Source organism: Fuerstiella sp. (assembly GCA_022447225.1).
Lineage (GTDB): Bacteria > Planctomycetota > Planctomycetia > Planctomycetales > Planctomycetaceae > S139-18.
Genome location: JAKVAZ010000006.1, coordinates 461,371 through 692,056, shown reverse-complemented (window position 1 = coordinate 692,056; position 230,686 = coordinate 461,371). Strand labels below are relative to the sequence as shown.

Genomic DNA, 230,686 nt, shown 5'->3' with positions numbered 1-230,686 from the left:
AGCACCACCACCACCACCGTACGGATATCCCGCTCCGTAACCGCCGCCACAGCAACCATGACCTAACAGGCAGCATCCTGTCATTGAGCACATCATCAACAGGCCGGTACAGAACATAAGGAAACGGTTCATCAGAGTGCCTCCATGCTGCCGCCGTGGATGTCGTGAGACCAGGCAGGCAACGAGAACTGAGAGATTGAATGATCTGAGATGAATTACTGCGACCAGAGACCGTGATTCGATGAGGTTAGAATCGCAGTTTCTTTGACGGACTCAGTACATTCGTGAGGAGAGAGAGTTTTGAAGGGAGGCGATGACGTGATGCATCGCACGTCCGGAACTTACGAAAACCGGCAAAATGCGTCAACATGTCTTTTCTGAACAGAAAATCCGCAGAAACGCTCACGATTCAACGAATCATCAGCGCGGAATCACAGAAGATTGGAATGTTTTTCTAAAGCACGAAGTGTTACAGATTTCCGGGGCTGTCTGCTGCAGTTGCTCAGAGCATTCCAGCGGACCACGCAGAGAATTCAGCTAAATCTGCTATTGTTTCAGCGGTAAACCTGTACCGGCAGCCTTCGTTGGATGCTTTGGATAAACCGGACACGCTATGACGTATTGGCTTGCCGCCACTTTGCTGACTGCACTCAATGCGATCAGCGTTACGCTGAATCTTCTGATGCTGCCTGGTAACTGGATCATGGTTGCCGCTCTTTGTCTGTTTCTTCTGGTTGTCGGCGATGCTCAAGCCGGACCCAACTGGGTGACAGTACTGATTGTTGCCGGACTGGCTATTGTCGGTGAGATCATCGAACTGGTTGCCGGTTCCGCCAGGGCGGCCAGGGCCGGGGCCACGCGCCGCTCGATGCTGTTGTCTCTGGTTGCGTCATTTGTGCTGAGTGTCGTCGGAACATTTGCAGTTCCTGTTCCTGTGGTTGGTACAGCTCTTGGAGCAATCGGAGGCGCAATACTCGGCGCGTTTGCCGGTGCCTGGCTGGGTGAGACCTGGGCCGGCACAGATTCCCGCCAGCGTGTGGAAATCAGTCAGGCGGCGATGAGCGGTCGATTGCTGGGAATGCTCATCAAATTGACAATTGGGGCCGCGATTTTCGTGATTCAGCTGATAAGTCTTTGGTTGTAGTCAGATACCGTGTCGGTCTACAAAATTGCCATGGCCACTTCGTAGAACAGCACCACTCCCAGAACATCGACGATTGCTGCGATCAGAGGATTCGACATGATCGCCGGGTCCATCCCGAACCGACGGAACAGGATCGGCAGCAGCGTACCTGCTCCCGTGCCGATCAACACGATCAGCAGGACTGTCAAGCCGACCACAATTGACCTCCACAAATCCTGGCTGGCGCCGGCTGAGGGCCACCAGCCCAGTCCGTATCCTGCTGCGACCACCAGAGCGTCCAGCAGCCCCAGTACGGCGCCGAGGGCCAGTCCAATCAAGAGTTCCCGCAGCACCAGTCGACGGTCCACACGAAACTCAGTGCCCGGCACAGCAGTGTCCGCCGGCTGCAGCGCAAACATACGAATAAACAGTGTCGCTGACTGGGAGCCCGCGTTCCCTCCGCTTGCCATGACCAGGGGCAGAAACAGAATAATGAGCATGGATGAAAGGTCTTCAGGGGCATTTCGGATTCCGTGTGTGGTTGCCCTTTCGTACAGTCCCAGCATACCGGCTGTCATGATGGCAACCAAAGACAGGGCCAAAAGCCAGAAACCTCGATTCCACAGAATCGTCAGGAATGGTGCATCTTCGTAGTCATCCCGCAGGGGCTCCACAGCACTTTGGCGGTACGCGTCTTCTGTTGCTTCTTCCTGGACGACATCGATTGCGTCGTCGTGTGTGACGATGCCCACCAGCCGTTCCTCATCATCCACGATGGGCATAGCGATGAAGTTATACCGTGCGAGCTCCTGAGCCACATGTTCACGGTCTTCGCTGGCCTGCATACGAATAACGTCTGTTTCCATGATGTCGGCCAGCTGCTGATCTTCGCGAGCGAGGATCAGTTCGCGGAGCGAGATGAGTCCCTGCAGACGGCGACTGTCACTGAGAATATAGATGTAATAAATGGTTTCACTGTCCGGGGCCTGCTGACGCAGACGCCCCAATGCATCTGCTACCGAGATATTGGCCGGAAGTGAGGCATATTCAGTCGTCATAATCGCCCCGGCCGTGTTTTCGTCGTACGACAATAATCGTCGTATATCGTTGCGTTCGGCCTGAGCGATCAAACGCAGGAGTTCCTCGACACGTTCCAACGGCATTCGTGACAGCAGGTCAACGCGGTCATCCGGCGACATTTCTTCCAGTAATTCTGAGAGGCGTCGCTGGTCCAGTTGTTTGACGAGTTCTTCCTGTCGACGCAGCGCAACGTACTCAAAAATTTCGACGCGATTGGGGAGTGTTGCATTGTCAAGCACTGCCCAGACTTCAGCATCGTACAGGTCTTCCAGAATTGAGGCCGCAACCGCCGGATGCATCACCTCAATCAGGGCAGCCATTCCAGCTTTGTCGCGGTCCCGGACCATCTGCCTGATGTCCGGCTGAATGAGAGATTTAAAGTAGTCGACCATTGCGGATCTCTTCTCGACGACTGCAAAGCAGGCTTATTTACTGCAACGACATCGCCTGACGAATCAGCACAGTGTGCAACAGGGGGAGGCCATCACCGTCAGATTCGGGTGAGGAAGTCACCCGAATCTGATGCAATCTCCTGATAATGCAAAATCCCTGCTGAAATCAGATTCAGCAGGGATTGGTTACCGATCCATTGTTTTGGCTGCGGCAGTCGGAAAATGAAACCATTTTCCTGTTGTGAAGCACAGGACGCTCGCGATCAACGTTTGGAGAACTGGTAGCTTCTGCGAGCTTTCCGTAAACCGTACTTTTTGCGTTCCACCATGCGGCCGTCGCGGGTGAGAAATCCGGCTTCCGACAACTTGTGGTGCAGGGCCGGTTCCACTACCTCCAGGGCACGAGAAATCCCCAGCAGCACCGCACCCGTCTGACCGGTTGTTCCGCCCCCCCTGACTCGAACAGAAACGTCAACCTTTCCCAGCTTGTCCGTCAGTTTCAATGGTGCCAGAACCATCTCACGATCGCGTAGTACTCCAAAATACGTATCAAGCGATCGGCCATTGACCAGAAATTCGCCCTGGCCCTGCTTGATGCGAACACGCGCCACCGATGTTTTTCGGCGCCCGGTACCCATTGCCACGCCGAATCGATCGATCTTGCCGCGGAGAACCGGTACGTAATCCGGATCCACCGAGGAATCAGCAGGGTCTCCGCTTCCCAGTGTGATTTCGGGAATGGTTGACTCTTCTTCCGAAGCAGCGACTACCTCCGGTTCTTGCAGTCCGGGCTCTTCGATGACAGCCGGTTCCTCGACCTCAGTCGCTACGTCTTCCGCCGGGCTACCACTGTCTGACTCGCCAACCTGAGCGACAGTATCGGCCTCGGGAGTCGCGACGGTTTCCACCGGTGTTTCAGCGGCCGATTCGTCAACCTGAGTGGCAACTTCCTCAGCCGGTTTGTCTGCTTCTTCTTCGGTTGGTGTGGAATCTGAACTCATAGGGGAAGATCACCTGTGGTGAAATTGGAAATGGACGTGAGCTGAAAACTGCTGATTTGCCAGAGGCTGTGCAATTATCGGCTTTACTTCTTTGTTTTCTGCTTTGGCATCAAATATTCGGGAAGCGGACGGGCCTGCTGAGCCTGATGAGGGTGTTCCGGACCAGCGTAGAGCTTCAGTTTCTTCAGCATCTGACGACCGAGACGATTCTTGGGCAACATACGCCGAACCGCTTCACGGAGAATACGTTCAGGATGCCGCTCCCAGATCTGAGCAGCTGTCCGTATCCGCTGACCACTCGGATATCCACTATAAGTTTGGTACTCTTTGCTGGCCATTTTTGTGGAGTAATACGGGATTTTTGGGTGTTCTGCCGCACTCCCTGAGAAACGCACTCGTTCCACATTGGTGACGATAATTCCGTCTCCACAGTCAACGTGCGGCGTATACGTAGCCTTGTGCTTTCCCATCAGCACAGTTGCCAGTTGTGTAGCGAGTCGTCCCACAATCAAACCGTCGGCGTCTACCGTGAACCACTCTCGGGCTTCAGGCGCCTGTTCTTTGGTGGACATCCATGTTTTAGCGAGCATTGGCATCGCTGATATACTTTCTTTCTGACAATCGATTCCAACTGCGTTGGCCGGAAACGACATCCGGAACATTTGCCACCCACAGCAGGTGAGTACAAAATGCCACGGCAGTTAAAAGGTTCAGATGGCAAAAACGTTGACTGGACTGACTTCAACAGCGTCTGGAGGAGGGGCAGAATTCATTGAATGTACCCACCTGCTCCCCGCTTCGGTAAAGACCGCCCATCCCTGGACCGAAGACTGAAAATTCCAAGTCCTCGGAGGGATTACAGAGGAAGTCAGGCAATTTAGCGACAAAAAGCTTCACAATCAATGCTGCCCTGAGGATTTCAGCCTGAGGTGAGGATGCCGGAATGTCGGTTCGGAATTGTGATTCCTTGCGTGTGTTCAGGAATCCCTCCTGCGACACTATTCCGGTCGTTCATTCGTATCACGGTACAAACTAACCGAATTGACCCCGGGAATGCGAATTCTCCTGCTTGCCGATATTCACTCAAACTGGCCCGCACTTGCAGCCATAGACGAAGAATTTGACGCCTGTTTTTTTCTGGGTGATCTTGTGGATTACGCTACGGATCCATTGCCCTGCCTGCAATGGGTTCAGCAGCATGCGACTCACTGGATTCGGGGCAATCACGACCATTGTCTGGCCCAACGTGTTCTGGTAAGGCCTGCCGGCACATTTCGTAGGATTTCGGCAGCGATGCGACAACATCATTTGCGCGTGATGTCGGATGAACATCTGACGTGGTTGGCCCGTATGCCCGTCACAGAATATGTGACAGTGGGCGGACTCCGCTACCTTTTGGTGCACGCCAGTCCGCGAGATCCTCTGGATGAGTACGTGGATGAATCTGCGGAGCAGTGGAAAGTGCGACTGACCCACATCGATGTGGATTTTGTGTGCGTGGGACACACACACGTGCCCATGCACCTGGACGTTGACGGTATGCAGATCATTAATCCGGGAAGTGTTGGGCAACCCCGCGATGGAGATCCGAGGGCGGCTTACGCTGTCATCGAGGATGGCAAGGTCGAATTTCATCGAGTGACTTACAATATTGACCGAACGGTGGAACACATGCGAATGTCCGGAATCGATCCAGGGATCATCGGACAAACAGAACTGGTTCTGCGTAATGGTGGTACCGCACTCCATGCCTGATTCATTCTTAAATGTTAAAAATTGGCTTTCGTAATGCTGGAACGGCGGGTCGGACGAGAGCCCGGACCGAACCGCGTTGTTGCGGTCGTCATTCCGTGTGATCGGATTCGGGACGAGATTGAATCCGTGTTGAAACGCATCGGTCCTGAATCTCTGAGCTTTTGATGATGCTGAAAGCTCAGGTCTCGCACAGGCGCTGCCAAAGTTACTTAGAAAAAACGGATCGTCCGATCTGTACCTGACTTACTTCCACACGTTTTTCCTGTTCCAATTTAGTCCGACAAGCAGGAGAGTCACATTCCTTGTCAAAACGTTCGTTTGAGAAAATGAGGGGCTGGAATCGCTGAATACGTCGCTTGGATCCGGTTGACTGGGGTCGTATGCAGTGGTACACGTTGTGTACTGGTTGAAGCTGCAGGAGAGACTGGTGTTCCCGTCAATCCGAATGTTATCAAACAACTGAGGTGCAGGAATTCATGTGAGTGAAGAGTCGATAACACGACGAGTGCTGTTCGCCGGACGGGTTCAGGGAGTCGGGTTTCGTTGGACGGTGAAGAAGCTGACCGGTCCTCTTCCGGTGACCGGATTTGTACGAAATCTCAGTGACGGTCGTGTCGAACTCACAGTCTGCGGAACAGAGACAGTTCTGGGAAATCTGCTGGCGGAAATTTCTGATCATTTTGGCTCCGGTATCGCTGCAGTGGAATCAGAACGCTTGCAGACATCGGAAGACTTTGTGGACTTTCGGATTCGCAGGTAAGTGACGTGAACTGCATTTGTGTGACAGAAGTTTTTTGCAGTCGATATTTACCGGAGCGAACAGGATGCCTGTCAAAACATTCGAAAGGGGAACGGTTCCATGTCCCTTGACGTTGTCCGACTCACCACGGAACTGGTCGGTTTCAACTCAGTCAGCCGGCTGACAAACGTGCCGGTGACCCGCTATATCGCCAAGGTTCTCAGATCGCTCGGATTCAAAGTCGAGGAGCTGCGATACACCGACGTGAATGGTGTGGAGAAACTTTCCATCGTGGGCAAACTGGGAAGAGGAACCGGAGGCCTCACGCTGATGAGTCATGACGACGTCGTTCCCGCGGACAACGTGGAGGACTGGACGGACCGCCCGTTCCGGGGACGTGTCAGCAGGGGAAGACTCTACGGACGTGGTTCTGCTGACATGAAGGGGCCTCTGGCAGCGTCGATATGCGCCGCGGGACAGTTCAGCGCGAAGGATCTGACCGCACCTGTTTACATCGTTGTCACCGCCGATGAGGAGATAAACGGACGTGGTGCAGAAGACGTTACCAGACGATCGAAACTTTTTGACGAGGCCAGGAAAGGCTGTGGAGTTATCTGTGAACCAACGGGTTTACGTGTGGTGTATGCACATAAAGGCGGTCTGGCGATCCGCGTGGTCTCCAAAGGCCGTGCTGCGCACACGAGCACACTGAAGGGCACCAACGCCAATCTCAAAATGATCCCGTTTCTGGTGGAGATGAAGAAAATCAACGATCTTGCACTGACTTCCCGACGTTACCGCAATGAGGAATTCAAACCGGCCCACTCAGAATGGTCAATCGGCATCAATGATCACAATACCGCTACGAATATATCCCCGGTGCAAAGTGTCTGCCGCATTAGTTACCGACTAATGCCCGGCGTGGATGTTACGCCACTGATCGAACGCACCAAAAGGATTGCTCGCAAATACGGACTCAGGTACCAGCTGTTGAAACGTACTGAAGGCCTGTACACACCACCGGATTCACCGTTGGTACGTACCGCGCTGAAGATCACCGGGAGCAGAAGACCCACCACGGTGCCGTACGGGACCGACGGTGTGGCCTTCCGCAAAAAGATGAAACAGCTGATCGTTTGTGGCCCCGGAAACATCGCTCAGGCACATACCGTCGATGAATGGATCGCGCTGGATCAGCTCAAACGTGGTGTTGATACGTACTGTCGGTTGATTGATCATGTTTGCGTCAGCAGCCGGCGCGAGTCATGACTCCCAATGACATTGTTGTAGTGATCGGTATGCGGAGCACAGGGCATATCCTGTGATAGTGGCCGGATCTCATCTGGCCCTCCCCGGTGAACGACACCGCAATTTCTTTGAGCCAATCAACCAGGAGATTCTCAGAGTCCACAGCATTCTGAATGCAGCGTGTATTGAATCAGCCGGTTGTGATTGCGCTGTAATATTTGCCACAACTGAAATTCCGCGGCAGCTGTCTGCCAACTTTAATGCAGCAGATGGCAACGGCACCATGCTGTCTGGATCAATTATGCACCAGTGAGCCCGTCAATGGATGAATCGGAAAATAAGGTCATATGAAATCGTCTTTGGTTCTCCTGACTGTGATGGAAAGCCGGGTGGAACTCTCTTTGGCATTCGTGGAGAGGGATCTGTGGTTTTGTGAACTCTGTCACGGCCTGCAGAAATTTCTGAATGTTTGACTCACGTCTCAGTCTCGGTTTGAGTAATCTGCAAAACTCGCGGCGACCCGCTCATACTTAGGTAACTGCCGGACCGATTCAAACAGGTGTGTTGCGTGTTGAAGACTGAAGGAGATCAATGTGACCGGTGATGCCGCCTGGAAAACGCTGGTATTCGATCCATCGATTCCGGAAGAACAAAAACAGCTTGCCGATCTCAGAAACAGCGACCAGGTCTGGGCTGTTCATGACACTCTGCTGAATCAACTCCTCGGTCTCGTCGAATCCCGTAACCCACAGGTCCGTCGTCTTCCTGCAGGGCAGCGTCAGCAGACGCTCGAATCTCTTGTCAAAACGTACCTTGACGGCAGGTCAGCAGAACATTGCGGACGCTGGGTTTTTTATCCATGGTCAGGTCAGTTAGTACACCTGCTTGATCCGCATGAATACAGAGAGGTTCGTCTCGATCGAAACAGAAATAAAATCACCTCGAAAGAACAGCGGCAACTGGCAGACAAAACAATTGGTGTTGTGGGACTGTCTGTGGGGAACGCCATTGCCGTCACTCTGGCAATGGAGGGTGTTGGCGGACACTTCAAACTCGCTGATTTTGATCATCTGGAACTCACCAATATGAACCGACTTCGTGCCGGGATTCATGAGCTGGGGCTTCCGAAGGCAGTCCTGGCTGCCCGGCAGATCCTTGAAATCGATCCGTGGATTCAGATCAGTCTGTACACAGACGGCATTCATGCGGGAAACGTCGATTCGTTTCTTTCGGGGGATGCGCAACTTGATTTTCTGATCGAAGAGTGTGACAGCGTAGACATCAAGGTACTGCTGAGGGAGCGTGCCAGGTTTTTGGGGATTCCGGTGCTGATGGAAACCAGTGACCGGGGCATGCTTGATATTGAACGTTTTGATCAGGAACCAGATCGTCCGCTGCTACATGGTCTGTTGCCCCCGATCGACAGTGTTGCTTTGAAATCCCTTTCTGATGAGGAGAAGATTCGACACATCGTGAATTTTGTGGACACTCAGACCGTGTCACCGCGACTGGGTGCATCCATGCTGGAAATCGGGCAGCAAATTGTGACTTGGCCACAACTGGCGTCTGACGTTGTGCTGGGCGGGGCCAGTGTGACCGTGGCTGTGCGACAACTTGCCTTAGGGCACAACCTTTTGTCAGGACGTCGCACCATTGCTTTGCAGGAAAAATTCCGAAAAGCGGAATGGACTGTGCCAAAGACTGCCGGAATACCGGCAAATCGGACGCCGCCGGCCGAACCGCTGCTCAGCCCGTTACTGAAGGACATCATTCGTGAGGGCTGTATGGCACCTTCGGGAGGAAACACTCAGCCGTGGCAGTTTTATGTCGATGGAGACAACATCTGGCTGACCATGCATTCCGAGCGAGCCAAAAGTGTTCTCGATTCGGATCGGACCGCTGCACTGGCCGCATTGGGTGCGTGTCTTGAAAATATGAGAGTGGGCTGCGTTCATCGTGATCATCGTCTGCAGGTGTCGCTGTTGCCTGTTGCTCCCCCAACGTCCGTTGCAGCACAACTTGCTGTAGTGGCTGCTGCAGACGAAGATGACATCCCGCTGAGACGTTTACATGCTTCACTTTATCAGCGTCATACAAATCGCCGTGTTACGAACAGTACTCCGTTAACAGAAATTGAAACAGGTATCCTGACAGAAAGCCTGACGGGAGGCACGGAACAACTGGATTTAATCACCGAACCGCGTGCCCTGGGTCAGCTCGGAGAAATTCTTGGACGCAGTGACCTGATACGAATTCTTAATCCGGAACTGGGACAGGAAATGATGGAAGAACTTCATTTTCAGCCTAGTTCTAGTGTCGACACCGGGATTGCAGTGGAAACATGCGAAGTCTCGGCCACCACGGACGTGGTGCTGCGAATGATGTCTCGGGCGGAGGTGCGACGTGAAGTTGCGGCAACCGGAGGAGGATCACGACTCACGGAACTGACTCGCGATGCTGTTGCAACGTCGTCGGCATTGGGACTTTTGACGCTTTGTGACAGTGACGCAGCAACTGTGATTCAGGGTGGCAGTGCCATGCAGCGCATCTGGCTGGAATCCACTGCACTTAATCTTGGTTTTCAGCCGGTAGGATCGCTGTTATTTATGGCACGGCTGCTCACAACACGGCCGGCAGTCTACGAGGACAGTGAATCTCAGACGGTTGATTTACTGTTCCGGCAGCTACTTGAGTTTTTTCCCAAAGTCGGCGGACGTGTGCCTCTGCTGCTGTTTCGACTTCACCGAAGTCCGGCTGCTTCCTGTCGCAGCGGGCGACTGCCATTCGGTTATTGTGTCAGTTCAGGGCCACCCGGAGACATTTGATGAGTATTCGGATTGGCAAGGCGACGACACCGGCTGAGCTGGATGCTGTCTTTCGACTGCGCCACGATGTTTTTACAGAAGAAGGCATCTTCGATGCTACCGGCTCCGGACGTTTCGTCGATCGTTTCGACGCATTTCCCGGGGTGGTCAACATTGTGGCCCGGGTTGCTGACGAGATTATCGGCACCGTTCGGTTTATGGAATATTCTGAGGCCGGTGCGTCTGCAGATGACTGGTTTGATTTTACACCTTACCTGCCTGCGGACGGTCGGATTGGTTCCGCCGGTCAGCTGGTGGTTCACAAAGATCACCGATCCGTGCCCGGGCTGACGGTCGCTATGATTTCCATGGGATACGCTTGGTGTCTTCAGCGCGAACTGACCCATTTAACGGGCGCAGCCAATCCTGAAATTGCAGGCTTTTTAAAAAAAAGCGGCTGGCAGTTTATTGGTCAGGAGTTTCTGCATCGGCAACGAGGGGTGACGGTTCAGCCGTTGGTTATCAATCTGGATCACCTGAACCCGCGGTTTCAGAATTTTATCCGCAAACAGCATATTGAACATGTGTTTTATGAGTTCGAACGCAGTCTGTTTCGGCGTGGTGAGATGCTGTGTCAGATTGGTGACCGTGCGGACTCTGTGTACGTGGTCGTCGACGGAAAACTGCGTGTTACCAATAGGGAAGGTCGGGAACTGTCGCAGCCCGGCCCCGGTGAGATCGTAGGAGAAATCGCCATACTGACAGATCAGTGTCGCACGGCCAACGTGGAATCGATCCGCGATACGTGGGTGATGATGCTCAGTCGCGAAGCCTTTAATAAGCAGCTTACCGAAAACCCGGGGGCTGCACGGTCTGTGCTGGAGTTACTGGCTCGACGCCTTGCTTCTGCCGATTCTACGTTGAAATCTTCGGAGAATCCGTGAGTCATGTTTGACCAGGGCCATTTCTAACGGAGGCATTGATGCGGCAGACCCAGCGAAGACAAAAGCAGGGGCGTTACTTGTGAAGATTCTCTTTCTTACCGGCTGGCATGGCAAACCGGATGGCGTAAAACCGACCTTCCTCCGACAGCATGGCCACCAGGTGATCGAACCACCACTGGATGACGATGATTTTGCAACCGCCGTACGTATCGCTCAGCAGGCATTCGACGAACATCAGCCTGACGTTGTCGTTGGCTTGTCCCGTGGGGGAGCTGTGGCCATCAACATCGATGTTGACCAGTCACCGCGGGTGTTGATGTGTCCCGGGTGGAACCGTTTTGGGAATGTACAAATCACCGGCAACAGAACCATCATTCTGCATTCAAGATCCGACGATGTGGTGCCGTTTTCCTTTTCAGAACAACTTGTGAAAAACAGCGGGCTGTCTCCGGAGGTGCTGATCGACGTGGGGAAAGACCATTTTTTGTCTGATCCTCAACCACTGCAGGCGATGCTGGAAGCGTGCGAACAACTGGTCCGCGAAACACAACTGACAGACGTTACCGTTTACTACCTCGAAATGTTTGCCCGACCACGGCTGGACATGCGACCACCACGGGAAGGTCTTACTGTACGGCACGTGCCGGCACCGACTGTGACGTACTACCGGTCACTTTATGATGCGGTGGGAAAGGAATACAAATGGCTGAGCCGCCGGAAACTGACTGACCACGATCTGGCAGCTATCCTGGATGACCCGCAGAACGAACTGTATGTACTGCACGTTGATGGAGCACCGGCCGGCTTTGCCGAACTGGATTGTCGCCGGCCACCCGAAGTGGAATTGACGCAGTTCGGTCTGATGTCCGGATTCATCGGCCAGGGACTGGGAACCTGGTTTCTGCAGTGGACGATCGACAGAGTGTGGAACCGTCCGCCTGCACGGTTCTGGCTGCACACCTGCTCGCTGGATCATCCCGCTGCTCTTCCCACTTACCAAAAGGCCGGATTCATTAGGTACAAAGTAGAACAGAATTGCCGGGAACTGTGAGCCGGCCACCGCTGCAACCGGACTTAACTCATCATCAGGATTGACTGAAACCTCGAACCTGTTTCGGGTCGTTTAGAATCCTACAGAACCTAACGTACTTATCCCGACAATCACGATTCGCGACAATTCGTGATTGAAGGGATGATTCCAGACCGAGACCTGCCGCTCGTCTGTGCATGGCCGGTGTTGCTGTCCGACGCACGTTCTTTCAATCCAGCGAAGGAAAAGAGCGTTAAAACTCTCCAATGATTTCTCCTCCTGATCGAGTTGCCAGGGCATTATAAAGCGTTCCGTCAATGTTTTCGCTGATCCCCCGGACCGAGCCGTCACACAGAGCAAACTGAGCCGTTCCATTGTGAGGCGCAGAGAGTCCTTTGTCGTCACCACCCGGCTGATTCGGTCGGAATTGGGTTTCAAACAGCACCATATGTCCATGGTCATCGGCAGGATCATTTACGTCTCGCACTGCCGCCGACCAGGCTGTTTCGAAGACCGCGTGACCACCAGTGGTGGTACCGCCGGGAATGGGACCATTGGTTCGCTCACCAATTGCCAGCGTGTTAGACAGTCCGTCGGCAATGTCACGAACGCGAGTGCTGCTGTTTCGATAGAACACTCCCTGGCTGTTCAATGGCGTGTCATCCAGATTGACGGTTGCATCAGACGGTCCCCAGTTTGCTGCGTAACTGGCTGAGGCATATTGTTCCACAGGACTGCTGGTTTCATCACGCACGACGAAGGTGTTTGCGGAGTACACATCGGAAGGGCACAGGAATACGGGAAGATGCGTCTGTCGTGGACTGAGATTGCCGACGTCCCAGACGGGAATTTTCGCGTTAAACTGATCATAGAGTGCTGTTTGTTCAAGTTGTGGCAGCAGCATTGTTCCCCATGCCAGACCCGCATGATTGGCCTGTTCTTGAGGGGAACCGGAAGGGCCGAATTTATGAATGTAGCCAGGTGGCAGGATGCCGGAAGCCGACTCGTAGTTGTGCATCGCCAGAGCAATCTGCTTCAGATTGTTTTTGCACGTTAAACGGCGTGCCGCTTCACGGGACTGCTGCACCGCGGGAAGCAGTAAAGCAACCAGGATCGCGATGATGGATATCACGACCAACAATTCGATTATAGTAAAACCGCGTAAAGGGCGCTGAATCGAATGTGACATGTTTTTCTCCAGGGGGCAGGGGCCTGTCGGCCGGGTCAGTTTGGTTTTACTGCGACTTGATTAAACTCATCACAGCATTCGCGAAACAGTCGTTCTATATAGGTTTTCATCATCTTCGCATCGTCAAAACGACGACTGGCCATATGGTCTTCCAGTGTCTCGAGTCCGTACAGAAGCTCAGACAGGTTTTCCCGCATCCGGTCTGTCACGCTTTGTCCGCGTATCAGGTTGCTCGTGGGAAGCTTTTCAGCCTGGCGTCGCCACTGGGCGATTCGTCGCTGAAATTCGTTTGTGTCTTCCGCGCGCACTGCGTCATACGCTTCCACCCGGATCATCCGCATCTCATCCATGAGTGTCTCGGGGTCCGGGTAGAACACGTACAGGCCGATGCCTGCCAGAATGACCACTCCTCCCGCACTGATCAGTACCAGTTGTTTGGGTGTCAGGGTTGGGTCCCATGACGGGGCGGTCTTTTCATTGGTATCGCCACTCGGCTGCAGCAGGTGTTCAACGCTGAAGCGATCACCGGTCAGTCTCAATATCAGTCCGGCAGTGAAGATCAGTCCCAGCAGGCACAAACCAACAACTTCGGCCATACCTGCGGTTTCGTGCTTTTGAATCGATTCACGAACTTTCTTCACGACCCATGTGAGTCCCGCTTCATCAGATGAAATTTTGGAAACTCGGGTAAAAGAATCAAAGGCATGAGTGTGATCTTCCATGGTCGCGTTGCCGTGAACGATGGTTCGGTCGGCCGTGAATCCGATAACCAGTGTTGAGCCGATCAGCAGCCCGACAAACAGCATCAGAGGTCGAAAGCCATAGTCACGACGCAGCCAGTTTGCGACTCCCACATTGGCTCCGGCTCCCAATACAATCAGGGCAAAAGCCGCGCCGAGCGAATAACCGTCGCGAACGATATGCCCGAAGTGCATCATGACATCGGTCGGCGTGACGTAGACAGGAATTGCTACCAGTCCCATGATGACAGGTGCAAAAATGTTGTCTCTGGTCATGCCCGTCTGCAGTATGCCGTGTGGCAGGAACGCGCCCAGAAATCCAACGGCCAGCAACGCCAGTCCGTAATCAAACATGGTGGGGCCAAACAACGATCGGGCAGCAGTGTCGCCAACAACGGCGACGCGGTGCAGACTGTGTCGCGGGGGCTGTTCCGGATTGTCCGGAGTCACATCCTTTTGACCTGCGACGCACCAGTTCCAGACCATCCCAATGCCCGTCGAAACCACAAACGTACCGATTGCAAAATAGATCAGGGTGACCGGTTCAATATGACTCAACCCGTAGACAATCGACACGGGATTCAGAACGGGGGCGACCAGTACGAAGCTCAGCACAGTGCCACTGGGAATACCGGCTCGACGCAATTCTCTGGCAACAGGTAAAGCGCCCAGCGAACAAATTGGCAGCAGGACACCGACGCCCCATGCACGCAACGGACCACTCCAGTGTCCCACGCCCAGAATTTTCCGCACTCGTGCGGTGCCCACCATGCCTCGCAGAATCCCCGCCGCCAGCACACCTGCCATAAGAAACGGCGCTGCGGCGACCATGGCGTAGGCGATTCGAAGAACGCCACTCCAGAAGGTTGTGTTGAAGTCGGAAAAAAAACCGATATATCCGACTCCGTCTGCCAGCAGTGGAATCTCATTCACTATGTGTCTCCTTCGAGACGGATTCATCAGTGGATTCAGCTTCAGCAACCGATTCGCGGGTGATCTTGAAGCCGAAGTTCTGTCGTTGTCCACCGAGTTCGATTTTGGGGATGACCACAGAAAATTCAGAATCGTTGGCGAGTTTTTCCGGGAGTTCCATGACGAATTCGGCACTCTCGCCTTCATTCACTGCGATAAAATTAAGGTTATGACTGGTCCATTCCATGCCCTTAATACTTAGCAGGGCTTCGATTTCCGGTTCCTTGATGCAGTAGTCGACGGTTTCTCCGTCTTTGGTTTCTGTCTGCAGAAAACAGTGAATTGTATTATCGGTCAGAGGCAGGACCTCAGCATGAAAGTGAGTTGATCCGTCTTTGTGATGAGTATGTCCGATGGAGACGATACGTCCGCCGTGAAGCGGCTGGCCGTGTCGGTGACCGTGGGAGTGGCCGTGAGAATGGGAACCCTGAATGTCGTCTTCGTGTTCGTGCTCATGATTATCATTGTCCTCGTGTCGGTGCTTATGATCATGAGTGAAGTCTTCATGCATATCTGTGGTTACGGGAACATCCGGACCGGAGCAACCGGACGGGAGCAACACAGACAAAACGCTAGCTGCTACGAATAATTTGTGCATGGTTGTTATTTCTCGGAATAGGTGGGAACAGTCACTGCGTCGAGAACTTCCTGGGTTACACGATGTGCTTCGCGGATTTCCAGTCCCAGACGAACACTCAGAACAGGGGTGATGACATCCAGTACATCATCCGGGGTGACAAAATCACGTCCGGACAAAAATGCGCGGGCCTGAGCTGCTCGCTGCAGAGTCAGAAGGCCTCGAGGACTCAAGCCAAGAGCGATGCTCATGTGTCGACGCGTTTCGGTCGCAATCCGAACAAGGTAATCCTGCACGGTCGTTGTCACCGCAATACTGGTGACACACCTTTGAAGCTGCCGAAGCTGTCCCGGGGCCAGGCAGGGAGTCTTGTCTACTCCACGGTCTTGGTCGGACGAGACGGCTTCCTGCAGCATACGAACCTCATCGTCTGTTGCCGGATAGCCCACACTGAGTTTCATTGCGAAACGGTCGAGCTGCGCCTCAGGCAGCGGATACGTCCCATGTTGATCAATCGGGTTCTGTGTGGCGATTACGAAGAACTCATCGCTCAAATCAAAACGCTGAGTATCGACTGTGACCTGACGTTCGGCCATCGCTTCCAGTAATGCACTCTGGGTGCGCGGAGTGGCCCGGTTGATTTCATCCGCCAGCAGGATTTCGGCAAACACAGGCCCTTTACGAAACTCAAACTCATGGGACTTCTGGTTAAAGATGTTGAACCCGGTGATATCGCTGGGAAGCAGGTCAGGTGTACATTGAGCCCTGGCAAAATGTCCTCCGATCGATTCTGCCAGTGCTTTGGCCAAAGTCGTTTTACCCAGGCCGGGTTTGTCTTCAAGTAACAGATGTCCGCGTGAAAGGAGACACACCAGCACCATTTCGATCACATCGGCCTTGCCTTTCAGTGAGCTGTTCAGTCGCTGGCGTATACCTTCGACTGTCTGCAGGTTTGGGGCGGTTTGTGGTTTTTCTGTGAGATTCGCCGTCATCTTCGTGTCGTCTGCCTGGTTCTAGACCGCGTGGCTCTTATCAGAGTTTGCAGCGGAGCGGTTAAGGATTTTTCTTAGTTCGGTGTAACTCAATTGCCTGGCCAGATCTTCAAGCTCTTTTGTATCAATGCTGTAGCGAGTGCTTCGACGATATTTTGCCTCGTCGGCCAGGTCAACAAGACGCGTCAGGTTCTGCCGCACGGGTGCCAGAACCGGTTGACCTGACCAGCGTCTTAGTGTTGTTCCGGCTTTGCGGGTCATGCCGACAAGGCGAAGTCGGTGATCCACAAGCTGTGCTAACTCGAGAGCTCGACGACGTGGCTGCTTTCGAGACGCAGTTTGCCACCGCCATGTCAGAAGCCGGTCCTGAATTCTATGACGGTTGAACAGGCCGCCTGCTGTTAACGCCGCCAGCAGTACAATCAGTATGACATTATCCGCAGCGAGTTGGCCAACGGTCACTAACAGATTCCACAATCTGGCGGCCAGTCCCAGGGGTGGCTGCAGGATTCCGTATCCAGGCGACGGTTCGATCGTCAGCCACAAGTCCGCTCCCAGAGAGACTTCACACCAGAAGTGAGCGTCTTCTGCGTACACCGGTGTGTGGCGTTTTTTGCTGTCGTAGCGATCCGGACGGGCATAGAAACCACTGACCAGGCGGGCTTGGTAACCGAGCGTTCTGAGCATCACGACAGCAGAACTGGCGAACAGGTATTCGGGACCACGGCGAGTTTGAAACAGAAACTCATTGATCGGGGCGGTTTGATCGGTTGCTTTTGTGTCCCGGTGAATCTTGTAGTTCTGTCGCAGGTATCTCTCGACCTCTGCGATTTGTGTCCAGCCGCGCGGTAACTTATCTGTAAGTTGGACCGCCAGTCTGCGGATCGATTCGATTTTATCAACGTAAGGAAGCGAAACAGACAATTCATTTACGGTTCTAACGCTGTTGTGGCGTGTTATGGAAATCCAATCACTGGCTTCGATTTCTTTACGGTCCACACAACGTGATACAAAATTAATGGACGTCATTGCCGGAACAGAATTACGGTTCAGGGACACAATGCCGTTTTCCCTGACAACGTACATGTCAGAACGATTGACTTCATCAATACTGACACCGACCGGATGGGGAGGGGTTGGGACTGTGTTCCCGTCAAGGTTCGCGTTCTTGATGCTGTGCGTGGCAGTTCCGGAAAACAACTCAAAACCTTTTCCACTCTGAGGGATCCCCAGCCAGAATCGGTCGTCCATTTCTGTCATCTGCAGGCCGTCGACCTGATCGGTGTCGTAGGGGGCCCATTCCACTCCATCAAACAAATCGTAAACTTCCATTCTCAGATGCACAGGTGTTCGACCGGCGACGTAGAACAATGCGTGAGTTTTTAGATCACCGATGGGATCATCGTTCGCCTGCTTTTCGCTCCGCAGCAGAGAAAATTCCCGACCGGCCTGACGAGCCTCTGCCATTTTCCGGTGAATATGTTTCATCATCTCCGGAGGTAGAGCGATGGCCCGCTGTTGGTTTTTGATCTTTTTAGCGGGACCATCAAACTGGTCGTCTAATACGTCGTACAGTGAAGGCTTGACACTGTCCACAAACGGTGCATCTTCAATCGGGGCAAAACTTTTGATGTTCTTGTTGCCGGCGATCAGAGCATCACCGTCGTTGACCCCGCCGCGGGAAAACGGATCGTAGTTTCCCGTGCCTCCCGAGCTGGGCATAAATCCTTCCAGTGCTGTTGTAACGGAATTTGCCCCGAACCCACCGGCGGCAAGCATCGTCAGCAGAGGTAACATTGCGCCGGTTACCAGCCACGTTTTCGGGAGACGTCCCTGATCCGGGGAGACGATGCGACGGTCGACTGTTTCCCACCATGCAGCGACCAGCCAGGTGACTGCTACAACGGCAAACAGAACTGTCAGCGGAAGAAGCCCTGCTGCGTCAGAAATCGTGTAACAGAAAATGGTCATAAACACGGCAATCAGGACCGCCAGTCGCTGAAACTGCAGACGAAATCCACAAACAGCAAGGGCCAGCATCAGGTTGCACTGACTGTGCATCACCAGGATTTCGAAGGCGTGTCCGGTGTCAAAAAACAGCCGCTGAATCGGCTCGCAGATCAGACTGAGACTCGCCACCATGACCAGAATTGGCACGACGACAGAATTTTTTTTCAGCAGTGTGATTCTGCGCCGGAAATAGATCGTGGTTGTGATGACCAGCAGCGTCTGGATGGTGATTTCAAAAATACACCATAATGTGTGACGGTGATCGTCGTGTTCGGTCAGCGTGAAAATAAATGCGGCCAGCAGAGACAGCACAACGCAGATCACGTGAAGTCGAAGACTTGCCGTGATCTCGCTTGCTTGCGGACCGCTGCCGGTTCTTTGCAAAACGCGTTCAGATCGTGACAGTCTTCGGGATACAACCTCAGGAGACATGGCAAACTCTCCGCCATCGTTCAGGAAGATGACTGCCGAGTTCTTCCTCGTCATTAATCGCGATCCACGCGGCAGGATGGTTCGTTCCAACCACGATTTGATGGGGATGGTCGGCTAACGTGCCCTGTTCCGTCGTGACCCGAATCTCGAATCCCGTTCGACGTGAAGGATGCTGAGGTGAATCATTACATGTCGCTGCTGTGGCGAGTTTGTCCATCACCCGACTGAAACTCGACGACGAATTGCCGGCAGCCGACAATTCGGAACCAATGGACAGTTCCACTCGCGCATGCTGCAGATGCAGAGACTCACAAACACTTGCGGCTGCTGTCACACAGGATTCAACGAAACGGTTGTTGGCGTGCAGATGACTGTGGTCCGTGAGGTCGAGCACAACTCGAACGGATGTCACGGCCGGTGCCTGGCGTTCGGTGACAATTAAGGATTGTTGACGCGCTGTTTGAGCCCAGTGGACTCGACGCAATGAGTCACCGTCACGGAACGGACGAGTTCCCATTATATCTCCGAAGTCTCCCACTCGGCGATCGGAAAACTCGTCCTCTGTCGGCTGAGCATCGTTGGCATCGGGCACGCCCTTCAGTCGAACGGTGGCCGGCCAGACTATGATGTTTCCGTCGACGACTGCTTCCTTTTGAGCACGATACAGGCCAAACGGGAAGCCCGTTTCCACCATGGCTGTTTCATTGGGATATAAACCTCGTTTGCGCGGTTCGAATGACCATGAGTATTCAACCGTGGACCAGCCGGGCACTCTTGCCAGCGCGACACCTTCGTCTCCCTCTACGGAAGCATTGCTGGAGAATCCGCGGATCAGTGACAGCCCCCAAACGGGCATCGGCCAGCGATTCTGAATCGCCAGACGTACGATCACAGGTTGGCCGACGCGCGTTCTTGGTACGTCAAACATGACGTTGCAGCGGATCCCTTTAACCGCGATCCACGGCAAGGCAACACCCATTGCAGTGATGAGTAACAGCAGGCCTGTGAGAAAGAAGACGAATGGGTTAAGAAAGATGCCGCACAGCATCGATCCGACAATCGCCAACCCCAGCACAGAGACTGGATTTTTCAGCCAGTAGACGTACCTGTTCGCCCAGGGGCAGAAATCACGCGATAACGCGGAATCCGCCTTTTCAAGCAGGGCGACACTTTTGCGTCCAACTGACACAGACGGGTCAGTTGACATGAAATCCTCAAAGCTCTGACGCGCCACCCATTTTCAATCGCGGAAAGCAGGAGCGCGGCAGTAAAACGACCAAGATCACAACTCAGCATGGGAAGTGCGGAGTCGTGCGTCAATTTTTTAGCGTGACGCTAAGTCGTCGGGGGACCGCGCGACAGTTGCTGTTTAACAAGAACTTCAGCCACTCGGTCTGAGACAATGGAGTCTGTCACTGTTAGGTCAGCTGTTGCTTCGACCTCAACAATCTCAACCACGTCAGGAGTTTGAGCGAGCAGCGAACAGACCGCACAGTGACCGCTGTCGTGTGGACCGTGGTCATGATCCCTGTCTGACGGCGTATAGTGTTTACATCCGGAACGACAGTGAGAAGACGGATTTTCCGCTTCGGTTGAGCAGGCGGAGGATTCGCAGTCGCTTTCCAGATGAAGATGAACCGGTGTTCCGAACAAAACCACAGCCAGACTCAGGATCGCCGACAGGTGACTGAGTCGTTTGGAAAACAAGCTGTTGGTAATGCACACGAACATGGACCACTCTATTACAGCAAGCCTACCATAGTTGGCTTCTGTTTCAACAATTAGCTGAAACTTACCCTGTGCTTTGGACACTACGAACAAACATTTTTACCTGTTGGATGAAATATGACGGGATGGATCAGTCCTCTGATGATTTGCTGAATGACTTTGTTTTTTTTTCGCACTCAGGGAGTGGGGGGGCCAGGAAGGAGTTCGTTCTTAATTCTCAAAGAATGAATGCACAAAATAGCCTTTATGTGCCTAAGTCATTTGAGCAAAGGATTTACGGAAAATGTGTCGTGCTGACGTTTGCACCTGAGATGTTTTGGAAAAGCGATTCCGCAGACTAAACCAGTAAACCGAATGACAACGCTTCGGGACAATTGGTCACGGGTCTGACTCAACCGTGTCCACACACTTTTCGTTTCCGGGCCCGGTTGGCCTTCAAGTTGGAAGTTGATGTCGTGTGACGATCGGGAGCAGGTTAACGTCAGAAAGGCACCGCCAAGAAAACAGCCTGCTGTGGAATATGGTTAGATCGTTTACTCCACCGGCTCAGTCTCGTGGGCCTGGCTGCTGCGGGTCGATACTTGCCGTCTGTGCAATCACCGCTAACGCGGTCCGCTGCTTCAGTGAGTCGTCAGCTGTGGCGGGCCGAAGCGTGAGGTCATTTGGCTTGGTTTGCACTCATCGTGGACCTCGCTTGAAAAGAACCAAATTTCACTAGAGCTCCCGGTTGTCCACCTGCTCAAGCAGTTCGGTCTCTCGCAGCTGACCCTGCTCAAGCTGTTCGGGTGTTAAGGTTTCTTTTGTCTGATCCCGGTGACTGACCGCATCCTCAAGTTGAGCGGCAGCGAGGCACAACCATGCGTAGGCTTCCACAGCATCCTCTGGAGTTCCTTGGCCTTTGGAGTACATCAGACCCAGATTTAACTGCGCCTGGGCATGTTCCTGTTCGGCCGCGCTGCGGTACCATTTGAGTGCCTCAACCTCATCTTTGGTGGCGCCCTCGCCCGAGGAGTACATCGTACCAAGCGTGAATTGCGCCTGGGCATGTCCCTGGTCGGCTGCGCTGCGGTACCATTTGAGTGCCTCAACCTCATCTTTGGTGGCGCCCTCGCCCGAGGAGTACATCTGGCCAACTGTGAACTGGGCTTTGGCAAGTCCCTGATCGGCCGCACGGCGGTACCACTTCAGTGCCTCGACATCATCTATTTGTACACCTCCCTGGCCAATTGTGTACCAAAAACCGATCAGGAACTGAGCGTTAGGATGTCCCTTCTGAGCGGATTCGTATGTCCCAAGATGGTAGGGATCAAACACACCAGACTGTTGGGGTACCGGCTGGGCATTTGCAGGTGCGGCAGCTGGTGGGAAATTTACAGTTGGGGCCGGTTCATCACATCCGGCAACCAGTGGTAAGATGAGCACCGCTCCGAAGATTACAGATGGCTGTGTTCTCATCCGGTCAAGTCCTGCAGATAGGAAGTTTCTAACGAGTCATACTATCGCGAGAAATTTTCCTGCTTACCAGCGACAGGACCAACTGATTGAATGAAGACAATTTTGATATCTGGGGCTGCCGGCCGGACTGATCATTCGAGTAAGCTGCAGTTTGACTCCGGCCCAATGGTCATTGACGGACATTTTGACAGAGTTGATGACCGTCAGTCTGTACGTCAGAAAAATGATTCAACCAGCAGTCCCACGGACGGCACAATGGTCTAACACTCATGATCAATGAACAAGTCATCAAGTGAGCAAAACGAGAAACCCCGGAAAACACTGGGCTTTCCGGGGAACTCGAGTAGCGGTGGAGGGACTCGAACCCCCGACACGCGGATTATGATTCCGCTGCTCTAACCAACTGAGCTACACCGCCGGATTGTTTGACTGACTAACCAGTTTCCGAAATATGAGGCGGCGGAGTTTAGCAGGTTTTTCAGGGCCCTCAACGGCGAGTCCGACAAATGAATCGCTGATTTTCCGGAGAATCCTGGCAACTGTTATTCCGGTAGCACTTCGCTGCCCCCCCCGAAGACAATTGGCTGTCTGACTCACCACCTGTCGAAGTTGTTCGGCAGCAGTGCCTTTACAATGAATGGTAACAAGTGACTGCAGAACATATTGAGCCGGCATTGACCGTTGAGATTCATTGAGTTGCTCTTCAATTCTGTACTGCAGACACATGCCAGTGTCTGCATAGCCACAAGTTTTAAAGAGGCGGATCTCAGCGAAATTCACTCAGATGCACGTTGCTGGGCAGACGTCCAGTCTCATTCAATAGAAGAACCGACAGGACCAGGCAACCGAAGCCTGAGACCCTGAAAGTGAGTCGCTGCATCGGTTGATTCTGCTGAGCTGACACCAGGAACCTGATTGCCAGTGTCTGTCAGAGTAAGCAAGGACGGTACGTCGAGGCGGTCCAAACGATCGATGTCAACGAACTAGTAGTCGAGCGACATAGGTCGCAGAAAGCTGATCTGTTTTGGCTCCGTGTACGGTTGTTCGAAATTATTTGGTGGTGCGGTGTTGTTGATGTCTCAACGCAAAATGAGATACTCCTGCTGAATGGTCGGTCTGATGGCGTCGATCCCTCCGTTGTCGCAGGATTCCTGTGAAAGGTTTGAGAGTGCGGTCGATTTTTGTTTCCAGATTCCGAAGTTTTTCCCGATGTGATCCGTTGCTGTTGATTTGGAGCATTGGTCGCGGTCCGGTTGGATCCTGTTTTCCAGTGATTCCCACGGTGATTCCCACGGTGATTCCCACGGTGATTCCCACGGTGCCGCGGAGACCATTGTGAGTGATGCAGAAGGGACCTCGGCGTCGGCGTTTGCCTATACCAATTTCCGCCACTATGCGACAGCTCGCTTCCTGACCACGTTAGCTGTGCAGATGCAGAGTGTGGCGATCGGCTGGCAGATCTATGAAGCCACCGGTAACCCGCTGGATCTGGGTTTCATCGGACTTGCTCAGTTCCTGCCTTTTGTGGTGCTTGTGTTACCGGCCGGTCAGATTGCGGACCGGGTCAACAGAAAACTGATCCTGTCGCGTTGCTTCGGTGTTGAGACGCTGTGCGCTTTGCTGCTGCTTGCCCGGTCGCTTTTGGAGTTGACTGCCGTATGGCCCGTATTTGCCGTACTTGTGTTGTTTGGTTCCGCACGAGCCTTCGCCATGCCGGCTTCCCAGGCCATCACGCCCAATCTGGTTCCGAGGATTGCTTTTCCAGGTGCTGTGGCCCTGAACTCATCTTTGAGTCACGTGGCTACGATTGCCGGTCCGGCACTGGGCGGACTGCTTTATGTGTTTGGTCCGGAGGTTGTTTACTCGCTGGTGAGCATCATACTTTGTACCTCTGTACTGCTGATGCAGCGGGTTCGTGTGCCTGCGGTCGTACCGTCGACTGAACCGGCAAAACGACAGGCATTGCTGGCGGGGTTGCGGTTTGTACGTGCACGGCCCGTGATTCTGGGAGCCATTTCACTGGACCTGTTTGCAGTGCTGTTTGGCGGGGCCGTGGCCCTGCTTCCGGCATTTGCGCGTGACACTCTGGCAACCGGCCCCGAAGGACTGGGACTGCTGCGGACGGCTCCGGCGATTGGTGCGGGCGTGACGGCCGTTCTGCTGGTTTTTTGTCCCATCGTACGGAATGTCGGTCGGTGGCTGTTTGCGGGTGTTGCGGTATTCGGTGTCTCCATTGTGGTGTTTGGTCTGTCGAAGTCGTTTCCGTTGTCTATGCTGGCTCTGATTACGATGGGCGCCGGTGACATGGTAAGCGTTTATATTCGACATATGCTGATCCAGCTGGAGACGCCGGACGCCATCCGCGGGCGTGTCAGCGCTGTGAGCTCCGTATTCATTGGCGCTTCCAACGAACTTGGAGAATTCGAGTCCGGGGTCACTGCGGCATGGTGGGGGATCGTTCCCGCCGCGGTTGTGGGGGGGACGACGACTCTGGTCATCACGATACTGTGGAGCAGGTTGTTCCCTTCTTTATGGACCATGACCGAACTCCCCGGTTCTGTGCAGGATGATCACAACGATCCTCAGTCTGAGTAGTGCCGTCATCAGCACGATTTGTGAACGGTCGATCGAAACCGGCTGTGGCAGAAATTCATTTCAACAGTGATGACAATCCTGCGTGTGGCATTGGAAAACGGTGACCGGAGTCGATTCGTTTTGCGTGAATGGGTTGATGTTACTGTCGGCGTTATCTGTATTGTTTACCGAACGGGAACACGGGACTGTGGACGGATGACGGGATTGCTGCGACGTTCCTGCACTGTGGGAATGGCAGACGGATCAAAAGGAGGGCAGCGAGGCCGCTCTGATCATACGATGAACGGAATTTTTTGATTAAACTTACGGTGCCGGTACCGCTTGTTTTCTGGGCCGGCCACACGAAGATCTGACTCCGGCGGCCGTATCAGTGCGGGCAGCGGCGACTGAATCGAATACAGGAATGACATGATGCGGTTCTCACGACGTGAATGGATGAAGACGACCGGTGCCATCGGAATGGCGGCTGCGGGGGGTGGTTTGGTGTTTGCTGCTGATCGTGAACAGTCGACGAACATAGCCTCGCGACGCGAATTATTTGTTGAAGATTCTCTCATAGCACGAATCACCGGTGGGGGGCAGCTCGCACTGCATCAGCCGGAACCGCGAGAAGTTTCACTGGTCACCGACCGTTCCTGGGAAGGGGCAACCTGCGCCTATATGAAAGTCTTTCGAGACGGTGACATCTACCGGATGTATTACCGTGGCAGTGACGTCATTTACACCGAGGACGGCTATGTGAATCCTCATCCTGAAACCGCCTGCTACGCGGAAAGTACGGACGGTATTCACTGGACACGGCCGAATCTGGGACTGTTTGAATTCGAGGGCTCGAAGAACAACAACATTATCTGGAAGGGCGTCGGGAGTCATAATTTCGCTCCGTTTCTGGATGAACGTCCTGAATGTCCCGCAGAGGAAAAATTCAAAGCGCTTGCCGGAGATTACAAAAAAGGGCTGCAGGCCTTCGTTTCTGCGGACGGTGTGGCATTTAAGCCGGTTCAGCAGAAACCCGTCATTGCGAAAGGTGCATTCGATTCCCTGAACCTTGCGTTCTGGGACTCAGAAGCTGGCGTTTATCGCGAATTCCACCGCGACTTCCGGGACGGTCGTGACATTCGCACCGGCACGTCCGACGACTTCGTGCACTGGACAGATCCGGAGTTTCTCAGCTACCGCGTGCACCGTCATCGCAGTGAGTCCGCCGATGCTTCACCCGTGAAGGACGGGGACCCGGATAACAGGCTTCCCGGCCGCGTCAGTCAGCTCTACACCAATCAGGTCATCCCGTACTATCGAGCACCGCACGTTTACCTCGGATTCCCAACGCGTTACATCGATCGAGGCTGGACGTGGGCGGCCACACAACTGCCGCAATATGACTATCGAAAACTCCGGGGTGCGAAGCATCAGCGCGAGGGAACTGCGGTGACCGATGGTATGTTCATGGCCAGCCGCGACGCTAAAGAGTTTTATGTGTGGCCGGAGTCGTTCATCCGTCCGGGCCTGCGGAAAACCCAAAGCTGGTTCTACGGGGATACCTACCAGAACCATGGTCTGGTTGAAACAAAGTCTCACATCGAAGACGCTCCCCCGGAACTGTCGGTCTATGTCAGCGAGAACTCACATCAGCACCATCCAGGACAGTTCCGACGGTACGTGCTGCGAATCGACGGCTTTGTGTCGATGCATGCACCACTTGCCGGCGGGGAGCTGGTCACCACACCCGTTCGATATGAAGGAAATCGGCTGTCGCTGAATGTTTCTACGTCCGCAGCGGGCAGTGTAAAGGTGGAGATTCAGAATCCGGACGGGAGTCCTGTACCGGGGTATAGTCTTGCCGAGTCCCATGAACTGTATGGGGATTCCTTGAATATGGTGGCAGCTTGGAAAGACATGAACGCTGACGTTGGTGCACTGGCCGGTCAGTCGGTGCGGTTGAGGTTTGTTGTGCGCGACGGGGATGTGTTCTCATATCGATTTGAGCAGGTATAGCTGTGTGAATGACCACGCGGAGGCTTCTGATGCAGGAAGGGTTTAACGGCGTAGCCACAGATATCTGTCAGGCCGTGGACCTGCAACGTGAGGCCGGAAACAAGAACGTCTCATGCTGGTCCCGCAGGGATGTGACCGGCACCAACCTTGGCAGGCCGTCATTTTCTTTTCCAGGGGGGAAGCGTCGGGTTGTTGGCATGCGGATGCAGATATCCGGACGCGGTCAGATCCCCTTGCCGATGTCACAGGAGATCATTCCGTTGAAGTCGGTCGGAAAACAGCAAACCGACATTCGGAAACATTGGTCGGTGTATGGCATCTGCTTTGTTGTCGCTGCCAGCCGACTCAAATGTGCTTGATGAATCCAGGCCCGTCATTCACACCTTCTTACTTTCTGTCAATATTCGGGTTTCGATGATACTCTTTGGCTTGTTGTACCAACGACTCCTGTGGATCGAACATCTGCTCTGCGGGACAACGAAAACCTGATGAATAGCGAGAATTCATTTATTATGTCGGAAAACAACGGCCTTAATTTCGGATCATCTGAACTGTCACTGCCCGATGAACTGCGTGGTCCGCTGATCCGGCATCTTGATGATCTCCGGCAGCGATATTTGCAGCAGGACTGGGGGCACCGTGTTGGATTTGGTTCACGGCCGGCGTTGATTGTGATTGACCTGGCCGTGTACTGGACCCGCTCACAGCATCAGATGGGGACACAGGCCGACTCAGTTGTTGAGGCCACCTGCAGAGTTCTGGCGGAAGCCAGAGACGCCGGCATCCCGATTTTTTTTACTTCACTCGCTTTAGATCCGGCCGATCCACCCAGTCCTCAGAATAAAAAGCTTTTCATGGACCTGAAACCGGAGGACACGGCTCTGCTTGAACTGGATGAACGACTGCAGCGACGACCATCCGAGAAACTGATTCTGAAACGATATGCTTCGTGTTTTAAAGGAACGAATCTGCACGAGATGCTGACTTCACTGGGAGTCGACACACTGATTGTGACCGGATTGAGCACCAGTCACTGCGTGTATGCCACGTGTCGGGATGCTGTCGACAGCTTTCGTGTGATCGTTCCTCGTGAAGCGGTTGGCGAACGATGTGAGATCATGCACCGGGTCAATTTACTGGATATCGACATTGATCTGGGCGACGTGATGCCGGTTGATGAAGTGGCGGCTCACCTGCAGGGCTCGGCGGCCGCGGAGAAATGACGGAAAATCGAATTTCGTGAGGAGTTCATTGAGTGGCCGTCAGTGTTTCGTGGGCAGGGCCGGTTACGACGGCTCTGACTGAGGAAACAAGGCACTCAATCGATCTCGTGTCCTTTTTTAGCAGGTTGGCGGGAGTCTCAGTCGACTGCATGGAAGCTGGTGATGTTGATTTGTGACTGCAGTTGTTCTGTCAAAACACGCTGCCTGGTATATCGGTCGGGATCACGGATATAGTTAGGACCCATTCCACTGAACGTTGTCCTACGGGTGACCGTCAATCCGGAGCGTTTTGTGAACCGTTGGGTTCCCGTCATCAGGCACCTGCAGCCTTTGGTATGAGTATGAAGATTCAGTCTGTCAGAGTTCGTCACGCCGACCGATCGATATGGGGCCATTTGGCAGAGCGGGAAAAGACACTGCCGCTGGTCACACCGCTTGATATCTATCCCGAATTCCAGGAAGCCCGCGGCTCATGGTTTTGGGATTCCGGAATGGCGGTTGTTGAGATCGAAACCAGCGATGGAATTTGCGGTGTCGGCTGGTGTGAAGACGGATGCCGTGCAGTCGGTCTGGTGGTCGAAAATCATCTGCAGCGACTGCTGATCGGACAGGATCCCTGCGAAGTCGAAGGGATCTGGGACCGACTTTACCGAGGCACATTGCCGTACGGTCGCAAGGGGGCTGCTCTGCAGGCCATCAGCGCTATTGATATTGCTCTGTGGGATCTTCTGGGTAAGGCTTCAGGCAGGCCGGTCTATGAATTGCTGGGCGGACCTGTGCATCCGTCGGTTCCGGTCTACGCGTCTGCTCTCCATCCGGTTGGTCATGAGAAAGTTCGGGAGGAAGCCCAGGCGTATGTGAAAGAGGGCTATCGTGCCATGAAGATGCGTTTTCCATTTGGACCGGGCAATGGTGTCGAAGGAATGAAAGCGAATGAAGAACACGTTGCCAATGTGCGTGCTGCTGTGGGTGATGATATTGAAATCATGGCGGATGCTTACATGGGCTGGGACTTTCTGTATGCCAAGAAGATGTGCCGTCGGTTGGAGAAGTACAATCTGGCCTGGATTGAAGAGCCTTTTGTGCCTGATGATCTGAACAGTTACGCCAAACTTCGCCAGGAAACGAGTACGCCGATTTCAGGTGGTGAGCACGAGTACACTCGCTACGGTTTTCAGGACATTATCGATCGCCAGGCCATGGACATCATACAGCCGGACCTGCGTCGCTGTGGCGGTTTTACGGAAGGGCGTCGGATCGCGGCTCAGGCGGTTGCCGCCGGAATCACACTGATCCCGCATGCTTACGGCATTACGCATCTGCATTTGGCGATGGCGTTTCCGGCGATCCCGATGATTGAGTACTTTCCGCTGCCGTGCTGGGATGAGTTGCCGGAAGTCGACGTGCAGCCCATTTTTCACGGGGAACCGGTCCCGTCAGGCGGTGAAGTTTCTTTAGAGCGGCGTCCTGGTCTGGGTGTGGAGATCAATGACGACATCTTTGGCTGAGTATTGAGTATGTAGTGTGCCCGGAATCATTTTGAATTCCGGCGATGAGACCTGACCGAACAGCGGCTGTGGTGGTCGGAGCGACCTGTAAACTTGACGGCTGCCGGTCCGGCAGCCGTCCTGAATCTGAATTTTGCGAACATGCCCAACGAAGTGAAGAACAGCAAACACCGGATGCTGATCGTCGGTACCGGTTCCATCGGTGAACGTCATCTGCGTTGTTATCTGGAGACCGGGCGAGCGGAACCTGGTATCTGTGAAATTGATGCTGATCTGAGAAACGCCGTTGCAGATCGTTACCAGGTACAGTCTCAGTTTAGTGATGTGCAGGAAGCCTTGACAGAGTCCTGGGACGTCGTGCTCGTTGCATCTCCCGCACATACTCATATTCCAATCGCTTTACAGGCGTGTCAGTCTGGCTGCAATGTGATCATCGAAAAACCACTGTCGACTTCACTGGACGGAATCGAGCAACTCCGGCAACTGATTACACAGAAGAATCTGATCGCCGCCGTCAGCTATAATTTGCGGTCCAGTCCACTGGTGAGGGAGATGAAGGCAGCGCTCGATTCCGGCCGGTTCGGCAAACCGCTTCAGCTCTACATGACTTCAGGGCAGAATTTCGCTTATTACCGTCCGGCATATCGCGATACTTATTTTTCGGACCATCGGACAGGCGGAGGGGGTATCCAGGATTCGATCACGCACATGCTGAATCTGGCGGAATGGCTGGTGGGCCCCATGACTCGAATTTCAGTCGATGCCGGCCACCAGAAACTGGAGGGTGTGACGGTGGAAGACACGGTGCACATTTTGGCACGGCACGATACGGTGATGGCCAGTTATGCTCTGAATATGTATCAGCATCCAAACCATGGGCAGCTCACCGTCGTTTGTGAAAACGGAACCGTGCAGTTCCAGGCATCCGAAGATCGCTGGCGATTCATGAACGAACCCGACGGGCAGTGGCATGAATCAGTCCACAGACGTGAAGGCCGTGACGCCATGTACATCAGGAACGCCGAAGTTATGCTGGACGTGCTGGAACGGAAGTACGCACCACTGTGCAGCCTGGAGGACGCGTTACAGACGCTGCGTGTCAATCTGGCTGCACTGCGGTCAGCAGATACGCACAGTTGGCAGGATGTCTCGTGATGAGATTCCCTTCCGCAGACAGGTCTGCCCGGCTCGCAGTACTGCGACTGCCGTGACGTCAGAATGTCCGCAATGAAACAGGAAGCGGATTTCAGTGACCAGTCGTCCGGATCACCGCGATGATTATAGCTTCTGTGAAGTCTTCTGTTGATGGTTTCAGAATTCGGTAGACGGATCGTTGTGTTTTCAGATGGTAACGTGATCTGTACACCGCAAGCCGGTTCAGTGACGCCGTGGCTGCCGGTGACATGAGTACAGCGCGGTCGGATTACCGTGTTGGGCATCCGTTGGAGGCAACGAGGCGACAGGTCAGTTTGCAGACATACAGCTGGAACGGTTGTCAAATGAAGGCAATGATAAAATCATAAAAGCGGGTGCGACCTCACTCACGACTCACAACTTTGCGAAGATCCCGGCTGTGCGGAGGGCGTTGGCGACACGTTCGGCCATCAGACGATAGCCGTCGTCGTTGGGGTGGATCTTGTCAGAGAGCAGCTTGGGATTGTTCGTGATACCGTCAAGGATGTTGGACACGTAGAGCACACCGTGGGCCTCGCAGAGTTGCCCGCAGCGTTTGCTGCGGGAGGGGGTGAGCGGAACATCGATTCCGGTGAAAACGACAAAATGACCGGTGCCGGTTAATTCACTAAAGATCCTGGTGAGGTTCTGCTTTGTGTCCTGCCAGTTGACACGGCGGAGAATGTCATTGCCACCCAGAGTAACGATCACAATGCCGAACTGCTGGTTGTTGAAGTGGCTGAGTTTATCGACACCGTCTTTGCTGGTGTCGCCGGATAGGCCCTGGTTGGTGACTTCGGTGTTGAGTATTTCGCCAAGTTGGGCCGGATAGCTGGTGACATTGTGGTCGGAGGCGCCGACGCCCCTGACAAGGCTGTCACCGAAGCAGCAGATTGTCAGGTTGCGGGGCGGGTTGTTGGCGAGCGGCGGGGACCCGCAACTACAGGCCAGCACCAGAAACAGCGGACCAAGTTTCATTGCTGCATCCAAATGTAAACAAATAAACAAAACACAGATGGCCGCATGGGTGCCCGGTCCGGCTAAAACCACACTATTGATCGCAGATTGTCACTTATTTAAGGGTCGTTGGTTGCTGATCTCCTCAGATATGCACCAGGAAACGCGGAAATCGCTACAGGGCTTGAGTTGACACTGTATTCTTTAGACAATCAGAGCCGACTGTATTTCTAAAGTGGTCCAGGATGAATGTTACCGACTGGTCTGAGTTTGCAGTGCTTTGTCCGGACGCAAATGGCTGATTGACTATCAACGGTACAATTGTTGGTTAAGGAACCGTCATGTTGACGATCCAGGGGTCTGACCTGAAGTTATGCGACGGCGTCGCCAGACGGTCGGTTCTGCAGATTGGTGCGTTGGGAATGGGGGGGATCAGTCTGCCTCAGTTGCTCGAGGCTGAATCAGCAGCCGGTGCGGGCTCGTCACACAAATCTGTCATCATGGTTTTTCTGACAGGGGGACCACCGCATCAGGACATGGTTGACCTGAAGCCGGAGGCTCCCGTTGAATATCGCGGAGAATTTTCTCCGATTCGTACTAATGTGGCCGGAGTTGACTTTTGCGAATATATGCCGTTACTGGCTCAACGCATGGATCAGCTGGCAGTAATTCGGTCACTGGTTGGCTCAGAAGGTCGCCATTCTGCCTATCAGTGCCTGCACGGTCATCCAACACTGAACCAGCCACCAGGAGGATGGCCGTGTTTCGGTTCCGCCGTTTCAAAGCTGCAGGGCCTGGTCAATCATGAAGTGCCGGCCGCTGTGAGTTTGCAGCCTAAGATGGGGAATTCCGGATGGTCACAGCCGGGACAACCTGGTTTCGCAGGCATGCGTCATGCGCCATTTGCTGCCAATGCTCCGGGCAGCAGTCACATGGTTTTGCAGGGAATCACTCACAAGACCCTGCGTGATCGTCGGTCGCTTCTGCGAAACATGGAGTCGTTGCGCAGACAGCTGCACACGAATGACCTGATTGACGGCATGGGGTCTTTTTACAAACAAGCTTTCGAAATCCTCACATCCGGCAGACTGGTGGAAGCCCTGGATGTTGAAAAAGAAGACCCTGTTGTGCGTGAGCGTTATGGTTACGGATCAAAAGAACCGGCCGGTTACGGCGATGCAGGCTGGCTGCGAAATGAGGACTTCCTGGTGGCACGCCGTCTGGTGGAAGCGGGGGCTCGGGTTGTGACACTGTCGTTCGGTCGCTGGGACTGGCATGGTCAGCCGCATGGCACGAACTTTGACAATGCGCGGGATCACATTCCGGCCTTGGATCGGGCTCTCTCCGCGCTTCTGGACGACCTTAAGGAACGTAGTCTTGACCGTGACACTTCGGTTGTTGTCTGGGGCGAATTTGGCCGCACACCAAAGATCAACCCTGGGGGAGGCCGCGATCACTGGCCGCAGGTTGGCTGCGCGTTGCTGGCAGGTGGCGGAATCCGAACCGGTCAGGTGATTGGTGCGACCAACGCGCGAGCAGAACATGCGACAGATCGACCTGTACACTTTCAGGAAATCTTCGCGACCCTGTATCACAACCTCGGAATTAACACCGATCACGATACGATCCAGGACCTGACGGGACGGCCACAGTATCTGGTCGATCATTCGCTGTATCGGGCATTGCCGGAACTGGTTTGACGTCTCTCTGATGGCTTGAACGTGATTCAGGTGGCCCGGTGGATTCCGCGAGTGGTTCATCGACGTGCCGTGTCTATGCAGGATCTCAATTTATATTGCGGTAAAGGGACAGTGACAGTTCGTGGCTATTGAACCGGCTCTTACTCTGCGGCACGACAACGCCGTTTATTGCGTCGCTTTCTCTTCAGACGGCAGTTTGCTGGCGACTGGCAGCCTTGGTGAATCAATCAGGATCTGGGAACTTCCTTCCGGTCGGGAGAAACTGCATTTGAGTGGACACCGCGATGCAGTGTGCGCACTCGTGTTCCGGCAGGGGGATTCGACACTGCTGTCAGCGAGTCTGGATAAGACGATGCGGATCTGGGACCCTGTCTCGGGAAAACTTCGGTCCACAATGACGGGGCATTCTCAGTATTTGACGTGTATGGCCCCATCACCGGTGAATGCCACAGCTGTTTCCGGTTCGCACGACAAAAATCTGATTCTGTGGGACATCTCAGCCGGTCGCCAGCTGGCCACTCTGTCGGGACACACAGATTTTGTCAGCTGTGCAGCGTTTTCTCCCGACGGTCGGTTTGTGGCATCCGGCGGTCGTGATTTTCTGATTCGTATCTGGGACGTTCAGTCAAAACAGCAGGTCCGTCAAATTGGTCCCCATCCAAATCGAATCAAAAGCCTGGATTTTTCACCGGACGGCACCACCATTGTCGCCAGTGATGACACTTCTGTGATTCGACTGTGGAACTTCGTATCCGGTAAAGTCGAACGTACGTTTGAGGAACACCGGCGTCCTGTGAAAACGGTAGCCTTTTCTCCGGACGGCCGGCAACTGGCGTCCGGCGGTACCGACGCAACGGTGCTGGTTCGCGAGACAGGTTCCGGGAAAATGCTGCATGCATTTCAGGGCCACCGAAACACAATCTACAGTCTTGCCTGGTCGGCAGACGCCGGTCGTCTGGCGTCGGGGGCATTCGACCGAACGGCCTGTGTGTGGGAGCTCTGACCACGGACGTTTACATTGGTCTCAGACAGGTCATTTCGAATTTATCACGGATATGGAGTGTCGGGAATTCCTTCCGCGTTTGTGACGGGACCAAATCAAAAGAAAGAAGCCCACGTGTTGTGGGCTTCTTTAAAATTCAGTTGCCGGTTTTTCGGCTGACGGCTCTGACTTTACTTACAGCCTTCACAGGTTGGCACACATGGATCGCTGCAGACGGGAACCTTGCGGCAGACCAGTCGAGGGACACAGCGTGTCATCGTGATCGGGACCTGTCGAGGAACACATTTGGTGCGAGTTGTCATGCGGGTTTCACAAACCTGACGACAGGTGGTGTAGGGGACCTTGCGAGTGCAGGTCTGTTTGACCATTCGGCAGCAGGTGTAAGGAATCTTTTTGGTGACACAATGTGTCTCCATCCGGCATCTGGTGTAGGGAACCTGTTTTTTAATACAGTGGTTTGTCCAGGTGCAGGTTGTATAGGGAACCCGTTTGGTGCGTGTTTCAGTCACCATACTGCAGACCGTATACGGAACCTGCTTTGAACATGTTTCTGTGGTGAACGAACAGGTGGTATATGGAACACGTCGTGTGCAGGTTTGAGGAATGCGACGGCAGACGGTATACGGAACTTTTTTATGGCAGACTTCCGGAACCATCCGAGTGCATTGAATCTGCTTTTTGACTATTTTTGGGCACCAGACGCGACAACAAATCGTGCGGCCTGGACACTGAACCTGAGTTTCGGTCGGACAGCACGAATCAGGATCGGGGACGCACTTGGTAACGACGGGACCAGGAATGTGTCGCGTGATTGTTTTCCATTCACCACTGCAGACATCGACACAACGCGTTTCTGTCACAGGCTTACATACCGTATAGCACACATCACGGTAACAGGTTTGAGTTTCTGTGCGCCATGTTGTGTAGCACTCATCACGATAGCAGGTCTTATAGCAGGGACGGCGGACTTTGTAGCACACTGTGCGGTAGCACGTCTTGTAGCAGGGTTTGCAGACCTTGTAGCAAACGTCCCGGTAACACGTCTTGTAGCAGGGCTTACGGACGTTGCAGGTTACGGTGCGATAACACGTTTCCATTACCGGCTTGCAGATTTTCTGCTGAACACAGCGGTACTTCGTCTCGTACACAGGTTTGCAGACGGTGTAGCACTCATCCCGGTAACAGGTTTCATACACATTTCGGACACATTGAACCGGTATCGTCTCGGTGCACTGGTCGTAGACTGTCTTCATGCACGTGTACTGCTGTTGTTCCATGACAACTTCAGTGACTGTGCGATACTGAGGACAGCAGTTAGATTTCGCGGCGGTAAAATCTCCGCTTTCATTGCAGGCCTGGGCGGGGCAGTTCGCAAAACTACCTGCTCCGCACAGCCCGGCCATTAGTAGACCACTGTTTAGCAGTACGGTAACTGCAGCAGCGGCTCCAACCATGAGCCTTCTCATCACCTGATACCTCATCATTTGGTATTCGGATAGAATCGGGGAAAGTCTTGTAAACAAGTCTTCGTCTACCTGAACCACCCATCATTACCTGTCTGCCTAAAGCACAAGGTTTGCTCGAGGAGAACGCGCTAAGTGAGCCAGACAACCGTTAAGGTCGGAATAACCACCACTCCGACATGAATTTCACGGAAATCTTTAATGGAAAAAGGGCAAAATAGGAGGCATGGGTCTCCCCTGGTGTTTCCACGTGCGTTGGGATCTGTTGTTTCTGCCGGTACTTGTTTTGAGCGGCAGGAACCACTGAAATACAGGTGGTAGTGGTGAATCTGTGTTGTCAACTCACCTTGTGTGGAACCACCCAAACATTGAGTCGACCGGCGGTGGCATCAGCGTGACTTGGACATCGTTTATGGCGCAGGTCTGATTGGGAGGGGTGAACAGGAAACGCCGTTCACGCAGTCAAGGCGGGCTTGTCTTCGTTGTTCTCTGATCCTGAGGAGGTCCGCCGTGATCGCGCGAATATTTGCAGCCCTCCTAATGGTTGTTGTTTTCAGCAGCACCGCATCAGCTGGTCACAAACATTACTATTATTCTCACCCGGCGTAAGCTTATGCGTACGTGTATCCGGCTCCGGTCTATGTGGCCCCGGTGATCGTAGATCATCCGGCATATGTAATTCCAGCTCCGGTGTATTACCGTCCGGCTCCCGCATACTATCATCCGATTCGTCACAGCTTGTTTTCGCGTGGATATTGGCCGTATCGTGGTGAAGTGGAAATCGATGAGGATTTCGGGCGTCATGGTTACGAAATCCAAATCGATTACGACGACTGAGCAGTCTGACATTCGTTTCCGCCCGAAGGGATACCGGTGTCAGTTCCGTGTGAACTCCTGTCGAGCCGGCAGGTGGTCGCAGGCAAAGTGAAGGAACCTAAATTCCTTCGTGGAGCATTCTCGCAACCGGTCGGTTTCTACCAGGTTGTCTGAGTTCCCGTTAAGAGGAACGGGATGACAGTCGTAAGCCGTTTTGAATTTCTTAAGCGTAAGGGAAAGGTGCCTGCCGAATCAGTTCAGCGCACTCACTTCATCCCGACTGTGGACGGAGCTCAGATAAAGCGATTGTCCAACGTTTGCTGAGTCTTGGATTTTTGGAAAGAATCGTTCCACGGCCCGCAGTAAATCACTGCGGCTGATCTGCCCCGCCAGTCTCATATTGTCCACCACCGGAAGTTGTCGTGCTGACGAATGGATAAACATCTGAGCGACGGTGAGCACATCGGCATTGGAACTGATCGTCGGGATTTCACGTTCCATCCACGCACCGACTTTCATGACCTGATTTGCATTGGAAAGTTCAGACTGAGCACCGGAAAGACCGGCGTCGATCCGTGCGTTAGCGGCGCTGAGGGCATCCCGGCGGTTCACCTGTCCCAGCAACTGTCCGTTGCGAACCACCATCAGCCTTCGAAACTCAGAATGGCGGAACCGATCGATGATCTCATCGAGTCTCGTGTCTTCAGTGATTTGACGACGTTCGTCTCGATCCAGCCAGGCAGTGACGCGAGCCGATGGCAACTGTTCCCAGCACAGTCCCACAAATACACGAGTCGCGGACTTTTCAGAGAAGACACCCAGCAGATTACCCTGGTCGTCGATCACCGGAGCCCCGGACACACGATTTTCGAGCAGCAGGGTTGCAGCTGAAAAAGTGTCGATGGTCGATCGGAGTACCAGATTCTGATGGAGCAGGTCCGAAGCTTTTACTGTACGCAGGGGTGAACAGTTTGCAGTGGCTTCCAACTCTGCCAGTTCCAGTGCTTCGATGGCTGTTCCTTCCGAAAATCGTCCGGCAAACTGGCCGGATGTGTCGACAACGGGAAGGCCGGAGACACTGTGAGTAATCAGCAGCTCAATTGCGTCCGGAACACGAGCGCCGGTTGTCGTGGTGTACAGACGAGTCGTCATAATGTCTGCGGCTGTCACCGTCGAAGTATCCATTGGAATCCTTTACTCTGGGACTGACATACAACAACTCGGCGGGTGCTCCTTAAGGTCCGCAGTTACATGCCCACAAACCATATTTGCTGAAAGCGTTCCGTTATTGTCGCCTCACCAGTGCGACATGGCAATCCTCTGTTTCCCATTATTTGCCGAAAACCCCCTGAATTCGGGAATGTTGTGTGCTCAGTGTTGACTTGGTGCTGTAAACGGACGTTTCAATCGAATCCGAAGAACCGGAATCACCCGCAGGAACTGGTGCGAGTTCACTGACCTTTCCGTAGAATGTCTAAGTCAAGCCGATCTGTCATCGGACCCGTGTTGTGATCGGAATTCTTCGACGTGACGTGTTCGCGTCCACCGCAGAACGCTGCTCAGGTTTTTTGACTGCTGACTCTCCTTTACGTCTGTTTCCTTCCGCCGGTGTGCAATGTCTCTGCCGTCCTTCAGTGTTCGCAATTCTGTACTTGTGAATATGCTGATGCTGGTGCTGCTTGCATCCGGTTTCATCATGGCGTTTACGCTGCAGCGCGAGATGTTTCCGGAGTCGCGTCCTGACAAGCTGCTGATTTCCGCGGTCTATCCTGGCGTTCAGCCCGAAGATGTTGAGAAGGCCGTCACAATCAAAATTGAGGAATCCGTTCGCAGTCTGGAAGGCATCGAGAAGATTGAGGCTCAGGTCGGCGAAGGTGTCAGTTTCGTTACGCTGACGGTTTCTCAGTCCGTGCGGAATGTGGATGTGTTAATGCAGGAGGTACGTAACGAGCTGGATGCGATTCAGGATCTGCCTGATGATGTGGAGGAAATCCGGCTGAGCAAGGTGGAACCTCAACTTCCCGTAATCGCGATTTCGGTCTTTGGCGACGGAGACGAACGATCGATGAAGCGGGCAGCGAATCAGTTACGGGACGACCTGCTTGGGCTGCCGGGTGTCAGCAAAGTCCAGCTGAACGGCATTCGTGAAGACGAGATCTATGTGGATGTCCTTCCGGATCAGTTGTTGAAATACGACGTAACGTTCGAAGAAATCGCGTTGGCAATTCGGCGGGCGAATCTTGACATCAGCGGGGGACGTTTGAAGGGAAATCGCAGTACGGTTGCGGTGCGGACGATGGGAGAACAGCAGAGTGCCGCAGGGCTTGAAGACATCGTGATTCGTGCGGAAACCGGCGGACGTCGTATTCAGCTGAAAGATGTCGCTGAACTTTCAGACGCGTTTGTAGACACCGATCTCAGACTGGAATTTAAAGGCCAGCAGGCAGTTGATGTGGTGGTGTTCAGTGGTCAGACGGAAGATGTGGTTGAGATTGCTGCTGTGATTAAGACCTGGTTTGCTGCTCGAAACGGTGATTCGTACACCGGTCCCTCGCTTCGACTCTGTCAGGCACTGTCCATGCTCGGACGAGCCAATCTTTACGAAATCGATCAACAGTCACGCAGCAACCCTTTTACCGATGAATTTAAGTATCAGCTTCACACAGACATTGCCCGCTTCGTTGAGGGACGTCTGGATCTGATGCTGCGCAACGGAAGAGTGGGACTCATTTTAGTTCTGATTTCGCTGAATATCTTTTTGAACTGGCGTGTGGCCTGGTGGGCCGCCGTGGGACTTGTTGTTTCATTTACCGGAACATTTGCCGCGATGTTCGTATTCGGAGCCTCAATCAATCTGCTGTCCATGTTCGCGATGATCATTGTTTTGGGGATCATCGTGGATGACGCCATCGTGATTGGTGAAAACATCTACCGGCATGTTGAAGAGGGAGTCCCGCCGGAACGGGCGGCGGTACTCGGGGCGGAAGAGGTTATGTGGCCGGTGATTGTTGCTGTGGCTACCACGATCGGAGCCTTTGCCCCGCTGTTCTTTATCAGGGGGCAGGTTGGCGACTTCATGGCCCAGCTTCCTCTGGTGGTGATTGCGGCGCTGGTCGTTTCGCTGATTGAAGCCCTGGTGATCCTGCCGGCGCATCTGAAACATCTTCCTGCCTCGGCTTCCTCTCAGGGGGCAACAGCAGCCGACACTGCTGTTGCCGGTTTAAAAAACCGGATCATGCGGTCATGGGTGCATGGTCCCTACGAATCTGTCCTGCGAACTTGTCTGAAATGGAGATACGTGACTGTTGCGACGTCGATGGGGGCTTGTATTCTGGCCGGCGGGCTGCTGGCCGGAGGTATCGTCAAGTGGGCATTTATCCAGGAGATGGACAGCGAATCACTCATCTGTGCACTGGAAATGCCGATCGGCACAACATCTGATCGGGTTCAGCGGGAATTGGGACGTCTTTCGGATTTTATTGGGGCCGATAAAGGACTGAAGGAAGAGGTCTTAAACGTGCGGACGACTGCGGGCCGCCAGTATGACATGACGGGCGCCGGCTCCGTTGGTTTTGATGACCAAAGCCATTTGGGACAACTGGTGATTGAGCTGAAGCCTGCTGACAAACGTGCGCGATCCAGTACAGAGATCCTGGCTTCTTTAAGAAAATTCTGTGAAGAGCAGTTGCGCGGAATCAATTCTGTGCGCTGGGAAGCGATGAACGGCGGACCGGGAGGTCGTGATATTCAGATCAGTCTGTCCGGTTTGAGTGATGACCGACTTCCCGGAGCCACTCATGATCTCAAACGCATGATCGCAGAAATCGAAGGGGTCTATGATCTTGATGATGATTTTGACCTCGGACGCCGGGAACTTCGGCTCAAACTTCTGGATTCGGCGACGCCGACAGGGGTTACTGTTGGTAGCCTGGGCCTGCACGTTCGCGGCGCTTTATACGGGCAGGAAGCCCGACGAATTACGCGCAATCGCGAAGATGTGCGAATCATGGTGCGGTATCCGCAAGAATATCGCACGAATACCTGGAATGTTGAGAAGATGTGGCTTCCTGGACCCGGATTGCCTGGACAGCGGAACTGGATGCCGATGGACGAAATTGCTGCGGCCGAAATGGGAGTGGGTTACTCAACGATCACTCGGTATCAACAGACGCGATCTGCCACGATTACCGCATCCGTGGACGACGCGGTTGTTCCCGGTACCAGTACAGTACAAAAAGCAATACAGGATCTGGTCAGCAGCCGACTGCTGCCGGTCTATCCGGGTTTGAAGGTAGAATTTCTCGGCGAAGCAGAGGAAATGCGAAAGTCATTTGGTTCGCTGCGGATGGCGTTTCCTGTCGCCCTTCTTATCATTTACGGAATGCTGGCCGGGTTGTTTAAATCGTACACACAGCCGCTGGTCGTGATGTCGGCAATCCCGTTTGGTTTTCTTGGTGCAGTGGTCGGTCACTGGGTGACGGGCGAGACGTTTACCATCATGAGCTCTATTGGACTGGTTGCACTGGCAGGAATTTTGGTCAATGACTCACTTGTGCTGGTTGATTTTGTCAACAGGCGAATGGCTGCCGGACTTTCGGCTCTGGAAGCCAGTGTGGACGGTGCCCGTAAACGGTTGAGAGCAATACTTCTTACAACGTTGACCACCGCATCCGGTCTGGTTCCCTTGATGTTTGAAAAAAGCTTTCAGGCAAAATTTCTGATTCCCATGGCAGTAACGCTTACATTCGGTCTGATTTTTGCCACAGCGCTTACGTTGATTCTTGTCCCGTGCCTGAATCTGATTCGTGATGATCTGATAACACAGTCTGTTCAACTGCGCATCGTTCGAGGTCGGGTTCTGCGATTTTTCGGCTTGGGGCGTCCCGATCACAATGCCGTTGATGACGACCACGCTTCGCTGCCGTCTGAAAGCGAACGCACTATCACACCAATGTGATTCCTCTGTCTTATTGCACCCTTTGCTGCTCACCGCGAGTTTCCTTATTCGATCTTATGCCTGACCTTACGGGACTTAATCCGGCTCAATGTGAAGCTGTCACAACATTGTCGGGGCCGTTGCTTGTGCTGGCCGGAGCCGGCACCGGAAAAACGCGAGTGATCACGTATCGTATGGTCAATCTGATTGCCAGCGGAATCAAAGCTGATCGGATCCTGTCGGTGACATTTACCAACAAGGCAGCCCGGGAAATGCGTCAAAGGACGATGCAGCTGCTCAGTCGACGAACGCAGTTCACACCAGTGGTGACGACGTTTCACGCCTGGTGTGTTCGAGTCCTGCGGGAAGACATTGAAGTTCTTGGTTATCCAAAAATGTTTTCAATTTATGACCGCAGCGATCAGGAGTCTGCCGCGCGCAGGACTCTGAGAGATATTCGTGTGGGCGAGAAATCGATGAGACCGGGAGATCTGATTAACCGAATCAGTCGCTGGAAAATGTCAGGCATTAGTGAAGATCGGGCCGGCGACCATGTCGAGTCTGATTTCGACTACCTGGCTTCGATGGCGTATCGGCGTTACCAGCAGTTGCTTCGAGCCAGTGGGGCCGTGGATTTCGACGATCTACTGCTCCTGACAGTTCGGTTGTTTGAATCCAGCGAAGCGGTCCTCCAAAAGCACCAGGCTCGTTTTGACCACGTTCAGATCGACGAGTACCAGGATACTAACGGTGTTCAGTTTGATCTGATGGCTCATTTGGTGTCGGAGCATCGAAATATCTGTGTGGTTGGAGACGATGACCAGTCTATCTACGGCTGGCGAGGTGCCGAAGTCGAGCACATCCTCAATTTCAGCGGACACTTCCCGGGCACAAAAACGGTTCGTCTGGAAAATAACTACCGCTGCACAGATCAGATCATTCATCTGGCGAATCGTCTGGTGCGGCACAATCGCAATCGTCACGACAAAAAACTCATTGCTCACAAAAGCCAGGGGGCTCCGGTGCGGATGCTGGCGTTCAATGATGAAACAGCCGAATCGGAGCACGTCGTTGGTGAAATTGAGTATCTGGTCAGTGAACTTGGTGTACGACCACGGGATGTGGCAATTCTGTTTCGTACAAACCAGCAGCCGCGACTGTTTGAAACGGAGATGAGGCGGCAGAATGTTCCCTATCGCCTGTTCGGAGGGCAGTCCTTTTTCGACCGAAAAGAAATCCGTGATATTGTGAGCTACCTGAAAGTTGTCGCCAATCCGGCTGATGAATCTTCTCTGTTGCGAATCATCAATACACCGGCCCGGGGAATTGGCACATCGACAACCGAGAAACTTGTCGCACTGGCCGTGCAGCGGGGGCTGTCGCTTTGGAAGGTCATTCCGGAAGTTGCCCGATCCGGCATTATTCCTGCGCGAGCACTGGCTGCAGTAACGGCTTTTCGTCAGTTGTTGAACCGATATCGGGAGGAAATGATGCAGCGACCGCGTCAGCTGGCTGAAACGGCCCGCCGGCTGCTCACGGAAATCGATTATGATTCTGAAATTAAGCGACAGTATAAAGATGAGTCCCGTCAGGATCAGCGCCGGGCAGTGATCGAAGATCTGGTGAATTCAATGGCTCAGTATGTTGAACGTGAATCCCGCCCGTCGCTGGTTGGATTTCTGGAAACAACCGCTCTTCTGGATCGTGATGAGGATCCGAATGAAGATGACGATTCCAATCAGGTTTCACTGATGACACTGCATTCCGCAAAGGGGCTGGAATTTCCTCGTGTGTATCTTGTGGGTATGGAAGAGAATCTGCTGCCTCACAAACGCAGTGTCGAAAGTGGTCTTGAGAAGGACATTTCCGAAGAACGGCGATTGGCCTATGTTGGTGTCACACGCGCAATGGATCATCTGACATTGACAAGGGCTAAGACCAGGATGAAGTGGGGAAAACGACGTGAATCGGCGGCGTCCCGGTTTCTGTTTGAAATGCAGGAAATACCAGGAGCACAACTTCAGGAACAGCAAATCGGAGACGATGACCTGGAGGAATCCCCCGACATCAATGCACCTTTTTAGAGTGAATAGGACGGAGCCTGTGTCCAGTTTGAAAGCGATCGTGATCACGACGCTGATGATGCTGTTTGGTGCGGCATCCGCATCAGACGACAGCCTCGTGGAACCGCTGCGTCTGGAAGTTCTGCAATTGACTGCAAGACCGTCCAGCGGGCTGCTGCTACAGTTCAATCGACCGGTCAGCATCCATTTGCGCATCACAAATCAAACCGACGATCGGCTGCTCCTCGAACCGAGCCAGTTGCAGTTATTGTGTGAGCACACTGTCTGTCGCAGCATTCGTCCAGTTCAGGATGATATTCTGATCGACGGACAGCGGGATCTTGGCTCCGGAGAGACGATTGAAGGCTGGGTGCGTTTTCAGGTTGTGCGTCCGGTGTCGGAAGAGCCTTCGCTGGTACTGACCTGGAGAATTGGCGATTCCACACAAACGACCAGTGTCAATCGGGCGTTGAGAGATCTGGTCAATGCTCGTCATGTACGTGTTGGTTACCAACGAAGGATCGCGATCCTGTCAGTTGATCGTTCGGTTGATCTGATGACGCTGTGGGTTCTCAGTGAACAGTTTCGTATGTTGAAGGAACAGGGAATTGAACGATTGGTTCTGCAGGCTGATCCCGGTGAGTTACAGTCACTGCCGACAAATCTGTCCAACTGGCTCAGACTGGCAGACAGCAATGTTTCCGGGACCCGCAGGATTCCTGTGCGTGGACTGCGGGCACCGGTACAATTCCGCGAATTTCATATGACAGGATTCAGACGCCCGGGAGGTAGTGCGCGTCAGATCATGCATCAAACTCGCGAACAGGCCGTCTCCGCCGCTGCGCGAACTCTGTATGAACGACTGTCCGTCGAATCCGCTAGCGCAGAATTCACATCACCGGAATCCGGAATCCGTCGAGCTGTTCTCGAATGTACAATTGATCGTTTGGATCCCCCCGAGCTTACCCGTGTTCTGGACACGGTGCGCACCGGATTCAGTGGCCAGCGCCAGTTGGTGCTTGAGATGCTGGATCGAGTCAGTGACCCTCAGGGCCTGCAGGTGTTACGTATGACGCTGCTTTCGTATCTGCAGTCACCGCCCGATACAAGTAAATCCTTTTCCCCCGGCACGGCTGTTGTTGCTGCTCAAACACTTGTGCGCTGTATCGTTCCTGGAACGAATGCGGTCATGCATGAAGTCTGGGATGCCGCACATAAAGACAGGTCGCTGCGTGAGACAATCGTTCGGGAAATCCTGCGGACGCATGATTATCGCTGGACGAGACTGGCTGCTCAGTATGCCGCAGAAAGGCTGGATCACTTCTCTGTCGATCCTGCTGAACACAGTCACGGTACCGGTCAGTTTTCACCAACGGCGGGCACCACACAGGTCCTTCACAATTTGCTTCGGTTCCTGCATAACGACGATCGAGCGTTTCCTGAGGTGGCTGCTCGATACCTGCTCAGGGTCACGTCACCTCCGATTCAGGATGAATTACTGCGGATCGTGGTTGATTCCGGTAAGGTTGAACTGGCCCGTGAGTGCATTGTTGGACGTCTCGACGACGGCGCCATTAGTAAGTCACTTCTTGAAATGATTCACCGACTGCCGGATTCACGCTGGACCGAACGTCTTGCTGATCTCGGGACTGGTGAGGAACTTTCGAAGAGGTATCGGACGTCCACGTTCATGGCCGCCGTCCGTTGTGCTACCGGCGATCAGCTGAACACGATCATCGACACCCTTGCCGGTCTGGATAGAAATACACGCAGTCAGCTGTTTCAGCAGTTGAGTGCGATGAACCATCCTCGATGTACACAACTGCTGCAGACATCGCTGGAGGGAAACGACCAGGAACTGGTGACAGCTCTCACTTCGCTGAAGTTTGAACTGACTCCGGAAATGCTTCAGGGCATTGTCGATCGTTATGAGGTCTTTAGGATATCAGCTGTCGAACAGGGAGACCTGAATGGCTCAGAATACCGAATCGCCGCAAAGCTGTTGGCACAGTTGGGGACATTCGATCATCCCGAAGCACGTCGAATGATTAATCTGAGTCTGATCTCGCCCGCTGCCGGACTGCGTGAAGCGGCCCGTCAGCTGCGGCGCAGTGACAATCGTTCACGGACCCGGATTCAGAAGGCGGAACTTTGGGAACTCAGACGCAGCAAGCGGTTTGATGAGGCTATGGAACTGGTCAACGATCTGCTCGAAAGGGATCCGTTTGACTCCGATCTGCTGACGACGTGCGCTTCACTGAACATGCGGAAGGATCAGCTTCAGGAAGCACAGGCCTGTGTCATTGAGGCTAATCGCCTGAGTCCGGGGGATGTCATCACTGAAAGTACAGTTGCACTGCTGCAGGTTCGGCTCGGACAGCTTGAACCCGGACTCGCGAATGCGGAGACTGTTCTGAAACAGGTTCCGGACACCGCCGGGCGGTACTATGGCTGGACTCTGTACAATACGGCGTGTGTCTACGCACGAGCACTTGAGACAAAGGGGCTCTCCACCGCAGACAAACAACAACATCGGAAACGTGCCGTCGAACTGTTGCATCAGGCTGCGGATGCCGGAATCCATGATGAGTCACATGTGGTGAATGATCCCGATCTGGTCTCACTGCACGACCACCCCGACTGGTCGTCCATCATTGACCGGATTACGACAAACCAGGATGAGTCCTGATGTAAGGGAAACAGTGACGGCTTCGCCGCTGTCTGATCATCAGCAGTCTGCTGAATCGCCGGAGCTCATCAGGAGCATTGAGACGATAAATCCTCTGAAACGGTTCACTCGTCAGCTGCGGACGTCTTAGCTGACGATACGTTGACCGAACTTTCGTCATTGTTTTCCGGTCTGCCTTCCACATATGTCCAGTTATGAATCGGCTGCAGAATCGTCCGCACCTCCCGTAGTAACTGTTCGTCGACCGGTTCTTCAGCCCAGTCCAGCCATTGACTTACCCGACCGGGGTTTGCCGACCCGGTGATGCAGGTGGTGAAGTCAGGATTGGCAATTGAAAACTGCAGGGCGAGCTTTGCGATGTCGCTGCCGGCGGCAGCGCAGTGATCGGCAGCGGCCTTTGCGACCTGCCGTACATACGGAGTGGCTTTGTGCCAGATCGGCAATTCCGCATTCGTCAGCAGGCGAGCTGAAAACGGTGCCGCATTCATTATTCCCACACCTTGATCCTGGCAGAGTGGTATCAGTTCCGTGGCCATATCATTTTGCAATGTGTAGTGGTTGTACGTCAGCAGTACGTCGATCTCTGCGCGGGCCAGCACGTATCTGAACACATTCATGGGATAACCACTGATCCCAACATACCGCACTTTCCCTTTGTCAGCCTGACGCCGCAGTGCCGGCAGCGTTTCCTGAACGATCTGCGACAGGTCAACGAATTCGATATCGTGACACAAAACGATGTCCAGATAATCAACACCCAGGCGTTCCAGTGAGATGTCCAGACTTTCTTCAACCCGTCGTGCGCTGAAGTCGAAGTGTTGAGGGGCGTATCGTCCTAGTTTTGTACCCAGATAACAGGAATCCCGGCTGATTTCGGGCAATACCTGTCCCAGTAGAATTTCGCTCATTCCCCGTCCGTAGTACGGAGAAGTGTCGATGAAGTTCATACCCCGGTCGATTGCTACGTGAACGCTTCGTACGGCTTCGTCAAGATTGACTTTGCGAAATTCGGCTCCCAGAGACGACGCACCAAACGTCAGTGGTGTGAGTTGCATATCGGTTGTACCGAGTTGTCGGGGCTGCATCGGAATCCTTTGCTGCGGGTGATCAGATCAGGAGCCGCAGTGTATTCTTTCATTCGCTCCCACAGTGGAGATCGGTTGAAAATTCCTGAACGAAATCGGGTGACGGGTGTGTACCGAACAGCCGATCGAATGAGGATGCGAAACTGCAAATCCGTTCGCTATGTGTATCGAAAGTTCATAGACTCAGGAAGAATTAGCACGATTGGGGTTGTGCAGGCGTATCGTGTTTTGTGAAAACAGTACGAACCAGGTCGAACCCGTCAGTCTGGTAACGTTATGCAAGAGAATCGAGGCGTTTCATGCCGGCAACAGGGTGCAGCAGTTATCGGCGCCTGATTCTCGATCGGCGGACGCTTCTCGGAGCGGGAGGACTCTCGATCCCTGCTATTCTGCAGGCCAGAGCGATGGGGGAGTCGGCCGGTCAGATTCCGGCGGACACCGCCGTTATTCAGTACTGGCTGGGTGGGGCTGCGAGCCATCAGGAAACATATGATCCCAAACCGGATGCCCCCGCCGAATTTCGCGGACCGTTCGGAACGATCTCTACCAACGTACCTGGTTTGCAAATCTGTGACACACTGCCCATGCACGCCGGTGTGATGGATAAGGTTGCGTTAATTCGCAGCATGGGGCATGACAACAGTGATCACCAGCACGGTACGCACTGGTGTCAGACCGGACACGACGCAAAGGCCAGCGGAGTTAGTCCGTTTAAGGCGTCGAGTCACCCGTCGATTGGTTCCGTGACACATCGGGTTCGCGCAGCCAATCATCCCGCCATGCCGGCTTACGTTCATATCGGTTATCCACTTGATCGGAGTCCCTTCCGGTATTTTCCGCACAGCGCCGCCTACCTTGGTCGAAAATATGATCCGTACATCATCCTCAACAGACGCACAGGAGATGGAAAGGATCCTGGACTGGACCGTGATTTTCGTGTTGACAATCTGGACTTCACAGCCGGGCTGACACTGTCGTCGGTTTCAGACCGTCGCCGACTGCTGGGACAACTCGATCGCCTGCGCCGTGACACCGACCAGTCCGGCATGATGGGAGCCATGGATCATTTTCACCAGACGGCGTTTGAAATGATTACCGGTCCGCGGGCTCGAAACGCTTTTGATCTCGAACAGGAAGACATCCGCACACGCGAGCGTTACGGCCCCACGCGCCCTGGACAAACAGCCCTGCTGGCACGGCGGCTGGTTGAGGCGGGGGTAACCTTTGTTACTGTGGTTGACCCAGGTGTCGGGCTCAGCAGTTCCGGCTGGGATCTTCATACAGATCTGGAATGGGGGATGAACACCGCCTGCCCGCGGATGGATCGCGCTGTGACCGCGCTGATTGAGGATCTTTTTGAGCGAGGTCTTGACAAAAAGGTCTTACTGGTGGTCTGGGGAGAATTTGGCCGCACGCCTGGAATGAATAATCGGGGAGGGCGCGACCACTGGGGCAGTCTGCAAAGTGTACTTGTTGCCGGCGGGGGAACCCGTGGCGGTCAGGTGATCGGAGCATCAACTGCCAAAGGCGAAGTTCCCCACGATCGTCATCTCTGGCCCTATGACATGCTGGCAACGATGTATCATCATCTGGGTATCAATACCGAACAATCCTTTCACAATCTGGCCGGTCGACCGATTCCGATACTGGCCCAGGGCGAACGGATTCGCGAACTGCTGTGAAATTGTCGGTACGAGTGGACCTGTCTGAACGGGGCCGTGTGGTCTCCCTCAGATTCAGCAAACTTCTTTCGGCAGTTCACCACTGACGATTCCCCATTCCCGGGCTGCGGCGATTGTCATTTCGGCGAGTTCCAGAGGGCTTTCGCCTTGGCGGGGCATGATCACTTCAAACGTCCAGGCACCGGTGTAATCGACGTGTTGCAGGGCCGAAATGATTGACGGCCAGTCCAGGCCGCCGACCAGCGGGGCCCAGTGGTTGTCCTGCGGATTCTCCCGATCGACATCCTGAAGATGTGTTCCCCAAAGCCGGTTGCCTGCAATCTGAATCTCCTGTGCCGGATCCATACCGTCGGTCCAGGCATGTCCCACATCCACAATCAGTCCGACCTGTGCGGAAGGAAACTCGTCGCTGAACGCGCGGAGGTCAGCCATGCACATCAGTGGATAATCCCCCTGTTTGCCCGCGGCCAGAAGATCCTGGTTGTAGGGAAGGTTCTCAAGTAACATTCTGACACCCGCTGCCTCCGCTGTGGGGATCAGTTCCTCGACGGACCGTCTCATCGAGTCGATCATAGTTTGGTACATTGACTTCAACTCGCGACTGTCGTCAAGGAAGATAGGATTTGGAATACCGTGTATGACCAGGCCTTGTGCACCGATCTCTCCCGTCAGTCGCAGGGCGTCTTTGAAAACTGAGATGTTCTGCTGACGCCAGTCTTCCTCAGGCGGTCCCAGGACTGTCCGGCGAGCGGGTGCATGGACAGTTGCAGCTGTCATCCCTCGTTCGTGAAGCTGCCGGCGGACATCCTGCGCCACGGCGCTGGAGTGTTGACCAGGGATATGCTGATCACAGCTGATTTCCACACAGTGGAACCCGGCCGTGACGATCTGATCGAGAGCCGGACCCAGTTTGGTTCGTCCAAATCCTGCGGTGGAATAACTGACCTGTGTCATGATTGAAACGCTCCGGAAAATGTAAGCGAATACTGTGCCGAAGGGTAAAGCATAAGTGACCGTGTTCACTGATCAACCCATGACAGCAGTGTTGATGATGCGTCAGCCGGCGAGGATGTTGTTGCGAATTCGAGCCCGATCCCGAATCTGTACCGTCCGATCTTGTGTCGCCTGCCTTTCCGAACAGAATCCTCATTACATTTCTGCAGGGCATTTATTCAGTTTGTTCTGCAAGGTATTTGTTCAGTATGCCGGCATCGTTAACATCATCTGAACGTTCAGGATTGCCCGCAGAAAAGGAGACGCATCTTGTCCGAATCCGGATCAGCAATTAGCCTCGATTGGCTTGATGTACTCGTCGTTTGTGTCTACGTCAGTCTGGTGCTTGGCATTGGCTGGTATTACGGGCGCCAGCAGCGAAATACCGACGAATACTTTGTGGGGAATCGAGGGATGAACTCCACGCTGGTCGGTATCTCAATGTACGCCACGCTGTTCAGTACGATCACTTATCTTTCAAGTCCGGGCGAATATTTAAGTAAGGGCCCGGTCATTTTTTGTGCCCTGTTTTCAATCCCGATTGTGTACCTCCTTGTGGGTTACTGGATCATACCGGTTTACATGAAGCATCGGGTAACCAGCGCCTACGAACTCCTTGAAGACAGGCTCGGTGTGCAAGTGCGTCTGCTGGCGGCCGGTCTGTTTATCTTGATCAGGCTGGCATGGATGTCCCTGCTGATCTATTTGCCCGCGATTAGTATTCTTGAGATGCTTGGATTGGAGGAGAAATGGCTTCCGGCAGTCGTCTTCACGACTGGTGGAGTGGCGATTGTTTATGCATCGATTGGCGGATTGCGGGCGGTAGTGGTAACGGATCTGTTCCAGTTTCTGCTGCTGTTTGGTGGAGCGATCCTGGTGATCGCGACCGTCACGTTCAACGTCGGGGGATTTAACTGGTTCCCGACTTCCTGGCAGCCCGGCTGGGACAGGCAGCCACTGTTCAGCGCCGATCCCAACGTGCGGGTGACGGTGTTTGGAACCGTTCTGGGAGGGGTGTTGTGGTGGTTATGTACGGCGGGCAGTGATCAGACAGCGATCCAGCGGTTTATGTCCACCGGAAGCGCAGTGGCTGCTCGTCGGTCGTTTCTGATTAATTCGTGCGCCGGCGCTGTGGTGGCTCTGCTCCTGGCGCTCGTCGGGTTTTCTTTGCTGGGCTTTTACCAGGCTCATCCGGAATTTCTTCCGGATGGACAAAGCATCGAAGAATGTGCGGACAAACTTTTCCCTCGTTACCTTGCGGATCATCTCCCCGCTGGCGTGGCCGGGCTGGTGCTGGCGGCTTTGTTCGCTGCTGCCATGTCCAGTCTGGATTCGGGTGTCAATTCCATTAGTGCTGTGACCCTGACTGACTTTGTCGACCGCTGCCGCAGCAGACCTTTGACCGAGAGACAGCACATCCTGGCTGCCCGGCTGCTGGCCTTTGGAATTGGCCTCGTGGTCATCTGCGTCAGCTCATTTGTCATCAAGCACGTGCCTGGAAACTTCATGGAGATCACCCAACGCGTGAGCAACCTGCTGATCAGCCCGCTGTTTCTGCCGTTTTTCATGGCGATCTTCGTTCCCTTTTCGACGTCGAAGGGCGCAATCGCAGCGATGATCTCTTCCAGCGCCGCGGCCATTGTGGTGGCCTACTGGAAGCCTTTGATTGCCAGTCTGGGAGTAGAACCGGTGTTTTTCAAAGAGATCAGTTTCCAGTGGATTCAGCCGTGTGCTCTGGTGACAGGGATTGCGACGGGCTGTGCAGTGAGTCTGCTTGAACGCTCAGTGAAACGGCAGGTTGACTGATCCGGGCAGGATCCCGCAATGTCGGTCTGATCTCAGAAGTCAGCGAGAACTCCGGGATTTGCCGTTTAACAACCTAAGCGGAAATCGACGGTCAATCTGCCTTCCTGGCTGCGGCAACAAGTTCCGCAATGGTTTGTTGCAGGCGTTCAGTTCCGCCGAATCTCATCCCCAGTTCCTGGATTTTATCGCTTACGATCTGATGTTTTGGTGCCGGCATATCGCCCAGGATTTCAGACTTCGAACCGCAAATCTCCCGTGCCGTACGTGCAACCTCAAGTTCGGAGACATAGCGATCGTAACAGCTGTAGACTTCGCCGGCGATACTGTCGGCATGCAGCAGGATGTCGACCGCTTCTGCAACATCGGCAGCATGGACTTCCTTGCCTCCTCGCTCACAGCTGACCGGGACGCCACGTACAACCTGCTGAACCAGTTCAAACCACTTGCTGTGCTGCGGCTGATGATGCAGACCATAAATCCCTGTGGGACGCAGTGCGCAAACAGGATAACCGGCCCCAAATCCATAGCTGTGCACGAACTGTTCAACGGCCGCTTTGTGGGCACCATAGTGAGTTGTCATCCACAGCGGATGCATTTCATCCAGGGGACGATCGTCCAGAATTTTTTCGTGGACGGCACATGTGGAGATATAGACGAAACGGCTGATCCTGCGGCTTCGTGCCGTTTCGATCAGCTGAATGGATCCGAGTACATTCCGACGAACGAACTCCTGAACGTCACCTTCACCGCCGCGAAATCCGGAACCGCTGCGGTGAAGTCCGGAGTGAACGACAGCGTCGCAGCCGTCGAGCAGCTCATTACAGGATTCGATATCTCCGAGCTCACCGTGAATCCATTCAATGTTCGATCCGTAACCGGTCTGATAGCAGCGATCTTTTGAACGATACCAGCAGCGACAGTCATTGCCGGCGGCCTGCATCCTGCGAACAATGTAGTGTCCCAGAAATCCGGTGGCACCCGTGATGGCTACTTTCATCTATACATATTCCGCTGAAGGCCATGGTTGAATAGCGGTCCGGTCCGGTGTGGAAGTGTTTTGATATCGGGAAAGAGAAAGCCCGGGCAAGTCTGACGCCGATCTGAGCCAGCTCTTTCGGCAGCCGGTGATTCCGGATGCGAATTCTGTTGATCGGGTAGTGAAACTAGACACGGGTGATTGTCCGGGACAACCGACTGCTCAGTAAATCAGCAGGCACATGTTCCTGAAGTTCGACGTGTAAAATGTAAAGCACTGGATGAGCCGTTAATCCGAATGTCTTGTGGTCGGTTGTTCCGAAATGCAAATCGTCCGTGAACACTTTCTGTCTGGAATAAACGACGACAGTCCGTGACATAAAGTCATTCAGGAACTGCGAACGGTTTCATCGGGTGAACCGGCGGGAGCGGGACGCGTCCGCAGTTGGAAAGTCATCGGGCACTGCGACAGTGACGTTACCGGTAGCAGCCCATTCAGTGCCTCGCAGCAATACGGTGATGAATCCTACACATTCCTGCGAGTAGTCGGCGTGCCCCATGGGGGTATGAAAGACACGTCCTTTCCCAAAACGCACCGTGAACATAATCGGTTCGTGGCGACCACTGCCCTTGGTTTCCGGATTACTGTAGGAGGTTGCCAGCAACCGCATGTTGAGCGCCGGACCTCGAAGTCGGTCGTAGAGTTCGTCTTTGGTATGCAGCCATTCTGCCGGCAGACCCTGTGTGATCGGATGGCTGCTGTCGCGAATGACGACTGAGTACTCGTGCTGGACACCGTGATGACCACCACGTCCGGCAGAAGTATCACGAATGACATCCCCCTTTTCGTTGGTGTAGATGTACGGCCCATCCTTTTCTGATCGTCCACCCCACCCGCCAAGCCCAATCATTTCGTTCCATGCGGGCCAGTTGGGAAAGGAGTTGTCGGCCGCATGAATGACCACGAGTCCCCCGCCGGATTTCATCCACGACTCAAACGCTGCCTGTGTTGCATTTGGCCACGGAGCAGCCCCATGCCCCATGTTGGAAAGGACCACGTCATAGGCAGAGAAATTCGGTTTGAAATCAGGGTCGGTGACAGCCGTTTTCCTGGGCGTTGAATGGACACCGTCGATCGAATACGCCGCCAGCAACGTGGCATCAGCGTTAGCAGTGAAAGCGGTGCGGGCTACATCGACATCAAACCGACCACTGGTTTCCAGATAATCTTTCATCATCACGGTCGTCTTGGGCCACATACTGTGATTGTTCTGACCGTCGACGATCAATGCTTTGATCTTTGGGTTTGCCAGACACGACTGCATGGAGGTGACACACAGAACCAGCAGAAACACAGAAAGCTGAAACATGGGCATTCCTGGTGAAATAAAGAGCAGATGTTTTTATCGACACTACTGAATCTGAAAGAGTTGGCAAGCGAATGCTCCGTGACGTACCTGTTGACTCGCAAAAACGCTGATCAATGCTTCTGTGACCGACAAGTCGCCGATATCGATCACTCAGAGACGACGGTTAACATCGTGCCGTCAGCTACGGTTGTGTGAGACGCTGTGCGGGTGGGAGTGGGAAGATTCATCGAGTTGGCGCCCAACAGACCACCGATCGATGGTCCGGTTCTGTTCGCCTCAGTCTGGCCCCGGGCAAACAGGGGATTACTGTCGTAATCCGAATAATCGTTAAAGTTTGCCCGGCTTGACATCCGATGCCTGTTACGGAGTCCGTCCGGTCCTGGATGGCGTGCTGCACCAATTCCTTATTTGACTCGGATGTTTTGATGTTTCGGCAGATTCAGCTGATCACCGCTGCGGTTGGGTGCCTGCTTTCGACCGGTTGTTATTGTGGCCCCGGCCTTGTCTCCGGCAACATGTTTGAGGCATTTGGCGCCGGTCTGGCCAATCAGCTGAATTCCCCGTTTTTAGGTGGAAACCATTGCTACTATCCGCGTGGTCCGATGACTTCCGGCACAATCTCAGGACACTGTCTGCCTCCGCAGATGTGTGATGCCGGATGCTGCTATGCATACCCGCCGGAAATGTCTCATTCCTGCTGTACTGCGGACTGGTATTCAGACACTGGTATTCCGGACACTGTCGGGGCCGGAGTTTTGCAGCAATACCAACCCCGGCAGCAACTCCAGCACCATCAGCCTGGTCTGGAGGTTCCACCGGTGCCGGTACCCGACGTACCATCTGTGGAACGTTAGGAATCAGTAAAAAACGAGTCAGCGCATTCGTTACGGCACGAGATGAGTTAGACCGCCAACCGGTTGTGAAGCAGCAGGCTCTTTGACCTTCCTGCCCGGTAGATGAATTTTGCGGCGAACTGCTTTTCGGATCCTGGACAAACCGACAGGACGTCAACTTTCGTGTGCTCGTCTGTTCGCTGGCAACGCTGTTCCTGTTTATTAGCCGGTGATTATGTCGTTCTACGGAAACAGGAAAACCACTCCCAGCACTGCCAGAGCCTGATGGATGGCTGCTTCGTCATTCCACGGGGGATGATACGTCAGGTAGGGTGCTGATTCACCGGGACGATACCAGCCAAGTGGATATTCCCGCGAAGCCGTTGGTCGCAGTGTGGCGTTGTAAGGTAAGGTGGCAGCCTGCCGGACAAAACGACCGGTTGAGACCAGATTTTGCAGCAGCGGATCGTAGGCATGGCCGTATCGCTCGAGCGCCGGATCTTCAAAATACAGCGGGTGGTACCACAAATTGGATGGTTGCCACTTCAGCATTGTGGTTGTGTGTACGACGCGAGTGATTGGTTGATCATCAGTGTTGTCTGAGAAGTTGTCCGGCAAAGTCGACTCTTCAACATCGCCCCACGCATAGTCGAACGACGGTCGGATGTCATTCATGTTGCGCAGTTCAAGTTGTGGTGATTCGTCAGTCTTCAGCAGCGGGTCAGCTGTGAATTCACTGTCATAATCAGTGGTGTTGTCTGATGCGGACAGCAGAGGACCGAAGGCACAGATGGCAGCAGCCATACAGGACCGAATTAAAAATCGGGTTGATGATGCCGCGTCAGCGACGTCCACCGGGACTGTGTTCTGCGGAATAGTTGGGAGCTTCCTGAGTAATAGCAATATCATGAGGATGATTTTCCCGAACTGATGCACCTGAAACTTCGATAAAACGTGCCTGGGTTCGCAGACTGTCAATTGATGCAGCACCCACGTATCCCATACCCGATCGCAGACCACCTGTGAGTTGGTAGAGAAGAGGCTGCAGGGCTCCTTTGTAGGGAACTCGTCCCTCAACTCCTTCCGGAACCAGTTTGGATTCGTCATGACCAGCACCTGAACCCTGCCGATAGCGTTCACTGCTGCCGCTTACCATTGCTCCCAGCGAGCCCATACCACGGTATCGCTTGAAGCTGCGCCCCTGAAAGAGAATCATCTCCCCAGGACTCTCATCGACTCCGGCCAGCAGACCACCGACCATCACGGTCCACGCTCCGGCTGCCAGTGCCTTCGTAATATCTCCACTAAATCGAATGCCACCGTCGGCAATCACAGGAATCCCCGAACCATCGAGCGCCTTCGCCGCGTGGGCGATTGCAGACAACTGTGGAACTCCAATTCCGGAAATAATCCGGGTTGTACATATCGAACCTGGGCCAATTCCTACCTTAACTCCGTCTGCTCCGGCATCAGCCAGAGCCCTGGCTCCGGCTGATGTTGCCACATTTCCGGCGATGACATCGATTTCAAACCGATCCTTGATTGTCCGAACAGTGTCGATGACATTCCTGGAATGTCCGTGTGCACTGTCGACGACCAGCACGTCAACCCCCTGTTCGATCATCAGAGTGGCTCGATCGTAATCGTGAACACCGACAGCTGCCCCGGCTCGCAGCCGTCCGCGAGTATCCTTGGATGCCTGCGGAAACTGCTGGTTTTTGTCGATATCCTTGATCGAAATCAAACCTCTCAGTTGGTATTGATCGTCTATCAGCAACAGTTTCTCGATCCTGTTTTCCAGCAGAATCTTTTCTGCCTGATCGAGACTGGTACTGGCCGGTGCAGTCACCAGTTTATCCCGCGTCATCACATCGGCTACCGGTCCGTCTGTCCTGTCGAGAAAACGCAGATCCCGCCGGGTAAGAATGCCTACCAGTTTTCCGTCTGTGGTAATCGGGACCCCGCCGATATTGCGTTCGTCCATAATGCGACGAGCTTCCGAAACGACCGTTTCGGGCGGCAGCGTCACCGGGTCCATGATCACACCGTGTGCGCTTCGTTTCACCCGATAGACTTCCTGAGCCTGTTCTTCGAGGGTCATGTTCTTGTGAATAATGCCGATGCCGCCAAGCTGTGCCATGGCAATCGCCATGTCTGCGGTGGTAACGGTATCCATCGGGCTGCTGACGACCGGGATATTCAGAGAAATATTGCGGGTTAGTGAAGAGCTGAGGTCGCACGACGATGGCATGACTTCACTGTATCCCGGTTCCAGCAGCACATCGTCAAATGTGAGACCTCGATAGCCAATGCGATCTTCCATTGTTGGATTCCCTTCAATTGGTTGAGTCCGGCGGTTGAAAAGCCCCCAATGGTTCCGGACGCTGACACAGAAGACGGTTGTCAATCAATCGACAGCTGTCGCAGACTCCGACAGCCCATTGAGCACCTGGAAAAACCTGTTGGCCAGTCGCAGCAGCTCTTTCACTTCCAGCTGTTCCGCTCGTGATTCCGGATCGTGTCCCAGTTCAGACAGGATTGTGTCAACATCCCTTCTGGACATTTGTTTGCTGTACATTCCGCAAAGGACACTCCGAGCGATTTTTCTCCGGTGATGAAACAGACGGCGGATAAAGTCCAGGAAAAAAGGTCGGTTGTCGATTTGTCCGCCGCGACCGTCGTGTCGACGAATACTGACGATGGCGGACTGTACTTTGGGCCGAGGCCAAAAAACCTGCGGTCCCATTCGTCGAATGATTCGCACACTGCACTGTGACTGCAGCCATACTGAAAGCGCGCTGTAACTTCCGGTCCCCGGTTTAGCAATCATTTTCTCTCCGAGTTCCAGCTGGATCGTGGCAATGATTCGGGACCACTGTAAATCGGAAGCAACCAGGTTAGAAATGACCGGTGTGGCTACGCTGTACGGAAGATTGGCAACCAGTTTGAGCTGACCGTCTGGTTGCTTCGCTGCCTGCTGTTTCAGTACTTGCATAATTTCAGGTGACAACGTGTTTTTATTGCGAAGAATGTCGCGATTAATGAGTGTAACGTTGTCACAGTGACGAGTGACGTGAGTTGCCAGGGCGTACATCTTTGGGTCCACCTCAACACTAACGACGTGCCCTGCCTGTTCGGACAGATGTGTTGTCATCCCGCCTGTCCCTGTCCCTACCTCCAGGACCAGGTCATCTCGCGAGATTTCCGCGGCGCGGACCACAAATTCGAGCAGGTTAAGGTCGATCAGGAAATTTTGGCCAAGGTCGGATCGCGGATTAAATCCGTGTTCACGGAACAGTGTCATCAGCCGCTGTCTTGTCTGCCTTGATTCGTCTTTCATTTGCCGATCCTGTCGGCAAATGATGCACACAGTTGGTTTACGATGTCTGCATTCCTTTAATGTATTTTGCGACGTACCTGCCGAGAATATCCGATTCGATATTCACTACTTCACCGGGCTGTCGAATTCCCAGAGTTGTCACCTGCAAAGTATGAGGAATCAGAGCAATGGAGAATCGATGGGTTTCCACACTGACCAACGTGAGGCTGACTCCATCCACGGCGATCGAACCTTTTGGAATCATGAGTTCAGTGAGGCTTGCTGAGCATCGAAACCAAATGTCGACCCATTCGTCGTGCCGAATGATTTCATCCACCAGCGCTGTTCCATCAATGTGTCCCTGAACAAAATGGCCGCCGAGTCGGTCACCGACAGCCAGTGCTCGTTCCAGATTGACTCGTGTCCCCTGTTCAAACCCACTCAGATTTGTTTTGGCCAGAGTCTCTTCGCCCGCTTCAAAATCGACCGCGTCAGTGCGAATGTTCACCACAGTCAGACAGCATCCGCAAATACTGATGCTTTCCCCGATATTGAGTTCACTGACCGGAAAGCAGTCACGGTCCGGAGCGATCGTCAGGCGCAGGGCGGCAGATTCCTTTTTCAGGATTCTGACGGTACCTTGTCCTTCGACGAGACCGGTGAACATACACGCAACAATGAGAGGCAACGAGACAGAGGGGCCGATGACCCGTCCGGGACGGGAGAATCATCGCGTTCGACGTTGCGGCGAGATTCTACACGAAGATTCTGCGATTGCCAGCAGTGCTCAGAATTATCAGTCTTCGTGTATCTACCTGTTGAATGGAGTCGTTCTGCAGCTCAGGGTCACGAGTCGTGGCTGTACAGACATACCCGACCACAGGAGGCACACACTGAAGAAAACACAGTCGTTTCTGTTTCGTCGAACCGAAGAACTGAGGTCTTACTGAAGTCAGAGGAATTCCGCCGTTCTAAAAATCGCAGTCTCATGCCTCCGGCTGCGGACTTCCGGGAGCAGACATTGAAGGTGAATTACAGTTCGGTTTCAAACCGTTTTCGGGAATCGCGTGCCACAAAACTCTGGGCCTGTGCATCGTTGGTGATTTGCTCTTTGACCGGATTCCAGTGCAGCGTACGACCGAGTCGGGCAGCGATGCCTGCGAGATGGCAGGTGCTGAGCGCTCGATGGTGGCTGAAGACGTCGGAGACGGGCTCTGCACGGTCCCGGGCTGCTTCGAAAAAATTGCGGAAGTGACTGGTTAACGGACGGTTTTTGTAAACCTTTTCCAATGCTCCGTCCGGTAATGGATTACGAGCCAGCTCTTCCACCGGTCTGCCCGTCAAACGCCCGCGATTGACGAAGATCCGTCCTGCTGATCCCTCGAATATGATTCCGTTGTCGCCATCGTGTCGAATGACCAGATCGATTCCATCTGCAAACGTGGCCCGGATCAAAAATTCCGTGGCGGTATTGTACTGGTCGTCCCGGGTGGGGTAGCCCCCCCTGAAGTCCACAGGATGCCTGACCATTTCCGGGACCACAGTGATCGGGCCCGTGTCCGTCTTGCCGATTCCCCATGTGGCAATATCAACGTGATGTGCTCCCCAGTCTGTGAGTTTGCCTCCGGAGTATTCGTACCACCAGCGGAATTCATAGTGACTTCGTGACCAGCTTTTGGTTTCTCCATTCGGTCCCGCCAGATATCGGAACGGTCTGGCCACAGCAGGCCCCTGCCAAAGGTTCCAGTTGAGGTTTTCCGGAACGCTGACGGCGGGCAGCTGGGGACTCGTTGGCCCCCCTCCAACACTGCAGGTCACTTTCCGGATATCACCGATGCGTCCGTCGCGAATCATTGCCACGGCTTTGATAAACTGTTCAGAACTGCGCTGTTGTGTACCAATCTGCACAATTCGACCTGTACGACGGGTGACGTCGCAGATTTGCCGACCTTCTTCAATTGTTAACGTCATTGGTTTTTCGCAATACACGTCTTTACCTGCCAAAATTGCTTCGATGGCGATTTTGGCATGCCAGTGATCCGGTGTGGAGATATGAACGATGTCCACGTCATCTCGATCGATGATTGCTCGGTAGTCTTCGAATGATTCGGGAACGGTGCCTGTCCAGTCTTTTACGAGTTCCTTTGCCCTTGCCACACGCTCCGCATCGGTATCACAGACCGCGATGTAGTCTCCGTATTTTCGAAAATCAGGGGCGGACCCGTGCGGACCGTCGATTCCCGTGGCCCGCTGACACCAGCGACTGCCTGTGCCGATTGCCGCCACACGCGGTCGGGCATTCGCACCGGTGAATCCCAGGGAACGGGCGGAGTGGCCGGTCCAGACCGAGGTACCCGCACAGACCAGCGTCGATCGCAGAGCATCACGTCGAGTCAGACACGTTTTATTCACGATGGATCTCCGGATGATTTAGATTCGTTACCGGCAGCAGTGGTGTTCGCGGCAGCGTCCGGACTACGCATCACTCTGGCTGCATCTCGCGCAGAGTCCTGACTGTTTTTTCGGCAGCTGCACTCAGGAACAGCGTGTCAGTAGCAGTAATGATCAAATTATAGCCGAGCTCGACATAGGGTTGTACTGCTTCCGGTGTAATTCCAAAGTAGCCAAGGGGCATTTCTGCGGTCCTGCAGACCGTGGTCACACGATCGATTGCTTCAGTAACCACGGGATCGTTGACGTCGCCCATTTTTCCCAGACTGGCTGCCAAATCATACGGTCCCAGCAGGACAGCATCGATCCCTGGCACTGCCACGATGGACTCAATATTGGCGACACCCATCGCATGTTCAGCCTGCACGATGACCGTTGTCTGTTCATTTGCATTCTGCATGTACTCCCGAAAACCCGTGCCATAACCATGCGCACGTGCCAGACCGACTCCGCGGCCTCCTTCGGGAGCATATCTTGCAGCATTCACCACGGCTGTTGCTGTTTCCGTGGTGTTCACCTGCGGGGCGACAATTCCGGCGGCGCCAAGATCAAGCACACGTTTGATCCAGACCTCGTCAGCGACCGGCACGCGAACGATACATGGAATTCGATCGTCTGCAGCCTGCAGAATGCTCAGAATTTGAGCGATGTCCAGAGCTCCATGTTCACCATCGATGAATAACCAGTCAAAACCGACATCGGCCAGAATCTCCGCAACAGCAGGCGCAGGAGTCGTAACCATCGTTCCGTAGAGTCGCTCACCGTTCCGGAGACGGGTTCGAAAATTGTGGAACATATCAGGAGTCCTGCTCATGAGTGTTTTGATGGGTTGGCGCCTGAAGTCTGAACTTCTGAATTAAAATCGTCAACAAGACAGGTCGTCACCCCGGGGATCAAATTGACAGCTTCCGAATGGACACGCGGAACCTGCAGCAGTGATGGTCAGATCCCGGTCAGCACCGGTTCGCTTTGGGAAAAGCAGAAACACAGAAATGAAATATAATCCACGTCAGTTACAGTCTGAGTTTTTCCCTATGCCCGACATGTCAGCGACAGACTCCTTTCCCACCTTCTGGAGTTCTTAGACCACTTCGCAGCACAAATGTTCCGGACTTTGGCCCCTGTTGATGGGCTTGAAGTTGATCGTCTGACGGGTGTGCAGTCGAGCTGTGCCGATATTTTCCTGCGGTTCTGCACGGTTGTGGGGGGCTCAGCAATTCGGTTCTCAACGGACGTCAGGCAACTTTGCGCGACGATCGTGAACCCGATTATATTACCAATCCTGGAATCCATGTTTACGAACGGCGTTCTCCCAATGCCCGGAAAAACGTCATACGGTAACGCTCGACCGGCTGACACATTTCGGCACACCGGTTGACGAATCTCACACAGATTTCCATTGTGATTGCAACCTGTCATCGGGTCTGGACGGTAATGGTGAACGTGAATGTTGCAAAAAATGTTCCGTGTCTGTTTGTCTCTTTGGCAGGCCGGCGTTAAGGAGTATTTCGTTCACCGTGTTCGAAGGGCTGACCTGCTGACTTGTGACTGCGTCTAAATCAGGCCGGGCATGATTGCGATTTGCAGTTTGCTTAAGTTACCGGCTTTGCTGTGTCGCAGACGGGCCGCCGGAAGATAACAGTTCTTGCATTTTCAGACTGACCATTGACCTATGACAGTGATTGCGGTGATCACACCCGTGATAGAGACGAGGCGTGAGAAATGACGGAAGGCGCCGATTTTACGGGCGGCCGTCAACCATCCTCCACCGGATGCAATCGCGGCGCTCATCAACATCACGAAGACAATCGATGGCTGAAAATCCGACGGACAAACGGAAAGAAGTATTGCCGATGCCGAAACCATCGCGGTTGCTGCAGCGATCGGTGACGTCCACTGCAGCAGCCAGGTTTCTCGTCGAGCGGCTCTGGCCACTCTGGAAAGTCCGAGCTGATGCATGGCTTCCCGCCCATTTCGAACGATATTCAGCCGCTTACTGAGTCCTGCCAGGTTAAATGTTCCTCGAGCTTCACCTGACGGTGCAAGCACAACAGTGCGTCCGCCCAGGGCTTCGATTTTTTTCCAGATTCGCACAATTGCGGTGACAACGGCACTATTGGTTTTATTCAGCGAAGACAGATTGACCAGGATCTTCTTCGATTTTGATTGAACAAGTTGTCTGATCAAGTCGTGCAGCACCTGTTCCAGTGTGGACCATGATTCCGTGACAAATTCATTTTCAAAAGTCACGTGAACAAAATCTTGATTGTCGTGGCACGAACAAAGATGACCGAACACTGGCATGAGAAGTTCTCTCGAAGAAAATCACGCGGGGGTGCTTTCAGGACGCACATGAATCCGTATGGTCATTGTTCCTGAAGAATCCGCGGCTTTTGGCAGAAAGATGTCGACTGCCGTCGGCTGAAAGTTGACCGGTACCGGAGCGTGGTCGTGTCCGGTTGATCTTTTGATTCTATCCCAACGGGAAATTCGGATTTCCCGGAAAACTATCAGCAGGCATTACAACTTATCGGACTTGCCTGAGGCTGACTTGGCAGGGAACATGCGACTTCGGTCGTTAACTTTTTTGTCATGGAGATTTTGATGGCCGTGTGGAATCTGATGAGTCTTAGCATGGTGATTGGAAATAATGCTGAGTTCTTCGGAGATTTTTCGTGACGAACAGACTTTCATCAGAATTCACGAGGACATCATATTGGCATTACGTCACGTCAGCCGTTCAGTGACGCAGGTCACGTTGTTCCGGGCTGGTCCGATGGTTCTGAATACTCCTGAAGTTTTGACAGGTACAGATCAGGAATCTGAATTGATTCGAGAGATTCCCCGGATCGAAATCTGCAGCAGACGGTTTTGAGTGTGCCGCTGGCAACCAGTCGGCCATCGATCGAAAAAATCGATTCATACGTCACGGACTTGATACCAATACGCTGAACCTGCAGTTGAACCATGACTGTGTCTTCGAACCTCGCCGGCGAGACAAAGCGACACGACGCAGACACGCGAGGAAATCCGATTGTGGTTCCATCAGTCTGGTGGCTGGCGATCGTCAGACCCAGAGACCGGAAAAACGCGTGCTCTGCCTGTTCCATCCAGATGTAGAAACTGGAGAAATGTACGATCCCGGCCATATCTGTTTCACTGAACTCCACGATTCGGTTCATGGAAAAGGTTGATGCCATCTTTGCAAGCTGCTTTCCGGATACTGATAACACGGCAACCAGTCATCACCCCGCAGATCAATTGTGGCGAAGCAATGGTGTGGTCTGCGGTAAGACTGTAACGGGGGCTGAGGCGAAGGTTGAACCGTGAGCGAACTTTACCACCCGGTTAATGATTTTGGACCATTGATAAAGGGCTGGTCATTGGCGGACGGGGCATCGTGCATGTGTTTCTCTCGCAGTTTGCGATTGGTGGAGGAATCCTTGCGTGCTGGTTTGAGTGGCTACATGCCGGCGGATATTGACGCTCAGCTGTGAGTTTACTGACCGCCACTTCAAAGTGCTTGTGCTGGTCAGTTTTGTAACGGGAGCCACAGCCTTATTCGTTCAGTTGGTGGATCGTATTATGAATGACACGTTCTTCAGTTCGGCCGTGTGGTGTCTTTATTTGACAGCGAATCTCCATGCACCACGTGGGAGCAATTCCGGGAACCGTAAGGCGCACTGTTCTTCCGTCACCGGAAAGTGACACCGAGGTGACTTCCAGTGGGTGTTCGTCGTAGTGCTCTGAACCGTAGTTGGCTGTACGCCGGAGTGACCACGCTTTGAGTCTGTAATTTTCGGGATTTTCTGCAGCTGTGGGGTGTAGTGCGTCCGTGAATTCCATGGAGATTCCGTCGACATGTGTTGTCAGGCCACACGGAAGCCAGGATGGGTTTCCGGTTGCTCTGAGACGATACAGTCCACCGGAGTGAGTTTGACTGCTGCCCCAGGCGACCATCCCGCAGGTGTACAGATGTCCGTCTGTCGGGTTGAAGCGTCCTCGCATGGTTCCTGTCGGGAACTGAGGAATCGGAAGTTCACACATGCCCCCCTGAGGCTGACCGTTGAGTTTTTCAAAAGGTACAACATAGACCCTGCCGTAACCGTACGACAGATTCAACAGTGACCCATTGAGTGGTCCCCATGATTCACTCTCGACCCACAGAAGTTCGCCGGGTGAGCGATCGAATTCATTGGTAATCCAGCACAAAGGTTGTTCCATTGCGCTGTCAGAAGAATCTGTTACGTTGTGATAACCGAACATATTGCCATAGAAACCACCTTTCCGTACCCAGTTGATCCGATTTTTGGGGTTCCAGTGTCCTTCCTGGTCGGTTACGACAAATGATCCGTCCTGATTGAGACACACCCCATTTGCGGCGCGAAAGCCGTTTGCCACAATGTCGGTTCGTTCCCCGTCAGCGGAGACTCGCAGCAGTGTTCCATGGTGTGGGACCAGCGCCTTTTTTGCATGACGTGCCGATTTGGCATAGTACAGGTTTCCGTCATCATCGGTCTGAAGTCCCATGGCGAATTCGTGGAAATGCTCCGTGACCTGATGGTCATTATTGAAGGCCCGATAGTAGTTGGTTTCCCGGTCACCATTTCGGTCCTCAAGGACTACGATTTGATCCCGACAGGTGACGAAGATACGACCGTCGATCAACTTGAGTCCGAGGGGCTGAAACAGTCCGCAGGCAATGCGTTTCCACTTCAGAGTGGCGGTTTCCTGCAGGTTTTTCAGGCCTTGAGCCAGCCAGACATCACCATCCCACGTACACACTGCCATTCGATCTCCGTCATCCAGAAAATCCAGTCCGGTGAGACGCATTTGAGCCAGCCACGGATTGTTCCGGGGCAGAGTCAGCTGATCCGCAGCGAACGGTCCGTCTTCGTTACCCGGTGTGACAACGGTGGTGATTTCTTCTTTCCAGCGCGCCTGTCCGGATGTTGCAACAGACAACAGATCCGGACATGTTTCGATGGCCGGAAATTCGATATTGCCGACCTCCGGATGTATCCCTGCAAACCACAACACAAAGTTGAGTGGTTCGGTTCCCTGTGGAATTATGAGACACAACTGACCATCGCGATGAGACCACTTCATCCCGGTGACATGATTTGAAAGCCCCGCGATGATACCTGTGGCCAGCTTGGTCGGTGACGTGTCGGACCGGACGTCTGATTCTTTATTTCTTCGGTCTGTTCGATGAACGGGTGACAGTCGAGCCCAGTCTGTACCCGATTCAAAACCGGCAGAGAGATCGGAACACGTGCCCACAACAAGTGTAAGACTGCTCCTCCGTGGTCCCAGATTAAAAGACCGACTGAACACGGTTGGTGTGTTGGAGTCACCCGACGGGATCATTCCCGGCATTTCCATAACGGACGTCGTCCCGACGGTGTAGTGAATGATCATACGGTCATCGGCTGTGTAGAAACCTCGGTAACGCGCCCAGTCACGCGGGAGGGGGCCGTATCGTCGACTGTCTCGGCCAATCACACGTTCGGTATCTTTCAGACTGTCTGTGTCAGGACGAGCCCAGCCGGGACCGGTGGGGTTCGAGACCTGAAGTTCGCCAACGATGCGCGGGTGGATGCGGTGCCGGCCGTTGAAATGAATCCCGTTCCAGTCGATGAAACGATCGCTGGTTTGCTGAGGATCGGCTGTCCATGCAGCTGCCATACGCAAAGTATCGTGATCAAATATCATCCATGCGGAGCCACGTGCGATTCCACCGGGACCCTGATCCAGACGAACGGCGATCCCTTTATATGCGAAGTTAGAACCGTCTGTACCGATCTCATACGTATTGATCAGTCCAGGACCGTAGTCCATTGTCGCGTAGGGATCCAGATTTGCCGGTTCCGGCCCGCGCGTATCACCAACAGGAAGCTCAGCAAGATATTTATCGTTGATACTGACGTACTGCGACGGATTGTGTTCACGGAGGTACGCTTCGCGAATGTAGTGAATCACGTCGTATTTCTGTCGGGGCACCATCCAAGTCTGAGCAACCATAAATCCAAAACCATGTGTCAGTGTTCTGTACATCCCGTAGGGATCACTGACGCTTTTGAAGCGTCCTTCAGCAAATCTCAGAGCGGTGGGCAGAGAACCCGGGGCGTGAAGGTCACCATGACAATTGATACAGAGCCGATTATAGATCGCTTCGCCACGTTCGAACGACTCGTCACCGAGATCGCTGATCAGGCCCGCGTGATCAACGTGTGATTCGTATTCGGGAATCGATACAGCAAACATTGATGGAGGAGGTTGAAGTTCTTTGGCGCGTGCCCGACCTCCGTCACGAACTTCATACAGGTACTTCATCAGATCCAGAAACTGGTGACGGCTGGTGAGTTGACTGACCTGTCCGGCAGGCATCGTTGAGACCGCAGTCTGCCGCCGTATTTCGATGTCATCTGCCGTGATCGGAATCAGTCGTCCGGACAGGGCTTCGCGGAGTGTGAGCACCTGGTTGCGTTCCGAATGAAGCAGCCCGGAAAGGACTGTACCCTGAACGGTCACCACCTGAATTGTCTCGTAGCCTCTGCGGATGACCTTTGACGGCTGCAGGACAGATTCAATCATCTCCTGATCACCGGGTTTTTCAGTCCATACTGCCAGATCCGGACCCAGACCGGCCGGACCGGAACCGTACAGATCATGACACCGTGAGCAGGCCATTGAGGGTTGATGAAAGACAATGGCACCTCGTTCGGCGCTACCGATGCGCCGGACATCACGCACCAGTCTGTCGATGGATTCTTCCCTGAGTTTCTGCTCCAGCGTTTGGGCAACACTGCAGGGAGAGACCAGTATCAGCAGCAACCAACCCGAAAACAGCAAACGTGACATCAATGGTGGCCCGTAAATCGAAAAACGAGGGAACGGCTACATGATATTCACTGTTTCTGAGATCTTCCAGGAGAAACATTTGTTGGGGGAGGTGAATCACAGAGCATAAAGTCAGAGACGGCCCCCCAAAGTTGCGTCGGTCGGGAAGAAGCCGGACCAGATTCAGAAAATCTTTACTGTGGAGAATTCTGATGAATTTATCGCACAGAACATTGCGAGTGACTTGCAGAAATGAAGGTGTTCATCGGGAAAAATTTTCGGATACGGATGTCGGAGGACGCAGTTGCCACGCCGTAATCCAGTCCTCCGAAATGCGCTCAAATCCGAATTCACTGACCATTCGTTCTTCCATATCAGCGAAATGACCGGCTCCGTAGAACACTCCCAGCACTTTGTTGCTTTGCCTGTTTAATTCTCGTCGCAATACCTGCAGTGCCTTGATATTGCGTTCAGTGATAATCGTGGATTTGCCATCGGAGTCGGCGAAGACATCACCATGACCGGCCCGAACCATTTCCACCGCCGCAATTCTGCGGACTCTGTATTGACGATCCGAAGATAAAACTGACAGAACGATATCCAGGTTCATTGCGAGTGCATTGCGCTGCTGCAGTGTGGCTTTTGCCATTTCCCGTGCCAGCATCTCAGAAAATGACTCACCACGCCGGGCCATCGAACTTTCCATTTCCTCCTGCGTCATATCCGCGTGAACAAAATTATTCGGACGATAATCCACTGCGGCCAGCTGAAATTCCAGACCGAGTACATCTTTCATTCCTACCTGTAACGCGGAAATGGCGGCCAGACCGACTCTGGACTCATTCCAGGATTGGTCATCGGTCAGAGTCCGTCCCCTGCGTTGACTTCCTGGTCGCAGACCCTGACGAAGTGCTTTTTCGGGAATAACGGCTTCGTACAGCAGTGCATCGTAGTCTTCGAAACGGCGATTCAGTTCTTCATAATAGGCGGCTTCACCCAAATGAATGGCTCCAATAAGATCCACGACTTTGCCGGGAAACTGCCTGGAGTCCGCAAATCGAATGACAGACGTTTGCAGCAGTGACGCAAGATTCCGATCGTTACGTGAGATCCGAATGTAGCGGTATCTCCTGTCTTCGGCTTCGGGGTCTTCAGGCTGTCGACGATCGTCAGCCCGGGCTGACAACACGAACGCAAAAAGAATTCCGGACACAACCGAAATCAACCCTGGTGACAGCTTTAATGTTGGCAGTCTCATGTCCGTGTTCCTTAAATCGGCCTACCCGGTTCACCGATCAACAGCTCCGAAATGATTTTTCATGAACCGTGACAGTCCCGGAGCTGATTTGGTTGGTTAACAGAGGTGGCTGGCCAGGTCTCATTCTCAGAATGACCAGAGTGATTCGGATCGAAACAACGATCCAGGAAGAGACAGCTGCTGCTGAAGATTTCTTCCACAGTATGTCTTTGTATTGTTCTATTCGTTACGCTTTTTTTTTATCTGATCCAGAGCGTCACGATCCGCATGATCTTTGTAGAATGGATCCAGTGGAAAACAGCCACTGACAAGACCGTTTCTGGGTGCTGTGGTACAGTCACTGAATGTACGACAAAGTTTTTTCCTTGAACTGGTCCGTCCGGTAAGTACATCATACGGCAGTTCCGGATACGACAGTGCCATCCGCCCCAGCCCAACGCTGTCGACCATACCACCATTGACGGCGGCCTCCGCTACAGACGGCAGCCATTCCTGCAGGTAACTGTAGCCACTGCCAACAAAGATTAGTTCCGGAAACCGTCTTTTGAGTTCCGCGGTCAGCTGAATTTGACGGTCAACACCGACCAGCGGGTCCTCTGGCGGCTGATAGCCGTCGGACGGGGGGAATATCGCGGGACGCTGAATATGTGGATTGTAGTACGGGCTGCCGCAGGTCGTGGAGACCAGTTCAATCCCGAGTTGAATCAGCAGACTCAAAAATTCGGCGGGTTCGTTCAAGTCAATTCCGGTACCGGAGGAATCGCCTCCAAATGCGTGACGATAGACACCGTGTACTTCCGGTACCCCGGTGCCATCGGGCCCTGACCTGAACGGAACAAAGTCAAACATGCTGATACGTACGCCGATCTCGAGTCCTGCAGCTTCCGTGCGGATACCATCCACGATGGTGCGCAGGAATCGAGTCCGGTTTTCAAAACTGCCTCCAAACGGGCCGGAACGATCAAAACCGGAGAGCAGCTCGTGTCCCAGGTAACCGTGACAATGTTTGATATCGACCCAGGTGAATCCGATCCTCTGCGCCAAACAGGCGGCCATTACAAATTCATCCGCCAGTCTCTTCAGATCGTCATCGGTCATCAGACAATCGTCTGATGTTACGCCACAGCGCCGGTCGAGAATCGGATGCCGGTAGATTGGTCGCGGCTGAGGACCCATTCCACGGGTGGGCGCGGCGAAGCGGCCGGAATGAGTCAATTGCAGTCCGATACACAGATCGTCCGTTGAATCAAAATGTTCAGCGTGGGCATCAACAAGAGTCTGGCGAAGCTCTGCCAGCGGACCGGCATTTAACTCATTGATAACGAGCTGGTAAGGGTTGTCTCGTCCATCATGACGAACAGCGACGGCTTCTCCACCCCAGATCAGCTTTGCGCCGCTCAGTCCAAATCGTTTCCAGCGGCGTTTGGTGAGCTCCGATGGTCGTCCTTCGGTTGTTCCGTCCCAGCCTTCCATCGGCAGAATACAAAAACGATTTCCAATCTGACCGGCGCGCGTTATCAGCGGATCAGCCAGTGACGAATTCGGTCCGCCTTCAAAATCGCTCATAAACGGAAGCTGCAGCTGCAACTCGTCGAGTCTCGCCTGAAATCCGGCGGAAGTGCGGAAGGACGCGATTCGGGGAAACTGCATCAATGAACGGTCCGTGGAACGGTAAAATAAAAGCTGTATCCTAACGACTTCTGAGACGTACAATACAGCGTCTGCAACGATGCCACGAGGCATCTCGACGATTATTAGCTTGCCGGTGACAACCGTAGGGGTATTTAGGGATCATTCTGTCAGCGACTCTCACGACAGTCGCCAGGGAATCCTTTTACGCCGGATTGTGTCGGTTCTCTCCGGTCCGACATCTGATCACGGAAAGACAGATCGTGAGCTCCAGGGATTCATATGACGAAGCGCTGGCCGATACGGGCATCGAACCCGGTGGCACAGCGAACAGTGGCAACTCTGCGGAAAGGCGGGGCTGTTTGCTGCAGATCTACCCTGTTCCCGACATACCCCGGCTCACGCGTCTGGTTTTCGACCGGGCAGTTCTTGGTCGGGACTCCACCTGCCACATTACCGTTGATGATCCGAGTGTTTCCCGGATGCATGCAATTGTCGAATGGTCAAACGGGACCTACTGTCTCACTGATCTGAACAGCACAAACGGGAGCTGGATCAGCGGGAAAAAACCGGATCCTCAGACTCCGCTGGCAGGTGGCGAATTAATACGACTGGGAAACACAATCCTGAAGTTCATGATGCTGCCGGATGAAGAAGCTCAGTATCACAGCTTCGTTCACGAACTGATGGCGCGAGATGCACTCACCAACTCATTCAATCGCGCCTGGCTCATGCCGTTGCTTGGACGCGAGCTGGAGAACTGCAGACAGGAATCGTTCCAGCTGTCGGTTATTTTTATCGATATTGATCGCTTCAAGCTGACCAACGACAAACATGGCCACCTCATCGGCGACGAAGTTCTCCGGACTTTTTGCGATCGCATTCACCCGGTTCTGAACAGGACATGCAGTCTGTGTCGATTTGGCGGAGATGAGTTTGTTGTCGTATGTCCGCAGTCGTCGCTGACAGTGACCGTAAAAATTGCTGAAGGGATTCGTCACGAAATTTCAGAAAAACCTTTCCAGACTCAGGCCGGGCAGCTCAATGTTACCTGCAGTATGGGGGTCACCTGTACAGATGGCCATTTGCTCTCTGACGTGGATGAACTGTTGTCGGCCGCAGACAAATTGCTTTACCGAGCTAAATCTCAGGGCCGCAACTGTATCCATTGTGCTGACGGTGATGCGATGTCCGGGGAGTCTGCGGCGACAGTGGTTTAGCTTCGGACAGGAACCTGGCCCGGGGGGGAAACCGGATTGGGAACGTTCCGGAATGGAGGTTGTTACAGCCGCTAAGCTGAAGGACAGCCGGTACACGACCTGGATTTTTTCGTGTCGACGGAAACAGTCAGGCTGAATCGCCACATCTCTTAACGTCAGGACACCTGTCTAATTTAATTTTTTTCCAGCCTGGCCGTGAGTTGTCTGAGCAGTTTACCGGCTTTCCCGGGTTGGGTGGCAGCCAGATTTTTCGTTTCACCCTGTGGGGTGGTGTGGTCGTATAGTTCGAGTTCACCCCCGCTGTGGGCAATGAGCCGATGGGTGGCGGTACGAATGGTTTGGGCGTTCGCACGGTAGGCGATGGCGGAATGTCCCCGGGACTTTGGGTTGTTTAGGATTGGAATCAGGGAACGGCCCTGCAGGAAGTCGGGGCTGTCCAGTCCGGCCAAGGCACAGACAGTGGGAAAAATGTCCAGGGTCTCGACAACGGAGCGGGTTGCTGTTCCTGGTTTTGGAATCCCTTTGTAAGAGATGATCAGCGGGGAGCGGAGGGATTCCTCAAAGAGGGTGTGCTTTCCCCAGACGGCGTGTTCGCCCAGATGCCAGCCATGGTCACCCCACAGGACAACGATGGTGTTGTCCTCCAGTTTCAATTGTTTGAGCCTGGCGAGGATGCGTCCCACCAACGCGTCGGCATAGGTTACGCAGCCGGCGTAGTGCCGCCGTATCTCCAGAGCGAAGGCAGCGTCGGTGTTCGGGTTGCGTTTCCAGCGGTTGTATTTCATGAACTCCCCTGAGTTGTGCCAGGTGGTTTTGCCTGAAGGCTTCAGAGGGTGTGGCGTGGGTGGCAGCGTGGTGCTGAGATAGGGGGTGACGTACCGCAGCGGCGCTCCGAATGGAAGGTGAGGGCGAATGATGCCGACAGCGAGGAAGAAGGGCTTCCCGGCGGCCTGTCTGCCAAGGTGGTCGAGTTGACGGAGGGCCTCTTCGACAATGAGTCCGTCGGGATACGCGTTGTCGGGGCCATCGAATGTCTGGTAGACGTCCATCTTCCAGGCCTTGCTGCGAATTTCCCCGTTGGCGAGGCCATGCATGGCACCGCGCGGGTGCTTCCAGAGGCCGGTCGGCATCAGGTGGCGATCCCATGATTCGGGCATTTCATGTTTGGTGTCGTCATCCCAGTTGCTGCCTCCCCGTCCCCCGGGATGATGGGAGACTTTGCCAACGGAGACGGTGACGTAGCCGTGCTTCCTGAAAAAACCGGGAAAATCAGAATGCTTGCGGTTGCCGGCTCGCGAAAAGAGCGCGCCGTTAGTGGTCGGACCGCAGGTGCCGGTCAGTAAGGTGTAACGGGATGCTCCGCAGGTGGGCGCTTGTACGTAATGTCGATGAAAAGGGCGACCCCGGGCAGCCAGTCCATCGATGTTCGGTGACCTGACGTAGTCGACCCCGAAGCAGTTCAGTTCAGGGCGAAGGTCGTCCACGCAGATCATCAGGACATTGGGATGCTTCGGCTTTGCGGAAAGCGGAGAAAGGCTTAAGGCAAAAGCGACGGCCAGAATCAATACGTTCATGGGTTTAGTCTCCGGGAACGCTGCCCCACCAGTCGCTGTTGGGTCTGAAGTCAGGGTTAAGAAAATCCCCGTGCTGACGTTCGAGTTTTTCCTTTCCCAGAGTTGCCAGAGAATCGAAGCGGGCTTTGCGTTTGACCAGATCGGCTTTGCTGTCCCGGATCGGAAACTTCGCCCCGGTTGCTGTGAGCCAGGAGTCAAGTCTTGTCCGCATGATCCTGACCCGCCGGAGTTCGGTGGTGGCAAGGTTCGTTTGTTCAGTTTCGTCCCTGGCGAGGTGATATAGCTCGTCGCGACCATCCTCGTGGTAGTGAATCAATTTCCAGTTGTTCTCGGTAATGATGGACGAAGGTTCGCCACCCTGGTTGCCGTAGTGCGGGTAATGCCAGTAGAGAGGCCGTCCGGGGATAGATTTTCCTTGCAGTAAAGGCACCAGACTGACACCGTCTACCTGTTGGCTTTCCGGCACCTGAAGGCCGACCAGTTCAAGCAGGGTCGGATACCAGTCGATGCCGCTGACCGGTACTGCGTTCGTCGAGCCCGGTCTGGTGATACCGGGTGCCTTGAGATAGAAAGGTTCACGTATGCCGCCTTCCCACTGACGCCCTTTACCACCGCGCAGAGGCAAATTGCAGGTCGAATAGGCATCGCCCGAGGAGACCCCTCCATTGTCGGATGTAAAGCATACGATGGTGTGTTCGGTGAGTCCGAGTTCGTCGAGTTTCCGGAGCACCATGCCGACGGCATTGTCCATGGTTTCGATCATACCCGCATACACGGGGCAGTCCTGCACCTGACGCACGCTGAGGCGACGGTCGAAGACAAAGCGTTCCCTGGCCAGGCCGGCTGCGACTGCCTTACGCCGGTATTTCTTCCAGAGTCGGGGTGTGGTCTGGATAGGACTATGCACGCTGTAGAAGGAAAGGTAGGCGAAAAACGGTTCGTCCCTGCTGGATTCGATGAAATTCGCGGTTTCTCTGCCGAGACGCAGAGTGAGCGACTCGCCCGCCGTGCCGGAGTGGAGGTTAGGATTTTGCCACGGAGAAAAGTATCCGCCGCGGGGACTGCCGACGTCCCATCCGCCGCTGTTGATCTCGAAGCCGTGGTCGGTCGGCCAGGACCCCCTGCTGCCGAGGTGCCACTTACCCGCGAAGAATGTCCTGTAGCCGGACTTCTGTATAACCTCGGGCAGGGTGATTTCGGAGGCTCGCAGTTGTTGGTTGTACTCCGGCGGCAGGTGACTGTCGTTTCGGCCGGTATCACGCCAGGCCTCTCCTGACCGATCGCCGATCCATGTGGTGATCCCGTGGTTGGTGGGGTATTTGCCGGTGAGGATACTGGCCCGGGAAGGACTGCATACCTGACAGGTGGCGTAACCACGAGTGAATTTCATGCCTTCCCGGGCGATACGGTCGATGTGCGGGCTCTCGTAATAGGAGGAGCCCTCGTTGCTGAGGTCGCGCCAACCGAGGTCGTCCGCCAGAATGAACACGACGTTAGGTTTCCTGGCAAAGGCAGGCTCAAGGCAGCTGAGGACAAGAAGGAAAAGAATAGTATTTCTCATGGGGATGACGTTGAGGTTCAAGTGCGTATTTGTCCGTTATGCGGCTACCGTCCACGTAGAGCGTCCCGTTGGCGAATGAATCCGGACTGCCCGACGAGGATGTCATATTTGACGGGACTCAGTTCGTCCGGTAAACGGACCCCCGTCACGGGCACGCTACCGCTCTGTTACCTGGTAAATTGTGAGGTGTCGCCGGCCCCGAGTATGCCTCGCTGTCGGGGAAAACGATCGGCAACCCGGTGATACACACTCAGTCAAAACATGTTTGACTGAGCACTCCGTCCGGTCGGGGGTTGTCACGGCCAAATGAATGGCATCTGTTGCTCTTCACTCCCGAATAAATTCTGCCAAGTCTGCTGATACTCCGGTGGGCCGGCTGTCGAGGTCTTCCGGAACTGAAGTGGAGACCAAACAGCTTAGGCATATTCAGCTAACTGTCTGTGTCGAGCCGTCCTGTACTGTCACCGAAGGATCCGGTCGAAATGTCGACTCGATTGAGCAGGTCCACGAACAGATTGGTGATCGGCTGTCGGTCGACCTCAATGTGCCGGCCTCCGGTTCCGCACAACCCGCCGGCAACCAGCAGCGGCAGGTCCGTGCTGGAATGAGTGTTGCCGTCACTGAGTCCGCCACCGTAAAGAATGGCTGACCGGTCCAGCAGTGAACCTGCTCCGTCTTGTGTCGCTTTGAGTCGTTCGAGGAAGTACGCGAATAACTCCACATGCAGACAGTTGATCTTGGTAACTCGTTCGATGAAGTCGGGATGACCACGATGGTGTGTGAGTGGATGATGAGGATCGGCGACGCCAATTTCAGGATAGGTGCGCACGCTGCCCTCACGACCGAACATGATGCTGGATACGCGCGTCAGATCCGACTGAAAGGCGATGACCTGAAGATCCAGCATCATTCTGGCGTAGTCAGGAAACTCAAACGGGATTCCCGAAGGTTTGTTGATCCCCGGGATGAGTTCACGTTTTTCTGCATCGGAAATACGCTTCTCCACTTCACGAATTGAGGTGAGATATTCATCCATCCTGCGTTGGTCATCTGCCCCGAGCCGATTGAACAATTCCCGCGTACTTTCACGGGTGACGTCCAGAATACTCCTGCGGTACAGCAGTCGGCGGGCGCGATCTTCAGCTGACAGACCAGGATCAACAGTTCCAAACAGTCGCTCGAACACCGATCGAGGATTGACGTCAACGGGCATCGGTGTTTCCGCGTCCTTCCAGGAAATGCTGTTGGTATAGGCACAGCTTGAACCGGAATCACAGTTGCCGACCATTCGTGAATCTTCGAGGCCAAGTTGCAGCGACGGGACCCGTGTTTCTGAGGCCCATTTGCCGGCGGCCACCTGGTCGAACGTGATTCCCGCGCGAACATCGGCTCCCGCAGTAAACTTTGGAGGCATGCCGGAAAGAAAACTACCCGATGCTTTGGCATGGCCACCGCCTCTGACTTTAGTTGGCGCGGTATTCTCCAGTCCTGAAATCACTGTGATCTGATCGCGAAACGGCTGTAGTGATTTCAGGATCCGCGGAAACGGGAATTCCGTTCCGGTTTGATTCGGAGTCCAGTGCTTCATGACAATGCCGTTGGGAACATATACGACAGCGATTCGATGGATCGGCGGATTGATCGCTGCTGAAGCAATGGCCGGTTGCATGGCGTTGAGCATCGGCAAGGCAATCGCAGCCCCGGTCCCCTGAAGCAGTTTGCGGCGTGAGAGGTGCCTGTCTGTAATAATCAGTGTCATGGTGATGTCTCTCCGGTGGGCGGGCCGTCCGCCGTATTCTGTTCAGCCACGTTCCGCATTTGGAAGGGCAGACTGTTCACGATCCCCAGAACCAGCTCAGAAAACCGATAATCCGCAGCAGGAAGCGATTCTGAGATCTTTGCCAGAGCCGGACGGTCGTGACGCTGCAGACCACGACCCAGGGCGTAGATCAGCAGTTTTTCCGCAAGACCGTCTACAAAAGAGTCTCGATCATCCATCAGGATCTGTTTAAGCTGGGCATGGCCCTGAAACGTAAGTCCGGACGGCAGAGTTCCTGAAGCATCCACCGGTTCTTTTCCGTCGAGATCGCGCCACTCACCGATTGCATTAAAATGTTCCAGACTAAATCCCAGAGGATCCAGCCGTGCGTGGCACCCGGCGCAGGTAGGATTGTTCCGATGCTCCTCCAGTTCCTGACGTAGTGAAACCGACTTCCCGACTTTCGATTCGTCCAGGGCAGGGACGGACGGCGGAGGAGGTGGCGGAGGGTCGTTGAGTAGAGTTTCGAGGATCCACTTGCCACGAAGCACAGGGGAAGTACGAGTTGAATACGAAGTGAGCGTCAGAATGCTTCCATGCGAAAGGATCCCTCCTCCCCGCCGTGTGTTACTGACGTCAACCCGTTGATACCCGGGACCGTGAATGCCCTCGAAACCGTAGAACCTCGCGAGCCTTTCGTCGACAAACGTATAATCCGCATTAAGTATCTCCAGGACACTTCGATCCTCCCGAATGATTTCCTCGAGGAATCTGGCTGTCTCTCGTTTCATCGAATGTCGCAAACTTTCCTCGAACGTCGCAAACTGTTCAGGATCCGGTCGCACAATGTCTATGTTTCTGAACTGAAGCCACTGGCCGGCGAAATTTTCAACCAGTGCACGGGATTTCGGATCCCGCAGCATTCGGCGAACCTGAGCTTCCAGAATGTCAGGTCGCCGCAGCGATGAGTCCGCAGCCGACTGCAGGAGTTTCGTATCGGGCATACTGCTCCAGATGAAGTACGACAGCCTTGAAGCCAGTTCATAGTCACTTACCGGCATGAAGCTGCGTCCGTCCGACGGTTTTCGGTCGTGTTCAATTCGAAACAGAAAGTGTGGCGACACCAGAATCGCCTGAAGTGCCGTTGCAATTGCTTTTTCGAATGAATCACCCTGATGTTCAACCAGTTTGAACAGTCGTAAAAATCGGTCAACTTCCTCGGTTGCAGCAGGACGGCGAAATGCGCGACTGGCGAAGTCTGTCAAAATAACCCGTGCGCATTTGGCCGTATGGCCGTGTTCCACACTTCCGTAGACGTAAACACGCTTAAGTGCGGCGGGCGATGCTGCTGTCTGCTGGTTGAACGGGCCCCCGATGTCGATGGATTCAAACCGGTTGTCGATTCGTGTTTCGACTGACATGTCTGTCTTAATTGTCGTACCCAATTTTCGCAGAATTTCAATGTCCTGTTCGTTGAGTCTGTCACCTCCGGTTAATAATGGCCCCGGCGGGCGTTTTGACGGTTCCGGCCCGTGAAAGTTTGGAGGGAGTCCGTGATACATTTTTAAATAGGTCGCCGACAGCAGGTGTTCTCCCGCAGTGACCCGGAGCCGTGTTTCCACGACCTGTCCTTCGAGGTCTGTGGCATCAATTTCGAATTCCTTTGTGCAAACGCCGTCAATAAACAGCGCAGGGTGTGCGGGCTCCGACTGAGTCGGGCGGTGGCCGTTGAGCACGATCCGAAAATCATATTCGGCCTCAACCGGAAAGTGGTGTACTACGTGTGCCGCATGAACCGTACTCAGTCCCGTGAGATCATAATTTGGCAGATCCTGTGGCACGGACTGAGTACCGCGCCGCAGATTAATGCGGACCGGTAACGGATAATGCGTGACCGATGGTTTGTGTTCTTTGGGGCCGAAGAGTGCGGTCGTGATAACACGTTCAGCGGCATTCAGATATTTTTCCATCAGGACCGGAGACAGTCTGAGGGCATCACTAATATTGTCGAATCCAAATGCCGACTGATCCGGCGGAAAATCTTCGGCCGGTCGAATGTTGACGCCCAGCAGATCCCGAACTGTGTTGGTGTACTCGGCGCGATTGAGTCGCCTCACTGTGACCCGGCCGGCCTGAGGCTGAATGGCTCGATCCTGCCTGAGAAACTCTGCTTTCAGCCACTTCGTCGCATGGACAACTTCACTACCTGACGGTCCGGTGACTTCGGGTGGCGGCATTTCTCCGGTGGTCATCTTTGCGACAACACGTTCCCATGCTTCCCGGTTGACGTCAAAGCTGCGCAGGCCCTGAGTACTCAAAGTCTGCAGGTCCAGATCTCCGGAGGATTTCGTCGGGTTGTGACAATCAACACAGTGAGTTCGGATCAGGTCGAATACAACCCGTTCGTCGGCAGGACACTGTTTGGCGGTTAAAGGAAGTCCGGCAGGCACAAGCACCAACAGCAGCGTACGGAAATGCAGTTGTACGTTTCTCATAACAACATCGTACAAAAAAAAGTGATCAATACATCACTGCGATCCTGCTATTTGCTGACCAGTGAGAAGGCCTTTGTCAGTGCGTCTGACGTTGTTCGGCAGGCGTCGTCATTTCCCATGTCCCGGAGTTTTGCATTGAACGGCTCTGCACGCACGGGACCGTCGTAGCCGATTTCAATCAGGAACCCCAGAAACATCTTCAGGTCAATTACCCCGGTTGCTGCCGGTAATTCACGCTGGTTATCGATCTGTTCGTCGATCGCAAGACCTGCCGGTGCGTCGTTCAGATCACAGGCGATGATGTCCTGATTCTTTAGAGTTCGCAGATCCTCAACCGTTTCATGTGCTGTGTACCAGTGCCAGCTGTCGAGAACAAAGCCAACATTGTTCTCTCCAATTTCTGCGATGAGATCTTTGGTCTCTCGCATACTGTGTATAAAACTGTGACGTTTTGAGGCCCACAGCGTTTTCGGCCCGACGTATTCCATGCCGAAACTCTGACCATGATCCGCAAGGATTCTTACACAGGCCTTCAGACGCCGCGCATGCTGACGGAAATTGGCCATATAGGTCAGTTCATTGTGACAGGGACTCAGCCAAGTGCCCACGCGTGTCACACCGGCAAGCTGCATGGAACTGGAGATCGCTGGCAGTTTCTTCAGGTCCTGCTGAAACCGGGATTCGTCCTGGCGAAAATTTACCGGCAGACCGGCGGCTCCCCATCGTACACCTTTTTCCTTCATCAGCGCCGCCAGACTGGCGCGTTGGGACTCATCAAGCGACGAAAGAAACCGTGGATCCGCAGACACAGACTCAAAGCCAAATTTGGCTGCATACCCGATTGCCTGCAGTTGATCGGCTTCCACACCGATGGCCCCCCAGTTCAGATCGAGTGTGAATTTTCGGTGTTCGCGGTGAGTTAAGGCACTCCGTGCCCAGGCTGAACGAAATGAAAGTGCTGCCACAGTGGCAGCGGAAGATGAGATCATACTTCGACGTTTCATATCTCTGTCTCACAACGAGCTGAATACACGGAACAGACCTGCCACCGATGAGGAAATTCCTTCCGGGTTTTCCCGCGAGCTGCTACAAACTGAAATTCGTTTCCCTGATTCTATACCGGTCAAATCCGGACAGAACTGAGCCGGTGGATCGATTCACAGGGCACCGGGAGTTCATGCAGCCCGCAAATTCTACATTGTCAGCGTCAGCCAAGGTAGACAGGGAATCCACTCTTTCCACTTACGAGTTTTCTTCGAACTCTGATATGAAAGAGTCCCTGATCCGCCGGGAAATGTAACGTGTGTCCCCGATTTCCGGCAGACACACCAGCCGGAAATCGAAACTGTGCTTCGGTGCTGCAATAACAGTTGTTTGGCGATTCCGGAACCAGGTTTTGGAACATTTCGGCTCTTGTGAGTTCGTATGCGATTGTTTGTTGTTTGACCGGGCTTCAGATTTCACCGGAAATTGACAATTCGCTGGTTCCTCCAAAAGATGAATTCATTGGATTACGGCAGTTCAAACAGCGTGTAGGAGTTCCCTGAATCTGAGTCGAACTGATCCACGTGACGCGCGACGGGGAAATCCGCAAATACGCTTAAGTACTGTTCGCAGACGTTGTCGGATTATTATCATACTTCGTTCCACGCAGCGAAATTTAAGCTGAATGCCAGGCTCACCCCGTCATGACAGGGTCTTTCCGACGGATAGTATTCCGCGTTCCGTACACCTCCTGTGGACGTCACGATCTGTCGCGGAGGGCCGGCGGTAGTCATCGGGGCTCAAAAACACTAATACCGCTTATTCTTCTTCGTCACTCAGCCAGTCCATGATGAAATCGTCGCGATTTTCCGAGCGGCGTTTGGCTTTCATTCGCGCACGTCTTTCGTCTGACGACTGTGGTATGCGAAAATCGGCCGGTTTTTCCAGTCCGGCCTTCTGCATCAGGCTCAATGCAAACGTGTCTATGGATTCCGGTGCAGCAGCATCCGGATGAATGCAATACTCAATGCGGAACCGAGACTTGGCCACCTGCAATTCGTCACCTGGCATCAGAACAGATTCTAGTGTTCGCTCGCCGTTGACCTTGACACCGTTGGTGCTGCCCAGATCCCGAACGTGCCAGTAGTGCTTTTGTAACTCCAGTTCGCAATGGTGCGAAGACACATTCGAAAGCGCAAGGCAAATATCGCAGGATGAACGGCGACCAATAAGTATTTTCTCATGAAGGAGGGGAATTGTGTCGCCTCCCCCGCACGGATTCAGCTCACCGAGCATCTGCTCTGTCCCTGAACATTCGATGATTGACAAAAGACGTCCCTGTAGTACCGGAGTAGTCAGAGAACACGGTTTAACCAGCCGGAAGTCGGTGTCCGAAATCAAAGTCGGCACTGCCGCCTGTGTACAGTACGTTCCATCTGTGAATTTCCGCTAAATCCGTTTCGGACAAATTCGTGGGGATTTCCGGAGAATTGCCAAAACACAATATTCTAAACATAGTCCCGGTGGCACTGAATGCAATAGGCAGGCGGGTCGAACCAGGCTCTGACAAAGCGAGTTGGAGGATTCGGACCGACTTTGCGGTGTTTAAGTATGAGGTTTCCGTTGAATCATCGCTGAAAAATCGGAGTTTGATCGCCGGTGCAACGTTTTCACCTGGGCCAAACCTGCTTATTCGAAAAGCATATTCGCCGCCGGATTGAACATGCCTGTTCAATCCGGAAAACAGTCGAACTCCGAAAATACAGTCTGTTGATTGTAATCGAGCTTCGGCGGCGTATTGAAATACGTCCAGGATGACCGTCAGCGGTATCAGAATCTTTATTTTACTCTGCCAACTGTACAGTAGCCGGAGAGGGAGTGACGCCAGAAGTCAGTGAAGTCAGCTTTCGAGTACCGTCGATGATCACTTCCCGGGTTGCCGCGACACAGGGTTGCGAAGAGTCGTCCTGTGGGATGAGTTGAAACTGCCGGCGGGCCTGATTCCGAAGGGTGTCGGCCTGATCATGTTTTTTCTTCAGGTCCAGCCACTCTGCAAAACGCCACTCCAGCAGGGCCTGCCGAACATGATCGGGAAACCCGACTGCCATGCTTTGGTTCAGGTAACTCTGCATCGAAACGGCAACTTCAAAGTCCGATTTTGTATCGCCCTCTTCAGTGCTGCGAATCGCCAGTTCTGCCAGCAGGTGACGTACATCAACTTCTGTTTCGATGTAGTCAGTTCGACGGGGCTGACTTTGAGTCAGCGAGTGGACCAGTTCCAGCGCGCGTTCCAGTCGCAACCGAATCAAGTCAGACCCAGGTTGAGTTTCGGCTCCCTGCGGAAGCCTGACATTTGCCAGAACCAGTGAATAGATGTAACGGTAGTTAGGCTGTTTCGGAAAATCCTGTGTCAGTTCAAGCATGAGGTTCTGGGCACGCTGGTCGTCCTGCTGCACCAAAGAGCCCAGCACACGTTTCCACTGTACACGTTCTATCAGCGTTCTTGTGATTTGTGTTTTTATCCTCGGAATCTTCATTCGACCGGATACCTGTAACACCTGTAACGCGGCGTCAAGATGAGCAATTGCCGTGTCCGCTTCATCTGTAAAATCGTGCCCGGCAACTTCAAGCTGGTACCATGTTCCAAAGAGCCCCACACGTTCAGGCCTGAACGTCCCAAGCCCGAGATGCGCTTCAGCGAACTGCTCGGCATAGTCCGTCGTGTTCTGCTCCGACCGCGGTATTTTGCTCAGAAGCGCCAGCACTTCGTGGCGCAATATGACCGCTTCATCCAGTTTCATTTCTTTTTCCAGAACGCTGCTGAGATCATTGCGAAGTCTTGCAGCAGAAAGCACTGCGTTCACAGTATGTATGCCAAACGGTGAAGTCATATTGCACTGGAACATCCATCGATCAGTGGCCTGCAGTGCATACTGAAATGCCCGACGGGCATCCTCGAGTCTGCCCAGATTTTTCTTGGCTAAACCAACATCGCGTCGTGCAGAAATGGCGGAATGAATCAGGTCCGGTGGCAAATCCGTCAGCCGATCAATCTTGATGTCAGGAAGATACGGCAGCATCGTGATGTGGTCTTCCAGAGCGGGATCATGGACCTTCGTGGTTCGGGAATCCTGGAGCTCGCTGAGCTGACTGAGCTTATCCCGACCCGGATAGTTGGATTTGAACAATGCATCAATGGCAAACACTTTTCCGAAGAGTTGTGTATTTTGCTGTTCAGACTGCAGATAAGCGCTGTGTGAAAAAATCGCCATGGCCCAGGCAAGCCCGAATAGCAGCCCCAGGCTGACAGACAGAGCCGGGTTACGCCTTGCCAGTTTGATTCCTTTGCCAAACCAGCTGAGTTTTCTTGCTTTGACGGGCCAGAATTCCAGAAATCGCTGCAGATCTTCTGCCAGTTCACCTGCGGTCTGATATCGGTTTTCCGGGTCGTGATCGGTCGAACGATCAATGATCGCTGCCAGGTCGGCAGAAACAGGAACGGCCTCGGGTTCCGGCAACAGAGTTTGGACGGTCATTCCCAGACTAAAGACGTCAGCCTGTACATCACACAATCCCGTCGCTCGTTCGGGAGCCATATATTTTTTTGTGCCCCCCGCGTGGCCGTCGGAGACGGATAGTGAATCGGCAGCGAGACCAAAATCGGTGATCCAAACCCGTCCATCAGAGTCTTCAATCAGGTTTTCGGGCTTGATGTCACGATGCATGACTCCCTGTTTGTGTGCATAATCCAGAGCCTCCGCAACCTGTACACCGATTTCGGCAACTCGATGTGCGGTGAGTTGTTCCCGGAGTTGATTTAACGGAGTTCCCTCGATCAGTTGCATTGCGTAGAACTGGTAGCCGTCTTCAGAACCGCAGCCGTGGATCGGGACGATATTGGAATGGTGCAGGCTGGCGGCCAGTTGTGCCTCTCGTTCAAACCGCTCTCGTTCCTCTGTCTGAAGTATCATTCGTCGCGGCAGTACTTTGAGAGCAACTCGTCTTTTCAAGGAAACCTGCTCGGCCTCAAAGACGATTCCCATGCCACCACGACTGATTTCACGTACGACACGATATTCGCCCAGCTGATCGACTCGTCCGCCCGCCAGACTGACACGTCCTTCTGCATCGCGAGCATCGTCGGCTTTGATTCCTTCCAGGGTGACGATCGTCGTAAAGACTGATTCGATCTCTGCGGCGAGGTCAGGGAATTGTTCGGTGTATTCCGCGACCAGAGGACATTCACCGCGTCGGATTCGAAACTCGAATTCTTCTACCAAACGTCCGAGGAGCTCATCGCGTTCTTCGGAGGACAGGCCTTGCAGCTCTCGCGGGTCACTGAGCGGACGACTCATGACGGTCCTCCTTTCAGCTCTGACTAAAGTCGGGCAGCGATTCGACGATGTCTTTTAGTCGTTCGAGTGCCCGAACATAGCGAATACTGGCTGCAGTTACGGAAATCTCCAGCACTTCTGCGACTTCGGAATTGGTCAGCTCTTCGAACTGACGCAGCTGGATCACTTCCCAGTCTGTTTCATTCAGCTTTTGCAAAGCCTGATCGACGATGATCTTGGTTTCCTGCCGGATGGCAACTGCGCTTGGGGTTGTGACAGCAGCGACCAGTCGCAGCAGCGGACTTGATGCGGCATCATTGGCCGGCAGGTCAGAATAAGACTCTCGTTCGGTCGAGCGCTGCTGTGCCCCGGTGTAAGTGCGATGGGCGTTGTTCAGGACCTCCAGGGCAATCTGTCTGAGCCACAGATAAGGTGCAGATCCATTGCCGTCCAGATAGTCGTCGTAACGCCGCGACGCCTCTATAAACACATCCTGAAGAACGTCTTCGGTGTCGAGGTGGTGGCGGACTCCCGGATTCATCCGAAACCGAACCAGACGCCACAGTCGCTGTCGTTCTTCACGAAAAATATTTTCAAAAGATTCAGAAACTGTATCCTGAGAATCCGACATATTTGCACTCTCCGGGCTCAGCACAATTTCCTTAACCTTTTCGCGTTACCGTTCAACTATTGCCGGCAAGATCTCCGCACAATAAATACTGACTGGTTGACAAATGAATGACTGATCGATTGTCGGTGTTGTTGGCTAGCCGCTTATCAGCTGTGACGAGCACGATTTTGTCGTGCATTCACCATACGTCGGGTGGTCGGTTCTGTCCATCAATTCATGTTGTTCCCGTGGCACACTCCGAAATTTACTCTGTTTTTGGGGTCTGGTTTGAATCTTACTATATTGAGAACTGCAGCTAGTTTTGAGATCTCTGCTATTCTTCGGAACCGGTTGTTTTTTACGGATGGCTTCAGCTTTTAAAGAAGTGACGACCGGGCTTTACGTTTTTTTTCCGGTTTTCAGTGACGCAGATCGTTCCCGGACAGACACTAGGCTGCTTTCTGTGACTTCGTCACTGTCAGCCGTCGGCTACAATCTGTAGTGAATCATTGAAATGCTGCGTAGACGGACCGGAGTCGTGACCGGGGTTGGTGAATCATTTGACTCGACCTAGACTGCGAGTGTAGTGACGGATGCATGGCATGCCTGTATTTGAACCAACAGGACTCATCACTGACTCGTTTTGTACGTCTTTACCAGGACGTTGATCTGTTCGACGACCAAACTGAATCGGGGCGGCTTCTGGAACGACAAATGGGTGAAGAGTCGGTTCTCCATTCAACCGTTGGTTGGCTATGATTGTGGTTGGTTTCCGTAAACGCCGCCGCTTTAAGTTAGATTCTTTCACCAACACGTGTGTTCACTTCTTTCCTGTTTTCCTCTGGTGCTGTATGGCCGCTTTTCAAAAATCGTTCCGCTGGCTGCTGATCATCTCGGTTTTCGGACCGGCTTGGGGACTGACATGTTTTGCGCAGGAGGACAAATCGGCTGCATTGTCTGTTAAAAATGAGCGGGACCCGCAGAACAAGGAGAAGGATCCGTTTGAGGTGCCGGATGGAAGTCCGCAGGAGTTGTTTTCGTTTATTGGCAGCATCAAACAAATGAGACCGACGGAACGGACTCGGGAAGCTGTGATTGCCCACCTCCGAAAGCAGGTTGCTGCCGTCACGGGTGCGGTCGATCGTATTCTGGTACAGGAGATCAGCGAACAGGACGCTGTCCTCGCCGTTGAAGAAAAGTTCCTTGTACTTTCGGTCCTGAGCCGTGTGGATCCCGAGTCACAACGACAGTTGATGGCGTTTGCCGGATCACTCCGGAACGACCCACGTCCGGCTGTGGTACAGTCAGCGGATTTTCAGCTGCTTCAACTGGTGATCATGAAAGCTCTGCAGGAGGACGGGAACAGAGAAACTGTCGTCACGGACCTCTTCGCGTTCATCGATAAGTACGGTCTGGACAGGCGCGGAGTGAGCCTTGCATCGGCGCTGGGGCAGCAACTCAGCGGTAGTGAACCGGAAATTGCAAAGCAGATTTTGAATCGTCTGGTTCCCATGCTGGAGAACTCGGACAATCCTGATTTTCGTACTCAGGGCCTGAGCATTGCTGCCACAGTTCGACGTCTGAATCTTCCGGGGAATTTCATGGAACTTTCGGGAGTCACAGCAGAGGGATCTGAATTCGACTGGGAAAGCTATCGGGGAAAGTTTGTGCTTGTTGATTTTTGGGCGTCTTGGTGTGGTCCGTGTCGGGCAGAAATTCCCAATGTGAGAAAGAACCTCGAAGTCTACGGTGCAAAGGGTTTCACTGTTGTAGGCATCAATATCGATCAGAATCGCGCCGATTTCGAAGCTTACATGAAGGAAGCGCAGCTTCCATGGCAGAACATTATGCCGGATGGGAATGGTAACAGTGAGATGGCAGCCTATTATGCCGTCACCGGAATTCCCACTGTGATTCTTGTGGGACCGGACGGCAAAGTTATTTCGCTGAATGCTCGTGGTCCCGAGCTGGGTCGGTTACTGGAGACTCATTTGGGGGCGTCGGTTGACAGTGTTGAGCTGCCTGAGTAGCTCCCATTTGAAAATGTACGAATCCCTCGCTGTTATCCGGTGGCAAACGGTCTCAATAACAGTGACGGCATGATTAGGCACGAGGTCTGTTACTCCGTCCGGATTTCATTCACACGACAATCGACTCAGATTATATGGTCCGGGACTTTACTACTGAAAGCCTGTCGCACGATCCGATCCACGGCTACATTCCCTTCACGTCAGCCGTGGGACTGCCGAATGATGAAGCTGCGGAACAGGATTTGATCGATCATCCCTGGTTGCAGCGGTTGAGGCACATTCACCAGCTGCAGACAGCCTGGTGGGTTTTTCCGTCAGCAGAACATATGCGTTTCCAGCATGTCTTGGGGGTCATGCATCTTGGTTCGCTGACAATTCGCGCGTGGTACGATTCTCTGGCAGAGTCGTGCCGCAGTGTTCCTTCTCAGGCCTATGTGGAGAGCCTGGTCCGGATCGCCGGACTGCTGCACGACGTGGGCCACGGCCCGTTCGGTCACTTCTTCGACGATCATTATCTTGATCAGTTCAATCTGACGCATGAGGACGTCGGCGCTCATGTTATTGAATACGAACTTGGCGATCTGATTCGCCGGATTCGTCGGAACCCGTCCGGACGGCTAAAGCCGCTGGAAGAACTGGACCCGAGGCAGGTCGCCTGGCTGATTCGTCGCCCTGTCAGCGGAGACGATGTTGACGGTCATCCGGACTGGCTTAGAAAACTTCGGTCGATGTTCAGCGGAATCTACACGATCGACAACATGGACTTTGTACTCCGCGATGCCTACATGTCCGGTTACAATACACGCGCTTTCGACATTTCACGTCTGGTTCATTACAGCTTTTTCACGGCAAAGGGTCTCACCCTTCATGCCCGCGGCATGCCGACGCTGATCAACTTTATCGAAACGCGGGCCAATCTGTTTCACACGATTTATTTTCACCGTACTGTTCGGGCGATCGACATTGCCCTGGAAGAACACTTTGCAGAAACCATGCAGCGGTTGTTTCCAGGAAACCCGCTGCAGCATCTGCGTGAATACCGGCAGCTTACGGAGACATCGCTGATGGTCGATGTCGCGCGCTGGGCAGACGCTGAAGATCCGGAACTGCAGCGGCTGGGGAAACACTGGAGTCGTATCGTCAACCGTGAAGAGATGTGGCGCATGGCCTGTGAGCGAACCATGCATTTTCACCGGGGACAGACAGAGAGTATCACGATCTTTTCGGAACCGGACCTGGTAGAGCGTCGGGTACGTCACCATCTGCCGGCGTCTCTGTCGGACATTCCCCTGCGGATTGATGTGGCCAGGCATTACCACCGGCCGAGTGCCCGGCGTCCGGTTGGAAAGCAAAATTACTGGTTCGATTCAGCCAGCGGTGAATCTGTTGAACTGGATGACGATCAGCTGTTTCAGAACCTGCCGACCAGTTTTCTGATATTTCGCATCTACAGTCGTGACCATGATCACGACCGCGAACTGAGTACCGCTTTGCAAAAAGTTGCAGGTGGCAGTGAGAGTGACACTAAAACCAATATGTAGTCGCGTTCAGTTAATCACCGGCAGATCGCAGAATTGCGGCGATCTGTTGTCGGCGGCCGCCTGCATGGCTTCGGCAATCTGTTGCGGGACCAGCATGCTGGTATTCCAGATGCCGATATGATCCAGGGTATCTGCCGTCGAGTGATCCCGGGCATACGTGATGGCCCGTTTGCAGCCGTAAACCGCAAGTGGTGCCCTTTCGGAGATATCAGTTGCAATTTTCATGACGTGTTCAAGCATTGTCTGGTGGTCCTCAAACACATCGTTAACCAGACCGAATGTTTTTGCTTCTGCAGCCGGCATGCGTCGGCCGGTGTAGGCCAGTTCCCTGGCAACACCTTCCGGAACCAGATTCGTAATTCGGGGGAATGTTCCTACATCGGCTGTCATGCCGACATTGATTTCGTAGATGCTCAGGAAGGCGTCTGTTGTGGCATACCGCAGGTCACACGCAGTCACCAGATCGACACCTCCTCCAATGCAGCCTCCCTGAATGGCGGCAATGACCGGCAGTCGGGAATTCTCCAGAGCGTTGAATGACTGTTGCAGTTGTGTAACCCTGGCGATGAATGCAGCGCCATGCTGCGGGTTGTTTTTGTCAGCCTGTCCCGCCCCGTCACCCGTCAGGATTTCCAGGTCGATTCCTGAAGAGAAGTGAGGCCCTGTGGATGAAATGACAATCACTCGTGCCCTGGCATTCTGATCGATGTCCTGAACAATAGCCGGTAAATCGGTCCAGAACGACTCACACATACAGTTACGCTTTTCAGGACGATTCATGACGATATGGGCAATCCGATCTTCGATGCTGACGTCGAAACATTCCCAGGTCATCGTCTTGTCCATTGTCGCAGTAATAGTGAACCTAAACCCGAATTCTGGCGGATGGGCGGGGGATTGCCAGCCACCGTTTTATTAGAGTAACGTGTGATGGAACAGGCTTTTTGCCGGACAGCATAATAATTCGTTCGTAACTGTGGTTGTTCCTGTTACCGGCGACCGTTATTGCTTCGACTGGTATTGTGATGTAAAGCACAGCGAACTTTGGATACGGACCTGCAGCCGGATGAACTCACCGCTGTGCAGGGCACAGTCAAACGATCAAACAGCGAAAAACATTTTGATACAGCCCGTGTTCTGAAAACCTGGACATCTTTCGACTTCTGATTGAGTAACCGCAGTGTTGTACTTTTTGTTAATATGAGTCTGTTGGGCTACACAAGTTTGTCCGGCGGGGAATCCCGTCGGTCGGCGAGCATTAAGATGACCTGAAGAGTGTTATTCTTCAGGTCAGAACTGCTTGCGGGATACGGAAACGGGTCTTTATAATGAAGTTGTTGTTGGTCTTGTTTTGCAGGCCCGTCTTTTCGGATGGAATTATCGTGCCGCACTGTTGTTGTCCTAATGCCAATTCCGTTTTTCGAATCCTGCTGGTTGCTGCAGCTTTGAGTCAGGGCGCGATTGTCCGGGCGGAGCAATCGGCCGATTTCGATCGGACTGTTGCCCCGATTCTGGCCGTACGCTGCCTCGAGTGTCACAGTGGGGCAGATCCCGGGGGGGGGCTCGACCTGAGCCATGTTGATCTGGCGATGAAAGGTGGGGATAGTGGCGAGGTGATTGTCAGACGTGATCCTTCAGCCAGTCTGCTGTGGGAACGAATTGACAGTGACGAAATGCCACCCGAACATCCGCTCGATGCCTCTGAAAAGATCGTGATCAAAGACTGGATTGAAAACGGGGCGGAGTGGGGAACGAGTCTCATCGATCCCTTTGCTGTTACAACACCGAAACGAGCCGGCTATGACTGGTGGTCACTGCAGCCGCTGAAACAAACAGCACCTCCGGAAACCGATTCCGACGAGTGGATTCGTAATGACATTGATGCATTTGTCCTCCGGCGTCTGCGCGAAGCCGGACTGCGGCCGTCCGGTCCATCAAGTCCTCGGGCTTTGGTTCGTCGCCTTTACTTCGACTTGATCGGGTTGCCGCCTGATCCGGAGACCGTCGCTGTCTTTGCGTCCAATCCTTCGGAGAAGGCCTATCAGGAACTGGTCGATGATTTGCTGATGTCGGAGCACTACGGCGAAAGATGGGGGCGACACTGGCTGGACGTTGTGCGCTTCGGAGAGAGTGGTGGATTCGAACGCAACCGTCCACGAATGAATGCCTGGCCTTATCGTGACTGGGTGATCAACGCGTTTAACCGCGACATGCCGTACGATGAATTTGTCCGCTGCCAGCTGATTGGTGATCAGCTCAACCCCGGCTATGAAGGGGCGGCGGCCACGGGGTTCTGGGTTGCAGGAGTTCACAATACGGTGGTTGGACGCAGTGAACGCATGAGACTGCTTGCTCGGCAGGACGAACTGGAAGAGGTGATTGCAGCAGTTGGACAGACATTTCTGGGACTGACGGTCAATTGCGCCCGCTGTCACGACCACAAATTTGATCCGATCAAACAAAAGGAATTCTATCAGCTCACCTCCGCTATCTCAGGTCTTGGTTTTGGTGAGCGAACAGCGCAAACTTCGGAACAGGCAGCGGAACTGAATCAGGTCATTGAAAGGCTATCGACTGTCATGCAGCAGATGGCGGCAATTGAACAAAGAGCCAGAAGGGAAATCATTGCCAGCCGTTCAACGGATACCGATACGAAATCCACAGCACCTGCTGCCCTGGCTCGCTGGGAATTTGACACTGATTTCAGTGACAGCAGCGGGAATCTTCACGGATCTCCTCACGGAGATGTACGTATTGAAAATGGATCCGTTATTCTTAACGGGAGTTCGTTCGTTTCCACACCTCCTGTACCGAAAGACATTACTGCAAAAACTCTGACAGTCTGGGTGCAGCTTGACAATCTGATGCAGCGAGGCGGCGGAGCAATCTCAATCGAGACAAAGAAGGGCCGTGTATTTGACTCGATTGTGTTTGCCGAAAATGAACCCGGCCGCTGGATGCCCGGCAGCAATGGATTCGTTCGTACGAATTCGTTTCGCGGACCGGTGGAAACCGAGGCAGTGAGTCGGCCGGTGCATATGGCATATGTATACGCCGAAGACGGCACTATAACCGGATATCGCGACGGTGTTCGATACGGTGATTCTGTTCGCAAAGGTCCGATTCAGAAGTACACAGGGGAAAAATCCAGAGTGATCTTTGGATTACGTCACACAGAATCCGGCAAAGGATTTTTAAGCGGGCGGATTCATCGGGCCGCGCTGTACGACCGTGCGCTGTCGGCTGAAGAGATCGCAGCGGCTGCCAGTTCTCCGACAGAATACGTAACCGAAAAACAGATCACAGAATGGATTCCGCAAACGCAGCGTGACGTTCGCAGGGAGCTGCTGGAACAGGCACGGAAACTGACCAAACATCGTAATCGGCTGCAGCAGCTGGCGGATCGAAAACTCTATACCCTGGTGCCGCAGCAGGGAGCAAAGATGAACGTCCTGCTGCGAGGCGACCCGTACAACATTGGAGAGCCGGTGCAGCCGTCAGCTGTGGCTGCGGTCAGAGGAATCGATTCGGATTTTCATCTGGCGGCGGATGCTCCGGAAGAATCGCGTCGACGCCAGCTCGCTGCATGGATCACAGATCCTTCCAATCCGCTGTTTCCCCGCATCATTGTTAACCGCATCTGGCACTATCACTTTGGCACCGGACTTGTCGATACACCGAACGATTTTGGTTTTAACGGCGGTCGTCCCAGTCATCCGGAGCTGCTCGAATGGCTGGCTGTTCATTTTCGAGACAGCGGTTTTCGTATGAAGGATTTTCACCGACTTCTGGTTACATCAGGAACTTATCGTCAGGCGGCGTTTTCACCGGAGTCTGATTCGGGGAACGGTGCGGACGTTGATGCCGGAAATCGGCTGTTGTGGCGGATGACACCTCGCCGGCTGGAGGCTGAATGTGTACGCGATGCGATGCTGGCGGTATCCGGCACACTTAACACTCAGGCAGGCGGTCCCGGTTTTGTTGACGTGTCGATCGTGAGCAACAACGGGACGACCTACTATACTCCGGTTTTTACCGACAGTGAGGACACTTTTCGTCGTACAGTCTATCGTTTCAATCCTCGGGGAGGACGTAGCGCACTGCTGGATACTTTTGACTGCCCGGATTCAGCCAGTACAGCCCCTCGCAGGGCAGTCACGACAACTCCGCTGCAGGCGCTTAGTCTCCTGAATAATTCGTTTGTCTTACATATGTCTGCCTTGTTTGCCGAACGTGTCCGAAAGGACGTGGGTGACGCTGCGTCTGATCAGGTCAGTCGGGCATGGCAGCTGGCGGTGGCTCGTTTGCCGACTGACCAGGAGCGTCAGCTGTCGCTGACACTTGTGAGCGAACACGGGTTACCGGCGTTGTGCCGCGGATTGTTTAATACATCTGAATTTGTCCTGATTGAATGAGCGAATGATGTTTTCAACAGCCAGTTTTCCTGCCGCAGATCCGGCGCGCCGTGATTTCTTCAACTGGGGAATCAATGGTCTGGGAGCCACAGCGTTCACGAGTATGCTGAGCCGGGAGGCGTCGGCTGCGGAGTTCGGGCGCGGTCTGCCGCAGTTTCCGGCAAAAGCCAAAAGAGCCATTCACATCTGCCTGATCGGAGGTATGAGTCATATCGACTCTTTTGACTACAAACCGGCACTGGAAAAATTTCACGGAAAGTCACTGCAGACCGATGAACAGCCTGACATCTTTTTTGGGCAGGTTGGACTGCTGAAGAAGCAGGAATGGAAGTTCGAGCCGCGAGGCGACAGCGGCCTGATGATCTCTGACATGTTTCCAAACATTGCTGAACTGGCTGATGATCTGACGATTCTGAGATCCATGGAATCGGAGTCAGCGAATCACACACCGGCTTTGTTTGTGGCCAACAGCGGGTTCGAAGCCAACGGATTTCCCTCGATGGGCAGTTGGCTGTCTTATGGGCTGGGTTCTGAAACTGATTCACTGCCCGCCTATGTTGTTCTTAACGACGAACGAGGGGCGCCCAATACCGGGACATCCACCTGGAGTAGTGCGTTCCTGCCGTCAAGCAGTCAGGGGGTGGTCTTTGAAGCTGGTGACCAGCCGGTTCCTGATCTGTTTCCCGCTCAGCCTGTTCCGGTTGCTGCGGACCAGGCGACAAGAGAATTTGTTAATGCGGTCAATCGGCATCAGTTGTCGCAAACGAATGCAGATGCCGCCCTGTCGGCCCGGCTCAGGAGCTATGAACTGGCCGCGAAGATGCAGCTGTCGGTTCCCGAGGTCGCTGATATGAGCGGTGAAACCCAGGAAACCGCGGAAGCCTACGGTGTGAATGACAAACAGACATCCGATATGGGGCGACGCTGTCTGCTGGGGCGTCGTTTGCTGGAACGAGGTGTCCGGTTTGTACAGCTGTTTTCCGGAGGCCCGATTGCGGGAAGCCCGCGTGCCAGCTGGGATGCCCATGAAAGCGTCATGGAGAACCATACGATCGAGGCGGGCCGAATCGACCGGCCCGTGGCAGCTCTGCTGCGAGATCTCAAACAGAGAGGAATGCTGCAGGATACGCTGGTGCTGTTTACCACGGAATTTGGTCGTACTCCATTTTCCCAGTCCGCTGCCGACAAAGTTGGCCCTGGCCGGGATCACAATCGTTACGGATTCAGCTGCTGGATGGCCGGCGCCGGTCTGAAAAGCGGATTTGCATTCGGCGAGACCGATGAGGTCGGCTGGAAAAATGTAACACGTCCGATTCCCTGGCATGACTTCCACGCCACAGTTTTACATCTCATGGGAATCGATCACGAGCAGCTCACCTATTATCACAATGGTATTCAGCGACGGCTTACCAACGTCCACGGTGAAATTGTTAAAGAGGTTCTGACGTAGCAGGTCAGGTGACGTCTTTTGGTTCGCGGGCTGCTCACAGTAGTTTGCGAAACTCCGCCCAGGACCTGGTATTTGCCACGTCGACGTTGCTGAGTCCGGCTCGGCGCGCCTGATCAACTCCGTATTGCAGGACGTCGAATCCACTGACACTGTGAGCGTCGGTGCTGATGACAATTGGAATCCCCAGGTCTCTGGCAGCGGCAGCATGAATGTCGTTCAGGTCCAGACGTTTGGGATGGGCGTTGATTTCCATCATGACTGAGTTGTCGGCAGCTGCTTTGAGGACATCAGTCATGTCCATGTCTGCGCTTTCACGACGATTTACGAGACGTCCGGTGGGATGTCCGATAATATTCACGTGAGGATTCGATATGGCACACATCAGTCGTTTCATAATCTGTTCGCGGGGCTGTTGCAGTCCGTAGTGCAGTACCGCGATGACCCAGTCCGCTTCCGCCAGCACCTCGTCTTCCAGATCCATGGTGGCATCTTCCAGGATGTCACACTCGATCCCGCACAGAAGTTCAATGCCTTTGATTTGTTCGTTTACCTGGCGAATCTGCTCCCAGTGAGTCCGTAGACGATCGGCATCCAGACCGTTCGCCATCGAGACCCGTTTGCTGTGGTCGGTGATGGCGATGTATTTGAGCCCGCGTGCTTTCGCCGCTTCGGCCATTTCAACAATGGAAGCTGTTCCGTCTGACGCGGTCGTGTGCATATGCAGATCACCTTTGATCTGGTCAATCGTCAGCAGTTCGGGTAGTTGATTATTCTCTGCAGCCTCAATTTCACCTCGGTTTTCGCGCAGTTCGGGCGGTATCCAGGGAAGTTCGACCGCTTTATAGATGTCTTCTTCCGTTGCGCCGCCCACCTGATGATCACCGCGAAATACACCGTATTCGTTGATCTTCAATCCTCGGTCTTTGGCTCGCTGTCGGACAATTACGTTGTGTTCCTTTGAGCCGGTGAAGTACTGCAGTGCTGCACCAAACGACTCATTTGGAACAACACGCATATCCAGTTCAATGCCTGATGTTAAACGGACCCTCTGTTTCGTTTCACCTCGCTGCAGAACAGACTCGACAAGCGAATGATCTGCCAGAGCATCCATGGGGGCGCGATGACAGGAACAGGTTACCAATACGTCCAGATCACCACAGGTTTCCCTGCGGCGGCGACAGCTCCCGGCTATTGAGGCCTGAGTAACCTCTTCAAGCTGCAACAGATCTTCCAACACGGCCTCTGCAGACGAGCGGGCTACGTCAATCCGAACTCGACGGCCCGCTTCAGCAGCCAGATCAATGTTTTGCAGAATTGCCTGTTCGGTTTTTTTGCCAAATCCTTTGAGTTCAGCCAGTTTGCCGCATTCCGCGGCAGCTTTGAGTTCCTCGAGTGATGTGAGATTCAGTGTATTGAAGAAAACGGCTACCTTCTTTGGACCAACCCCGGGGATTTTCAGCATGTCCACCACACCCGGTGGGACCTGTTGACGCAGTTCAGTCAACTTTGGATGCTGACCGGTGTCAGCAATTTCTGAAATCTGCCTGGCGAGGTCTTTACCGATACCGGAGTACTGTGTGAGATCCGATTTCTGTTCCACCAGCGCAGCAAACGAACGGGCCGTGGACTTAATGGTACGGGCCGCATTCCGATAAGCACGCAGCCGGAAAGGATTGGCACCCTGAATTTCCAGCAGGTCTGCCAGTTGTTCGAATACGTCGGCAATCTGTTCGTTGGTCATCCTGCTGATTGACTTATTCGGAGTTATTCCCGGTTTCAACCTGTTGCTGAGGAACTGCCGGTGGTTCTGCAATTTCACCGGGTTTGTAGATCATGACCATCGCGGCACCGGCCGCAGCCAGAACGAGTCCCAGATAGAATGGTGCAGAGGGGACAGCTGTTTTTCCGTGACTGAAGACTGTGATCGATGCGATTGTATTGATGATTGGGGCACCCGCGAAAACAAGAGGTGCCACATACAATGCAGCTCCTGGTCCTGCAGCTTTCGCTGCGAAAATCACACACAGTGCCCCAGCTGCACCCGCGACACCGGCAGCCAGTCCCCACATCATATTAGAAACCTGGAAATTGACCTTGGTCGGGTCTTTGACGGTCGGATCGCTGTTCATCAAAAAGATGAACAGGCAGGGAATCAGTACCGCCGTCAGAAAATAGGCAACTCCGACCATGAGAAACGCGCGGAGACTACTGCCCAGTTTGCTGGCTGCGCCATGGACCAGAGGAACGTAAACACCCCACGCCAGAGCAGCCATGGTGACGAACAGCAGAACATTGGGTTTGACCGGCAACGATGGCATGGATGAAAAACCATTGCTAAGGAGACTCAGAATTGAAGATACGGCAAGTACCGTGAAACGTCGATTGTAGATGGTTTGAATCGATCGTGCATTTCAGCGGAAGCTCGTGCTGGAACTGAGACCGATGTGAAAAAGTCTGCTATGTGTCCCGGTTACGGGGATCCGGATGTCATTTCGGCTCCTTTCATAAGTCCCTCCAATGTATAAAAACCCCTGCGAATTCGTTCACAGACCACAGACAGCGAACGTACAATGGTTGTCGGATCGACGGTACGTGTTGCGGTTCGTCTGCACATCTCCGTTTACCTCAAACTCGTTTCGCTCAACGGTTTACAGTCATGACCCAGGATTTGTTGGACCAGCCTGGTCCGAGTCAGATAAGCGATACAAAATTATCGGAGGACTTTGGTTGGGGGGAGAGCAGTCAGTCTGCCAGTTTTAGCTATATCCCGGTATCACCATGGGGATCCGTGGCAATTCTGCTTGGAATCTGTGGACTCACGGCATTTCTCGGATTGTTTGGAATTTTTGTTGCCGGTATCGCTGTGATTGTCAGTATTGCTGCGATTCTGCGAATTCGTGGTGAACACGGGATGGTTCGGGGCATGCTGTTGGCGGCTCTGGGGCTGGTGCTGTCGCTGGCCGGCGTCTCTGGTGGAATTGCCAGCCAGATTTACCATTACAACCACGAGGTGCCGGAGGGGTATCTCAGGGTCAATTTCCCTGAAGAGATTTCTGCCCGGGAATTTCAGTACTTCCAGGGGGGCCAGCGACGTTTACATCCGGAGGTTGCGAAATTAGTCGGACAGAAGTTGTTTCTCAAGGGATTCATGTGGCTAACTCAGACTCAAAAGGATTTGGAAGAATTCGTGTTTCTTAAAGATAATGGTGAGTGCTGTTTTGGTGGGGAACCAAAACCTTACGATATGATGCTCGTCAGAATGCAGGACGGCAGGAAGATTGATGGTCACAATGGAATGGTTTCTGTGGCCGGTATACTTAGAGCAAACGTGGCTGCTGCTTCCGGTGAGGCGGTGTACACGGTGGAAGCTCAAATGGTTGAACCATCAAGGACGCGATTTTAGTTCTTTGATGCGTTATTCAGGGGTTGTCATGACGGATTCATTGCCAACGCTTGCTGTATGCCGGATATCGTCTGTGAGACCTCCTTCCGGAATCAGATGTTATTTATTCAGTCTGGTTCTGAGTGTACTAACCGCGGGATGCAGTGGTTCTGAGTCCGGAGACTTCGTCAGGTTCGAAAATCTGGACCCCGGAACGATAACTGTTGAACCGGAGCAAAAGGTTGAACCGGAGCAAAAGGTTGAACCCCAGGCGACGCTCAGTAACCATCCGGACATCGATGTGTCTGTCGCTGACGAGGTTGATACGACTGATGTCGTGTCGGGTCCTGCGCCCGCTGCAGAAGCAGAAAAAGTCGTTGAACGTTCCGCTACGAGCGACAGGGATGATACCGGCGAAAGTGATTCGGCTGCTCCGTCAGTTGCTGATTCCGGAAATGCGAATACCATCAGACTTTTGATCCCTTATCGACAGTTTCGCAAAGAAGGCACGGCACTTCGAGTTACTTTCGACGACATTGATCTGCTCAAAATTCTGAACATGGATCCTGTGACGGTGGATGCGCCGGACCATTTTCCGGAGTGGCTCAGTCAGCTCAACGGGGCCAGCGTACGAATTCGAGGATATATGCGGCCCGGATATGAGACAGAGGATATCACTGAGTTTCTGTTTGTGCGGGACAACGGAGAATGTTGTTACGGCCCGTTACCGAAGATATACGACATGATTGCTGTGGTGCTTGAGGATGGCGCGTCGACCGATCTGATCGAAGGCACGCCCTTTGACGTTGAAGGAACGTTGCGCATTGAACCCCATGCCGATGAGGTTGACCTGTATGCGCTGTTCTTTATTGATGACGGCGTAATCACTGAATAACGAATGCCGGCAGGCTGGAGGAAGAAATGTTGTCACTTCGCTTACAATCACGTGTCGTTGTGTCTGCTGCACTGTTGATGGGGGCGTCCCTGGTATTCAGTGACTCAGTGAACGCCTGTCCTTTCTGCACTGCTCCGCAGCTTACAATGGCAGAGATGATTGATCAGTCGGATCATTTGCTGCTTGGTGAATGGGTTAAGGCGTCACGCCCCGATAATCAAACAGCCGGGAGTGTCGAGTTCGTGATTTTGGCTGTCGCTCGGTCGCAGGATGATACGTTTCAGCCTGACCAAACTCTGACATTGCCGTTTTATGCTGCCGGAGAAACGGGTGAGCAATTTGCCTTAATGGGGCCGGGGACTGACTATCTCAACTGGCAACCGCCAACCAAAGTGACAGAGAATTCATGGGAATACATTCGAAATTGTCCTGCTCCTGAAAAGGATCCGGAGCAGCGTCAGAAGCGGTTAGCATGGTTTCTCGGGTATCTGGAACACCCCGAGTTGCTGGTTTCCAATGACGCTTACGGAGAATTCGCGGCTGCTCCCTACAAGATCATTCGACCGCTCAGGGATCAGATGCCGCGTGAAAAACTGATCCAATGGGTTGCCGATTCGGAGACTTCTGTCACCCGTATCGCCCTGTACGGCATGATGCTGGGACTCTGCGGCACCAAAGATGATGCCGTAGTTCTGGAAAAGAAAATTATGACAGTCGACAGTGATTTCCGTCTCGGACTGGAGGGAATCATGTCCGGTTATCTGATGCTCACCGGCGAAGAGGGGCTTGAGAAGCTTGAAGATGCCAAGATACGCAATGAGTTTTATACGACCGAATCCGGTGTCGAGAAAAAACTGCCGTTTTCAGAAACCTATGCCACGGTCAACACACTTCGGTTCATGAAGAAGCACGAACCCGGGCATATTCCGATCGAGCGGCTTGCCGGTGCGATGTATCTGTTACTGGATCGTCCCGAACTCAGTGATCTGATTATTGCCGACCTGGCACGCTGGAAAGACTGGTCTGTGCAGAGTCGTCTGATGGGTATGTTTGACCAGGAAGAGTATCAGATTCCGTCCATCAAACGTGCGATTGTGCGCTACATGCTGGCATGTGAAAAGGCCGGTAAAAAGGATCCTGAGCAGTATGCTCAGGTCGCTGCATCTGCTGTCGAAAATCTGAAGATTCTGGAAGAGAAGGACGCCCGAATATTTCGGGATGCGAAGCGGTTCTTTATTCGCTAGCCGAAGTCCGCAGTCATTGTTCTGCAGATTGTGTTTGTCCTGTGAATCAATTCAGATCTGTTTGGCCAGTTTTACCGGAGAGCCGTCTTTTGTATCTGCCGGTATTGTCTTTGGCGTCCGTTCAGGCCGGAGGTAACAGCTCAAAGTCCGCCGGCCCGTGGCGCTGCAGCCTCGCGATCTTTGTACCGGGATCGTGCGGTAGTATCACAACGTGATCCTGGTCGGCAATTTCTCCCAGGATTTCGGGTTTGGTTCTTCGTGTCGTCAGCGGGAACTGATCATAAGCCATTGTCCACATCGGACGCAGGTGTGCTGCTGTAGGACACAGGTCCGCCACATAGACGGCAGTTTGTCCATGTGAAAACAGCCGGACTAACTGCTGTCCTCGGGTATGACCGTCTGTTCGACGGGTGGTGACGCCAGGCACAATTTCATGTTCTTCTTTCACGAGTGTCAGCAGACCTGCATCCTGCAATGGTACGAAATCGTCAGGATCATAGGCGCCGGCGAATTCCGCACGGCCGGAAACGGCGTCGTCCCATTCGAATTGCTGAACGAAGTGGCGGGCATACCGGAAGACCGGCAGAAGATTACCACTGTTGTCAATTCTGGTGGTCCCTCCGGCGTGGTCGAAGTGAAGATGTGTCAGAATGACCCAGTCGATATCGTCCGCTGAGATTCCGACATCATTTAGATTCTTAAGCAGTGGTGCACCGGATTCCATGCAGCTGCGACGGCGTATTTTCTCGGGTGCTTTATCCCCGTAACCGGCATCGATCAGCCCCAGTGAATCAGGGGTTCGTACCAGCAGACAATTTGTATCCATTGAGATTCGATTCTGATCGTCCGGCGGGCAGATGCGCGACCAGAGAACACGCGGCACAACACCGAACATGTTCCCGCCGTCAGTACGCATTCTGCCTCCGCTGATCACTGAGAGCTCCAAATTGCCAATAGTGATTTGATTCATCTTTTAATTTCCGCAGATACAGAGGGACACAGCAGAAGACGGACTGGTAATCGGCGGCGACTAACCGTGTAGTCAGCCACCGGTTGCGTGTTGTTAAATCTGCTAAAGACGGCAGCATCTGTCCTCTGCAGAGAATCGGTTTGTCAGGGACGATCGTCTGAGTTGCTGCAGTCACGAAAAGACTCATCCGTCCCGGTTGTACGGACGGATTTACTGCACACGGTCGCAGGAATCCTTTGAAGGATCAATGGTCATACTGGTCGCTGCTGTTTGCGGTCATAGGTGAAGGCGATAGACTCGATCTTCGGTACGGACAGGAACTGCAGGGCATTCAGTACGCGGAGAAGTGTGATGCGTGTTCCCCGCACGGCTGTTGCGGTAACGGTCCGGTATCACACGCTGTAATTTGCATGGAGTCATCAATGCGTCCCTGGATTCTGGCTGAAACCAACTACTATCACGTCAAAGACTGCGAGTATCAGGTGGCGGTCCTGCCGATGGGGGCTACCGAACCCCATAATCTGCATCTGCCCTACGGGACCGATACACTGGAATCAGAAGCAATCGGCAGCCGTGTCTGCGAAGCTGCCTGGAATGGTGGAGCTCGTGTCATTTTGTTGCCGGCGATTCCTTACGGGACCCAGACCAACCAGTCGCGTTGCCGGCTTTCGATGAACGTCAATCCGGCTACGCTGGGGACGGTCCTCCGTGATTTGATCGATTCGCTTGCCGGCCACGGAATTTTGAAACTTGTGATTCTTAACAGTCACGGCGGGAACGAATTTAAGCCGTTGCTGCGCGAGTTCCACGGCAGCACACCGGTTCAGCTGTTCCTGTGTGACTGGTTTCGAGGCCTTACTCATGACGTTCAGCAGAAACTGTTTGAGTCACCTGGTGACCACGCCGGCGAAATGGAGACCGCACTGGGGCTGGCGTTTTTTGAGCATCTGGTTCGCCGGAACGAGGATGGAACCATTGCTGCTGACGACGGAACGGTACGTGAGACACAGTTCAATGCTGTTAATGAGGGCTGGGTGAGTATTACCCGGCCCTGGCACCTGCTGACAAGTAACACCGGGGTGGGTAATCCACATCCGGCGACCGCGGAAAAAGGTGAGGCGTTGATGAAGGTCATTGTGGAACGACTGTCCGCTTTTCTGATTCAGCTGGCAGAATCACCGCTGGACGGGCAGTTTCCGTTTTAGGCATTCCGCCACCGGTGTTTAGACGGGTGACTGAGATGCCAGCAGTTTGTCGACTTCATTACTGACGATCACGCCGTAGTTCACTGCTCCCAGCCAGCCCGACATTATAATGCCGACGGAACCCGCATGAAACAGACCACCAATCTGTCCGGGAAGATTCTGACTGACCCTGAGTCCTTCAAATTTTGTGCCGAAAGATGATCCGGCCACGTGGCGTGTGTAATGTTCAAACGTCCTTGGTGTGGCCGCTTCGATGTGATCAATTTTGGACCGAACATCCGGAACGTACTGTTCAAGGCAGTCCAGTGTTGTCTGTTCCAGCTCATGTTTGGCAACTCTGTAATCTTCATCGGAAAGATCGGCCCAGTCGCGGTAGTTGGCATTTGTCGAGGACACAACCAGCCAGCGATCACTGCCAGGACGTGTTTGTGGATAGTAGAAGCTGAACGTCCGACTGCTCACATTCATGCTCAGCATTGCGTCGATGTCGAAACCGGAATGTTCAGAGTGAAAAAGCAGATCACCAACGCCTGCATCAAATCCCTCACCGGGGTTAAGTCCCATGTAGACCTGGCAACTGCTGCTGTTGAGTCTGACAGCATGTGTGTCGGCTACAAAATCGGGATCAAAATGATCAGGGCCCGTCAGGTCCAGAATTGTTGAACGGATGTTGGCATTACTGACAACAGCACGGCAGCCAATGCGGCGGCCATTGACGACAACGGCCTGGACCTGCTGTGAGGCGCTGACTTCAATCTTTTCCACCAGGGTGCGAATTCTAAGGTCCACTCCATTGGCCAGAAGTTCGTCTTTCATCCGGCCAATCAGAGCATCGGTACCGCCTTCAAAAGTGAATACCCCCTTGTGCATGAAGTTGCTGAAGACGATTCCGTACGTAATTGCCGGGTCATCGAGTGTGGATCCGTTTGCATAGGTAATGGGTTCCATCAGCAGTCGGACAACATCATCGCGGCCCGGGAAAAATTCATCGAACATTTCACGCGTTGTTTTGTCCTGATCGTCGTAAAAGTTCATTCCGCGAACCGTGTCGAAGAACCCCTGAACTGCCTCCGGTGAGACTGCGAACTTTTCAGTAAGGATTTTTGTGAAATCCTGGCGGTCGAATGTTGTTCGTAACGAAAACTGGGGATTCTCGAAGCGGATTCCATGGAGCTGCACAATCGAGTCCGCGATTTCCTTCGTCCAGTACTTACGACAGCTCTTGATCATTCCGGCCGGAAAACCATGCAGAGAAATATCAAAGATATGGCCACCGCGTCGTTTGAACCACGTGGCCATTCCACCCAGTTGGTAGTGATGTTCCAGCAGCAGAACCGAATATCCCTGTCTCGCAAGAATATTGGCGCTTGTTAACCCGGCCAGGCCGCTGCCAATCACGACAACATCGTATTCGCGTTTTACGTCTTTTAAAAAATCTCTGGGCATGCGCCGGTCAACTGATTCTGATGAAGTCGGGTAAAAAAAAACTGCCGCAATCCAGGACAGCTGCAGCCAGCCGATTGAACCTTGGGGTTGAGATACAACAGCGTAACATTGTTTGCCGTTCCGAACTCAGGTGGTCAGGATATCTTCCGGTAGCGTTGATTCCGCCTGAAGAAGGGACTACGAACAGCAACACGATGCTGCAGAATTAAGAAACCTGTACCTCGGCCGGCGATACAACTTCTGTGTCGCTGGAACTGCCGGACCATTCAGGGACCCTGCACCTCAGCGACTTCCAGCCGGCGTGCAACAGCCTTCCGGAAACAGTTCGGGACGATTGCCCCATGTTACCAATGAGATGCCATCGGGCTGATGCAGGGTCAGGTGCGAGGATGTCCCCGTCCTCTTCCCGATCAATGATTGGCCTAAGATCGAACATACGTTTGAGGACATCACGAAAACCGCAGTGCCCGTCGCGAACTGCAGCTCCGACCTGTGCGTCGTTGTATCCGTCAATTGATTCCTGAACAAAATCTACACACCGAGTATCACGCCGGAACGCGGCCAGTAAGGTTACAGCCTCACTCCGGGTCGGTTCGGGAGTAGCCTGTTGGGTGACGGGAGGCGACTGGCGGGACCGCGCGGCGTCGAACTTTCTCGCTGGATGACCATTGAACAGGATTTTGAGTGCAAGACCAAAACGTCCCATCGTCGAAACTTCTGCTTTCGCAATGAACCAATTGACGCAGTCAGTGTCACCAGACAATCTGTTGGATGTTACTGCCAACCGGATCTAATCAGAGTCCGGGATGGTGACAGGTTGATTTGCTTCCTTCCATCCTCGAAATCCACCGTCCATGGAGATCACGTTAGTGTATCCCATTAACTGCAGATTCAGTGCTGCAAGTGCCGAGCGATATCCGCCTCCACAGTAGAGAAAAAGTTCTGTGTCGGTATCGGGAAATTTCTCTTCGACATCTCGCTCAATTACGCCTTTTCCAAGGTGAACAGCACCCGGGATGTGCCCTTTGTTAAATTCACTTTCTTCCCGCACATCGAGTAGCCTTAAATCGCTGCTTGTCTTTTGCCGTTCAGCGATGTCCTCAACGGTGCACTCGCGAATTTTACCTCGAGCGAGGTCCACGATTTTTAGAAAACGGCCGGAATGTGCTTTACCCACGAAATGACTCCCAAATGTTGCGCGAGGTTCGACATTCTATCGTTATGCGACATTGAAGGAAGAAAGACGTCGGGCCAGGTTCGCAGTAATGTTGCCTGGAGCGGGACGTGAGAGGTCCTTTTGTTTCCACTGTCAAATTACTTTATCAGATTTCTGATATCGATGTGATGAGATTTGTTTGTGGATTTGATCACGTTCGCAATGTCTGAACAGAATTCACGAAACACGCAAGGTTTGTTTGTAACTTTGATTCATACACAGAGTTAGGGGGGATATGGGGAATGCGACTCGGAGCATTCGTAACGGCAGACTGGTTGCAGCGTACCACATTTGGCTTCTCAGGACGGAGGACTTACCCATGCAACGTTTTTTTATGCAGGGAGCCGTCCTCGTAATTTTAGCCGTAATTGGAACTTCTGCTGAAGCGGGCTGGCGCAGTTGCTGTGGGAATGTCCGCAACGCATGACGCGTTCAATATGTGGGATGACGAAGCAGCTGTTGTTGAAATCACTGCTGACTGCGATTTCATGATATATGGAATGATGAGTTGGAGTCGTTCAGGGTGGGGCAAGAAGGAACTCCGGGCGCGGGGCACCGTTGTGTTTGTGGACGTGCGTCTGAGTGGCATTGTCCGTAATTTGCGATCGGTGGATGTCATGTACAATCGCTTCCCGGAGAGTCTCAGAGTCATATCACTGGCCAACGCGTACGAGGTCAACGTCGCAGCGCAAAAATACATGAGGCACGTCCCGTTAACTGTGTCTCGGAAGAGCAGCGTGGTCTTGCGTGCGAAGGCGTCAGATGTCCTGCCTGCCATCGGCAACAGCACGAACTGCAGCACCATCAGTGCGACAACAGCGTGCTCAACATCTGCCAGCAGAGGCTTCCGGCCGGGCTGATGTCCTGATCAACCCGACCGGGAAATTTCTCTTCGCGGACATCGTCGGGACTTCGATCGTGTTTTTCGCTAACGCGTGCTGGAAGACGGTAAGGCCGACAAGATCCCCCGGGGATTGACACCCTCACCCGGTGGGAAAATTCTCTTCGTTTCTGCCGCCACCGGGGCCAGTCTGACCGCCTGCCGGATCTCCCTCAGAGGGGAACCTCAAGAAAGTGGGCTCCCCTGCCTGGGGCCTGAGGATGTCCGGTTTAGTGCCTCGGTGAAAGCTTTCCAGTAAGCTGATAACGCTTGTCTGCGACCGCACATTCTGCAAAATAAAGAATCCGACCCAGGCCAGGAACCCCGCTAATGGACGTAGCGGCGTGCAAATCACCCTCCGCTTTAAGGAACTGCTCAGGAGTTGTCGTCCCGGATTCTGTGCGCAGCTGAAGGCCGACAGTTGAAAATTATTCTCTACGCCAATCGAGGAACGCATCTGTTCCATCAAGTAACAAAAGCACGGCCCAACGATGGTCCTGCCCATTTACCGAACCCAACTCACCGATGACCATGAAAACAATCATCCTGTCTCTTGCTGTTGCTCTTCCTGCCATGGCACACTCACTCCAGGCCGCTTCCGTCGTCGAACACGGGACTAAGGTCAGGAAACTGGCCGGGGGCATGAAGTTCACCGAGGGCCCCGTCTGGCTGCCGCAACAAAACAAGGTTGTTTTTTCCGACATCCCGAACAGCAAGCTCATGCAGTGGAGCGAGCAGGGTGGCTTGTCTGTGTTTCGCAAAAGCGAGGAGGCCAACGGTAATATCCTCGACCTGAAAAACCGTATCATTTCGTGTCAGCATGCAGCCCGGAACATCATCCGCATCGAGAAGGACGGCAAGGCAACGGTCCTGGCCGACAAGTTCGACGGAAAACGCTTCAACTCCCCTAACGACGTGGCCGTCTGGAAGGACGGCAGCCTGTGGTTCACGGATCCCCCGTGGGGTTTGAGCGGACCGCATGAAATCCCCGGCCACTGGGTCTACAAGCTGGATCCGGAAACGGGCAGAGTAGAAGCCCTGATCAAGGATCTGGCCATGCCCAACGGTATCGTTTTTTCTCCAGACGGCTTGCGGCTGTACGTTGCCGACACAGGCGGGCACAAGCGGCATCCGGAGCCCAAGTATCACGACTATCCCGACACTGTGACCTGCTATGCCGTGAGCCAGCAGGGAGCTCTTGGAAAAAAACTGTTCACCATCGACGAGGGAAGCGACGGTATGGCGGTGGACGTGAAGGGCAATCTCTACCTCACCCATGGGCAGGTCCTGGTCTATGATGCCGACGGCAACAAACTGGAGACCATAAAGGTTCCCGAAAATCCTGCCAACGTTTGCTTTGGCGGCCAGGACTACAGGACTCTCTTCATTACCGCCCGCACCTCCCTGTACCAGGTGCGTGTCGTCCACGCCGGGGCGATGTCCCTAAGGAACAAATGATGGGGCATGGCTACCGTCATTTCACGTGGACTTGGTTTCTCGCCGGGTCACTGTGTTCAGCGTGTGCGCCAAGGACCGTGTGCCAAAGGCTTTTGTGGAACGGAACTGCATGGAGTGTCACGATGCCGACCTGGCCGAGGGCAAGTCACGCATCATCGAGGTGAAGGCGGATCTTACTCTTATCGCCGGCGAACCGTTTTCTCTTTCGCCACGAGAACTTAAGTCGTTTCGGGCCTGACTCAAAGACCGGCCGAAGACCGAGGATCCCAAGTTCGAGGGCCCTGAACTGGCGATCGAGTGAGTAGAACCGGAAGGCTCCTCAGTTGGGGAAAGCGTGCGACGGTTTCTGCGAACAGGTCAAGCGGGTGTCAAGAAGGTGCCCGACTGGAAACGCACTCCTCCCGGTGAATTCCTAAAGCCCCGAAAAACGGATCTACTCGCCACATAGCGCATAACCCGACCAGCAGGTTGCAGGTCAACGTGAGTGGTGTAAAATTACAGGGTGAAATTTATTCTTTTTTCATGCAACCTGTTACTGCCGGACAGATACTTACGAAGTAACACTTTTCTTCGGCTGTTTGACAGATCTATCGTCTTCTGATTTCTCAATCCCTATGATAATTCCACTGACCATGCGACAACGTCACTTCGTGTTCATCGGTGTTTTCGCCGGGCTGACGTCCCTGACTGCGGCAGCGGACGACAGCGTGAGCTATTACAGACAGATTCGTCCAATTTTTCAGAATCATTGTCAGGGATGTCACCAACCGGCCAGACAAAGCGGTGAATACGTCATGACCGATTTTGTCAGGCTGCTCGCCGGTGGCGAATCGGATGTCGCCGCAATTGTCCCCGGAAAACCGGAAGAGAGTATCCTGGTGGACCTCATTACGCCCGCTGACGGAGAAGCGGCGATGCCCAAAGGAAAGACGCCACTCTCACAGCCGGATCTGGACTTGATTAACAAGTGGATCGCTGCCGGCGCAGTTGATGATACCCCTGACAACGCAAAAGAAAAGTATGACGTTGATCACCCTCCGGTTTATTCCCGACAGCCAATTGTGACGTCGTTCGATTATTCTCCGGACGGGTCGCTGCTGGCGGTCTCAGGATTTCATGAAGTTCTGATTCACAGGGCTGATGGCAGCGGGCTGGTTGGCCGGCTCATTGGTCTTTCTGCCCGTATTGAATCTGTCAGTTTTTCGCCCGACGGGAATCGTCTGGCAGTGACCGGTGGTTTGCCCGAGCGTACCGGTGAAGTTCAGGTTTGGGATGTCACGACTCAGCAATTGACTCTTTCGTTACCGTTGACTTATGACACTGTCTACGGTGTCAGTTGGTCACCGGACGGGGCGTTGATTGCCGTTGGCTGTACCGACTCAATTGTGCGTGCATTCAATTCGCGTACCGGTGAACAGGTTTTCTTCAATGGAGCCCATGGCGACTGGGTACTGGACACCGTGTTTTCCGCTGACGGTCAGCATCTCGTTTCTGTCGGTCGTGACATGACCACGAAACTTTACAATCTGTCGACGCAACGTTTTATTGACAATGTCACTTCAATTACTCCTGGTGCACTGAAGGGGGGCATCGGAGCGGTGGCTCGTCATCCACAGCGGGATGAGGTGCTGGTTGGTGGGTCTGACGGGACGCCCCGAATTTATCGGATGCATCGACAGACAAAACGCGTCATTGGCGATGATGCCAATCTCGTGCGTCGGTTTCCTCCAATGCGAGGCCGAATTCACTCCGTTGACTTTGCTGCAGACGGCGGAATGATTGTGTGCGCCAGCAGTCTGGACGGTACGGGGCAGGTGTTCGTCTATACGAGTGAATACGACAGCTCGATCAGTGACGAGTTCAAAGTGATTCTCGGTAAGCAGCCGCGGCGGTGGAACGACGAGGAACGGGAGAAGTACGAAGAGTACGTGACTGTCGGGATCGAGACGGTCATGCAGGTCGAACTTCCGACAGCGGTTTATGCGGTTAGGTTTGCCCCGGACGGGAAAACGATTGCGGCGGCCGGTGCGGATGGTGTCATTCGCTTCATCAATCCGGCGGACGGGGCAATCATGCGGGAACTTCTGCCCGTCGAAGTTGACCCTGTTGCTTCCGAATCCATGGGGATCGTCGCCGACGAGTCTGTGAAGGAACTGGATGCTCTGTCGTCGAATGAAAAACTGCCGGACGGACTTCCGCTGACCGCAATCGAAGTTTCACCCCCTGTTGCCAGATTGAATGGTCCGTGGAGTTACCAGCAACTGCTGGTAACCGGAATTCTGGAAACAGGGGATCGAGTCGATGTGACGCGCCTGTCAAAGTTCTCTTTGCCGGCAGACATTGGACAAATCACGGCGGCCGGACAGTTGTGGGCACGGAGTGACGGAGCAGCGGCCGTGCTCGTACAGACAGGCAACCACATCAAGGCCGTGCCGCTGATTGCAGAGGGGACGACGGCAAAAGAGCCGATCAGCTATGTCCACGACGTCATGCCGGTGATCTCTCGTCTCGGTTGCAACGCAGGCACCTGTCATGGAGCTAAAGACGGTAAGGAAGGCTTCAAACTGTCGCTTCGAGGCTACGATCCGATTTATGATGTTCGTGCCTGGACCGACGATCTCAAGGCACGACGTATCAATCTGGCTTCACCCGATAACAGTCTGATGCTCTTAAAGGCTATCGGAGCGGTACCACACGTTGGTGGCCAACTCACCACCCCGGGGTCCAGGTACTATCGGATCATCCGTCAATGGATTGCTGAAGGTGCCAGACTGGATCCGGATGCTGTCAGAGTGGTGGGAATTCAACTGGAGCCGCAGAACCCGGTTGTGCAAACCATTGGAGCTCGCCAGCAAATGCGGGTGATTGCCACCTATTCAGACGGAACAACCGGTGATGTGACAGCAGAGTCGTTTCTTAGCAGTGGAAACACAGACATTGCGGCCGTCAATGTTGATGGTGTCGTGACGACCTTGCGGCGGGGAGAGGCACCTGTATTGGCTCGATTTGAGGGGTCTTATGCGGCGACCACAATCACGGCCATGGGTGATCGTACCGGGTTCGAATGGAAACAGCCGGATAGCTGGGGGCCGATTGACAAACTGATCGCTGGAAAATGGCAGCGCATGAAAATCAGTCCGTCTGAGCTGTGTACCGACGCGGAGTATTTACGTCGGATATATCTGGATCTTACCGGTCTGCCGCCGACGGCGCAGCAGGTGAAAGAATTTCTCGCCGATGAACGGGAAACCCAGGTCAAACGAGGTGAACTGGTGGATCAGCTGATCGGGTCAGAGGCCTACGTGACGTACTGGACTAACAAGTGGGCGGATCTGCTGCAGGTTAACAGCAAATTCCTGGCGAAAGAGGGAGCCACGGCCTTTCGTGACTGGATACGTGAACACGTTGAACAGAACACGCCATATGATCAGTTCTGTCGCGAGATTCTGACAGCGACAGGCTCCAGCAAAGACAATCCGGCCGCATCGTATTACAAGATCCTTCGCGAGCCCGATGCACTGATGGAGAATACGACACATCTGTTTCTTGCCGTTCGGTTCAACTGCAACAAATGCCACGATCATCCGTTCGAACGCTGGACTCAGGATCAGTACTACGAAACGGCTGCCTTTTTCGCCCGCGTTGGGCTGAAGAAAGATGAACAGAGTGGCGACAAGACAATTGGTGGAACGGCGGTTGAAAATGCGAAACCTCTGTACGAGGTTGTCTTCGACAAAGAAGAAGGCGAAATCACGCATGACCGTACCGGTGATGTGACGGCTCCTGCATTTCCTTATCCCGTTGATTTTACGTCTCAGGAAGCGGCATCAAGACGGCAACAACTGGCCGGCTGGATCACGGCGCCGGATAACAGTTATTTCGTTAAGGGATATGTGAATCGTATCTGGGGCTACATGCTGGGCACCGGTTTGATCGAACCACTGGACGACGTTCGCGCCGGCAATCCACCGTCCAATCCGGAACTTCTCGATTATCTGGCAAACCGATTCGTTGAATCCGGATTCAATGTTCAGGATCTGACTCGTGAAATTGTCACCAGCCGAACTTATCAGCTGTCCATGGATACCAACGAATGGAACGAAGACGACCAACTGAACTTCTCTCACGCGAAAGCCCGACGACTGCCTGCTGAAGTTCTGTATGATTCCATTTACGCCGTGACCGGGGCGAAAATGAATATCCCCGGAGTTCCGGAGGGCACGCGGGCTGCAGCGTTGGCCGATGCGGCGACAAAACTCCCGGATGGATTTCTGGCCAACCTCGGACGACCTGTTCGGGAAAGTGCATGTGAATGCGAGCGTTCCTCTGAACTTCAGCTGGGTCCGGTCATGGCACTCATGAACGGACCGACTGTCAGCAGTGCTATCAGCGATTCGAATAATGCTATTACGAAACTGCTGGAAGAAAATGACAATGACAAACAAGTGATCAATGAAATCTTCCTTAGAATTCTGAATCGTCCGGCACGTGAGGAAGAGATTCAGGCAACGCTGGAGATCGGTGCAGATGCCGGTCAGCAGCATGAAGCACTTTTGCAGACCCTCTCGGAGTACCGAGCGAAGATAGCCGACGAACAGAAGCGTCAGGAAAAAGCCAGAGAAGAATCCATCGCTGCGGCCACGGCAGATCTGGAGAGTTTTCGAATCGCCAAAGAAGCGGAAATTCAACAGCAGCAGCAGCAGCAGATTGCGCAACTGTCAGCAGAACTGGAAGAATATGATAAAGAGTCGCTGCCGGCTGAACTCGCTGAGTTTGATTCAGGCTATATGAGATCCACTACCTGGATCCCGCTGGAAGCTGCAGAACTTGCCACAGATACGGATACCCGGTTAACAAAGCTTGCTGACGCCAGTGTCCTTGCAGACGGACACAGCACCAGTCCGGTCAAATATACGATGAAGGCCGGTGTGAATCTGAGTCGCATCACTGCGGTACGACTGGAAGTCCTGCCCCATGAATCGATTGATTCCTTCGGTCCGGGTTTCGGAGACAGCGGGAAGTTCGTGCTGACTGAAATTGCAGGACGGTGGGTACCTGCATCTGATGTGGCAAAGGCACCCACCGATCTGGTGTTTGGCAAAACAGAAGCTTCAGGCAGCCAGGATGGTTTTCCGGTCACCGATGCAGTCGACAATGTACGAAATGACAACGACAACGGATGGGCCGTGTCCGGTGTTGGGGGACAGCCTCAATCGGCAGTGTTTCACCTGAATGATCCACTTAAGTTCACGGAACCGGTGGTGTTGACGTTCGTACTGGAACAGCTGTTTAAACAACGGTCGCATGCAATAGGGCGGTTTCGTATTTCGGTCACCGATGACGCAAATCCGGATTTACGCGGCGTACCACAGGACATCGACCGGATTTTGGCCATTGTCAGTGCAGGAAGAAGCGAAGAGCAGGATCGTCGATTACGTGACTGGTTCGGGGGCAGGTCACCCGAGCGTCGCAAACGAGTACTGTCGATCGCAAAAAGTAAACGGCCGTGGCCGAAAGACCCCGGAATCATAGAGAGAGAAGAAGAACTTCAGCTGGTCAGCCAGCCTCTGGCACAGGATCAGCTGTTGTCGCGTCTTGAACGGGCAGCCCGACTGAGTCAAGAACAACTGGCTGATGGACGGAAAACAATGGTGCAGGACCTTGCCTGGGCCCTGGTAAACAGTCCGTCATTTTTATTCAATCGATGATTAATTCCCGTAGAATGGGTATCCTGTCAGCAGCAGTTGCCTGCTGACACGTGATCAATTCACATTTATTCCCATGCGCGGCCGAAATCTGATATTATTAAGAAGACCTTCGATCTTCTGCCTGTCCTGTTTGTCGTCGACGTTTTGTACAGGAACTAACTATGCTGATTCGTATTCCAGGCCAGCCGGGTAAAGACCTGTGTGACTCCAGTTTGGGTGTAACTCGCCGTGACGTTCTGCGAGTCGGTGGCAGCAGCATGCTGGGATTGTCTTTGGGTGGTCTGCTTCAGGCGCAGTCTGTCCAGGCCAATGAGTCTGCCGGTGGAGGCTGGGGAAAAGCAAAAAGCGTGATTCTCTGCTATCTGCAGGGAGGGCCCAGCCATCTTGATTTGTGGGATCCCAAAGAAGGGACTCCTGACAACGTGAAATCGATATTTAAACCTATCGATACAAAACTGCCTGGTGTTCAGTTTACGGAGTTGCTTCCCCGACTTGCTCAGGTGGTGGACAAAGCAACCCTGATTCGGGCTATGGCGTACACGCCGAATGGTCTGTTCAACCACACCGCTGCCATTTATCAGATGATGACCGGTTATACGACCGACAAAGTCAGTCCCTCAGGCCAGTTGGAGCCACCGAGTCCCAAAGACTTTCCAAACTTTGGTTCGAATATCATTCGACTGAAGCCTCCAGTGGACCCCATGCTGCCGTTTGTGATGCTGCCGCGACCGCTGCAGGAAAGCAATGTGGTTGGCAAGGCCGGTACTGCCGGGTTCCTCGGAAAAGCTTACGATCCATACTATCTGTATCCGGTCGGTGACGACATGGACATGAAGAAGATGGATCGCATCAATGTGTCTGATCTGGAAATGCGTGCCGATGTTTACGGCGGTCGCATGAAGCGTCGAGCTCGATTACGTGACGTGATCAACAAAGGAATGCCGGCGGTCGAGAATGCCGTGAAGGATTACAAACTCAACCAGTACTACGAGCAGGCGTTGTCTTTGATTTCATCCGGAAGAGCCCGGGACGCATTTGCAATCGAACAGGAATCACGCGAACTGCGTGATCAGTACGGCCGTAATACATTCGGTCAGTCTCTCCTGCTTGCTCGACGTTTGGTTGAAGCAGGAACCCGAGTGGTTGAAGTGGTCTGGCCCAAGGTGGCTAACAGCGATAATCATTCATGGGATGTCCACACCGGATTGTCCAAACGAATGAAGACTCAGTCCGCTCCGATGCTTGACGGCGGGCTGTCTACACTCCTGACTGACCTGGACGAACGCGGATTGCTGGATGAAACCCTGGTGATTGCCGTGGGTGAATTTGGTCGTTCTCCTCAGCGCGGTGTCAGCACTTCAGGAAATGTCAATTCTGATGACGGCCGGGATCACTGGCCGTACTGTTACACGGCTCTGGTAGCCGGTGCCGGGATTAAGCGTGGATATGTACACGGCAAGAGTGACCAGACGGCATCCGCCCCTCTGGAAGATCCGGTCCATCCAGGAGAGCTGTTGGCAACAATCTACGAAAGCTTTGGCATCGCACCCGATACGATCGTCCACAACCACCTGAATCAGCCTCGAGAGCTGGTCAAGGCGGAAGCGGTCTCGGCGCTGTTTGCTTAGGGGACCGACTGATGACGGACATCGCCTCCGTGGGTGATGGTGGCGTGACCTGAAGCGACAAAACTGTGGTTGTGTCAAGACGGGTTGCAATTCCGGGTCTGCTGTCCACATTGCTGTGTGCTGAGTCAGTGGGTCTTATTCAGGCGGAACAGACTCCTTTTCTGCGAACAGAATGAGCATCCGGCAGTTCAGGTGCCGGGCCCGTCTTTGTGTCAGATGGAAATGACGGGAACGACGTCGTTCCGGACAGCCACCGGCGAAACTTGACCGCCCTGTCTACTGTATTCGGTAAACACGATTCCGACGCTGCTCTATGACAGTGTGACATGCCGGCGAAATTCATGTACCACAAACAGAAATACCACGAAGTCGTAACCGGCGTGGGCCGTGATCGGAATCAACAGATTCGGCGAGGGATCCACGGCAACCAGCGCGGTGAGATAGAGTCCGGCGATTGCGGCGAGGAACGCGTAAAGAGGTGTCACCAGATGAGCAAGTCCGAAAGCCATATTGCAGATCAGAATTGCCAGACCCTGATTAAACTGTCGCACATACCCATACACGAATCCTCGAAACAGCACTTCTTCGCACACCCCTGCCAGGACCGCAAGCAGCAACAGGTCAATGATCCTGCATCCGGACAGGAAGGGGCCTAATGTGTCTCGCAGGAATTCACGGATCCCGCGAATTCCGGACCCCGGCAGCAGCAGCATGGCTATGAGTACGAACAGCATTGGCAAGGTTGACAGCAGTCCATAGCCCAGATCGATCCAGTTCCAGTACAGATCCTCTGTCGGGTGGAATTCCATCAGCCAGCCGAGAAAAAACGCAGCCAGGAGCATCAACCCTTCAGTGACACCTGCTCCGACCAGGAACTGGCTGTGTGTGATTTTTGATGGCGGACGAATTTCGGTCATGCCTGTTTATTTCTTCCCCAATGTCCGCTGTTCCCGGAAAAACTGCTGCAGGATCGCCCGGCAGTCTTCCTGCATCACTCCACCCAGCACGGCGGCCTGATGATTCATACGGCTATCTCCGGTGATGTTAAACAGCGAGTTGCATGCTCCTGCTTTGGGATCACTGGTGCCATAGACCACACAGGGAAGTCGAGCCTGCACAATAGCTCCGGCACACATGGGGCAGGGTTCAAGAGTGACATACAGTGTACATTGCAGCAATCTCCATGACCCCAAAGCATCAGCTGCCTGGGTGATTGCAATCATTTCTGCATGAGCCGTCGGATCGTTGAGTGTTTCACGCTGATTGTGGGCCGCAGCAATGATTTGATTTTCGTATGTAATAACCGCCCCCACCGGGACTTCTTCGGAGTTGTATGCAGCTACGGCCTGGTCGAGTGCGCGTTTCATCCAGTGGTCATGCGGATGAAGAGGGTCCATTATCGGAAATTCCGGCATGTGTCTGATTTTGTTCAGGTCAGTAAGGTGAACCTCTGTGGAATGATAAGGACTGCATTGTAATCTTTTCACCGTCCGAAGATTGTAGAATATGCAATTGAGCTATTACGTAGCGTTCCGGTTCGGTGACGAAAAAAAAAAACAGGAAAGGCGGCTGGACAGAAAATTTTCAGTCTTCCTGCGTGTTTTTGTCCCCGTCCCCGACCTGCGTGGTCCTGGATCAACTGGTTTTGGCATCAGTGTTGCTTAAGGATTCTTTCGAGAGAGACTGACCTGGAGTTGAGATCCCGGGTCGCGCTGATGTGAGATGTCGGCGCCGCCGCTTACAGGTGCGGCAAACTGAGAGAGACGGTGGCCCGCGTGAGAAACGGGCCTGTCTGTTAATGTGAGGTTGGCAGCCTGAGAAACTGTGCAACCTCGGCGAATGAGAAAGAGGCTGATCGGATCTTAAGAATCCGATCAGCCTTTTTTCGTGCGGTGGCTATGTGATCGGAAGGAGATACGCTGCAGTGTTTCCCGATGGAGCAGAAGATCCATGCTGTGATATTTCCTGTGTCGATGCAGAGCAGGCTGATGCGCGGAGCAAATTGATCCAGGCACGGACGGCAGAATCTGCCGGTTTGTACACCGTTCGTGAAGCTGCGAATGGTCGGATTCGTACGAAAAAAGAAGTTTGGCTTAAGTGCGTTCAAACGGCCTTGACGCAATTCAACAGGATCCGATACATCACCCCTGCACGGGGTACACATCTCGGCAAATTCAGCCACATGCCACGTGTTTACGCTTGTTTACTCCATTTCTCGCGTTTGCGGCCAACCTTTCGGCATATCTTCTTCGGCTTACCTCTAAAACCATTCAACCTTCAAACCATCTCACCGGATTCGAAATTCCCAGCTCATGTTCGCGGATGAACATGAGTAACTGACGGGGATCATTCGCTTCGGTAGTCCCTCCTGTCTCTCGACACAGTCAACACCTGCGCTGGCTGCTGCGCGAGAAGAAAAGTCCTTTCAGGGAAGAAAACGCTATGTTTCCCAGCCAGATGTTCCGTGCTGCTCTCATTACGGCTGTCGTCCTGAGTATGTCAGCGGCAAACGCCCAGTATTTCGGAGATGGCTGTTCCGACTGCGGCGTGGGTGCCCCGCCGGTTGCTTCATGTGTTCCGATTCAGCCTGTACAGACGACCTGTTATCAGCAGGTGCCGGTCACCACATTTCGTCGCGAAAAGCAGACTGTTCGCGAGCCGTATTACCGAACGACGTATGAAGACCGCGAAGTGACGGCGATGAGGCCGGTGACGACTCAACGTGAAATCGAGATTCCTACGCTGTCGTATCAGAATGTTACTGAGCACCGTACGGTAACGCGTGACATGGGACGCTGGATTACTCGCTACACGCCAACTCAAAAAATGTCTCCCTGCCAGGTGGATGCACGGCCGGGAGTGATTGGCTGGCTTAATCGTACCGGCTACGCGTTTCGATCTTCATTTACACCCAAATACTACACGTCTCGCCAGTATGTGCCCAAAATGATGGCCTGCACGGTTCCGGTAACCAGGCAGGTGGCTGTTCGTGGAACGCGTCGAGTGTCCGTCAATGAAACTAAAATGGTGGCTCACAAAACAACAGAACGTGTGGCTGTTCAAAAGCTGGAGTATCGCAACCGCGTCGTTACGGTTATGAGACCTCAGACAGCCTACCGAACAGTTCCCATCGGCAGTCGACTGGCTTACGGGTACGGCGGCTACGCACCGGGTAGTGCGGTGGCGTTCGCGCCGATCATCGAAGACAGCCGAACGGCACAAAATCCCGAACCCGATCCCAGTTTTCAGCGTTCTGCCAGTCGGGACAATGATGAAAAAGCACCGTTTGCTGATGACGGAGAGGGTGTTGATCATGACGGACATTATCACCGTTCCAGTAAATCACGGGAAATGGTCCCACTGGACACGATTGAGAATTTCGACGGCGGTGTCTCCAGCGATCCAAAGAAAATGGTTCTTCCCGCCGGAGATTCCCCACTGACAACCGCTAAATCCGGTGGCTGGTCACGTACTTCGTTACGGACAGCCAAAAGAAGTTCATCCAGGACAGGCAGGGATGATTCTCACGTAACATTGACGCAGCGTTCAGGTAATTGAGATAGGGGGCGGTCGTGTAACGATCGACCTGTTGAGACAATCCTCCCCTCCCCTCACTCACGTCTCTTCTCCCCCCCTTCCCTCTCCCTCAACTGCCTGATGAAGCGTCATCCTCGCGGCACCGGTATCACACCGGTGCCCTTTTTTTTGGGGGGCTGCATCGCACCATTAGTAACACGTGGTACGGTTTTTGACGTCAGATGAGTAAGGCCGGGTGTCCGGCAAAGTGAGTGTGTAGAGAGACACTGTAAACGTGGAAGCACCTGTCAAGTTTGGACAGAGAATGTCTCAGAAGGGCAGGTTCCTGTTTATCGCGCCATGCAAACCAAAATACACAGTACCGCCGGTGAATTTCGGTCGCACAATGCGTGAACACGATTTACTTTATTTGTCTGTTACCCGATCCACTGCTTCGAAGTTGCATTCGCGGTGAAATCCGTCACAGAACGGACGGTTTTTGCTTGCGCCGCAGCGACAAAGTGCGATCGTTTCTTTACCACCTGTGTCGAACGCACTTCCCTCAGCGTCTTCAACGACGCCGAAACCGGTTAGCAGCAGGGGACCATTGTCTCGCACCGTAACTTTTGTGTTTGTCATCTAAATATTCCTGAGTCACATCATGGAAACAAATCGTGGTGTTGTGTCAGTGACATGCGTGCGATACGCCCTCACTGGCGGACGTATGCTGTCCGGACATATTCAGAGCGGCATAAGCACTGCAACGTCACTCTGATTCATATTGTAGTTTAATGGATGCGAAGTCGCAGTTTTAGCGTGCACACCAAATCCGCAACCGGTTGAATTTACCGATTAACGTTTTAGGACGTCAGCATCGCGGAGGTTTGGGTAATTTATGATTTGTATAATCGATGCTGACGTCACCAGTGACAGATTCCGATCAAGTCGCTGATTTTTTGCCTCCGATACAGATTACGTCTGAATAGATTGAAGCTGGCTTTGACGAGCTGGACGTATTGATGGCTGCACGGCCGTTTAGACGTCCGGGTACGACACGAAGGAACGTCGGGATGAAACTGTACAGGATCACTTCCGCAGCGACGGTCTCGGTTTTGGCCGGGTTGATGGCGGTCAATACTGTGGCTGCAGACCCGGGGCTTACCAGGTTGACCAATTCAACGAGATTTCGGATACCCTTCGTTGTCGATTTTGACAGTGACGGAACGAATGAATGGTCTGCTGTGTTGTTTGGTTCCAGAGACGGCGGACCTATGCGGCAATTGCAGCGTGTTCCTCTGTCTTCAGGCGGTTTTGAATTTTCCGCTCCAACTGACGGTGCATGGCAGTTCGCCATTCGTATGACAGATCCGGCCGGGAAGATGGACGAATCTCCCGGGCCGCTGACACCGGAGATCCAGGTGGTGGTTGACACGACGGCTCCAACTCTTAACCTGGATCTCAGCGATGCCGGCAACGGCAGCGTCGAAGTACGCTGGACCAGCAGCGATGATATTGTTCCTGAAACACTGGCGATTGAATACGCGGAAGGGCCGGAAGGACGCTGGAAGATGCTTGACGTTCCTCCGTCTGCTTCCGGTCTCACAACGATTCAGTCGCGATCCGGAAGTTCAATGGCTGTTCGGGCGCAACTGTCGGATCAGGCGGGTAATACCGGGACGGCCAGTCGCGAAATTGTGCTGGCTGCAGCCCCGGCTGTGTCTCGTTCAGTTGTGCCGTCTGCAGACGGTACGAGTCGGCAGGACGGATCCGGCTTGACACCGTCGGAAATCGGAATCCCTGTAGGACCATCGCCCTTCCGGCAGCAGGGACAGCGTCCGACGCTGCCTGTTTACGGACAGCCGCTGCAGATGCCCTCCGGTGAGGGTGGTCTGCCGCCCACGATGATTCCTTCACAGCAGCCAGCCCCCGCCAACCCTGGTGGTTCACGTCGGTCGGTGCTGCGTTCACCGTTTCCGGTACAGAGCATCGCGGACACTCAGGCACCGGTCATGAATTCGTCGGGTCAGCCGTGGCAGATGACCGGGCACCAGTCTGTCTCGACCAATCCGACGTTGGCCAGGCCGATGTCACAGCTGGTTTCAGACACTGTATTCAATGTTACCTACAGTCTGGAAGATGTAGGACCCTCCGGAGTGAGTGCTGTCGAATTGTTTGTGACTGAAGATAACGGTCAGCAGTGGTTTCGGTATGGTAATGACCTCGATATGCAGAGTCCCATGCAGGTGGACGTTCAGGGGGAAGGGACGTTTGGTTTTGCGATTCGTGTTCGAAACGGAGTCGGTTTTGTTGATCCACCTCCGCAGCCTGGTGACCGACCTGAAATTGTGGTTACAGTGGATCAGACGGCTCCCGGTGTGGAATTTGGTGAGCCTCAGGTTCTCGCCAGCGGAACGGCATCCCTTAATCTGACATGGCGAGTGTTTGACACTCAGGCGACGGTCGTGCGACTGGAGTGGGCCACGTCACTGGCCGGTCCGTGGGTACCTGTCTTTGACTGGCAGGCTGATCGTGGTCGTTATGAATGGCCGGTGAGTCCCAATATGCCGCACAGTATGCATTTCCGGCTGCTCGCGAGAGATATCGCCGGAAACATTGGCTATGCGCAGACATCTCAACCGGTCTTAATTGATCTGCAGCGTCCAAAGGCCCGCGTGCTGGGTGTTGAAAAGGTCGGGCAGACTATCGGTTACTGATTTCTGAATCCCTCGGCAGCCACTCTCAAGGTGGCTGTCTGACTCGCAGCTGCCGGTGGACAGTTCGTGTGGTTCCGCCTGACGAACATTCGGCAATCAACTAAACTGCTGCAGCACAGATTCTGTCTCTTTGACCGGCGTTTCCTTGACGCAAATTTCCTGCTGCCGGCAATCACCGCCGGTGTTCCGTTTTGATCTTTTGACCTGAGGGATGTCAATGGGCATTCGATTCTACAATACGTTGACAAACTCTGTGGAATCCTTTGAGCCGGTCGACAGTGAATGCGTCCGTATGTACAGCTGCGGGCCGACTGTTTACGACTTTGCTCACATCGGGAATTTTCGGTCATTCCTCTTTGCCGACCTGATTCGTCGCACATTGGAGTTCTTTGGACACAACGTTCACCAGGTGATGAATATTACTGACGTCGGTCACATGACCGATGATGCTGTGGCTGACGGCGCGGGTGAAGACAAAATGGAAGCCGCTGCCAAACGAATCAAAGAAGACAAGAAGTCAGGCAAAGTTCCCGAAGGTGCTGTCGAAAATCCTGATGATCCTTATCAAATTGCAAACTTCTACACCAATGCGTTTTTGGAAGATGCGCGGCAGCTTGGAATGAAGGTCGCTTTTGAATACGACGACAATATTCTGCACGCAACTCAAAATATCGATGTAATGCAGGAGATGATCAGTCAGTTGATTGACCGGGATCATGCCTACGTCGGACCGGACGGCGTGGTTTACTACAGTGTGGAAAGCTTCAGTGATTACGGGAAGCTGAGCGGAAACACCCTGGATCAGCTGCAGACGGGGGCCGGTGGTCGAATTCGTGATACCGATCAGGCCGGTAAGCGACACCCGGCTGACTTCATGTTGTGGAAAGCCGACTCCTCTCACATTATGAAGTGGGATTCGCCGTGGGGAACCGGCTACCCCGGGTGGCATATCGAGTGTTCATGTATGGCCCGCAAACGCCTCGGCAGAGATGTGATTGATATTCACACGGGGGGTGAAGATCTCATCTTTCCGCATCATGAATGTGAAATTGCTCAGTCCCGTGGTGCAACAGGCGCTGATTCGTTCGCTCGATTCTGGATGCACGCTCGTTTTCTCATGGTTGAAGGTGAGAAAATGTCCAAAAGTACCGGCAATTTCTGGACCGTTCGGGATGTCCTGGAAGGACGTGCGACCGGTAATGACGTCCATCCGGCAGTCCTGCGTCTGGAACTCATCAAGTCACACTACCGATCGAATATGAACTTCACAAAGAAGGGACTGCAGGATTCGGCCGGTGTGGTAAAGCGACTGCATGAGCTGAGATCACGTCTGGAATCGCAGACATCCGAATCCGCCGTCGTTGACGCATCACATCCGATACTGCAGGCCTTCGGTCAGTCTCTTGCAGACGACGTGAATGTTGCTGGTGCGCTGGGAGCTGTACTGCCCTGGGCGTCCGGTGATCATCCGGATGCGGCTGAATCTTTGGGAGTACTTGATCGCATCAATTCGGTCCTGGCGGTGGCTCCGTTGGGTGTTGCCGGCAGCGAACAGACCGAGTCCGACGGCCAGCCCGATGTGATCTCACTGTGTGCGATGATGGATGAAGCACGTGCTTCAAAAGACTGGCCCAGGTCGGACGAAATTCGTGCACAGCTTGAACAGGCCGGATATGACGTAAAAACCACGCCGGCCGGTACCGTGGCAGAAAAGAAACTGGCCTGATCCTGCAGTCACTGTGCTCCGGGCCGTTTGCCGTTCCGTTACCGTACGCACTGTCAGCACACTGCATTTAATCGATCGAATGAACTGTCGGTCTTTCAGAAGAACGTGTCAGATGTCACTGGAGTTGCCATCTGGCCATTTGCAATTGAGCCATTCTGCTGTCAGGTAACACCTCGTACCAGACAGTGACCAGCCGGCCAGGGGAGATTTCCACCGTGGACGGGTATCCCAGGTCGCGGGTCGAACCGTCGCCGTGAAGCATTACAGGATCTGACCAGGTGATCCCGTTGTCATCACTCACTCGGGCCTGAGTTCCAAAGGGAGGTCGGCGATGACCATACGTCATCAGCAGTCGATCATCAGTCAGACGCAGCAGATGAGACGGTAAACCCCAGACCCCAATTGAATACGGTTCAGCCCACGTTTTTCCGCCGTCCATCGAGTGCGTCTGAAGAGTTTCCAGGTTGTTGGCGGAATTGTGATTTCTGATATGCACAATCCAGCGTCCGTCAACGGCTTCAACAGCATGCAGTTCATGGTATTCATGCGGATCGTCGCCTGCCCGGGCCGGCAGTTCTGCATGCAGATTCCAGGTTTTACCATCATCTTCTGAAATCCACACACCCACTCGCTGCGTTTGGCTCAACAAATCGGCGCCTGCGTACATCAGTCGACCGTCGCTGAGACTGACGGGACCATGGGGACTGTTTGCCGGAACCCTCCAGGCCGGAGACCAGGATGTGCCTCCGTCTTCCGAACGCAGCATCCAGCAGCCCAAATGGGTTGCGTGCCGTCCGTCCGGCAGTCGGTGCCACGCGGCCTGCCATCGGGCAAACTGCCCGGAGGACATCGTCGGGTTTTCAGATCCCACAGTTTTTAACGCCTGACGGTACGACGCTTCAAACGCCAGAGATGTGAAGGTCGTGACCAGCAGAGTCCCTTTGGCCGTTTCCACGATCCCTGCATCACGATCATCGATCGGACCGTCGAGAATCGTACGAGCGTAGCTCCAGGTTGCTCCGTCATCGTACGATCGAATCAGCTCGATTCGCCCAAACGGGCAGACGTGAGATTCCCGCCCGCCGGAACACACCACCAGCAGTTCTCCATTGCGGCGACGGATGAGGGTGGGCCAGCCGTGATAGCGGTCCGACTGTTCACTGATGGTTCGAATCTCATGGATCGTGAACGCCTGTTCGGAACCGGCCGCACCGATCACACCATTCACTCCTGCCATCATGCCGGCTGCCGATGCCGATAACATTGTGCGTCGGGTCAAAACTGACATGGAATGTCTCCAGACAATCGGAAAACTGAGGAATAGACAAACGGACTTTTACACCGGAACAAACCTGCCGGCGAGATTCAGGCATGACAGTGGCCAATAGCCGAGCTGTTCACTGAGCACGCGTTGTCAGCTTACGTACCAACCTGAACCGGCAAACGGTACCACGCGTTGTAGAGATAGCCTTTCAGATTCCAGTCGACTGTTGCCGGCTGCACGGCACCGGTGGAATCCACGGCTCGTACAATCAATTGTCTGGTCATGGAGTTCAATGACACGGTGGCTTCCCAAAGTCGCCAGCAGAATTCGCGGGCAGGAGACATCAGTGCCGCCCGATGCCAGTGGTGTCCGCCATCGGTGGAAATCTCAACTCGACGGATCGTCCGCCCCGATTCCCCCGGAGGAAGTGCGTAACCCCGTACGGTCAATTGACCGCCGGCCAGCTGTGCCGGCGCACCTGGCAGACAGATTGCGGAATTAATCGGGAATGAATAAACAGGCGTGGCAGCTGATAACTCATCCGGATCACCATTCACAACCAGTTTGTAAGCGTTGGCAACGTAATGATTCTCCGAAGGCCGGTCGCTGACCACAATTCGACCAAGCCATTTGACGCTGCGAGCACCCACATAACCAGGTACCACTGTGCGTACGGGATATCCATGGTCCGCCGGCAGTGGAACACCGTTCATGTTTGTCGCCAGTAATGTACTGTTTCCGTCCCTGGTCTTCTCCAGGGCTTTCGCTATGGGGATGGAGGCTCCGAACGGAAATGTACGACCTTTTTTCTCAATTCGGTCAATACTCTCGAACCACACATGCTTTGCCCCGGTTTTCAATCCGGCCATCCGTAACACATCGGCCAGCCGCACGCCGCCCCAGCGGGCATTTCCGATCGGACCGGCATTCCACTGTACTCCGCCTGTTGGTCTCACCAGACTGTGTTCACTCCGTCGATTCCCCGCACAAGTCAGTGTCGCAGTCACCTCGGCAGCGGGGATGCGGCCTGCCAGTTCATCCATCGACAGACTCAATTCCTGATCGACCATGCCTTCAACCTTCAGCCGAAAGGTCTCCCGGTTCACCTCCGGAACCGGTGCATGACTGCGAACGTAAAAATGTTTGACCGGAGTGTTCCACGATTCCACCAAATCGTTCAGCTCCGGTTCCGCGTTCAAAGGTGACCGGCTGTGGACCCGCAACTGTTTTTCTGAGGTGAGTTGTTCAGATGTGAAACCTGGTTCGCGGCTGATTAATCCTGCGGCAGCACCGACTGAGGCAGCCTGGATCCACTGCCGGCGACTTAGATGTTCCTGGAAGAAAAAGGGAAACTGCATAACCGGACTCCGTCGCACAATACGTGCGCCTAAGTTGATTCAAACAAATTGTTCCGAGGAGGAATGAAACCGGATGGTCTGTTGAGGACACAGAATAACGGTTTGTCACATACTGTTCATCCGGTAATTCCTGATGTGGCTGGCTTCATGGAATTTGGAGCCACAGATCGTCTGTGAATCCCATTGCCGTGCATCAGCATTCGGAACCGGCGGCAAGTGCCACTGCTCCGTGTACCACCACTTCTTCGCCCAGAGTCGGAGCAGCCAGCTGCCAGGCACCTTGGATGGGCGGAAACAGATATTGAGAAACGGCCTCCCGCAACGGAGCATAGAACAGGGCTTCACCCATGAGTGAAACTCCGCCCCCGACCACCACAATATCCGGGTCGATCAGGGCCATCACCTGAGCAATTCCCCAGCCGAGTACATCCGTGGCGGTGGCGAGGATTGATCGAGCGCCCGTATTTCCGGCTTCCGCCGCCTGAGCAATCATTAGCGCCGTCAGGGCGTCTGTATTTCCTGCGCAGCGTTTCAACAGGTCTGCTTTGTCTTCGGTCGCAAGCCGGGGGAGACCGCCTGCCAAAAGCCGATCGTGGATGCCATCAGAAGGACCTCGCAGACACGCGCGGGCAGTCGCAGCGATACCCGGACCACTGGCAATGGATTCGATGGTGGCATCAGCAGCTTTGGCATGCAGGCCAGGTCGCAAATGCCCGATTTCTGCTGCTGCCGGTCGATCTGTACCGTGGATGTGTCCGTTGATGATCAGTCCTCCTCCGACACCCGTTCCGACCGTGATATAGTACACCGTGCGGAAGTTGCGGCCGGCACCGTATTTGGCTTCAGCCAGTGCTCCGCAGTCACAGTCATTTCCCAGTAATGCCGGGAGGTGAAGCTCGTCCCGGAACCAGTCCACAAACGGAAAACCGGTCCAGCCTTCAATCTGGTGGCTGGTGGTCACACGTCCGTTTGCTCCATCGACCGGACCCCCGAAACCAATGCCCACGCATTCGATTTCAAACTTCCGGGTCAGTTGTGTGACGCATTCCTGAATCTGATGCAGAATTCCCTGAGCACCATTCTCTGCGATCACGTCACGACGCAGCAAAGTCTCGAACTTTGCCTGATTACCACGTCCGACACCCAGCTGTAGCTTGGTACCGCCAATTTCAATTCCAAGGATCATTGCGTCAGATGCAACTGTTATCAGGTGTCAGTGTCGTCAGGTGTCAGTATCCGCATCGGGAGTTTGCAGGTGCAGCGGAAAAGTCACTGGTGTCAGGCTGCGGTCACCGGTCCCCGCAGCAGATGTTCAGCCCGCGTAACGACCTTCACGGTTAATTCTGGCAAATACGTCGTTGAGCACCCAGTGGAACAGACACAGGTGAATGCTTTCCACCATTCCCATGTCGTCGAGGGCGACATGCAGACCGTCCTGCTGCATGTCTTTTAGTTTTCCTCCACTGTAGCCGGTCAGACCAAACGTCTTCAATTCATGTCGATTGGCCCAGTCAACGGCGTTCAGTACGTTCCGGCTGTTGCCTGATCCGCTGATTGCCAGCAGCACGTCTCCCGGCTGACCGTAATTCATCAGCTGCTGTACAAAAATCTGGTCATACGCGAGGTCGTTCCCGACAGCCATCAGCCAGCCGGCGTTGTCTGTCAGGCTGAGTACTTTGAGTCTTTTTTTCGACTCATCATTGAGATCGGTTTCGTGAAGGGTGCTCTTGCCGAGATCTTCGGCCATGTGACTGGCCGTGGTCCCGGATCCGCCATTACCGATGATGTACACAAAATTCCCGGACTGCCACGCCTCATAGATCGCATCGGACCAGCGTTGCATGTCGGACCGATCGATGCGGTCCAGTTCCTCGTTCAGTCGCGTCATGTAGTTGTTGGTATCAAGCGACGCACCCAGCATGTTGTTTTTTCCTGCAGATTGAGATTATGAATGGAGCATCACCCTCCGGACATGCCACAGTTTCTCTGAAGCGGGCACTGGTTCAAGCATTCCCGGGTCCCTGGGAAATATTCTATGAATCGGTGTGACTTTCCTGACTGGCGGCGGACTGTGTCATCAGCAGTTTGCCGGAGCAGCGATACCTGCCAGTGACTCATCATAGAATTCACGTACTGTACGCGAACGTTGGCGGTTTGCGGTGCAGAGACCTGCTGTGGTTATCTCCGTGTCTCAACAGTCACATCCCCGTCCGGAGATTCCTGCTGTCCATCATCAGCTGAATTCGAATTACAGATGCGACGGCAGGGGCCGGATATAAGGACAATCGCGACGGCAACGGCGGATCGGCCCGGCTTGTTACAAAGTCGGGCTGTCGTCTGTGAACCGCGTCGCTCATTTATCTTTTATCGCGCCACAGCCACCGCAGAGAATCGGGAAGAATTGCACCGCCATGGATACCGTTATGAGCGCCTTCACCGTATTCAAACCGGTAATCATAGTCGGCATAGTCCAGTGCCGACGCCATTTGCTGATTCGCCAGCGGCCAGTTCCCGTGAGCATTGTTGAGGTCTTCTGAACCGCCCTGAAGGAACACGCGAATCGGGCGCCGAGCCGACTTGCGAATCAATGCCGGATAGACATGTCCACCCCGAATATTTACGAAACTACCCACATGGCTCAGCACTTTACGGAACGCGTCCGGACGCTGCCAGGCTGCGGTCCACGCACAAATTCCGCCGGAACTGATTCCACAAATTGCCCGCTGGTCGGGGTCATCGGTCAATTGATACTGTTGACCAACTTCCGGCAGAATTTCCTCCAGCAGAAACTGAGCATACAGAGCCGACATTGAGTCGTATTCGAAGTCTCGATTTGCCGCGCGGGGACGCCAGCCGGCTTTCTGCGGTAATGTTTCCGTTTTGTGCCCGGGATCGATAAAGATACCGATGATAACCGGCAGTTCACCGGCATGAATCAGATTATCGAATACGACCGGAGTTCGGAACCAGCCGTCCTTATCTACGTAAGCATGACCATCCTGAAAGACCATCACGGCCGCCGGCTTGGAAGCATCATACTGGCTGGGAACGTAGACCCAGTAGCGGCGAATGGTTTCCTGAAAGACTTTACTTTTCCAGGTGTATTCGGTGAGTTCCCCTTTGGGAACATTGTCCTGCGGCAGCGACTCCTTTCCCAGACGGTAAATTTCGTCGCCCGCTCGCGCGAATGAAACAACCGTCAGTAAAACAAACAGAAAATAAATAACCGATCGTAATTCAAACCGTTTCATGTTGGTCCTCAGAAAAATAATACGGCTGTGCCGGGATTCCGTGAACGTACCATCAATCACCAGCGGTCTCTGTTACTCCTGCGGCAGCTGAACGCACTTAAGAGTTCCGGCTGCATTGCGCCCGTAGATTCGACCGTTGAGCAGCACCGGAACCGTCCAGCATCGTCCTTCAAGAAATGGTGACCGAGCCAGTTCTTTGTACTCACCTGGTGTTGCTTCTGCTACAACCAGCATGCCCTTCTCACTCAGTATCAGCAGGCGGTCATTCGCAATCATCAGTGAGCCGCACCCCAGACCACGCTGCTTCCATCTCACTTCGCCGGTTTGGTAATTCATGCACGTCAGTGTGACGACTCGACCCAGGTTGGAGTTGCCGTCCATTCCGTAAAGATATCCGTCCAGCAGAATACTGTTATTAAAATGGTTTCGCATTCTTCGGCTGCGGTAGACCGTGGTGAGTTTCCCGTCCCCAAATCGAAACAAACCGCAGCCAACATTGTATCCACTCGATATGTAAATCGTGTCTTCCGTAACAATCGGTGTGGTGGAATTCGTTCCGAAAGGTGATTTCCAGGTTTCGAAGGCCACCAGACGGCCGTCCTCTGCGGCACTGATTCGCAGACCATCGCAGTCCAGACTGGCGAGCAGCATTTCACCGTTGTGGGAAAAGGCACGCACCGATCCGTATCCGGCCCGATGTTTTCCGGACTGCCAGTTTTTGCTTCCCGTTGTTTTATCAAAGGAAACAATCCGTCCCCCCTGAACAATCAATTGCTGTCCCAGAATCAGCGGGGAAGAATTAAAACCCCATTCGTGCAGGCCGACACCGAGTTCGTGCAGCAGACTGGTCTTCCAGACTAGGTCTCCTGTGTTCCGTTCGAAACAGGCAAGCAGACCATCCACGCTGAGCGTGTAAACGGAGTTTCCGTCGACCGTGGGAGTGGAACCGGGGCCGCCTTCATACAAATTCGAATTGCGTTCTGCCCGATACGATTGTTTCCAGACAACGTCTCCCGTTCCGGCCTGCAGGCACCAGACGGTCTCTTTTCCGCCGGAGTGGCCCATCGTGTACAGTAACCCGTCAACAAGACTGACAGAACTGAAACCGATTCCAATTTCCGTGGACCACACCTGAGGCAATCCGTCTTTCGGCCAGTTCGTTGACCAGCCTTGTTCTGCAGAGACTCCATTGAGATTCGGTCCCATCCACGTGGGCCAGTCTGCAGCCGCACCGTGTGATGACAGAGACGCGGTTACCGACAGCGCGATGAACGCCTTCAGATGCAGCTTAAGTTCTGTTTCCATCCAGGAATTCCGGCAAAGTAAAAGGTGTTGTGACTTTTTGAGTGAAATGCCAGGCACTTAGATGTCGACCGGGGCGACCCGGCAATCGGCCTGATTCGACGGCATCAGTTTCGGGAGAATCAATCCGTCGTCCGTCTTTCGGAGATCCCCGCTGTCCGGATTATAGCCGAAAATTCCGACTGTAACGGATTCCTTCGGTAATGGCCTGCGACTGGTGCACAGACTGATCGTCGGGACACGTATTACAAACTATCGTTATTTGTTCGGCGTCCGGTTCCTCCTGAGGGTCACGTTCAACATTTTCAACCGGCCAACCGGAGTTGCGGTGCTTTTGCTGTTCACGGTTGCCGGTGTCTGCAGGCGAATACTACACAACCTCGTCTGCAATGCTACGATCCGTGGATGTTTGGAACTGCGGTGGATTTCCATCGCATCGAGCGACTTCGGAAAAAAGCCGGTAGAATGACCATCGTTGTGATTACGGGTGTGTCACGGGGCATTGGGCGAGCGATGGCTGCGGGATTCGCAGATGCCGGGTGTACGGTTTGTGGCTGTGCGCGATCTCAAGGAGGCATTGAAGAACTGCGGAAACGACCAGGACTGCAGCATCAGTTTGATGTTGTGGATGTGTCCTCCGATGCTGAGGTATCATCGTGGGCCGACCGAATTCTTAAGCAGTACGGGCCACCTGATTTTCTAATCAACAACGCAGCAACCATCAACGCCAATGCACCGCTGTGGAAGATCACGGCCCAGGAATTTGACCAACTGACAGCAGTGAATATCAACGGAACCGCCAATACGATTCGGCATTTTGTTCCGGCGATGGTGCAACAGTCCGCAGGAGTCGTGATCAATCTCAGCAGTGGCTGGGGCCGATCCGTGTCACCGGATGTGGCCCCGTATTGCGCCTCAAAGTGGGGCATCGAAGGTCTGACACGCGCCCTGGCAGAAGACCTTCCGGCCGGGATGGCGGCAATTCCGCTGAATCCAGGGATCATTAACACGGATATGCTGCAAAGCTGTTTCGGCAGCGGTGCTGACAGTTATCCATCGCCGGACGAATGGGCTGAGCAGGCGGTGCCATTCATTCTGGCCATGAGCTCCCGTGACAACGGTCAGCCTCTGACCGTTCCTGGCATGTAGTTCAAACCGGTCGATATCGAAGAAGTTCTGCTGACGACTGTGCCGAGTTTCCTAAGCGTGCTGACAGTGACGCTTCCTGTGATTTCGGGTAACCGGGCTGTTCGGTTTTGATTTTTGCGATGGCTTTTGTGCTTCTGCCCGGTTTTCTCTGTGGCCGGCAGCGGTTCTTCGGTCAACCGATGCCGTGTTGGGCAGGTTTGGATTCGAGGATTTCTCTTCTATTTACTCAGACCGCGTGTGGGAAAGGAAAGTCTGGGTATGAAGAGACGCTGATCTGGATGACTGATGATTTCACAATCCGATTCCCTGCGTGGCAGGGAACCGGGTGTGCAGTGGCTCTGCTGGCGAATCTTTCACCGGCGTCGTATAGTCGGGAACATGTACAGCCGCCGTCACGACCTCATCGCCTGCCTGATTATTGCCATTGCTGCACTGGTGGTCTTTGCCGGCGGACTGTCGCTGCCGCCGCTCGATGGCTTCGATGACGATATCTATGTTCTCAACAATCAGTCGCGTCTGGTTATTTCCACAGAGAACATCCATTTCTGGCTGACGTCAGCGTATTTTAAGATGTACATCCCGCTGACGATGTTCAGTTATATGATTGACAGCGCGATTGGCGGCGTCGACGGGTTCGTGTACCACCTGCAGAATCTGTTGTGGCATATTGTGTCCGCCTGCGGTCTGCTGGCTCTGTTGCGATTGCTTAAGGTGGGCCCGTGTATTGCCCTGATAACCGCATTAATCTGGACGGTGCATCCTCAGCGGGTCGAATCGGTTGTCTGGATATCCGAACGAAAGGATGTCCTGTGTGCGGCCTGGTACATCTGGGGCTTGGTGCTGTATATCCACGGTCGTAACAGAGGGAAGCCGCGCACGGTGCTGACGCTGATCTTCTTCATCCTGGCGCTGCTTTCCAAACCAATGGCTATCTCGTTCCCGCTGATTCTGGTTCTCTATGAATGGCACTTGGCCAGGAAGGTTGACATCGGAGGCTGGGTACGGCGGCTTTGGCCGTACATCCTGATTGCTGCCGTCTTTGTGCCGATTACGATAGCTGCTCAGGGCGACGCCGTGCAGGCACACGTCCCTGTCGTTCGCCGGGTGGCCGTGGTTGTTCATAACCTGTTCTGGTACATCCAGAAGATGCTGGTTCCCGCCGGGCTGTATCCGATGCACTCGCGTGTGACATCTGATTCAGCCAGTGTACTATCTGTGGGCATTGTGGCTGTGCTTTGTGTTGTCTGCGGGGACCTTTACCGTCGGTGCTGCCACAGCAGTGGCTCACTGCGTAACTGGTTACCTCTGTTGCTGGCGTATCCCGTCGTTCTGGCACCCGTTGCCGGTTTCTTCCCGCTGGGCGCGATTGACTACGCTGATCGCTACAGTTACCTGCCATCTGCTGCTCTGCTTTGCCTGCTTGCTGTCGCCGCCAGTCGATGTCGCTGCCCTCGGATCAGTGAGCACCCTGCGTTCGGATCGATGATGGCCGTGGGATGTGCGGTCGCCGGTATTGTGATTCTGATCCTGGGGACACTTTCCTTTGTCTACATTCCGACCTGGAGTTCGATCCGTCAGATTCTCGTCATTTCAGCCGCACATCCGCATCCTAATCCGATGGTGGTGCACAAACTTGGCGAATTGAACCTTACAGACGGCGACCTTGAAGCCGCGGATGCGCAGGCGAATCTTTTACTGGCAGATCGTGTTGCGTATATCAGCGACGAGCAGCGTCAGCTTGTCCACGCACATGCGCACTATCTTAAGCTGTGCATTGCGGGCCGGCAGTCGAACACTGTTGCAGTGCTCCGGGAATTTGAGGAGTGCAAAGTATTCCTGCCGCAGGTCATCGGGGGTGATGCAGGTGAACTGGCGGAGTTTCTCGTCATGATCGGAAACCTTTATGTCAGTCAGCAACAATATGACGCGGCGGCGTCCTGCGCTGCGAGTGCTCTTAAGATGGTTCCGGCGAGCGGACCGGCCCGGGCTTTGCTTGAGTCGCTGAAAAACAGGCCTCAGAAGAAATAGTGGCCTGACCCTGCGGATCGGATGCCCCGCGGGTTTCCGCAGAGTCATCTGAGGTGACTGAGGAGCGGACTCACTCGTAGGAGTTTTGTGTTTCAGTCAGAATGAGTCTGGGTGCCAGACAGATTGTTCGGTCTTCGCCTTCGTTTGCACCCGGTGGTTGCCGACATGGACCATCCATCGGCTCTGCGACGTGATCTTCAGGAGTATCAGGCCGGCGGGTACCGCGTTCGCCGCAGAGCGGGGCAGTGCCGACAGTGTGATCGAGGTATCTCCGCTGATTGTGAAAGAAACTCTATCGGATCGATGGGCGCGGAACACTCAGATTTGCAGTTGCAAGTGAGTTCAATATTGCGACCATAAGGTGAGAGCATCGCACTCAGTGAATTGCACGTTCCAAAAGCAGCGAAGGGTGAGCACATGTCTTACATGAAACCGGCAGCGATCGTACTTGGATTTTCCTCGATAACGACATTGCTCTGGGCAGATGAAACTGGTGAATCCCCTGGAAAATCAGACGTCGTACCGCAGGAGTCGGCTGAGGTCGATGGAGATGGTCTGATTGCCGAATCGGGTGAGGAGACTGAGGCGTTTGTGGATGAAGCTGAACGTATTGAAACGCAGGGACAGAACCGGCGCCGATCACTCCGACGTCAACGAAATGTGAATCAGGATTCTGATCAAACCGAACGACGGCAATACAGAAAGCGACAGCGCCATGCAGGACCGCGAACACAGGAAGGTCAGGGGTTGCGGTTTGCACGTCGATTGCTCGAACAACTCGAAGGCGACCGTCAGGACCGGGATCGTGAGGAACAGGAAAGACCGGAACAGCGTCGCAGGCATCGAAACCGTGCCAGGCGTTCCCGCCACGAATCGGAACACAGTCGACCACATTCAGATAGTCACCGCCGTCTCGAACATATGCAGCGTGCCATCATGCATCTGCGAGAGGCGGATCTGCCTGAATTGGCTGAACAGGTGGAAGAGCACGCACAAAACTTCAGGCAGGAACTTAATGAAATGCGTGAGCATGCACGGGAAGAACATGCCCGCGGTTCTCTGCAGGATGTGATGAGACAACTCAAACAACTCCAGACTCAGGTCCAGCAACTCCGTGAAACGATGGACTCGCTCAACGATAATCAGTGACAGAGCGAATTGAGATGATCCGTGCCGGCTGTTGTTTCAGCCGTGTCGGTCACGTTTTGTCTGATGACCTGGTGGAGACCTGGCAGGATGAATCGTCGTTTTTTTTCGAAGTTGTTCAAACTGTGTGCCGGACTGTTCGCTGGGAGAAGCACTGAAACGATAGACACGAATGATCCGTCAGAACTAACTGATTCAACACATTCTGCAGTGCCACCCGAGCTTGCCGTGACTGTCAGTGACTTTGTAGGACAGGCAGCGGCGCGACTTCCACGTGCCAGCTTTGAATATGTGACCACAGGCTCAGAAGACGAAGTCACTCTCCGCGACAATGTGGAAGCCTTTCGTCGAATTCGTGTTCTGCCCCCACTACTGCACGGAGTGAATACGACAGATCTGTCGACCACAGTACTGGGACAGAAAATCTCAATGCCGGTTATGTTGGCACCGGTGGCCGCTTTGAGAATGCTGCATCCTCAGGGAGTTCTGGCATCGGCGCGAGCCGCTGCACGGGCCAACACGATCTGCGCCGCCAGTTCCAGCGCTTTGAGCTCTGTGGAAGAGATTGCTCAGGCGTCAGACGGGCCGAAATGGTTACAGGTGTACATTCCGCGCTGCCGTGATGTTGCTCAGCGACTTGTGGCGCGGGTGGAAGCTGCCGGGTTTAGTGCGATTGTGGTGACGGTGGATTTGGGTGAACGCAAGGATGCCGATTTAAGAAATCGTTTTACTGTGCAGAAGGACATGCTGCTGAAACATCTGCGGGACATCGGATACACACATCTGACAGATCAGATCAGCCATCAGGATCTCAATAAATTCAATGCTGCAGCTTGGGACATATCGCTGAACAGGGATTTCTTCCGCTGGTTGCGCGGTCAGACGGGGTTGCCGATTCTTCTTAAAGGGGTTCTGTCGGCTGATGCAGCGCGAGAGGCTGTTGATTTGGGTTTGAATGGTATTGTGGTGTCCAATCACGGCGGCCGGCGACTGGACGGCATGCCCGCATCGATTGATGTGCTAAGTGATGTCGCTGAGGCCGTTGACGGGGAACTTGAAATTTTGATGGATGGTGGGATTCGCCGCGGCGGTGACGTCATGAAAGCTGTCGCCCTGGGGGCCAAAGCGGTCATGATCGGACGCCCGCAGGCCTGGGCTCTGGCAGCGGGAGGTGAGGAAGGCGTCAAACGTGTTCTGGACATCCTGCGTGACGAGTTGACGAACGCCATGATTGCATCAGGCTGTTCTTCGGTGGAAGCCGTCCATCCGTCACTGATGCGAACATGACAATTCCTGTCCGGTATTTTTGACACACCAGTGAGGCAAAACATGAGCAATATTCCAGCGGTCATCGACCGGCGGCGCTTTGTGACAACTTCGGCCGGTGCGGCGGTGGCTCTGGCAACTTCAAATCGTCGCACGGCTGATGCGGCACCTGCGAAACGGTCCGGCCTGAAGATCACGCAGCTGAAGACTTATCTGTTCAATGTCTCCACCGGCCCGGTGCGGCTGGACCCGAAGACCAGACTGCCAATTTCCAGCGGCTTCAAGACGTGGCTGTTTCTGAAAATTGAAACCAATGCCGGGCTGTCGGGCTGGGGGGAAGGCAGCGGGGAATGGATTTCACCGATCGTTCGCACGGCACTGCACCAGTGGGACGAATTGCTCATCGGACGCGATCCGGTGAATGTCACGGCCATCTGCGATGACATCACCAACCGACTTCCGTGGAAGGGCGGTCCGATCCTGGGGAGTGCTGTCGCGGCGGTGAACATGGCATTGTATGACATCGCCGGTAAGGCTCTGGATGTGCCTGTCCATCAGCTGCTGGGGGGACGCCAGCGTGATCGTATTCTGGTCTATGACAACGGCGGATTGAGTTTCGATTCGATTGAGCAGGCCTGCGAACAGGCTCGTGAAGCGGTCGCGGCCGGGGCCCGCGGTCTGAAGGGAAATCCGCTGGAAGGACGGACCTGGGCGATGGATCGTCGCGAACTGGAACACTGCGTGGCGGTTGTCAAAGCGGTCCGTGAAGAGGTGGGGCCGGACATTGAACTGCTGCTCGACACGCATGGCAGTCCCGCGCCGGAACTGAGTCTGGCCTTTGCACGTTTGGTGGCGCCCTATCGCCCGTTGTTTATCGAAGAACCCTGCAAAGTCGGATCGGTGGAAGTTCTGAAAGAGATTTCCGAGAAAAGTCCGGTACCGATTGCCACTGGCGAAAAGCTGTTTTCCTATCGCGATTTCAAAGAAGTCATTGACGCGCGTGCCTGTGCTTTTCTGCAGCCGGATGTCAGCCACAGTTTCGGTATTGATAATTTCCTGCACATCTCACGTCTGGCGGACGAAGCCGGGATGCTGATGGCTCCCCACAACGCCAGCGGCCCCATCCATTTTGGTGCTTTGCTGCAGGCTGATGCGGTACTCCGTAACTTCCTGATCCAGGAAGTGTCCGGAAGATGGTTCCGACGGTTTGACGAATTCGTTGACCACGATTTTCGACTCAATGACGGATTTGTGAATCTTCCCGATCGACCTGGACTGGGCATGGAGGTCAAGGAGCAGGACATCGCGAAGTTACCGTACGACAAACGGATGAACTACCGTGAATACAGGAATGCCGATGGAAGCTGGAAAGGCTGGTGACCACTGAATGTCCTGCAGACATTGATGTGAGCTTCTCCCGCCAGGGGATCAGTATGCGTAACGAAGCGAAAATCGGAGGCAGATTCTGAAACCAGTCCGGCTGACAAGAGATCTGCGGTCCTGCGTGAGCAGTTCCATCACCGGTCGACCAGCGCTGATGCGAAATGGTCGACCCGGCGAATCGTGTGCTTCCATTGTGGGATCAATAGCAAATAACTGCAGGATCGGCCGTCGTTAGAATCGCTCCGTGGCGAGGCTTTGCGGCAAATTTAAAACCTGCAGTGCACCACTCGCCTGCGGAAAGCTGCAGGTGGCAGAAGCAGAATGTTTCGTCGAGTCGCATGATGCTTCTGATCGTGGTTTCGTTCTATTCGGGCAGCTCACACCTCGACCAGACGTTCGCGTGAGTCTCCGAATTCCGGCAGATGGACACCACATTTGTCCATCATGGACAGGAACAGACTGCACATTTTTCGGTTGGATTTTTCACCGTAGTTGAGCACACGTCCCGATTCCAGGTTTCCGCCGCCGCGACCAAGAATCACAACCGGCAGTTTTGTGGCGTCGTGAATTCCGGACATCATGCTGGAACACATCATTAACATGGAGTTGTCGAGTGCCGTTCGATCGCCTTCCTGGATTGCGTCCAGTCGGCGGGCGATGTAGCCGAGTTGACTCAGGCAGAACTGATTCACCTTCAGCCAGTCCGGTGACTGGACACCGCGATCCGAATGTGAAAGCTCGTGGTGTCCGACTTCCACGCCCAGGTGAGGGAACTGCAGGTAGCTGTGGTCGTTGTTGACTTTCAGTGTTGCGATGCGTGTGGTGTCGGTTTGAAAAGCCAGCACCAGAATGTCGCACATCAACCGAGTGTGCTCAGCGAAATTCTGTGGAATTCCGTTCGGTGGACGTGGGATGTTGGGTCTGTCGAGGGTCGGTCGCCAGCCCTGCAGCTCACCCAGTTGTCCGGCCTGTTCAATGCGTCGTTCAACTTCGCGCACAGAGTTAAGATATTCGTCTAGTTTTTGTTGATCTCGCCGGTTGACTTTGGTCCGGAATCGAGTTGCTTCCCCCAGTACGGCGTCCAGCACACTCTGTTCGCCGAGTTCGCCCTGATCCTTAAACAGGCGATCGAACGCAAGAGCCGGATAGAGCTCCAGCGGAGTCGGAGCAGTCGGAGAACTCCATGAGATGTGAGAACTATAAAGCATGGAGTAGTTCTTATGAATCCCTGGATTCGACCGCTCGCAGCCCAGTACCAGGCTCGGTACTTTTGTGGAACGTCCGTAGTGCTGTGCAATCATCTGGTCGAAGCTGGTTCCACTGCGGATCTCTCCGCCGTCAGCCAGCGGGGCGCCGGACAGTAGATTTCCCGTTTGTGAACTGTGGATGTTTCCTTTCAGAGCTTCCTCGTTGTACAGACCGTCGATCAACAGCAGTTTTTTGCGGAAGTCATTCAGTGGTGTGAGCACCGGCCCCAGTTCCATTTCACTGCCGTTTCCCTTTGCCCACCAGTGGCCGGCGTGGAACCCGCTGCCGGAAAACAAGACAGCCACACGTACAGGAGCCTGACTGGCGGGTTCCGGTTTTGGTGATGTCGCATCACCCCATACCGTTACGGATTCCATCCACGGCAGTGCCATGGAAACTCCGGCACCACGCAGGAACGTTCGGCGGGAAAAATGATGTTGCATTTGTGATTCCCTAACTTCGTTTATCCCACAGGTGCCGAGGTGCTGATGACGATACGACTGTTTCGATCGAATGTCGGTTCTCCTGTTGCTCAGCTGAGGCATTTATGTCAGCGCCGCTGTGGAATCGTCTTCAGTCATTGAGAGGACACCGGCCTGAAGGTGAAAAATACCTGGCTGACCTGCTGTCATTGTCTTTGGTGTTATTCCGTAGCGTGCAGATGAAGTTTTCCGTCGAACGTGTTCCACAGCTCCGTGGAACCGTTGTTTCTGTTTATGATGTCAACGGCCTGAAACTGATTCGAGGTTGCAATTCATGCTGACTGATGTGGAAGAATAGTCTACCACTGACGTGTACCTCACGTCTATTCTCATACCGGTAGCGCGAGAACATTGTGGGCCCCAATATTCATCACGATGCGCGAGACGACTACCCATATGCGGAACAGGGTCCGACTGCTTCACGGCAGTTGCCGACAGGGCGATCGGTTGTATTCGAAGTGACCTGACAGTCAGATGACGCGGTAACCGTTGCCACACGAAACACAGGCATAAATAGAAACAGAAATTCCACAACAACTGTTTTGAGAATGTGGATGTTTATCCGGTCACGTGTTTCGTAACTGCATTTCAGGCAGCTCATAGACATGTGTCGAGTCTGAGATACAATCACTGACCTGGTGATGAAGTATTTCAAACTGTATGTATTCATTTAAAGAACGGTGCTTTAACGCGGACGCTGACTGCAGGTGAGAGTTATGACACCACCAACGAATTTCAGTTCCAGTCGGTCGGGCTTGGAGGCTGCAGACCGCAGTCTCAGTCGCCGTGCATTCAACACCGCAGTGTCGTCTCTTGCCGCTGGTGTGCTGGCGGGACATGCTTCGGCTGCTTCGGCTGCTTCGGCTGCTTCCTCCCTAGAGCGTGTGCGATTCGGAAAGACGGATCTGCACGTGACACGGTACTGCCAGGGAACCGCCTTTCGCCAACTGCCTCGCGATGACAACACGGCAGCTCGAAACGTGCTTTACAAGTGTCTGGATGTCGGCATTAATTTCTTTGACTCGGCGGAGGCATACGGCTGGGGAGGTTCGGAAACAGTGTTGGGTCGTGTGATTGAAGGACGTCGCGACGAGGTTGTGATCTGCACGAAGGCCACTCCCCACTATCAACTGATCAAGGATCCTGATACCAATAAATTCAGTGTGGGTGAGAAGGTGCATTTCACCCCTGAAATGCTGACCAGCAAGTGTGAGGGAAGTCTCAGCCGACTGGGAACCGATTACATTGATCTGTTTCTGCTGCATGGCGATGACGAACACACATCACCGGAATCAATCTCCGATACCATGGAGCGGCTGGTGAAATCGGGAAAGATCCGTTACTGGGGAGTGTCGAATTTTACTCCGGAAAACGTCGAAAAATACGTGCAACTGCCCTCCGATGAAACGAGTCATGGCATCGCCGGAACGGAAGATTATTTCCATATCGCCGCCGGATCACGTATGAACAGTGATCTGCTGCAGGTCATTGAACGTGCGGACCTTGGAATCCTTGCGTTCAGTCCCCAGGACTGTGGACGGCTCTCTCCTGGTCGCAGTGAGAATGCCCGGTACGGATTTTTGATTGGAGTCCTTGATAAGATTGCCGGCCAGCTTGGGACGACACGACCGAGGCTGTTGATTGCATGGAGTCTTTCGCATCCGGCGGTGACCACCGTTTTGGGGGGAGCAGAAAGTCCCGAACATGTCGTGGACAACATTGGCGGGACTCATCTTGAGATCCCTGACGAGCTGCTGGCAGAGCTCAATGCGGCCAGCCAGGCATATACAGAGCAGGAACTCGTCCGGGCTCGGGGCTAGCTGCAATTACGGCGACAATCATCGCCATTCTGTCCGGACGACTGACGATGCCCCGATCTGAAATTCCGGCCGCAGCCTGACATCAGTCAGCAGGGCGGCTGGGAATTAAATGATCGGGGAAATTTTCTGTGCTAGGGCAGCAGATCTGTTCCATCAACTGCTCCAGTTGCGCCTTGAGGATGGTAATGGTGTGATCCCCGCCTGAATTTCCCAGGGCACCGACACCGTACATAAACGGCCGTCCGAGGAACGTAAACCGAGCTCCGCATGCCAGCGTTCTGGCGATGTCCGGTCCCGACCTGATGCCGCTGTCCATCATGACAACCACCCGGTCACCATACTGTTTGGCGAGTCTTTTGAGGGAATTGATGGACGATTCAGCCGGATCAAGCTGCCGGCCACCATGGTTCGAAACAATAATTCCGTCCACTCCAAGATTGATTGCTGACTCGGTGTCCTCTTCGCTGGCGACGCCTTTCAGGACAAGCTTGCCCTTCCACAGATCCCGGATTGGTCCAATTTTGTCTGCGTTGACTCTGCCAACGAACGAATGTTTCATAAAACGTCCAAGGTTTGCCAGGTTCAGGTTTTCCGGCATGTATGGTTTCAGGACTTCGAAATTGGGACGTCCGTGAAGCAGGGTTCGCACGGCCCAGCCGGGTTTCGTCGCAATCTGCAGCATATTGCGCACAGTCATTTTGGGCGGCATGGCCAGTCCGTTTCGAATATCTCGAGGTCGAAACCCGACTGTGGGGACGTCGCACACCACAACCAGTACCGGACAACCTGCTTTGTCGCATCTGACAATAATTTTGTCTCGCAGACTGTTTTCTGTTGGATGATAGAGCTGAAACCAGGCGTGACCGTTTGTGATTTCGGCAACCGTCTCGATACTGCTGGTCCCCGCCGTACTCAGTATGAACGGGACATTGTGCATTGCTGCTGCTTTAGCCAGAATCTCGGCAGCCTGCGGCCAGATGAGTCCCTGCAGCCCCATGGGGGCAATCCCAAACGGTGCATCATAGACGTGGCCGAAAAGTTCGGTTTTCAGGTCGATTCCGGAATGATCACGTAAATAGTACGGTTCCAGCTGTACTTCACGAAGATCGGTCGTGTTTCTGTGCACGTTAACGTCTTCATTGCAACCGCCGTCCAGGTATTCAAAGGCAAATCGAGGCACCCGCCTTTGGGCTTGAACCCGCAAAGAGTCAACGGTTGGATAGTTGGAGTCGTATTCGTATTTCACCGGAAATCGTGCTTAGACGCGAACTGGAAATCATCAGTCTGCACGCGCGCCGCTGTGCGAGCCTGAGCCACGGATCCGGTCAACCGGAATCCCGCAGACGGTCTCCATTGTTCCTCATTCATCGGCATCCACTGTACCAGAATCCAAATCGCAGAGTGCACGCTCATGCCGGGCACTGCTAAGATCTGTCCCGATTCCTGTGCGCCTCTGCAGGAGCGGTTCAACTGAGCCACACCACAGGATTGCGTCAGTTGTCCGACGATATGAGAGACAACCCCGGTTTCCGTGATGACACGGAAACGTTTTTGCTGCGACATTCGGAAAATGACATCTTGGGAACGCCATGGTCGTCTGTCGTGAAATCGTCACCAGTCAGGGGATGCTGCTATGACGGGAAAATCTCGCCGTCGGGAATTTCTGATGACAGCTGCTACTGCTGCCGTGCCGGCTGCGCGGTGAAACAAAACCCCGGGCAACCGCATTGTTCAACGGGCCGTGGGGCAACCGCTGTCTGTTCAAGGCACTGTCGCAGGCGATCCAGTACACATTCACCACGGGCAACGAATCGTATCCGGCGGAACGCACACTGTTGACCACCGGTGCGGTGGATGCCGTTATGCAGTCCTGGAATCAGGGCGGTCAGCCGGTTGCAACCCCGCATTGTGCGGTGAGCTATCAGTCGCTCGACTTTACGGCCTTTCGGGAATCCGGGGCCACGTGGTCGGTGATCACAAAAGACGTACCACAGTCAGCAGGATTTGAACCGCGAGCATTCAGTGACCTGGTTCAGTGACGTAGTGGTTTATCCGACGTCGGCCGGAGGAGATCGGATCGGTTGCTGATGGTCCGATGTGCACCGCTCAAAACCCTCGAAAGGGTAACGGAATCCATTTGGCGATCTGAGAGACCTGAGTTGCTTTCTTCTCTGCAGGCGTCTTGTTTACTATGAGTGCACCGGGGCATCGCAAACACAATGATCCCGGACCGAGTTCAGGGGCATTCAATCCAACTCAATTTAGCCGTCGGACAATTGTCGTGATCCTTTCGGGGTTGTCTCCGGGACGTTGATCATTGACCGAGTTGTTTGCGGGCGGTGTTGTTTCCAGTCAATACAACAGGCTTTAAAAGAGGTCACCATGAAGTTGAAGTTAACTGATTTTTTCCCGCAGATCCTGATCATTGGTGCTGCCGGACTGCTTTTGATAGCTCATGCAGAGGAATCGACCGAACCGCCGTCGGGTGCGATTGACTCTCCGGAGACGGCTCGGGAACTCGCAGTGGCTGCGCAACGGTTTATGGATGCACTTGATCCGGGCATGAAAGCGAAGTACCTGTTTCAGGATGCCGAACGCGGAAACTTCCATTTCTTTCCGATTTCTCGTCGCGGTTTATCGTTGAAGGACCTCAAAGACGGCCAGCGGCAACTCGCCTATGCATTGATGAATGCCACACTCAGTCATGTCGGCAGCCAAAAGGCGTTCACCATTATGAGTCTGGGAGACTATCTGCGTGATAACGACGACATGCCCAATCAGTACCGGGATTCGAATCAGTATTATTTCACGATTTTTGGTTCTCCATCCGCACATGGAACGTGGGGATTCCGTGTGGAAGGATTTCATCTGTCGCTGAACGTTACGGTTGTTGAGGGACGCTGGATCTCAGTCACCCCCTCGTTCTTTGGTGTGATTCCTGCAATTGTCCCGGATGGCCCGCGTCAGGGGCTTCAGGTACTGAAAAACGAAACGGAACTGGGGCGTGCTTTGGCGAAATCGTTCGATGCGAAACAGCGCACAAACGGTTTTGCAGACATTCCCGACTTTCTGACCGAGACAGTGGGGGGACTGACAACAGGCAATCTGCGCAGAATTCGCCGAGCAGATCCGCACGGTGTTGCTGCGTCGGACATGACGAAGTCGCAGCGTCAAATACTCATGAAACTCGTGCGAGAACACATTGGTCGTATCCGCAGGTCTCTGGTGGATCAGGATCTGGCCCGTATTGACCGGGCCGGAGTGGAAAATATCCACTTCGTCTGGGGCGGGAGTCTGGAACCCGGACAGCCACACCACTATCTCATTCAGGGCCCGACGTTCCTGATTGAGTATGACAATACACAGGATGATGCTAATCACGTTCATTGTGTTTATCGTGACTTCGACAATGACTTCGGCGATGCCATGCTGGATCACTATCAGAAACATCATCTCCGTCGTTATCGCCGGTAACGCGCTGTGTGTCTGTCGGTTCTGCCTGTGAGTCGTTCGGGCCGTCTTGCGTCAGGTACTCCGCGATCTGGCGTATGGACAATCCACCTGCAATGTGTGAGAGACCAGGGTGACGACGTGCTTTGGATTCATCAATGAGGTCGCCGTGAAATGCCGAATTCGTCAGCCCGTGGTCGCGATTGCAGTGGGTATCTGTGTGGCGGCCGGGCTGATACCTGGTCCTCTGACTGATTTGACGGCTGCTGAACATGAGGAGTCACTGGCAACGCTGACCATTCGTGAAACTCATGACTTGAATCGATCGAACGTGGCTGTCTGTTCGGGGTTGCCGTTTCCCAGAGGGAGCCTCGGGCACGTAGCGGCTGTTGTGGCGCAGAGCAGTTCCGGAGACGCTGTCGAATGTCAGTTCGATGTACTGACCCGATGGGACGACGGATCAGTGAAGTGGGGCCTGATGACCGTTGTTGTTCCGGAATTGACCGCAGGAGGCAGTTTTGAATTTCAACTGGTCAGGTCCGACTCACCTACGCAGACGGAGCTTCCGGAAATTCAGCGGCTGGATGACGGGTTCCGGGTCGATTATCCCGGTTTTTCCGTCACGACAAACCGGCTCGGCCTGCCTGAATCTGTTTTGCTTCGGAAAAGGGAGCAAGACCTCGAATTTGTTGACAGTGGATCGCAGTTGCTGTTGCTGGGAGAACCTGTGGACCCGGCTGCAGTTCGGCTGGAGGATGTTCAAATCGAAGAGCAGGGCCCCGTACGTACGGTGGTTCTTAGTCGGGGAACAATTACCGCAGATGAGGACAGATCGTCCAGTTTTGTTTCGCGGGTTTCTGTGTTCTCTAACGGACAGGTTGCAACCAGCTATACTACCATCAACCATCAGGTCGGTGGGTTTCATGGATTTGGAGTTCAGCTTGGTCTGGCCACAGGCTTTCGTGATGTCCAGCTGGGTGAAATGGAACCGGCACTGTCGAACTCAGCCGGCAACGCCGCACAGGCGGAACGGTGTGTGCGGGTTCGGCAGACCGGCCCCGAAACGGCTGTCTTTGACGGTAGCGGACCGGACGGTCGAACGGTCCAGGCACGGTACCATGGTGGTCTGCGACTGAGCGGTGACTCGAAATGTCTGGGACTGGCGATCCACGATTTCTGGCAGCGATATCCGTCTGAGCTGACAGTGAAGGCGGATGCCGCTCAACTGTGGTTTTATCCACCTGAAGCAGAGGACGGTCCGCCGCTGTATCGGGTTGGTCGCGCGGCCTGTGGTGAGTTTACCATCCGGGTCGCCGGCTCAGCATCTGCCGACTGGTCGGCTGCTGAACTGGGACAGACCGATCTGCACGGTTTTGCCGGGCCTGAGTATTATCGTGATTCCGGAGTTCTCGGCAGATATATTTTGGGTGATTACCCATTGCCGCAGGGAACTTATCACGGGTACGTAACCGCGCACATGAGTCATCTGCAGAAACGAAAATTCCGGATCAATGAATTCGGGTTTTGGGACTATGGTGACGGGCGAGGTTCCGCGGACAGCGCATTCCGCCGCAACAACGAGTTCGGGATTTCTTATGCGATGCTTTTCCATTTTCTTCGCACGGGAGATGTGCGGTTCTTTGAGGAAGGAGTGGCGTTTGCAAAGCATTTTCGGGATGTTGATACTTTGCACTTCGGTGACATGTCGGGCAAATCGATTCGTCATACGGATTATCATGTTGAGGGCAGCATCTACGGGACAGATCACCAGTGGGTCGAAGGTATGTTGCTGGAGTATCTGCTGACCGGTGATCGACGCAGCCTGGAAGTGGCACGCGAGATGGGGGTGCCGCTGCTTGAGTTTGTCCGGGAGATTAGTCCGCAGCTGTCTGCAAAACCTCATGTGATTCCTACCACTGAGCGACATCTCGGCTGGACACTGATGTCGCTGATGTTCCTGGAAGATATTACCGGTGATCCGCAGTACACCGAATCAATTCAGGCACTTGTCGCGGGTTTGGTTGTGTCACAGGATGAGCAGCGGGGACACTGGCCGCGATCACTGGCACACAGTGATTTTCCGACAGGCGGGGCGCCATTCATGGTCGGTGTGCTGACGGAAGCGTTGATGCGCTACCACGAAAAGACAGATGACCCGGATGTCCGACGGGCACTCATCAGAAACAGCTACTGGCTTTCCGATGAGATGTGGAACCCGGAGGTCAGGAATATCCGCTACAAACAGTGGGATCGTTTCTGGGATTCCTACAATGACGGACGCACCATCCCCATGATACTTCCGGGAATGGTTTACGCGCGACATCTGGGTCGCAGCGACGAACGTTACAGTCAGATCATTGACGACACACTGAAAGTGTACGCTCGGTCCTGTGCCGACCTGGAACGACATGGTGAGGGCCGAAACTTCAAGAGTATGGGAATGATGAGTCGCTCCATGCCGCGATTTTTCTACTATTATGACAGAACGCGTCAGCGAAAAAATGATTCCAACTGATGGACGCCGAGCGGGCGATTCAGGACACGATTCTCAACACTGCCGGAACACCGTTGATCGAAGACAACAGAACGACTCGTAAAAGTGGCCCCCTGTTGTTCAATGTGCGTGACAACCGACGGGCTTTTCCAATACGAAGTCAATCAGCGGCCCGAACGGATACAGGTTCTCATCAAACATTTGTGAGAACATGAGAAGTATCGGTATCGGTGATGGTTTGCCGCATCGGTCTTTCAGCGACTGGATTTCACCGAACGTGCGATTCAGGACCGGAATACGAATCACACGGGACATTGCCGGTGAGGTGACAGCCGGACGGGTATCACCGGCTTGACTGGGGCTGGCAAAATGTGCATCGTGGTTTGATGTGTCTGTTGAGGTTAACGTGGCTTGCTTTGCATCGTTCTTCCGGATCTGTTCACACGGAATTACGGCGGAATGCAGCGGGGACCGTGACCTCAGGTGCTTTGACTTACCCCGAACGATGTCTCCGGAGCAGTCCGGGCCGGGACGATCGGTAGAGATTCAACAACCAAAGTCATGCGGGACAGTTTCTTTCGACTTTCCCATCACAAACCATCATTGGACAAATTCACTCGAATGTTCCAGATCACAAACATTCTCGACCACCCGGCGGTCTATCGGCTTTGGCAGTCACCTTTTTCCGATAAGAAGTTGCGACTACTGAAGAAATACAATGCTTTAGACCAAATGCGACGTGTACTCGACGTTGGCTGTGGACCGGGAACAAACAGCTCGCTTTTCTCTCACACCGATTACCTGGGGTTAGATCTCAACGATCGCTATATCGAAATGGCGCGTGATCGCTACAAAGGTCGATTCGAAGTGGCTGACGTGCGCCGCTACAAGTCCCCAACCGGCGCAACCTATGACTGCATCCTGCTGAACAGTTTTTTGCACCATATTGATGATGACAATACTGCGAGCATCCTCGCAAACATGAGTTCTCTGTTAAGTGACGACGGCTACATCCATATTATTGACCTGGTGCTGCCAAAACGTGCCTCAATCAGTCGCTGGCTGGCGCAAAACGACCGTGGCGATTATCCTCGTCCACTTGAACGGTGGACCGAAATATTTTCGTCCCATTTTGAAACTCACACACTGGAAGCGTTTCCGGTTGGCTGTTTCGGCGTGACACTTTGGAATCTGGTCTACTTCAAGGGACGCCGAAAAGATGCCTGAAACGCCAAGAATTTCGATTGCGATTCCGCTGTACAATGAGGAATTGGTGATTGCCGAGCTTCTTCAGCGAACGCGCAGTGTGCTGGACACGTTATCTGGCGGACCTCATGAGATTTTGTTTGTGGACGACGGCAGCACTGATGCGACTTTCAGCAGAATCGCCGAGGCTGCAATGGAAGACTCTCGTATCACTGCGATTTCTCTTTCCCGCAACTTTGGTCAGCAGGCAGCCTACTGTGCGGCGCTCAGACATGTGAGTGGAGATGTCGTGGTGATGATGGACGGTGACCTGCAGGATCCACCGGAGCGAATCCCTGAATTGCTTGAAAAATATGCAGAGGGTTACGAGGTTGTGTATGCGATACGCATCCGGCGCAAGGAAGGCCTCATGTTTCGAGCCTGCTACAGCATTTTTTACTGGCTCATTCAGAGAATTTCGTTTCCTGCGCTGCCTCGTGACAGCGGTGATTTTTCTTTGATGTCTCGCAGGGTGGTTGACTTAATTAACCAGGCACCGGAGAGAAGCCGGTATCTGCGGGGATTGCGTGCCTGGTTTGGATTTTCCCAGGTCGGAGTCCCGGTCGAACGCGAACAGCGAAGCACAGGAAAGTCGAAGTATTCTGTCCGACGACTGTTTAATCTGGCCTTTGACGGAATTTTCTCGTTTTCTCTGGTGCCACTGAGACTGGCGACCATGCTGGGGATGCTGTCGATCCTGTTTTCTATGTGTTTTGTGACCTACTCGGTGTATGCCAGACTGGCGTTTTCCGCCGCTGCCCAGCCCCCGCCGGGCTTCACTGCTCTGATTGTTTCCATCGCCTTCTTCGCCGGGATTCAGCTGATTTTCCTGGGAGTTGTCGGAGAATACATCGGTCGCATCTATGAAGAAGTTAAAGGTCGGCCGTCGTACGTTGTCAAACAGATCTGCAAAGCAACATCATCATGGATCGACAATACGCAGAACAATACCGGGAGCTCCACCAGCGACACTGGTGGTGGCGATGTCGCGAATCACTGATTCTGCGAACGCTGGATCAAATCAGCCACGATCAGCCTTTGGATTCTGAGCGACAGATTCTTGATGTCGGATGCGGGGATGGTCTCTTTTTTGATCAGCTGGCGCGCTTTGGCAGAGTGAGCGGGATTGAGCCGGACCGGGATTTGGTCGATCCTCAGGGACCTCATTCCGAACGGATTCATATTGGATTGCTGGACTCTGCGTTTTCCACCGAAAAACCACTGGACTGGATTCTGATGCTGGATGTGCTGGAGCACATGAATCAGCCGAGTGTGTCACTGCAGCAGGCCCGCAAACTGCTGCGGGGCGGTGGAAAACTGATCGTGACTGTTCCTGCTTTCAATTGCCTCTGGACGAGACACGACGAAATCAACCATCATCAGACGCGTTACCGGATCGGACGCCTTAAGCAGCTTGTAAGTGACCACGGATTCGTCGTTGAATCGAGCCGGTATTTCTTCCACTGGACGTTTCCAGTCAAGCTGTTGATACGGTTGAAGGAATCGCTCCGTTCCGGTGATGCTCAGCCGCCTCGAGTCCCTTCCAGACCAGTCAACTGGGTCTGTCACCTGTTCAGTGTCATCGAACAGCGACTGCTCGGACGACTGCCAGTTCCTTTTGGAAGTTCCATCCTGCTCGTCGCACGACGGTTGGCGGAAGAAGTCGAAGAAAATGTCAACCCGCCATCTGTTGACGAGTAAACCGCATCTTTGACCAGCCACATACGCGTGGTCTATTCCTGTTGTTTTGTCAGAACAGACAGATAATGTTCACGACCGGTCGCCCAGGAATGCCAGGTTAATCTGTCGGTATCGTTCCACCCAGGTCTCGGTCCGACGGTAATACACCGCTGTGCTGAACCGTTCCACCAGTTCGATGTATCGCCAGGCCGATTATGGGAATGCGGATCTTCTGCCAGTCGCAGCCATGCATTGACATCGCGACCACCATCGAATTCAGACGGCTGCAGACCGGAATCTAACCAGGTTTGTACCTGTTGCCATCTCAGATTGTTCCAGGTCAGCAAATCATGAACGTAGACAACATTAAACGCATACAGTACCAGTAAAAGTGCGACGGATCCCGAAACCGAAATTGCCGTGGGTCGCCAGTCGCTGAGTTTGAGTGTAATGACCATCCCCATAAGCAGGGGAGCCAGAATCACCAGCAGATATCGATCCAGAATAGGATCGATCAGAGCAAGCAGGATCACCAAAGAGACTGCAGACATGGCAAACAGCCCCACTGCCACTGAAATCAGTTCCATCCTGCTGTCGTTGGATAACGGGAGTTTCGCCCTATCTGCAACTGCTCCACCGTTACTCAAGTCGCTTTCAGATTGGTCAGATTCAGGTCTCTCCTTTTGCAGACCACCGCAACCCGTCCAGGTCGTGACCAGCCACATGACCCACCAGATCATTAAGCCGTCGATGGCGATCATCACGACCGTAAGAATCTGCCAGACCAGTAATGGCCATTCCACGCCGCCGAGTTGTCCCCATCGTCCCGGTTCGTCCATGTCCGCGAGGAAAACAGGTCCGGCATGTCCGTTCTGAATATAAAATCCGGTCGAATTTGTCAGGCAGGCACCTCCTCCGGAAATCACAAACGGAACGGCCACCAGGCACATGAAGACTACGGCCGCCATATCACAAATTCGCCGCTGACCGGCAGGAAGCCTGGCACGACAGCGAAGTGCACCGTCGAGTAACATCACACTGATCGGCAGCCCGAACAGACCGATATTCAAACACATTGCATAAACCGAAACGGTCAATTGTTTGAGACGGCTGATTCCTTCCAGGTCAGGTATCACGGCAGGCATACGGTCACTCGTTGTTTGGACGATCCAGCCGCTCTCCAGAAGTCCAAATGACAGGCCCGCAGGAATCAGCAGCAGCAGCGAGACAGTGATCAGCGGAAACGATTGCCATCGTTGCAACTTCAGCAATACCAGAGTTGCCAGAGGCGCTCCCAGAACCAGCAGGTTTGTCTGTCGAATCCAAAAGCCCCACGCCACTGCCAGCGAACAAAGCAGCAACATCGACATTTTTTGTTTCGTGAAAGCCAGTGTCGATGCCAGGCATGCGAGCGCCACCCAGGACGCTGCAGGGGTGTCCGTCATAAACGTGAAACTATTGCCGAACACGAGCGGTTGCAGGGCAAAACCAAATCCGGCGAGCAAAGATCCCCATCGACCAATTCCGGAAAGACGTCCAGTCCCGTAGACCGACATGGATCCGATCCACTGCTGGATAATGCAGGCCAGAAATAAACTGCGGTACGAGAAACCAAAAACCAGAGAACTGCAGGCGCCTGCTGCGACATGAGAAACGATGCTGGCTGCCAACACTCCGTTCTGCAGAGCCATCTGAAATTGACCGTCCTCAATCAGCCACTGAACCGGCCTGGCATAGTAAGGGTCATCGTTTTGAGGCCAGCCGTTCAGATCGGCAAACACAAACCATATTACCAGAGATGGTAACAGGAGCAGTATTCCATCGACGATGGTTGAGACACGAGGGCCTGCCATAACCTGGTCTCTTTCTGACAGATAACCTGGTGTTGGTTGAGCTGGATTATTCCTGCCGGAATCGATGCGACTTTAATTTCCGGCATCGTAGACAATACCGTTGAGTGCAGCCATTGGGAAAGAAGTCAGACCAGTGGAGCACCGCTGAGGCCACTGTGTGTTAAGTCCGTAGTTTGGCGACCGGAAAGGCACTGATCCGCTTCGGCAATTCCGTGGAAGCCCTTTCATAACCCGGTCGAGCACAACAACAGCAAATCAATTCGAAAACAATTCAATTGCCTGGCAAAACACAACCGTGTCAATCAACATTCTGTCAGAACATCAATCTGTTCACCTGCTGTTTTCCAAAGTGACCGGCGACGGCGGGGCTGAACGCGTCTGCGGACCGCCGGAATAAGTGAATGCGAAATACCGGACTTGACCTTCTAAGAATGTTCGCAGTTCTGCTGGTGATTGGCCGACATCTCCGGTTGTCCGAATCCAGTTCCCTGGTACTTAAAGGACTCGTTCGAGGCGGCTGGACCGGTGTCGACATTTTCTTTGTGCTGAGCGGGTTTCTTGTTTCTTCGCTGTTGTTCGGAGAGTACCGACGCCAGGGTTCGGTGAACATCAGGCGGTTCCTGATACGCAGAGGATTCAAAATCTACCCGGCATTCTGGTTGTTCCTGACGTTCACACTGGTGATGACGCAATGCTTAGATCAACAGCCGCAAACCAGCCAGATTCTTGGTGAGCTGTTTTTTTTGCAGAACTACCTGGGGGGTATGTGGAACCACACGTGGTCGTTAGCGGTGGAGGAACACTTCTACATCGGGTTAGCGGTCCTGGTGACTTATCTGCTGGCGGTCAATCCGAGGAAACCCTTTCGTTACGTACCCGCAATGTTTGCGGTGGTCGCAGCCTCCTGTTTTGCACTTCGTCTGGTCAATCTCATTTTTTTTCCGCAGTACTCGCACAGCACATACCTGTATGGCACCCACATTCGTATCGATTCCCTTATGTTTGGTGTTTTGCTGTCGTATCTCTGGCATTTCCACGATTTAGAGAATCGCACCGTTCGTATTCCGTCCTGTGTGCTGATCCTCATCGGGCTGGCGTTGCTCTCACCGGCCTTTGTATTTCAGCTTGAAACCAACAAAATGATTTCCATTGCCGGTGTCATTCTTTTTTATCTGGCGGGTGGATTCTTACTGATCGCAGCCGTCCGCCTGAAGACATCCGATTCGGTCGCGGTTCGTGTTGTTGCCGAACTTGGCGCCGCAAGCTACTCAATCTATTTGTGGCATATGCCGGTCGCGACCTGGGGGTACCCGTTGCTTTCGAAACTTTTTGGTTTTGAAAGCTTCTGCTTGTATCTGTTCAATGCCGTGATTGGTGCGTGTGTGTTTGGCTGGCTGCTCAATCGGCTGATCGAAAATCCGATCCTGCAGGTTCGTGATCGTCTGTTTCCGTCGCATTCATCGGCAGTCGTGACTGGCGAACAGATCCATCCGGAGCCGGCGGCCGGGTTGACCTCGAACGAAAAAAAAATTCTCCGCCCCGGTGATCCCGGTTGTTGATCTTAATCGCTTCGTATTGTTCGTGTTTTTGAAGGAACGTGCCGGGTCCGGTACTTCAGAAACATGTGAATGGTGTCCGCCGGATACCGTCGTGTTTCTACTGATTTGACCGAATGCGACAGCGACAACATAATGATTCTGGCGGACCATACCGTCCAGAGCAGACACGTTCTTTCTGCCAACATCATTCGACAGGTTGTTTGCTACCCGCGTGCTGATAGGGTTGTTCACCGTTTGATCGATGCGCCGGCTATTATCCGCATCGAATTCTACGGCTCTACTGACAAACCAACGATTGCATTCCGGATTTCACTCGCCTACTTTGTGGGGCATGTCAAACCGGATATTTGAGTCCCCAATTCAACCAGCTTCACTCTGAGAGGAACAGCATGACTAATTTCGCATCGGACGATCAGCCAGTCGACGGCCTTTCGAATACTCAACTGGGGCGCCGTTCATTTCTCACAGCGACGGTAGCTACTGCGGCATCGGTTGCGCTGGGCAGGGAATACGGTCCGAATGCGGTGCCGGTACGATATCCGGAACCCGATGTAGTCGTACTGGATGACCGGTTCGCCCGGTACAAACTTGGAAATTCACCAATCCTGCGTCTGTTTCACAGCAAGAAAATGCTGTGGGCGGAAGGCCCGGCCTGGAATGGTTCCGGCCGCTATCTGGTGTGGAGTGACATTCCAAATAATGTTCAGTACCGCTGGATTGAAGACGATGGCCACGTATCAATCATGCGTCATCCATCCAACAACAGCAACGGCAACACGTTTGACTTTCGGGGTCGACAGGTTTCGTTTGAGCATCTGACTCGCAGTGTCGCACGCTACGAATACGACGGTTCACGGACCGTGCTGGCGAACAAGTATAACGGCAAGTCGTTCAACGGACCGAATGACGGTGCCGTGCATCCAAACGGTGACATCTGGTTCACGGATCCCGGATACGGCGGCCTGATGAATTACGAAGGGCGACGCGCCAGCACGGGATCACCACAGCCCTATCAAAAGGAAGCGATCTATCGAATTGATTCCAGCACCGGCAGGGTGTTCCAGGTTGCTGATGATATCTTCAAACCCAACGGACTGTGCTTCTCACCCGATTATAAAAAACTGTACGTGGCCGAAACCGGTGCTTCTCACTACAAGGACGCTCCGCACAACATCAAAGTGTGGGACATCGTTGAGAACGACACAAAGCTGTCGAATGGTCGTGAGTTCGCCTCAATGATGCTGGATATGAACGGTGAAATGAAGGGTGGCTTCGCCGATGGGATTCGGGCGGACGAAGACGGCAATGTCTGGGCAAGTGCCGGCTGGGTTGGTGACGGCTACGATGGCGTACATGTATTTGAACCGGAGGGAGGCCAGCGAATTGGCCAAATCCTTCTTCCTGAGATCTGTTCCAACGTTTGCTTTGGAGGAACCAAACGCAATCGTCTGTTCATGACCGGGAGCTCATCGCTGTACGCTGTTTATGTGGAAACCCGAGGGGCACACATCACGTAGTAAATCAGACCTGGGTCACCGGGTGATGATGTCATCAACCCGATGCCCTCAGAGTTTGCATGTCCATCAGGCCGGGGTCTTTGTTTCAGATTGAACTGCAGGTCAGACCCTGGTGTCTGGAGGGACTGTGCTGCAGGCAACTTCCGCAGGCCTGTTTGTTATGGAGTGGCATATCCCGGCCAGGAGGCTAAATGGGTGTGTCCGTTACGCCGTCAGGCGGCGGTCGCCCCCATACATGCTGTTTGAACCTGCTCTGCGGAGTTGTGGTCCTGCACGGCCGTTTTGATTTCAGGCTGGACACTTCCGTTGTTATTTGTGGCAGATTCAGTCCGATTGCCATCCGGATTCCGATGTGCAGACTGGTTAGCAACGGACGGCGGAGTGACGGACACTCTGCAGGGGTGGGGTGACATCCAGTAGAAATCGGCAGGCTGTCAGCCGTGCTCAGTCCCGCTGATTCAGGCGAAAACTCAGCGCACTCAATCAAACCAGCCGGCTAAGATTCCACAGAAGAATTCGCTGGTCATGTCCGGCTGATGCCAGCGTTTGGCCATCGGGGGCAAACGCCAGTGCCTGCACGATGTCCTGATGACCGACCATTGTTGCCAGCTCTTTTCCGTTGTCCAGATCCCAGAGTTTCAGTGTTCCGTCCCAGCCACCGGACACCAGTTTTGTTCCGTCCGGTGAGAAGGCGACTGAGTAGACCCAGTTCCGATGCCCTTGAAACGTATGGACCTCCTCGCCATTTGCGATTTTCCACACTTTGATCACCCCGTAAGGGCGGCGCTGATCCGGTTGGCGAAAACCGTAACCCGCAGCTGCAAGGGAAAGATCGGGAGAAAACGCGAGCTTGTGGGCCCACTTCATTATCGGTTTGCACTCGACCTGAAGCTGTCCGTCCGGATTCCACGTCCGAACCGCCGTGTCAGCGGTCGCTGCGCCAAGTTGTGTGCCATCAGTGGAGTAGGCAACTGAGTACACCACCTGCGACTGACCGGGCAGAAGATACTTCTGTGTACCGGCGGCAACATCCCACACTCGAACGGTTTTGTCATAACTGCACGAAGCAATCCGGGTTCCATCCGGTGAGAACGTAACATCATGAACGACATTGGAGTGACCGGAAAAGACCTTCAGTGGCTTTCTGTCCGGAACGTGCCACAGTCGAACCACGCTGTTGTTGTTGGCACTGCAGGAAGCGAGCCTGGATCCATCCGGCGAGAAGGCAACGCCGTACACTTCCGTTTGGTGTCCGCGAAGCACGGCAAGCTGCTGACGTTCCGCCGTATCCCACAGTCTTACCGTGTGGTCCCAGCCACCTGTTGCCAGTGTTTTGCCGTCCGGAGAAAACGCGGCATCGTACACCCAGTTGGTGTGCCCTCTAAGTTCGGCTGTCGCTTGAATTTCGCTCATCGCCGTAGTCGTCAAAAGTAAACACGCATACAAACCAGTCCGAAACAGACTGATGTCGTCCTGCTCAACTAGGCAGAACCATGGGGACCGATGTGAGCTCTAAATTAACCCGGATATCGCGTCTCCGTGACACACATAATGCGGCCGACCGGAGGCATCTCGCAGCATCTGATTCGTGTCAATTCCCAGTAAATGAAAGATCGTTGCACCGATGTCATGCGGTGAGACCGGATAGTCTTTTGGATAGGCTCCGATCTCATCACTCGCACCGTAGACCTGGCCGCCACGAATTCCACCCCCGGCCATTACAACCGAGAAGACTCGCGGCCAGTGATTGCGACCGCCTCTGGAGTCAATCCTTGGGCTGCGGCCGAATTCTCCCATCCAGACAACGAGTGTTTCGTCAAGCAGGCCGCGTTGCGAAAGATCTTCCAGCAATGCCGAAAACGCGCGGTCCACCGGTGGCAGCTGCCAGTTTTTCAGGTTCGGAAAATTGTTGATGTGATTGTCCCAGCCGATATCGGTCCTCGGCGGTCCGTTACGCCAGTACACGGTGACAAGCGGTACACCGACCTCAACCAGACGACGCGCAAACAACACTTCCTGTCCAAATGTATGCTGTCCGTAACGATCACGCAGTTGAGGCTCTTCTGCCGACAGATCAAATGCGTTTCGGACTCGCTCAGAACAGAGAAGCGAAAATGCCTGCTGCTTCAGACTGTCCAGTTCACGTGCTGCCAGACTTTGGCCGAGTTCACGAGCCCGGCTGTCCAGTGTTTCCACCAGGTTCCGCACACCATCAAGACGCACCGACGTGTGACCGTCTTCGAACTGCATTGACCTGGGTACGAATTGAGTGAATTCCGGATCTTCTGTCGGTTCCTTGTTCGGGACGGCATCGATGATAAACGGGTCATATCGTTTACCAAGAAAACCACCGTACTGACCAGTGATGACTTTTCCGGAATTGCTCTTCAACAGGCATGGTAACTGTACATAAGGCGGCAGATCGCGAGCCTGTGGCTTTAGTTTTGCAAGTACGGCACCAATGTGAGGGTGATCAGTGCGTCGTGCCGTAATAAAATTTGATACTCGGGGATAGGTGTTTCCGGTTAACAGGTCGTGACTGGCTGAAATATGATCGGAATCTGCATGATTCACCGACCGCACAATGGCGTACTTATCGGCATGCTCAGCGAGCCACGGTAAGTGATCTGATACATAAACACCGGGAACATTGGTCTCGATCGGGGAAAACTCACCGCGAATGCCGACCGGAGCTTCCGGTTTTGGATCGAATGTATCGATATGCGGCGGACCGCCCCACATATACAGAAAAATACACCGCTTGGCGCGGCCGAAGGACTTGCTGTGTCTGGCTGCCACACCAGCCTGCGCTGAACGCACCTGGAGCATGTCGTGCATGGTGAGCCCAAGTGTACTCAGACCACCAACACGCATTAACTCACGTCGATTGATCGAGTCACACAGACGCACTGGATTACTTTGAAGCGAAAACAATGGGCGCTGTCTCAATGTTGTCCGAAAACTGTTCTGACATTTATTTATAATAGTAGACCAAAAACCAGAGCAAACGCAACTCGAACGTAGCTCGGATGAATGTTCTGAGAGCTCACCGTTGTCACAAATTTGGATTTTTATACAGCCTTCAGCAGTGTCTCAGGCCACACGGTCCGGATTGCAATTCCAATTGATAAAATCAGATTTTTCGGTCGCCTGCCATAAGCACAGCAGGATCAGGTCGTGACTCAAGCGGTTATCTGCCGTGATGTCGCCTGGAGACTGTGTGACGTGTGAGCAAAACCCACTACAACTTGGGGCGATTGTTATGTGTTGAATGAGGCCGTTCACCTCAATACCCGCAGACTGACTCCCGTGGCCGGCTGTTTGATCGGATGCGTAATCGAATGTGCCGGCAGCATGCTGAATTTTGATCGGGTACAGAGTCCTCGTGATTCAAATCACTTCACACATGATCTTTGGTTCCCGAAAGAGTTTTGCGTGTTGCGAGGACGCCGAGTCCGGACAGACTCTTGACGGCGGTTGAGAAAGTGTGTCTAAGAAAATGCATGTTTCAACGCTCGTCTTATAAAGCACAGGCAATATCCCGCCGTTTGGGGATTCAGCCAAAGCACATTGCCTATCCCGGCGGTGAGTGGAGCAGTGAAACGGAAGCTCTCGTTGTTCGACACTATGAAACCGCATGGTACTGGGGCTGTGACGACGTTCCGTATCAGCCGAACACATTTGTGACCAATCCGTATCGTCTGCAGACGATCAACGTGTCGATGCAAATGTCGGAGGCGGTATTCCATTGAGAATGCGGAGTGAACGATGCTGCCGTTCACCGGAGACTCGGTTGAGGTTGATGTGTAAGGCCCCTGTATATGGATCAAGACTCTATCGCCAGGTTTGTTGTTTGTGCTGTCAATTGTCAGACAAATAATGACGGACAGAATAAATGGTGCAGTCAGGGGCTCAACTGTTATGTTTTTAGCTGTTCCGGAAATTATCAGTAAGAAAAATCGCTGATGTGTTCCAGACATGTCGTCTGTCAGTCTGCTGACCATTGGTCTCGGCCCGTTACCCCGGAAACATGATGACTCCTGCGACAGCACAACAGAGATCGGTTTAGTAAGTAGAGAAAGGTCTGCCATGTCCGGGTTGTTTGATGGTCAGGCCAGTCTGAAGACTGGTCGTGCGCTTCTTGTTTTGGTGGGCGTGGTTCTGATTTTGGCCGGTGTACTGAAAATTGTGAACGTGGGGGCAGATGACATGCTGGAGGGACTTGAAAAAGCAAATCTCCAGCAACACCGGACGCTGATCAGTGTCACGGCCGTGGTGTGTGGTGTCCTGCTTCTGCATCCACGGCTGTGGAAGATTGGTTTATACATGTCTTCCGCCTATTGGGGCGGAGCCATTGTTTCCCATATGACCTACGATGATTCTGTGGTCCTTCCTGCGGTCTTTTTAACCACGATGTGGCTGGGTGCAGGTTTGTGTCGTCGCGTTTGATGCCCTGAATCAAATAATTGGTTTCCGGGTCGGTCTGCACTTGGGGAGCCGGTGCACCAGGACAGAGGGGGAGCCGGTGCCAGTTTTCCAAATGTTCATCGACGGCGTGCGACAGGACGTCCACACAGGTGTTTCGGACCATTAGCGAATAATCAACTATATTAAAGCGTTTGCTGTCTGAGACAGAGTGGGAGTTGGCTGAATTCCTGCAACGTCAGGTACCGATCCCGGTGACCTGCTTTGATGTTCTGAACCAGTCGCTCTGAGATTCGGCCTGAGTAAATTTTAGATGCTGACCGAACGCAGGCTCTTCATCAGCCGGAGCGGAAACAGAGAACGAGTTGCGAACTACCGTTCCGTTTGGGGATCGGCATCGTGCGCCAACGCTGCTTCTTCAGCGATATCGGTCGACGCTGAAATACTCAGAACGAGTACGTTTGAGCAAACCTGCCGGCAAAGAAGGTTGCCGGTCAGTACCGGCACTTGCTTCTGAGTTTCACCGAAGATCATCAGGGGGCATAGTGGGTTTTGAGTTCAACTGTGGTGTCTCCGTGAGCAGCGTGAATCAGAACCAGCATCTGTGTCCAGCCCCAGGGCCGGTGATACAAAGGTATTCTTCCCCGCATTCCGCTGCCCCGGGCAAATGTGTTCTGCGGGATCACGCCCTGTTCCAGTTGTTCGGTCAGCCTGAGCATATCAGCAATCAGGGAGGTCGGATTACCGGTATCCTGCCGAAAGACGTAAATATCCACCCGATGTTTACTGGATTTGAAAGTCAGATGGTGGGGCAGATACGGTATTCCCGGTCGATAGGGAATACCGGTGAGCCGGTTTTTCCTGTCCGAATGTTTTTCAGTCACGATTGCGCGAGACACCTTTCCCCTGAGGATGAGGAAGTTTCCATTTCGCTCAGGTAAAGGACGGCGCCAGAGTGAAATGATGAGCACGATCAGAATGACCAGTCCCAGTGTCACGGGACCGCTTACCCACAGGGGCAGCTGTCCGCGAATGTACTGTCCTGCCAGACTGCGAATGCTAAATACGGGTCGTTCGGAACGCCGTTTACCGGGTGTGGCAGATCTGATTTTGCGAACATGGAAATTCACCGCATCTCCATTTGTCGTAAACAGGATGCTGAGGGTTTTGATGTGTAGATCTTTATTTTATCGGTTTTGTTCGGCAGCGAGGGCTTCAGAAAATATGAATGTCGATTCACTTCTCGGTTCGGAACGCGCCGGCAGAAAAATCCAGCAGGGTCTGTTGGCAGAATCGACTTCTTGGTGTTCCGTAAAAGCGTTCCCATTTATTCATGAGACCAACTGTCTGTATTGCCTGGTTTCGTTGCAGATTCAGCAGTGTCGACTGACTGTGCTGCGATCTTGCGGGCGAAGGTTTTTACTCTCGAAATCATGCAGCGCAGAGAAGTCAACGGCGTCCAGAAACTCGAATGCCTGTTTGAATGAGGCAAGTAAATTTTCGGCCATGTCGCGGGTCAGATTGTTTTTGACCACAATGCGGAACATGGTTTGATCCGGGGTTGCATCCCGAAACAGGGCAATGTTTTCTTCGGTGATCGGGTGGTTGAGTGCCATTCTGTAGCCACTGACGTACCAGTGATACTGGGACAGTACATGCTGCAGATCAATGTCATTATAGGAAAAACGGCATTCCGGATTCAGCATTGCACTGACGACAGGCAGGCATTCAGTGTCTCCGTGATCAAGGAAAATAAAGCGTGGTCGACCCTGATAAGTCAGTGCCTGCAGTCCGTCACGAATAAACCGGGCATTGCTCATCATGTTGTCGCAACACTGCTGGTAGCCCGTCTGGCCATACCTCAGCAATTTGTAGTACTGCACATAAACGCCACTGGCGGGACGAGAGAAATTAAGTGTGTAAGAGTCCGCCCGTCCCCCGAGATAAGTGACTGAGGTTGCAACGTGTTCACTGAGATCTTTACGTTCGCGCCACACTACCCAGCCGGTGCCACAGCAGGATTCTCCATACTTGTGTCCGCTTGTGGAAATTGACAGCACGTGTGGAAGTCGAAAATCCCAGGCTGGAAGTGTGTTCTGAAAGGGGGCGATGAAACCGCCGGAGGCCGCATCAACATGGATTCCAATCTGAAAATCTTCGGCCGAATTAATTTCACCGACCATTTGATCGATGTCCCCTATCGGATCGTAATGGCCTCCATAGTGATTTCCCATGATTCCCACGATCCCCATGGTTTGTTCATCAATGGCGTCCCGGACACGATTGGGGTCAACCGTGAAAGTTCGCTGTGAAGGGTGAATCAGACGCGGTTCGACATCCATATATTTGAACAGTTTTTCCCAGACCGCCTGATAACAGGACGAAATGACCAGGTTCGGTCGCAGGCCGGATACGGCATCTGTACTCAAACCTTTGCGCTGTGCATACCATTTTCTCCAGCGAAACTTCAGTGCAAGTCCCGCCAGCAGACAGGCCTCCGTGGAACCGACCGTTCCGGCTCCGGCAAATCCACATTGATCATCTGTTGTTTGCGGTTCAGGACAGTTCCACAGACGTGCAATCAGATTCACTACCGTGTCGTGTATTTCATACGATCGGGGATAGACCGTCTGGTCCGCGAGGTTGACTCGCAGGCCCATCAGGGCAATTTCTTCTTCTTCCGGTTCCAGACTCACGTTGACATAAGATGAGGTGTTCAGTTTTTGATTGAAGTCAAGCAGATGATTGTTTTCGATAATTGTTTTTACGGTTTTGGCTGGCAGACCGGTAATCGGCAGTTGTGACGTTTTAGTAAACTCCTGCCGCGCCTGATCTGAGAAATAGTAGGCAGAGGCATCGTTCTGTCGGGCTTCATGAAGCTCTGCCCGTAACCGGGCCACTTGTTGTTTTAGCTGTTCGATTTGACTGTTCATCACGACACCCATTCAGCAACAGATGTTTTTGGCGCATTCAAAACTCGATAACGGGAAGGGATATCGTGACGGTCGATTTCGCTGTGTGAAATGTCCCGGTCCACAATTCGTTGAGATTTTGAAAGTCATTGGTCTGGATGAGAAAAAGGATTTTGGCGGATACCGTGACGATGCTGTTGACGGCAACTGATCATCTGCGGGGCAACAGACACCTCAAAAAATTCCTGAGCCGGAAATTTGGAGACAGCTTTCAGGGGCAAGAGGTATTCGAAACATGGCTCCAGGCGGAAGCTTTGTTTGAGCAGGGAGAACGCGGTTACATTTTTATCCGGTTTTGTCGTTGTTTGATGTGTTGCTGACCCGAGACGGCTGTCCGGTTGTTCACACAAGACCCCTGCGGGCTGCACCTGATCCCCGTTGATCCTCATGTCGGTTGATGCAGAGGACATCGCTACGGAAACGACCGGGTTGAATAGTGAAATTACTTTCCGAACCACAGCGCCCGACAATCGACTCTTCATCAGCCAACACGCTGTTTTGTTTTGGGTTTCCATGAGATTGTGGTCAGCACGCTGCCGGTGCCTTGCGTTTTTCTGCATTGTCACTCAGCATCTGATCTTCTCTGACAGTCACACGCACCGTGCCAGGAACCAAAGCTCCGCCGCTGCAGCACTGTCAGTCGGTGTCGGGATCTCAACGGAGCCACAAAAACATGACAGCCAAAGAACCTAACAGACTTCTAAAGCGAGTGGTTTTGTTTTGCATGACAACTCTGCTGATTCATGGATCGGGCCAAGCACGTGATTGGTCCGATGCTACGGGTCGGCATCACTGGAAGGCGGAATTTCTGGCTGCAAGTTCCCGGTTAGTTGTGCTTCGTGACCGCAAAGGTGAACTGCAGTCGGTTCAGATCAGTGAACTGAGTGAGTCGGACAGAATGTATGTCGCCAGGTACCTCGACAATGAAGGCTCACGTGTCAGTCGGGACATTCACACGTGGACTTTGAAATCCGGATTGAAGGTGAAGGGACAGGTGCATGGCTACAAAAGCGGCCCCGTGGAGATCGAAAATCGAAGTGGGGTTCCGTATGTCAACCGCCGACCATTCCGGGACATTGATCCCGTCTATCAGGCGATGCTGCCGAAACTGGTGGCTGCTACTGAAGACGAGTCGGTTAAGACGGTTGAGGACTTCAAAGAATGGACGAAACAGCTGCGCGGAAAAAAACGATCCATTCAGGTTGATGGTGTTCGGATGATGCTCGAAAGCGGGGATCAGTATGCCGTTCCTCTGTTCCTGTTTTCAGACGACGATCGTGAGGTGCTGGAGAAAGGGTGGCGACAGTGGAGCAAGAAAGAGGCCACTCAGGATCAAAAGGAACAGGAGGATCTGTTCATTCGCACGGAGGCTTCCGAACACCAGCGTCGTAAAAGGCCGGCGGGTGCAGGCAGCCGTCAGATTCAAATGATGCAGCTGGGGCTGCTGGCTGTTGATGCCGGTGTCACGTCACTGTGGGAAGTCCGGCTTGTGCCCGGTCGCGGCGTTTACGGTCGTCCAATGAAGGTCATTGTTCCCGCCAACGACAGCCTGGCAGCACAGCGGGCGGCTATGCGGAAACATCCGGGATACGTCGCCGGCAGCAGTCGACAGATCAGCCGGCGCTGAGTTGTGATGTCTCGATGATTTATGCATGGCGGTTTCCGCGAAGCTGTTCACCGTTTGTCTGCCATGGAGCACAGATGTGATCATCATTCAGTCGATCCCGGACGGGGGCGTGTCGCGTCCGACGCTGCGTTCTACCGAGTTTCAGACGTTCCTTTCGGATGAACGGGAGGCTTGTCAGCTGCCTGTGGATGGATTTGAGATGCCTTTTTTCGAGCCTGGAAAACACCGCAGGATTCGTGTGCCGGCCTGAAGTCATGGAAACTGTTGACCAGTCGAATTCCATTGTTGGCAGCTGGTTGACCTGTTTCTTCGGACGCTGGAATCTGATGCTGGCGACCGATGTCGTCTACAAAATGGTGGCGTTCGTCCTGTTGACGCCACTGGTGGCTGCATTGTTTCGCCTGTTTTTGGCATTGTCCGGACAGACGGTGCTGGCGGACCTGGACATCCTGTTGTTCTTTCTGTCGCCGGCAGGCTGGATTTGTCTGATTACCGTTGGTGTTCTGTGGGCTGCGATTGCTGCGATGGAGTTAGCTGTGCTGCTGGCCGTTCTTGCAGCAGACGAGTATCGGCACGTACGTGTCAGAGATGCCATCCTGTTCGCATTTGTCAATGCCTGGCGAATGAGTGTAGTGATCGTTCGTATGCTGGGAACGAGCCTGCTGATAGTGACGCCGTTGCTGGCCGCGGGGGCACTGACGTTCCGGATGTTGCTGACCGATTATGACATCAATTTTTATTTGCATCAGAAACCACCGGCGTTTCTGGCTGCCGCGGGCATTGGTGCTGTGCTTGTTGTCGTACTGGTACTGATGGGCCTGCGCATGATGACGAACTGGATGTTTGCGCTGCCGATCGTTCTGTTTGAACACGTCAGCCCGATTCAGGCGCTGCGTGTGAGTCGGGAGCGTGCTGCAGGTCAGCGTCTGAAACTGACGTTTTGGATTTCCCTGTGGGGAATCGCTGTGGCGCTGATTTCGGCCATGGCCCACGGGGCGGTCCTGTGGCTGGGGGAACTGGTTGTTCCTTCCGCTGCCTCTTCTTTGCCATTACTGACGATTGCTGTTGGGGTGAGCCTTGCTGTGTGGGCGGTCGTTCAGTTGTTGCTCAATCTGGTGTTGATCACAACGTTTGCTTCCCTGCACTGGAGCCTGTATCAGAGCTGTGGAAGTGTTGCAGACGCGAACACACGTCCTTTTCGCATCTCCGAAAAACGGAACACTGGCGGCCGGTTTCGAGTCACCCGAAGACGTTTGCAGTGGCTGTCGGGTCTTGGGTGTTTAGCTGCCGTCGGTATCGGTGTTCTTGCCCTTTACAATGTCAGTACTGACCGTGATGTCCGGATTGTTGCTCATCGAGGATCATCAAAGGTTGCACCGGAAAATACGATGGCTGCTGTCAGACAGGCTATCGCCGACGGGGCCGACTGGATTGAAATTGACGTTCAGGAAATCTCGGACGGACCGGTCGTGGTTTTTCATGACAGCGACTTCATGAAGCTTGCGGGTCAGGGGCTGAAGATCTGGGACGCAACGAGTGACGATGTTCGATCCATTGACATTGGAAGCTGGATGGACGCTGCATTCTCCGATCAGCGTGTTCCGACACTGGCAGCGGTTCTGGAGGAATGCCGCGGTCAGGTCGGTGTATTGATCGAACTGAAATACTACGGTCATGATCAGCAGCTGGAACAGCGTGTTGTTGAGGCCGTCGAGTCCGCAGGGATGACAGATCATGTCATGCTGATGTCGCTCAGTGTGAATGCAGTGAAGAAGGTAAAGTCTCTGCGCCCGAACTGGAAGGTCGGTCTGTTGTTGTCGGTCGCGGCCGGAGACATGTCGAAACTGGATGTCGATTTTCTGGCTGTTAATGCGGAATTTGTGACGCACGGAGGCGTCACAGCTGCACACAAACACGCTCGCGAGATTTATGCCTGGACAGTCAATGATGCAGTGACGATGTCCACGCTGATCGGTCGCGGAGTCGACGGAATCATTACGGACAGACCGGACCTCGGCCGCACGGTACTGGCACATCGGGCTCAGGCGAGTGTCCCCGAACGTCTGTTGCTGGAACTGGCTGAGACTTTGGGGGTCGTGCCTGATATCGCAGATCAATGATCCGAATCGTGTTCATCTTGGTTGGACTTCACGATGGCTGATTCGGGTAATGACAGGTACGTTCGTGATTTCTCAGCGAACCGGTTTTTCCTGGTAGAGGCTGTCAGTTTAAATCCAACCCGGAACTCAATGGTTTGGAACGGGGTTGTCTTTTTTTTTTGCGAGCGACCGGGATTTCCTGCGCCGCTCATCGACTTTACGAAACAACGAATAGGGTGCTTACCCGGAGGAAGGGATGTTCATGCCCCGGAGCAGGTTTCCACGGTTCGATGTCACCAGCTAGGTGGGGGTGGTCACCGGGTCGGTTCGTGGAATCGGACGGTCGGTTGCCCTTGCGCCGGGTTTGAGCGGGCGATTTGGTCGGCGCAAAAAAAAACCGGAGTCGACGATGGTTCGTGACTCCGGGTGTCAGTGGCGGGGGCCGGATTTGAACCGACGACCTCGAGGTTATGAGCCTCGCGAGCTACCAGACTGCTCCACCCCGCGACAATGTATGTTTTCCGCAGTGTACGTCTTCGACAAACCCTGCGAACCAACGCCTGGTTCACCGGAAAATGAACCGGACGAAGGGCAAGAAGTCTATCCACAAATGTTGGCTTGTCGAGACACTTTTCTGAGATTTGTCTGGTGAAAATATGGCCATCGCTGGTCACGCCTGTCGAGCAGTTGTCATTCTGCTGTTCGCTGGTTGAGCAGGTTTTTTGAGCCGGACTTCAAATCCATGGCGATCGGGTCATCAAAGTATCTGCAAATCAGCTGACCATCGCCGTCTTTACGCATCCTGTGTATTGATATTCGGGACTCTGATCAAACAGTCTGGATTTTCGTAAGTATTTCAGGAGGGGGATCCTTCAGTCGTGGGGCCACATTTGACAGGACGGTCCTGCTGACTCGTGGTCGGCTGTTGACAAACAACGATACCCGATCATATGGAGGAACATCTAATCGAATGGAGTCTGTGATTCTGCGCCCGGCCTGCATCAGACGAGTTGCAGGGTTCCGCGTTAAGCCGGCAACGATCTTGGTTCAGGATTCGGAGACAGCTTCGCGAACGTTCGAACTGATGAATTTTACTCGGTGACTGAGGTTCCTTCAGACAGCAGAGAATCGTCTGAGTTCTCTGGCAATTTCGGAAATTGCGGCAGTCGGCGCACGACAACTCCTGGAACTTCACGTTCCAGGTACATCGGCGGTTCCTGTGTTCCGTCAATCCGAAACCAGTCCGGCTGCAGGCGATTGAGAATAGAAAAGCCGTCGGCATCATAGGTTCCGGACTGAAACTGTTCATTCTGCCAGTCGAATGCTAACTCTTTGAGTTCAGACCCCAGAGTCCGTTTCCAGTACAGATTCCAGTCAATCAGTTTGAACGAGCGATAATCCCCGTCGGAGTTTGGGACTTTGAGTTTCCAGAGTGTTTCAAAACGGTCGTACAGGTTCGTGTCGCCGTTCCATCGCAACAGTTCGCTTAGTTCGTCCAGAAGTCCGGTTCCTTCGGAATCAACCAGAATTCCGTCCTCAACCGTACTGCAAAAGACGCTGGCGCGGCTGTCAACTTTGAGATTTGAAATCATGCGACGCGACGGTGAGAACTCCGTTTCGAAGATCCGAATCAGTGGTTCGCCTGCGATACATGTCACGTGATGAAGAACCAGCTCCAGTGTGCCCGGCAGTTCCATTGATGTGCTGCCGGTGTTGTTTAACAAATGTCCGTCAAGTCCGAACCCGCAGTTGTCAAGATATATCAGTCCGTCGGTCTGGCTTTCGAGATGGAACATGTCTGCTGTACCACGCACGACCACGTCAGTCAGACTGACATCTGTGACGTGTCGGGACTCTTTCTCTGAAGTCGATTCTTTTAGCCGGCAGACTTCCACCTCCGCCATGTCGGGATTGACGATGTCAATGGAACATCGTCGCAGGTCCAGGTGGGTTGACCCCGCACAGTTGAAAATGCTCCATGCCGAGTCCGTTTCCGCTCCATTCATCACGAGTCTCAATCCAATGCCTTCAAGCGACAGACTGCAGTTACTGAGTTCAAACATTCCGGTACTCTGTGAATCCTCCTCACTGCCGCGGAACTCCAGGATCGGGTAAACTCCTTCAGCCGCGTACAGCTGTATGGTCTCGTGATGTTTTTTCGGCAGTTGGCCGGTGCGCACCGGCTGCACGCCATTGAAGGCTAGTTCGATCGCAGCCCCTTCCTGCAGTTCCGACATGGCTTTTCGCAGTGTTCCGTAGCCGGTCCGGGTGCGATCAGCAAAATGGACAACGAAAGGCATTGGCCCGTCGTTTGATACCGTTGCTGAAGGGGGCCGGTCCTGATGATTGCGTAGATGTTCGTCCGGAATCGGTGGACCAACAACAGGGATTGTCACCTGTGTGACGGGTGCTGTCAGTGAAGATTCGAGAGTAACCGGTGGCACGTGGTGGCCTTCAGGATCACCGGGGACGGAGTGCAGGGTGAGTGCAGTCGCACAGAAAACGACCACGGCAGCCAGCAGGAGCATGACACCGGAAAGGCGTCGTCCCGCAGGTTCTTCCAGTTTCTGCCAGATGATCCCATCGGCAGGAACGCCCTGCAGCCCCCTGTTGGTGGCGACTTCAATCAGTTCGGCAAGCAGTTCCCCTGGCGTCTGATACCGATCTGCCGGATCGGTACTCATCATCATCAGAACGATGTCAGCAATGTCGCCCGGAACCTGGTTGTTGATCCGAGCCGGATCGGGTGCCTGCTTGCCCTGATGGTCCAGCAGTTTTTGCAGTGCGGTCCCCTCGGGATAAGGCGGCCGGCCTGTCAGCATATGGTAAAGCGTGCACCCCAGTGAATAAATGTCACTGCGAATATCGGCTTCACGAGGATCACGTGCCTGTTCCGGAGCGAGATAATCAAACGTACCCAGAGTGCTTCCTGCCACCGTGATATCACAGATCGAATCCGGACTGTCCCGGCGAGCCAGTCCCAGATCCACAATTTTTACCCGGCCCTCGTCGCTCACGATGATGTTTGAGGGTTTGATGTCTCGGTGGACAACGCCGAAAGCATGCATGTGGTTGAGCGCGAGAGTCGCCTGAACTGCATAGTTCAAAACCGAATCAGCCGGAAGCGTCTGATGAATGTCGATGAGTTCGCGAAGTGTCCGGCCGACGATGTACTCACAGGCGATGAAATATATGCCGTGGCTGGCACCGGTGAAATACACCTGTGCAATATTGTCATGCCGAAGCAGTGCAGCTGATCGGGCTTCATTTTGAAACCTGGCGAGCAGTGCAGGTTCTGCGGCCGAGACCGGATTTAAAACTTTTAAGGCGACGGGACGTCGTAATGTTGTGTCTTCAGCCAGGAAGACTCTACCCATGCCGCCGGAACCAATTCTGCGTTGAACCGCAAAATGTTCCAGCATCACGGAACCGGGAACGATGTCTGGTCCGTCTGTTGAAAAGAGAGCATTGACCGGATCAGGTGACACGGTATTTGGTGCGTTCGTTTCTACCGGGTCGATACCGTTTTTGTCGGTCGACGATGTCACCACAGTCTGCTGACGATCTGCTACCAGCGGGAGCTCAGCCATCGGAACTCTGGGTGGCGGCGTACGAGTCGCCGACCCTGAATCTTCAAGCTTTGAGCCGGACGGAATACTCATGATAGCAAGACGAATGAGGTTCGAGTCAGAAAGTTTGTGTGCTAAAGCGGAGCTACGTGAGTCGGTGACGCACAGACCGTGGAAGGGTTGATGATTCCAGCTGAGAACAGACCGTGAACAGCTTCCTGTTTGCAGGACCCGTCAACCATCATACGCGTGGCGGAATCACCGGTCAAAACGCGATTTGCAGAGAACAGGAAACCTTTGGGTTCTTGTTTTGCGGTTTGTACAGCTAAAACGGCCTGGTGCAGCCAGTTTGGACTGTAGATTCGGGTGCGAGGGATATTCTGAGGTGTCCCTGGCAGGCCGCAGATCAAACGGCTGTTTAAAGACGCAGAAATGAATTAAAGACGCAGAAATGAACGTTGCGCAGAATCATTCAGATTTGAGATATATGTCACCAGCTGATGACGGAAAGGCTGCAATCTGGTCTCGAATGACCCCACAGAGTCTGAATCTTTCAGCTGGTTCAGAAAATCAAGCAGTACCTGTTTCCCATCGGGACTGTCATGAAGCAGGAAGTGTATCCATCCCCATGCTTCGGCGTAATCGTGACGATTGAATTCCTGAAACTTGTCAATTCTCTCAAGACGTGCGATTGACGGGTTCCAGTTTTTGCGTGCTGCCCGCTGCAGTGTCTGCAAGTGCTCCAAATGCAGATTACCTGCGGTCGACCCACGCACCTCAAAATATTCGGCAAGACCTTCGTCGAGCCATAAAGGAACGCATGTGAGCGTCGCGTGCAGCAGTCCGTGCGTCAGTTCGTGGCGCAGATCTTCCTCGACATGCGGTCCGTGAAATGAGTAAACCGCCAATTCACGGGAGGTGCCGATGAAATACGCCCTGCGAGCCGGTAATGACGGCCATGTTTTTCGCATGTACCTGCGGTATTCGGATTCTCCGGAAAACAGATAAACGATCACCGGGTCGCGAGGTGTTGGTAGCTGAAGGGTCTGCGTGATATCAAGCTGCAGTTGTTCCAGCTCCTGGATAATTGGGGCCTTATCTGAAATGACGAAATTGCTGCGAATCGTCACATTACCGGCACGTACACTATGCGCCACCGGGCGTTTGTCATTCCAGATCTTTGGGCCGCTTCGGCACCCTGTCAGTGGAAACAGTGCCAAAAAGCACATTGCCGCTATCCACTGATTTCCCGGATACGATCGGACAGATTGAGCACGCACCGGTTTCGTATTCGGCGGAAAGCTCGTAAGGGACATGCGATGATGATTGCTGCTGGGCACGGAATCTGGCCTGGACCTACCGACATCTGCCGATGTTAAGCAGCAATCGTCGCAGAATCTTCGTACCGCAACAAGCCGGCTCTCAGTCTTCCCAGACTGCGTATGCTTTTCATTTGTCAGTGGCTGTTGAGTGCCTGTTTGCGGTGTGCGTGAATCAGCGAACGTTTCCGGCGTTGACCGTTCCTTCACCAATGACCGGATCTGAAAGTGACTGACTTCCGACTCGTACACGAACGTGATGACGTCCCGGTCGCAAGCATTTTCCTTTGATCAGATAAGTGATTTCTGACCCTGTTTCAACAGCATCAACCGAACGGAACATCACCACTCCGTTCTGGGTCAGAAAATCAACAGGGCCGTCTGCCGCTTCGAATTTTAAACCGGATGGAAGTTCACAGATCACGCCCACTTTTTCAGCGTCAGCGCTGCCTTCGTTTCTCAAACGGATGCGCACAATGGTTTCCTCGCCTACAATTGACACAGCGTCAGCCGTGTCAACATTCAGCAGCAAATCCGGAACACCGCTTATCAGTGTCGTGTGACTGACCATGGTAACGGACGTGTTCTCGGACTTGACACCGGCGCGATGGACTGCAGTTCCCGGGGCTCCCGGTTTCAGCGTGACCTGATAGCGGGTTGATTCTCCGGGCTGGATCGTCCCAACAAACCAGTCGATGATTTGTTCTCCTGACTGATGCACGCCGCCCCGGTCAGCTTTTACGAAGCGGGCGTCATTTGGAATTCGGTATTTGGCGCGTACATTTGTTGACGGGACATCTCCGGTGTTTTTCACAATGACTTCATAGTTGATCGGTGTACCGATGTCGGCTGTTTTTGGACCGTTCATTGAAATCGCCAGACTTGGCCTGGCAATTCTGATTTCTGTACGTGCTTCGTCACTGAGGTTTCCATCTGCGACGGCTCGCACAGCTAGGCGGTATGTCCCACCGTCCAACGCTGTCAAATTCAGCAGAGCCTGACGCGAATCACCAGGATTCAGTGTCCCGACATGGATCCTTGGAATACTGCCGCTTCGATGCAGCATGCCGTCGGGCACGTGCGCCTCGATAACAACGTTATGCGCAGTTCCGGATCCCGGGTTTTCAACCCGAATCTTATAGCCGGCCTGATCACCTACATTGACCGAATCTGGTCCCTGGACTGCCATTCGCAGCATCGGTTCCTGAACAGTCAGCACAGACGTTGAATATCCGGTGAATCGAACAAAAGCATTAAACGGGATGTTTCCCGGTTTTCGAGGAACCACGACCATTTCGATCGACCGTGATTCGCCGGCATTCAGGTCACCCACTGACCACCTGGAAGTAGTTTTATGCGGCACCGGAAAAGCGCTCAATACATCGACTCCGTCGGGAATCGCGGCCTCCACGGTGACGTTGCGAACGAGACTGGAACCGGTGTTGGTCACAATAAGGGAGCATTGGCTCTTTTGTCCGATGTTCAGCGTCCCCTTCAGCTGCCAGACAACTTCAACCGTCGGTTGTTGTGCCCCGGTATGCTCTGAAGGCAAACTGTTGATGCTGGAGTCCGGGACTGCCGAAAGAACCGAGTTTGAAGTACTGTCTTCGTCACGTTGGAAGGTTTTGGTGTCATCCGAATCACTCTGGTCGAATGCATGTTCCGGCTGAGGGTCTGTGACGTCAAAATGTGGCGGTTCCGTGTTCAGATTCAATGTTGACTCGACGGAATCCTGTTCCTCATGCCTACTGTCATCTTCGATTGCAAAAGTTGTTTCCGTTGCTTCCTCTGAAATCCGGAATTCCGGTAGATCAGATTCGTCAATTGATACGTCCGGTGTTTCCTCAACCTGACTAAAATCGAGATAGGTCTCATCCGACTGGCCGGCGACCTGTTGAATTAGTGAACTGTGACCCGAAGATGATCTCGCGGTCGTCGGCAGCGGGATGACGGGAGAACCGGTACCGATATTTTTCCGTTCAGGTGCGATCTTTGGGGGCGACTGCAGTGGCGTTTCCAGCGTCGGCTTTACCGTGATATGCATTCTTGGACGTTGCATGTCCGATTTGGTTTTGACTTTCAGCGGTGCATCAGTGGCTGCCGGTCTTCCGTGGGAAAAAAAAAACGGGCCGGCTGGGTTTGCTGACTGAGTATCGGCTGCGGATCGTTTGAGAACCGGCTGGATGTTCGTGCCCTGCGCGTCGGCCGAATCAATGTCTACGTTTCTTACGGGTGCTTCGGGCGGCAACGGAATTGATTTGACGTCTGCATTCGCCGGGCCGATCAGCAGGGCAACAACGAACAGGGACTTCAATCCAGAGTTTAGAATTGCCATTCCGAATCTCTCCGCGAAATCTTGGTGGGCCGTTAGATGGTCAGCAGCCGGACAGTTTCAATGCGCAGCACTCATGATGGTCGGACTCATGGTGACACTTTGTATCGATCGTATCGATTGCGACCAATCTGACACTTGAATCAATTTAGAAGAAGGCGCTGCGTTTACGAGGCTGTTGATGTCTGCGGCTTGACATCGTGAAGCGATATCCTGAGACCGGCAGATTGTGCCGCACGAAGGGGCTGCGCACCGGTTGAATGTACTCGGTTTTGTGTACAGAACCGAGTGCGGAGTGCCGTCTTATGAAGCTGGGTTCATGAGATTCACGGAGGTGATCCGACTTAGTCCCGTGGTCGGGCTGTCCAGTGTGGGTTCTGTTTTCTTTTCAACCGGCCGGACAGTCATCGGAATAGTTACGGTAAAAACGCTGCCTTTGCCGAACTCACTTTCCAGGCTCACGTCACCGCCCAGAAGTCGCGTCAGTTCGCGAACGATCGACAGCCCGAGTCCTGTACCTTCATATTCACGTTTCGAATGATCCGGCTGTCCCGGGAGAGTCGCCCCCTGACGAAATTTTTCGAAGACGTCTTCCTGCTGCTGCATGGGAATGCCGATCCCCGTATCTTCGACAGCGATTTCGACCAGATCGTCAGTGACAATGATGTTCGAAGATTGATCGCTGCCGGTGGAGTTCGCGGAGGCTTTTCCTTTTAACTGACGTGAACTGACCCGAACTCGTCCGCCCTCAGGTGTGAACTTGATGGCGTTCGACAGCAGATTGGTGAGAATTTGTCGGACCTTTCCGGCGTCCTGGTGAAGTTTTGGCAGAGTGGGCCAGGCATGTGTGACTCGCAGGTTGATGTTCTTTTGTTCCGCGAGCGGTGTCACCTGCTGGACCAGGTGGTTGATCAGTTCGGGAAGATCCAGACTGCCGGCCTGAATTTCCAGCTGACCGCTTTCAATTTTGGCCAGATCCAGCAGATCGTTTATCTGATTCATCAGGCTGCGACCGGACGACTGAATGTTGTCGACATAACGGTGTTGTCGTTCATCCAGATTGACGGCACCGGCCAGAATATCACTGAATCCGAGGATACTGTTCAAAGGAGTTCGCAGTTCGTGGCTAACGGTTGCGAGGAAATCATTTTTCAGACGGTTGCTGTTGAACATTTCCATATTTGCCTGAGCCAGCAGATCGACCTTGGCATCCAGGTTGTCATTGACTGTTCTTAATTCCGTATTCACTGTCGTCATGTGCCGCAGCATCCGGTTGAACGCATGGCTGAGCTCTTCAAATTCGTCACCTGTCGTAATCTCTGCACGCTGCGTAAGGTTTCCCATTGCGATGGCGTCACTGACGTCCTTAAGGTGCAGTACCGGTTTGACGACGATGTAGCGCACAATAATGTAGGCAGCAAGCATGGCCAGTCCGGTTGTGATAATTGCTGATCCCACGAACACAGCGTTACTGACACTCAGTTCCTGATCGACTCTAGCCATGGGGATCGTTACGGTGGCGACTGCAACAAACTGGTTCGGTGTGTACTCGGGGGCGTGGTACTGATTTGCGCTCTGATGACATCCAAGGCAGTCAACTGTCGCGCGAATTGCAGCCACGTACTTCAGCGATCGGGAACCGTCCGGTTCTTCTATGAACTCACTAAAATCGTCTTCTTCTCCGGATTCAAATTTACGACGCGCGTTTGAGTCGGCATCGTCCATTTGAGGATCTGCGGTCAGGCTGAGAAACCAGCGGGGCTGGCCCGGATCCGTGGATTCAGTCAACCTCAACGCTTCAGCAAAATCAGCAAACGATTGTTTCTGTGCCTGTTCGTTCAGAGCGGAAGGACGTCCGTGATCTTCACCGCCCGATTCGCCCTGTTTGTGATACAGGCTGAGATGGCGATTAAGAAAAAAAGTTGACAACAGCGTTTGGGCTCCGAGTACCTGCTGATTCCGAACGAGCTGTCGGGTTTTTGCAGCATGCAGCCAGAAACTTCCTGTGATCAGGCCGAGCAGAGCCGCACCAAACAGATATCGGCACTTGCGTTCCAGACTGGTTTCACCCAGGAGTTTCTTAAGACTTCGGTATGTGATCACGGAGTCAGTCGTTGTTCATCGGGAAATGTGTGTTCATCAGATGTTTTTTGAATTGTTACATTATTCTGAACCAGGTTACCCAACTGATATCGTAGTCTGTTCCACTGGTTGGACACAATCAGATCTGCGACACACGTTCTTTCGGACCATAACATGAAGCAGGATATCTCCGTCGTTGTTGCCATCACCGGGGCCAGCGGGGCGGCTTATGCCGTTCGACTGCTCCAGGGACTTCTGAAGGGTGATCATGCCGTCGATCTGGTCGTCAGTGAGGCTGCCAGACAGGTTATGCTGTACGAGACCGGTACGCCGTTTCCTTCTGACACCGCACCGGAGTCGGAATGGAAGTGTCTGATTGCCGGTTGTCTGAGTGACAGGAACTCAGAATCATGGAGTTTCAAACCGACCGAAACGGCTGAATTGAGCGGTTCACTGCGTATTCATCATGCTCTGGACTTTTCTGCAGGAATCGCAAGTGGTTCTTCCGAAACTCGTGGAATGGTTATTTGTCCCTGTTCGACCGGAACGCTGTCTGCCGTGGCCTCGGGCGCATCCACCAATTTGATTCATCGCGCGGCGGATGTTCATCTGAAAGAACGACGCAAGCTGATTCTTGTGCCCCGTGAAACGCCTTTGAGTCGAATCACGATTTCGAACATGTTGGCAGTCACCGATGCGGGGGCAGTCGTGTTACCGGCGATGCCAGGATATTATCATCAGCCGCGGGCCGTTGCCGATCTGGTCGATTTTGTTGTGGCACGCATCTGTGATCAGTTGCAGATCACACACCACTTCTCCAGTCGCTGGGGGGAGTGATTGCTGCCTGGCGAGTGTCTTAACGCATCCGGCATTCCAATTCTTTAACTTTGTACAACCGTTATAGTCAGGTTGAGTGCATCCACCTGCGTTGTCGCGCGCGAATCGGCACCCATTGCTGAAGTTTGCCGATTTGGAAAAATGCGTAGCCTGTAAATGGCGATACAGGTTTATGTGACTGCGTGATCTTCGTGGAGTGCGAAGAGTTTTCGGCCAGTCCGGTGAACGAAATTCCTGATGTCTGAATACATTCTTCCGGAGCAAAATCGTGAGCAATCACACGACTTTTCGCAGAACGACCACGCAGCAACAGCGGGGATTTCGCAGGTTCATGTCAGTGTCGATTCTAATGTCGCTCGCTATTTTATTCTTCGGAATGCAGCTCATGATGGTTGGGCCGCTGCAGAAGCGACTTGATCAGATCCAGAGCCAGCTGGACCAGTCTGACGACAGTATGCAGCGGCTTGTTTCGGTGCGAGATTCCGTATGGCGAACCAACGATCTGCTTACCAGTCTGGACATACAGGCAGATCGTCTGGAGGAAGTTGACGCTGCCATCGCGAAAATGGAATCTCTGAGAGAACGTGTTGTGCATGAAGCAGCTGCAGCTCAGGCCGCTCTCGCCTCTCTGGACCAAATCGAAGCTCTCAACTACCAGCTTTCCAGTAGTCGGGCTCTCACAGAAGGAGCCCGGGCCGAACTGGCGCGACTGGATGCTCTGCGATCGCACATTATTGACACAGGTCAACAGACTCATGTTGCGGACAACACGTTCTCCGGCATCGTTGCTCTTCAGAATCGTGTGATTGCCGCGTCGAACGGATATGAAAATGCCAGTGCAAGCATAGCCGGTCTGACAGATCTGACGCAGCGTATGATTGCGGGGGCAGCAGAACTTGAGGGCGCAGCCGAACAGTTTGACAATATGGTAGCGCTTCGCGATCGAATGGTCGCTTCCGGTGAGAACCTGGAATCGGCGCGCCAGAGTCTGGAAGGACTCGATGAACTGACAACCCGTTTGTCCGAGGAATCTGTGGGTATTGAAGTGGCGTCGCGTCAGTTTGGTCAGTTCGTTGGGTTGCGTGATGCGATTTCCGCGACAGCCCCGGGACTTGACGAGGCTCGATTCGCTGCCGGTCAGCTCGCATCACTCAAGGACCAGATTCTTGAAGGAGACGATGACGTTCAGCGTGCAGAAGAGAATGCCCGAATTCTTGTGGCGATGAACCAGTCGCTCTGTGAGCAGTCCATCAACACTGAAGTTGCTCAGGAAAATCTGGATGAGATTTTGAGCACGAACCGTTTGCTAAATCAGCAAACCGAAAAGCTGGCGATTGCCGCCGGCGATCTCAGAGCGATGGACACACTGTGTGCGGAGATCTCCCGTGATTTATCCGGTCTGAGTGATCTTCGTCGGGTACTGATTGAACTGGCGCTGTCGGATACCGGTATTGGACGCATTGCACAGGCGATTCAGCCACTGGTGGAAATCAGCAGGCTGACAGAATCGGGCGAGTCAAATATCCGTGCTGTCAACCAGGGAATCACGGACGGACAGCAAACACGGCTGACACAACGTGATACGACATCTGTTCTGGATCAGGCAGCTTCTGCCTTATCTGAAGACGATGGGGCCGTTCCCGTACCACCGGAATACCGCCAGTGATCGCGGTTGAAGTTGTGTATTCCGGAACGACGCAGCAGGCCCCGGCAGAGCGCCGGGGCCTGCTGTTCGTTGCTGTTCCGGCTGTGGTCCGTCACCGTCACCGGGGCCGGGTTAACCTGACTGAATCATTACAGCAAAGGGGGTAACCGCTTAACGCTGAACGAACACAGCCGGTTCATCGATGATGACGGGAGTCGACCAGGTGCGACCGTCGTTGTGGTTCACGGAGTTGAAAAAGTGAGTGGCGAATCGCTCCGCACGATAGCTGTACGGAAAGCTGGAATACAAATGGTCTTGTGCTCTCAGATCGTCGACGCCTTTGCGACCGTAGTAGTGCACTCGTCCGTCCGGTGTGAATGACATGCCAAGGGTCCACCAGCCCGGAGTGATCGACAGGCTGCGTACTTCATGACCACCGTTGTTTCCGCGAATCAGCAAAACGGCTTCATCCTGTACAAAACGGGGGTCGTGACTGCTGTGGAATTCAATAAAGAAGCCTGGCCAGTATGATTCGGCTTTCTTGACTGACTTTGTGAAAAACAAGCGTTTTTCTTTCTCGGAAGTCGTGGTTTTCAGGTCTGCCCGGTATCCGAAGTGACTGCCGGAACGGTTTTCCCAGTTTTCGAATGGAGGAAGCCAGATCCGGACTGTGCAGCTGGGACCTTTTTCCACACTCAGCGTACCAATGCGAGACGAGCACGACATAATGAAGTCGTCCTGTTCCATCTGATTGCTCGGCTGGCCGGGGATACCCGTATTTAGTGTCTGCAGACGCAGTGCACCCTGACTGCCGGGCAGACCGTTCGCCGGAGTGGTAACGCGTTCAATGATGTCCGGCATACCGCGTTTTGGACTTTCAAACCAGCGACGGTTTGCCGAGTAGCCGGACGGTCTGCGGACGTTACCATCCTGTTCACGGCTGGACTTGGGGCCGTTAACAATCCACTTCCAGTTGGGGTCTTCAAAGTCGTCTCCGACTTTGCTCAGCTGGATTCCACTGCCAGGCACGAGTTGAGCGTGCGTCTGTGGCAGAAATACGGGAATACTGATGATGAAGCAGATTGTCTGCAGCAGCGATGGGGACCTCATGTCTCCCGGCTCCGATGTTTGAGGAGTGTGAGTCGTGAACGTCCCGCAATAACACTGGCCGTTTTTTGTTTCGGCAGTGTCATTATCGGGCGATTTGGACGACAAACTGATCATGTTCGGCGGATTTCGCCGTTAAGTCCGTCCGTGACTCCGACAAAATTGAGTTCTGTCGCGGGCAGGAATCAGTCTGCGTCCGTACATATCGGTAGCGGCTGACCAGTCGGCACAGGCAAAACATCTGTTGTGAGGGCAGAGGAGACTGATAAGCTCATCGCAACCAATTCGTTGGCCCGGTCTGCCCAAACCGCAGGGTTTGACAATCTGTATCCCGGTGGCCAACAAGCCGGTGGACCACAAGCCGGTGGACCACACGCATAACGGGCGAGTCTTCTGTCAAACAAAATGGCACTGATAACGGTCAACTGTTGGGCTGGTGTCCGGAGTCTTGGGAAGATTCAGGCACAGCGACCTGGTGCCGGACCGTATTTTGGATCTGGCAGGGTACAGGTCCACCATGCTGATCCACAGCTGGCAGGTTGTCTATGCCGCCCGGCCAATTGTTACTGACCGCTGCTGAGACTACCGCTGAAAACTGCTTTAGGAGCGCAATATATAAAAAGGCGAATGACATGACTTGGGGGCACTTGTGGTGAACCTCATTCAAAAGGGCTGCGCACAGTCATGGGAGTAGATTCCGCCGAATGACACGGTATCCTCATCATCAATGGAGGGCTGGTCTTCCAATTTCTTCTTTCCTGCTGCGAGCTCATCGAACCTGTGAACGTCTGTCAATCACAGCCACCCCGTCTGCACATTGTTGGGCGTCGTAATGCGGGTAAGACATCACTGATCTGCGATCTGGTACGAAATCTGGCTGGTCGAGGGATTCGGGTGGCCACAATCAAGCACACACATCACCATCACGAGCTTGATACGCCGGGAAAAGACTCGTGGAAACATCGGGAAGCCGGTGCTGTTTCTGTTGGTATTCTTTCACCGCATATGATTGCGGCGTTTATGCCGTCGGAGCGGGGGAAATCTTCGACAGACGGTTACGATCGACTGGACCGAATGTTTTACGGCAGTGATCTGATGCTGATCGAAGGCGATCTGCACGCGGATGGATTAAAGCTGGAAGTCTGGCGTCCCGAATTGAATGAACCACCCTATGCAGCGACCGATACAGCCATTCGTGCGGTGATTTCCGATGTGCCCGTGGAAATTCAACAGGAAGTTTGGCCTCGATCGGATGTTGCGGACCTTGTTGACCGAATTCTTCGGGTGATGGATTACTGACGCACATTGCGGTCGTGAGTCTGTCGGACTTTGGCGGCTCTTGCAGACTTCACCGCCGGTTTCTTACGGTAGAGCGACTTTTCAAACCACCACTACCGTTCCGGATTCGATGCTACGCGTTTCCGCATAACAGATTTCCAGGGCATCCAGAGCCTTGCGGGCGTCCAGCGGACCTGCCGATTTACCGGTTGCCAGTGCCGCAGCCACCGTTCGCAACTCTTCGGTGAAAGCTGCACACCAGTTGTCACCGGTATTGAGTTCGGGATGAGTAATTGTGCCATCGTTATTCAGGAGTGAAAGCGGACGGTCTACGGTCCATTCACCAGCCAGGGTACCGGCCTCAAACAACAGAGTGCCGTTTTGAAAATAGAATTCAAATCCGTGGCTGAACTGTAGTCCGGTGGCAGCAATTCCACCGCTGAGACATGTTAAAGCCGGACCGCTATCTTTCCATGCGTAAGACGTGTGAACATGATTGACCAGCCCGTCTTCCAGCAGACCTCGCGAGTACACCGAATGTGGGCGCCCACAGGCGTAGGTAATGAAATGATTGTCGTGAATGTGCAGGTCAATGCCCCAGCCACCCAGATTCCTGAAGTCCGCCATATCGTCAGACCAGTCCGGGGGGCAGATCACTCGCTTCAAATGGCCTCCAATCAGCTTTCCGTGTGTTTCAAAACGGATTGATTGTGCTGCATAATGAAATTCCGGCATAAAAGGGAGCACATGTGCGACGAACAGCGGAACATTTGCTGCTGATGCCGCTTCGACCATCTCACGTGCATCGTCAAGGTTTACGGCAATAGGTTTTTCTACCAGGACCGGTTTACCGGCGGCGATTGCCGCCAGGACGACCTCTTTATGTTTTTCGGTGGGCAGGCAAACGTCAATCAGATCGACATTGGGGTCTGCTATCAAATCGTTGTAGTCCGTGTAGCGAGCCAGTAGGGAGACATCGACCTGTCCACCAGGTGGCCCGAAGTTACCCTGAATTCCGGTCCAGTCTCCGTCGAGTTTACTTTTACTGCGAGTGCAGATCGCGGAAACATTTACTTCTTTCAGGTCACGAATTCCCTCGAAATGGGTATACCCCATGAAGCCGATTCCGACGATTCCCACGCGAAGCATTGCTGATTTTTCCCTGATGGTCTTAATTTACAAACGGTGTCAATGATCGACGTTTTCACCTGAAGCTGTCCCGACAAGGAGCGCCCCACGGGAAAAACAGTCTTTCCTGGCCGTTGTCGTACACGGCCGGTTTCGAATCTTTATTGGATGATCGCTAAATCGCCAAGGTCGCATCAGGAGTTGCAGAAGAACATCTGAACTTAAAAAACACAAGTTTAGGGCTGCCGAAATGGCATTGTTCGGACTGCACATTTTTTAAGCACCGGCGGGATGCCTGTATTTTAAGCATGAACTGTTCGGGTTGCGTGGAAATTGGGGTTGGCAGGGTTTGCCGGCACTGCTATCGTTCTGATGTCGCAGTCAGGTTGATGTCAGTGCGATTGGGTGGCGGCTGCGAGTGGGGTGATTCGGGACACCGGATAATTGGCTGGTGATTTCGATCGGTACAAGGAAGTCCGAAACGGAAGGAAATGGTGAATCGCAATGTTGGTACTTTCACGAAAAGTAGGAGAGCGGATTCTTATCGGAGACGACGTGGCGCTAACGGTCGTTCGGGTTGGTCCGAATTCGGTTCGCGTTGGCGTCGAGGCGCCACGAAGCACAAATATTGTTCGTGAGGAATTGTGCGACTTCGGCGATGCATTACAGCAACCGGAAACGAATGAGGTTGTCTCTCCGCTGGTCGATTGAACTGGCAGGTTCAGTGACGGGCAGTGTCTACAGAAGCCGGGAGGAACCAGCCCGGCTTTTTCTATGCGCCTGGCAGTAATACGAACGGGTGCCGGGTTATTCGAACCCCTAAACATTTCTGAGTTGGCGGCCCTGGTCAGTGAATGAGTAACGGCCGTTGTGGCAGAAGCACAGAACCCGCAAAACAGCTCAACGGGGCATCCTGTGTGATAACAGGCTCAGTGACCCGTTGGATCGGTGGATATTAACAGTGTCGCCTGGCAGCTGCCTTGCCTCTGGTTCTTCGGATCGGTAAGACGATCAACGCAATCAGTTAAATTCGCAGTGGCAGAGCAGGGTACACGATCATGGTCGATCGCTTTGAGAGAGCTCGTCTGGAAAAACTCGAAAAAATTGAGTCACTTGGGCAGGATCCCTGGGGCCGGCGGTTCGATAGTCACCGGCCCATTAATGAGGTACGGGACGCTGTTCCTGATCAGTCCGGTGATGAGGGAATTCAGGTGCGTCTGGCAGGCCGGGTTATGCTGCGGCGTAAAGCCGGCAAGTTGAGGTTCTATGATGTTAAGGACCAAACCGGTCGTATTCAGCTGCTGTTTTCACGGGGTGAGCTCAGTGAAGATCAGTGGGCTCTGATGGGGGCACTTGACCTCGGTGACCTGATTGGCATCGACGGTGTCACGTGGCGAACCGATTCCGGGGAGCCATCGGTCAAGGTTTCACACCTGACCGTTTTGTGCAAGTCGCTGTCCCAGCCCCCTGAGAAATTTCACGCTGTCAAGGATGTGGAAACGCTTCTGAGACAGCGTTATCTCGACCTGATTTATAATGACGGTGTCCTGGAACGTATGCTCAGTCGATCTGCCATCATCGATTCGGTACGACAAACGCTGCGTGCCGGAAATTTTCACGAAGTGGAGACACCTGTTCTGCACTCGATTGCCGGCGGAGCCGCCGCGCGGCCATTCGTGACGCATCATAATACTCTCGACATGGAACTCTATTTGAGGATTGCCCTGGAACTGCATCTGAAACGACTGATGGTGGGAGGAATCGAGCGAGTATTCGAGATCGGTCGGGTGTTTCGGAACGAAGGGGTCGATGCGACCCATAATCCTGAGTTCACTATGATCGAAATCTACCAGGCCTATGGTGACTACCGCAGCATGATGGATCTGACGGAACAGATTGTGGTGGACGCTGCCCAGTCCGTCTGTGGATCTCCTGTGATTCCCTGGGGGGATGAGAAAATCGACTTCACGCCTCCGTGGTCCCGGCGTCCCTATGCCGAACTGTTTGCGGAATACGCGGGCTGCGACATGCAGGATTCTGCTGCAGTGGAGACGAAAGCCAGGTCGCTGGGCATTGACACGGACGGCAAGCACCTGGATGTGCTTATCAACGATGTCTTTGAAGAGACGGTGGAAGAACACCTGGACGGACCGGTTTTTGTGATCGACTACCCCGCCTCGATTTGCCCGCTAACAAAACGAAAACGGGACGACCCGAACATCGCCGAACGATTTGAGTTATTTGTCAAAGGAATGGAACTGGCGAATGCGTATACCGAACTCAATGACCCGATGCTGCAGGAGGAACTGTTTCGGACCCAGCTTGAAGGACTTTCGGAAGAAGAGTCTATGGCAAAAATGGACCATGACTTCGTGAAAGCACTGAAAGTCGGAATGCCTCCGGCCGGTGGTCTGGGTATCGGCATCGATCGTTTGGTCATGTTGCTGACCGACAGTCGCAGTATCCGCGATGTCATCTTTTTCCCATTGCTCCGGCACGAGTCTGAAACGGCGACCAGCCGACAATCGTAACAATGTACGGCAATGGTCTCCGGCGTTACACACAACAGACAACGCAGGACAATCGGTTTTCCGCTGCCGTCCATGAACCGGCGAGCTGTTCTTGTAGAGGTACCGCGTGATCATGATTCCGGGGTGTTTCCGTTCCTGGTCGATTTTGTCGGTTTGAATCGCCACACCGGTAGGTGTTCCGTGCCAAAATCCTGACAGTGACTGATCAGATCTCTGAAAAGCAGACCGAAACAGATTTCAGTCAGCCAAAATGCAATGGTTCGTCTCAGATTACGCTGCCCGCAGGAGACAAGATTCAAAAACAGCGCGATGTTGCTGTGGGGCGTTGCCGACGCCTGCCGCGCCCCAGGGATTGCACTCCTGTGTCGATTCAGGGGGAATCCCCACCGCGGCAGGCACGTGACTACCTGAAAAAGGATGATTGTCAGTGCGGGTGGCCACAGAACCGCACGTCTTTGAGTCAGGAAACGGTTGACGCGTCCATCACGATGTCGCTGTAGTTTCTGTTCGTCGAACGGGGAGGCGTCGGATGCGGTGCCCCGCAAGACGAAGGATTCCTGTCAGAGCACCGACGGCTTCCCGCCAGTTGATTTTTGTGACTCCGTGGCGGCGGTCTTCGAACATGATGGGGACTTCATCAAAAGTGCAACCCACCACGCGACACCGGTAAAGCACCTCTTCCAGAAAGACATAGCCTGTTGAAATTACCCGGTTCCAGTCGATTTCGGCCAGTTTTGTGACTCGGTAGCAGCGGTAACTGCCGCTGTTGTCCAGAGTTTTGAGTCCCAGCAGCAGGCGGGCGTACAGGTTGATACTGCGGCTGATTAATCGGCGATACCAGTTCCACTGAACTGCGCCGCCACCATCAACGTATCTTGATCCAATCGCGACATCGCAGTTCTGAATGCTGTCCAGCAGGTCAGGGATATATTTGGGATCATGACTGAAATCTGCATCCAGATTAATTAGTAAATCGTAGTCATGCCGGATTCCGTAACGGAATCCGGCCAGCACGGCTGTACCAAGTCCAAGTTTGCCGGATCGTGTCAGGAGGAGAACATGCGGATCGGTCATGCTGAGATCTTTGACGGCATCCGAGGTTCCATCCGGAGAATTATCGTCGATGACAAGAATATCTGCGGTCGGAGCTACTGCGCGCAAATCCGGAATCAGCTGGCGAATGTTCTCCAGTTCATTGTACGTACAGACGGTGATCAGCAGACGCGGCATGTGTAGATTCGCCGGCAGAATAAAACTCAGGAAAAATCTGGTGAGTTATTTCATAAAAGCTCAGCAGGTGATTGTAGCATTTCGGTTTCCTGGAACCTTTGTTGAAGCTGAAGATCAGGAATCCCGAATATACTGCGGATTTGCTTCAGTTCTTTGGTGATCTGTTCCATCTGTGGACTTTCGATGTTTGAGTTCCGTCGGACGGCTCGAATCAGCAGGTTTTTTGCGGTGTGTTCCATGTTGATGAATTCGAGGACCTGAGTCTGATATCCGACCCGTTCCAGCAGTGCGGCTCGAACAGCGTCGGTTGTCAGGGCACAAAAACGTTCCTGCAGGATGCCGTGACGGGAGAACAACGGAATCTGACCCGTCTGAACAGCGGCATTCAGTTCGTGCTGGCAACAGGGCACCGACAGAATGACATCTGTCTCCCATTGTACCGCCTGGGCGATTGCATCGTCGGTCGCAGTGTCACATGCGTGTAGTGAGACTGCAAGATGGACGTGGTCTGCGGGACTGAACGTGGCGATGTCACCCTGCTCAAAGTGAATTCCCAACAGTCCCAGTGATTCGACGATCCTTCCGCAGGTCTGCACAACATCGTCTCGGCGGTCCAGTCCGGTTATCGCCACCTGGCGCTGTGCGATCTGTGTGAGATAATAGTGGGTCGCAAACGTCAGATAGCTTTTTCCGCATCCAAAATCCACGATGTGAATCACTTCTTCATGTGGAAGCCGGTCGATGACATCGGCAATGAACTCAACATAGCGATTGATCTGCCGAAATTTGTGAAAATGTCTGGCCCGAATCTTTCCAGCCGGCGTCATGATGCCCGTCTCAATCAGAAAAGGTACGGGATGCCCCTCCGGTATGAGGTATTGCCGCTCTCGGTTATGACCGGTACCGATCTCAGTGTTTGACGGAGGGGTTACATGTTTCTCAGGGATCAGGCGACATTTTCCTCGACGGCTGAAGCGGGCCGACCACTGCCGATCATCGATTGCTAAATGAATGTGGCGATAATTCCTTCCGATCGCAGTTCGCAGCGCAGTCAGGGTGGACTGAGGATCGTGGTTTTCGTGGAATGCCTGTGAACCTCTTTGTTCCGACCACTGATAGAACTGCTTTTCCTTTAAGAAGACCGGTCGGATTTCCACACGGCTTGCGATTGTCGGACTGCGTCGGGTCGGCCGGCTCAGTACAGCTCGCCGGAGGTTCACTCCGCGGACTGCGCTTTCGATCAAATTCAACAGGTTTTCTGTGTCGTCATTCATGATCGCATTTCCGACGGTCCCCGGTACAATTTAAAATACTTCGCATTCGGCCGGTGGAACGTGTCAATGAACAGTTTTGCCGGAGCGGCCGGCCGTGAGTTGCGGCAGGGGAGTCGTTGTCACTTTCCTGGTTCTCCGCGTTGACTCGATTGGGACACTCAAAGTTGAGACTTCCCGCCACGTGGGCTGTGAACCTTCAGTTCAATGAAGCTCCGGAAACCTACACTGGATACGCTGAATGGCTCTGAACAAGAAGCAAAAGAAGCAGATTGAGGCTGCAAAGAACAAGATTCAGCGAGTTCAGCAGTTGTTGAATGCTGCTCGGCAGCAGCCCGACGATCCGGAAGATATTCCGCGAATGGAAGCTCAGATTGCTGAGCTTCAGGAAGAAATTAAGAAGATTCGCAATGGCTGAGCAGGATATTTCTCAAATCAGTCGATTGCCCACTGTGATGGTCGTTCATCCGCGGGAGAGGCGCTCGAAGTGTACCGTGGAGCCACTTCGCGGCCGGAATGACTTCCTGTTTGTACGATTTCCGAACAAAGCTCCCATTTCTCTCGACCGTTATATTCGTCTCGGGATCGGCGGTCAGGAACTGTCGGAATCGGACTCCGACAGCGGTTTACTGGTGCTGGATGGCACCTGGAAGCTCGTCGCACGTATGGAACCCTTCTACTCTGAGTTGCCTGTCCGATCCCTTCCCACCGTAGCCACTGCGTATCCTCGCGTGTCTCAGCTGTACCAAGACCCGGCAGAAGGTCTGGCGACGATTGAAGCTGTCTACGTGGCACATCGGCTGATGCGCCGGGATGTTGGTGGGCTGCTGGAACAGTATCACTGGAAGGATGAGTTCCTGGGGCTCAACGGGTGGACGGTCGATCAGAATCCACCGGTTGCCTGACCTTAGGATTGCCGGTACACCGTCCGTATTGGTTCAGTGAACTCGGAACGGCCGTTTTTCCTGCTCTCGAACCGACATTTCCTGGTCGGGCTGGCTTTTCGTCCCGACATCCGATTGCATCAGTGAATGGACGCTGTAATCATGCCAAGGGAGTGTTTGTCGGTGCACAGCCAGGAACCTGTTTTCGATTTGCGATAACGCTTGTCGGTGTTGATCCGTGGGGCAGCAGTTGTTTCAGTGCTGGATCGGTGGGCAGGCCGTGTCTCAGTTTTGTCTGTGTCTGAATAAGGTGAAGTCAGGTGTCGAAACCGGCATTGCAGCAAAAATCGATTTTGATTGTCGAAGACGAAGAAATCATTCGGGAAACTCTGGCTGAGTTTATCTCCGGTGAAGGCTTTGGCGTTGAAACGGCAGGAACGGTTGAAGAAGCGCTCAGGCTTGTGCGCGAACAGGATTTCGATGTGGCCGTCTGTGATGTGCAGCTGCCGGACGGTGACGGGGTCCAGCTGCTGCGACGTCTGCATCGCATCAATTCGGCAATGTTTGTGCTGATTATTTCTGCGTATGCGACAGTCGAAAACGCTGTGGAAGCGTTTACGGCCGGTGCATTCGACTATCTGGTTAAGCCTGTTAATTTCGACGAACTGGCGCGGCGGCTGGAACGATTGTTCAAGTTTCAGGAACTGTATCGCGAGAATCAGAAGTTGCGCAAAGACCTGGATCGTTCCGAGGGATTCGATCAACTCACCGGCAGCAGCAAGGTCCTGCAGGACCTGCTTAAGACGATTCGCAAAGTCGCCGCAACAAATTCGAATGTATTGTTGGTAGGTGAAACGGGAACAGGTAAAGAACTGTTTGCCCGTGAAATTCATAACGCGGGTCCGAACACGGATGCAAAATTCGTATCGGTGAACTGTGGAATCCGACCGGTTGAACAACTGGAAACTCAGTTGTTTGGTGTCAGTGACGGACAACCTGGTCTGTTTCAGACGGCGGGTGAAGGTACGGTCTTTCTGGATGAGATTGCTCAATTACCTCTTGGCACACAAACTGAACTGCTGCGATCGATCGAGTACCAGGAAGTGATGCCGAGTGGTGCATCAGAACCGATTTCGGTACATGCCAGGATTATTGCTGCAACGTCACGGGATCTCATGAAAGAAGTTTCCGAAGGGCAGTTTCAGGAAGACCTGTTTTACCGGCTGGATGGGGTGAAGATACGGATTCCGCCGCTGCGCGAACGTCTCGACGATATTCCCGAGCTGGTTGAGTACTTTACGGCCAAGCACTGTGAAACCATGAGAAAACGTGTCACGGGTGCTACCAGTGATGCCATTCGCACCTTAATGGCGGCTCACTGGAAAGGAAATATTCGTCAGCTTGATAACGCGATTGAACGTGCTGTCATGATGTGTGAAACCGATGAAATTCAACCAAGTGACTTGCCTCCGGACCTGCTGGGCGCCGGTACAAGTCTGCCGGACACCGATGACCTTCGGTCCGCCCTGCGTCACTATGAACGACTGCACATCACACGTGTACTCAAGCAGTGTCCCGACAAGAAGGAAGCTGCCAAGAGGTTGAGACTGGGGCTGTCGAGTCTGTACCGCAAGATCGAAGAACTAAAGATTGAGTTGTAAGGTGACAATTCCCTGCATGGATTCCAGCGAGATTCAAAAACGGATTCCTCATCGGGCCCCGTTTTTGTGGCTCGATGACGTACTGGAACTGAGTGAAACTCGTATTGTTGCGCGGCGATTTCTTTCGCCTGATCTGCCTGTATTCGCGGGGCACTATCCGGAATTCCCGGTGTTTCCCGGTGTTCTTCAGTGTGAAGCCTGTTTTCAGGCGGCTGCCGTACTGATTTCCGGGCTCGTCACTCCCGGTGCCGGCCAGGTTCCCGTTGTCACCCGCCAGGACCGGACACAGTACCGAAAGCTTATTCGTCCTGGCGACACCTTGTGCATCGAAGTGGAAATTACAGAACGCCTGGCCGATGTGTATTTCCTTAAGGGACGAATTTTGGTCGATGGCAAAGTGTCAACACGACTTGAGTTCGCCTGTGCACTGGCCGAAGCTGAGTCGTAGCCGGGACAGGTTTATAAAATCCACAGGGACACAGGCTGAGTTTGTTCGCGAAGGAGTTTCCGGACGCGTACATCAGTGACTCACCTGCCTGTGCCGCATGTCGGGTGTGTCGGTCTGATGCTCGGGCGAATTGTGTTTCGCTGTCGTTGTCATCAACGTCAGATTGATGAAGATCTCAGTCAGGCCGGATTTCAGGATGCTTTCATGGCCGCATTTCCAAACGATCTTGATCACAAATGGCGACAGACGGTTCGCCGTCGACTGCTGGCATGGTATCGCTTGAACGGGCGATCACTTCCGTGGCGGAAGTCCGCCGATTCGTATTGCATCTGGATCAGTGAAATCATGCTGCAGCAGACCACTATTGCGGCGGTGACGCCGTATTTTGAGCGGTTTTGCGAACAGTTTCCAACGGTTCAGCATCTGGCCGGAGCACAGGAAGCCGACGTACTGCGCCAGTGGGAGGGACTTGGCTATTATTCGCGGGCCCGAAACCTGCACAAAGCTGCGAGGATCATTGTTGATGAATATGCAGGTCAGCTTCCGGACGATGTCGATAGTCTGTTGAAGTTACCGGGCATTGGTCCGTATACCGCACGAGCGGTTGCCTCACTGGCGTATGGACGAGGTGTTGGAATTCTGGAAGCCAACACGATTAGAGTCTATTCGCGTTTGATCGAACTGGACGAGAACCCTCGTTCGTCTTCCGCCGGACGGATGTTGTGGAAGTTTGCTGACTGGATTGTCGCCCCACGTTCTTCATCATCGTTTAATCAGGCGGCAATGGACGTTGGCTCGACGATCTGTACTTCTGAGGATCCATCCTGCTCTCAGTGTCCGCTGCAGAAACAGTGCTGCAGTTATCAGGCAGGACGTCAGCACGAACTGCCGCGAACGCCGCCTAAGAAACAAATAACGGATGTTACCGAGGTTGCCCTCGTGCTGCGTCGAGGCTCCAGGATTCTGATGCGGCAGTATTCAGACGGAGAACGCTGGGCGGGGCTGTGGGATTTTGCCCGGTTTTCCGTATCGGTTGAGCAGGGTGATCAACTGATGTTGCTGCCAGGGCCGGATGCTGCCGGTGGTGCGACGCTTTTTGCCTCAGAGTCTGCTTCGTTTGCTGCGAAGGCTGCACGAGAGCACACCGGTCTTCAGATTTTCGACCCTTATCTGGTGACCCGGATTCGGCATACGGTGACCCGCTTTCGAATCCGACTAATTTGTGTGATGGCGACTCGGGTCCGCGGTTCGGCTGATCGAACCACGGGGCTGCAGTGGCAGCCGGAAACGCGACTTGGGGAACTGCCTCTGTCGACGACGGCACGAGCGATCGCAAAGCTGGTTTCCGGCTTAAGTTGAAACAAAAGAGCACAGCCAAATTCCGGCTTCCGGTGAGTGATGCTCGATTTCCTGCATTCTCAGGACAGGACCACGTTTGCTCCGATAGATTGTCAAATGTTTTCAGTGTAGGTTACCGAGTTCATGACTTGTGTACCTGATTAGATTTTTGTCTGCTGCCGGATCAGAATTTCCCTGCTGCGACGTGGAATTCCGACTGCCCGACGATTCAGGTGAAAAGGCTGATCAACAGGAGGAGAGAAAGAAATGGTTGCGGGACAGGCGGAATCGCTGGAAATGAAGCACGCACAGCTTTACATCGATGGTGCATGGGTTGATGGAGAGAAGGGGGCCACCCTGGAAGTAATCAATCCCGCCACGGAGGAAGGAATTGCAACTGTAGCTTACGGGACCGGCTCCGATGCTCGCCGTGCTCTGGAGGCGGCACAACGAGCGCTCCCCGTCTGGCAAAACACCAACGTTTATGAGCGAGCTGTCAAATTAAAAAAAATTGCTGATCTGATGCGGGACAATGTGGATTATCTGGCCACGGCACTCACGATGGAACAGGGAAAACCTCTGGCCGAATCCAGAGGCGAAACCATGGCTTCGGCGGCTACCTTTGAGTGGTTTGCTGAAGAAGCCAAGCGGGCCTACGGTCGGACGATTCCGGCCAGTGTCAACAACAAGCGATTGTTCACCGCGCGGCATCCTGTGGGCGTGTGTGCAGCGGTTTCTCCCTGGAATTTTCCGCTGGTGCTGCAGGCACGCAAACTGGCTCCGGCACTGGCTGTGGGCTGTACCACGGTTTCACGTCCGGCAAGTCAGACACCGCTGTCGCTGCTTCGACAGTTCGAGTTGATGGAGCAGGCTGACCTTCCTGACGGAGCGGTCAACCTGTTGATGGGTCCGCCCGCCGAGTTGATGAACGAATTCATGGGCAACCGCATCTGTCGAAAAATCTCATTTACCGGCTCTACAGAGGTCGGTAAAGAACTGGTGCGCAACAGCGCAGGACAGATGAAACGACTGAGTCTGGAGTTAGGTGGTCACGCTCCTGTGATCGTCTTTCCGGATGTTGATGTTGAAACAGTTGCCAAAGCGTCGGTGATCGGAAAATTTCGCAACAACGGTCAGGTCTGTATTTGCCCTACACGTTTCTACGCACACCGGGATATCGAACAGGACTATCTGGAAGCCTGCGTGGAAGAAACCAAAAAACTGGTGCTGGGCAACGGTCTGGACCCTGATGTGCACATCGGTCCAATGTTCGAGGACCGCGCGATGGACAAAGCGGATTCCATCGTGAAGGATGCCACCAGTAAGGGGGCTCAGTGTGTGACCGGTGGTGGGCGAAGTAATCGCTTTGATTGCGGCTACTTCTATGAACCAACGGTGATGACAAATATCACACCTGATATGTCGATCATGACGGATGAGCCGTTTGCTCCGGTGATGCCGATCATGGACTACAGGGACATTGATGAAGTCATCGCGAAGGCTAATGATACGGTCTTCGGGCTGGCAGCTTATGTTCTGACCAATGATCTTTCGGCCGCATTCAAAATGGCTGAAGGACTGGAGTTTGGAACGATCGGAATCAACGATACAGTGCCGGCTACCCCTCAGTCGCCGTTTGGTGGTTTAAAGGAATCCGGTATCGGTCGTGAAAACGCGATTGAAGGTATGGACGTCTACCTGGAAACCAAAGCCATTTCAGTCGCGATCAACGACTAACATCAGATGACGAAGGTCGGCCGAAACCTCAATAACATCTGTTTCTAATGGCAGGTGTCCATGTGCCCTGTTGGCAAATTCACCTGCGACGTTCCCGTTGATCACTGCAGGTACGGTGCGTGAGATGATGTCACGGACAGTCCGTGCATTACATACAGACTTTTGGTCGGGAACGGTCCGGATCTGAAGACAACCGTTGACTCTGTGTCGGGATTGTCTCACACCTGTCGCACTGTACGATCCTGAAACTTCACTGGCGCTGTTTGGCGACTGATTGCGGTGACCGGGTTATTCAGTCGAGCATCGATGTCTGCAATCAGGCAGCCCGACGATCCGCATCCGACGAATCCGGGAACGTAATTGTGGAACCAGACCGAACAGCTTCGGTCAGACCCGCCACTACGCGATGTTGATGCTCATCTGAGATTTCCGCATAGATCGGCAGCGACAGGACTTCCTGGCATGCGCGTTCGGCTTCCGGAAAATCACCCTCTCCGTATCCCAGATATTCAAAGCATGTCTGCAGATGCAGAGGAATTGGATAATAAACTGCACACCCGATACCGGCTTTTCTAAGAGAAGTCATCACTTCGTCACGCCGACCACCGCGAACCCGAATCGTAAACTGATTGTAGATGTGTCGACGGTCCGGCAGGGTCGGCGGAGCTTCTACTGCGGAACGTAGATTGAGTTCACGGAACAGCTCATGATACAGTTTTGCGTTGCTTCTCCGCGCTTCCGACCAGCGATCCAGTTTGCCCAGTTTGATTCGGAGAACCGCAGCCTGAAGCGCGTCGAGGCGACTGTTGAAACCGACCTCGACGTGGTTGTATCCACCCACGTCACCGTGGACACGCAGTCGTCTAAGCCGACTGGCGATGTCGGAATCATCAGTGACAATCATTCCACCGTCACCGGCACCACCGAGGTTCTTGGTAGGGAAGAAACTGAAACAGCCTACCGTTCCCAGTACACCCGCTTTTCGACCTCTGTACTGAGCGCCGATCGCCTGACAGGCATCTTCAACCACGGGAATTTTATATCGGGCTGAGAGTCGCCACAGAGGCTCCATTTCGGCGCACTGGCCAAACAGGTGAACCGGAATGATGGCTCGAGTTTTATTCGTCAGTGCTTTTTCAACCTGCTCAGGGCACAAATTGAAGCTGTTTGGTTCGATGTCGACGAAGACGGGCCGCGCACCAAGTCTGTGAATTGCACTCGCTGTGGCAAAGAACGTGAATGTGCTGGTAATAACTTCATCACCGGGTTCTACTCCGACCGCGAGCAGAGAAAGGATCAGTGCATCTGTGCCTGAGGCGCATCCGACAGCGTGTCGAGCATCACAATAGTCAGCAATCTGTGACTCAAGAGCAGAAACCTCATCACCGAGCACAAAAGACTGGGTTTCGAAGACCTGATCCACGGCCTCACGGACGTCACTGCGAATTGTCTGATACTGTGCAACAAGGTCGATGAACGGAACGGGCCCGGATGCATCGAATTTGTTTTCCTGGGCGGGCATTAAGCGACTCCATTCGCTGAAAAACTGCCACAACTCGACAGCTCACTTGAGATTATGGCAATCTTGAAAACCTGTCAATATGAGCAAACGAGGCTGGCCAGAAGCTAAATCAGTATGTCAACTGGCTTTACCGATTGTGTAAATCCTGCAAATCCGGCAACCATTATCTTCCTTATCGTCTATGCAATCCGTGTTTCGACACCTGTAGATAGTCTTTTTCCAAGCATTGTGCCTGACACGGTCTCAGGTCAGATACCGTTTCCGTAATTGAACGGTCCCTTGCTGACTGATACTGAGGCTTCTTTATTTAGGGTCTTTATGCTTCTTATGTGACCAGGGATTCGTATGTGGCCCACATGATGTATGTTTGTTGTGTTGCCTAGTTGGTGGTTTTTCCACCGGTCAAACACGCAGATTGATTTCCGATGAAAACCAGTCAGTTTCTTGAGCACTACGGGATCGGGATCAATCCGTTTAGTCAGGAAGATGCCCAGGCTGACCATATCTTTCAGCAGCATTGTGCTGACACGATCTATCATCCCGCGTGGGACAAAATTCTGGGCGATTGCAGTAATCCAGGAACTGCGGTCGTCTTCGGCGAAAAAGGGGCCGGTAAGACAGCTCTTCGAATTCAGCTGCTCAATGCAGTCGCCGATTGGAATGCGAAGCATTGTGATGAACGCGCGTTTGTGATCAGTTATGACGACCTCAATCCGTTTTTGGACGTCTTTCGAGATCGCCTGCGCGGTCGCAGGCGGCAGCCCGAGAATTGTTTGCAGGAATGGCGTTTGTGGGATCACATGGACGCCCTGCTGACACTGTCGACTCGGCGACTGTGCAACGTTGTCGCGGACGAACATCACGACGATCCTGATCTTACTTTCAGGCGGATGAAAGAACTGCCGAGACTGCGGAAGCGTGATCTTTTGATGTTGGCGGCTTTCTACGATCGGTCATCTGACCTGTCCCATTTCCGTCGCTGGAAACGCATCAAATGGCGGCTCGGTTTTTTGACACCGGGGACCGGCTGGCGCCTTTGGCTTGGTACTGCAGTGACTATTCTGACGCTTGGGTTCGCGCTGCGAAACTTCCCCACGGAAGGCCTGAGTACATTGGGGGCCCTTCAGGCGTGGTGGATTCGGGTGATTGTCGCCGCCGGATGGATTCCCTGGGTTCGAAGATGGTTGCAGTTGTGGTGGAGGTCCCGAGGGATTGCATCGCAGGTTCGAATTCTGGAGCACGGTACGTCCACACTTCGTCGGATTCTTGGTGCCTTTTACGCACGTGAGATTGATGGTCAACCCATGCCCTCACGTGATCGCAGTGATGACCGTTACGAACTGATGTCACGGCTACAGCGTATCCTGAAGCCGCTTGGTTTCACCAGTATGGTTGTGATCGTTGATCGAGTGGATGAACCTCATTTGATCAACGGTTCGCCCGAGCGTATGCGGGATTTTCTGTGGTCCATGTTCGACAACAAATTCCTGAAGCATCCAGGTATCGGGTTCAAAATGTTGTTGCCGAAGGATGTGGTCTACTATCTCAACCGCGAGAAGCGGGAGTTTTATGAACGGTCACGACTGGACAAGCAGAACCTGATCAACAGTCTCGAATGGACCGGAGAATCACTTTACGACATGGCAACGAATCGGCTGCGGGCCTGCCTGCACGATTCAGCGGATAAGAGTGTTTCGATTAGCAGTCTCTTTGCAGATGACGTCACTGAGGATCAGCTCATTGAGAGGTTCGGACAGTTGCGGGTTCCTCGTCACCTGTTTCGTTTTCTGTTCAGGCTGTTGACGGACCACTGTAACGCTTCCACGGAAGACAATCCGGTCTGGAAAATCAGTGCCAAAATGCTGGCCGGCACGATGGATGCTTACCATCGCGAACTTGATGCGCTGGACCGGGGCCTGGGAACCGGGTAAGAGGATACTTCGAGTATTGGACAGGGGGGCCGGAGGGCATGTACGGTAGGCTCATGAGTTCCACCCTGGTTCACGTTTGAAAGTCGTCTGATGCAGCGAATGAAGATGATGTCCGTTGTAACTGCAGCACTGGCTTTGTCGTACTGTCACGATCACTCTGCAGCTGACTCTGAACGTCCGAATTTTATTGTCATCAGCATTGACGATCTTGGTTACGGTGATATCGGGCCATTTGGAAACACTGTTAACCGGACCCCGAACCTTGATCGTCTGGCAATGGAAGGTTGCCGGCTGACGTGTTTTTATGCCGCTCCCGTTTGTTCGCCGTCTCGTGCCTCACTGATGACCGGATGTTATCCGAAACGAGTATTGAGTATTCCAAACGTGTTGTTTCCCGGTGAGGATACGGGGCTTGCTGCGGGTGAGATCACCATCGCTGAACTGCTCAAAGATCGGGGATATGCAACCGGAATCATTGGCAAATGGCATTTGGGTGACCAGCCGGAATTTCTGCCGACTCGACAGGGGTTTGACTACTTCTACGGACTTCCTTATTCAAACGATATGGGACCGGCGACAGATGGTGCCAGGAGCAATGCCGGACAGCCCCTGCCGTCAGCGGACAGAAATTCCCGTGGTGCGCAGCCGCCGCTTCCGCTGTTGCGCAATGAAACGGTACTGCAGAGCGTTCTTCCTGATGACCAGCACGCGATCGTTGAACGGTACACCCAGGAAGCTGTGTCATTTCTCTGGAATCACCGCGACGAGCCCTTCTTTCTCTACTTCCCGCATTCAGCCGTACATTTTCCGCTCTATCCCGGCAAACGGTTCCAGGGAAAATCACAGCACGGGCTGTTTGGTGACTGGGTCGAAGAAGTCGACTGGAGCGTGGGACAGGTTCTGGAAACAATTCGACAGCTTGGATTATCCGATAGCACACTGGTCCTCTTTACATCTGACAATGGTGGCCATCTGCGCCACGGAGCAGTCAATTTCCCGCTACGTGGCGGTAAGGGCACCACGTTTGAAGGTGGTGTTCGAGTCCCTGCGATTGCATGGTGGCCAGGACAGATCTCCCCCGGCAGTGTTGTGGGTGAGGTCACAGGAACCATGGACATCCTTCCCACACTGGTCAGTCTGGCAGGCGGAAATCTACCTGCCGACCGCAAAATCGACGGTCGGGATATCATGCCCGTTCTTGCCGGGCATGAGAATGCTCAGCCTCCGCATGAAACTTTTTTCTATTACCGAGGTCTCAGTCTGAAGGCATTGCGGAACGGGCCCTGGAAGCTGCACCTGGAATCGGAAGAACTCTACAATCTGGATGATGACATCTCGGAATCAACAAACGTTGCCTTGATGCACCGCGATATCGTTACACGGCTGCGAAAAATCGCTGAGGCGACAGACAGCGATCTGGGGCAGGCAGGGACGGGGGCAGGTTGTCGTCCGCTCGGCCGGGTCCAGGCGGCACAGCCGTTAATAGCTCATGACGGCACGGTGAGAGAAGGTTTTGAGAAACCGCTGATTCATGCCGGTCAGGGGATTATGGTTGGTGAAGTCACTTCGTCATCAGCGGTTGTCCAGGTCCGCCTCACGCATTCAGATCATTTGCTGGACGGTGATTTGCCGGGGCTTGCGGGAATTGTTGAGTTTTCTCTATGTTCTGCAGACAGTGCTGATGTTGTTACACGGATGATCAACACGTCCGATGAACAGGACTTCATTGCGAGGACCTGGTTTAACGGATTGCGACCGGGTGTCGATTATGTGTGCAAAACGCGAATCGGAACGGTCAGGAATGAACTGTATCCTGGACCGCAAGCTTCATTTCGCACGTTGTACGGAGTCGGTCGATCACAGTCCCTGAATTTTGTGGTTGTCACCGGGATGAATCACCGTGAATTCCACGGGGACGATCCGAGCCGTCTTAGTCGGCCTGTTCAGGTGAGTCCAGGACTGCCGGTGGAATACGCTGGTCCCGACAGGCATCTTGGTTACCCGTCACTGGACACCATCCGTCGTCTGAATCCCCTTTTCTTTGTGGGAACCGGTGACAACATCTATTACGACTTTCCGTCAGGAAAATTTCGTGCGCAGTCGTTGACGGAGATGCGCCAAAAATGGCATGAACAGTTTGTGCAGGCCCGGTATCATCAATTATTTGCAGTGGTGCCGACGTACTGGATGATCGACGATCATGATTATCGTCTCGACGACTGTGATAACAGTGGTGACTATGATCCGTCACCGGAACTGGGGCATCGTGTGATGCTGGAGCAGTTGCCGTATGGTCCCTCGGGTGACGACAGCCTGAAAACGTATCGCACTCACCGGGTCAGCAAAGATCTTCAGGTTTGGTTTCCGGAAAATCGACTGCATCGAAGTCCCAACAGCATCGCGGATGGTCCCGGAAAAACGATTTGGGGGGTCGAACAAAAATCCTGGCTGAAAAAGACTCTGTTAGACAGCGATGCTACATTCAAACTGCTGGTTTCACCTACGCCCATGATTGGCCCGGACGACAAACGCAAGACGGACAATCACACCAACGTCGGAGGATTTCGCCATGAGCGTGATGAATTTTTCCGGTGGCTGAGTGAGACAGGGGTTGCCGAAGATTTTTTTCTGGTGTGCGGAGACCGACACTGGCAGTATCATTCGGTGCACCCGACAGGAATTGAAGAATTCTCCTGCGGGGCGCTCGTGGACGCCAACTCACGACTCGGTCGTCAGCCCGGAGATCCGGAATCAACGGATCCCAACGGTTTAATCAGGCAGCCGTATACACAGACGGTGGCTTCGGGTGGATTTCTTGAGATCGAATGTTCACCGGACGCCGCTGATGAACAGACGTCACTTCGCTTCCGTTTTCGGGATGAGCGTGGAGTGATTTTGTACGAACACGTTCGGCGGCAATCCGAACCGTGACGGAGAACCGGGAATGAAGTCAGGCTGAAACTGTTGACGGGCTCGCCTGTTGATACAAACCTTCCGTGTCAAATATTCGACGCAGGAAATTTACAGGAACACAGTGTCCAGAGCGCTCAACGCTCGTTATACCACGCGGTCGTTGCGGTGCGATCAGGCGATGTTCGCACAACACCACCGTACCGTTGTACCCCGACAGTTGCTGTCTGTTGAAACATACGAGGATGCGCAATGAGTACACTGAGTGGCCATGTTGTGATTGTGACGGGGGCAGGTTCGGGGATTGGGAAAGAGACCGCACTGCTGGCCGCCCGGGAGGGGGCCAGTGTGGTGGTGGCTGAAGTCGATCCCGAAAAAGGAATGGCTGCGGACAATGAAATTCTGGAATCCGGGGGGCAATCGATATTCATCAAGACAGATGTTGCCGACGAGGTTTGTGTTGCTGCAATGGTCGCACAGACACTGGAGGCGTTTGGCCGCGTCGATTCTCTGGTCAACAATGCGGGGATCGATCTTGAAGGTCCCACGACGTCCTTTAGCCAGGAAAACTGGAAGCGGGTGATCGACGTCAATCTGGGTGGAACGTTTTTATGCAGCCGAGCGTGTCTGCCGGCGCTGCGCAGGCAGGGAGGGTCCATCGTGAACATAGCCTCTGTTCATGCCAGTTTCGGTTTTGCCGGTGCCGCTGCGTATGATGCCAGCAAAGGAGGCATGGTCTCACTCACCCGTTCACTGGCAGTCGAAAATGCACCCGATCAGGTGCGCGTCAACGCCATCTGTCCGGGATACATTGACACACCCCTGTGGGAGAATTTTCTGGCTCAGGAATCTGATCCGGAGAGAATTGATCGAATCACGCGAGTGAGTCATCCGTTGCGTCGGAGAGGGACGCCACTGGACATTGCCCAAGCTGTGCGGTTCCTGATTTCAAACGAATCGACCTGGATTACAGGAAGCACTCTTGTGGTCGATGGTGGGATGGGAGCCCAGTTTTTTCAGAGAGCCTTCGACTGAATCCCGATTCCAACTGTTCAGCCCGTACGGCAGCGTTGACTGGATGAATCGATATTCACGATGGACTTTTTGATCGAGTTACAGACAGTGGAACGGTGGCCGTTACCGGCCGTCGGATATTATGGAGAGCCCCGGTTCGGCTTGCGCACCGGTTAGTCGGACATAGATCCTGAAACCTGGACTGCTGCCTGTTTGAGTCGTTCAGTTGTCGAATCGGAGCCTCATCATTACAGCGTCAGCAGCAGGCCTCGTTTTTCCGTATTGCAGACAAAGAAATTTTGACAGATACCACAGTCGGCCGGGGGAAGTGTCGAGGCTTTGTGGAAAGCTTCCGGCGTTCTTCATCGGAGAGTCGGGTGATGTCGGGGCCGTCGATGTGAAAGCAGGCCGGCGCGAAGCGGTTACGGTTGTGAATTGATTCTGAAAGGTGTTTGGTTTTGCTGTCGTGGATGAATGGTTCATTGCTGAAAAATCAGTGTTCTTCTCGTCTCTCCACCATTTGTTGAGTTCTTCGACTGGCCGCAGTCCTCATTGTTCAGGGGCATGAATAGTGATTGGGCCGAGGGTGAAGTCAGGAGTGAATTCGGCAAACTGCTTGATGTCACAAAACAATAACCGTTTGTTAACGGTCTGCAATCTGGCTGATATGAGCAGGTTCGTTTTCGTCTGCGCACGGCAAACTTCGTGATATTTCAACGCTGTGACGGATCAGTCGATTGGTCAGGTTCCTAACCGGCCGTCCGGTATACCAGGAGTCGGCTATTTAGCAGTGCCATTGATGGAATTCATCTGAAGCAAAGGATGAATTCGCAGTATTTCGGTGGTATGCTCAGTAACCGGCACTGTTTAACATTGTACGTGGACTGATATTAATTCTCACTCTATGAAATCCCGCTATGCCTGCGATTACTTTCCTGTTTTCGTTTCGACTCGCTCAAATTTCCGGAGTTGCGGCAGCGATGCTGGCGTTCCTTGTGATGTGGATGCCGTCTGTGTCCGGGGCGGACACGGATGGTCGTCTGGACATCTACTTTATTGATGTCGAGGGCGGTGCCTGTACACTTTTTGTGTCACCGTCGGGAGAATCGCTGATCATCGATTCGGGTTACCCGGATAACAATGGCCGTGATCTCAACCGGATTCTGCACGTGGTCCGTGATGTGGCAGGGGTGAACGAAGTCGACCACGCGGCCGTGACACACTGGCATCTTGATCACTACGGTAACCACGCCGCACTGTCGACCAAAATCAGAATCAACAACTTTTGGGATCGTGGTATCCCGGATGTACTGTCGGAGGATGCCCAGTTTGTGACTCGGGTCGCTAACTATCGATCTGCGTCGCAGAATGCATCAATGTCCCTGAAGGCTGGTGACAGCCTGCCTTTGAAATCAGGCAAGACGCCGTACGGGATTCGAATCCTGACAGCAAGTCGTGAAGTGATCTCAAATAATGGCAAGCCTAATCCTTATGCAGATCTACATGTGCCGCAGGCGGAGGACACGACTGATAACGCAGCCAGTCTCAGTTTCCTGCTGACGTTTGGTGAATTTCGATTTCTTTGTTGTGGTGATCTGACATGGAACATCGAAGCAAAATTGATGATGCCGAACAATCCGATTGGTCAGGTGGATATGTTTATGGTCACTCATCACGGATTGCCTTCGAGCAATAACCCTGTGCTGGTTCGGGCCATTGATCCACGGGTAGCTGTTATGTGTAACGGGCCGACCAAGGGCGGTGCTGAAGGAGTGATCCGCACATTGCGGGAGTGCGAATCTCTGGAGACGCTTTATCAGCTGCATCGCAATGTCAAGCTCGAGCCAGGGTTACAAACACCGCCAAGTTTTATTGCCAATTCCGGTCCAACTCAGGGGTGCCAGGGGGTGTGGATCAAGGCGAGTGTCGCGCCGGGAGGCAGGGAATACACCGTGCAGATCGGCCCCGAAGGCAAACCGCGTCAGTACCTTTCTCGCTAAAGGTCTGTCGCGCTAACAGCTCCTTAACAATCAATCCTGCCCCGGTTTCGAGGTTGCGGACAAAAGCCGCATGGTTTCCCTGGGCCACCACATGATGCCGTTAAACGTTATTGCGGTTAGTGGATGCTGCTGCGATCACAGCGACGACAAGAGTGACTCAATTGATTTGTATCCGCCCCAGACCGCGAGAACAAATAATCCGCCCATCACGAGGTTTTCCCACCAGCGATTCTTATATTTGCTGCCAATATACGGAGCCTTGGCTGTGATACACCACAAGCCGCCGGCAATTAAAGGCAACAGTACAACCTGAGCGCTGTTAGCCACCAGAGTCAGCTTGACGAATCCGGGCATTCCGGGAACGGTCCAGATGAGTGGTGAAATCAGACACCATAGAGCGATCCAGCGATACACCGGATGCTCACGGTAGCCCGCCTGTGTGTGGTTCCCTTCGGCACCCTGCCATCTCATCAGGGCGTGCGTCCCGAGATAACCGAGGCCCATCGCGTGGCCAACCAGCGAGGTATAGACCGCGGAGAACACTCCAAGGTAGAACAGTACACGCCCGTTTGGACCCAGAATTTTACTCAACAGTCGCGGCAGATCGTCCATTTTTTCGATGGTCTCTCCCTTGGGATGGAGCAGTTCAGCACCCAGTGTCCATACCGCCAGATTGAGCAGGATCATAACGAACACCGCCAGGAGAAAGTCATAAAGCTGGACGCGTCGAAACTGCGGGCCGCGCCACCCCTTGGCATCCAGAAAATATGGATAGACCAGATTCATCAGAGAGCCACCGACAGCGCCGATCATTGCGGTTGCAACAAGCCACGGATTAAATTCGCCGGCCTGATCCGGAAGCTCCATGCGGTATAATCCCTGCACGATGCCTTCAGGACTGGGCCCAATCCAGATGGCTGTTCCCAGGAACGATACGGACAACAGCGCAAGAAAAACCTTGAAGCTGTTTTCGATGCGGCTGTACGCTGGCTGGAAGATCAACACCACAGCAATGCCATTCCACAGGACGGCCCAATGCCAGACCTCGCCGAGACCAGTGACGTTGCGACACGCTTCGCCGACTCCAACGGTCATGTACGATCCGTAGACGTGTCCCATTACCACAGCAGACAGCAGGAGCCCCGGTGCGTACCATGGATGTAATCGAACGAGGCCATCAAGGACCCCTTCCGAATGCTGATTACACAACTGGTACTTGGCAATCAACGAGACAAACAGAAATCGCATGACGACCGCGAGAACAAGTACCCACATCAGTGAGTAGCCATAGTTGCTGCCGGCAACGCCCATGTCGACGATATCACCCGCTCCCAGCCAGGTCAGCACGACGACGATTCCCGGTCCAAACGACCGCATGTATTCAGAAAATGTGCGAGGTGGCTCTCCTGCTGTTTGTTCGTTCGTGGATGAATTCGTCATTTCGAACTTCTTCCGGAATCGTATAAGGACGGTGGGGGCAGTGTTTGTTCAGTGATTTTGAACCACAGTATTAAGTGCCGGCACATTCTTAGACCGGTCAGTGCAGAACATTTAAGCTGCATGCTTCTGAACCGACAACCTGTTCGACTGATTTAGCGAGATTGTCGTAACTTGCAACTCAGTCAGGTGAACGATCGGCAGCCGGCAAAACAAACGCAGCCATCCCGCTGTATTCAGGCTGTGTGAACAACTCAGGCTGCAGTGGATGTCATTCAATCCATGTCAGAAAACGCTGAATCGGTTGCGGAATGGCCTTCAGATGGCGAGGATCGGCAGCCGCCGGACAATACGACATACTACGTGGTGGTTTTTGAAGACAGACTCGAACGGAGCAATTTTAGATGGCGAAATCAAAAACCGGAGCAATGCGAAATCGCAGCACTTCTCCGACCCGTCAACCCGGACGTGATCTCAAACAGGCATTGAGCAGCGACCGGGTGCTGGTTGGTGGAATACTCACCGAATATGCTCGACCGTCACTGGTCAAGCTGTATGTACAGGCTGGCTTTGACTTTCTTTACATCGAATACGAGCATGGATTCTTCGATCCAACGACACTGGCGGACACTGTTTTGTGTGCTCGGGACAACGGTCTGCCGGTGATTGCCAAGACACCGCAACTGGAACGAGCCGAAGTTGCAAAATTACTTGAATGCGGTGTGGTCGGCATTCAGCTTCCCAGAACCGAAAGTCGCGCCGAAATTGAGACACTTCGAAGCTATGTCAAATTTCCACCTGCCGGGACGCGGGCGATTGCCCCGGGCTATGGAAGCAGTGGCTATCTCCAGCCACCCGACTGGAAGACGTGGATGGCTGAACAGGACGAAGAAACTGCAATCGTCGTTCACATTGAAACTCGTCGGGCTTATGAGAACGCGGAAGAGATTGTCAGCACGCCCGGCGTTGATATGGTTTATGTGGGGCCAGGCGATTTTTCGATTGAAATGGGTCAGCCTGGCGATTACGACCATCCCGACGTAGCCGGACCCATGCAGGAGATCAATGATCTGTGCAGGAAACACAATGTGGCGTTCGGAACCACAGCATCTGACAGTGATGCGGCTCGGCAATGGATCAGTCGGGGAGCACGATTCTTTGAAGCCATCGATGAATTGTCTTTGATCTCAGCGGGCGCAACCAGGCTTGTGGATGAATATCGTGTGATGTCCGGCGAGCAGCAGCCGCAGGCCTGACTCGAACCGGATTGCAGCTGAATCTGGTTCAGCGAATGAAGATGTTCTTGTGGATTCCGGATTGTGTCTTTGCTGAATTACCTGCCGGGCGTCTGGTGTTTTGTGAAGCTCATGCCACCGGTTTTGTTTTCACGGTTCACGACGGGGACTGGGGTGAGCTGAGTTATATGGCAGGTCTTTATTGTATTGCCGTGTCTCAATTGGCACGCTGCTTCATACACCGCTGTTGTTATGGCTGTTGCTTAAAAGGAGACGATAAACCGTTTGAAGTCTACGATTATCGGCGGTTCAATCATGGTTTTTGATCCGGTGATTTGGGACAGATGTGTGGCTGAGGATCTGCAGCATATCAGTCTGTGGAAGGTTTTAATCGTTTCATATCCGTTCTCTGAGGCATGTGCCGGATTAGCGATCCCGCAGACAGCAGACTGTTGTCAATGCTCATAATTCGGCGGGACGCGGGCCGGCAGGGTTGACGGTCATCGGATGACGTTTTACACAGGTCTCGTCGTGTTGTTCGATCCCAATGATCCCCGCATCGACCATGGAATTCGTCTGTTCAACGAACGTGAGTTCTTTGAATGCCACGACGTTTTCGAAGACTTTTGGTCTGAACTTATTGGTCCGGAAAAAACGTTCTTTCACGGACTGATTCACGCTGCCGTTTGTTTGTTCCATTTCGAAGGTGGAAATCTTGGTGGTGCCCGCAGGATGTACGGAAGCTGTGTTGCTTACCTGCAGACATTCGAGCCTGAATTTTGTGGTGTTGACGTCACTGGATTGCTTAAAGATCTGGAATTCTGCCTTGAAGATTTGCTGGCAGCACACGATGGTTATCCTCACGGAGTTACACTACGGTCTTCACGTATCCCGTACATTCGTCGTTCTTCAAAGTCTTCCAACCGCAATTAGTTATGCCCACAACGATTACCGGCTTTGACACATTTGACCTTCGATTTCCCACGTCACAGCATCTGGATGGTTCCGATGCCATGAATCCGGATCCTGATTATTCGGCGGCCTATGTGGTCTTGAAAACGTCGTCTGACCAGCTCAGCGGCCATGGAATGACGTTTACGATTGGACGGGGTAACGAACTGTGTGTGGCGGGAATCCAGTCACTCGCGTCGCTGCTGACCGGAACCACCGTCGAATCGCTGATGGCAGAACCGTTAACTTTGTACCGGAAGATGACCGCAGACAGTCAGTTGCGATGGCTGGGCCCGGAGAAGGGCGTCATTCATTTGGCGGCAGCTGCAGTCATCAATGCGGTCTGGGATCTTTGGTGCCAGATCAATGAACGGCCGCTTTGGCGTCTCATCGCAGAAATGACGCCGGAGCAGATCGCGGCCTGTGTGGACTTTCGTTATCTCACTCAGTGTCTTAACAGGAGCCAGGCAACAGAGATCCTTAACTCGCGAGAAAATGGTAAACAGCAACGAATCGAAGAACTGCTGGAACACGGGTTTCCCAGCTACACCACATCTGCCGGGTGGCTTGGTTACAGTGACGATGATCTCCGGTCCAAATGTGCGGACCTGAAGAATCGCGGCTGGAATCATTTCAAGATCAAAGTGGGCCGCGAACTGGAAGATGATCGGCGACGTTGTGGGCTGCTGCGTTCCGAACTGGGGCCGGAGGCTCGCATGATGGTCGATGCCAATCAGATGTGGGACGTTCCGGAAGCAATCGAATGGATTCAGCAGCTGAAGGAATTCGATCTGTGGTTCGTCGAAGAACCGACTTATCCCGATGACATTCTGGGCCACGCAGAAATCTCCAAGGCCGTTGCACCGGTACGAATCGCAACCGGCGAGATGTGTCATAACCGCATCATGTTTCGGCAGTTCATGGAAGCCGGAGGGATGCAGGTTTGTCAGCTGGACAGCTGCCGTCTGGGGGGGGTCAATGAGGTGCTTGCGGTCATGCTGCTGGCCGAACGATTTGGTATCCCCGTGTGTCCTCACGCCGGTGGGGTGGGCCTGTGCGAGTATGTCCAGCACCTGACAATGATTGACTACATCTGCGTTTCCGGCACTCAGGAGGATCGGATTGCGGAGTATTCTGATCACCTGCACGAGCATTTGCGGCATCCCGTTACGATGAAGAACGGTCGCTACATGCCACCGGAGAATTCCGGATACAGCGTGGAGTTTCTCGATTCAGCGATCAATGAATTTTCGTATTTGCCTTAACAGCAGCGACTGTTGAAACCAGGGAGCAGATGAGTTTACAGACAAAATGGCATTGAGAACGGGGTCTCTGGCGCCGACCGGGCAGCGTTTCCTGCAGCAGCATTCAATTCAGTGCCATAGCCCAGTCTGCAGGTCAATTGCAAAATTCCTGTGTTCTCGAATCTGCCCGTGTTTGAGGTATCAAGCTGTGGCGGATTTGCCAGGTGCCGTTCACTGTTATATCCCGCCACTTGAGTTCGGTCCTTCCCTATTATGCCTCGGAGCGAGAGGCTGAAGCATATCGCATCCGGGAGGGGTAAAATGACACATATCGATCTGGAAGGAGTGCGGGTTCACAACCTTCGCGGGATCAGTGTCCGGATGCCTCATAATGCCGTGATCGTCATCTGTGGTGTCAGTGGTTCAGGAAAAAGCAGCCTGGCGTTCGATACGCTGTATGCGGAAGGGCAACGCCGCTATGTCGAAACATTCTCATCCCACGCTCGACAGTTTCTGAATCAGCTGGAAAGGCCGGACTTCGATCGAATCGAAGGGATTCCACCGGCTATCGCTGTGCGGCAGCAGCGGCGACTTGTGAACGCTCTGAGTACGGTCGGGTCACGAACAGAGATTTTGCGATATCTGCAGCTGCTGTTTGCTCAAACCGGAGTCCGGCACTGTCCTGGGTGCAAAAATTCTTTACGGACCTGGACACCCGACAGTGTGGCGCAGAGTGTAAGCAGTCTCAGTACATCGGCTCGTGCCATGATTGCACTGATACCTCAACCGCAGACACATGTCGACGAGTTCATTCGCCTGGGGTTTACTCGAGGTATTATGAGGCACAGAAGCGTCCGCCTGGAAGACATACCGGCTTCTGTCGATATGACACAGTTGCTGGTTGTTGTTGATCGGGTTCAATGTCGTGATCAGGATCGTGAGCGTATATCGGAAGCAACCCAACAGGCATTCAATCAGGGGGAGGCGTGTCATATTCTGATGGAATCATCAGACGGAGAAATTATGGTGGACGACCGTCGGTATCATCGCACGGTCTATTTTGAATCCTGTTTTTGTCCTGACTGTCAGATTGATTTTCCGCCGGTGACTCAGGATTTGCTGAGTTTTCATACGGCTGCAGGAGCCTGTGCCGAGTGTCAGGGGACCGGCACGGTGGTCAACCAGGTGCTGACGTCGTGTTCGGCGTGTCACGGTACGCGACTCAACCGATTTGGACGGTCTGTGTGGCTGAACGGGGCGAATCTGCCTGAACTGCTGAAGTGCGAATGTGGTGATTTGATTGTCTGGCTCAACAATGTTCAGCAATGTCTGTCAGAAGCGAAATGTCGGTCGTTGGTCACAGTCTTTCAGCAGCTTCGGCGGCGTCTGCAGTTCCTGACGGAGATGGGACTGGGATATCTTTCACTTGACCGCACACTGATGACATTGTCGGGAGGTGAAGCGCGTCGAGTCGTTTTGACCTCTGTGCTGGGCAGCGGTATGACCAATACGCTGTATGTTCTCGATGAACCGACCAGTGGTATGCATGAAACCGACATCGCACACGTGATTGAAGCCATCCGTCGATTGCAGATGTCCGGCAATACGGTTGTGGTTGTTGAGCACGATCTGGATGTGATTCGCAGCGCTGATTTGGTCATTGAGCTGGGGCCTCAGGCCGGTCAGGACGGTGGCGACATTGTTTTCGCGGGACAACCGCGTGCTCTGAGGAATGCAGATACTCATACAGGCCAGGTACTGCGGGAAGCCAATGTCGTTGAAGAGCGGCCACCGCAAACAGGGCAGCCTGATAAAGATGTTAAAGATCGGCACTGGCTTAAGATCAGAAATATACAGTGTCACAACATCCACGGGGCCGATGTGGATCTGCCGCTGCAGAAATTATGCGTGGTGACCGGAGTGAGCGGCAGCGGCAAGAGTTCCCTGATCGTCGATGCCCTGTATCCGGAGTTAAAACGTTTACTGGCAAACGATCTGCATTTCCACGATCCGTTCTGCGAAGTTGCAGACGGAGCTCAGTATCTCGGTGAAGTACAGCTGCTCGAACAAAATCCGTTACAGCGTTCCAGTCGAAGCATACCGGCAACATATCTTGGCGCATTTGATGAGATCCGCAGATTGCTGGCGGGTACACACGAAGCACGCAAACGGAACTTCACGCCCGGAACCTTCAGTTTCAATTCCTCTCAGGGTGGACGCTGTGAGCAGTGTCACGGGCATGGTTCGGTTACGATCGACATGCAGTTTCTTGCTGATGTCGAAGCGACTTGTGAAAACTGCCAGGGGCGTCGATTTCGCGGTGATGTGCTTGAGATTCGATATCGGGATCGTTCTGTGGATGAAGTTCTGGAGATGACTGCCGAAAATGCATTTTTGTTCTTCAGCGGACACCACCGAATCCAGAGAGCATTGAATGGTCTGCGTCAGATTGGTCTCGGTTATCTGAGACTGGGACAGCCGTTGTCGACTCTGTCGGGTGGCGAAGCTCAGCGATTGAGGATTGCAGCACTCCTGGCCGGAGTCCGTGATTCCAGGAAATCGGGAAAAGGGTCGGGAAGCCTGGAGCAGCACGGGGAAACAGGAACGTTATTTATTCTGGATGAACCATCGAACGGCCTGCATGCGCATGATTCAGATCTGTTGATGACCTGCCTGCAGCAGCTGGTTCAGGTCGGTCACACTGTTGTATTGATCGAGCATGACCGGCGTTTAATTCGTCAATGCGATTATCGGATCGAAATGGGTCCGGGAGCGGGAAAGAATGGCGGTCAGGTGATGGGTGCAGCACCGGTGTCATAGAATTTGCTCAACCGTTGGGTTGCCGCGTTCGAGTCGCTTATTTGCTCAGGGATTAGGGGGCGATTTTCGGTATGGTTTTTCCGGGAACATCTGCGCACGGAGGTAATGGTGATTCCAGCGATGACCCGCAGCGGCCGGCCGGTGTTGAGTCGCCTGGGACGCACGGCATTCTATGTCTCGATGTCCGGTCAGCCTGCACCGACCGGACACGGGTGCCCCATGCATTCCAGGTTGTCGTCCGGCGTTCCGTCCAAGCAGGTACCGAACAAGATTGCTATACTGGCAGGTGTTTTGTTTCCTCTGTTTTGAGTGATGCCCTATTCCGATGAACAATCTGCGACCTGTGCTGTTTTTGCTGCTCCCCCTGCTTCTTTGTTTGCCCGTTGCTGCCCAGCATGATCCCGAGCGAAATGCCGTTCGATATATCGCGAGCGGAGCCTTTGACAAAGCGCTGGCGGAACTGGAAAAGGGAGACCGGCCAACCTCCGAGACACACTATGTTCGTATGCTGATCGCTCTGGGGCAGCACCAAACGGACCAGGCCCTACAGCATGCCGGGGATGCGCTGGAAGCCGGTCTTCCTTTCGAACGCCTGGTGGCCGGGCCACGTATGCTGCTGGCCCCACTCTATGGGACCGATCAGTACCGCGAGTGGACCAGGCAAAACAGTTCGCTGCGAATACTACACGGCCCGATGCTCGGCGCGATTCGCAGTGATTCCGCCTTGATCTGGCTACGGACAGCGAAACAGTCATCTGTCCAGGTTCGGGTTATGGATGCACAGAGCAGCAGGCTAATCAGCACGTCTGAGGAAGTGGTTGCCAAACAAGAAAGTGATTTTACGGCCGTGGTCAAACTGACGGGTCTGAAGCAAGATCACGCCTATCGTTACGAGATCCAGATTGATGGCGAGCCGACACCAGTCCCGAACACCCGCTTTCGGACCTATCCGATAAAAGGAACGGCTGCCAGTTTCGCAGTCGGCTTTGGCGGTGGTGCCGGGTTTGTTCCGAAGTGGGAATCTATGTGGGACACGGTACTGGAATCACGGCCGGCCGCCTTCCTGATGCTCGGTGACAACGTTTACATCGATGACCCGACTCATCTGCTGACGAATCACTATTGTTATTATCGCCGCCAGTCCCGGCCCGAGTGGCGGCGCTTCACTGCGACCACCGGTATGTACTCGATCTACGATGACCATGATTTCGGACTGAACGACTGTGTGCCGGGTGCTGAGATCGAGAAGCCGGTCTGGAAACGGACGGTCTGGAATACCTTCCGGCAAAACTGGGTCAACGCTTCCTATGGCGGCGGCGAAAACCAACCGGGGTGCTGGCAGGATTTCACGATTGGTGATGTGCATTTCATTCTGCTTGACGGCCGCTATTACCGTAGCCGTGAGGGAGAACCGACAATGCTCGGCTCGGCACAGAAAAAATGGCTGCTTGAAACTCTCGCCGGCTCAAAGGGGACCTTCAAGGTGCTTGCCTCACCGGTCCCGTGGACCGCCGGAGTCAAGCCGGGCAGCCGGGACACCTGGGACGGTTACGCCAAGGAACGTGAAGAGATTTTTTCTTTCGTGGAAACAAAGAAAATAAACGGTCTGTTTCTCGTCGCGGCGGATCGACACCGGACGGACCTGCGAGTGACCTCGCGACCCGGGGGCTATGACCTTTACGAGCTGGAAAGTTCCAGACTGACCAACCGTCACACTCACGATGTGGTGAAAACACCCGGGCTGATCTGGGGCTACAACAAGATGTGCTCCTTTGCACTGATGCGATTTGATACAACCATTGCGGACCCCACCGTGACTTTCGAAGCGATCTCAATTGACGGTGAGAAGATTCACACTCACCAGCTCAGGCTGAGCCAGCTGACCCGTAAGTAAACCAGTGAAAAATTTGAACAGGGATCATCCACACTGAAGAAGCGGACACTCACGTTTCCTGCCAGCATGATTATGCACCTTTCGAGGGGCATCTTCGCCGGTGTTTGGTGACGTTTTTTCATGGCAGGAATCTGACCGCCCGGGGCGCGGGAAATCTGCAGTCTGTGATCATCTCAGAACCAGAAACATGGCGACGACTGCCAGGAGGGCTCCCCATCGAGCCGGCACGGTTACGGGTTCTTTCCAGATGAAATGGGCTGAAAGCTGGTCCATTACCACAACCGTACATCCAACGGCAGGAAAAAAGACAGTTCCGGGGATTTGGCGGAGTGCCAGTAGGATGACAACCAATGCCATCAGATTCAGGAGTCCAATGATGGCCCCCATTTGAAGTTCCTGACGCGTTGGTTTCCCGGAACACAGCAGCACGGCGATCGAACCCAATGTTCCCGCAGTCGCTCCGACAAAAAACAGAACACTAAGCAATACGTTATCCAGGCCGGCATAATGCACCCATCGCAGACACGAATTGCTCAGCCCCTGGGCACAAAACACCAGTGGAATGAGACACAGGGAAATCCTGGTACTGGTATGCGTGATCGCTGGTGCTCCACGTGCCATCAGGCCAAGGGCGATTAGCGCCGAACCGATCCCTGCGGCCTGAAGCAGGCTGATCTGTTCACCCCAGATCTGCACACTCAGAATCACAGGGATTACCACGGCCAGGCGAAATGCTGTCAACACGGGAGCCACGCTCAGCAATCGCAGGGCTGTCGTCATGATGAACATAGAACAAACAAAGACGGTTCCTGTGATCATTCCGACCCGAACTGTGGCAGTCGTCATGTCAAATCCGCTGCCACACAGATGAAACACTCCTAGGGCAATTGCCATCGTGACATAGTTTGTTGAAAATACGACGGGGGCCGAGTAACCCTTCTTTTGCGAGAATTTGAAAAGCTGAGCAAACCCAAATTCACCGAGACAGGCCAAACACAACCAAAACACTTTTGTTCACCGTTTATAAAATTGTTGAATCACACTCTCGGAAAATCACCGGAACCGTATGTCGGTTGAGTGAATGCCATTGTGAGTGAGTTCGGGCGCCGGTACCACCGTTGCTGTCTCACTTGTTCGTATCAGACAACGCATCTGCGAACTGCCGTACGTCGTTTGAATTGTTGTACAGGTGGGGGCTGATCCGCACGTGGTCGTGCTTCAGACTGACTGTGATGTTGTGTCGTCGCAGTTGGCGAATCAGCACGATCGTTTCCAGCTGTGGATGTGTGAAGGTCAAAATGCCCGACTGAACCTGCCTGGGCCGGTTTGCGCATTCCAGTCCGGCAGTACGTATCGCCTCATTGAATTGACTGCGCACGGTCAGCAGGTGTTCGGCGCGGCTTGTTGCAGGGATTTCTCTGAGGAGTCGCAGGCTGGCATGCAGTCCCGTGAGTCCAAAAGTGTTGTGCATTCCCGATTCAAAACGAGTCGCAGTGTTACTCAGTGTCAGTTCCTTTGCCCCAAACTGCAGAGGATTCACTGCACTGGCCCAGCCGGGGCGAGTGATCTCAAGGCGATTCTGCTGATTTCGTCGAACGACAAGGATTCCGGCGCCATCCGGACCCAGCAGCCATTTTCGGCTGTCGGCGACCAGTACGTCGATATTGTCGGCATCCATATCGATCGGAAACACACCAAGGGCCTGAATGGCATCCAGTACCAGCAGGGCACCGTGTCGGTGAGCGACTTCCGCCAGTTGTGCCGGTTCACGCCGAACGCCTGTGGAATAGTCGACCCAGCTGCAGGTGACGATACGTGTCTTGGAATCACATGCTTTGTCCAGCGAAGCGAGGAACTGTTGCGGATCATCAGGAGCATTTACCTGGCGGACTTCAACGCCTCGACGCTTCAGATTCAGCCACGGGAATCGATTGCTGGGAAATTCTCCGGCGGAAAGGACGACGTTGTCTCCCTCCTGCCAGTGAAATCCTTCCGCCACGGTTCCTGCGGCATCTGCCGTATTTGCAACGAATGCGACTTCATCTTCGTGGCCTCCGATGAGTTCTGCCATTAGCCTGCGTGTTCGCTGGACTGTCTTTTGCCAGAGATTCCAGTGACGAATCCCGTGTGTAGCCGCGCTTAGAATTCGGCTGGACATTGCATCGACTGTAGGGCTTGGCAGGACACCGGCTGCCGCGTGGTCCAAATACAGGCCTGGCTCGTTGACGATCGGCATCAGTCCCCGGAGTTCTTCCAGATTGCTGATTGGTTGCGTCAGATACTGGTGGAAGTCAGACGAAATACCCACAGTCGAAACCTTGAGACGTGAAGAATTAGTGTTTGTGCGACTTTGTTTGAAGTCCGTTTGCTGACAGCATACCGTGTCCCGGCCGATTGAAAGCTATCCCCATTACCTGACAGGCTGCGAAAATCGCGTCATGGATGCAGAAATTCCGTCGTCGGAAGAGATTGCTCTTAACTATCTCGACCAATTGCCCTGGGAGCCTTATCCATTTCAGGAGCAGGCGATTTTGGCGTGGTTTGAAGGCGAGGACGGAATTCTTGTTTGTGCTCCTACCGGCACGGGTAAAACGGTCATCGCCGAAACAGCGCTTTACGAAGCACTCGTCACAGGACGGCGAGCCTACTACACGACTCCACTGATTGCGCTCACGGAACAGAAATTTCATGAGTTGCAGGAATCGGCTGAAAGGTGGGGATTTTCACGTGATGACGTGGGACTCGTCACCGGCAATCGGCGCGTGAACCCGGATGCACGAATTCTGGTTGTGGTTGCCGAAATTCTGCTCAATCGATTACTGACGCCCGAGGAATTCCCGTTTGACGATGTCTCTGCCGTGGTGATGGACGAGTTTCACAGCTTCAATGATCCGGAGCGAGGTATTGTGTGGGAGCTGTCGCTGGGCATGCTTCCGAGTTCAACCCGCGTGCTGTTGATCAGCGCCACGGTGGGAAATGCTCCGGAATTTGTCGCGTGGCTCGGACAACAGCACCGCCGTCGGCTGCGTCTGTTGCAGAGCGACGAGCGTCGCGTCCCTCTGGATTTTCGCTGGGTACCCGATCAGCTCCTTTCCGAGCATCTGGAATTGATGGCCGAGGGCAATGAACAGGCGCGGTATACCCCCGGTTTGGTGTTTTGTTTTAATCGGGCCGAATGCTGGAGTGTTGCGGAACAGCTGAAAGGAAAACGCCTGCTGGCCGACGGACAACAGGATCAGTTGGTCAGCGCTCTGGATGAGCATGACTGGTCGATCGGAGCCGGGGGTAAACTTCGCCAGATTCTTCTCCGTGGAGTTGGAGTTCACCATGCCGGAATTCTGCCGCGTTATCGACGGATTGTCGAAGATCTGTTTCAGAAAAAACTGCTGTCGATTTGTGTTTGTACGGAGACACTGGCAGCCGGTATCAATCTTCCGGCGCGATCCGTCGTAATGGTCAGTCTGCTCAAAGGTCCTTTCGGAAAGCTGAAAGTCATCGATGCCAGTTCGGGACATCAGATGTTTGGGCGAGCGGGCCGACCTCAATTCGACAGCCGTGGCTACGTATTTGCCGTTGCCCATGAAGATGATGTTCGGATCTTTCGCTGGCAGGAGAAGTATGATGCGATTCCTGCCGACTCGAAGGACCCGATGATTTTGCGGGCGAAGAAGAAGCTCAAAAAGAAAATGCCCAAACGACGTGACGGGCAGCAGTACTGGTCCGAGAAACAATTTGTCACCCTGCAGCACGCCGCTCCGGCGAAACTGGCCAGCAAGGGACGTTTTCCCTGGCGGTTGCTGGCATTCCTGATTCGGAAATCAGGCACTGTTCAGGACTTACTCGACGCCGTGTACAGGCGTTTGCTGGACCCGACTCAGAAGGAAGCCGCGATTCGTCGACTTAGACATATGCTGCTGACTCTGGATGCAGGTGGCTTCATCAAACTGGAACCCCCGCCCCCTTCAGACGGTGATTCCATGCAGTTTCGTGTCAGTGCGGCTTTCGCGACTGCTCCACTGCTGACGGCCGATGTGACGGAAACAGAATCGATCTGGCTCTCACGAGGCGATGACGTCAGTACCGGAGAGGAAGAGCAGGACGCCGCCACAGATCCAGTTCCGGATGAATTTGCCTCCGGATTGATGGAAGAGGATGACAATGAATCTTCGAGTGTTGAGGAGTCGGAGCAGAATTCTGAATCTGAAGTGCAACCAGTCAAAGCAGAAGAGGAGGAAGTTGAATCAGCAGGTGTTGTCGGATTGTTCGGACAGTTACTTGCTGAAGCCCGCACATCAGCAGGAACAGCAGGCAGTGATGTGAATCCGCAGGTCACCAACGAATCTGACTCGGTCAAGTCTGCGGAACCGGACAATCAACCCCTCGACGAATATGACCCTCGCTATGCCATCGCAACAGAATCGCTGGATCTGCTGTTCAACTTTCGCAGTATCAACGCGATTTTCGGTATCTTTCTAGCTGAACACCTGCACCGGGCGAATTACGAGGAACGATTGTTGCTGTTGGAAGGTGCGCTGGACATGCCTCGATCCGTGGCTTCGAAAGTACGCGTTCCATTTCCGGAGCATATGCCGCCGGGGCCCATGGCGACCAGTTGGCTGACTCCTCTGTTGCTGTCCAGCGGGCTTGCGACTCAGGAGGATATTACGGGCTATCGTGACGAAGAAAGCGGTCGCCGAATTCCTCCTCTGGACCTGGCGGTTCAGATGCAGATGTTGTTTCGTTCCGAATTTCCCGCGGCCAGTGACGCTCGTTGCTCAGCCGTATGGTGTGTCGGTGACCTGTTGACTTTTGGCGGGGACTTTAACAAGTACGTTCGTGCGCGAGATCTGACGAAACAGGAAGGTGTGATCTTTCGTCATTGTCTGCGGATGATTCTGTTGTGTGGAGAATTTGCCTGCGTCCAGCCGCCCGGGATTGCTCCCGCGGAATGGCAGCGTGACCTTGCCGACCTCGCCAGTCGACTGACGAAAAGCTGTCGTGCCGTTGATCCGTCCAGTACTGATGAGACGCTCACGACTTTGGAACTTCGACAACAGGAAACAGAGATTTCACTGTAGTTGAATCGATGCTGTCAGTATTCACAACGTGGCTGACCTCGCCAGTTTCAGGCGGATTTGAGCTGGCCAGACGCTTGAATACCATAGTCACTGCAATTGCGAATGTGGATGTAGAAACAGCGCAGAGTAAAACGAAGACAGCTGTGCCGCAGTCGGTGCTCTTTGCTGTTTTGGCGAATCGTGCGGAATGTCTTGTAACCAGTCCAGGGATCAGTCGGTCAATAAATTACATTGATTTCTTCAACCCCTGACCGGATGCCTTGCGGTAAGTCTTAAGAGTCTCAATTTTATTGCTGTTTGTCAGAGATTCTGTGATTTCATCAATCAGATCCGGATCCAGGTCGATGTCTCACATTCCTGTTGCTCGCTGGTTGCTATTGGCCGTCTGAATTTGGAATTCACGATCAGAGGTGATAGACGGTGCGTATAGGGACGTTTACCATATATTGTGGTAGTTCCGGGCCGTGATCCGAAACCAGCAGGACTCAATTGAAATGAGCGTGATGCGTCCACATATTCTTCGTTCGGTAGGGCCGATCGGGCTTGCGCTGCTGCTTACGACGATTTGTGTCTTTGGGGACGATCGCGTTGACTTTGATCGTGACATTCGCAGGATTCTTTCGGACAACTGCTTTCAGTGCCACGGTCCGGATGCAGAGAATCGAGAGGCAGAGTTACGGCTGGATCTCAGGGATAGCGTGTTCACCCATCAGGAGGGTGAGCCGCCGCGAATCGTTGCTTTAAGGCCGGATGAGAGTGAACTGTATCGTCGAGTTACGTCTCCGGATCCTGACCTGGTGATGCCGCCTCCGGATTCCGGGCTAAGTCTTACAGGGAGTCAAATTGCGCTGATCAGACAATGGATTGAGCAGGGTGCGGAATGGAAGGATCACTGGTCGTTTGTGATTCCTGAACGTCCTGAAGAGCCACAGGTGGCTGATGTCGATCGGGTTCGCAATCCCGTTGACTCCTTTGTCTTGGCTGGTCTCGAGCGGGAAGGCCTGCAACCTTCTTCTGAGGCATCACGATCGACTCTGATTCGACGTGTGTCACTGGACCTGACCGGGTTGCCACCGACGCCGGAGGAGGTTGATGCCTTTGTGACGGATGATTCGTCAGATGCCTGGGAAAAAGTAATTGACCGGCTGCTGGATTCGTCCGCTTACGGGGAAAACATGGCCGTTCGCTGGCTGGATTTGGCCCGTTATGCTGACACCAGTGGTTACCAGAACGACGGCGCACGTGACATGTGGCGTTGGCGGGACTGGGTCATTAACGCCTACAACAACAACATGCCTTTTGATCAGTTTACAATTGAACAGTTGGCCGGGGATCTGCTTCAGGACGTACCGGAACCAGGTCGTATTGGTCACGGAAGTCTGACTCTGGACGAAGAGTCCCTCAATCGCTGGATTGCGTCCGCGTTCAATCGAAATCATCGAGGTAATTCAGAGGGCGGTGTCGACCCGGATGAATACCAGGTTGAATACGTTGTTGATCGTGTGGATACGACCGCAACGGTGTGGCTTGGACTTTCGCTGGGCTGTGCGCGTTGTCATGACCACAAATATGATCCGATTTCGCAAACGGACTTCTATCGACTGTTTGCATGCTTCAACAACATTCCTGAGTTTGGCCGAGCTCTCAAAAAGGGCAACTCGCCTCCGTACATCAAGGCCCCGACATCAGCGCAGCGAAGTCGGTTGGATCTGCTGGATCAGCAAATTGCAGAACTTCAGCAACAGTGGAGCCGCAGCCTGGCCACACGGCGTGACGCTCAGACAGAGTGGGAAAATTCACTGTCTTCGGACAATGCCACATGGTGGGGAGTGTCGGACGGACTCACTCTGCATCTGCAGCTTGACGGAGATCTGAAGAATGTCGTTTCGGAGACGGAATCGTCTGAATCTGCACCTACTGCCGCTTCAGACACGCATGCGAATCAAAAGCTGACATTCATTGACGGCCGAATCGGTGACGCCCTGCGGCTGAATGGTGAAGAGTCGATTGCGGTCGGTGACTTTGGTGTATTCGGTTATATGGGCACTGTCACTCTGGCGGCATGGGTCAGGGCTGAAAGTGACGGAACCATTCTTTCCCGCAAGAGCCCTGGTAAAGAAGGCGGGGGGTATTCGATCGGGATTCAGAACGGGCACGTCTATGTGAACCTGATTAACCGCTGGCTGGATGACTGTATTCGGCTTTCGACGGTCGGCTCGCTGCCGTTGAATGAGTGGCATCACGTTGCTGTCACATACGACGGAACACGTCAGGCGGCCGGAATTTCAGTGTATTTCGATGGTCAGCCACAGAAGATTAACGTCCATTTTGATTTTCTGAATCAGACAATTGCCGCAGACGAGCCGCTGCGAATCGGTGCCGGGATCACCAATCTTTCCGGTGCCGTTGATGAAGTGCGGATTTTCGACCGGGAATTGTCCCCACGTGAAGTACGCATCATTGCGACTTCGCAGACACTGGAACAAGTGGCGAGGTTGCCTGAATCGGATCGGACAGTGGCGCAGCGGGATGTGCTGGAATCCTGCTTTATGCAGACTGCGGCTTCCGAATCATTGCGGACGCTGTACAAACGGCTGAATGCACGTCAGCAGGAGAGAGCCAGACTGGTTGAGACAATGTCGACGGTGATGGTGATGTATGACGGCCATCCCCGGACGACACGCCGACTCAATCGCGGTCAGTTTGACCAGCCGGCCGAAGAAGTCACGGGGGGAGTTCCTGAGATTCTGGCTTCGGGGCGATCAACAGACACCAGGGACCGGCTTGAGGTGGCTCACTGGATTGTGTCTCCCGATCATCCGTTGACAGCGCGAGTTGCAGTCAATCGGTACTGGCAAATGTTTTTCGGCGAAGGACTAGTCAGGAGTATGGAAGACTTTGGGGTACAGGGAAATCGGCCCAGTCATCCTCAGTTGCTGGACTGGCTCGCAACCGAGTTCATCCGCAACGGCTGGAATGTGAAGGACATTCTCAAAGTGATCGCAATGAGTGCGACCTATCGTCAGTCTTCGCTGGTCTCCGACGCACTGCGTGTACGTGATCCGGAGAATGAACTGCTGGCCCGGGGGCCTCGGTTTCGCCTGTCGGCTGAAGTGGTGCGCGATCAGGCTCTTGCAGCGAGTGGCTTGCTGCACCTTGAAGTTGGTGGTCCGTCAGTAAAAAGTTACCAGCCCGAAGGTCTCTGGAGTGAAATCGCCACAGACGGTGTTTACGAACCGGCAACCGGAGACGATCTGTACCGCCGCAGTCTGTATACGTACTGGAAACGAACAGTGGCTCCACCGACAATGGTTACATTTGATGCCACGACACGAGAAATGTGCACGGTTCGCCGGGCTCGTACAAATACGCCGCTGCAGGCACTGGCTTTGATGAATGATGTTACTTATGTGGAGGCATCGCGAGCGCTGGCCCAGCGAATGATTACGGAAGGCGGAGCAGCGGATGGTCAGCGCATCGCCCGTGGCTTCCATCTCGTGCTGGGGCGTCCGCCGCAGGAACAGGAATCCCGTATTCTGAGTGCGGCAGCAGTCCGTTATACGAAAGAATTTGAGAACAGTCCGCAGGCAGCGGAACAGTTGGTTTCCGTCGGTGACTCCCTGGCAGCGAAGGAGATTGCTGCCGGAGAACTGGCAGCATGGACTGCAGTGGCCAGCGTCATTCTGAATCTGGATGAGGCAGTGATGAGGCGGTGATTTAAGAACAGTTCTGTGTGCTCGTCAATTCCGTATTGAACGTTGCCGCAGTTATCCGGGTGCGGTTTCGGAAAGTGTCTGTTACCTGCGAAGGTGAGCATCAGAAGGAACACAGGTATCTGCTATGAGTCCGGTCAGCGAATACATTAGAACAGCGAATCGTCGCAGGGTATTAAAGTCGGGTGTTGTCGGCATTGGTACGGCTGCTCTGAGCAGTGTCCTGCAGCGTGACGTGGCAGGTGCTGCCGGTGACAGCCTGGCTCAGTTTCCTCACTTTGCTCCCAAAGCAAAACGGGTGATTCATTTATGTCAGTCTGGTGCGCCTTCGCAGCTGGATTTGTACGACTGGAAACCGCAACTTGCACGCCGGCGAGGCATGGAACTGCCGGATTCGGTTCGTGGGGGGCAGCGCTTCACCGGAATGACGAAAGATCAGGCCAGTTTCCCGGTAGCACCTACGATTTTCCAATTCAGGCAGCATGGCGAAAGCGGAGCCTGGTTGAGTGAGCTTCTTCCACACACATCCAAAGTAGCGGATGAATTGTGTTTTGTGAAAACACTGCATACAGATGCAATCAATCATGATCCGGCAATTACGTTCATTCAGACCGGCAGTTCTTTGGCCGGGCGACCGAGTATGGGGTCATGGCTCGCCTACGGACTGGGCAGTATGAACGAAGATTTGCCCACGTTTGTTGCCATGACGTCGGGTGACGGGGGGCAGCCACTTTATGACCGGTTGTGGGGAAGCGGATTCCTGCCAACCGTGCACTCTGCTGTAAAGTTTCGACGCACCGGCGATCCGGTATTGTATCTGTCAAATCCAGCAGGGATTTCCAGTCAGCTGCGGCGTGAAATGCTGAACGACCTGGCAAAGCTCAACGAGATTCAGCTGTGGCAGCAGGGTGACCCGGAGATTGCGGCACGAATGACTCAATACGAAATGGCCGCTCGGATGCAGTCGTCGGTTCCGGACCTGGTAGATGTCTCTGATGAGCCCGAGCACATTCTGGAACTCTACGGTTCTGACTGTCGGAAACCCGGTACGTATGCCTCCAACTGTCTGCTGGCTCGGCGTCTGGCGGAGCGAGGTGTCCGCTTTGTGCAGCTGTACCATCGTGGTTGGGATCATCACGGAAACTTACCGGACAAGATTAATAAACAGTGTCGGCAAACCGATCAGGCTGGCTCTGCCCTGGTTCAGGACCTGCGCGCGCGGGGAATGCTGGAGGACACACTGGTGGTCTGGAGTGGTGAATTTGGGCGTACCGTTTACTGTCAGGGTGCTCTGAATGAAAAAAATTACGGGCGTGACCATCACCCAAGGTGTTTTACGATCTGGATGGCTGGTGGCGGAGTCAATCGAGGCACAACATATGGGGAGACAGATGATTTCTCCTACAACATTGCGAAAGACGGGGTTGAAGTGCATGACCTCAACGCAACCATTATGCATTTGATGGGTATCGAGCACACCCGACTGACCTATCAGTACCAGGGGCGACACCATCGACTGACCGATGTGCACGGGAATGTGCTGCCGCAACTGCTTGGTTAAGCCGTGGTCAGGCGGGCGAGTTGAGTGAATCTGTCCTGGTGCGTTTCATTCAACCGCATTTGTCAGGTCTGATTCCGCAATTGTTTGTGGAAATTTATCATGTCGGAACGATTCTGAATGCGGCGGTTGATCGCACTGTCGATAGCGGCTCCTCGACGGGCACTGGTTGTTGTACTGATCGTTGTCAGTGCCGTGTCTACGGGGGCACTGCGGCTGCATTTTGATTTCTCACCACAACAGGTCTACGGAGGTCAGCATGAAGCTGTTGCCTTCAGCGAAGAACACAAACGTCTGTTTCGATATGAAGACAGCATCGCGTTCATCGTACTCGAATCGGCAGACGACAGGTCGCTGATTCGATCCGAGGTCCTGCACTGGATGAAGAAGCTGAGCAACCACGCTTCTCGACTTGCCGGAGTCACGGATGTCACGTCGCTGGTCACCCTGGAAACGCCGCGACTCAATCTGCGGCAGAGGGAATTGCAGTGGACGCCTTTGGTACCCGAGCGTCGATTCGACGACGGTGTCTGGCTGCAGCGACGGTTAAATCACATACCGTTGCTCAATGAACTGTTGATTAGTGAAGATCGTACGTTGCTACTGACACTCGTGTCGCTGGATCCTTTCGGTCGTGACATTGATACGACACGGCGACACATTCACGATCTTCGTCACGTGCTGAACGAGTTGGACGTACCGGAAGGTACGCGTGTGTCTCTGTCCGGGGTTCCTGCCATTCGTGTAGACGTCATCCACAGTCTGGTCAGTGACCAGTTGATCATGACGCCGCTGTCAGCATCGCTGTTTGTTGTGATTTCGCTGATGATGTACCGGAGCTGGAGAGTTACCGCAATTGCTGTTTTGTCTGTGATTGCCGCAGCGGGGCTGACACTTGGGATTATGGGATGGTGTGAGCTCACATTCTCAATCCTCAGCAACGTTGTTCCTGTGCTGGTTATCATTATCGGTGCTGCCAACTGTGTGCACATCATTGGTCGCCTGCAGATGATGCTGAGCGTGACAAATATCCCTGTTGATGAATGTGTACGTCGAGTGATGAAGGAAATGTCGCGCACATGTTTTCTCACGCTGTCCACAACGGCCATCGGTTTCGGGAGTCTGTTGATGGCCCGATCTGAAATGCTGCAGTTACTTGCGGTGCAGGCGGCCATTGGAATGATGTGTAACTATGTTTGTCTGATGCTCGTGTTGGCACCCGGGCTGAGGTTGACAGCTGACCGGTTTGTGCGAACCGAACACCTCGTTGATACTTCGAAACGTGAGACGCGTGTGTTTCGGTTGTGGGACAGGACTGCACGATTTGTGTGCCGGCGAGCCGGTATGATTGTTGTGGTACATTTGACAGCAGCCGCTGTTGCTTTCGCTGCATCAATGAACATGAGTGTTAATTCCTATATGTTCGAAACTTACGACTCTGACCATCCGGTTGTTCAGGTGACTGAATCCCTGAATGAAAAAATGTCGGGTTTGATCACACTCGAGGTGCAGTTGCAGTCAGATCGACCGGATCGCTGGTTTTCCGCAGATATGGTTGATTCCTGCGCCCGGATTCGTACGGAACTGCAGCAGGACGATCGGATTACTTTCACACGGGACTATGTGGAATTGTTGTCTGCTTTTGATGATCGTGTCGTGGATGATGACAGGCACACCGTCGAAACAGCTCTTCGGCGAGTTCAGCGAATTCTGTCGCGGATTGATCGACCGGAAACCATATCTTCGTTTCTGGCACATGAAGATTCAAAAGCCCGGATCATGTTACGGGTACGGGACATTGGCAGCAGCCGGTTTAAGGAACTGTTTGTGGCCGTAAAGGACGTGATGCGACGGCAACTTCCGGCTGACGTCAAATTTAGACTCACCGGTGATGCCTGGCTTCACACGATTTGCATGGACCAGTTTGTGCGGGATTTGTTCTATTCGCTGCTGGCCGCTTCCGGAACAATTTTTGTCATGATTGGCCTGTTGTTTCGGTCAGTCCGGACCGGACTGATTTCAGCCGTACCTAATCTGTTTCCGCTGACAATGACACTTGGTTACATGTACCTGCGCGACTATGAGCTGACGGCGGGTAACGTCATTGTCTTTGCGATCAGTCTGGGAATCGCCGTGGACGATACGATTCACTTCCTTGTCCGCTATCGCGATGAGGCGAAGCGGATTACCGGGACTCCGACTGCCATTGCTGCAACACTGCGGTCCAGTGGCCGTGCTATTCTGATGACCAGCCTGCTGGTTGTTTCGGGGTTAAGTGTCCTTGTCTTTTCTGACTTCCTGCCGACTCGCAGGTTTGCTGAACTAACGGCGGTCACAATGCTGGCTGCACTGCCGGGTGATATTATTCTCCTTCCGGCGCTGCTGTCTTTGCGGGGCGCACGTCGCTCGACTTGAGTCCTGTCGAAATAATCTGTGGCAGGATGTCATGATCCTGCCATGGCGTTCCGATTGTTGGGGTCCTGTGATTCGCCGGTGTCCTGTGGACTGTGCGTGTGCAGAACGGAATTGCAAAACGTCGGACAGCAGGTCGACGATGTAGTAAGCTGTCGGGTATTCGTCAAACTCAGCCCGGTTCGCCCCGTCAACGATGCTTCGCCGGGCTTTGCATCAGTTAAGACCGATAGATTTCCACGTCATGGTTGCTACCGTTTCTCCGGTTCCGTGTTCTGCTGCAGCTGATGTTTATTCATTGGATCAGCTGAGGGAATTTGTACACCTGATGCTGTGTCGCCGGGAAAATCTGCTTGAGTTCCATTTTCCGATGTCTGAAGTCGAACTGAAGAAAAATGGAACATTGTGCGGAATTCAGTTTTTGCTGCATGGTCCTCGGCGAGTCAAACTGGCCGCGGTATGGGCTGCTGACCGCAATGAGATCCTGATGTATGCAGCGAGCGGACAACGGTTCAGCCGGTTGCGACTCCCAAATCCGGTTGTCTAATATAACAGATAGCACTCTGTTCCCGGTTACTTCAGGCACGAAGGCGCAGCTGTTTCTGTTGTTGGTCGACAGAAGGATGCCGTCCTGGAGCGGTACCTGTGCCGCTTGGACACATGCTGATGTGTGCCGGTTTTCTTCAGAAATAAAGCCGTAATCCTGTCCTGGATCGATGGCTGACCAGCATTTCTGAACGAGCGTGGCTGATCGATCGGGACCGCCGACCCGTTTTCTGCTGACCATCGATGGAAGCGACAGGACGATATCCATCGTGTTGCATTCGGCCCTTGATGCGGATCAATACCGGATCGGGTTTCAAGGTAATATTGCAGTACGAATTTTGGTGTTGTTCGCAGACGGAGCCCGATTTGGAGAGCTAATTGTCTGTGCGAATCCACCGACCATTACCCGTCAGTTAATGACTGTCCCAAGTCGGGTCGGCGTTTTCCATGAGATCATTTCGGGAGCGTTGTGGATTCTGTGGATCGAACGGGATAAGGGCAGCTGCTGCGGCAAAAGTCTTAATCGTCTGGTCGGTGGTACTGTGCCGACTGCATCGTATGAATCACATAATCGGGGTTACAGGCAGGGTTGTTGTTGCAGTCGTCGCTGCAGTCTCAGGCGTTAGTCAGTGCAGGTCTGTTAAGAAGGTTAAAGTCGGCCCTCAGGAATTGACGAAACAAAATTCAGGCGTTTGTGGTTCTGTTGTGGCAGCAGGTTACCGAATACCTGCTGCAGGGGAGGCCAGGAACATGACGGGCTCAATCGCCAGGGGGAAGATTCGAATTGATGCTGGTATGCAGCAGTGCAACCGTCGGGCTGCTCACGCAGTTCTGGTGCATCGGTTTCCGATCCGACTCCGCCAAAGTGTCTTGTGAAGACACGGGCTGTGCCGCACACAGCCATAATGACCCTAGTCACGACCCCATCCCGCAATCTGCCGTGGTTCACGACCATGGGCTCAGTGAGCCGACCACGTCGCAGACCAGGGGCACAATCGTGTGAATTCAGGATGAATTTACGGATTGTGGAGTGAGAGAAGTTTGGAGAGCCCGCCCATGAAAACGATCTTTACTACTGGACAGGTAGCCAAGATCTGTAAAGTTGCACCTCGTACTGTATCGAAGTGGTTCGATTCCGGACGGCTTCGAGGCTACCGGATTCCTGGATCTCAGGACCGTCGTATTCCTCGCGAACACCTGATTCGCTTTCTTAAGGAACACGGCATGCCTCTGGGAGAACTGGAAGATGAAGCACTCGGGAAAATTCTTCTTGTCGGTTCTGACGGAATGACCCGTTCCAGTCTCGATGAGATGATGGGGAATGATGACTTTAAGATCGAAATTGCCGCAAGTGGATTTGAAGCCGGTATCCAGGCAGAGTCCATCCATCCCGACTGTGTGGTGGTTGACTTTGTTATGGGCCGCGAAGAAGCACTGATGATCGCTCAAAACCTTCGCAGGAACAGCGAATATAATGAAACTGTTCTGATTGGTTTGCTCAGCGACGAAGATAATTCTTCCGGATTTGACCGTACGATTTTTAATGAAACGTTCCGCAAACCGTTTGACGCAGCACTGCTGGCAGAACGAATTCGGACGCTCGTTAATCGTCGAAAGCAGCTTGCCTGAATTAATACACTGCGTTCTCCAGACGTGGTTGTTCAGACAGTAAAAAACAGCCAGAAGGTAAACTGAGGTGTAGTTCACACACACACCGGGTTACCTCTGGCTTTTTTTGTTTTGTGTTGGGATTTTTGTTTTCAATGGTTTCACCGTCAGCGAACCAGTTTGCGGTTGTGACTGTCATCGATCGTTGTAGGATTCGGCGTTTTGTGAACGGATTTCAGGTGCCGGCCGGCTATCGCTTCTGAAAAAATGAGCAACTGAAGACTGAGCAATGCACTCGCAGGATGATGTTAATCGATTTCAGCGGCGCCTCGCTTTTTCATGGTTCGTCATGGCCGCCCTGGCTATCCTCCTGCTGATCCCGCAAATCAGTAGGTGGATGGGCGACGGAATTACCGGTGATCCCCGCCCTGTGACGGCTCGCGGCGATCTGGCAGATTTCGAGAAAACCAGTATCAACGTGTTCCAGTCAGCCGGTCCGTCGGTTGTCTACATCAACACAAGGCAGAGGCGATTTGCCAGCCGTTTTACGCGCCAGACAATAGAAGTCGAGTCCGGGACCGGGAGTGGATTTGTCTGGGATGAATCCGGACATATCGTGACCAACTATCATGTCATCAAAGACGCGTCTTCAGCAGAAGTTATTTTTGCTGACCAGTCGGCTTTTGAAGCGACTCTCATCGGAAAATCACCGAATCATGATCTGGCGGTCCTGAAAGTTGACGCGTCGGCTGACCTGCTGCGGCCGGTTATGATTGGAGAGAGCCATGATTTGCAGGAGGGGCAGTCGGTTTTTGCAATCGGGCGACCGTTCGGACTGGCACAGTCATATTCTGCAGGCATCGTTTCCAATCGGAGCCGTTCCCTAAAAGTTCCCGGGGGCAGGGGACGTGAAATCGATGATGTGATTCAGACAGATGCGGCTATCAATCCAGGTAATTCCGGGGGACCGCTGCTGGATACTGCGGCCCGACTGATCGGCGTCAATACTGCGATTTACAGTCCGTCCGGGGGATCAGCCGGAATCGGTTTTGCTATCCCGGTTGATACTGTCAATCGTGTGGTTCCGGAACTGATTGCCAATGGTGAGTACAAGCCGCCCGGTCTTGGAATTGTTGTTGATTCGTATATTAACTCTCTGGCTGCGACTCAGGCGGGCGTGAGTGGAATTGTGGTCGTGTCTGTGCAGCCTGGAGGTCCTGCGGAAAAGGCCGGACTGCAGGGTGTGACGGAAACAACGAGTCGAATGATCCTTGGTGACGTCATTACAGCGGTCAGTGGAGAAAAAGTGCAAACCCTGAACGATCTTTTTGGGATTCTGGAAAAACACGTCGTTGGCGATCTGGTGCCCGTGACCATTCTTCGCGACGGGACCGAACAGACGCGGGAATTGACGCTGCAGCAAAGGCCAGGAATGCAGTGATTGGCGGGCCTGCAGAGACCGGTCCCGTTAGCAGGGCTGGATAACCGGAGCTGTTTTTCAGCCGAACGTCTGAGGTTCTGTGACGCGTGTTCCAAGGTTCATGCGGAGTTAATATTGGAAAAGTCAGGAATCAGCCGGCTGCTTTGTCTGATTGACGTTGTCTGAATTCGGTTGCCTGTGATGTGGAGTATTCCCTGTGACGGGGATTCTCGGACATTTTTACGGGCAGTTTGAATCGGCAGAGTGAGGCCCGTAACATACAGATTTCCGCTGTAGTTACGGGTAACTTCAAATGAGTGGTTCCGAGAATCACGCCTCCCAAATTGATCTGACGCTGGCCGCCGGTGCGACTCCTCCGGAGGCCAGAAATATCGATCAGCCTCGTATTGAAGCGGCCGTTCGGGAGATTCTTGCTGCAATCGGGGAGGACGCCGGGCGCGACGGACTGAGGGATACACCGGCGCGGGTGGCCCGGATGTATGCTGAAATGTTTGGCGGACTGCATCTGGAACCGGGACGGCACCTGCGGCGTGTGTTCGAAGAACAATACGATGAAATGGTGCTGGTTCGGGACATAACCTTTCACAGTATGTGCGAACATCATTTGTTGCCGTTTATCGGACAGGCGCATGTTGGCTACATACCTCGTGGTCGTGTGACCGGGCTCAGCAAGCTGGCGCGCGTGGTGGACGAAGTGGCCCGTCGACCGCAGGTTCAGGAGCGGATGACACATACGATTGCCGACCTGATCGAATCGGATCTTAATCCGAAAGGAGTGATTGTGGTGCTGGAGGCAGAACATACCTGCATGACCATTCGTGGCGTCCGCAAACCAGGGGCATTGACGTTGACGAGTGCAGTGCGTGGATTACTCAAGGAAAACCAGTCCAGTCGTGCAGAAGCGATGGCACTGATTACCGGCAAATGATTGCTCTGTTTGTGCTCAAGCTTTCAGCCGGCATCACGCTCATGTGGTGCCTGATGCCTCGTCACGAAGTCACAGACGGATTCTTTAGGATTCAAATGAGGGTTGTTCTGGGACTTGCAGTGCTGTCATCACTGCTTTTGGCAGACACTGGAACTTGGGACATCCGGTGGAATACCGCGACGGTCACAAAACAGGTGCAGGCTGATCCGACAGTTTTGACTTCCGGGGAGGAGTGTGTTGAGTCTGCTACTGTCGTGTGGAGATGGCTGCAGCGCATCCAGATCGGGATCGCGTGTGTTGCGTATGTCGGGTCGGTTTTTTGGACACTGGGACGCCGCTGGCCTGGCAGCATCTGTATTTATCTGTTGGCGGCCGGCTGTTGCGGGAGCGTACTGCTTCATTCGATTCAGGTGCCGAGTTCGTGCGTGTGGCTGCAGCTGCTTTCCGATTTTTCTTCGGCTGCTGTGTGTGGCAGTATTCTTACCGGGATGCTGCTCGGTCACTGGTATTTAACAACTCCGACAATGAGCACGGGACCTTTACGATGGTTCGTTACGGCGATTGCCGTCGCCGCGTGCCTGCGACTGGTCGGTTCAGCGACCGCACTGGCTACGGCCGGAATACAGATACCAGGAACAACCCATGGGATCTGGCTGGGAATACGCTGGCTGGGAACGATTTTCGTTCCGCTCCTGGTGGCGCTCCTGGTATGGCGAATTCTCCAATATCAGAATACGCAGTCCGCGACAGGAGTACTGTTTGCCGGACTAATTCTCGTCGTGATGGGGGAAATGTCGGGGGCCCTGCTGGAACGGGATCTGCACATACCGTACTGATATGCATCGTTCTTCAAATCTGTTTCTGCCTTCGGTGATCGTCTCCGATGCAAATCATCTTTCAGTGTCCACGGTGTGAAGCCCGTTCAGACTGTTGTCCACAGCCGGACGATGGCCCTGTTCAGTGTTCAAGCTGTGACTGGCGGCGTGATGCCGGAGCCGGGGACTTTGACAGTATCAAAACTGGAATGGTCAGTCGCTGTCGGGTCTGTGGCTGTGATGACCTGTGGCGTCAAAAAGATTTTCCGCCGGCACTGGGATTGTTGTGTGCCGCGACGGGAATTCTGTTAAGTTCACTGGCTTGGGGATGGCACTACCCGGAATGGGCAATCGGGATCCTTATGCTATTTGCTCTTGCGGACATGATCCTTTACACCTTCATGAGTGATATGCTTGTATGCTATCGATGTAGAGCACGTCATCGAAAAACGGAAATGCACGATGATTATCAGACGTTCAGTCTGGAACTCAGCGAGCGTTACATTCAGATGAAGAAACGACAGGACGAAGAGTCGGCGTTGCGCTGATTCTGTGTAAACCCCAGGAGTATGTGCTGTATTGGGAGTCGAGGGCGGTGGAGGACATTCACCGGAGAATATTCGAAGAACTGCCGGATCTGCTTGAAGGTGAGATCTGTGCCGATGCCGTGACGACAGCGCTGTACTCTGCGGATGCGAGCCTGTACGAGATCGAACCGCTTGCCGTTGCATTTCCCGAATCGGCCGGCGATGTCGAGACACTGGCCATGTGGGCCTCGGACAACGGCGTCCCCCTGATTCCTCGTGGAGCCGGTACGGGCCTGGCGGGAGGTGCTCTGGGTCGTGGAATTGTGATTGACTTTTCGCGTCATATGACACGCGTCCTTGAAGTCGGCAGCCATTCTGTTCGTGTTCAACCGGGAGTCATTCATGCTGATTTGAATGCATTGCTGCGTCAGCACGGTTGTTGTTTCGCGCCGTCATCCAGCCGTTCGGCATGTTCCACGATCGGAGGAATGCTGGCGGTAGACGCGGCAGGTGCCCAGGCCATTCGTGTAGGATCAGCACGTGATCACCTGATGGAGGTAGATTGTGTGTTGATGGGCGGACAGAGAGTCACGTTTTCATCCAGTGAACCGATTGATCGACGATTTGCGATTCGTCAGCCGCTTAACGCTCGAACGACGGAGGATACACTGCGCGAGTCCGGGGAACTGTTTCTTCCGCCGGTTCACAATGAATCGCTGTCGCTGACCAGGTTATTGCCATTGAGTCGTCGATCCGACATTTTGGAACGGCTTTTGGCAGTTCTCGACGAATCCGCCGAACAAATTGATTCTTTGCAGCCGGTGATGCTGCGAAATGCCTGTGGTTACATGCTGCGGGGAGTTCGTCGATCAGATTCACTTGACGTCACGCGTCTGCTGGCCGGGTCTGAGGGCACATTGGGGATCTTCACTGAGGCCACACTGCATCTGCTGCCCATTCCGAAACATCGTGCTCTCGCAGCAATCATGTTTGGAACGACCGATGATGCGTTGCGAGCCATGCAGCTGCTGCTGAATTTGGAGCCGAGTGCGTGTGATCTGCTGGATCGTCGGCTGTTGAGTGTCGCGCGGGAGTCCGGGACAAAATGGACTTCAGTGGTTCGCCAGGAAGCCGAAGCAGGCCTGTTTCTTGAATTCACTGCCGGCGGGTCCGCGGAGATCCGACAACGCATGGCCGATTCCGAGTCCTGCCTCAGGGATGCGGGAATCAGTCACATCGTTACACAGATTGCGATGACTGAAAGCGACGTCGACAAACTGTGGCAGCTTCCGCTTCAGGCCGGATCGTTACTGGCACGATTGAAGGGCACTTCACTGCCGCTGCCGTTCGTCGAAGATATCGCTGTGCCCCCGGCAGAAATCTCGCAGTTTCTGACACTTGCGCAGAAAACCTTTCAGAGACATGAAGTGACCGCAACGTTGTCGGCTCACGCTGCGTCCGGACAGTTACATTTAAGACCAATGCTGCCGTTTCCGGGGCCGGAGACGGCGTTACGAATCGAAGCTATGGCACGCGATTTGTATCATCAT

At 53.6% G+C, this 230,686-nt stretch carries 167 protein-coding genes and 2 tRNA genes (2 of these 169 running past the window's edge); 94 read left to right on the top strand and 75 right to left on the bottom strand.

Features of this window, described 5'->3' with window-relative positions:
- Positions 1-132, bottom strand: partial view of a hypothetical protein gene (locus tag MK110_07145; GenBank protein MCH2211061.1) — the 5' portion only. Its footprint begins 123 nt before the window's first position; only the first 132 of its 255 coding nucleotides appear in the window; its start codon is at positions 130-132; the stop codon falls past the left edge of the window.
- Between the two features lie 481 nt (positions 133-613).
- On the opposite strand from MK110_07145, the gene MK110_07140 reads away from it, so the two are divergent.
- A complete protein-coding gene (locus MK110_07140) occupies positions 614-1,144 on the top strand; it encodes a DUF456 family protein (GenBank protein MCH2211060.1) in 531 nt (176 codons plus the stop codon).
- Positions 1,145-1,161: 17 nt separating this feature from the next.
- Here MK110_07140 and mgtE read toward each other — a convergent pair whose 3' ends face one another.
- The 3 genes from mgtE to rplM form a co-directional block, all read right to left on the bottom strand.
- The gene (mgtE, locus tag MK110_07135; GenBank protein ID MCH2211059.1) at positions 1,162-2,595 is read right to left on the bottom strand and encodes a magnesium transporter; all 1,434 of its coding nucleotides are present in this window, start codon (positions 2,593-2,595) and stop codon (positions 1,162-1,164) included.
- A gap of 263 nt (positions 2,596-2,858) precedes the next feature.
- The gene (gene rpsI, locus MK110_07130) at positions 2,859-3,233 is read right to left on the bottom strand and encodes a 30S ribosomal protein S9 (protein MCH2211058.1); all 375 of its coding nucleotides are present in this window, start codon (positions 3,231-3,233) and stop codon (positions 2,859-2,861) included.
- A gap of 446 nt (positions 3,234-3,679) precedes the next feature.
- Positions 3,680-4,186, bottom strand: a complete 507-nt coding sequence (gene rplM, locus MK110_07125) for a 50S ribosomal protein L13 (protein ID MCH2211057.1) — start codon at positions 4,184-4,186, stop codon at positions 3,680-3,682.
- Positions 4,187-4,649: 463 nt separating this feature from the next.
- Here rplM and MK110_07120 point away from each other — a divergent pair, with 463 nt between their 5' ends.
- The 6 genes from MK110_07120 to MK110_07095 all read left to right on the top strand — a co-directional run bounded on the left by MK110_07120 (position 4,650) and on the right by MK110_07095 (position 12,137).
- The gene (locus MK110_07120) at positions 4,650-5,351 is read left to right on the top strand and encodes a YfcE family phosphodiesterase (GenBank protein ID MCH2211056.1); all 702 of its coding nucleotides are present in this window, start codon (positions 4,650-4,652) and stop codon (positions 5,349-5,351) included.
- A 478-nt stretch (positions 5,352-5,829) separates the two neighbouring features.
- Complete coding sequence (locus MK110_07115; GenBank protein MCH2211055.1) at positions 5,830-6,111, top strand: acylphosphatase; 282 nt, start codon at positions 5,830-5,832, stop codon at positions 6,109-6,111.
- 99 nt (positions 6,112-6,210) lie between these two features.
- Positions 6,211-7,359: a M20/M25/M40 family metallo-hydrolase gene (locus MK110_07110; GenBank protein ID MCH2211054.1), complete on the top strand. Its 1,149-nt coding sequence runs from the start codon at positions 6,211-6,213 to the stop codon at positions 7,357-7,359.
- A 572-nt stretch (positions 7,360-7,931) separates the two neighbouring features.
- The gene (locus MK110_07105) at positions 7,932-10,163 is read left to right on the top strand and encodes an Rv1355c family protein (GenBank protein ID MCH2211053.1); all 2,232 of its coding nucleotides are present in this window, start codon (positions 7,932-7,934) and stop codon (positions 10,161-10,163) included.
- On the top strand, positions 10,163-11,086 hold the full coding sequence (locus tag MK110_07100; GenBank protein ID MCH2211052.1) for a cyclic nucleotide-binding domain-containing protein: 924 nt from the start codon (positions 10,163-10,165) through the stop codon (positions 11,084-11,086). Before MK110_07105 ends, MK110_07100 begins: the two co-directional genes overlap by 1 nt.
- Positions 11,087-11,165: 79 nt before the next feature.
- Entirely contained in the window at positions 11,166-12,137 is a 972-nt protein-coding gene (locus MK110_07095) for a GNAT family N-acetyltransferase (protein ID MCH2211051.1), read from the top strand.
- A gap of 232 nt (positions 12,138-12,369) precedes the next feature.
- Here the strand turns inward: MK110_07095 and MK110_07090 are convergent, their stop codons facing one another.
- The 9 genes from MK110_07090 to MK110_07050 all read right to left on the bottom strand — a co-directional run bounded on the left by MK110_07090 (position 12,370) and on the right by MK110_07050 (position 22,629).
- On the bottom strand, positions 12,370-13,305 hold the full coding sequence (locus MK110_07090; protein MCH2211050.1) for a DUF1559 domain-containing protein: 936 nt from the start codon (positions 13,303-13,305) through the stop codon (positions 12,370-12,372).
- A gap of 35 nt (positions 13,306-13,340) precedes the next feature.
- Positions 13,341-14,978 carry a permease gene (locus tag MK110_07085; protein ID MCH2211049.1) on the bottom strand — a complete coding sequence of 546 codons (1,638 nt, stop codon included), beginning with the start codon at positions 14,976-14,978 and terminating at the stop codon, positions 13,341-13,343.
- Positions 14,971-15,615 carry a hypothetical protein gene (locus tag MK110_07080; GenBank protein MCH2211048.1) on the bottom strand — a complete coding sequence of 215 codons (645 nt, stop codon included), beginning with the start codon at positions 15,613-15,615 and terminating at the stop codon, positions 14,971-14,973. Before MK110_07080 ends, MK110_07085 begins: the two co-directional genes overlap by 8 nt.
- A gap of 5 nt (positions 15,616-15,620) precedes the next feature.
- The gene (locus MK110_07075; protein MCH2211047.1) at positions 15,621-16,586 is read right to left on the bottom strand and encodes a MoxR family ATPase; all 966 of its coding nucleotides are present in this window, start codon (positions 16,584-16,586) and stop codon (positions 15,621-15,623) included.
- Positions 16,587-16,607: 21 nt separating this feature from the next.
- A complete protein-coding gene (locus tag MK110_07070; protein MCH2211046.1) occupies positions 16,608-19,028 on the bottom strand; it encodes a transglutaminase-like domain-containing protein in 2,421 nt (806 codons plus the stop codon).
- On the bottom strand, positions 19,018-20,235 hold the full coding sequence (locus MK110_07065; protein MCH2211045.1) for a DUF58 domain-containing protein: 1,218 nt from the start codon (positions 20,233-20,235) through the stop codon (positions 19,018-19,020). Before MK110_07065 ends, MK110_07070 begins: the two co-directional genes overlap by 11 nt.
- Before the next feature lie 128 nt (positions 20,236-20,363).
- A complete protein-coding gene (locus MK110_07060) occupies positions 20,364-20,759 on the bottom strand; it encodes a DUF2946 domain-containing protein (GenBank protein ID MCH2211044.1) in 396 nt (131 codons plus the stop codon).
- Positions 20,760-21,470: 711 nt separating this feature from the next.
- On the bottom strand, positions 21,471-22,211 hold the full coding sequence (locus MK110_07055; GenBank protein ID MCH2211043.1) for a sel1 repeat family protein: 741 nt from the start codon (positions 22,209-22,211) through the stop codon (positions 21,471-21,473).
- Positions 22,212-22,555: 344 nt separating this feature from the next.
- Positions 22,556-22,629, bottom strand: a tRNA-Met gene (locus MK110_07050).
- 917 nt (positions 22,630-23,546) lie between these two features.
- On the opposite strand from MK110_07050, the gene MK110_07045 reads away from it, so the two are divergent.
- The 6 genes from MK110_07045 (at position 23,547) to MK110_07020 (ending at position 30,687) form a co-directional block, all read left to right on the top strand.
- Positions 23,547-24,806, top strand: coding sequence for an MFS transporter (locus MK110_07045; protein ID MCH2211042.1), 1,260 nt, complete (start codon positions 23,547-23,549; stop codon positions 24,804-24,806).
- 411 nt (positions 24,807-25,217) lie between these two features.
- Complete coding sequence (locus MK110_07040) at positions 25,218-26,801, top strand: hypothetical protein (protein MCH2211041.1); 1,584 nt, start codon at positions 25,218-25,220, stop codon at positions 26,799-26,801.
- Between the two features lie 29 nt (positions 26,802-26,830).
- Positions 26,831-27,160, top strand: a complete 330-nt coding sequence (locus MK110_07035) for a hypothetical protein (GenBank protein MCH2211040.1) — start codon at positions 26,831-26,833, stop codon at positions 27,158-27,160.
- A gap of 90 nt (positions 27,161-27,250) precedes the next feature.
- Positions 27,251-28,024: an isochorismatase family protein gene (locus MK110_07030; protein ID MCH2211039.1), complete on the top strand. Its 774-nt coding sequence runs from the start codon at positions 27,251-27,253 to the stop codon at positions 28,022-28,024.
- 341 nt (positions 28,025-28,365) lie between these two features.
- A complete protein-coding gene (locus MK110_07025; protein MCH2211038.1) occupies positions 28,366-29,532 on the top strand; it encodes a hypothetical protein in 1,167 nt (388 codons plus the stop codon).
- Positions 29,533-29,673: 141 nt separating this feature from the next.
- Entirely contained in the window at positions 29,674-30,687 is a 1,014-nt protein-coding gene (locus MK110_07020) for a Gfo/Idh/MocA family oxidoreductase (protein MCH2211037.1), read from the top strand.
- Positions 30,688-31,080: 393 nt separating this feature from the next.
- On the opposite strand, the gene MK110_07015 is transcribed toward MK110_07020, so the two are convergent.
- Entirely contained in the window at positions 31,081-31,755 is a 675-nt protein-coding gene (locus tag MK110_07015) for a GDSL-type esterase/lipase family protein (GenBank protein ID MCH2211036.1), read from the bottom strand.
- Positions 31,756-32,003: 248 nt separating this feature from the next.
- On the opposite strand from MK110_07015, the gene MK110_07010 reads away from it, so the two are divergent.
- Complete coding sequence (locus MK110_07010) at positions 32,004-33,362, top strand: DUF1501 domain-containing protein (GenBank protein ID MCH2211035.1); 1,359 nt, start codon at positions 32,004-32,006, stop codon at positions 33,360-33,362.
- 121 nt (positions 33,363-33,483) lie between these two features.
- Positions 33,484-34,365, top strand: coding sequence for a WD40 repeat domain-containing protein (locus MK110_07005; GenBank protein ID MCH2211034.1), 882 nt, complete (start codon positions 33,484-33,486; stop codon positions 34,363-34,365).
- 170 nt (positions 34,366-34,535) lie between these two features.
- Here the strand turns inward: MK110_07005 and MK110_07000 are convergent, their stop codons facing one another.
- Together MK110_07000 and MK110_06995 are read right to left on the bottom strand one after the other, a co-directional pair.
- Complete coding sequence (locus tag MK110_07000) at positions 34,536-35,618, bottom strand: hypothetical protein (GenBank protein ID MCH2211033.1); 1,083 nt, start codon at positions 35,616-35,618, stop codon at positions 34,536-34,538.
- 1,278 nt (positions 35,619-36,896) lie between these two features.
- Positions 36,897-37,829 (bottom strand): CBS domain-containing protein, encoded by a 933-nt coding sequence (locus MK110_06995; protein MCH2211032.1) that lies wholly within the window; start codon positions 37,827-37,829, stop codon positions 36,897-36,899.
- A 430-nt stretch (positions 37,830-38,259) separates the two neighbouring features.
- On the opposite strand from MK110_06995, the gene MK110_06990 reads away from it, so the two are divergent.
- From MK110_06990 to MK110_06980, 3 genes are read left to right on the top strand one after another with little or no spacing between them, the layout of a single operon-like run.
- A complete protein-coding gene (locus tag MK110_06990; protein MCH2211031.1) occupies positions 38,260-41,601 on the top strand; it encodes an efflux RND transporter permease subunit in 3,342 nt (1,113 codons plus the stop codon).
- A gap of 56 nt (positions 41,602-41,657) precedes the next feature.
- Complete coding sequence (locus tag MK110_06985) at positions 41,658-43,664, top strand: UvrD-helicase domain-containing protein (protein ID MCH2211030.1); 2,007 nt, start codon at positions 41,658-41,660, stop codon at positions 43,662-43,664.
- 19 nt (positions 43,665-43,683) lie between these two features.
- Positions 43,684-46,332, top strand: a complete 2,649-nt coding sequence (locus MK110_06980) for a hypothetical protein (GenBank protein ID MCH2211029.1) — start codon at positions 43,684-43,686, stop codon at positions 46,330-46,332.
- A 104-nt stretch (positions 46,333-46,436) separates the two neighbouring features.
- Here MK110_06980 and MK110_06975 read toward each other — a convergent pair whose 3' ends face one another.
- Complete coding sequence (locus MK110_06975) at positions 46,437-47,417, bottom strand: aldo/keto reductase (protein ID MCH2211028.1); 981 nt, start codon at positions 47,415-47,417, stop codon at positions 46,437-46,439.
- A 299-nt stretch (positions 47,418-47,716) separates the two neighbouring features.
- Between MK110_06975 and MK110_06970 the strand changes: the two genes are divergently transcribed.
- Entirely contained in the window at positions 47,717-49,099 is a 1,383-nt protein-coding gene (locus MK110_06970; protein MCH2211027.1) for a DUF1501 domain-containing protein, read from the top strand.
- Positions 49,100-49,153: 54 nt separating this feature from the next.
- Here MK110_06970 and MK110_06965 read toward each other — a convergent pair whose 3' ends face one another.
- On the bottom strand, positions 49,154-50,053 hold the full coding sequence (locus tag MK110_06965; protein MCH2211026.1) for a sugar phosphate isomerase/epimerase: 900 nt from the start codon (positions 50,051-50,053) through the stop codon (positions 49,154-49,156).
- Between the two features lie 309 nt (positions 50,054-50,362).
- On the opposite strand from MK110_06965, the gene MK110_06960 reads away from it, so the two are divergent.
- Complete coding sequence (locus MK110_06960; GenBank protein ID MCH2211025.1) at positions 50,363-51,898, top strand: sodium/solute symporter; 1,536 nt, start codon at positions 50,363-50,365, stop codon at positions 51,896-51,898.
- A 91-nt stretch (positions 51,899-51,989) separates the two neighbouring features.
- Here MK110_06960 and MK110_06955 read toward each other — a convergent pair whose 3' ends face one another.
- Together MK110_06955 and MK110_06950 are read right to left on the bottom strand one after the other, a co-directional pair.
- Positions 51,990-52,895 (bottom strand): NAD(P)-dependent oxidoreductase, encoded by a 906-nt coding sequence (locus MK110_06955; protein MCH2211024.1) that lies wholly within the window; start codon positions 52,893-52,895, stop codon positions 51,990-51,992.
- A gap of 385 nt (positions 52,896-53,280) precedes the next feature.
- The gene (locus tag MK110_06950; GenBank protein MCH2211023.1) at positions 53,281-54,243 is read right to left on the bottom strand and encodes a ThuA domain-containing protein; all 963 of its coding nucleotides are present in this window, start codon (positions 54,241-54,243) and stop codon (positions 53,281-53,283) included.
- Positions 54,244-54,668: 425 nt separating this feature from the next.
- Between MK110_06950 and MK110_06945 the strand changes: the two genes are divergently transcribed.
- The gene (locus tag MK110_06945) at positions 54,669-55,097 is read left to right on the top strand and encodes a hypothetical protein (GenBank protein MCH2211022.1); all 429 of its coding nucleotides are present in this window, start codon (positions 54,669-54,671) and stop codon (positions 55,095-55,097) included.
- Positions 55,098-55,319: 222 nt separating this feature from the next.
- On the opposite strand, the gene MK110_06940 is transcribed toward MK110_06945, so the two are convergent.
- The 4 genes from MK110_06940 to MK110_06925 form a co-directional block, all read right to left on the bottom strand.
- Positions 55,320-55,880 carry a hypothetical protein gene (locus MK110_06940; protein ID MCH2211021.1) on the bottom strand — a complete coding sequence of 187 codons (561 nt, stop codon included), beginning with the start codon at positions 55,878-55,880 and terminating at the stop codon, positions 55,320-55,322.
- Between the two features lie 37 nt (positions 55,881-55,917).
- On the bottom strand, positions 55,918-57,399 hold the full coding sequence (gene guaB, locus MK110_06935; protein MCH2211020.1) for an IMP dehydrogenase: 1,482 nt from the start codon (positions 57,397-57,399) through the stop codon (positions 55,918-55,920).
- An 84-nt stretch (positions 57,400-57,483) separates the two neighbouring features.
- Complete coding sequence (gene rsmA / locus MK110_06930) at positions 57,484-58,416, bottom strand: 16S rRNA (adenine(1518)-N(6)/adenine(1519)-N(6))-dimethyltransferase RsmA (protein MCH2211019.1); 933 nt, start codon at positions 58,414-58,416, stop codon at positions 57,484-57,486.
- Between the two features lie 37 nt (positions 58,417-58,453).
- On the bottom strand, positions 58,454-59,062 hold the full coding sequence (locus tag MK110_06925) for a riboflavin synthase (GenBank protein ID MCH2211018.1): 609 nt from the start codon (positions 59,060-59,062) through the stop codon (positions 58,454-58,456).
- Between the two features lie 37 nt (positions 59,063-59,099).
- Here MK110_06925 and MK110_06920 point away from each other — a divergent pair, with 37 nt between their 5' ends.
- The gene (locus tag MK110_06920) at positions 59,100-59,345 is read left to right on the top strand and encodes a hypothetical protein (protein MCH2211017.1); all 246 of its coding nucleotides are present in this window, start codon (positions 59,100-59,102) and stop codon (positions 59,343-59,345) included.
- An 82-nt stretch (positions 59,346-59,427) separates the two neighbouring features.
- On the opposite strand, the gene MK110_06915 is transcribed toward MK110_06920, so the two are convergent.
- From MK110_06915 to MK110_06900, 4 genes are all read right to left on the bottom strand, one after another.
- Entirely contained in the window at positions 59,428-60,807 is a 1,380-nt protein-coding gene (locus tag MK110_06915) for a Gfo/Idh/MocA family oxidoreductase (protein MCH2211016.1), read from the bottom strand.
- Between the two features lie 70 nt (positions 60,808-60,877).
- Positions 60,878-61,642, bottom strand: a complete 765-nt coding sequence (locus MK110_06910) for an aldolase/citrate lyase family protein (GenBank protein ID MCH2211015.1) — start codon at positions 61,640-61,642, stop codon at positions 60,878-60,880.
- A gap of 857 nt (positions 61,643-62,499) precedes the next feature.
- Positions 62,500-63,096, bottom strand: coding sequence for an STAS domain-containing protein (locus MK110_06905; GenBank protein ID MCH2211014.1), 597 nt, complete (start codon positions 63,094-63,096; stop codon positions 62,500-62,502).
- Between the two features lie 503 nt (positions 63,097-63,599).
- Entirely contained in the window at positions 63,600-64,046 is a 447-nt protein-coding gene (locus MK110_06900) for an acyl-CoA thioesterase (protein ID MCH2211013.1), read from the bottom strand.
- Positions 64,047-64,172: 126 nt separating this feature from the next.
- Here MK110_06900 and MK110_06895 point away from each other — a divergent pair, with 126 nt between their 5' ends.
- Positions 64,173-64,343, top strand: a complete 171-nt coding sequence (locus MK110_06895; GenBank protein ID MCH2211012.1) for a hypothetical protein — start codon at positions 64,173-64,175, stop codon at positions 64,341-64,343.
- A gap of 61 nt (positions 64,344-64,404) precedes the next feature.
- Here the strand turns inward: MK110_06895 and MK110_06890 are convergent, their stop codons facing one another.
- The 3 genes from MK110_06890 to MK110_06880 all read right to left on the bottom strand — a co-directional run bounded on the left by MK110_06890 (position 64,405) and on the right by MK110_06880 (position 70,597).
- Positions 64,405-67,710, bottom strand: coding sequence for a c-type cytochrome (locus MK110_06890; protein ID MCH2211011.1), 3,306 nt, complete (start codon positions 67,708-67,710; stop codon positions 64,405-64,407).
- Positions 67,711-67,951: 241 nt separating this feature from the next.
- A complete protein-coding gene (locus tag MK110_06885; GenBank protein ID MCH2211010.1) occupies positions 67,952-68,947 on the bottom strand; it encodes a hypothetical protein in 996 nt (331 codons plus the stop codon).
- Positions 68,948-69,166: 219 nt separating this feature from the next.
- Positions 69,167-70,597 carry an NADH:flavin oxidoreductase gene (locus MK110_06880; protein MCH2211009.1) on the bottom strand — a complete coding sequence of 477 codons (1,431 nt, stop codon included), beginning with the start codon at positions 70,595-70,597 and terminating at the stop codon, positions 69,167-69,169.
- A gap of 242 nt (positions 70,598-70,839) precedes the next feature.
- Here MK110_06880 and MK110_06875 point away from each other — a divergent pair, with 242 nt between their 5' ends.
- Positions 70,840-71,796 (top strand): GGDEF domain-containing protein, encoded by a 957-nt coding sequence (locus tag MK110_06875; GenBank protein MCH2211008.1) that lies wholly within the window; start codon positions 70,840-70,842, stop codon positions 71,794-71,796.
- Between the two features lie 173 nt (positions 71,797-71,969).
- On the opposite strand, the gene MK110_06870 is transcribed toward MK110_06875, so the two are convergent.
- The 8 genes from MK110_06870 to MK110_06835 form a co-directional block, all read right to left on the bottom strand.
- The gene (locus MK110_06870) at positions 71,970-73,370 is read right to left on the bottom strand and encodes a sulfatase (GenBank protein ID MCH2211007.1); all 1,401 of its coding nucleotides are present in this window, start codon (positions 73,368-73,370) and stop codon (positions 71,970-71,972) included.
- Between the two features lie 4 nt (positions 73,371-73,374).
- On the bottom strand, positions 73,375-74,931 hold the full coding sequence (locus MK110_06865) for a sulfatase (protein MCH2211006.1): 1,557 nt from the start codon (positions 74,929-74,931) through the stop codon (positions 73,375-73,377).
- Between the two features lie 430 nt (positions 74,932-75,361).
- Entirely contained in the window at positions 75,362-76,690 is a 1,329-nt protein-coding gene (locus MK110_06860) for a DUF1552 domain-containing protein (GenBank protein ID MCH2211005.1), read from the bottom strand.
- Complete coding sequence (locus tag MK110_06855; GenBank protein MCH2211004.1) at positions 76,687-79,185, bottom strand: DUF1592 domain-containing protein; 2,499 nt, start codon at positions 79,183-79,185, stop codon at positions 76,687-76,689. Before MK110_06855 ends, MK110_06860 begins: the two co-directional genes overlap by 4 nt.
- A 47-nt stretch (positions 79,186-79,232) precedes the next feature.
- Entirely contained in the window at positions 79,233-80,189 is a 957-nt protein-coding gene (locus MK110_06850; protein MCH2211003.1) for a sugar phosphate isomerase/epimerase, read from the bottom strand.
- 799 nt (positions 80,190-80,988) lie between these two features.
- The gene (locus MK110_06845) at positions 80,989-81,498 is read right to left on the bottom strand and encodes an FHA domain-containing protein (protein MCH2211002.1); all 510 of its coding nucleotides are present in this window, start codon (positions 81,496-81,498) and stop codon (positions 80,989-80,991) included.
- Between the two features lie 515 nt (positions 81,499-82,013).
- A complete protein-coding gene (locus tag MK110_06840; protein ID MCH2211001.1) occupies positions 82,014-84,524 on the bottom strand; it encodes a serine/threonine protein kinase in 2,511 nt (836 codons plus the stop codon).
- 13 nt (positions 84,525-84,537) lie between these two features.
- The gene (locus MK110_06835) at positions 84,538-85,134 is read right to left on the bottom strand and encodes a sigma-70 family RNA polymerase sigma factor (GenBank protein MCH2211000.1); all 597 of its coding nucleotides are present in this window, start codon (positions 85,132-85,134) and stop codon (positions 84,538-84,540) included.
- Between the two features lie 830 nt (positions 85,135-85,964).
- Between MK110_06835 and MK110_06830 the strand changes: the two genes are divergently transcribed.
- Positions 85,965-87,143, top strand: a complete 1,179-nt coding sequence (locus MK110_06830; GenBank protein MCH2210999.1) for a TlpA family protein disulfide reductase — start codon at positions 85,965-85,967, stop codon at positions 87,141-87,143.
- A gap of 134 nt (positions 87,144-87,277) precedes the next feature.
- Positions 87,278-88,684 carry an HD domain-containing protein gene (locus MK110_06825; protein ID MCH2210998.1) on the top strand — a complete coding sequence of 469 codons (1,407 nt, stop codon included), beginning with the start codon at positions 87,278-87,280 and terminating at the stop codon, positions 88,682-88,684.
- Positions 88,685-88,690: 6 nt separating this feature from the next.
- Here MK110_06825 and MK110_06820 read toward each other — a convergent pair whose 3' ends face one another.
- Positions 88,691-89,518: a crotonase/enoyl-CoA hydratase family protein gene (locus MK110_06820; GenBank protein MCH2210997.1), complete on the bottom strand. Its 828-nt coding sequence runs from the start codon at positions 89,516-89,518 to the stop codon at positions 88,691-88,693.
- A 548-nt stretch (positions 89,519-90,066) separates the two neighbouring features.
- Here MK110_06820 and MK110_06815 point away from each other — a divergent pair.
- Both MK110_06815 and MK110_06810 read left to right on the top strand, forming a co-directional pair.
- Complete coding sequence (locus tag MK110_06815) at positions 90,067-93,099, top strand: DUF1553 domain-containing protein (protein ID MCH2210996.1); 3,033 nt, start codon at positions 90,067-90,069, stop codon at positions 93,097-93,099.
- A gap of 4 nt (positions 93,100-93,103) precedes the next feature.
- Positions 93,104-94,549: a DUF1501 domain-containing protein gene (locus MK110_06810; protein ID MCH2210995.1), complete on the top strand. Its 1,446-nt coding sequence runs from the start codon at positions 93,104-93,106 to the stop codon at positions 94,547-94,549.
- Positions 94,550-94,583: 34 nt separating this feature from the next.
- On the opposite strand, the gene polX is transcribed toward MK110_06810, so the two are convergent.
- Entirely contained in the window at positions 94,584-96,290 is a 1,707-nt protein-coding gene (gene polX / locus MK110_06805; protein ID MCH2210994.1) for a DNA polymerase/3'-5' exonuclease PolX, read from the bottom strand.
- Positions 96,291-96,303: 13 nt separating this feature from the next.
- Positions 96,304-96,867 carry a hypothetical protein gene (locus MK110_06800; GenBank protein ID MCH2210993.1) on the bottom strand — a complete coding sequence of 188 codons (564 nt, stop codon included), beginning with the start codon at positions 96,865-96,867 and terminating at the stop codon, positions 96,304-96,306.
- 338 nt (positions 96,868-97,205) lie between these two features.
- On the opposite strand from MK110_06800, the gene MK110_06795 reads away from it, so the two are divergent.
- The 3 genes from MK110_06795 to MK110_06785 all read left to right on the top strand — a co-directional run bounded on the left by MK110_06795 (position 97,206) and on the right by MK110_06785 (position 100,070).
- Entirely contained in the window at positions 97,206-97,952 is a 747-nt protein-coding gene (locus MK110_06795) for a hypothetical protein (protein MCH2210992.1), read from the top strand.
- 73 nt (positions 97,953-98,025) lie between these two features.
- Entirely contained in the window at positions 98,026-98,826 is an 801-nt protein-coding gene (locus MK110_06790) for a DUF3299 domain-containing protein (protein ID MCH2210991.1), read from the top strand.
- Between the two features lie 26 nt (positions 98,827-98,852).
- Positions 98,853-100,070, top strand: coding sequence for a hypothetical protein (locus tag MK110_06785; protein ID MCH2210990.1), 1,218 nt, complete (start codon positions 98,853-98,855; stop codon positions 100,068-100,070).
- 121 nt (positions 100,071-100,191) lie between these two features.
- Here MK110_06785 and MK110_06780 read toward each other — a convergent pair whose 3' ends face one another.
- A complete protein-coding gene (locus MK110_06780) occupies positions 100,192-101,040 on the bottom strand; it encodes an MBL fold metallo-hydrolase (GenBank protein MCH2210989.1) in 849 nt (282 codons plus the stop codon).
- 422 nt (positions 101,041-101,462) lie between these two features.
- Here MK110_06780 and MK110_06775 point away from each other — a divergent pair, with 422 nt between their 5' ends.
- Positions 101,463-102,245: a creatininase family protein gene (locus MK110_06775; GenBank protein MCH2210988.1), complete on the top strand. Its 783-nt coding sequence runs from the start codon at positions 101,463-101,465 to the stop codon at positions 102,243-102,245.
- Positions 102,246-102,263: 18 nt separating this feature from the next.
- On the opposite strand, the gene MK110_06770 is transcribed toward MK110_06775, so the two are convergent.
- The 3 genes from MK110_06770 to MK110_06760 form a co-directional block, all read right to left on the bottom strand.
- Positions 102,264-103,691, bottom strand: a complete 1,428-nt coding sequence (locus tag MK110_06770; GenBank protein MCH2210987.1) for an NAD(P)/FAD-dependent oxidoreductase — start codon at positions 103,689-103,691, stop codon at positions 102,264-102,266.
- Between the two features lie 205 nt (positions 103,692-103,896).
- Complete coding sequence (locus MK110_06765) at positions 103,897-104,397, bottom strand: DUF2760 domain-containing protein (GenBank protein MCH2210986.1); 501 nt, start codon at positions 104,395-104,397, stop codon at positions 103,897-103,899.
- Positions 104,398-104,481: 84 nt separating this feature from the next.
- A complete protein-coding gene (locus MK110_06760) occupies positions 104,482-104,868 on the bottom strand; it encodes a sulfurtransferase (protein MCH2210985.1) in 387 nt (128 codons plus the stop codon).
- 449 nt (positions 104,869-105,317) lie between these two features.
- On the opposite strand from MK110_06760, the gene MK110_06755 reads away from it, so the two are divergent.
- From MK110_06755 to MK110_06735, 5 genes are all read left to right on the top strand, one after another.
- Positions 105,318-105,767, top strand: a complete 450-nt coding sequence (locus MK110_06755; protein MCH2210984.1) for a hypothetical protein — start codon at positions 105,318-105,320, stop codon at positions 105,765-105,767.
- 551 nt (positions 105,768-106,318) lie between these two features.
- Positions 106,319-107,245, top strand: coding sequence for an SMP-30/gluconolactonase/LRE family protein (locus tag MK110_06750; protein MCH2210983.1), 927 nt, complete (start codon positions 106,319-106,321; stop codon positions 107,243-107,245).
- A 61-nt stretch (positions 107,246-107,306) separates the two neighbouring features.
- Entirely contained in the window at positions 107,307-107,483 is a 177-nt protein-coding gene (locus tag MK110_06745) for a hypothetical protein (GenBank protein MCH2210982.1), read from the top strand.
- A gap of 394 nt (positions 107,484-107,877) precedes the next feature.
- Complete coding sequence (locus MK110_06740) at positions 107,878-112,953, top strand: DUF1553 domain-containing protein (GenBank protein ID MCH2210981.1); 5,076 nt, start codon at positions 107,878-107,880, stop codon at positions 112,951-112,953.
- 161 nt (positions 112,954-113,114) lie between these two features.
- A complete protein-coding gene (locus tag MK110_06735; protein MCH2210980.1) occupies positions 113,115-114,581 on the top strand; it encodes a DUF1501 domain-containing protein in 1,467 nt (488 codons plus the stop codon).
- A 311-nt stretch (positions 114,582-114,892) separates the two neighbouring features.
- Here the strand turns inward: MK110_06735 and MK110_06730 are convergent, their stop codons facing one another.
- Together MK110_06730 and tadA are read right to left on the bottom strand one after the other, a co-directional pair.
- Complete coding sequence (locus tag MK110_06730) at positions 114,893-115,498, bottom strand: CPBP family intramembrane metalloprotease (protein MCH2210979.1); 606 nt, start codon at positions 115,496-115,498, stop codon at positions 114,893-114,895.
- A 6-nt stretch (positions 115,499-115,504) separates the two neighbouring features.
- Positions 115,505-115,978 (bottom strand): tRNA adenosine(34) deaminase TadA, encoded by a 474-nt coding sequence (gene tadA, locus MK110_06725; GenBank protein MCH2210978.1) that lies wholly within the window; start codon positions 115,976-115,978, stop codon positions 115,505-115,507.
- 1,045 nt (positions 115,979-117,023) lie between these two features.
- Here tadA and MK110_06720 point away from each other — a divergent pair.
- Positions 117,024-118,139, top strand: coding sequence for a hypothetical protein (locus MK110_06720; GenBank protein MCH2210977.1), 1,116 nt, complete (start codon positions 117,024-117,026; stop codon positions 118,137-118,139).
- 384 nt (positions 118,140-118,523) lie between these two features.
- Here the strand turns inward: MK110_06720 and MK110_06715 are convergent, their stop codons facing one another.
- Positions 118,524-118,736: a CDGSH iron-sulfur domain-containing protein gene (locus tag MK110_06715; GenBank protein MCH2210976.1), complete on the bottom strand. Its 213-nt coding sequence runs from the start codon at positions 118,734-118,736 to the stop codon at positions 118,524-118,526.
- Positions 118,737-119,167: 431 nt separating this feature from the next.
- Here MK110_06715 and MK110_06710 point away from each other — a divergent pair, with 431 nt between their 5' ends.
- Both MK110_06710 and cysS read left to right on the top strand, forming a co-directional pair.
- Complete coding sequence (locus MK110_06710; protein ID MCH2210975.1) at positions 119,168-120,811, top strand: hypothetical protein; 1,644 nt, start codon at positions 119,168-119,170, stop codon at positions 120,809-120,811.
- Positions 120,812-121,028: 217 nt separating this feature from the next.
- On the top strand, positions 121,029-122,537 hold the full coding sequence (gene cysS / locus MK110_06705; GenBank protein MCH2210974.1) for a cysteine--tRNA ligase: 1,509 nt from the start codon (positions 121,029-121,031) through the stop codon (positions 122,535-122,537).
- 115 nt (positions 122,538-122,652) lie between these two features.
- Here the strand turns inward: cysS and MK110_06700 are convergent, their stop codons facing one another.
- From MK110_06700 to MK110_06675, 6 genes are all read right to left on the bottom strand, one after another.
- Positions 122,653-123,825, bottom strand: a complete 1,173-nt coding sequence (locus MK110_06700; GenBank protein MCH2210973.1) for a glycoside hydrolase — start codon at positions 123,823-123,825, stop codon at positions 122,653-122,655.
- A gap of 131 nt (positions 123,826-123,956) precedes the next feature.
- The gene (locus tag MK110_06695) at positions 123,957-125,159 is read right to left on the bottom strand and encodes a molybdopterin-dependent oxidoreductase (GenBank protein MCH2210972.1); all 1,203 of its coding nucleotides are present in this window, start codon (positions 125,157-125,159) and stop codon (positions 123,957-123,959) included.
- Between the two features lie 193 nt (positions 125,160-125,352).
- Positions 125,353-126,345 carry an ROK family protein gene (locus tag MK110_06690; protein MCH2210971.1) on the bottom strand — a complete coding sequence of 331 codons (993 nt, stop codon included), beginning with the start codon at positions 126,343-126,345 and terminating at the stop codon, positions 125,353-125,355.
- A 126-nt stretch (positions 126,346-126,471) separates the two neighbouring features.
- Positions 126,472-127,080, bottom strand: coding sequence for an SIS domain-containing protein (locus tag MK110_06685; protein MCH2210970.1), 609 nt, complete (start codon positions 127,078-127,080; stop codon positions 126,472-126,474).
- Positions 127,081-127,516: 436 nt separating this feature from the next.
- The gene (locus tag MK110_06680; GenBank protein MCH2210969.1) at positions 127,517-128,410 is read right to left on the bottom strand and encodes an alpha/beta hydrolase-fold protein; all 894 of its coding nucleotides are present in this window, start codon (positions 128,408-128,410) and stop codon (positions 127,517-127,519) included.
- Positions 128,411-128,482: 72 nt separating this feature from the next.
- Complete coding sequence (locus MK110_06675) at positions 128,483-129,715, bottom strand: PQQ-like beta-propeller repeat protein (protein ID MCH2210968.1); 1,233 nt, start codon at positions 129,713-129,715, stop codon at positions 128,483-128,485.
- A 417-nt stretch (positions 129,716-130,132) separates the two neighbouring features.
- Between MK110_06675 and MK110_06670 the strand changes: the two genes are divergently transcribed.
- From MK110_06670 to MK110_06650, 5 genes are all read left to right on the top strand, one after another.
- Positions 130,133-130,861 carry an SDR family oxidoreductase gene (locus MK110_06670; protein ID MCH2210967.1) on the top strand — a complete coding sequence of 243 codons (729 nt, stop codon included), beginning with the start codon at positions 130,133-130,135 and terminating at the stop codon, positions 130,859-130,861.
- 285 nt (positions 130,862-131,146) lie between these two features.
- The gene (locus tag MK110_06665) at positions 131,147-132,889 is read left to right on the top strand and encodes a hypothetical protein (GenBank protein ID MCH2210966.1); all 1,743 of its coding nucleotides are present in this window, start codon (positions 131,147-131,149) and stop codon (positions 132,887-132,889) included.
- Between the two features lie 417 nt (positions 132,890-133,306).
- Positions 133,307-134,038, top strand: coding sequence for a hypothetical protein (locus MK110_06660; GenBank protein ID MCH2210965.1), 732 nt, complete (start codon positions 133,307-133,309; stop codon positions 134,036-134,038).
- A 207-nt stretch (positions 134,039-134,245) separates the two neighbouring features.
- On the top strand, positions 134,246-135,322 hold the full coding sequence (locus MK110_06655; protein MCH2210964.1) for an alpha-hydroxy-acid oxidizing protein: 1,077 nt from the start codon (positions 134,246-134,248) through the stop codon (positions 135,320-135,322).
- Between the two features lie 42 nt (positions 135,323-135,364).
- A complete protein-coding gene (locus MK110_06650; protein MCH2210963.1) occupies positions 135,365-136,681 on the top strand; it encodes a mandelate racemase/muconate lactonizing enzyme family protein in 1,317 nt (438 codons plus the stop codon).
- Positions 136,682-137,061: 380 nt separating this feature from the next.
- On the opposite strand, the gene MK110_06645 is transcribed toward MK110_06650, so the two are convergent.
- On the bottom strand, positions 137,062-138,375 hold the full coding sequence (locus MK110_06645) for a DUF1552 domain-containing protein (GenBank protein ID MCH2210962.1): 1,314 nt from the start codon (positions 138,373-138,375) through the stop codon (positions 137,062-137,064).
- A gap of 755 nt (positions 138,376-139,130) precedes the next feature.
- Between MK110_06645 and MK110_06640 the strand changes: the two genes are divergently transcribed.
- A complete protein-coding gene (locus tag MK110_06640) occupies positions 139,131-140,234 on the top strand; it encodes an aldo/keto reductase (protein ID MCH2210961.1) in 1,104 nt (367 codons plus the stop codon).
- 82 nt (positions 140,235-140,316) lie between these two features.
- Here MK110_06640 and MK110_06635 read toward each other — a convergent pair whose 3' ends face one another.
- A complete protein-coding gene (locus MK110_06635; protein ID MCH2210960.1) occupies positions 140,317-141,480 on the bottom strand; it encodes an alpha-hydroxy-acid oxidizing protein in 1,164 nt (387 codons plus the stop codon).
- 481 nt (positions 141,481-141,961) lie between these two features.
- Here MK110_06635 and MK110_06630 point away from each other — a divergent pair, with 481 nt between their 5' ends.
- From MK110_06630 to MK110_06605, 6 genes are all read left to right on the top strand, one after another.
- Positions 141,962-142,273, top strand: a complete 312-nt coding sequence (locus MK110_06630) for a hypothetical protein (GenBank protein MCH2210959.1) — start codon at positions 141,962-141,964, stop codon at positions 142,271-142,273.
- Between the two features lie 343 nt (positions 142,274-142,616).
- Positions 142,617-143,708: a DUF3500 domain-containing protein gene (locus MK110_06625; protein MCH2210958.1), complete on the top strand. Its 1,092-nt coding sequence runs from the start codon at positions 142,617-142,619 to the stop codon at positions 143,706-143,708.
- A gap of 145 nt (positions 143,709-143,853) precedes the next feature.
- Positions 143,854-146,199 carry a hypothetical protein gene (locus MK110_06620; protein ID MCH2210957.1) on the top strand — a complete coding sequence of 782 codons (2,346 nt, stop codon included), beginning with the start codon at positions 143,854-143,856 and terminating at the stop codon, positions 146,197-146,199.
- Between the two features lie 600 nt (positions 146,200-146,799).
- Positions 146,800-147,405 (top strand): class I SAM-dependent methyltransferase, encoded by a 606-nt coding sequence (locus MK110_06615; GenBank protein ID MCH2210956.1) that lies wholly within the window; start codon positions 146,800-146,802, stop codon positions 147,403-147,405.
- Positions 147,398-148,423 (top strand): glycosyltransferase family 2 protein, encoded by a 1,026-nt coding sequence (locus tag MK110_06610; GenBank protein MCH2210955.1) that lies wholly within the window; start codon positions 147,398-147,400, stop codon positions 148,421-148,423. The genes MK110_06615 and MK110_06610 overlap by 8 nt, the downstream gene beginning before the upstream one ends.
- Complete coding sequence (locus MK110_06605) at positions 148,348-149,124, top strand: class I SAM-dependent methyltransferase (GenBank protein MCH2210954.1); 777 nt, start codon at positions 148,348-148,350, stop codon at positions 149,122-149,124. The genes MK110_06610 and MK110_06605 overlap by 76 nt, the downstream gene beginning before the upstream one ends.
- 32 nt (positions 149,125-149,156) lie before the next feature.
- On the opposite strand, the gene MK110_06600 is transcribed toward MK110_06605, so the two are convergent.
- Complete coding sequence (locus MK110_06600) at positions 149,157-150,956, bottom strand: glycosyltransferase family 39 protein (protein MCH2210953.1); 1,800 nt, start codon at positions 150,954-150,956, stop codon at positions 149,157-149,159.
- A 401-nt stretch (positions 150,957-151,357) separates the two neighbouring features.
- On the opposite strand from MK110_06600, the gene MK110_06595 reads away from it, so the two are divergent.
- The 3 genes from MK110_06595 to MK110_06585 all read left to right on the top strand — a co-directional run bounded on the left by MK110_06595 (position 151,358) and on the right by MK110_06585 (position 154,032).
- On the top strand, positions 151,358-152,515 hold the full coding sequence (locus MK110_06595) for an acyltransferase (GenBank protein ID MCH2210952.1): 1,158 nt from the start codon (positions 151,358-151,360) through the stop codon (positions 152,513-152,515).
- 69 nt (positions 152,516-152,584) lie between these two features.
- Complete coding sequence (locus MK110_06590) at positions 152,585-152,866, top strand: hypothetical protein (GenBank protein ID MCH2210951.1); 282 nt, start codon at positions 152,585-152,587, stop codon at positions 152,864-152,866.
- A gap of 38 nt (positions 152,867-152,904) precedes the next feature.
- Positions 152,905-154,032: an SMP-30/gluconolactonase/LRE family protein gene (locus MK110_06585; protein MCH2210950.1), complete on the top strand. Its 1,128-nt coding sequence runs from the start codon at positions 152,905-152,907 to the stop codon at positions 154,030-154,032.
- A 483-nt stretch (positions 154,033-154,515) separates the two neighbouring features.
- Here the strand turns inward: MK110_06585 and MK110_06580 are convergent, their stop codons facing one another.
- The gene (locus MK110_06580; GenBank protein MCH2210949.1) at positions 154,516-155,445 is read right to left on the bottom strand and encodes a WD40 repeat domain-containing protein; all 930 of its coding nucleotides are present in this window, start codon (positions 155,443-155,445) and stop codon (positions 154,516-154,518) included.
- A gap of 99 nt (positions 155,446-155,544) precedes the next feature.
- Positions 155,545-156,942 carry a DUF1501 domain-containing protein gene (locus tag MK110_06575; protein MCH2210948.1) on the bottom strand — a complete coding sequence of 466 codons (1,398 nt, stop codon included), beginning with the start codon at positions 156,940-156,942 and terminating at the stop codon, positions 155,545-155,547.
- A 593-nt stretch (positions 156,943-157,535) separates the two neighbouring features.
- Here MK110_06575 and MK110_06570 point away from each other — a divergent pair.
- Entirely contained in the window at positions 157,536-157,784 is a 249-nt protein-coding gene (locus MK110_06570; GenBank protein MCH2210947.1) for a hypothetical protein, read from the top strand.
- Positions 157,785-158,121: 337 nt separating this feature from the next.
- Positions 158,122-158,481, top strand: coding sequence for a hypothetical protein (locus MK110_06565; protein MCH2210946.1), 360 nt, complete (start codon positions 158,122-158,124; stop codon positions 158,479-158,481).
- Positions 158,482-158,990: 509 nt separating this feature from the next.
- On the opposite strand, the gene MK110_06560 is transcribed toward MK110_06565, so the two are convergent.
- Complete coding sequence (locus MK110_06560) at positions 158,991-159,587, bottom strand: hypothetical protein (protein ID MCH2210945.1); 597 nt, start codon at positions 159,585-159,587, stop codon at positions 158,991-158,993.
- Between the two features lie 243 nt (positions 159,588-159,830).
- Positions 159,831-161,390, bottom strand: coding sequence for a pyridoxal-dependent decarboxylase (locus MK110_06555; GenBank protein ID MCH2210944.1), 1,560 nt, complete (start codon positions 161,388-161,390; stop codon positions 159,831-159,833).
- Between the two features lie 28 nt (positions 161,391-161,418).
- On the opposite strand from MK110_06555, the gene MK110_06550 reads away from it, so the two are divergent.
- From MK110_06550 to MK110_06540, 3 genes are all read left to right on the top strand, one after another.
- A complete protein-coding gene (locus tag MK110_06550) occupies positions 161,419-161,580 on the top strand; it encodes a hypothetical protein (protein ID MCH2210943.1) in 162 nt (53 codons plus the stop codon).
- Between the two features lie 522 nt (positions 161,581-162,102).
- Positions 162,103-163,056 carry a hypothetical protein gene (locus tag MK110_06545; protein MCH2210942.1) on the top strand — a complete coding sequence of 318 codons (954 nt, stop codon included), beginning with the start codon at positions 162,103-162,105 and terminating at the stop codon, positions 163,054-163,056.
- Between the two features lie 254 nt (positions 163,057-163,310).
- Positions 163,311-165,176 (top strand): glycerophosphoryl diester phosphodiesterase membrane domain-containing protein, encoded by a 1,866-nt coding sequence (locus tag MK110_06540; protein ID MCH2210941.1) that lies wholly within the window; start codon positions 163,311-163,313, stop codon positions 165,174-165,176.
- Between the two features lie 412 nt (positions 165,177-165,588).
- On the opposite strand, the gene MK110_06535 is transcribed toward MK110_06540, so the two are convergent.
- From MK110_06535 to MK110_06515, 5 genes are all read right to left on the bottom strand, one after another.
- Positions 165,589-165,662, bottom strand: a tRNA-Met gene (locus tag MK110_06535).
- Between the two features lie 584 nt (positions 165,663-166,246).
- Entirely contained in the window at positions 166,247-168,817 is a 2,571-nt protein-coding gene (locus tag MK110_06530; GenBank protein MCH2210940.1) for a serine/threonine protein kinase, read from the bottom strand.
- 344 nt (positions 168,818-169,161) lie between these two features.
- A complete protein-coding gene (locus MK110_06525) occupies positions 169,162-169,953 on the bottom strand; it encodes a DUF1570 domain-containing protein (protein ID MCH2210939.1) in 792 nt (263 codons plus the stop codon).
- 265 nt (positions 169,954-170,218) lie between these two features.
- The gene (locus MK110_06520) at positions 170,219-172,378 is read right to left on the bottom strand and encodes a hypothetical protein (GenBank protein MCH2210938.1); all 2,160 of its coding nucleotides are present in this window, start codon (positions 172,376-172,378) and stop codon (positions 170,219-170,221) included.
- A 300-nt stretch (positions 172,379-172,678) separates the two neighbouring features.
- Positions 172,679-174,478, bottom strand: a complete 1,800-nt coding sequence (locus tag MK110_06515) for a HAMP domain-containing histidine kinase (protein ID MCH2210937.1) — start codon at positions 174,476-174,478, stop codon at positions 172,679-172,681.
- Positions 174,479-174,631: 153 nt separating this feature from the next.
- Here MK110_06515 and MK110_06510 point away from each other — a divergent pair, with 153 nt between their 5' ends.
- The 3 genes from MK110_06510 (at position 174,632) to MK110_06500 (ending at position 176,960) form a co-directional block, all read left to right on the top strand.
- The gene (locus MK110_06510; protein MCH2210936.1) at positions 174,632-175,294 is read left to right on the top strand and encodes a UbiX family flavin prenyltransferase; all 663 of its coding nucleotides are present in this window, start codon (positions 174,632-174,634) and stop codon (positions 175,292-175,294) included.
- Between the two features lie 237 nt (positions 175,295-175,531).
- Positions 175,532-175,711, top strand: a complete 180-nt coding sequence (locus MK110_06505; GenBank protein MCH2210935.1) for a hypothetical protein — start codon at positions 175,532-175,534, stop codon at positions 175,709-175,711.
- The gene (locus MK110_06500; GenBank protein MCH2210934.1) at positions 175,680-176,960 is read left to right on the top strand and encodes a hypothetical protein; all 1,281 of its coding nucleotides are present in this window, start codon (positions 175,680-175,682) and stop codon (positions 176,958-176,960) included. Before MK110_06505 ends, MK110_06500 begins: the two co-directional genes overlap by 32 nt.
- A gap of 150 nt (positions 176,961-177,110) precedes the next feature.
- Here the strand turns inward: MK110_06500 and MK110_06495 are convergent, their stop codons facing one another.
- Positions 177,111-178,049, bottom strand: a complete 939-nt coding sequence (locus tag MK110_06495; GenBank protein MCH2210933.1) for a hypothetical protein — start codon at positions 178,047-178,049, stop codon at positions 177,111-177,113.
- A gap of 777 nt (positions 178,050-178,826) precedes the next feature.
- Here MK110_06495 and mobB point away from each other — a divergent pair.
- Entirely contained in the window at positions 178,827-179,345 is a 519-nt protein-coding gene (gene mobB, locus MK110_06490) for a molybdopterin-guanine dinucleotide biosynthesis protein B (protein MCH2210932.1), read from the top strand.
- An 81-nt stretch (positions 179,346-179,426) separates the two neighbouring features.
- Here the strand turns inward: mobB and MK110_06485 are convergent, their stop codons facing one another.
- Positions 179,427-180,473, bottom strand: coding sequence for a Gfo/Idh/MocA family oxidoreductase (locus MK110_06485; GenBank protein ID MCH2210931.1), 1,047 nt, complete (start codon positions 180,471-180,473; stop codon positions 179,427-179,429).
- Between the two features lie 483 nt (positions 180,474-180,956).
- On the opposite strand from MK110_06485, the gene MK110_06480 reads away from it, so the two are divergent.
- From MK110_06480 to MK110_06470, 3 genes are all read left to right on the top strand, one after another.
- Positions 180,957-181,163 carry a carbon storage regulator gene (locus MK110_06480; protein ID MCH2210930.1) on the top strand — a complete coding sequence of 69 codons (207 nt, stop codon included), beginning with the start codon at positions 180,957-180,959 and terminating at the stop codon, positions 181,161-181,163.
- Between the two features lie 347 nt (positions 181,164-181,510).
- Complete coding sequence (lysS, locus tag MK110_06475; protein MCH2210929.1) at positions 181,511-182,983, top strand: lysine--tRNA ligase; 1,473 nt, start codon at positions 181,511-181,513, stop codon at positions 182,981-182,983.
- A gap of 197 nt (positions 182,984-183,180) precedes the next feature.
- A complete protein-coding gene (locus MK110_06470; GenBank protein MCH2210928.1) occupies positions 183,181-183,483 on the top strand; it encodes a hypothetical protein in 303 nt (100 codons plus the stop codon).
- On the opposite strand, the gene MK110_06465 is transcribed toward MK110_06470, so the two are convergent.
- Positions 183,467-184,213: a polyprenol monophosphomannose synthase gene (locus tag MK110_06465; protein MCH2210927.1), complete on the bottom strand. Its 747-nt coding sequence runs from the start codon at positions 184,211-184,213 to the stop codon at positions 183,467-183,469. The genes MK110_06470 and MK110_06465 overlap by 17 nt on opposite strands.
- Before the next feature lie 50 nt (positions 184,214-184,263).
- Positions 184,264-185,487, bottom strand: a complete 1,224-nt coding sequence (locus tag MK110_06460; GenBank protein MCH2210926.1) for an SAM-dependent methyltransferase — start codon at positions 185,485-185,487, stop codon at positions 184,264-184,266.
- Positions 185,488-185,725: 238 nt separating this feature from the next.
- On the opposite strand from MK110_06460, the gene MK110_06455 reads away from it, so the two are divergent.
- The 6 genes from MK110_06455 to MK110_06430 all read left to right on the top strand — a co-directional run bounded on the left by MK110_06455 (position 185,726) and on the right by MK110_06430 (position 191,552).
- Positions 185,726-185,902 carry a hypothetical protein gene (locus MK110_06455; GenBank protein ID MCH2210925.1) on the top strand — a complete coding sequence of 59 codons (177 nt, stop codon included), beginning with the start codon at positions 185,726-185,728 and terminating at the stop codon, positions 185,900-185,902.
- On the top strand, positions 185,895-186,389 hold the full coding sequence (locus MK110_06450) for a hypothetical protein (GenBank protein ID MCH2210924.1): 495 nt from the start codon (positions 185,895-185,897) through the stop codon (positions 186,387-186,389). Before MK110_06455 ends, MK110_06450 begins: the two co-directional genes overlap by 8 nt.
- 299 nt (positions 186,390-186,688) lie before the next feature.
- Positions 186,689-188,029: a sigma-54 dependent transcriptional regulator gene (locus MK110_06445; GenBank protein MCH2210923.1), complete on the top strand. Its 1,341-nt coding sequence runs from the start codon at positions 186,689-186,691 to the stop codon at positions 188,027-188,029.
- Position 188,030: 1 nt separating this feature from the next.
- Positions 188,031-188,477, top strand: a complete 447-nt coding sequence (locus tag MK110_06440) for a beta-hydroxyacyl-ACP dehydratase (protein MCH2210922.1) — start codon at positions 188,031-188,033, stop codon at positions 188,475-188,477.
- 75 nt (positions 188,478-188,552) lie between these two features.
- Positions 188,553-189,836: an A/G-specific adenine glycosylase gene (mutY, locus tag MK110_06435; protein MCH2210921.1), complete on the top strand. Its 1,284-nt coding sequence runs from the start codon at positions 188,553-188,555 to the stop codon at positions 189,834-189,836.
- Positions 189,837-190,082: 246 nt separating this feature from the next.
- Positions 190,083-191,552, top strand: coding sequence for an NAD-dependent succinate-semialdehyde dehydrogenase (locus MK110_06430; GenBank protein MCH2210920.1), 1,470 nt, complete (start codon positions 190,083-190,085; stop codon positions 191,550-191,552).
- A 316-nt stretch (positions 191,553-191,868) separates the two neighbouring features.
- On the opposite strand, the gene MK110_06425 is transcribed toward MK110_06430, so the two are convergent.
- Positions 191,869-193,074, bottom strand: a complete 1,206-nt coding sequence (locus tag MK110_06425; GenBank protein ID MCH2210919.1) for a DegT/DnrJ/EryC1/StrS family aminotransferase — start codon at positions 193,072-193,074, stop codon at positions 191,869-191,871.
- A 425-nt stretch (positions 193,075-193,499) separates the two neighbouring features.
- On the opposite strand from MK110_06425, the gene MK110_06420 reads away from it, so the two are divergent.
- The 4 genes from MK110_06420 (at position 193,500) to MK110_06405 (ending at position 200,929) form a co-directional block, all read left to right on the top strand.
- On the top strand, positions 193,500-195,005 hold the full coding sequence (locus MK110_06420) for a hypothetical protein (protein ID MCH2210918.1): 1,506 nt from the start codon (positions 193,500-193,502) through the stop codon (positions 195,003-195,005).
- Between the two features lie 90 nt (positions 195,006-195,095).
- On the top strand, positions 195,096-197,936 hold the full coding sequence (locus MK110_06415; protein ID MCH2210917.1) for a sulfatase-like hydrolase/transferase: 2,841 nt from the start codon (positions 195,096-195,098) through the stop codon (positions 197,934-197,936).
- A 231-nt stretch (positions 197,937-198,167) separates the two neighbouring features.
- Positions 198,168-198,950: an SDR family oxidoreductase gene (locus tag MK110_06410; GenBank protein MCH2210916.1), complete on the top strand. Its 783-nt coding sequence runs from the start codon at positions 198,168-198,170 to the stop codon at positions 198,948-198,950.
- Between the two features lie 896 nt (positions 198,951-199,846).
- The gene (locus tag MK110_06405; GenBank protein ID MCH2210915.1) at positions 199,847-200,929 is read left to right on the top strand and encodes an MBL fold metallo-hydrolase; all 1,083 of its coding nucleotides are present in this window, start codon (positions 199,847-199,849) and stop codon (positions 200,927-200,929) included.
- Between the two features lie 135 nt (positions 200,930-201,064).
- Here MK110_06405 and MK110_06400 read toward each other — a convergent pair whose 3' ends face one another.
- Complete coding sequence (locus tag MK110_06400) at positions 201,065-202,369, bottom strand: Nramp family divalent metal transporter (protein MCH2210914.1); 1,305 nt, start codon at positions 202,367-202,369, stop codon at positions 201,065-201,067.
- Between the two features lie 401 nt (positions 202,370-202,770).
- Here MK110_06400 and MK110_06395 point away from each other — a divergent pair, with 401 nt between their 5' ends.
- The 6 genes from MK110_06395 to MK110_06370 all read left to right on the top strand — a co-directional run bounded on the left by MK110_06395 (position 202,771) and on the right by MK110_06370 (position 210,510).
- A complete protein-coding gene (locus MK110_06395; GenBank protein MCH2210913.1) occupies positions 202,771-203,622 on the top strand; it encodes an aldolase/citrate lyase family protein in 852 nt (283 codons plus the stop codon).
- Between the two features lie 35 nt (positions 203,623-203,657).
- Entirely contained in the window at positions 203,658-203,927 is a 270-nt protein-coding gene (locus MK110_06390; protein ID MCH2210912.1) for a hypothetical protein, read from the top strand.
- A 181-nt stretch (positions 203,928-204,108) separates the two neighbouring features.
- Positions 204,109-204,534, top strand: coding sequence for a DUF309 domain-containing protein (locus MK110_06385; GenBank protein ID MCH2210911.1), 426 nt, complete (start codon positions 204,109-204,111; stop codon positions 204,532-204,534).
- 2 nt (positions 204,535-204,536) lie between these two features.
- The gene (locus MK110_06380; GenBank protein MCH2210910.1) at positions 204,537-205,817 is read left to right on the top strand and encodes a fuconate dehydratase; all 1,281 of its coding nucleotides are present in this window, start codon (positions 204,537-204,539) and stop codon (positions 205,815-205,817) included.
- A 300-nt stretch (positions 205,818-206,117) separates the two neighbouring features.
- Positions 206,118-208,616, top strand: coding sequence for an excinuclease ABC subunit UvrA (locus MK110_06375; GenBank protein ID MCH2210909.1), 2,499 nt, complete (start codon positions 206,118-206,120; stop codon positions 208,614-208,616).
- 325 nt (positions 208,617-208,941) lie between these two features.
- Positions 208,942-210,510, top strand: a complete 1,569-nt coding sequence (locus MK110_06370) for an alkaline phosphatase D family protein (protein MCH2210908.1) — start codon at positions 208,942-208,944, stop codon at positions 210,508-210,510.
- Between the two features lie 168 nt (positions 210,511-210,678).
- On the opposite strand, the gene MK110_06365 is transcribed toward MK110_06370, so the two are convergent.
- A complete protein-coding gene (locus MK110_06365; protein MCH2210907.1) occupies positions 210,679-211,404 on the bottom strand; it encodes a hypothetical protein in 726 nt (241 codons plus the stop codon).
- A 232-nt stretch (positions 211,405-211,636) separates the two neighbouring features.
- A complete protein-coding gene (locus MK110_06360) occupies positions 211,637-212,818 on the bottom strand; it encodes an aminotransferase class V-fold PLP-dependent enzyme (protein MCH2210906.1) in 1,182 nt (393 codons plus the stop codon).
- A gap of 73 nt (positions 212,819-212,891) precedes the next feature.
- Between MK110_06360 and MK110_06355 the strand changes: the two genes are divergently transcribed.
- From MK110_06355 to MK110_06305, 11 genes are all read left to right on the top strand, one after another.
- Positions 212,892-215,588: a DEAD/DEAH box helicase gene (locus MK110_06355; GenBank protein ID MCH2210905.1), complete on the top strand. Its 2,697-nt coding sequence runs from the start codon at positions 212,892-212,894 to the stop codon at positions 215,586-215,588.
- A gap of 494 nt (positions 215,589-216,082) precedes the next feature.
- A complete protein-coding gene (locus MK110_06350) occupies positions 216,083-219,304 on the top strand; it encodes a DUF1553 domain-containing protein (protein ID MCH2210904.1) in 3,222 nt (1,073 codons plus the stop codon).
- A gap of 124 nt (positions 219,305-219,428) precedes the next feature.
- The gene (locus tag MK110_06345) at positions 219,429-220,862 is read left to right on the top strand and encodes a DUF1501 domain-containing protein (protein MCH2210903.1); all 1,434 of its coding nucleotides are present in this window, start codon (positions 219,429-219,431) and stop codon (positions 220,860-220,862) included.
- A gap of 117 nt (positions 220,863-220,979) precedes the next feature.
- Positions 220,980-223,274, top strand: coding sequence for an MMPL family transporter (locus MK110_06340; GenBank protein ID MCH2210902.1), 2,295 nt, complete (start codon positions 220,980-220,982; stop codon positions 223,272-223,274).
- A gap of 241 nt (positions 223,275-223,515) precedes the next feature.
- Positions 223,516-223,818 (top strand): hypothetical protein, encoded by a 303-nt coding sequence (locus MK110_06335; protein ID MCH2210901.1) that lies wholly within the window; start codon positions 223,516-223,518, stop codon positions 223,816-223,818.
- A gap of 1,055 nt (positions 223,819-224,873) precedes the next feature.
- Positions 224,874-225,446, top strand: a complete 573-nt coding sequence (locus MK110_06330) for a helix-turn-helix domain-containing protein (GenBank protein MCH2210900.1) — start codon at positions 224,874-224,876, stop codon at positions 225,444-225,446.
- Positions 225,447-225,714: 268 nt separating this feature from the next.
- Positions 225,715-226,866, top strand: coding sequence for a trypsin-like peptidase domain-containing protein (locus tag MK110_06325; GenBank protein ID MCH2210899.1), 1,152 nt, complete (start codon positions 225,715-225,717; stop codon positions 226,864-226,866).
- 292 nt (positions 226,867-227,158) lie between these two features.
- Positions 227,159-227,794 (top strand): GTP cyclohydrolase I FolE, encoded by a 636-nt coding sequence (gene folE / locus MK110_06320; protein ID MCH2210898.1) that lies wholly within the window; start codon positions 227,159-227,161, stop codon positions 227,792-227,794.
- Complete coding sequence (locus tag MK110_06315) at positions 227,791-228,630, top strand: hypothetical protein (GenBank protein ID MCH2210897.1); 840 nt, start codon at positions 227,791-227,793, stop codon at positions 228,628-228,630. The genes folE and MK110_06315 overlap by 4 nt, the downstream gene beginning before the upstream one ends.
- A 188-nt stretch (positions 228,631-228,818) precedes the next feature.
- A complete protein-coding gene (locus MK110_06310) occupies positions 228,819-229,157 on the top strand; it encodes a hypothetical protein (GenBank protein MCH2210896.1) in 339 nt (112 codons plus the stop codon).
- Positions 229,158-229,204: 47 nt separating this feature from the next.
- A protein-coding gene (locus tag MK110_06305; GenBank protein ID MCH2210895.1) for an anaerobic glycerol-3-phosphate dehydrogenase subunit C crosses the window boundary here: on the top strand, positions 229,205-230,686 show its beginning. It continues 1,584 nt past the right edge of the window; 1,482 of the gene's 3,066 nt are visible here — the first part of the coding sequence; the start codon lies at positions 229,205-229,207; its stop codon lies off the right edge, out of view.

Bases quoted from the DNA above. Each gene is read 5' to 3' on its own strand.
- MK110_07140 (MCH2211060.1), top strand. From the start codon at position 614: ATGACGTATTGGCTTGCCGCCACTTTGCTGACTGCACTCAATGCGATC.
- mgtE (MCH2211059.1), bottom strand. From the start codon at position 2,595: ATGGTCGACTACTTTAAATCTCTCATTCAGCCGGACATCAGGCAGATG.
- rpsI (MCH2211058.1), bottom strand. From the start codon at position 3,233: ATGGGTACCGGGCGCCGAAAAACATCGGTGGCGCGTGTTCGCATCAAG.
- rplM (MCH2211057.1), bottom strand. From the start codon at position 4,186: ATGCTCGCTAAAACATGGATGTCCACCAAAGAACAGGCGCCTGAAGCC.
- MK110_07120 (MCH2211056.1), top strand. From the start codon at position 4,650: ATGCGAATTCTCCTGCTTGCCGATATTCACTCAAACTGGCCCGCACTT.
- MK110_07110 (MCH2211054.1), top strand. From the start codon at position 6,211: ATGTCCCTTGACGTTGTCCGACTCACCACGGAACTGGTCGGTTTCAAC.
- MK110_07100 (MCH2211052.1), top strand. From the start codon at position 10,163: ATGAGTATTCGGATTGGCAAGGCGACGACACCGGCTGAGCTGGATGCT.
- MK110_07090 (MCH2211050.1), bottom strand. From the start codon at position 13,305: ATGTCACATTCGATTCAGCGCCCTTTACGCGGTTTTACTATAATCGAA.
- MK110_07080 (MCH2211048.1), bottom strand. From the start codon at position 15,615: ATGCACAAATTATTCGTAGCAGCTAGCGTTTTGTCTGTGTTGCTCCCG.
- MK110_07075 (MCH2211047.1), bottom strand. From the start codon at position 16,586: ATGACGGCGAATCTCACAGAAAAACCACAAACCGCCCCAAACCTGCAG.
- MK110_07070 (MCH2211046.1), bottom strand. From the start codon at position 19,028: ATGTCTCCTGAGGTTGTATCCCGAAGACTGTCACGATCTGAACGCGTT.
- MK110_07065 (MCH2211045.1), bottom strand. From the start codon at position 20,235: ATGTCAACTGACCCGTCTGTGTCAGTTGGACGCAAAAGTGTCGCCCTG.
- MK110_07060 (MCH2211044.1), bottom strand. From the start codon at position 20,759: ATGTTCGTGTGCATTACCAACAGCTTGTTTTCCAAACGACTCAGTCAC.
- MK110_07055 (MCH2211043.1), bottom strand. From the start codon at position 22,211: ATGAGAACACAGCCATCTGTAATCTTCGGAGCGGTGCTCATCTTACCA.
- MK110_07040 (MCH2211041.1), top strand. From the start codon at position 25,218: ATGCGGTTCTCACGACGTGAATGGATGAAGACGACCGGTGCCATCGGA.
- MK110_07035 (MCH2211040.1), top strand. From the start codon at position 26,831: ATGCAGGAAGGGTTTAACGGCGTAGCCACAGATATCTGTCAGGCCGTG.
- MK110_07025 (MCH2211038.1), top strand. From the start codon at position 28,366: ATGAAGATTCAGTCTGTCAGAGTTCGTCACGCCGACCGATCGATATGG.
- MK110_07020 (MCH2211037.1), top strand. From the start codon at position 29,674: ATGCCCAACGAAGTGAAGAACAGCAAACACCGGATGCTGATCGTCGGT.
- MK110_07010 (MCH2211035.1), top strand. From the start codon at position 32,004: ATGTTGACGATCCAGGGGTCTGACCTGAAGTTATGCGACGGCGTCGCC.
- MK110_07000 (MCH2211033.1), bottom strand. From the start codon at position 35,618: ATGAAGACAGTCTACGACCAGTGCACCGAGACGATACCGGTTCAATGT.
- MK110_06995 (MCH2211032.1), bottom strand. From the start codon at position 37,829: ATGGATACTTCGACGGTGACAGCCGCAGACATTATGACGACTCGTCTG.
- MK110_06990 (MCH2211031.1), top strand. From the start codon at position 38,260: ATGTCTCTGCCGTCCTTCAGTGTTCGCAATTCTGTACTTGTGAATATG.
- MK110_06985 (MCH2211030.1), top strand. From the start codon at position 41,658: ATGCCTGACCTTACGGGACTTAATCCGGCTCAATGTGAAGCTGTCACA.
- MK110_06975 (MCH2211028.1), bottom strand. From the start codon at position 47,417: ATGCAGCCCCGACAACTCGGTACAACCGATATGCAACTCACACCACTG.
- MK110_06970 (MCH2211027.1), top strand. From the start codon at position 47,717: ATGCCGGCAACAGGGTGCAGCAGTTATCGGCGCCTGATTCTCGATCGG.
- MK110_06965 (MCH2211026.1), bottom strand. From the start codon at position 50,053: ATGACACAGGTCAGTTATTCCACCGCAGGATTTGGACGAACCAAACTG.
- MK110_06955 (MCH2211024.1), bottom strand. From the start codon at position 52,895: ATGAAAGTAGCCATCACGGGTGCCACCGGATTTCTGGGACACTACATT.
- MK110_06950 (MCH2211023.1), bottom strand. From the start codon at position 54,243: ATGTTTCAGCTTTCTGTGTTTCTGCTGGTTCTGTGTGTCACCTCCATG.
- MK110_06945 (MCH2211022.1), top strand. From the start codon at position 54,669: ATGTTTCGGCAGATTCAGCTGATCACCGCTGCGGTTGGGTGCCTGCTT.
- MK110_06940 (MCH2211021.1), bottom strand. From the start codon at position 55,880: ATGGCTGCTGCCATCTGTGCCTTCGGTCCTCTGCTGTCCGCATCAGAC.
- guaB (MCH2211020.1), bottom strand. From the start codon at position 57,399: ATGGAAGATCGCATTGGCTATCGAGGTCTCACATTTGACGATGTGCTG.
- rsmA (MCH2211019.1), bottom strand. From the start codon at position 58,416: ATGAAAGACGAATCAAGGCAGACAAGACAGCGGCTGATGACACTGTTC.
- MK110_06925 (MCH2211018.1), bottom strand. From the start codon at position 59,062: ATGTTCACCGGTCTCGTCGAAGGACAAGGTACCGTCAGAATCCTGAAA.
- MK110_06920 (MCH2211017.1), top strand. From the start codon at position 59,100: ATGACCCGTCCGGGACGGGAGAATCATCGCGTTCGACGTTGCGGCGAG.
- MK110_06910 (MCH2211015.1), bottom strand. From the start codon at position 61,642: ATGTTCCACAATTTTCGAACCCGTCTCCGGAACGGTGAGCGACTCTAC.
- MK110_06900 (MCH2211013.1), bottom strand. From the start codon at position 64,046: ATGGCATCAACCTTTTCCATGAACCGAATCGTGGAGTTCAGTGAAACA.
- MK110_06890 (MCH2211011.1), bottom strand. From the start codon at position 67,710: ATGTCACGTTTGCTGTTTTCGGGTTGGTTGCTGCTGATACTGGTCTCT.
- MK110_06885 (MCH2211010.1), bottom strand. From the start codon at position 68,947: ATGAGACTGCCAACATTAAAGCTGTCACCAGGGTTGATTTCGGTTGTG.
- MK110_06880 (MCH2211009.1), bottom strand. From the start codon at position 70,597: ATGCAGTTTCCCCGAATCGCGTCCTTCCGCACTTCCGCCGGATTTCAG.
- MK110_06870 (MCH2211007.1), bottom strand. From the start codon at position 73,370: ATGAACGTATTGATTCTGGCCGTCGCTTTTGCCTTAAGCCTTTCTCCG.
- MK110_06865 (MCH2211006.1), bottom strand. From the start codon at position 74,931: ATGAGAAATACTATTCTTTTCCTTCTTGTCCTCAGCTGCCTTGAGCCT.
- MK110_06860 (MCH2211005.1), bottom strand. From the start codon at position 76,690: ATGACACTGATTATTACAGACAGGCACCTCTCACGCCGCAAACTGCTT.
- MK110_06855 (MCH2211004.1), bottom strand. From the start codon at position 79,185: ATGAGAAACGTACAACTGCATTTCCGTACGCTGCTGTTGGTGCTTGTG.
- MK110_06850 (MCH2211003.1), bottom strand. From the start codon at position 80,189: ATGAAACGTCGAAGTATGATCTCATCTTCCGCTGCCACTGTGGCAGCA.
- MK110_06840 (MCH2211001.1), bottom strand. From the start codon at position 84,524: ATGAGTCGTCCGCTCAGTGACCCGCGAGAGCTGCAAGGCCTGTCCTCC.
- MK110_06835 (MCH2211000.1), bottom strand. From the start codon at position 85,134: ATGTCGGATTCTCAGGATACAGTTTCTGAATCTTTTGAAAATATTTTT.
- MK110_06830 (MCH2210999.1), top strand. From the start codon at position 85,965: ATGGCCGCTTTTCAAAAATCGTTCCGCTGGCTGCTGATCATCTCGGTT.
- MK110_06825 (MCH2210998.1), top strand. From the start codon at position 87,278: ATGGTCCGGGACTTTACTACTGAAAGCCTGTCGCACGATCCGATCCAC.
- MK110_06820 (MCH2210997.1), bottom strand. From the start codon at position 89,518: ATGACCTGGGAATGTTTCGACGTCAGCATCGAAGATCGGATTGCCCAT.
- MK110_06810 (MCH2210995.1), top strand. From the start codon at position 93,104: ATGATGTTTTCAACAGCCAGTTTTCCTGCCGCAGATCCGGCGCGCCGT.
- polX (MCH2210994.1), bottom strand. From the start codon at position 96,290: ATGACCAACGAACAGATTGCCGACGTATTCGAACAACTGGCAGACCTG.
- MK110_06800 (MCH2210993.1), bottom strand. From the start codon at position 96,867: ATGCCATCGTTGCCGGTCAAACCCAATGTTCTGCTGTTCGTCACCATG.
- MK110_06795 (MCH2210992.1), top strand. From the start codon at position 97,206: ATGACCCAGGATTTGTTGGACCAGCCTGGTCCGAGTCAGATAAGCGAT.
- MK110_06785 (MCH2210990.1), top strand. From the start codon at position 98,853: ATGTTGTCACTTCGCTTACAATCACGTGTCGTTGTGTCTGCTGCACTG.
- MK110_06780 (MCH2210989.1), bottom strand. From the start codon at position 101,040: ATGAATCAAATCACTATTGGCAATTTGGAGCTCTCAGTGATCAGCGGA.
- MK110_06775 (MCH2210988.1), top strand. From the start codon at position 101,463: ATGCGTCCCTGGATTCTGGCTGAAACCAACTACTATCACGTCAAAGAC.
- MK110_06770 (MCH2210987.1), bottom strand. From the start codon at position 103,691: ATGCCCAGAGATTTTTTAAAAGACGTAAAACGCGAATACGATGTTGTC.
- MK110_06765 (MCH2210986.1), bottom strand. From the start codon at position 104,397: ATGGGACGTTTTGGTCTTGCACTCAAAATCCTGTTCAATGGTCATCCA.
- MK110_06755 (MCH2210984.1), top strand. From the start codon at position 105,318: ATGTCCGCAACGCATGACGCGTTCAATATGTGGGATGACGAAGCAGCT.
- MK110_06750 (MCH2210983.1), top strand. From the start codon at position 106,319: ATGAAAACAATCATCCTGTCTCTTGCTGTTGCTCTTCCTGCCATGGCA.
- MK110_06740 (MCH2210981.1), top strand. From the start codon at position 107,878: ATGCGACAACGTCACTTCGTGTTCATCGGTGTTTTCGCCGGGCTGACG.
- MK110_06735 (MCH2210980.1), top strand. From the start codon at position 113,115: ATGCTGATTCGTATTCCAGGCCAGCCGGGTAAAGACCTGTGTGACTCC.
- MK110_06730 (MCH2210979.1), bottom strand. From the start codon at position 115,498: ATGACCGAAATTCGTCCGCCATCAAAAATCACACACAGCCAGTTCCTG.
- tadA (MCH2210978.1), bottom strand. From the start codon at position 115,978: ATGGACCCTCTTCATCCGCATGACCACTGGATGAAACGCGCACTCGAC.
- MK110_06720 (MCH2210977.1), top strand. From the start codon at position 117,024: ATGTTTCCCAGCCAGATGTTCCGTGCTGCTCTCATTACGGCTGTCGTC.
- MK110_06715 (MCH2210976.1), bottom strand. From the start codon at position 118,736: ATGACAAACACAAAAGTTACGGTGCGAGACAATGGTCCCCTGCTGCTA.
- MK110_06710 (MCH2210975.1), top strand. From the start codon at position 119,168: ATGAAACTGTACAGGATCACTTCCGCAGCGACGGTCTCGGTTTTGGCC.
- cysS (MCH2210974.1), top strand. From the start codon at position 121,029: ATGGGCATTCGATTCTACAATACGTTGACAAACTCTGTGGAATCCTTT.
- MK110_06700 (MCH2210973.1), bottom strand. From the start codon at position 123,825: ATGTCAGTTTTGACCCGACGCACAATGTTATCGGCATCGGCAGCCGGC.
- MK110_06695 (MCH2210972.1), bottom strand. From the start codon at position 125,159: ATGCAGTTTCCCTTTTTCTTCCAGGAACATCTAAGTCGCCGGCAGTGG.
- MK110_06690 (MCH2210971.1), bottom strand. From the start codon at position 126,345: ATGATCCTTGGAATTGAAATTGGCGGTACCAAGCTACAGCTGGGTGTC.
- MK110_06685 (MCH2210970.1), bottom strand. From the start codon at position 127,080: ATGCTGGGTGCGTCGCTTGATACCAACAACTACATGACGCGACTGAAC.
- MK110_06680 (MCH2210969.1), bottom strand. From the start codon at position 128,410: ATGAAACGGTTTGAATTACGATCGGTTATTTATTTTCTGTTTGTTTTA.
- MK110_06675 (MCH2210968.1), bottom strand. From the start codon at position 129,715: ATGGAAACAGAACTTAAGCTGCATCTGAAGGCGTTCATCGCGCTGTCG.
- MK110_06665 (MCH2210966.1), top strand. From the start codon at position 131,147: ATGATTTCACAATCCGATTCCCTGCGTGGCAGGGAACCGGGTGTGCAG.
- MK110_06660 (MCH2210965.1), top strand. From the start codon at position 133,307: ATGTCTTACATGAAACCGGCAGCGATCGTACTTGGATTTTCCTCGATA.
- MK110_06650 (MCH2210963.1), top strand. From the start codon at position 135,365: ATGAGCAATATTCCAGCGGTCATCGACCGGCGGCGCTTTGTGACAACT.
- MK110_06645 (MCH2210962.1), bottom strand. From the start codon at position 138,375: ATGCAACATCATTTTTCCCGCCGAACGTTCCTGCGTGGTGCCGGAGTT.
- MK110_06640 (MCH2210961.1), top strand. From the start codon at position 139,131: ATGACACCACCAACGAATTTCAGTTCCAGTCGGTCGGGCTTGGAGGCT.
- MK110_06625 (MCH2210958.1), top strand. From the start codon at position 142,617: ATGAAGTTGAAGTTAACTGATTTTTTCCCGCAGATCCTGATCATTGGT.
- MK110_06615 (MCH2210956.1), top strand. From the start codon at position 146,800: ATGTTCCAGATCACAAACATTCTCGACCACCCGGCGGTCTATCGGCTT.
- MK110_06610 (MCH2210955.1), top strand. From the start codon at position 147,398: ATGCCTGAAACGCCAAGAATTTCGATTGCGATTCCGCTGTACAATGAG.
- MK110_06605 (MCH2210954.1), top strand. From the start codon at position 148,348: ATGGATCGACAATACGCAGAACAATACCGGGAGCTCCACCAGCGACAC.
- MK110_06600 (MCH2210953.1), bottom strand. From the start codon at position 150,956: ATGGCAGGCCCTCGTGTCTCAACCATCGTCGATGGAATACTGCTCCTG.
- MK110_06595 (MCH2210952.1), top strand. From the start codon at position 151,358: ATGCGAAATACCGGACTTGACCTTCTAAGAATGTTCGCAGTTCTGCTG.
- MK110_06590 (MCH2210951.1), top strand. From the start codon at position 152,585: ATGGTGTCCGCCGGATACCGTCGTGTTTCTACTGATTTGACCGAATGC.
- MK110_06585 (MCH2210950.1), top strand. From the start codon at position 152,905: ATGACTAATTTCGCATCGGACGATCAGCCAGTCGACGGCCTTTCGAAT.
- MK110_06580 (MCH2210949.1), bottom strand. From the start codon at position 155,445: ATGAGCGAAATTCAAGCGACAGCCGAACTTAGAGGGCACACCAACTGG.
- MK110_06570 (MCH2210947.1), top strand. From the start codon at position 157,536: ATGTTTCAACGCTCGTCTTATAAAGCACAGGCAATATCCCGCCGTTTG.
- MK110_06565 (MCH2210946.1), top strand. From the start codon at position 158,122: ATGTCCGGGTTGTTTGATGGTCAGGCCAGTCTGAAGACTGGTCGTGCG.
- MK110_06555 (MCH2210944.1), bottom strand. From the start codon at position 161,390: ATGAACAGTCAAATCGAACAGCTAAAACAACAAGTGGCCCGGTTACGG.
- MK110_06545 (MCH2210942.1), top strand. From the start codon at position 162,103: ATGACAGCCAAAGAACCTAACAGACTTCTAAAGCGAGTGGTTTTGTTT.
- MK110_06540 (MCH2210941.1), top strand. From the start codon at position 163,311: ATGGAAACTGTTGACCAGTCGAATTCCATTGTTGGCAGCTGGTTGACC.
- MK110_06530 (MCH2210940.1), bottom strand. From the start codon at position 168,817: ATGAGTATTCCGTCCGGCTCAAAGCTTGAAGATTCAGGGTCGGCGACT.
- MK110_06525 (MCH2210939.1), bottom strand. From the start codon at position 169,953: ATGTGCTTTTTGGCACTGTTTCCACTGACAGGGTGCCGAAGCGGCCCA.
- MK110_06520 (MCH2210938.1), bottom strand. From the start codon at position 172,378: ATGGCAATTCTAAACTCTGGATTGAAGTCCCTGTTCGTTGTTGCCCTG.
- MK110_06510 (MCH2210936.1), top strand. From the start codon at position 174,632: ATGAAGCAGGATATCTCCGTCGTTGTTGCCATCACCGGGGCCAGCGGG.
- MK110_06505 (MCH2210935.1), top strand. From the start codon at position 175,532: ATGTCTGAATACATTCTTCCGGAGCAAAATCGTGAGCAATCACACGAC.
- MK110_06500 (MCH2210934.1), top strand. From the start codon at position 175,680: ATGATGGTTGGGCCGCTGCAGAAGCGACTTGATCAGATCCAGAGCCAG.
- MK110_06495 (MCH2210933.1), bottom strand. From the start codon at position 178,049: ATGAGGTCCCCATCGCTGCTGCAGACAATCTGCTTCATCATCAGTATT.
- MK110_06485 (MCH2210931.1), bottom strand. From the start codon at position 180,473: ATGCTTCGCGTGGGAATCGTCGGAATCGGCTTCATGGGGTATACCCAT.
- MK110_06480 (MCH2210930.1), top strand. From the start codon at position 180,957: ATGTTGGTACTTTCACGAAAAGTAGGAGAGCGGATTCTTATCGGAGAC.
- lysS (MCH2210929.1), top strand. From the start codon at position 181,511: ATGGTCGATCGCTTTGAGAGAGCTCGTCTGGAAAAACTCGAAAAAATT.
- MK110_06465 (MCH2210927.1), bottom strand. From the start codon at position 184,213: ATGCCGCGTCTGCTGATCACCGTCTGTACGTACAATGAACTGGAGAAC.
- MK110_06460 (MCH2210926.1), bottom strand. From the start codon at position 185,487: ATGAATGACGACACAGAAAACCTGTTGAATTTGATCGAAAGCGCAGTC.
- MK110_06455 (MCH2210925.1), top strand. From the start codon at position 185,726: ATGGCTCTGAACAAGAAGCAAAAGAAGCAGATTGAGGCTGCAAAGAAC.
- MK110_06450 (MCH2210924.1), top strand. From the start codon at position 185,895: ATGGCTGAGCAGGATATTTCTCAAATCAGTCGATTGCCCACTGTGATG.
- MK110_06430 (MCH2210920.1), top strand. From the start codon at position 190,083: ATGGTTGCGGGACAGGCGGAATCGCTGGAAATGAAGCACGCACAGCTT.
- MK110_06425 (MCH2210919.1), bottom strand. From the start codon at position 193,074: ATGCCCGCCCAGGAAAACAAATTCGATGCATCCGGGCCCGTTCCGTTC.
- MK110_06420 (MCH2210918.1), top strand. From the start codon at position 193,500: ATGAAAACCAGTCAGTTTCTTGAGCACTACGGGATCGGGATCAATCCG.
- MK110_06415 (MCH2210917.1), top strand. From the start codon at position 195,096: ATGCAGCGAATGAAGATGATGTCCGTTGTAACTGCAGCACTGGCTTTG.
- MK110_06410 (MCH2210916.1), top strand. From the start codon at position 198,168: ATGAGTACACTGAGTGGCCATGTTGTGATTGTGACGGGGGCAGGTTCG.
- MK110_06405 (MCH2210915.1), top strand. From the start codon at position 199,847: ATGCCTGCGATTACTTTCCTGTTTTCGTTTCGACTCGCTCAAATTTCC.
- MK110_06400 (MCH2210914.1), bottom strand. From the start codon at position 202,369: ATGACGAATTCATCCACGAACGAACAAACAGCAGGAGAGCCACCTCGC.
- MK110_06395 (MCH2210913.1), top strand. From the start codon at position 202,771: ATGGCGAAATCAAAAACCGGAGCAATGCGAAATCGCAGCACTTCTCCG.
- MK110_06390 (MCH2210912.1), top strand. From the start codon at position 203,658: ATGAAGATGTTCTTGTGGATTCCGGATTGTGTCTTTGCTGAATTACCT.
- MK110_06385 (MCH2210911.1), top strand. From the start codon at position 204,109: ATGACGTTTTACACAGGTCTCGTCGTGTTGTTCGATCCCAATGATCCC.
- MK110_06380 (MCH2210910.1), top strand. From the start codon at position 204,537: ATGCCCACAACGATTACCGGCTTTGACACATTTGACCTTCGATTTCCC.
- MK110_06375 (MCH2210909.1), top strand. From the start codon at position 206,118: ATGACACATATCGATCTGGAAGGAGTGCGGGTTCACAACCTTCGCGGG.
- MK110_06370 (MCH2210908.1), top strand. From the start codon at position 208,942: ATGAACAATCTGCGACCTGTGCTGTTTTTGCTGCTCCCCCTGCTTCTT.
- MK110_06365 (MCH2210907.1), bottom strand. From the start codon at position 211,404: ATGGCAATTGCCCTAGGAGTGTTTCATCTGTGTGGCAGCGGATTTGAC.
- MK110_06350 (MCH2210904.1), top strand. From the start codon at position 216,083: ATGAGCGTGATGCGTCCACATATTCTTCGTTCGGTAGGGCCGATCGGG.
- MK110_06345 (MCH2210903.1), top strand. From the start codon at position 219,429: ATGAGTCCGGTCAGCGAATACATTAGAACAGCGAATCGTCGCAGGGTA.
- MK110_06340 (MCH2210902.1), top strand. From the start codon at position 220,980: ATGCGGCGGTTGATCGCACTGTCGATAGCGGCTCCTCGACGGGCACTG.
- MK110_06335 (MCH2210901.1), top strand. From the start codon at position 223,516: ATGGTTGCTACCGTTTCTCCGGTTCCGTGTTCTGCTGCAGCTGATGTT.
- MK110_06330 (MCH2210900.1), top strand. From the start codon at position 224,874: ATGAAAACGATCTTTACTACTGGACAGGTAGCCAAGATCTGTAAAGTT.
- MK110_06325 (MCH2210899.1), top strand. From the start codon at position 225,715: ATGCACTCGCAGGATGATGTTAATCGATTTCAGCGGCGCCTCGCTTTT.
- folE (MCH2210898.1), top strand. From the start codon at position 227,159: ATGAGTGGTTCCGAGAATCACGCCTCCCAAATTGATCTGACGCTGGCC.
- MK110_06315 (MCH2210897.1), top strand. From the start codon at position 227,791: ATGATTGCTCTGTTTGTGCTCAAGCTTTCAGCCGGCATCACGCTCATG.
- MK110_06310 (MCH2210896.1), top strand. From the start codon at position 228,819: ATGGTCAGTCGCTGTCGGGTCTGTGGCTGTGATGACCTGTGGCGTCAA.